Annotated in this window: 213 protein-coding genes, 4 tRNA genes, 4 pseudogenes and 1 other annotated feature (1 of these 222 only partly in view); of the genes and pseudogenes, 122 read left to right on the forward strand and 99 right to left on the reverse strand. The window is 68.7% G+C overall.

Translation table 11 applies throughout. From position 1 onward, the window contains the following. Nucleotides 1–126: 126 nt before the first annotated feature. The 4 genes from tuf (AC07NS_RS16540) to rpsL form a co-directional block, all read right to left on the reverse strand. The gene (gene tuf, locus AC07NS_RS16540; protein WP_101719590.1) at nucleotides 127–1317 is read right to left on the reverse strand and encodes an elongation factor Tu; all 1191 of its coding nucleotides are present in this window, start codon (nucleotides 1315–1317) and stop codon (nucleotides 127–129) included. A 118-nt stretch (nucleotides 1318–1435) separates the two neighbouring features. Continuing rightward, the gene (fusA, locus tag AC07NS_RS16545; RefSeq protein WP_494604964.1) at nucleotides 1436–3514 is read right to left on the reverse strand and encodes an elongation factor G; all 2079 of its coding nucleotides are present in this window, start codon (nucleotides 3512–3514) and stop codon (nucleotides 1436–1438) included. 114 nt (nucleotides 3515–3628) lie between these two features. Then, nucleotides 3629–4102, reverse strand: a complete 474-nt coding sequence (rpsG, locus tag AC07NS_RS16550; RefSeq protein WP_058350130.1) for a 30S ribosomal protein S7 — start codon at nucleotides 4100–4102, stop codon at nucleotides 3629–3631. A gap of 11 nt (nucleotides 4103–4113) precedes the next feature. Beyond that, a complete protein-coding gene (rpsL, locus tag AC07NS_RS16555) occupies nucleotides 4114–4485 on the reverse strand; it encodes a 30S ribosomal protein S12 (protein ID WP_058350131.1) in 372 nt (123 codons plus the stop codon). Between the two features lie 343 nt (nucleotides 4486–4828). Here rpsL and AC07NS_RS16560 point away from each other — a divergent pair, with 343 nt between their 5' ends. Then, on the forward strand, nucleotides 4829–5551 hold the full coding sequence (locus tag AC07NS_RS16560; protein WP_494604966.1) for a hypothetical protein: 723 nt from the start codon (nucleotides 4829–4831) through the stop codon (nucleotides 5549–5551). A gap of 4 nt (nucleotides 5552–5555) precedes the next feature. Here the strand turns inward: AC07NS_RS16560 and AC07NS_RS16565 are convergent, their stop codons facing one another. The 5 genes from AC07NS_RS16565 to rpoB form a co-directional block, all read right to left on the reverse strand. Further along, the gene (locus AC07NS_RS16565) at nucleotides 5556–7550 is read right to left on the reverse strand and encodes an alpha/beta hydrolase family protein (RefSeq protein ID WP_494604968.1); all 1995 of its coding nucleotides are present in this window, start codon (nucleotides 7548–7550) and stop codon (nucleotides 5556–5558) included. Nucleotides 7551–7671: 121 nt separating this feature from the next. Next, the gene (locus AC07NS_RS16570; protein WP_494604970.1) at nucleotides 7672–9468 is read right to left on the reverse strand and encodes a methyl-accepting chemotaxis protein; all 1797 of its coding nucleotides are present in this window, start codon (nucleotides 9466–9468) and stop codon (nucleotides 7672–7674) included. Between the two features lie 118 nt (nucleotides 9469–9586). Beyond that, nucleotides 9587–10111 (reverse strand): hypothetical protein, encoded by a 525-nt coding sequence (locus tag AC07NS_RS16575; protein ID WP_494604972.1) that lies wholly within the window; start codon nucleotides 10109–10111, stop codon nucleotides 9587–9589. A gap of 121 nt (nucleotides 10112–10232) precedes the next feature. Continuing rightward, nucleotides 10233–14423, reverse strand: coding sequence for a DNA-directed RNA polymerase subunit beta' (gene rpoC, locus AC07NS_RS16580; protein ID WP_494604973.1), 4191 nt, complete (start codon nucleotides 14421–14423; stop codon nucleotides 10233–10235). A 99-nt stretch (nucleotides 14424–14522) separates the two neighbouring features. After that, complete coding sequence (rpoB, locus tag AC07NS_RS16585) at nucleotides 14523–18593, reverse strand: DNA-directed RNA polymerase subunit beta (RefSeq protein WP_494604975.1); 4071 nt, start codon at nucleotides 18591–18593, stop codon at nucleotides 14523–14525. A 354-nt stretch (nucleotides 18594–18947) separates the two neighbouring features. On the opposite strand from rpoB, the gene AC07NS_RS16590 reads away from it, so the two are divergent. Further along, nucleotides 18948–20657: a tetratricopeptide repeat protein gene (locus tag AC07NS_RS16590; RefSeq protein ID WP_494604976.1), complete on the forward strand. Its 1710-nt coding sequence runs from the start codon at nucleotides 18948–18950 to the stop codon at nucleotides 20655–20657. 40 nt (nucleotides 20658–20697) lie between these two features. Beyond that, nucleotides 20698–20805: pseudogene (locus AC07NS_RS16595) on the forward strand (hypothetical protein); the annotation flags it as partial. 77 nt (nucleotides 20806–20882) lie between these two features. On the opposite strand, the gene AC07NS_RS16600 reads toward AC07NS_RS16595, so the two are convergent. The 3 genes from AC07NS_RS16600 to rplJ form a co-directional block, all read right to left on the reverse strand. Continuing rightward, nucleotides 20883–23237 carry a glycoside hydrolase family 31 protein gene (locus tag AC07NS_RS16600; RefSeq protein ID WP_494604978.1) on the reverse strand — a complete coding sequence of 785 codons (2355 nt, stop codon included), beginning with the start codon at nucleotides 23235–23237 and terminating at the stop codon, nucleotides 20883–20885. 329 nt (nucleotides 23238–23566) lie between these two features. Then, nucleotides 23567–23947 carry a 50S ribosomal protein L7/L12 gene (gene rplL / locus AC07NS_RS16605; protein WP_110117852.1) on the reverse strand — a complete coding sequence of 127 codons (381 nt, stop codon included), beginning with the start codon at nucleotides 23945–23947 and terminating at the stop codon, nucleotides 23567–23569. A 46-nt stretch (nucleotides 23948–23993) separates the two neighbouring features. After that, nucleotides 23994–24512 (reverse strand): 50S ribosomal protein L10, encoded by a 519-nt coding sequence (rplJ, locus tag AC07NS_RS16610; RefSeq protein ID WP_494604979.1) that lies wholly within the window; start codon nucleotides 24510–24512, stop codon nucleotides 23994–23996. A 373-nt stretch (nucleotides 24513–24885) separates the two neighbouring features. On the opposite strand from rplJ, the gene AC07NS_RS16615 reads away from it, so the two are divergent. Next, entirely contained in the window at nucleotides 24886–25263 is a 378-nt protein-coding gene (locus AC07NS_RS16615; protein ID WP_494604981.1) for a VOC family protein, read from the forward strand. 2 nt (nucleotides 25264–25265) lie between these two features. Here AC07NS_RS16615 and AC07NS_RS16620 read toward each other — a convergent pair. The 5 genes and pseudogenes from AC07NS_RS16620 to rplK form a co-directional block, all read right to left on the reverse strand. Beyond that, nucleotides 25266–26505 (reverse strand): annotated as a pseudogene (locus AC07NS_RS16620) (TIGR03862 family flavoprotein); the annotation flags it as partial. Next, a complete protein-coding gene (locus AC07NS_RS16625) occupies nucleotides 26486–26881 on the reverse strand; it encodes a type II toxin-antitoxin system VapC family toxin (RefSeq protein WP_494604983.1) in 396 nt (131 codons plus the stop codon). The gene AC07NS_RS16625 and the pseudogene AC07NS_RS16620, both read right to left, overlap by 20 nt. Then, on the reverse strand, nucleotides 26881–27120 hold the full coding sequence (locus AC07NS_RS16630; protein ID WP_494604985.1) for a type II toxin-antitoxin system VapB family antitoxin: 240 nt from the start codon (nucleotides 27118–27120) through the stop codon (nucleotides 26881–26883). The genes AC07NS_RS16625 and AC07NS_RS16630 overlap by 1 nt, the downstream gene beginning before the upstream one ends. A 139-nt stretch (nucleotides 27121–27259) precedes the next feature. After that, nucleotides 27260–27949, reverse strand: coding sequence for a 50S ribosomal protein L1 (gene rplA, locus AC07NS_RS16635; RefSeq protein WP_110117857.1), 690 nt, complete (start codon nucleotides 27947–27949; stop codon nucleotides 27260–27262). Between the two features lie 4 nt (nucleotides 27950–27953). Next, complete coding sequence (gene rplK / locus AC07NS_RS16640; RefSeq protein WP_010918527.1) at nucleotides 27954–28385, reverse strand: 50S ribosomal protein L11; 432 nt, start codon at nucleotides 28383–28385, stop codon at nucleotides 27954–27956. Nucleotides 28386–28904: 519 nt separating this feature from the next. Here rplK and AC07NS_RS16645 point away from each other — a divergent pair. Next, nucleotides 28905–31760, forward strand: a complete 2856-nt coding sequence (locus AC07NS_RS16645; RefSeq protein WP_494604987.1) for a TonB-dependent receptor domain-containing protein — start codon at nucleotides 28905–28907, stop codon at nucleotides 31758–31760. 92 nt (nucleotides 31761–31852) lie between these two features. Here AC07NS_RS16645 and AC07NS_RS16650 read toward each other — a convergent pair whose 3' ends face one another. The 5 genes from AC07NS_RS16650 to AC07NS_RS16670 all read right to left on the reverse strand — a co-directional run bounded on the left by AC07NS_RS16650 (nucleotide 31853) and on the right by AC07NS_RS16670 (nucleotide 34846). Beyond that, entirely contained in the window at nucleotides 31853–32848 is a 996-nt protein-coding gene (locus AC07NS_RS16650; protein ID WP_494604989.1) for a hypothetical protein, read from the reverse strand. 121 nt (nucleotides 32849–32969) lie between these two features. Further along, the gene (nusG, locus tag AC07NS_RS16655; RefSeq protein ID WP_110117861.1) at nucleotides 32970–33527 is read right to left on the reverse strand and encodes a transcription termination/antitermination protein NusG; all 558 of its coding nucleotides are present in this window, start codon (nucleotides 33525–33527) and stop codon (nucleotides 32970–32972) included. A 14-nt stretch (nucleotides 33528–33541) separates the two neighbouring features. Continuing rightward, nucleotides 33542–33856 (reverse strand): preprotein translocase subunit SecE, encoded by a 315-nt coding sequence (gene secE, locus AC07NS_RS16660; RefSeq protein ID WP_110117862.1) that lies wholly within the window; start codon nucleotides 33854–33856, stop codon nucleotides 33542–33544. Between the two features lie 63 nt (nucleotides 33857–33919). After that, a tRNA-Trp gene (locus tag AC07NS_RS16665) sits at nucleotides 33920–33995 on the reverse strand. A 473-nt stretch (nucleotides 33996–34468) separates the two neighbouring features. Further along, the gene (locus tag AC07NS_RS16670) at nucleotides 34469–34846 is read right to left on the reverse strand and encodes a hypothetical protein (protein ID WP_494604991.1); all 378 of its coding nucleotides are present in this window, start codon (nucleotides 34844–34846) and stop codon (nucleotides 34469–34471) included. 204 nt (nucleotides 34847–35050) lie between these two features. On the opposite strand from AC07NS_RS16670, the pseudogene AC07NS_RS16675 reads away from it, so the two are divergent. Then, a pseudogene (locus tag AC07NS_RS16675) lies at nucleotides 35051–35982 on the forward strand (ferredoxin--NADP reductase). A 77-nt stretch (nucleotides 35983–36059) separates the two neighbouring features. Here the strand turns inward: AC07NS_RS16675 and AC07NS_RS16680 are convergent. Beyond that, the gene (locus AC07NS_RS16680; RefSeq protein WP_494604992.1) at nucleotides 36060–37277 is read right to left on the reverse strand and encodes an MFS transporter; all 1218 of its coding nucleotides are present in this window, start codon (nucleotides 37275–37277) and stop codon (nucleotides 36060–36062) included. 92 nt (nucleotides 37278–37369) lie between these two features. Between AC07NS_RS16680 and AC07NS_RS16685 the strand changes: the two genes are divergently transcribed. The 3 genes from AC07NS_RS16685 (at nucleotide 37370) to AC07NS_RS16695 (ending at nucleotide 41396) form a co-directional block, all read left to right on the forward strand. Next, on the forward strand, nucleotides 37370–38164 hold the full coding sequence (locus AC07NS_RS16685; RefSeq protein WP_494604994.1) for an AraC family transcriptional regulator: 795 nt from the start codon (nucleotides 37370–37372) through the stop codon (nucleotides 38162–38164). A 34-nt stretch (nucleotides 38165–38198) separates the two neighbouring features. Further along, on the forward strand, nucleotides 38199–39434 hold the full coding sequence (locus tag AC07NS_RS16690; protein ID WP_494604996.1) for a molybdopterin molybdotransferase MoeA: 1236 nt from the start codon (nucleotides 38199–38201) through the stop codon (nucleotides 39432–39434). 87 nt (nucleotides 39435–39521) lie between these two features. Beyond that, complete coding sequence (locus AC07NS_RS16695; RefSeq protein ID WP_494604998.1) at nucleotides 39522–41396, forward strand: polysaccharide biosynthesis protein; 1875 nt, start codon at nucleotides 39522–39524, stop codon at nucleotides 41394–41396. A gap of 172 nt (nucleotides 41397–41568) precedes the next feature. Here AC07NS_RS16695 and AC07NS_RS16700 read toward each other — a convergent pair whose 3' ends face one another. Further along, nucleotides 41569–44925 (reverse strand): error-prone DNA polymerase, encoded by a 3357-nt coding sequence (locus AC07NS_RS16700; RefSeq protein ID WP_494605000.1) that lies wholly within the window; start codon nucleotides 44923–44925, stop codon nucleotides 41569–41571. 153 nt (nucleotides 44926–45078) lie between these two features. Then, the gene (locus AC07NS_RS16705) at nucleotides 45079–46443 is read right to left on the reverse strand and encodes a DUF6504 family protein (RefSeq protein WP_494605746.1); all 1365 of its coding nucleotides are present in this window, start codon (nucleotides 46441–46443) and stop codon (nucleotides 45079–45081) included. Between AC07NS_RS16705 and AC07NS_RS16710 the strand changes: the two genes are divergently transcribed. Continuing rightward, complete coding sequence (locus AC07NS_RS16710; RefSeq protein WP_494605760.1) at nucleotides 46390–46530, forward strand: hypothetical protein; 141 nt, start codon at nucleotides 46390–46392, stop codon at nucleotides 46528–46530. The genes AC07NS_RS16705 and AC07NS_RS16710 overlap by 54 nt on opposite strands. A 187-nt stretch (nucleotides 46531–46717) precedes the next feature. Here AC07NS_RS16710 and AC07NS_RS16715 read toward each other — a convergent pair whose 3' ends face one another. From AC07NS_RS16715 to AC07NS_RS16735, 5 genes are all read right to left on the reverse strand, one after another. Continuing rightward, complete coding sequence (locus tag AC07NS_RS16715) at nucleotides 46718–47494, reverse strand: ImuA family protein (protein WP_494605002.1); 777 nt, start codon at nucleotides 47492–47494, stop codon at nucleotides 46718–46720. 265 nt (nucleotides 47495–47759) lie between these two features. Further along, nucleotides 47760–49691 carry an HWE histidine kinase domain-containing protein gene (locus tag AC07NS_RS16720; protein ID WP_494605004.1) on the reverse strand — a complete coding sequence of 644 codons (1932 nt, stop codon included), beginning with the start codon at nucleotides 49689–49691 and terminating at the stop codon, nucleotides 47760–47762. 112 nt (nucleotides 49692–49803) lie between these two features. Further along, nucleotides 49804–50508: a 2OG-Fe dioxygenase family protein gene (locus AC07NS_RS16725; RefSeq protein ID WP_494605006.1), complete on the reverse strand. Its 705-nt coding sequence runs from the start codon at nucleotides 50506–50508 to the stop codon at nucleotides 49804–49806. Continuing rightward, nucleotides 50505–50903, reverse strand: coding sequence for a group III truncated hemoglobin (locus AC07NS_RS16730; RefSeq protein WP_494605008.1), 399 nt, complete (start codon nucleotides 50901–50903; stop codon nucleotides 50505–50507). The genes AC07NS_RS16725 and AC07NS_RS16730 overlap by 4 nt, the downstream gene beginning before the upstream one ends. A 233-nt stretch (nucleotides 50904–51136) precedes the next feature. Next, entirely contained in the window at nucleotides 51137–52075 is a 939-nt protein-coding gene (locus AC07NS_RS16735; protein WP_494605010.1) for a BON domain-containing protein, read from the reverse strand. Between the two features lie 215 nt (nucleotides 52076–52290). Between AC07NS_RS16735 and dnaG the strand changes: the two genes are divergently transcribed. Further along, entirely contained in the window at nucleotides 52291–54204 is a 1914-nt protein-coding gene (gene dnaG / locus AC07NS_RS16740; RefSeq protein WP_494605012.1) for a DNA primase, read from the forward strand. Nucleotides 54205–54363: 159 nt separating this feature from the next. Here dnaG and AC07NS_RS16745 read toward each other — a convergent pair whose 3' ends face one another. Continuing rightward, nucleotides 54364–57147 (reverse strand): PAS domain S-box protein, encoded by a 2784-nt coding sequence (locus AC07NS_RS16745; protein WP_494605013.1) that lies wholly within the window; start codon nucleotides 57145–57147, stop codon nucleotides 54364–54366. Nucleotides 57148–57738: 591 nt separating this feature from the next. On the opposite strand from AC07NS_RS16745, the gene rpoD reads away from it, so the two are divergent. Then, nucleotides 57739–59694, forward strand: a complete 1956-nt coding sequence (gene rpoD, locus AC07NS_RS16750; protein ID WP_494605014.1) for an RNA polymerase sigma factor RpoD — start codon at nucleotides 57739–57741, stop codon at nucleotides 59692–59694. 124 nt (nucleotides 59695–59818) lie between these two features. On the opposite strand, the gene AC07NS_RS16755 is transcribed toward rpoD, so the two are convergent. Continuing rightward, nucleotides 59819–60640 (reverse strand): hypothetical protein, encoded by an 822-nt coding sequence (locus AC07NS_RS16755; protein ID WP_494605016.1) that lies wholly within the window; start codon nucleotides 60638–60640, stop codon nucleotides 59819–59821. A 158-nt stretch (nucleotides 60641–60798) separates the two neighbouring features. Next, nucleotides 60799–62076 carry a S8 family serine peptidase gene (locus AC07NS_RS16760; RefSeq protein WP_494605018.1) on the reverse strand — a complete coding sequence of 426 codons (1278 nt, stop codon included), beginning with the start codon at nucleotides 62074–62076 and terminating at the stop codon, nucleotides 60799–60801. Between the two features lie 125 nt (nucleotides 62077–62201). Between AC07NS_RS16760 and AC07NS_RS16765 the strand changes: the two genes are divergently transcribed. Both AC07NS_RS16765 and AC07NS_RS16770 read left to right on the forward strand, forming a co-directional pair. Next, a complete protein-coding gene (locus tag AC07NS_RS16765; RefSeq protein ID WP_199228315.1) occupies nucleotides 62202–62702 on the forward strand; it encodes a sigma-70 family RNA polymerase sigma factor in 501 nt (166 codons plus the stop codon). Beyond that, complete coding sequence (locus AC07NS_RS16770) at nucleotides 62699–63475, forward strand: anti-sigma factor family protein (RefSeq protein WP_494605020.1); 777 nt, start codon at nucleotides 62699–62701, stop codon at nucleotides 63473–63475. The genes AC07NS_RS16765 and AC07NS_RS16770 overlap by 4 nt, the downstream gene beginning before the upstream one ends. A gap of 123 nt (nucleotides 63476–63598) precedes the next feature. Here AC07NS_RS16770 and AC07NS_RS16775 read toward each other — a convergent pair whose 3' ends face one another. Next, nucleotides 63599–63820, reverse strand: a complete 222-nt coding sequence (locus AC07NS_RS16775; protein WP_110118165.1) for a flagellar basal body rod C-terminal domain-containing protein — start codon at nucleotides 63818–63820, stop codon at nucleotides 63599–63601. Nucleotides 63821–64066: 246 nt separating this feature from the next. Between AC07NS_RS16775 and AC07NS_RS16780 the strand changes: the two genes are divergently transcribed. Further along, nucleotides 64067–65749, forward strand: a complete 1683-nt coding sequence (locus AC07NS_RS16780; RefSeq protein WP_494605023.1) for a M28 family peptidase — start codon at nucleotides 64067–64069, stop codon at nucleotides 65747–65749. Between the two features lie 136 nt (nucleotides 65750–65885). Then, entirely contained in the window at nucleotides 65886–66467 is a 582-nt protein-coding gene (locus AC07NS_RS16785; RefSeq protein WP_494605748.1) for a DUF998 domain-containing protein, read from the forward strand. Between the two features lie 952 nt (nucleotides 66468–67419). Here the strand turns inward: AC07NS_RS16785 and tuf (AC07NS_RS16790) are convergent. The 3 genes from tuf (AC07NS_RS16790) to AC07NS_RS16800 all read right to left on the reverse strand — a co-directional run bounded on the left by tuf (AC07NS_RS16790) (nucleotide 67420) and on the right by AC07NS_RS16800 (nucleotide 68916). After that, the gene (tuf, locus tag AC07NS_RS16790; RefSeq protein ID WP_101719590.1) at nucleotides 67420–68610 is read right to left on the reverse strand and encodes an elongation factor Tu; all 1191 of its coding nucleotides are present in this window, start codon (nucleotides 68608–68610) and stop codon (nucleotides 67420–67422) included. A gap of 54 nt (nucleotides 68611–68664) precedes the next feature. Further along, a tRNA-Gly gene (locus AC07NS_RS16795) sits at nucleotides 68665–68738 on the reverse strand. A gap of 94 nt (nucleotides 68739–68832) precedes the next feature. Beyond that, a tRNA-Tyr gene (locus AC07NS_RS16800) sits at nucleotides 68833–68916 on the reverse strand. A gap of 173 nt (nucleotides 68917–69089) precedes the next feature. On the opposite strand from AC07NS_RS16800, the gene rlmB reads away from it, so the two are divergent. The 5 genes from rlmB (at nucleotide 69090) to AC07NS_RS16825 (ending at nucleotide 73447) form a co-directional block, all read left to right on the forward strand. Continuing rightward, on the forward strand, nucleotides 69090–69926 hold the full coding sequence (rlmB, locus tag AC07NS_RS16805; RefSeq protein WP_494605025.1) for a 23S rRNA (guanosine(2251)-2'-O)-methyltransferase RlmB: 837 nt from the start codon (nucleotides 69090–69092) through the stop codon (nucleotides 69924–69926). A 102-nt stretch (nucleotides 69927–70028) separates the two neighbouring features. Next, nucleotides 70029–71684, forward strand: a complete 1656-nt coding sequence (stpX, locus tag AC07NS_RS16810; protein ID WP_494605027.1) for a stalk-specific protein StpX — start codon at nucleotides 70029–70031, stop codon at nucleotides 71682–71684. A gap of 112 nt (nucleotides 71685–71796) precedes the next feature. After that, entirely contained in the window at nucleotides 71797–72528 is a 732-nt protein-coding gene (locus tag AC07NS_RS16815) for a TerC family protein (protein WP_494605029.1), read from the forward strand. A 31-nt stretch (nucleotides 72529–72559) separates the two neighbouring features. Beyond that, complete coding sequence (locus AC07NS_RS16820) at nucleotides 72560–72943, forward strand: DUF423 domain-containing protein (protein ID WP_494605031.1); 384 nt, start codon at nucleotides 72560–72562, stop codon at nucleotides 72941–72943. Nucleotides 72944–72961: 18 nt separating this feature from the next. Next, complete coding sequence (locus tag AC07NS_RS16825) at nucleotides 72962–73447, forward strand: protein-tyrosine phosphatase family protein (RefSeq protein ID WP_494605033.1); 486 nt, start codon at nucleotides 72962–72964, stop codon at nucleotides 73445–73447. Nucleotides 73448–73523: 76 nt separating this feature from the next. On the opposite strand, the gene AC07NS_RS16830 is transcribed toward AC07NS_RS16825, so the two are convergent. Continuing rightward, nucleotides 73524–74744: a multidrug effflux MFS transporter gene (locus tag AC07NS_RS16830; protein ID WP_494605034.1), complete on the reverse strand. Its 1221-nt coding sequence runs from the start codon at nucleotides 74742–74744 to the stop codon at nucleotides 73524–73526. 107 nt (nucleotides 74745–74851) lie between these two features. On the opposite strand from AC07NS_RS16830, the gene AC07NS_RS16835 reads away from it, so the two are divergent. The 4 genes and pseudogenes from AC07NS_RS16835 to AC07NS_RS16850 all read left to right on the forward strand — a co-directional run bounded on the left by AC07NS_RS16835 (nucleotide 74852) and on the right by AC07NS_RS16850 (nucleotide 79145). Continuing rightward, nucleotides 74852–75826, forward strand: coding sequence for an alpha/beta fold hydrolase (locus AC07NS_RS16835; RefSeq protein WP_494605036.1), 975 nt, complete (start codon nucleotides 74852–74854; stop codon nucleotides 75824–75826). 10 nt (nucleotides 75827–75836) lie between these two features. After that, nucleotides 75837–75998, forward strand: a pseudogene (locus tag AC07NS_RS16840) (hypothetical protein); the annotation flags it as partial. A 97-nt stretch (nucleotides 75999–76095) separates the two neighbouring features. Next, a complete protein-coding gene (locus tag AC07NS_RS16845) occupies nucleotides 76096–76830 on the forward strand; it encodes a hypothetical protein (RefSeq protein ID WP_494605038.1) in 735 nt (244 codons plus the stop codon). 20 nt (nucleotides 76831–76850) lie between these two features. Further along, entirely contained in the window at nucleotides 76851–79145 is a 2295-nt protein-coding gene (locus AC07NS_RS16850; protein ID WP_494605040.1) for a tol-pal system YbgF family protein, read from the forward strand. 7 nt (nucleotides 79146–79152) lie between these two features. Here AC07NS_RS16850 and AC07NS_RS16855 read toward each other — a convergent pair whose 3' ends face one another. Genes AC07NS_RS16855 through AC07NS_RS16865 form a run of 3 tightly spaced genes read right to left on the reverse strand, consistent with a single transcriptional unit; the run spans nucleotide 79153 to nucleotide 80115 of the window. After that, nucleotides 79153–79587, reverse strand: coding sequence for a hypothetical protein (locus AC07NS_RS16855; RefSeq protein ID WP_494605041.1), 435 nt, complete (start codon nucleotides 79585–79587; stop codon nucleotides 79153–79155). Then, nucleotides 79587–79790, reverse strand: a complete 204-nt coding sequence (locus AC07NS_RS16860; RefSeq protein WP_494605043.1) for a hypothetical protein — start codon at nucleotides 79788–79790, stop codon at nucleotides 79587–79589. Before AC07NS_RS16860 ends, AC07NS_RS16855 begins: the two co-directional genes overlap by 1 nt. Before the next feature lie 10 nt (nucleotides 79791–79800). Continuing rightward, complete coding sequence (locus AC07NS_RS16865; RefSeq protein ID WP_487291031.1) at nucleotides 79801–80115, reverse strand: ArsR/SmtB family transcription factor; 315 nt, start codon at nucleotides 80113–80115, stop codon at nucleotides 79801–79803. Nucleotides 80116–80212: 97 nt separating this feature from the next. Here AC07NS_RS16865 and AC07NS_RS16870 point away from each other — a divergent pair, with 97 nt between their 5' ends. Further along, a complete protein-coding gene (locus tag AC07NS_RS16870; RefSeq protein WP_494605045.1) occupies nucleotides 80213–82423 on the forward strand; it encodes a S9 family peptidase in 2211 nt (736 codons plus the stop codon). A 55-nt stretch (nucleotides 82424–82478) separates the two neighbouring features. Continuing rightward, entirely contained in the window at nucleotides 82479–84053 is a 1575-nt protein-coding gene (locus tag AC07NS_RS16875; RefSeq protein WP_494605047.1) for an amidase, read from the forward strand. Nucleotides 84054–84431: 378 nt separating this feature from the next. Here the strand turns inward: AC07NS_RS16875 and AC07NS_RS16880 are convergent, their stop codons facing one another. The 6 genes from AC07NS_RS16880 to AC07NS_RS16905 all read right to left on the reverse strand — a co-directional run bounded on the left by AC07NS_RS16880 (nucleotide 84432) and on the right by AC07NS_RS16905 (nucleotide 90910). Then, nucleotides 84432–84581 carry a hypothetical protein gene (locus tag AC07NS_RS16880; protein ID WP_494605049.1) on the reverse strand — a complete coding sequence of 50 codons (150 nt, stop codon included), beginning with the start codon at nucleotides 84579–84581 and terminating at the stop codon, nucleotides 84432–84434. Next, entirely contained in the window at nucleotides 84575–85075 is a 501-nt protein-coding gene (locus AC07NS_RS16885) for a hypothetical protein (RefSeq protein ID WP_494605050.1), read from the reverse strand. Before AC07NS_RS16885 ends, AC07NS_RS16880 begins: the two co-directional genes overlap by 7 nt. Continuing rightward, nucleotides 85072–86472 (reverse strand): hypothetical protein, encoded by a 1401-nt coding sequence (locus AC07NS_RS16890; protein WP_494605052.1) that lies wholly within the window; start codon nucleotides 86470–86472, stop codon nucleotides 85072–85074. The genes AC07NS_RS16885 and AC07NS_RS16890 overlap by 4 nt, the downstream gene beginning before the upstream one ends. Then, nucleotides 86469–88049 carry a tetratricopeptide repeat protein gene (locus tag AC07NS_RS16895; protein ID WP_494605053.1) on the reverse strand — a complete coding sequence of 527 codons (1581 nt, stop codon included), beginning with the start codon at nucleotides 88047–88049 and terminating at the stop codon, nucleotides 86469–86471. The genes AC07NS_RS16890 and AC07NS_RS16895 overlap by 4 nt, the downstream gene beginning before the upstream one ends. Before the next feature lie 498 nt (nucleotides 88050–88547). Then, entirely contained in the window at nucleotides 88548–89780 is a 1233-nt protein-coding gene (locus AC07NS_RS16900) for an acyl-CoA dehydrogenase family protein (protein WP_494605055.1), read from the reverse strand. Nucleotides 89781–89794: 14 nt separating this feature from the next. Beyond that, complete coding sequence (locus AC07NS_RS16905) at nucleotides 89795–90910, reverse strand: acyl-CoA dehydrogenase family protein (RefSeq protein WP_494605057.1); 1116 nt, start codon at nucleotides 90908–90910, stop codon at nucleotides 89795–89797. A gap of 142 nt (nucleotides 90911–91052) precedes the next feature. Here AC07NS_RS16905 and AC07NS_RS16910 point away from each other — a divergent pair, with 142 nt between their 5' ends. Beyond that, nucleotides 91053–91607 carry a hypothetical protein gene (locus AC07NS_RS16910; protein ID WP_494605059.1) on the forward strand — a complete coding sequence of 185 codons (555 nt, stop codon included), beginning with the start codon at nucleotides 91053–91055 and terminating at the stop codon, nucleotides 91605–91607. A 172-nt stretch (nucleotides 91608–91779) separates the two neighbouring features. On the opposite strand, the gene AC07NS_RS16915 is transcribed toward AC07NS_RS16910, so the two are convergent. Next, a complete protein-coding gene (locus AC07NS_RS16915; protein ID WP_494605061.1) occupies nucleotides 91780–92430 on the reverse strand; it encodes an OmpW/AlkL family protein in 651 nt (216 codons plus the stop codon). Between the two features lie 126 nt (nucleotides 92431–92556). Between AC07NS_RS16915 and pepN the strand changes: the two genes are divergently transcribed. From pepN to AC07NS_RS16945, 6 genes are all read left to right on the forward strand, one after another. After that, nucleotides 92557–95148, forward strand: a complete 2592-nt coding sequence (gene pepN / locus AC07NS_RS16920; RefSeq protein ID WP_494605063.1) for an aminopeptidase N — start codon at nucleotides 92557–92559, stop codon at nucleotides 95146–95148. Between the two features lie 450 nt (nucleotides 95149–95598). After that, entirely contained in the window at nucleotides 95599–98067 is a 2469-nt protein-coding gene (gene pleC / locus AC07NS_RS16925) for a cell cycle histidine kinase PleC (protein ID WP_494605065.1), read from the forward strand. Between the two features lie 69 nt (nucleotides 98068–98136). After that, complete coding sequence (locus AC07NS_RS16930) at nucleotides 98137–98514, forward strand: VOC family protein (RefSeq protein WP_494605067.1); 378 nt, start codon at nucleotides 98137–98139, stop codon at nucleotides 98512–98514. Between the two features lie 77 nt (nucleotides 98515–98591). Continuing rightward, the gene (locus AC07NS_RS16935; protein WP_494605069.1) at nucleotides 98592–99725 is read left to right on the forward strand and encodes a helix-turn-helix domain-containing protein; all 1134 of its coding nucleotides are present in this window, start codon (nucleotides 98592–98594) and stop codon (nucleotides 99723–99725) included. A gap of 129 nt (nucleotides 99726–99854) precedes the next feature. Then, nucleotides 99855–100640 (forward strand): MipA/OmpV family protein, encoded by a 786-nt coding sequence (locus tag AC07NS_RS16940; RefSeq protein ID WP_494605071.1) that lies wholly within the window; start codon nucleotides 99855–99857, stop codon nucleotides 100638–100640. Nucleotides 100641–100651: 11 nt separating this feature from the next. Next, nucleotides 100652–101443, forward strand: coding sequence for a CPBP family glutamic-type intramembrane protease (locus AC07NS_RS16945; RefSeq protein WP_494605072.1), 792 nt, complete (start codon nucleotides 100652–100654; stop codon nucleotides 101441–101443). Here the strand turns inward: AC07NS_RS16945 and AC07NS_RS16950 are convergent. Next, nucleotides 101427–102899: a SulP family inorganic anion transporter gene (locus tag AC07NS_RS16950; RefSeq protein WP_494605074.1), complete on the reverse strand. Its 1473-nt coding sequence runs from the start codon at nucleotides 102897–102899 to the stop codon at nucleotides 101427–101429. The genes AC07NS_RS16945 and AC07NS_RS16950 overlap by 17 nt on opposite strands. 20 nt (nucleotides 102900–102919) lie before the next feature. Next, nucleotides 102920–102973 (reverse strand) — a sequence feature (sul1 is cis-regulatory element that is thought to sense ions involved in sulfur or methionine metabolism; They are found in Alphaproteobacteria). Nucleotides 102974–103123: 150 nt separating this feature from the next. Between AC07NS_RS16950 and AC07NS_RS16955 the strand changes: the two genes are divergently transcribed. Beyond that, nucleotides 103124–105907: a M14 family metallopeptidase gene (locus tag AC07NS_RS16955; protein ID WP_494605076.1), complete on the forward strand. Its 2784-nt coding sequence runs from the start codon at nucleotides 103124–103126 to the stop codon at nucleotides 105905–105907. Between the two features lie 282 nt (nucleotides 105908–106189). Here AC07NS_RS16955 and AC07NS_RS16960 read toward each other — a convergent pair whose 3' ends face one another. From AC07NS_RS16960 to AC07NS_RS16990, 7 genes are all read right to left on the reverse strand, one after another. Then, nucleotides 106190–107296 (reverse strand): PfkB family carbohydrate kinase, encoded by a 1107-nt coding sequence (locus tag AC07NS_RS16960; RefSeq protein WP_494605078.1) that lies wholly within the window; start codon nucleotides 107294–107296, stop codon nucleotides 106190–106192. Then, nucleotides 107296–107970, reverse strand: a complete 675-nt coding sequence (locus AC07NS_RS16965) for a bifunctional 4-hydroxy-2-oxoglutarate aldolase/2-dehydro-3-deoxy-phosphogluconate aldolase (RefSeq protein WP_494605080.1) — start codon at nucleotides 107968–107970, stop codon at nucleotides 107296–107298. The genes AC07NS_RS16960 and AC07NS_RS16965 overlap by 1 nt, the downstream gene beginning before the upstream one ends. A 434-nt stretch (nucleotides 107971–108404) precedes the next feature. Then, on the reverse strand, nucleotides 108405–111131 hold the full coding sequence (gene ppc, locus AC07NS_RS16970; protein WP_494605082.1) for a phosphoenolpyruvate carboxylase: 2727 nt from the start codon (nucleotides 111129–111131) through the stop codon (nucleotides 108405–108407). Nucleotides 111132–111412: 281 nt separating this feature from the next. Continuing rightward, nucleotides 111413–112171: a 2-dehydro-3-deoxy-D-gluconate 5-dehydrogenase KduD gene (gene kduD, locus AC07NS_RS16975; RefSeq protein WP_487291008.1), complete on the reverse strand. Its 759-nt coding sequence runs from the start codon at nucleotides 112169–112171 to the stop codon at nucleotides 111413–111415. Between the two features lie 158 nt (nucleotides 112172–112329). Then, nucleotides 112330–113172 (reverse strand): 5-dehydro-4-deoxy-D-glucuronate isomerase, encoded by an 843-nt coding sequence (gene kduI, locus AC07NS_RS16980; protein ID WP_110120129.1) that lies wholly within the window; start codon nucleotides 113170–113172, stop codon nucleotides 112330–112332. Between the two features lie 25 nt (nucleotides 113173–113197). Further along, the gene (gene uxaC / locus AC07NS_RS16985) at nucleotides 113198–114652 is read right to left on the reverse strand and encodes a glucuronate isomerase (RefSeq protein WP_494605084.1); all 1455 of its coding nucleotides are present in this window, start codon (nucleotides 114650–114652) and stop codon (nucleotides 113198–113200) included. A 105-nt stretch (nucleotides 114653–114757) separates the two neighbouring features. Beyond that, on the reverse strand, nucleotides 114758–115840 hold the full coding sequence (locus tag AC07NS_RS16990; RefSeq protein ID WP_494605086.1) for a LacI family DNA-binding transcriptional regulator: 1083 nt from the start codon (nucleotides 115838–115840) through the stop codon (nucleotides 114758–114760). Between the two features lie 157 nt (nucleotides 115841–115997). Here AC07NS_RS16990 and AC07NS_RS16995 point away from each other — a divergent pair, with 157 nt between their 5' ends. Beyond that, nucleotides 115998–117506, forward strand: a complete 1509-nt coding sequence (locus AC07NS_RS16995) for a UxaA family hydrolase (RefSeq protein WP_494605088.1) — start codon at nucleotides 115998–116000, stop codon at nucleotides 117504–117506. Nucleotides 117507–117681: 175 nt separating this feature from the next. Here the strand turns inward: AC07NS_RS16995 and AC07NS_RS17000 are convergent, their stop codons facing one another. After that, nucleotides 117682–118272, reverse strand: coding sequence for a TetR/AcrR family transcriptional regulator (locus tag AC07NS_RS17000; protein ID WP_494605090.1), 591 nt, complete (start codon nucleotides 118270–118272; stop codon nucleotides 117682–117684). Nucleotides 118273–118378: 106 nt separating this feature from the next. Between AC07NS_RS17000 and AC07NS_RS17005 the strand changes: the two genes are divergently transcribed. After that, entirely contained in the window at nucleotides 118379–119116 is a 738-nt protein-coding gene (locus AC07NS_RS17005) for an SDR family oxidoreductase (protein WP_494605092.1), read from the forward strand. A 10-nt stretch (nucleotides 119117–119126) separates the two neighbouring features. Here the strand turns inward: AC07NS_RS17005 and AC07NS_RS17010 are convergent, their stop codons facing one another. The 6 genes from AC07NS_RS17010 to AC07NS_RS17035 all read right to left on the reverse strand — a co-directional run bounded on the left by AC07NS_RS17010 (nucleotide 119127) and on the right by AC07NS_RS17035 (nucleotide 126600). Beyond that, complete coding sequence (locus tag AC07NS_RS17010) at nucleotides 119127–120785, reverse strand: energy transducer TonB (RefSeq protein WP_494605094.1); 1659 nt, start codon at nucleotides 120783–120785, stop codon at nucleotides 119127–119129. 114 nt (nucleotides 120786–120899) lie between these two features. Next, complete coding sequence (locus AC07NS_RS17015; RefSeq protein WP_492856976.1) at nucleotides 120900–121199, reverse strand: hypothetical protein; 300 nt, start codon at nucleotides 121197–121199, stop codon at nucleotides 120900–120902. A 164-nt stretch (nucleotides 121200–121363) separates the two neighbouring features. Beyond that, complete coding sequence (locus tag AC07NS_RS17020) at nucleotides 121364–123622, reverse strand: TonB-dependent receptor (protein ID WP_494594970.1); 2259 nt, start codon at nucleotides 123620–123622, stop codon at nucleotides 121364–121366. A gap of 320 nt (nucleotides 123623–123942) precedes the next feature. Continuing rightward, nucleotides 123943–124428 (reverse strand): hypothetical protein, encoded by a 486-nt coding sequence (locus AC07NS_RS17025; protein ID WP_494605095.1) that lies wholly within the window; start codon nucleotides 124426–124428, stop codon nucleotides 123943–123945. A gap of 182 nt (nucleotides 124429–124610) precedes the next feature. Further along, nucleotides 124611–126209 carry an FAD-binding oxidoreductase gene (locus AC07NS_RS17030; RefSeq protein ID WP_494605097.1) on the reverse strand — a complete coding sequence of 533 codons (1599 nt, stop codon included), beginning with the start codon at nucleotides 126207–126209 and terminating at the stop codon, nucleotides 124611–124613. 40 nt (nucleotides 126210–126249) lie between these two features. Further along, nucleotides 126250–126600 (reverse strand): hypothetical protein, encoded by a 351-nt coding sequence (locus AC07NS_RS17035; RefSeq protein ID WP_494605099.1) that lies wholly within the window; start codon nucleotides 126598–126600, stop codon nucleotides 126250–126252. A 202-nt stretch (nucleotides 126601–126802) separates the two neighbouring features. Here AC07NS_RS17035 and AC07NS_RS17040 point away from each other — a divergent pair, with 202 nt between their 5' ends. Beyond that, entirely contained in the window at nucleotides 126803–128260 is a 1458-nt protein-coding gene (locus AC07NS_RS17040) for a mannitol dehydrogenase family protein (RefSeq protein ID WP_494605100.1), read from the forward strand. 104 nt (nucleotides 128261–128364) lie between these two features. Here AC07NS_RS17040 and AC07NS_RS17045 read toward each other — a convergent pair whose 3' ends face one another. The 5 genes from AC07NS_RS17045 to AC07NS_RS17065 all read right to left on the reverse strand — a co-directional run bounded on the left by AC07NS_RS17045 (nucleotide 128365) and on the right by AC07NS_RS17065 (nucleotide 133515). Beyond that, nucleotides 128365–128730 (reverse strand): PRC-barrel domain-containing protein, encoded by a 366-nt coding sequence (locus AC07NS_RS17045; RefSeq protein WP_494605102.1) that lies wholly within the window; start codon nucleotides 128728–128730, stop codon nucleotides 128365–128367. A gap of 63 nt (nucleotides 128731–128793) precedes the next feature. Beyond that, nucleotides 128794–129351, reverse strand: coding sequence for a hypothetical protein (locus AC07NS_RS17050; RefSeq protein WP_494605104.1), 558 nt, complete (start codon nucleotides 129349–129351; stop codon nucleotides 128794–128796). 69 nt (nucleotides 129352–129420) lie between these two features. Continuing rightward, the gene (locus tag AC07NS_RS17055; RefSeq protein ID WP_494605750.1) at nucleotides 129421–129981 is read right to left on the reverse strand and encodes a sugar transferase; all 561 of its coding nucleotides are present in this window, start codon (nucleotides 129979–129981) and stop codon (nucleotides 129421–129423) included. A gap of 7 nt (nucleotides 129982–129988) precedes the next feature. Further along, nucleotides 129989–133111, reverse strand: coding sequence for a polar localization protein TipN (locus AC07NS_RS17060; protein WP_494605106.1), 3123 nt, complete (start codon nucleotides 133109–133111; stop codon nucleotides 129989–129991). Between the two features lie 197 nt (nucleotides 133112–133308). Further along, nucleotides 133309–133515 (reverse strand): hypothetical protein, encoded by a 207-nt coding sequence (locus AC07NS_RS17065; RefSeq protein WP_494605108.1) that lies wholly within the window; start codon nucleotides 133513–133515, stop codon nucleotides 133309–133311. A 227-nt stretch (nucleotides 133516–133742) separates the two neighbouring features. On the opposite strand from AC07NS_RS17065, the gene cysD reads away from it, so the two are divergent. Then, nucleotides 133743–134714 carry a sulfate adenylyltransferase subunit CysD gene (cysD, locus tag AC07NS_RS17070; RefSeq protein WP_494605110.1) on the forward strand — a complete coding sequence of 324 codons (972 nt, stop codon included), beginning with the start codon at nucleotides 133743–133745 and terminating at the stop codon, nucleotides 134712–134714. Continuing rightward, nucleotides 134714–136621, forward strand: coding sequence for a sulfate adenylyltransferase subunit CysN (cysN, locus tag AC07NS_RS17075; RefSeq protein ID WP_494605112.1), 1908 nt, complete (start codon nucleotides 134714–134716; stop codon nucleotides 136619–136621). The genes cysD and cysN overlap by 1 nt, the downstream gene beginning before the upstream one ends. Nucleotides 136622–136633: 12 nt before the next feature. Here the strand turns inward: cysN and AC07NS_RS17080 are convergent, their stop codons facing one another. The 3 genes from AC07NS_RS17080 to metG all read right to left on the reverse strand — a co-directional run bounded on the left by AC07NS_RS17080 (nucleotide 136634) and on the right by metG (nucleotide 140227). Next, nucleotides 136634–137056, reverse strand: a complete 423-nt coding sequence (locus AC07NS_RS17080; RefSeq protein WP_494605114.1) for a YybH family protein — start codon at nucleotides 137054–137056, stop codon at nucleotides 136634–136636. A gap of 58 nt (nucleotides 137057–137114) precedes the next feature. Continuing rightward, entirely contained in the window at nucleotides 137115–138281 is a 1167-nt protein-coding gene (locus AC07NS_RS17085; RefSeq protein ID WP_494605116.1) for an MFS transporter, read from the reverse strand. A gap of 236 nt (nucleotides 138282–138517) precedes the next feature. After that, on the reverse strand, nucleotides 138518–140227 hold the full coding sequence (metG, locus tag AC07NS_RS17090) for a methionine--tRNA ligase (protein WP_494605118.1): 1710 nt from the start codon (nucleotides 140225–140227) through the stop codon (nucleotides 138518–138520). 183 nt (nucleotides 140228–140410) lie between these two features. On the opposite strand from metG, the gene AC07NS_RS17095 reads away from it, so the two are divergent. Together AC07NS_RS17095 and AC07NS_RS17100 are read left to right on the forward strand one after the other, a co-directional pair. Beyond that, the gene (locus AC07NS_RS17095; RefSeq protein WP_494605119.1) at nucleotides 140411–142207 is read left to right on the forward strand and encodes a polysaccharide deacetylase family protein; all 1797 of its coding nucleotides are present in this window, start codon (nucleotides 140411–140413) and stop codon (nucleotides 142205–142207) included. Next, entirely contained in the window at nucleotides 142204–143037 is an 834-nt protein-coding gene (locus AC07NS_RS17100; RefSeq protein ID WP_494605122.1) for a glycoside hydrolase family 16 protein, read from the forward strand. Before AC07NS_RS17095 ends, AC07NS_RS17100 begins: the two co-directional genes overlap by 4 nt. Here AC07NS_RS17100 and AC07NS_RS17105 read toward each other — a convergent pair. Continuing rightward, the gene (locus AC07NS_RS17105) at nucleotides 142995–143507 is read right to left on the reverse strand and encodes a hypothetical protein (RefSeq protein ID WP_494605123.1); all 513 of its coding nucleotides are present in this window, start codon (nucleotides 143505–143507) and stop codon (nucleotides 142995–142997) included. The genes AC07NS_RS17100 and AC07NS_RS17105 overlap by 43 nt on opposite strands. Nucleotides 143508–143654: 147 nt before the next feature. Here AC07NS_RS17105 and AC07NS_RS17110 point away from each other — a divergent pair, with 147 nt between their 5' ends. The 3 genes from AC07NS_RS17110 to AC07NS_RS17120 are packed head-to-tail and all read left to right on the forward strand — an operon-like array spanning nucleotide 143655 to nucleotide 145367. Continuing rightward, the gene (locus tag AC07NS_RS17110) at nucleotides 143655–144251 is read left to right on the forward strand and encodes a DUF2975 domain-containing protein (RefSeq protein ID WP_494605125.1); all 597 of its coding nucleotides are present in this window, start codon (nucleotides 143655–143657) and stop codon (nucleotides 144249–144251) included. Continuing rightward, the gene (locus tag AC07NS_RS17115; protein ID WP_494605127.1) at nucleotides 144251–144487 is read left to right on the forward strand and encodes a helix-turn-helix domain-containing protein; all 237 of its coding nucleotides are present in this window, start codon (nucleotides 144251–144253) and stop codon (nucleotides 144485–144487) included. Before AC07NS_RS17110 ends, AC07NS_RS17115 begins: the two co-directional genes overlap by 1 nt. 31 nt (nucleotides 144488–144518) lie before the next feature. Next, complete coding sequence (locus tag AC07NS_RS17120) at nucleotides 144519–145367, forward strand: alpha/beta fold hydrolase (RefSeq protein ID WP_494605128.1); 849 nt, start codon at nucleotides 144519–144521, stop codon at nucleotides 145365–145367. A 153-nt stretch (nucleotides 145368–145520) separates the two neighbouring features. Here the strand turns inward: AC07NS_RS17120 and AC07NS_RS17125 are convergent, their stop codons facing one another. Both AC07NS_RS17125 and AC07NS_RS17130 read right to left on the reverse strand, forming a co-directional pair. After that, nucleotides 145521–145982 (reverse strand): EF-hand domain-containing protein, encoded by a 462-nt coding sequence (locus AC07NS_RS17125; protein WP_492856955.1) that lies wholly within the window; start codon nucleotides 145980–145982, stop codon nucleotides 145521–145523. An 8-nt stretch (nucleotides 145983–145990) separates the two neighbouring features. Then, nucleotides 145991–146773, reverse strand: coding sequence for a DUF4198 domain-containing protein (locus AC07NS_RS17130; RefSeq protein WP_494605130.1), 783 nt, complete (start codon nucleotides 146771–146773; stop codon nucleotides 145991–145993). 162 nt (nucleotides 146774–146935) lie between these two features. Here AC07NS_RS17130 and AC07NS_RS17135 point away from each other — a divergent pair, with 162 nt between their 5' ends. The 7 genes from AC07NS_RS17135 (at nucleotide 146936) to AC07NS_RS17165 (ending at nucleotide 154168) form a co-directional block, all read left to right on the forward strand. Further along, nucleotides 146936–149161, forward strand: coding sequence for a TonB-dependent hemoglobin/transferrin/lactoferrin family receptor (locus AC07NS_RS17135; RefSeq protein WP_494605132.1), 2226 nt, complete (start codon nucleotides 146936–146938; stop codon nucleotides 149159–149161). A 242-nt stretch (nucleotides 149162–149403) separates the two neighbouring features. Then, nucleotides 149404–150009, forward strand: a complete 606-nt coding sequence (locus AC07NS_RS17140; protein ID WP_494605134.1) for a YqaA family protein — start codon at nucleotides 149404–149406, stop codon at nucleotides 150007–150009. After that, nucleotides 150006–150560, forward strand: a complete 555-nt coding sequence (locus AC07NS_RS17145; RefSeq protein WP_494605136.1) for a disulfide bond formation protein B — start codon at nucleotides 150006–150008, stop codon at nucleotides 150558–150560. The genes AC07NS_RS17140 and AC07NS_RS17145 overlap by 4 nt, the downstream gene beginning before the upstream one ends. A 2-nt stretch (nucleotides 150561–150562) precedes the next feature. Further along, complete coding sequence (locus AC07NS_RS17150) at nucleotides 150563–151135, forward strand: demethoxyubiquinone hydroxylase family protein (protein ID WP_494605137.1); 573 nt, start codon at nucleotides 150563–150565, stop codon at nucleotides 151133–151135. Between the two features lie 42 nt (nucleotides 151136–151177). Further along, nucleotides 151178–151729, forward strand: a complete 552-nt coding sequence (locus AC07NS_RS17155; protein WP_494605138.1) for a YcxB family protein — start codon at nucleotides 151178–151180, stop codon at nucleotides 151727–151729. A 66-nt stretch (nucleotides 151730–151795) separates the two neighbouring features. Further along, the gene (locus tag AC07NS_RS17160) at nucleotides 151796–153568 is read left to right on the forward strand and encodes a M1 family metallopeptidase (RefSeq protein WP_494605140.1); all 1773 of its coding nucleotides are present in this window, start codon (nucleotides 151796–151798) and stop codon (nucleotides 153566–153568) included. Between the two features lie 81 nt (nucleotides 153569–153649). Beyond that, nucleotides 153650–154168 carry a VanZ family protein gene (locus AC07NS_RS17165; RefSeq protein ID WP_494605142.1) on the forward strand — a complete coding sequence of 173 codons (519 nt, stop codon included), beginning with the start codon at nucleotides 153650–153652 and terminating at the stop codon, nucleotides 154166–154168. 12 nt (nucleotides 154169–154180) lie between these two features. Here the strand turns inward: AC07NS_RS17165 and AC07NS_RS17170 are convergent, their stop codons facing one another. Then, complete coding sequence (locus tag AC07NS_RS17170; RefSeq protein ID WP_110119337.1) at nucleotides 154181–154465, reverse strand: hypothetical protein; 285 nt, start codon at nucleotides 154463–154465, stop codon at nucleotides 154181–154183. A 140-nt stretch (nucleotides 154466–154605) separates the two neighbouring features. On the opposite strand from AC07NS_RS17170, the gene AC07NS_RS17175 reads away from it, so the two are divergent. After that, nucleotides 154606–155445 carry a carboxylesterase family protein gene (locus AC07NS_RS17175; protein WP_494605144.1) on the forward strand — a complete coding sequence of 280 codons (840 nt, stop codon included), beginning with the start codon at nucleotides 154606–154608 and terminating at the stop codon, nucleotides 155443–155445. A gap of 196 nt (nucleotides 155446–155641) precedes the next feature. Here the strand turns inward: AC07NS_RS17175 and AC07NS_RS17180 are convergent, their stop codons facing one another. The 3 genes from AC07NS_RS17180 to AC07NS_RS17190 form a co-directional block, all read right to left on the reverse strand. Next, entirely contained in the window at nucleotides 155642–155908 is a 267-nt protein-coding gene (locus tag AC07NS_RS17180; protein WP_487290974.1) for a helix-turn-helix domain-containing protein, read from the reverse strand. A 131-nt stretch (nucleotides 155909–156039) separates the two neighbouring features. Further along, the gene (locus AC07NS_RS17185; protein ID WP_110119340.1) at nucleotides 156040–156507 is read right to left on the reverse strand and encodes a hypothetical protein; all 468 of its coding nucleotides are present in this window, start codon (nucleotides 156505–156507) and stop codon (nucleotides 156040–156042) included. 41 nt (nucleotides 156508–156548) lie between these two features. Continuing rightward, a complete protein-coding gene (locus tag AC07NS_RS17190) occupies nucleotides 156549–159377 on the reverse strand; it encodes an ATP-dependent DNA helicase (RefSeq protein ID WP_494605146.1) in 2829 nt (942 codons plus the stop codon). 142 nt (nucleotides 159378–159519) lie between these two features. Between AC07NS_RS17190 and AC07NS_RS17195 the strand changes: the two genes are divergently transcribed. Beyond that, nucleotides 159520–159861 (forward strand): hypothetical protein, encoded by a 342-nt coding sequence (locus tag AC07NS_RS17195; protein ID WP_494605147.1) that lies wholly within the window; start codon nucleotides 159520–159522, stop codon nucleotides 159859–159861. On the opposite strand, the gene AC07NS_RS17200 is transcribed toward AC07NS_RS17195, so the two are convergent. Continuing rightward, on the reverse strand, nucleotides 159858–160322 hold the full coding sequence (locus tag AC07NS_RS17200; protein WP_233248228.1) for a DUF3429 domain-containing protein: 465 nt from the start codon (nucleotides 160320–160322) through the stop codon (nucleotides 159858–159860). The genes AC07NS_RS17195 and AC07NS_RS17200 overlap by 4 nt on opposite strands. A 284-nt stretch (nucleotides 160323–160606) precedes the next feature. Beyond that, nucleotides 160607–163582 (reverse strand): SEL1-like repeat protein, encoded by a 2976-nt coding sequence (locus AC07NS_RS17205; RefSeq protein ID WP_494605149.1) that lies wholly within the window; start codon nucleotides 163580–163582, stop codon nucleotides 160607–160609. A 201-nt stretch (nucleotides 163583–163783) separates the two neighbouring features. On the opposite strand from AC07NS_RS17205, the gene AC07NS_RS17210 reads away from it, so the two are divergent. Further along, nucleotides 163784–163996 carry a hypothetical protein gene (locus tag AC07NS_RS17210; RefSeq protein ID WP_110119342.1) on the forward strand — a complete coding sequence of 71 codons (213 nt, stop codon included), beginning with the start codon at nucleotides 163784–163786 and terminating at the stop codon, nucleotides 163994–163996. Here AC07NS_RS17210 and AC07NS_RS17215 read toward each other — a convergent pair. After that, nucleotides 163971–165629, reverse strand: coding sequence for a phosphatidylglycerol lysyltransferase domain-containing protein (locus AC07NS_RS17215; protein ID WP_494605151.1), 1659 nt, complete (start codon nucleotides 165627–165629; stop codon nucleotides 163971–163973). The two genes, AC07NS_RS17210 and AC07NS_RS17215, sit on opposite strands and share 26 nt — an antisense overlap. Before the next feature lie 190 nt (nucleotides 165630–165819). Here AC07NS_RS17215 and AC07NS_RS17220 point away from each other — a divergent pair, with 190 nt between their 5' ends. The 5 genes from AC07NS_RS17220 to AC07NS_RS17240 all read left to right on the forward strand — a co-directional run bounded on the left by AC07NS_RS17220 (nucleotide 165820) and on the right by AC07NS_RS17240 (nucleotide 170420). Further along, nucleotides 165820–167028: an acyl-CoA dehydrogenase family protein gene (locus AC07NS_RS17220; RefSeq protein WP_494605152.1), complete on the forward strand. Its 1209-nt coding sequence runs from the start codon at nucleotides 165820–165822 to the stop codon at nucleotides 167026–167028. Nucleotides 167029–167058: 30 nt separating this feature from the next. Next, complete coding sequence (locus tag AC07NS_RS17225) at nucleotides 167059–167670, forward strand: 2-hydroxychromene-2-carboxylate isomerase (protein ID WP_494605153.1); 612 nt, start codon at nucleotides 167059–167061, stop codon at nucleotides 167668–167670. A gap of 1 nt (nucleotide 167671) precedes the next feature. Continuing rightward, entirely contained in the window at nucleotides 167672–168814 is a 1143-nt protein-coding gene (locus tag AC07NS_RS17230; RefSeq protein WP_494605155.1) for an acyl-CoA dehydrogenase family protein, read from the forward strand. A gap of 83 nt (nucleotides 168815–168897) precedes the next feature. Continuing rightward, nucleotides 168898–169401: a pyridoxamine 5'-phosphate oxidase family protein gene (locus AC07NS_RS17235; protein ID WP_494605157.1), complete on the forward strand. Its 504-nt coding sequence runs from the start codon at nucleotides 168898–168900 to the stop codon at nucleotides 169399–169401. 344 nt (nucleotides 169402–169745) lie between these two features. Next, entirely contained in the window at nucleotides 169746–170420 is a 675-nt protein-coding gene (locus tag AC07NS_RS17240; RefSeq protein WP_494605159.1) for a Crp/Fnr family transcriptional regulator, read from the forward strand. Nucleotides 170421–170636: 216 nt separating this feature from the next. Here the strand turns inward: AC07NS_RS17240 and pyk are convergent, their stop codons facing one another. From pyk to zwf, 10 genes are all read right to left on the reverse strand, one after another. After that, a complete protein-coding gene (gene pyk, locus AC07NS_RS17245) occupies nucleotides 170637–172067 on the reverse strand; it encodes a pyruvate kinase (RefSeq protein WP_494605161.1) in 1431 nt (476 codons plus the stop codon). Between the two features lie 28 nt (nucleotides 172068–172095). Then, nucleotides 172096–174573, reverse strand: coding sequence for a glycoside hydrolase family 3 protein (locus AC07NS_RS17250; RefSeq protein WP_494605163.1), 2478 nt, complete (start codon nucleotides 174571–174573; stop codon nucleotides 172096–172098). Nucleotides 174574–174966: 393 nt separating this feature from the next. Further along, nucleotides 174967–176475 (reverse strand): tryptophan halogenase family protein, encoded by a 1509-nt coding sequence (locus tag AC07NS_RS17255; protein ID WP_494605165.1) that lies wholly within the window; start codon nucleotides 176473–176475, stop codon nucleotides 174967–174969. A gap of 75 nt (nucleotides 176476–176550) precedes the next feature. Then, nucleotides 176551–179574, reverse strand: coding sequence for a TonB-dependent receptor (locus tag AC07NS_RS17260; RefSeq protein ID WP_494605167.1), 3024 nt, complete (start codon nucleotides 179572–179574; stop codon nucleotides 176551–176553). Between the two features lie 360 nt (nucleotides 179575–179934). Continuing rightward, nucleotides 179935–182874 (reverse strand): TonB-dependent receptor plug domain-containing protein, encoded by a 2940-nt coding sequence (locus tag AC07NS_RS17265; RefSeq protein ID WP_494605169.1) that lies wholly within the window; start codon nucleotides 182872–182874, stop codon nucleotides 179935–179937. A 348-nt stretch (nucleotides 182875–183222) separates the two neighbouring features. Continuing rightward, nucleotides 183223–184245, reverse strand: coding sequence for a LacI family DNA-binding transcriptional regulator (locus AC07NS_RS17270; RefSeq protein ID WP_494605171.1), 1023 nt, complete (start codon nucleotides 184243–184245; stop codon nucleotides 183223–183225). A gap of 257 nt (nucleotides 184246–184502) precedes the next feature. Then, the gene (gene glk, locus AC07NS_RS17275; protein ID WP_494605173.1) at nucleotides 184503–185492 is read right to left on the reverse strand and encodes a glucokinase; all 990 of its coding nucleotides are present in this window, start codon (nucleotides 185490–185492) and stop codon (nucleotides 184503–184505) included. A gap of 16 nt (nucleotides 185493–185508) precedes the next feature. Beyond that, nucleotides 185509–187320 (reverse strand): phosphogluconate dehydratase, encoded by a 1812-nt coding sequence (gene edd / locus AC07NS_RS17280; protein WP_494605175.1) that lies wholly within the window; start codon nucleotides 187318–187320, stop codon nucleotides 185509–185511. A 4-nt stretch (nucleotides 187321–187324) separates the two neighbouring features. Then, nucleotides 187325–188026 carry a 6-phosphogluconolactonase gene (gene pgl, locus AC07NS_RS17285; RefSeq protein WP_494605177.1) on the reverse strand — a complete coding sequence of 234 codons (702 nt, stop codon included), beginning with the start codon at nucleotides 188024–188026 and terminating at the stop codon, nucleotides 187325–187327. Next, nucleotides 188026–189492, reverse strand: coding sequence for a glucose-6-phosphate dehydrogenase (gene zwf / locus AC07NS_RS17290; RefSeq protein ID WP_487290955.1), 1467 nt, complete (start codon nucleotides 189490–189492; stop codon nucleotides 188026–188028). Before zwf ends, pgl begins: the two co-directional genes overlap by 1 nt. A gap of 199 nt (nucleotides 189493–189691) precedes the next feature. On the opposite strand from zwf, the gene AC07NS_RS17295 reads away from it, so the two are divergent. Continuing rightward, nucleotides 189692–190204: a GNAT family N-acetyltransferase gene (locus tag AC07NS_RS17295; RefSeq protein WP_494605179.1), complete on the forward strand. Its 513-nt coding sequence runs from the start codon at nucleotides 189692–189694 to the stop codon at nucleotides 190202–190204. Nucleotides 190205–190402: 198 nt separating this feature from the next. Here the strand turns inward: AC07NS_RS17295 and AC07NS_RS17300 are convergent, their stop codons facing one another. The 7 genes from AC07NS_RS17300 to AC07NS_RS17330 all read right to left on the reverse strand — a co-directional run bounded on the left by AC07NS_RS17300 (nucleotide 190403) and on the right by AC07NS_RS17330 (nucleotide 194798). Continuing rightward, nucleotides 190403–190555 carry a hypothetical protein gene (locus tag AC07NS_RS17300; RefSeq protein ID WP_158286210.1) on the reverse strand — a complete coding sequence of 51 codons (153 nt, stop codon included), beginning with the start codon at nucleotides 190553–190555 and terminating at the stop codon, nucleotides 190403–190405. A gap of 63 nt (nucleotides 190556–190618) precedes the next feature. Continuing rightward, nucleotides 190619–191497 (reverse strand): transglutaminase family protein, encoded by an 879-nt coding sequence (locus AC07NS_RS17305; protein ID WP_494605181.1) that lies wholly within the window; start codon nucleotides 191495–191497, stop codon nucleotides 190619–190621. Between the two features lie 127 nt (nucleotides 191498–191624). Further along, nucleotides 191625–192293: a TetR/AcrR family transcriptional regulator gene (locus AC07NS_RS17310; RefSeq protein ID WP_110119360.1), complete on the reverse strand. Its 669-nt coding sequence runs from the start codon at nucleotides 192291–192293 to the stop codon at nucleotides 191625–191627. Nucleotides 192294–192443: 150 nt separating this feature from the next. Next, nucleotides 192444–192520: transfer RNA gene (locus AC07NS_RS17315), tRNA-His, on the reverse strand. Nucleotides 192521–192698: 178 nt separating this feature from the next. Further along, the gene (locus AC07NS_RS17320) at nucleotides 192699–193439 is read right to left on the reverse strand and encodes an energy transducer TonB (protein WP_494605183.1); all 741 of its coding nucleotides are present in this window, start codon (nucleotides 193437–193439) and stop codon (nucleotides 192699–192701) included. 10 nt (nucleotides 193440–193449) lie between these two features. Continuing rightward, nucleotides 193450–193884, reverse strand: coding sequence for a biopolymer transporter ExbD (locus AC07NS_RS17325; protein ID WP_494605185.1), 435 nt, complete (start codon nucleotides 193882–193884; stop codon nucleotides 193450–193452). A gap of 5 nt (nucleotides 193885–193889) precedes the next feature. Further along, nucleotides 193890–194798 carry a MotA/TolQ/ExbB proton channel family protein gene (locus AC07NS_RS17330; RefSeq protein WP_110133138.1) on the reverse strand — a complete coding sequence of 303 codons (909 nt, stop codon included), beginning with the start codon at nucleotides 194796–194798 and terminating at the stop codon, nucleotides 193890–193892. 696 nt (nucleotides 194799–195494) lie between these two features. On the opposite strand from AC07NS_RS17330, the gene AC07NS_RS17335 reads away from it, so the two are divergent. The 55 genes from AC07NS_RS17335 (at nucleotide 195495) to AC07NS_RS17605 (ending at nucleotide 219703) form a co-directional block, all read left to right on the forward strand. Next, on the forward strand, nucleotides 195495–195782 hold the full coding sequence (locus AC07NS_RS17335) for a type II toxin-antitoxin system RelE/ParE family toxin (protein WP_494605187.1): 288 nt from the start codon (nucleotides 195495–195497) through the stop codon (nucleotides 195780–195782). Nucleotides 195783–195831: 49 nt separating this feature from the next. After that, a complete protein-coding gene (locus tag AC07NS_RS17340) occupies nucleotides 195832–196149 on the forward strand; it encodes a HigA family addiction module antitoxin (protein ID WP_487290948.1) in 318 nt (105 codons plus the stop codon). A gap of 438 nt (nucleotides 196150–196587) precedes the next feature. Beyond that, on the forward strand, nucleotides 196588–196944 hold the full coding sequence (locus AC07NS_RS17345) for a hypothetical protein (protein WP_494605189.1): 357 nt from the start codon (nucleotides 196588–196590) through the stop codon (nucleotides 196942–196944). A gap of 30 nt (nucleotides 196945–196974) precedes the next feature. Continuing rightward, nucleotides 196975–197319, forward strand: coding sequence for a hypothetical protein (locus tag AC07NS_RS17350; protein ID WP_494605190.1), 345 nt, complete (start codon nucleotides 196975–196977; stop codon nucleotides 197317–197319). A gap of 33 nt (nucleotides 197320–197352) precedes the next feature. Beyond that, complete coding sequence (locus AC07NS_RS17355; protein ID WP_494605192.1) at nucleotides 197353–197667, forward strand: hypothetical protein; 315 nt, start codon at nucleotides 197353–197355, stop codon at nucleotides 197665–197667. 310 nt (nucleotides 197668–197977) lie between these two features. Continuing rightward, nucleotides 197978–198352, forward strand: coding sequence for a hypothetical protein (locus AC07NS_RS17360; RefSeq protein ID WP_494605194.1), 375 nt, complete (start codon nucleotides 197978–197980; stop codon nucleotides 198350–198352). A 1-nt stretch (nucleotide 198353) separates the two neighbouring features. Continuing rightward, nucleotides 198354–198722, forward strand: a complete 369-nt coding sequence (locus tag AC07NS_RS17365; RefSeq protein WP_494605196.1) for a DUF1937 family protein — start codon at nucleotides 198354–198356, stop codon at nucleotides 198720–198722. A gap of 113 nt (nucleotides 198723–198835) precedes the next feature. After that, nucleotides 198836–199438 (forward strand): hypothetical protein, encoded by a 603-nt coding sequence (locus AC07NS_RS17370; protein WP_494605198.1) that lies wholly within the window; start codon nucleotides 198836–198838, stop codon nucleotides 199436–199438. Beyond that, nucleotides 199435–199662: a hypothetical protein gene (locus AC07NS_RS17375; RefSeq protein WP_494605200.1), complete on the forward strand. Its 228-nt coding sequence runs from the start codon at nucleotides 199435–199437 to the stop codon at nucleotides 199660–199662. Before AC07NS_RS17370 ends, AC07NS_RS17375 begins: the two co-directional genes overlap by 4 nt. A 1-nt stretch (nucleotide 199663) precedes the next feature. After that, nucleotides 199664–199936 carry a hypothetical protein gene (locus AC07NS_RS17380; RefSeq protein WP_494605202.1) on the forward strand — a complete coding sequence of 91 codons (273 nt, stop codon included), beginning with the start codon at nucleotides 199664–199666 and terminating at the stop codon, nucleotides 199934–199936. Beyond that, complete coding sequence (locus AC07NS_RS17385) at nucleotides 199936–200127, forward strand: hypothetical protein (protein ID WP_494605204.1); 192 nt, start codon at nucleotides 199936–199938, stop codon at nucleotides 200125–200127. Before AC07NS_RS17380 ends, AC07NS_RS17385 begins: the two co-directional genes overlap by 1 nt. Next, nucleotides 200124–200462: a hypothetical protein gene (locus tag AC07NS_RS17390; protein ID WP_494605206.1), complete on the forward strand. Its 339-nt coding sequence runs from the start codon at nucleotides 200124–200126 to the stop codon at nucleotides 200460–200462. Before AC07NS_RS17385 ends, AC07NS_RS17390 begins: the two co-directional genes overlap by 4 nt. Further along, a complete protein-coding gene (locus AC07NS_RS17395) occupies nucleotides 200459–201214 on the forward strand; it encodes an HNH endonuclease (protein WP_494605208.1) in 756 nt (251 codons plus the stop codon). Before AC07NS_RS17390 ends, AC07NS_RS17395 begins: the two co-directional genes overlap by 4 nt. Nucleotides 201215–201224: 10 nt before the next feature. Continuing rightward, on the forward strand, nucleotides 201225–201563 hold the full coding sequence (locus AC07NS_RS17400; RefSeq protein ID WP_494605210.1) for a hypothetical protein: 339 nt from the start codon (nucleotides 201225–201227) through the stop codon (nucleotides 201561–201563). A 74-nt stretch (nucleotides 201564–201637) separates the two neighbouring features. Next, complete coding sequence (locus tag AC07NS_RS17405) at nucleotides 201638–201949, forward strand: hypothetical protein (protein ID WP_494605212.1); 312 nt, start codon at nucleotides 201638–201640, stop codon at nucleotides 201947–201949. Next, entirely contained in the window at nucleotides 201949–202179 is a 231-nt protein-coding gene (locus AC07NS_RS17410) for a hypothetical protein (RefSeq protein WP_494605214.1), read from the forward strand. The genes AC07NS_RS17405 and AC07NS_RS17410 overlap by 1 nt, the downstream gene beginning before the upstream one ends. Beyond that, nucleotides 202179–202421 carry a hypothetical protein gene (locus AC07NS_RS17415; protein WP_494605216.1) on the forward strand — a complete coding sequence of 81 codons (243 nt, stop codon included), beginning with the start codon at nucleotides 202179–202181 and terminating at the stop codon, nucleotides 202419–202421. The genes AC07NS_RS17410 and AC07NS_RS17415 overlap by 1 nt, the downstream gene beginning before the upstream one ends. Beyond that, nucleotides 202418–202840: a hypothetical protein gene (locus AC07NS_RS17420; protein WP_494605218.1), complete on the forward strand. Its 423-nt coding sequence runs from the start codon at nucleotides 202418–202420 to the stop codon at nucleotides 202838–202840. Before AC07NS_RS17415 ends, AC07NS_RS17420 begins: the two co-directional genes overlap by 4 nt. Beyond that, the gene (locus AC07NS_RS17425) at nucleotides 202821–203060 is read left to right on the forward strand and encodes a hypothetical protein (RefSeq protein WP_494605220.1); all 240 of its coding nucleotides are present in this window, start codon (nucleotides 202821–202823) and stop codon (nucleotides 203058–203060) included. The genes AC07NS_RS17420 and AC07NS_RS17425 overlap by 20 nt, the downstream gene beginning before the upstream one ends. Next, nucleotides 203047–203205, forward strand: coding sequence for a hypothetical protein (locus tag AC07NS_RS17430; protein WP_494605222.1), 159 nt, complete (start codon nucleotides 203047–203049; stop codon nucleotides 203203–203205). Before AC07NS_RS17425 ends, AC07NS_RS17430 begins: the two co-directional genes overlap by 14 nt. Further along, nucleotides 203202–203666 carry a hypothetical protein gene (locus AC07NS_RS17435; protein WP_494605224.1) on the forward strand — a complete coding sequence of 155 codons (465 nt, stop codon included), beginning with the start codon at nucleotides 203202–203204 and terminating at the stop codon, nucleotides 203664–203666. The genes AC07NS_RS17430 and AC07NS_RS17435 overlap by 4 nt, the downstream gene beginning before the upstream one ends. Continuing rightward, on the forward strand, nucleotides 203666–204211 hold the full coding sequence (locus AC07NS_RS17440) for a hypothetical protein (protein WP_494605226.1): 546 nt from the start codon (nucleotides 203666–203668) through the stop codon (nucleotides 204209–204211). The genes AC07NS_RS17435 and AC07NS_RS17440 overlap by 1 nt, the downstream gene beginning before the upstream one ends. A 70-nt stretch (nucleotides 204212–204281) precedes the next feature. Then, entirely contained in the window at nucleotides 204282–204581 is a 300-nt protein-coding gene (locus AC07NS_RS17445) for a hypothetical protein (RefSeq protein WP_494605228.1), read from the forward strand. A gap of 37 nt (nucleotides 204582–204618) precedes the next feature. Further along, on the forward strand, nucleotides 204619–204876 hold the full coding sequence (locus AC07NS_RS17450; protein ID WP_494605229.1) for a hypothetical protein: 258 nt from the start codon (nucleotides 204619–204621) through the stop codon (nucleotides 204874–204876). Next, nucleotides 204876–207047: a hypothetical protein gene (locus AC07NS_RS17455; RefSeq protein WP_494605231.1), complete on the forward strand. Its 2172-nt coding sequence runs from the start codon at nucleotides 204876–204878 to the stop codon at nucleotides 207045–207047. Before AC07NS_RS17450 ends, AC07NS_RS17455 begins: the two co-directional genes overlap by 1 nt. A 92-nt stretch (nucleotides 207048–207139) precedes the next feature. After that, on the forward strand, nucleotides 207140–207574 hold the full coding sequence (locus tag AC07NS_RS17460) for a hypothetical protein (RefSeq protein ID WP_494605233.1): 435 nt from the start codon (nucleotides 207140–207142) through the stop codon (nucleotides 207572–207574). A gap of 2 nt (nucleotides 207575–207576) precedes the next feature. Then, nucleotides 207577–207909, forward strand: a complete 333-nt coding sequence (locus AC07NS_RS17465) for a hypothetical protein (protein WP_494605235.1) — start codon at nucleotides 207577–207579, stop codon at nucleotides 207907–207909. A 1-nt stretch (nucleotide 207910) separates the two neighbouring features. Continuing rightward, nucleotides 207911–208162, forward strand: coding sequence for a hypothetical protein (locus AC07NS_RS17470; RefSeq protein WP_494605236.1), 252 nt, complete (start codon nucleotides 207911–207913; stop codon nucleotides 208160–208162). Then, nucleotides 208162–208401 (forward strand): hypothetical protein, encoded by a 240-nt coding sequence (locus AC07NS_RS17475; RefSeq protein ID WP_494605238.1) that lies wholly within the window; start codon nucleotides 208162–208164, stop codon nucleotides 208399–208401. The genes AC07NS_RS17470 and AC07NS_RS17475 overlap by 1 nt, the downstream gene beginning before the upstream one ends. After that, the gene (locus AC07NS_RS17480; RefSeq protein ID WP_494605240.1) at nucleotides 208401–208730 is read left to right on the forward strand and encodes a hypothetical protein; all 330 of its coding nucleotides are present in this window, start codon (nucleotides 208401–208403) and stop codon (nucleotides 208728–208730) included. The genes AC07NS_RS17475 and AC07NS_RS17480 overlap by 1 nt, the downstream gene beginning before the upstream one ends. Then, nucleotides 208730–208984, forward strand: coding sequence for a hypothetical protein (locus AC07NS_RS17485; RefSeq protein ID WP_494605242.1), 255 nt, complete (start codon nucleotides 208730–208732; stop codon nucleotides 208982–208984). Before AC07NS_RS17480 ends, AC07NS_RS17485 begins: the two co-directional genes overlap by 1 nt. Before the next feature lie 6 nt (nucleotides 208985–208990). Further along, nucleotides 208991–209176, forward strand: a complete 186-nt coding sequence (locus AC07NS_RS17490) for a hypothetical protein (protein WP_494605244.1) — start codon at nucleotides 208991–208993, stop codon at nucleotides 209174–209176. 65 nt (nucleotides 209177–209241) lie between these two features. Then, the gene (locus AC07NS_RS17495) at nucleotides 209242–209586 is read left to right on the forward strand and encodes a hypothetical protein (RefSeq protein ID WP_494605246.1); all 345 of its coding nucleotides are present in this window, start codon (nucleotides 209242–209244) and stop codon (nucleotides 209584–209586) included. Beyond that, the gene (locus tag AC07NS_RS17500; protein WP_494605248.1) at nucleotides 209583–210335 is read left to right on the forward strand and encodes a DUF6283 family protein; all 753 of its coding nucleotides are present in this window, start codon (nucleotides 209583–209585) and stop codon (nucleotides 210333–210335) included. The genes AC07NS_RS17495 and AC07NS_RS17500 overlap by 4 nt, the downstream gene beginning before the upstream one ends. Before the next feature lie 63 nt (nucleotides 210336–210398). Beyond that, nucleotides 210399–210584, forward strand: a complete 186-nt coding sequence (locus AC07NS_RS17505; protein WP_494605250.1) for a hypothetical protein — start codon at nucleotides 210399–210401, stop codon at nucleotides 210582–210584. Further along, on the forward strand, nucleotides 210584–211075 hold the full coding sequence (locus tag AC07NS_RS17510) for a hypothetical protein (RefSeq protein WP_494605252.1): 492 nt from the start codon (nucleotides 210584–210586) through the stop codon (nucleotides 211073–211075). The genes AC07NS_RS17505 and AC07NS_RS17510 overlap by 1 nt, the downstream gene beginning before the upstream one ends. Nucleotides 211076–211077: 2 nt before the next feature. After that, nucleotides 211078–211443, forward strand: a complete 366-nt coding sequence (locus AC07NS_RS17515; RefSeq protein WP_494605254.1) for a hypothetical protein — start codon at nucleotides 211078–211080, stop codon at nucleotides 211441–211443. Continuing rightward, nucleotides 211440–211775, forward strand: a complete 336-nt coding sequence (locus AC07NS_RS17520) for a hypothetical protein (RefSeq protein WP_494605256.1) — start codon at nucleotides 211440–211442, stop codon at nucleotides 211773–211775. The genes AC07NS_RS17515 and AC07NS_RS17520 overlap by 4 nt, the downstream gene beginning before the upstream one ends. Next, entirely contained in the window at nucleotides 211768–211932 is a 165-nt protein-coding gene (locus tag AC07NS_RS17525; protein WP_494605258.1) for a hypothetical protein, read from the forward strand. Before AC07NS_RS17520 ends, AC07NS_RS17525 begins: the two co-directional genes overlap by 8 nt. Continuing rightward, entirely contained in the window at nucleotides 211932–212354 is a 423-nt protein-coding gene (locus AC07NS_RS17530) for a hypothetical protein (RefSeq protein ID WP_494605260.1), read from the forward strand. The genes AC07NS_RS17525 and AC07NS_RS17530 overlap by 1 nt, the downstream gene beginning before the upstream one ends. Further along, on the forward strand, nucleotides 212354–212794 hold the full coding sequence (locus AC07NS_RS17535; RefSeq protein WP_494605261.1) for a hypothetical protein: 441 nt from the start codon (nucleotides 212354–212356) through the stop codon (nucleotides 212792–212794). The genes AC07NS_RS17530 and AC07NS_RS17535 overlap by 1 nt, the downstream gene beginning before the upstream one ends. Next, nucleotides 212791–213096 carry a hypothetical protein gene (locus AC07NS_RS17540; RefSeq protein WP_494605263.1) on the forward strand — a complete coding sequence of 102 codons (306 nt, stop codon included), beginning with the start codon at nucleotides 212791–212793 and terminating at the stop codon, nucleotides 213094–213096. Before AC07NS_RS17535 ends, AC07NS_RS17540 begins: the two co-directional genes overlap by 4 nt. Then, nucleotides 213093–213380 carry a hypothetical protein gene (locus AC07NS_RS17545; protein WP_494605265.1) on the forward strand — a complete coding sequence of 96 codons (288 nt, stop codon included), beginning with the start codon at nucleotides 213093–213095 and terminating at the stop codon, nucleotides 213378–213380. The genes AC07NS_RS17540 and AC07NS_RS17545 overlap by 4 nt, the downstream gene beginning before the upstream one ends. Next, nucleotides 213377–213622: a hypothetical protein gene (locus AC07NS_RS17550; protein ID WP_494605267.1), complete on the forward strand. Its 246-nt coding sequence runs from the start codon at nucleotides 213377–213379 to the stop codon at nucleotides 213620–213622. Before AC07NS_RS17545 ends, AC07NS_RS17550 begins: the two co-directional genes overlap by 4 nt. 6 nt (nucleotides 213623–213628) lie before the next feature. After that, on the forward strand, nucleotides 213629–213949 hold the full coding sequence (locus tag AC07NS_RS17555) for a hypothetical protein (RefSeq protein ID WP_494605269.1): 321 nt from the start codon (nucleotides 213629–213631) through the stop codon (nucleotides 213947–213949). Next, nucleotides 213946–214347: a beta barrel domain-containing protein gene (locus tag AC07NS_RS17560; RefSeq protein WP_494605271.1), complete on the forward strand. Its 402-nt coding sequence runs from the start codon at nucleotides 213946–213948 to the stop codon at nucleotides 214345–214347. Before AC07NS_RS17555 ends, AC07NS_RS17560 begins: the two co-directional genes overlap by 4 nt. 152 nt (nucleotides 214348–214499) lie before the next feature. Further along, nucleotides 214500–214730, forward strand: a complete 231-nt coding sequence (locus AC07NS_RS17565; protein ID WP_494605273.1) for a hypothetical protein — start codon at nucleotides 214500–214502, stop codon at nucleotides 214728–214730. 173 nt (nucleotides 214731–214903) lie between these two features. Beyond that, the gene (locus AC07NS_RS17570; protein ID WP_494605275.1) at nucleotides 214904–215095 is read left to right on the forward strand and encodes a hypothetical protein; all 192 of its coding nucleotides are present in this window, start codon (nucleotides 214904–214906) and stop codon (nucleotides 215093–215095) included. A gap of 51 nt (nucleotides 215096–215146) precedes the next feature. Then, nucleotides 215147–215560 carry a hypothetical protein gene (locus AC07NS_RS17575; protein WP_494605277.1) on the forward strand — a complete coding sequence of 138 codons (414 nt, stop codon included), beginning with the start codon at nucleotides 215147–215149 and terminating at the stop codon, nucleotides 215558–215560. A 195-nt stretch (nucleotides 215561–215755) separates the two neighbouring features. Next, nucleotides 215756–216490, forward strand: coding sequence for a hypothetical protein (locus AC07NS_RS17580; protein ID WP_494605279.1), 735 nt, complete (start codon nucleotides 215756–215758; stop codon nucleotides 216488–216490). Next, complete coding sequence (locus AC07NS_RS17585) at nucleotides 216487–216897, forward strand: hypothetical protein (RefSeq protein WP_494605280.1); 411 nt, start codon at nucleotides 216487–216489, stop codon at nucleotides 216895–216897. Before AC07NS_RS17580 ends, AC07NS_RS17585 begins: the two co-directional genes overlap by 4 nt. Beyond that, a complete protein-coding gene (locus tag AC07NS_RS17590; protein ID WP_494605282.1) occupies nucleotides 216890–217261 on the forward strand; it encodes a hypothetical protein in 372 nt (123 codons plus the stop codon). Before AC07NS_RS17585 ends, AC07NS_RS17590 begins: the two co-directional genes overlap by 8 nt. 65 nt (nucleotides 217262–217326) lie before the next feature. Then, nucleotides 217327–217584: a hypothetical protein gene (locus AC07NS_RS17595; RefSeq protein ID WP_494605284.1), complete on the forward strand. Its 258-nt coding sequence runs from the start codon at nucleotides 217327–217329 to the stop codon at nucleotides 217582–217584. A 2-nt stretch (nucleotides 217585–217586) separates the two neighbouring features. Continuing rightward, the gene (locus tag AC07NS_RS17600; RefSeq protein WP_494605286.1) at nucleotides 217587–218231 is read left to right on the forward strand and encodes a hypothetical protein; all 645 of its coding nucleotides are present in this window, start codon (nucleotides 217587–217589) and stop codon (nucleotides 218229–218231) included. An 815-nt stretch (nucleotides 218232–219046) separates the two neighbouring features. Beyond that, nucleotides 219047–219703, forward strand: coding sequence for a hypothetical protein (locus AC07NS_RS17605; protein WP_494605288.1), 657 nt, complete (start codon nucleotides 219047–219049; stop codon nucleotides 219701–219703). A 73-nt stretch (nucleotides 219704–219776) separates the two neighbouring features. Here the strand turns inward: AC07NS_RS17605 and AC07NS_RS17610 are convergent, their stop codons facing one another. After that, nucleotides 219777–220043: a hypothetical protein gene (locus AC07NS_RS17610; protein WP_494605289.1), complete on the reverse strand. Its 267-nt coding sequence runs from the start codon at nucleotides 220041–220043 to the stop codon at nucleotides 219777–219779. 612 nt (nucleotides 220044–220655) lie between these two features. Between AC07NS_RS17610 and AC07NS_RS17615 the strand changes: the two genes are divergently transcribed. The 6 genes from AC07NS_RS17615 to AC07NS_RS17640 form a co-directional block, all read left to right on the forward strand. Beyond that, nucleotides 220656–221735 carry a hypothetical protein gene (locus AC07NS_RS17615; RefSeq protein ID WP_494605291.1) on the forward strand — a complete coding sequence of 360 codons (1080 nt, stop codon included), beginning with the start codon at nucleotides 220656–220658 and terminating at the stop codon, nucleotides 221733–221735. A gap of 612 nt (nucleotides 221736–222347) precedes the next feature. Beyond that, nucleotides 222348–222884: a hypothetical protein gene (locus AC07NS_RS17620; RefSeq protein ID WP_494605292.1), complete on the forward strand. Its 537-nt coding sequence runs from the start codon at nucleotides 222348–222350 to the stop codon at nucleotides 222882–222884. Beyond that, nucleotides 222884–223090, forward strand: coding sequence for a hypothetical protein (locus AC07NS_RS17625; RefSeq protein ID WP_494605293.1), 207 nt, complete (start codon nucleotides 222884–222886; stop codon nucleotides 223088–223090). The genes AC07NS_RS17620 and AC07NS_RS17625 overlap by 1 nt, the downstream gene beginning before the upstream one ends. Continuing rightward, entirely contained in the window at nucleotides 223087–223599 is a 513-nt protein-coding gene (locus AC07NS_RS17630) for a hypothetical protein (RefSeq protein ID WP_494605294.1), read from the forward strand. Before AC07NS_RS17625 ends, AC07NS_RS17630 begins: the two co-directional genes overlap by 4 nt. Nucleotides 223600–223607: 8 nt before the next feature. Next, nucleotides 223608–224234: a hypothetical protein gene (locus AC07NS_RS17635; protein ID WP_494605295.1), complete on the forward strand. Its 627-nt coding sequence runs from the start codon at nucleotides 223608–223610 to the stop codon at nucleotides 224232–224234. Between the two features lie 27 nt (nucleotides 224235–224261). Then, nucleotides 224262–224364, forward strand: partial view of a hypothetical protein gene (locus AC07NS_RS17640; protein ID WP_494605296.1) — the start only. It continues 155 nt past the right edge of the window; only the first 103 of its 258 coding nucleotides appear in the window; it begins with the start codon at nucleotides 224262–224264; the stop codon falls past the right edge of the window.

Genomic DNA, 224364 nt, shown 5'->3' on the forward strand with positions numbered 1-224364 from the left:
AGGCCCCGGAGTTTCCTCCGGGGCCTTCGCTTTGTCAGCCGAAGCTAAGAAGCGTCGATTACTCGACGATCTTGGCGTACCAGAAGCGCATGCGCTTCTGGTCACTAAGCATGGTCGTGAAAATCGTTATTCAACGATTTTCGCGACGACGCCGGCGCCGACGGTGCGGCCGCCTTCACGGATGGCGAAGCGGAGCTTCTCTTCCATGGCGATCGGGGTGATCAGCTCGACGTCCAGCTCGGCGTTGTCGCCCGGCATGATCATTTCCACGCCTTCGCGCAGCTTGATGATCCCGGTCACGTCCGTGGTGCGGAAGTAGAACTGCGGGCGGTAGTTGGTGAAGAACGGGGTGTGACGGCCGCCTTCTTCCTTGGTGAGGATGTAGGCCTCGGCCACGAACTTGGTGTGCGGGGTGATCGAACCCGGCTTGCACAGCACCTGGCCGCGCTCGACGTCTTCGCGCTTGGTGCCGCGCAGCAGCACGCCCACGTTGTCGCCGGCTTGACCTTGGTCGAGCAGCTTGCGGAACATTTCGACGCCCGTGCAGGTCGTCTTCTGGACCGGACGGATGCCGACGATTTCGACTTCTTCACCGACCTTCACGATGCCGCGCTCGACGCGACCGGTGACCACGGTGCCGCGGCCCGAGATCGAGAACACGTCTTCGACCGGCATCAGGAAGGCCTGGTCGATCGGGCGTTCCGGCTGCGGGATGTAGGCGTCGACCGAAGCCATCAGCTCGAGGATCTTCTCTTCGCCGATGTTGGCGTCGCGGTTTTCCACGGCGGCCAGGGCCGAACCCTTGGTGATCGGAATGTCGTCGCCCGGGAACTGGTACGAGCTCAGCAGCTCGCGCACTTCCATTTCGACGAGCTCGAGCAGCTCTTCGTCGTCGACCATGTCGACCTTGTTCATGAACACGACCAGAGCCGGCACGCCGACCTGACGGGCCAGCAGGATGTGCTCGCGGGTCTGCGGCATCGGGCCGTCGGCGGCCGACACGACCAGGATCGCGCCGTCCATCTGGGCCGCGCCCGTGATCATGTTCTTCACGTAGTCGGCGTGGCCGGGGCAGTCGACGTGAGCGTAGTGACGGTTGGCCGTCTCGTACTCGACGTGAGCCGTGTTGATCGTGATGCCGCGGGCCTTTTCTTCCGGCGCGGCGTCGATGTCGGCGTAGTTCTTGGCGGTCGCGCCGCCCGACTTCGCCAGCGTGATCGTGATCGCGGCCGTCAGCGTCGTCTTGCCATGGTCAACGTGACCGATGGTGCCGATGTTGCAGTGCGGCTTATTACGTTCGAACTTTTCCTTGGCCATCTTCTTAGCTCCAGGACCCCAGAGGGGCCGTTGGTTGAACTTCTGGGGTTTGGGCGGGCGGATCCCAAAAGGACCCGCCCTACTCTTCCGCTAAACGTGTCGTCCGGGGACGAAACGCTTAGGCGTACTTCTTGATCACTTCGTCGGCGACGTGCTGCGGCACCGGCTCGTAGTGATCGTAGACCATGCTGAACTGGGCGCGGCCTTGCGACATGCCCCGCAGGGTGTTCACGTAACCGAACATGTTGGCCAGCGGAACGAAGGCGTTCACGACCGTCGCGTTGCCGCGCATGTCTTGACCCTGGATCATGCCGCGACGGCTGTTCAGGTCGCCGATGACCGAACCCAGGTACTCTTCCGGGGTCACGACCTCGACCTTCATGATCGGCTCGAGCAGCTTCGGGTTGCCCTTCTCGCGCAGTTCCTTGAAGGCGGCGCGCGAGGCGATTTCGAAGGCCAGGACCGACGAGTCGACGTCGTGGTACTTGCCGTCCGTCAGGGTCGCCTTGAAGTCGATCAGCGGGAAGCCGGCCAGCAGGCCGTTGTCCTTGACCGATTCCAGGCCCTTCTGGACGCCCGGGATGTATTCCTTCGGCACGGCGCCGCCGACGATGGCCGACTCGAACACGAAGCCCGAACCCGGCTCGCCCGGCTCGAAGGTGATCATGACGCGGGCGAACTGGCCCGTACCACCGGTCTGCTTCTTGTGGGTGTAGTCGATGTCGACCTTGCGGCCCAGCGATTCACGATAGGCAACCTGCGGCGCGCCGATGTTGGCTTCGACCTTGTAGGTCCGCTTCAGGATGTCGATCTTGATGTCCAGGTGCAGTTCGCCCATGCCCTTCAGGATCGTCTGACCGCTTTCGAAGTCGGTCGAGACGGTGAAGGACGGATCTTCGGCGGCCAGCTTCTGCAGGGCGACGCCCAGCTTTTCCTGGTCGGCCTTCGACTTGGGCTCGACGGCGATTTCGATGACGGGCGCCGGGAATTCCATGCGCTCCAGGATCACCGGCGACTTCAGCGGATCGCACAGGGTGTCGCCCGTGCGGGTTTCCTTGAGGCCGGCCAGGGCGACGATGTCGCCGGCGTAGGCTTCCTTGATGTCTTCGCGGTTGTTGGAGTGCATGAGCAGCATGCGGCCGACCCGCTCGCGCTTGTCGCGCGTCGAGTTCAGCAGGCTCATGCCGGTTTCCATCTTGCCCGAGTACAGGCGGCAGAAGGTCAGCGAACCGACGAAGGGGTCGTCCATGATCTTGAACGCCAGCACCGACAGGGGCTCTTCGTCAGAGGCCTTGCGGGTGATTTCTTCTTCGGTCTTGAAGTCGATGCCCTTGGTCGGCGGGATGTCCAGCGGCGACGGCAGGTAGTCGACGACGGCGTCCAGCAGGGGCTGCACGCCCTTGTTCTTGAAGGCCGAGCCGCAGAGGATCGGGTAGAACGCGCCGTTCAGAACGGCCTTGCGGATGCACTTCTTGATGGTTTCTTCCGAGGGCTCTTCGCCGCCCAGATAGGCTTCCATCGCGTCGTCATCGAGTTCGACGGCGTTCTCGACCAGATAGGCGCGGGCTTCCACGGCCTTGTCCAGCAGGTCGGCCGGGATTTCTTCGTCGCGGTACGAAGCGCCGAGGCCGTCGTTGTCCCAGACCACGGCCTTCATGCGGACCAGGTCCACGAGGCCCTTCAGGTTCGACTCCGAACCGATCGGGAATTGGATCGGCACGGCCTTGGCGCCGAGGCGGTCGCGGATCGACTCGACCGACTTGTCGAAGTCGGCGCCGATCTTGTCCATCTTGTTGACGAACACGATCCGCGGAACCTTGTACTTGTCGGCCTGGCGCCAGACGGTTTCGGTCTGCGGCTCGACGCCGGCGTTACCGTCCAGCACCGTCACGGCGCCGTCGAGAACGCGCAGCGAGCGCTCGACTTCGATGGTGAAGTCGACGTGCCCGGGGGTGTCGATGATGTTGAGGCGCTTGTCGTTCCAGAAAGCGGTCGTCGCGGCCGACGTGATCGTGATGCCGCGCTCTTGCTCCTGCTCCATCCAGTCCATGGTGGCGGCGCCGTCGTGGACTTCGCCGATCTTGTGGGACTTACCGGTGTAATACAGGATCCGCTCGGTCGTCGTCGTCTTGCCCGCGTCGATGTGGGCCATGATGCCGAAGTTGCGGTAGTCTTCGATTTTATGCGTGCGGGGCATAGCGATCGCTCTGCGAAACGGGGCGGCCCTGGACGGACACGACCGGGATTAAACGTGCGGCGCGGGCGGTTTATCTCAAACCGCCCGCGCCTGAAAGAGTGCTGGTAAGAAAGCTTACCAGCGGTAGTGCGAGAAGGCCCGGTTGGCTTCAGCCATCTTGTGGGTGTCTTCGCGCTTCTTCACGGCGGTGCCGCGGTTGTTCGAAGCGTCGAGCAGCTCACCAGCCAGCTTTTCCGTCATGGTGTTCTCACCACGCTTGCGCGCGGCGGTCACCAGCCAACGGATGGCCAGGGCGCGGCGACGGTCCGGACGGACCTCGACCGGCACTTGGTACGTGGCGCCGCCGACGCGGCGCGAACGGACTTCGATCGCCGGGGCGACGTTGTCCAGGGCGGAGTGGAAGGTTTCAAGCGGACCTTGGTCCTTGCGCTTGGCTTCCAGGATGTCGAAAGCGCCGTAGATGATGTTTTCGGCTACGGCTTTCTTACCTTCATACATCACGTAGTTCATGAACTTCGTGACAATCAGGTCCCCGAACTTCGGATCCGGCAGAACCTGACGCTTCTCGGCGCGACGGCGACGGGACATTCTTCTTTTCCTTACTTCGGACGCTTGGCGCCGTAGAGCGAACGACGCTGCTTACGATCCTTGACCCCTTGGGTGTCGAGGACGCCGCGCAGGATGTGATAACGGACGCCGGGCAAGTCCTTGACGCGGCCGCCGCGGATGAGCACCACCGAGTGCTCCTGCAGGTTGTGGCCTTCGCCCGGGATGTAGCACACGGCTTCGATGCCGGTGGTCAGACGGACCTTGGCGACCTTACGCAGAGCCGAGTTCGGCTTCTTCGGGGTCGTCGTGTAGACGCGGGTGCAGACGCCGCGACGTTGGGGGCAGCCCTTCAGGGCGGGCACCTTGTTCCGGACCGGCTTCGGAGAGCGCGGCTTGCGGATGAGCTGGTTGACGGTAGGCATTAAGTCTCTGCTCTGATGGAAGCGTGTGCCTTTCGGCCGAGGCGCTTCAGGGTCCTTGTTGTTCTTCTTTCCGGCTTCAAGGCTCCGGTTGGAGACCCGATAAACACGAAACTCGCCGGGACGCGGAAAGCGTTCCGGCGGGCCTGCCGTCGGTTTATGGACGGACGCTCATCAGGACGGGCGCAAGACCCACCTCGAAAAGAGCGCGGAACCTACTCGCGAAGGCGCTCCACGTCAATCGCCGGCTTCCGCGTCGGTTAATGGAGCGTTTAGAGGGCCACGCTTTCGCCATAGGCGATCGCCAGCCTCGCTTCACAACCCGCCCTTGCTTGCCGAGTCATTCGTGGTCCAAGCCGCCGCGCCGTCCATAACACGCCTGCTGGATCAACGGAGCGAACCCAGGCGCGACAAGCGGTTCTGGGCGCTGGCCGGCGGTTCGGCGGCGCTGCACCTGCTGGTCCTGGCCTGGCTGGCCCTGCCCGTGCGGGCGGTGTTCCCCGACCTGGACGCGACATCGACGGTGACCATCGACCTGGTCAATCCGACCCCGCGCGAGAGGCCCCGCGAGGCGCTGGCGACCCCGGCGGCCGCACCGTCGTCGCCCCTGGCGAATCCGCGCGAAGCCCGACGTCCGGCCCCGGCGGGAATCGCCCCCTCCCCCTTCGTGGCGGCGCCGGCGACGGACGCGCGCGGGCGTGGGAACGCCGAGCATCCGGCGCCCCTGCCCGCCGCCCAGCCCGGCGGCGACGCCCGGACGGCCCTGCGCGGCAGCGGGACCGGCTGCGCCAACGCCCGCGCCGTGGGCCTCAACCGGCGCGAGGAGGAGCGCTGCGACGAACGCTGGGGCGAGGCCGCCCGCAAGGCCCCGGAATACGCCGCCCCCATCGAGGCGGCCAAGCGCGCCGGCTTCGACCAGCAGGCCGCTCGCCAGGAGGCCGACCGCCGCTATCGGGAGTCGCCCATGGGCATGGGCGTCGACCATCGCAGCCGTGACGGCCTAGGCAAGATGAAGGAGATACCCCTGGGCCTGCCAGGCACGGACGCCCTGGGCAGGCCCAAGAACTAGAGCCTCAGCCCGCCGGCTTGACCGGCAGGTTCTGCGCCAGGAAGGCCTCGACCTCCTCCAGCATCTTGGTCCGGGTGGCCGAGGTGGAGAGGTAGTGGTCGTCGCCTTCGAGCACGACGCTGCGCACCGGGCGGCCGGCGGCCGTCAGGGCGTCGCGCATGCGCTCGGACTGGGCCGGGGCGACGGTGGTGTCCTGGTCGCCCCAGACCAGCAGCACCGGCGGCGTGGCCTTGCTGACCTGGCGGGCCGGCGAGATCGAGGTCAGGGCGGCGGGATCCTTGAAGGTCGTGCCCATCTGGCTGCGCCAGTAGCGCAGGCTGTCGGAGGCGCCGCCATAGGCGGTGACCGTCTCGCCCAGCATCTGCGGCAGGTCGGAAACGCCGTTGACCGACACCGCGCAGCGATAGGCGGTCGGGTTCAGCGTCGCCCCGGCCAGGGCCGAATAGCCGCCGAAGCTGGCCCCGACGATGCAGACGCGAGCCGGATCGACCACGCCGTCCTTCGCCATCTGGGCGACGCCGTCCAGCAGGTCGGTCTGGATCTTGCCGCCCCACTCGCGCTCGCCGGCCTTCTCGAAGGTCTTGCCGAAGCCGGACGAGCCGCGGAACTGCGGCTGCAGCACCGCATAGCCGCGCGTGGCCAGGAACTGCGCCCACCAGTCGAAGCCGTAGCCGTCGCGCGAGGCCGGGCCGCCGTGCGGCAGGACGATCAGAGGCAGCTTGCCACCTTCGGGCGGCGCGCCCGGCGGCAAAGTCAGATAGGCCGGAATCTCCAGGCCGTCGCGGGCCTTGTAGGTCAGCCAGCGGGTCTGGCCCAGCGGCGCATCCTTCAGCTCCGGATAGGCCTCGCCGAGCGGAGAGATCTCCTTGCGGGCCTTGTCGAACAGGTACCAGACGGGCGGCGAGCCGGGCGAGGCCACGCGGGCCACGAAGCGCACGCGATCGCGCGACCAGCCGGTCAGCGACACGTCCTGGCCCTTGAAGGCGCGGCTCAGGGCGCCGTGAACGGCCCCGACCTGCGGGTCCAGCCATTCGTAGACCGGCCGCTCGCGACCCGAGACGATCGCCACCGGCGTGGTCAGGGCCGGATCCCAGACCAGGCCGATGTCGGAACCCTGGATCGGCTTTCCACGCGGCGTGGTCACGCCGTCGGCCAGGCCGATCCGCACGACCTGAGCGCCGCCGTCGGGCGCGGCCTGCACCATGTAGACGGCGTCCTCGGCGTCGGAATAGCCGAGATAGGTGCGGATATCCTCTTCGCTGTCGGTGGCGACCAGCGTGCGCCAGTTCCGCTGGCCCTTGGCGCGCACCAGTAGCTTGAAGTCGTGCCTGAGCATGTCCTGGTCGATGCGCACGCGCGCCTCGCCGGCCCGGTCGACGTCCCAGGTGGTGGTGTCGGGCGAGCCGCGCTCGGCGATCTCGCCGCGGCCCTTGACCACGTCGGCGCGGAACAGGGTTTGGACCAGCGGATTGACCGCTTCCTTGCGGACCAGCCGGGTGCCGAGATTGCCCTCGGGCGTGGGGATGTAGTCGAGCCCCTGCACCAGGACCTTGGGCTTGTCGCCCTCGACGACGCCGAGCACGGGCTGGCTGATGGCGTAGGCCGAGGCGGTCTCGCCCTCGAGCAGGCTGCTGACGATCTTGCCCTTGGCGTCGACGACGAGGTTGCGCTCGAACCGGTAGGCGTTGCGCGCGCCGACGCGCTTCCAGATGGCGGTGCGGACCAGGGCGTAGTCCTCGCCGACCCAGCGCACGCCGACGGTCTGGATGTCGCCCAGGGCGAGGACGGCTTCGCCCGCCTGGTCGATGGTCGCGAAGCGGACCGTGCGCGCGGCCGGCGCCCCGCCGAGGATGGCCAGCTTGTCGCCGGCCGGCGACATCGACACGGTCTGCACGGCCGGCAACCGGCCGAAAGCCGAGGCGGGCGGCGTCTGCGCGCTCGCGGTCTGCCCCAAGGCCGCCAGAACCGCGGCCACGCCCCACACGATACGCTTCGTCATACGCCCCAACGCCCCGACAGAGATTACTCGCCCCGGGCGACATGCGCGGGAGCGGTCGCACTCAGAGCGAGTAGCCAGCGCGCCGTCAAGCGCAAGGTGAAGCTTTATCGCCCTCTCGGGCTCAACCGGCCCGGCGGAGCGACGCCGAGGCCGGGGTGGTGCGGAAGCGGGCGACCAGGCCCGACAGCTCGTCGGCGGCCGAGACGAGGTTGCGGCTGTCGCCGGCCGAGCGGCTGATCAGGGCGGCGTTGCGCTGGGCGCCCTGGTCCATCTGGTTGACGGCGGTGTTGACCTGCGAGAGGCCCGCCGACTGCTCCTGGGCGCCGGCGGCGATCTCGCTGACGATGCCGTCGATGGCCTCGACCTGGGCGACGATCTTCTGCAGGGCCTCGCCGGTGCGGCCGACCAGCTTCACCCCGGCTTCCACCTGGCGGGCGGAGTCGGCGATATGGACCTTGATCTCCTTGGCCGCTTCGGCCGAGCGCTGGGCCAGGGCCCGGACTTCCTGGGCGACGACGGCGAAGCCCTTGCCGGCATCCCCCGCCCGCGCCGCTTCGACCCCGGCGTTGAGGGCCAGGAGGTTGGTCTGGAAGGCGATCTCGTCGATCACGCCGACGATCTGGCCGACCTGGCGGGACGAGGCCTCGACGCCGCCGATGGCGGCGATGGTGTCCTGGACGACGGCGCGCGAACGGCCGGCCTCGGCCTGGGCTTCGCGGACGGCCTCGTGGGCGCCGCGGGCGCCCTCGGCGGTGCGACGGACGGTGACGGTGACTTCGTCCAGAGCCGCGGCGGTCTCTTCCAGGCTGGCGGCCTGCTGCTCGGTGCGGTCGGAGATGTCGGACGAGGCGTCGGCGATGCTGCCGGCCCCGGTGTTGAGGGCGCCGACGGCGTCGACCACGGCGGTCATGGCCGTCTCCAGGCGCTCGACGGCCTGGTTGAAGTCGCGGCGCAGGCCCTCGTAGTCGTGGGCGAAGGGCTGGTCGAGGCGGACGGTCAGGTCGCCGTTCGACAGGCGCTCCAGGCCCTGGGCCAGGCTGTCGACGACAACGCCCTGATCGCGGGCGGCGCGGGCGTCGCGGGCCTGGGCGGCGGCGCGTTCGGCCTCGCTCTGGTCGCGGTGGCTGGCGGCGTCGGCCTCGATGCGCTGCTTGGCCTCGGCGTCGTCGCGGAAGGCATGGACGGCGTCGGCCATCAGGCCGATGTCGTCGCGACGGCCGGCGAACGGCAGGGCCACCGACAGGTCGCCCTTCATCAGCCGGGCCATGGCCTCGCGCAGGGTCTTCAGCGGCGACAGCTGGCGACGGACCGTCAGGACCGAGGCGACGCCGCCGGCCAGGCCCAGCACCAGACCGGCCGCGCCCAGCCAGGCCAGCTGGCGATAGACGGGGCCGAAATAGTCGGCCTTGGGCACGCCGACGAACATCACGCCGATCACCTGGCCCGAGGCGTCCTTGATCGGGTCGTAGGCGACGAAGTAGTCGCGCTTGAGGATCTGGGTCTCGCCGCGATAGGCCTCGCCGCGGCCGAGCACGGCGTCATAGACCGGCCCCTTGGCCAGGGTGGTGCCGACCGCGCGCGAGCCGTCGGGCTTCTCGACATTGGTGGTGATGCGGGTGTCGCCCATGAACACGGTGGCGACACCGCCGGCCAGGGCCTTGACCCGATCGACGCCGGCCAGGTCGCCGTTCAGGGCGTGGTCGCCGACGAACAGCTGGTCGCCTTCGCGACGGAACGCCTGGCCCTGGCGGCCGATGACGTCCCAGGCCACGCGCATGCTGGTTTCCTGCTGCGCCACGGCCTGGCGCTTGGCGAAGCCGAGGGAGCTCCAGGCGACGACGCCCAGCAGGCCGGCCAGCAGGACGGCGAAGGCGGCGGCGATGGTCAGGCTGACCTTGGTGGAAATATCCGAGCGCATGGGGTCCGGGCGAAGGGAAGGAATTTGCCCTGTTCTCGCCCGACCCGACTGAAATTTCATTTAACGCGCTGAAATAACGCGAGTCTTTTTACATTCCCGCGTTCCATTCGAGGTTGCGTCAGGCCGCTGGCGTGGCCTTGGCCGTCGGCGTGGTCAGGGCGCCGTTGCAATAGCGCTTCCAGGCCCGCCAGTAGCGCGGATCCAGATGGGCGCAGCCGGCCTGGGTGATCGCCACCTCGGCGTCGTACCAGTCGGTCTTCGGCTCATCCATGTACTTGAGGACCAGGGCCGGGCACTGCTTGCGAGCCTTGGGCGAGAGGTTGTCGCCGGCGCGGTGGATGATGTAGCCGGCCGCGCCCGGCGTCTTGACCGCGATCATGCCGGTCCAGGCCTGTTCGGGCTCGGCGGCGTCGACGCACAGGGCCTTGCCGCGCTCGGACTGGCTGATCACCGGGTTGCGGAACATCACCACCTCGGGACGTTCGAAGCTCTTGGCGATCTTGCCCGTGGTCTCATCGACGAAGGCCTTGTCGGCGGCGGCGGCGAAGTCGTCGGAGGGCTTGGGCTCGGGAACCGGCTTGGGCGCGCAGGCGGCCATGGACAGCGCCACGCACGCGGCGGCGAACCAAAGCTTACGAACCATCGACGTCCCCCGACGCTGCGCCCGCCCCTGCCCTGGGGCGCGGACCCAAAAACAAAAGAGCGGCCGGGTTTCCCCGACCGCTCCTTGTCTAGCACAACCTGTAAGGTCGTCGACCCGCCGATTACTCGGCGTCGGAGAGCGCGATTTCCGCCGGCAGCGGCTCCATCGCCTCTTCGCGCTGCTGGGCCAGCTGCTCGTCGCGCTTGGCGGCGACGCGCTGCAGGCTGCGCAGGTAGGAACCCGTACCAGCGGGGATCAGGCGACCCACGATGACGTTTTCCTTCAGGCCTTCCAGGGTGTCGGTCTTGCCGTGCACCGAGGCTTCGGTCAGGACGCGGGTCGTTTCCTGGAACGACGCGGCCGAGATGAAGCTCTTGGTCTGCAGCGAGGCCTTGGTGATGCCGAGCAGCACCGGCTGGGTCACAGCCGGACGGCCGCCACGGGCGATCGCCTTGTCCTGTTCCTTGTCGAAGTCCGGCTTATCGAGGTGGTCGCCCTTGATAAGGCCGGTGTCGCCGGGCTCGAGGATCTCGACCTTCTGCAGCATCTGACGAACGATCGTCTCGATGTGCTTGTCGTTGATCGGCACGCCCTGCAGACGATAGACTTCCTGGATCTCGTCGACGAGGAAGTTGGCCAGGGCCTCGACGCCCAGGATGCGCAGGATGTCGTGCGGATCCGGGTTGCCGTCGATGATGTACTCGCCGCGCGTGATGAAGTCGCCATCATGCACCGCGATGTGCTTGCCCTTCGGGATCAGGAACTCGACCGCTTCGCCCTGGTTGCCGTCGGCGTCGACGTCCGGGGTGATCTTGATGCGGCGCTTGTTCTTGTAATCCTTGCCGAATTCGACACGGCCGTCCATTTCCGCGATGACCGCGCAGTCCTTCGGACGGCGGGCTTCGAAGAGTTCGGCGACGCGCGGCAGACCACCGGTGATGTCCCGGGTCTTGGCGCCTTCGGTCGGGATACGGGCGATGACCTCACCCGGCTTCACTTCGTCGCCGTCGGCCACCGAGAGAATGGCGCCGACCGACAGGAGGTAACGAGCCTCGCCGCCGTTCGACAGACGCTTGTAGCTGCCGTCCTCGGCCAGCACGCCCATGGCCGGACGCAGGTCCGAACCGCGGGCCGACGCGCGCCAGTCGGCGATGACGCGCTGGGCGATGCCCGTCGCTTCGTCGACTTCCTCGCGGACCGAGAAGCCGTCCACCAGGTCTTCGGCGCGGATGCGGCCGCCGACTTCGGTGATGATCGGCGTGGTGTAGGGGTCCCAGTCGGCCAGGCGCTGGCCGCGCTTCACGGTGTCGCCGTCCTTGATCTTCAGGCGAGCGCCGTACGGCGGCTTGTAGTTCTCGCGTTCCTTGCCGTCGACCAGCACGCTCACCGAGGTGTTGCGGCTCATCACGACCAGGGCGCCGTCGGAAGCGACGACCGTGGCGCCGCTGACGCGCGCGACACCGTCGTTGCTGCTTTCGAAGAACGACTGCTCGGCCACCTGGGCGGTGCCGCCGATGTGGAACGTACGCATGGTCAGCTGCGTGCCCGGCTCACCGATCGACTGGGCGGCGATGACGCCGACAGCTTCACCGATGTTGACCGGGGTGCCGCGGGCCAGGTCGCGGCCGTAGCAGGCGCCGCAGACGCCGATCTTGGCTTCGCAGGTCAGGACCGAGCGGACCTTCACCGACTGGACAGCCGCCGCCTCGATGGCGTCGGCCATGTTCTCGTCGATGTAGGTGTCGGCCGGAGCGACCAGCTCGCCGGTCGCCGGATCCTTGACGTCCTCGGCCGTGAAGCGGCCCAGGACGCGGGTGCCCAGCGAGACCAGCACGTCGCCGCCTTCGACCACGGCGCGCAGGGTGATGCCCTTCGTGGTGCCGCAGTCTTCCTCGACGATGATGCAGTCCTGCGCGACGTCGACCAGACGACGGGTCAGGTAACCCGAGTTGGCGGTCTTCAGCGCGGTGTCGGCCAGACCCTTACGGGCGCCGTGGGTGGAGTTGAAGTACTCCTGAACGGTCAGGCCTTCCTTGAAGTTCGAGACGATCGGGGTCTCGATGATCTCGCCGGAGGGCTTGGCCATCAGGCCGCGCATGCCGCCCAGCTGCTTCATCTGGGCTTGCGAACCACGGGCGCCGGAGTGGGCCATCATGTAGATGGCGTTGATTTCCTTCTCGCGGCCGTTCTCGTCCTTATGCTTGGTCTGCAGCTCGGCCATCATCTCGTCGGCGACGCGATCGGTGGCCTTGGCCCAGGCGTCGACGACCTTGTTGTACTTCTCACCCTTGGTGATCAGACCGTCGGCGTACTGCTGCTCATATTCCTCGGCCAGGGCGCGCGTCTCGGCGACGATCGCTTCCTTGCGCTTCGGAATGATGATGTCGTCCTTGCCGAACGAGATGCCGGCCTTGGCGGCTTCCTTGAAGCCCAGGCCCATGACCTGGTCGGCGAAGATCACCGTCGCCTTCTGACCGCAGTGGCGGTAGACGATGTCGATGAGGTTGCCGATTTCCTTCTTGGTCAGCGCCTTCTCGATCAGTCGGTGACCGATAGCGGGGTGGCGCGGCAGCAGGGCGGCGATCTTCATGCGGCCCGGGGTGGTGTCGATCACGCGGCGGCGAGCCACGCCATCGGCGTCCACTTCGGTGAAGCGCGACTTGATCTTGGCGTGCAGCGACACGACGCCGGCGTCCATGGCCGCTTCGATTTCGCCGAGATCCGAGAAGATCTTGCCTTCGCCCGGCTCACCTTCGCGAGCGACCGACAGGTAGTACAGACCCAGGACGATGTCCTGCGACGGCACGATGATCGGGCGACCGTTGGCGGGCGACAGGATGTTGTTGGTCGACATCATCAGGACGCGCGCTTCCAGCTGAGCTTCCAGGCTCAGCGGGACGTGCACGGCCATCTGGTCGCCGTCGAAGTCGGCGTTGAACGCGGCGCAGACCAGCGGGTGCAGCTGGATGGCCTTGCCCTCGATCAGCTTCGGCTCGAACGCCTGGATGCCCAGACGGTGGAGCGTCGGGGCGCGGTTCAGCAGCACCGGGTGCTCGCGGATCACCTCTTCGAGGATGTCCCACACCTGGGGCTGTTCGCGCTCGACCATGCGCTTGGACTGCTTGACGGTGCCCGACAGGCCCTTGGCGTCCAGGCGCGCATAGATGAACGGCTTGAACAGCTCGAGCGCCATCTTCTTGGGCAGGCCGCACTCGTGCAGCTTCAGGTCCGGACCCACGACGATGACCGAACGGCCCGAGTAGTCGACGCGCTTGCCGAGCAGGTTCTGACGGAAGCGGCCTTGCTTGCCCTTCAGCATGTCGGCCAGCGACTTCAGCGGACGCTTGTTGGCGCCCGTGATGACGCGACCGCGACGGCCGTTGTCGAACAGGGCGTCGACCGACTCCTGCAGCATCCGCTTTTCGTTGCGGATGATGATGTCGGGCGCGCGCAGCTCGATCAGGCGCTTCAGGCGGTTGTTACGGTTGATGACCCGGCGATAGAGGTCGTTCAGGTCCGACGTGGCGAAGCGGCCGCCGTCCAGCGGCACCAGCGGACGCAGTTCCGGCGGGATGACCGGAACGACCGTCAGCACCATCCATTCGGGACGGTTGCCCGACTCCTGGAAGGCTTCCAGGATCTTCAGGCGCTTGCTGAACTTCTTCTGCTTCATGTCCGACACGGTGCCGGCCAGTTCCTCGCGCAGACGCTCGGCCTCTTTTTCGAGGTCGATCGCCTTGAGCAGGTTCTGGACGGCCTCGGCGCCGATCTCGGCGGTGAAGCTGTCGTCGCCGTACTCGTCCTGAGCGCGGATGTAGTCGTCTTCCGACAGCAGCTGGTGCTGCTTCAGCGGGGTCAGGCCCGGCTCGGTGACGATGTAGTATTCGAAGTACAGGACTCGCTCGATGTCCTTCAGCGGCATGTCGAGCATCATGGCGATGCGCGAGGGCAGCGACTTCAGGAACCAGATGTGGGCGACCGGCGAGGCCAGCTCGATGTGGCCCATGCGCTCACGGCGAACGCGGGCGAGGGTGACTTCCACGCCGCACTTTTCGCAGATGATGCCCTTGTACTTCATGCGCTTGTACTTGCCGCACAGGCATTCGTAGTCCTTGGTCGGGCCAAAGATACGGGCGCAGAACAGGCCGTCACGCTCGGGCTTGAACGTGCGGTAGTTGATGGTCTCGGGCTTCTTGATCTCGCCGAACGACCACGAACGGATCTTTTCCGGCGAGGCGAGCGAGATGCGGATCTGGTCGAAGGTCGGCGTGGCCTGGACCGGATTGAAGATGTTCAGGACTTCCTGGTTCATCTTGGTTCCTTCTGCGGGACTACCCGCGAAAATTCTAAGTCAGAGAGCGGCTGAAGAGGGCCCCTCCCCCGCGTTTCGCGCGAGGGAGGGAGATCCGGATCAGCTGTTCTCCAGCTCGACGTTCAGGCCGAGCGAGCGCATTTCCTTGACCAGCACGTTGAAGCTTTCCGGGATACCGGCTTCGAACGTGTCGTCGCCGCGGACGATCGACTCGTAGACCTTGGTCCGGCCGGCCACGTCGTCGGACTTCACCGTCAGCATTTCCTGCAGGGTGTAGGCCGCGCCGTAGGCTTCCAGAGCCCACACTTCCATTTCCCCGAAGCGCTGACCGCCGAACTGGGCCTTGCCGCCCAGCGGCTGCTGGGTGACCAGCGAGTACGGACCGATCGAACGGGCGTGGATCTTGTCGTCGACCAGGTGGTGCAGCTTCAGCATGTAGATGTAGCCGACCGTGACCGGACGCTTGAACTGCTCGCCGGTGGTGCCGTCGAACAGGATCGACTGACCCGACGCGTTGACGCCGGCCATTTCGAGATGGCTCTCGATGTCTTCGATCCGGGCGCCGTCGAACACCGGGGTGGCGATCGGAACGCCCTTGCCCAGGTTCTTGGCCAGCTCGACCAGGTCTTCCTCGGTGTCCGGCAGCTCTTCGTCCGGGCCATAGACGTCACGCAGACGTTTGACCAGGGCGTCCTTCTGGCCGCCGTGCTGCCAGTCCTCGAGCAGACCGGTGATCTGCTTGCCGAGGTTGGCGCAGGCCCAGCCCAGGTGGGTTTCGAAGATCTGACCGACGTTCATGCGCGAAGGCACGCCCAGCGGGTTCAGCACGAGGTCCACGTGGGTGCCGTCGGCGAGGAACGGCATGTCCTCGATCGGCAGGATGCGCGAGATGACGCCCTTGTTGCCGTGACGGCCGGCCATCTTGTCGCCCGGCTGAAGCTTGCGCTTCACGGCCACGAAGACCTTGACCATCTTCATGACGCCCGGGGGCAGTTCGTCGCCGCGCTGCAGCTTGTCGACCTTGTCTTCGAAACGACGGTCGAGGCGCTTGCGGTTCTCGTCGAACAGACGGCGCAGGCTTTCCAGTTCGCCCATCGCCTTCTCGTCGTCGAGCGCGATCTGCCACCACAGGCCCGAGGCCACTGAAGCAAGACCTTCAGCGGTGATCTCGCCGCGCGACAGGCCCTTGGGGCCCGACAGAGCGTTCTTGCCGATCAGCAGGTCCTTCAGGCGACCCGAGATGTTGCGGTTCAGGATCGCGAACTCGTCGTCGCGGTCCTTGCCCAGACGGTCGATTTCCGAGCGTTCGATCGCCAGGGCGCGTTCGTCCTTGTCGACGCCGTGACGGTTGAACACGCGCACGTCGACGATCGTGCCGGCGACGCCCGGGGGCAGGCGTAGGCTGGTGTCGCGGACGTCCGAAGCCTTCTCGCCGAAGATGGCGCGCAGCAGCTTCTCTTCCGGAGTCATCGGGCTTTCGCCCTTCGGCGTCACCTTGCCGACCAGGATGTCGCCCGGCTGGACTTCGGCGCCGATGGCCACGATGCCGGCTTCGTCGAGGTTGCGCAGGGCTTCCTCGCCGACGTTCGGGATGTCGCGGGTGATTTCTTCCGGACCGAGCTTGGTGTCGCGGGCCATGACTTCGAATTCCTCGATATGGATCGAGGTGAAGACGTCGTCACGGACGATGCGCTCGGAGATCAGGATCGAGTCTTCGAAGTTGTAGCCGTTCCAGGGCATGAACGCGACGAGCGCGTTGCGGCCCAGGGCCAGTTCGCCCAGCTCCGTCGACGGACCGTCGGCGATGATGTCGCCGGCGCTGATCTTGTCGCCCACGCGAACCAGCGGACGCTGGTTGATGCAGGTCGACTGGTTCGAGCGCTGGAACTTCGACATCCGGTAGATGTCGACGCCCGAGCGGGCCGCGTCGGTTTCTTCGGTGGCGCGCACGACGATACGGGTGCCGTCGATCTGCTCGACGACGCCGGTGCGCTTGGCGATGACCACGGCGCCCGAGTCACGAGCCACGACCGCTTCCATGCCGGTGCCCACGAGCGGGGCGTCCGACTGGACGAGCGGCACGGCCTGACGCTGCATGTTCGAACCCATGAGGGCGCGGTTGGCGTCGTCGTTTTCGAGGAACGGGATCAGGGCGGCGGCCACCGACACGACTTGGCGCGGCGACACGTCCATCAGGTCCACCGTCTCCTTTTGCAGGAGGGTCGGTTCGCCGTTGATGCGGCCCGGAACCAGGTCTTCCACGATCTCGCCGCTGTCGACCTTGATGTTCGACTGGGCGATGACGTGCTTCGACTCTTCCATGGCCGACATGTAGACGACTTCGTCCATCGGCTTGCCGTCCTTCACGCGACGGTACGGGCTCTCGATGAAGCCGTACTTGTTCACGCGGGCGTGGGTGGCGAGCGAGTTGATCAGACCGATGTTCGGGCCTTCCGGCGTTTCAATCGGGCAGATCCGGCCGTAGTGGGTCGGGTGAACGTCGCGGACTTCGAAGCCGGCGCGTTCGCGGGTCAGACCGCCCGGGCCGAGGGCCGAGAGACGACGCTTGTGGGTGATTTCCGACAGCGGGTTCGTCTGGTCCATGAACTGCGACAGCTGCGAGGAGCCGAAGAATTCACGCACCGCAGCAGCGGCGGGCTTCGCGTTGATCAGGTCGTGCGGCATGACGGTGTCGATATCGACCGACGACATGCGTTCCTTGATCGCCCGTTCCATGCGGAGCAGGCCGACGCGGTATTGGTTTTCCAGCAGTTCGCCGACCGAACGAACCCGGCGGTTGCCGAGGTTGTCGATGTCGTCGATTTCGCCGCGGCCGTCGCGCAGGCCGACCAGCAGCTTCAGCACGGCCAGGACGTCTTCCTTGCGCAGGACGCGGACTTCGTCCGAGACTTCCTGCTCGAGGCGCATGTTCATCTTCACGCGGCCGACCGACGACAGGTCGTAGCGCTCGGCGTCGAAGAACAGCGACTTGAACATCGCTTCGGCGGCTTCGACGGTCGGCGGCTCGCCCGGACGCATGACGCGGTAGATGTCGAACAGCGCGTCTTCGCGGACGGCGTTCTTGTCCACGCGCAGGGTGTTGCGCATGTAGGCGCCGACCGTGACGTGGTCGATGTCGAGCACGTCGATGGTGTCGAAGCCTTGGTCGGCCAGGGCCTGGATCGTCGGGACGTCCAGCTCGTCGCCGGCTTCGGCGTAGATCTCGCCGGTCTCGAAGTTGACGGCGTCGCGGGCCAGGTAGCGGCCGGTCAGGGCTTCCGGACCGAGCAGCAGGGTCTTGAGGCCGTTGTCGGCGAACTTCTTGGCGTTGCGGGCGCTGATCTTGGTGCCGGCCGGGGCGATTTCCTCACCCGTGTCGGCGTCGACCAGGGCGACTTCCGGCTTCACGCCGCGCCAACGCTCGGCCTTGTACGGGGTGGCCCAGCCGCCGGCGCGCTTTTCGAACGGGACGACGTCGTAGAACGTGGTCAGGATCTCTTCGCCGTCCATGCCCAGGGCATAGAGGAAGGTCGTGGCCGGCAGCTTGCGGCGGCGGTCGATGCGGACGTAGACGATGTCCTTGGCGTCGAACTCGAAGTCGAGCCACGAGCCGCGGTACGGGATCACGCGGGCGGCGAACAGCAGCTTGCCCGAGGCGTGGGTCTTGCCCTTGTCGTGGTCGAAGAACACGCCGGGCGAGCGGTGCATCTGCGAGACGATGACGCGCTCGGTGCCGTTGACGATGAAGGTGCCCTTGTCGGTCATGAGCGGGATGTCGCCCATGTAGACGTCCTGCTCCTTGATGTCCTTGACGGAGCGGGCGCCGGTTTCTTCTTCGGTTTCGAACACGATCAGGCGCAGCTTGACCTTCAGCGGCGCGGCGAAGGTCATGTCGCGCTGAATGCACTCTTCAACGTCGTACTTCGGCTCTTCGAACTCGTACGAGACGTATTCGAGCACGGCGCGCTCGTTGAAGTCCTTGATCGGGAACACCGACTTGAAGACCGCCTCGACGCCTTCGTCGCGACGCTGGCCCGGACGGACCTCGCGCTGAAGGAACTGCTCGTAGGAGGAGCGCTGAACCTCGATGAGGTTCGGCATCTGCACAGCTTCGGGGATGCGGCCGAACGACTTCCGGATCCGCTTCTTGCCGGTGAAGGATTGCGCCATGTTTTTTCCCTGCGGCGCGGACGGAATCCGCGCGTGAATTCGAATGCCTCGGCGTCCACCCTCGCCGCTCCCCTGGTCGGAGAGCGTCGGACGCTGGAATTCCCCTAGCGAGCGACCGGGACCGGAAGCTCGATGGGCGCCCCTTCGCGCGTATCTGAGGGCGGTTGATCGCGCCTCGGGGCGTTGAAGAGCGGACGTGCGTGGAAGCACTCCGCCGAAATGTCTTCGTGAACGGGCGGATATAGGGGATCGAAACGAGGATGGAAAGGGGGAAATAGCGCCCCATCCGACGGCGTCGCTTCGTTTCAGCAGGGATACGCCCGCTCAGCCCCCTTTCGGGGACGAAGGATCGCCATGCCCGCCGCCGCCCTGCCGTCCCTCAAGCGTCCTTCCCCGCTCGACGCCTCGACCACGCTGGTCTCGCCGATGCAGCGGATCGCCGACCGGATCGACGAGGTTTCGCCGGTTCCCCGCAAGCTGATGATCGCCGCCGGTTCCGACCTGGCGGCCGGCGATTTCCAGGCCGCCGAGAAGAAGGCCATGGCCGCCGCCCCGCACGGCGGGCCGCTGGCCCTGCGGCTGCTGGGCTTCGTCTACGAACGCGCCGGCGCGCTGCCCAAGGCCTTCACCGCCTTCCAGGCCGCCCATCGCCTGGCCCCGGCCGACGTCGACGGCGTGCGCGACCTGGCGCGGCTGGCCCGGCGGCTGGGCCAGCCGGACATGGCGGCCGAACTGCTGCTGCGGGTGCGCGCGGCCGCCCCGGGCGACCTGGCCGACGCTCAGGACCTGGCGTCCGCCCTGCGCGACCTCGACCGCTTCGACGACGCCCTCGAGGTGGTGCGCGAGGCCATGGCCCTGGCGCCGGAGGATCCGAACCTCTGGAGCCTGCTGGGCTCGATCGCCACCCAGCGCGGCGACGACGGGGACGCCGCGGTGTTCCACGACGAGGCCGCGCGCCTGGGTCCGCGCGAGGTTCCCGTGCTGGCCAACGCCGCCATCGCCAGGCTGGACGTCGGCGACGCGGCCGGCGCCCTGGCCGCCTGCGACGCGGCCCTGGCCGCCGCCCCGACCCCACCCCAGGCCGCCTCGGTGCGCATGACCCGGGCCTTCGCCCAGCTGTGCCTGGGCGACCTCACCGGCGGCTGGGCCGACTACGCCGCCCGCCTGGCGCTGGAACGCCGCGAGGCCATGGCCTTCGACATTCCCGGCGAGCGCTGGACGCCGGCCCGGCCGCTGCGCGGACTTTCGCTGCTGCTGGTCGGCGAGCAGGGGCTTGGCGACGAGGTGCTGTTCGGCTCGATGCTGCCCGACCTGCTGACCGCGCTGGGTCCCGCCGGCCGGCTGAGCCTGGCGGTGGAGCCGCGCCTGGTCTCGCTGTTCGCCCGCGCCTTCCCCGGCGTGCGAGTGGTCGCCCACGTCGGCACGAGCCTGGCCGGCCGCGTGACCCGCCGCGTCCCGGACGCCGGCGACCATGACGCCTGGGCCCCGATGGGCGCCCTGCTGTCGCTGCTGCGGCCGACGACCGATCGCTTCGCCCCGCGCGCCTTCCTGTCGCCGGATCCCGATCGGCTGGCGCACTGGAAGGACTGGCTGGCCAGCCTGGGGCCCGGCCGCAAGGTCGGCTTCATGTGGCGCAGCCGGCTGATGGGCGGCCTGCGCAACCGCCGCTTCGCCCCGTTCGAGGCCTGGACGCCGGTGCTGCGCACGCCGGGCGCGGTGTTCGTCAATCTGCAGTACGCCGAGCCCGGGCCGGAGCTGGCCCGCGCCGCCGCGCAGGGGCTGGAGATCCACGAGCCGCCGGGTCTCGACCTGATGCAGGACCTGGAAGGCGTCACGGCCCTGACCTGCGCGCTGGACATGATGATCGGTCCGATGACCGCGACCAGCAACCTGGCCGCCGCCTGCGGCGTCGAGACCTGGATCCTCGCCTCCAACCCGCTCTGGCCGCTGCTGGGGACGGGCGGCTGCCCCTGGTACCCCAACGTTCGGACCTTCGCGCCGGAGGGGGCGGATGACTGGGTACCGAGGCTGGAAGAGGTGGCGGGGGCGTTGGGGGAGCGGTAGGCGACGGGCTCGCTCCCTCTCCCATAGGGAGAGGGTCGGGGTGAGGGGTTACGGCGTTTGACGGAGCGCCGGCACATCGTCCGACCTCGTAACCCCTCACCCTCCCACCGCTGCGCGGCGGGCCCCTCCCTCTCCCTCTGGGAGAGGGGCTTATGAGCGCCGCCGCAGTTCCGGCCACAACCCAAGAAAAAGGGGAGGACGTTTCCGCCCTCCCCTCTTCGTCTCTTACTTCACCACCTGGACCGCGGCCTGGGCCTGAGCCGCCAGGGCCTTGTCGCCGGTGGCGGTGAGCTTGCCAGCCTTGTCGTCCCAGCGCAGCTTGACCGTCTTGCCGACGCCCTTCTCGTAGGCGTTGGTCACGCCGTCGTCGTCATAGAGCGAGAACTCGGCGTCGCGGCCCGGCCAGACCTTCACGGCCTGGATGGCCTGGGGCTGGCTGGTGTTGAGGATCGGCGCGCCCATCGGGACGATCGAACCGGCGCGGACGAACAGCGGGATGGTGTCGATCGGGGCCTTCACGCGGATCGTCTGGCCGCCCGTGTACTTCTGGTTGGTCCAGTAGTCGTACCAGTCGGCGCCAGCCGGCAGGTAGACGTCGCGCTCGGTGACGCCCTGGTCGGTGACCGGAGCTACCAGGAAGGCCGGGCCGAACATGTACTGGTCGCCGATGTTGGCCACCTTCGGGTCGTTCGGGAAGTCCATGAACAGGCCGCGCATGAAGGGCGCGCCGGTGTCGTAGGTCGTCTTGCCCATGGAATAGAGGTACGGCATCAGCGCGTAGCGCAGCTTGACGTACTTGGTCAGGACGCCTTCGGCCTCCTTGCCGAACGACCACAGCTCGGTCTCCTTGCGCATGCCGTGCACGCGCAGGGTCGGGGTGAAGACGCCGTACTGGAACCAGCGGGTGAAGAGCTCCGGGTAGTCGTTGTTCTGGCCGACCACGGCGCGGGCGTCCGACGGGTCGAGCAGCGGCGGCTTGGTCGCCGTCGTGGTCTGCGGCAGCCACTGCCAGCCGCCGATGTCGTTGCCCCAGTAGGCCAGACCCGAAGCGGTGAAGTTCAGGCCGGTCGGCACCTGGCGCTTGAGCACTTCCCAGGTCGGCGAGATGTCGGACGACCAGAACAGCGAGCCGTTGCGCTGGGCGCCGGTGTAGGCGGCGCGGGCCAGGATCAGGTTGCGCTTGTCGGGACGGTCGCGGCGCGAGCCGTCGGCGGCCAGCTGGGTGTGCATCAGCGGGAAGGCGTTGCGGACGCGGTCGCCCGTGCCGGCGTGGAAGTAGTAGCCCGACGGCACCAGGTCCGGCTCGGTCTCGTCCAGCCACAGCCAGTCGAAGCCCTGCGAGAGGATGTTGTCGCGGATCTTGCCCCAGAACCAGTCGCGGGCCTCGGGATTGGTGGTGTCGATCAGGGCGCCGGTGCGGTCGCTGCGGAACGGCAGGCCGTCGACGACCTTGCCGTCGGCGTCCTTCAGGAAATAGCCCTTGTCGGCCATGTAGTTGAAGTAGCGGCCTTCCTGCTCGAAGCGGGGCCACACGCTGATGATGGTCTGCACGCCGCGATCGTGCAGCGTCTTGTTCATGCCCTTGGGGTCGGGGAAGGCGGTCGGGTCGATGTCGATCTGGCCCATCCGCGTCCAGTGGAACCAGTCGAGCACCATGATGTCGAGCGGCAGGCCGCGCTTCTGGTAGCCGTCGGCCACGGCCATGAACTCGGCCTGGGTCTCGTAGCGGGCCTTGGACTGGATGTAGCCGAAGGCGGCCTTGGGCGGCAGCGGGGTGACGCCGGTCAGGGCGCGGTAGCCGGCGTAGATCTCGTCGGTGGTCTTTCCGGTGATGACGAAGAACGACACGCGCTCGCCGACGTTGGACTGCCACAGGGTGCGGCCGTTGACGCCCGGATAGATCTTGGTGGCCGACGGGTTGTCCCAGAGGATGCCGTAGCCCTTGCTGGTCACCAGGAACGGCACGCAGACCGTCTCGCCGTGCGGGGCGTCGTAGTCGTGCTTGCAGTCGATGGTGCGGCCGCGCAGGTCGAGCGCGCCTTCCGACTCCTGGTTCTGGCCCAGGCCGTAGAAGTGCTCGTCGGCCGTGGTCGAGAAGGTGGCGCCGGCGCGGTAGGTCTTCTCGCCGCTGACGACGTGGGGCGACAGCTCCCAGCCGTTCATGTCGACCAGCGAGGTGCCGTCGGCCTTGCGGACCTTGATCGAGACCGGCGGCAGCGAGGGAGCGAAATAGCGCTCCTGCAGGCTGGGGGCGCCCGGCCAAGGCTGGGCGACGACTTCCAGCGACAGCTCCGAAGAGGTGAAGACGTCGGCGCCGGCCTTCTGGTCGTGGCGCCAGCCCTTGTCGCTGGGCGCGCCGTTGATCCCGTATCCCGGGGCGGCCTTGGCCAGATCCTTGTCCTGGCTGATGGTCACGCGGATGACGTTGGGGGCGTAGGTCTCGACCGAGACGTAGGAACCGTTGCGGTCGACCGTGGTGGTCGGGGCGGCGACCGCGAGGTTCGCGGCGGCGCTCAGCGCCAGACCCGAAACCAATCCCAGGGCCAGGGCGCGTCGACGCGCACCGTTCAGCCAAGCCATGCGATTTCCTCCACTAAGTTACCGCTATCATTTCCTGATGCTGGCGTAGTGGCGGGCGCGGCGAAGGTCAAGGCAAGGGTGTGATTGATGGGAGGAATGGACTCCCGGAATCCTTCTCCCCTTGCGGGAGAAGGTGGCGGCCGAAGGCCGACGGATGAGGGGTCGCCCGGGCGGTTCTGAGAGACCCCTCACCCGACCTCGCTTCGCGAGGCCACCCTCTCCCGCAAGGGGAGAGGGGTTAGAATCGAAAACGGGCCCGGAGGTTTCCCTCCGGGCCCGTCTCGTAAGGTCATGAAGACCAGATCCGCGTCAGGCGACGCGGAACCGGATTACTTCACTTGGACCTTGGCGCCGGCTTCGGTCAGCTTCTTGGCGACTTCGTCGGCCTGCTGCTTCGAAACGTTTTCGACGACGTTCTGCGGAACGCCTTCGACCAGGTCCTTGGCTTCCTTCAGGCCGAGGTCCGGACGGACGCCGCGGACTTCCTTGATGACGTTGATCTTCTTGTCGCCACCGTCCAGCAGGACGACGGTGAATTCGGTTTGCTCTTCAGCGGCTTCAACCGGAGCAGCAGCGCCACCGACGGCGGCGACGGCGACCGGAGCGGCGGCCGAGACGCCCCACTTTTCTTCCAGCAGCTTCGAGAGTTCAGCGGCTTCCAGCACCGACAGGGTGGACAGTTCTTCGACCAGCTTTTCGAGCTTCGACATGTGTCAGTTCCTTAGAGAGATTGGGATAGATTTGCGGGGATGACCGTTACGCGGCGTCTTTGGTCGCGTAGGCGTTGAAAACGCGAGCCAGCTGACCAGCCGGGGCCTGCAGGACGCCAGCGATCTTGGTCGCCGGAGCCTGGATGAGGCCGATGAGCTTGCCACGCAGTTCGTCCAGCGACGGCAGGGTCGCCAGAGCACGCACGCCGGCTTCGTCGAGCACGTTGGTCTGGTCCAGAACGCCACCGACAATCTTGAGCTTGTCGTTTTCTTTGGCGAACTGCACCGCGATCTTCGCGGCCGAGACGGCGTCCGGGCCGAAGGCGATGGCGACCGGACCGGTGAAGAGCGTGTCGCCCTTTTCACCGAGCTTGCCGTCCAGGGCCTTCAGAGCCAGGGTGTTCTTCACAACCTTGATCGCGGCGCCTTCCTTGCGGAGGCGAAGACGAAGGTCGGTCATTTCCGCAACGGTCAGACCCGTATAGTGGGTCACGACGACAGCGCCGGCATCGGCGAAGACGCTTTTCAGCGACTCGATCGATTCCTGCTTTTGAGCGCGGTCCATTGCGGTCTCCTACTCAGTTGCAGGCGGCCGGACCATTCCGGCAGCCAGATGCTCGTCCCATGCGGAATTGCTCCCGCGCGCGAGTTGCATCAGCCTGTTCCAAGGAAAGTCGGCCGCGCACCTGACTCGGGCAAAGCCGCGAGAGAGGAGATCTTGGCGTCTCTATCCCTGTCTCCCGACGGCGAGGAAGGGCTCTTCCTCGATTATGGCGCTGGTGACCCCGCGCCCCGCAGTTCTCAAACAGGTTCGCCGCCGAACCGGAGTCCAGCGGAGAGGCGGGCCGTATAGAGGAGTTTCCGGCGGAAGGCAACCGGGTGTCGGAACGAGCGCGCCTCGCACGTCTTCATGGAGACGAACGCGAAGGAGCCACGCCATGCTGGGCCAGATCGACGCCTCCCCCACCCTGCCGGTCAAGGACCTGGCGAGAGCCCGTCTGTTCTACGAGGACGTGCTGGGCCTCACCGCCGAAGGCGACGGCGCCATGGGCGTGCAGAGCTACCGCGCCGGCGCGGTCGTGCTGACGGTGTACGAGTCCGAGTTCGCCGGGACCAACCAGGGCACGGCCGTGACCTGGCCCCTGGGCGGGCGCTTCGACACCGCGATCGAGGCCTTGAGAGCCAAGGGCGTCGCCTTCGAGACCTACGACATGCCGGGCCTGAGCGTGAAGGACGGCGTGCACGAGGTCGACGGCATGAAGCTGGCCTGGTTCAAGGATCCGGACGGCAACATCCATCACGTCGGGAGCTTCTGAGGCTAGCCCGCGAGCCGCTTCTCCGCCGCCTGTGCGGCCGCGACGCCGGTGGCGAAGCAGGCCTGCAGCAGGTAGCCGCCGGTGGGGGCTTCCCAGTCCAGCATCTCGCCGGCCAGGAAGACGTCGGGCCGCGACAGCAGCGCCAGGCCGTCCAGGCTTTGGAAGGTCACGCCGCCGGCGGCCGAGATCGCCCGCTCCAGCGGTCGAGCGGCCGTCAGTCGGATCGGCGCGGCCTTGATCGCCGCCGCCAGGGCCGCGGGCTGCGACGGCAGGTCCAGGCCATGGGCCTCGCGCAGCAGGTTCACCTCGACCGGCGACAGTTTCAGCGCCTTGCGCAGGTGGTTGGCCAGGGACTGGCCGCCGCGGACGCCGGAGAGGCGCCGCTCCAGGGTTTCGGCCGGCAGGTCGGGGCGAAGATCTATGGTCAGCACCGCCGCGCCGTCGCGGGCGATCGCCTCGCGCGGAGCGGCCGCCAGGGCGTAGACCGCCCCGCCCTCGATCCCGTAGCCGGCGACCATGGCGTCGCCCCTCGCCTGGCGGCCGTCGCAGGTGAGGCGGACGTTCTTCAGCGGCTCGCCGGCGAAGCGGTCGCGGAAGATATCGCTCCAGGCGACCTCGAATCCGCAATTGGCCGGGGCGAAGGGCGCGACCCGAGCCCCCTGCCCTTCCAACGCCTTCGCCCACGCCGCGTCGGAGCCGAGCTTGGGCCAGCTGGCGCCGCCCAGGGCCAGGATCGTGGCGCGCGGCCGCCAGGCTTCGTGGCCGTCCGGACCATCGATCAGCAGGGCGCCGTCTTCGCTCCAGCCCGCCCAGGTCGACCGGGTTCGCAGAGAGACGCCCAGACTCTCCAGTCGGGCCAGCCAGGCGCGCAGCAGCGGCGAGGCCTTCATCGCCTTGGGGAACACACGCCCGCTGGCGCCGACGAAGGTCTCCTGGCCGAGGTCCCTGGCCCAGGCGACGAGATCGGCCGGGGTGAACACCTCCAGCATCGGCCGCAGCGTCGCCTCGCGATCGCCGTAGCGGGCGACGAAGCGTTCGAAGTCTTCCGAATGGGTCAGGTTCAGCCCGCCGCGGCCGGCCATCAGGAACTTGCGCCCGAAGGTCGGCATCTTCTCGAACACCACGACCGAGCGGCCGGCCCGCGCCAGACGCTGGGCGGCGATCAGCCCGGCAGGGCCGCCGCCGACCACGGCGACGTCGATGATCCTGGTAGCGTCAGACGTCACGCGGCCTCGATGTCGGTCAGGGAAAAGTCGCCGCCCTTGTAGAGCAGCGGCACGCCATGAACCTTGGCGCAGGCGTAGGCAAAGCAGTCGCCCATGTTCAGCCGGGCCGGATGCACGCCCTTGCCGAAGCAGGCGTGGGCTTCGAGAGCCAGGACACCTTCAGCCGCGCCGATCTCGACGATACGTACATTCAGGCTCGCCTGAAAGCTGAACAGCCGCGCGCTGGCTTCGCTCACCCCGTCCTCGGTTTCCCGCACGAGGGCGCGGACCGTTTCCCAGTTGGCGATCGAAGACGTCAGGATGGTGTCGGCGGCGACCAAGGCCGTGACCAGCCGATCCCGTTCCGGCTCATTCAGCGAGACGGCCGTCCAGGCCGAGGCGTCGACGAACATCAGTCGCCGTTGATCATGTCGAAGAACGCCTTGTCCGCCTTGAGGCCCGTCCGAGGCACGGCATCGAACTCAGCCAGGATGGCTTCGACCTTCGCGAGCTTTTCCGCCTGCGCCTTCTCGCGCGCGGCCAAGGCTTCCGAAGCGGCCAGCTTCACGGCCTCGGTGATGCCCACGTGCGCCTTCTCGGCCAACTGGCGAACCAGGGCGTCGGTCTCGGGGTCGCGGATATGAAAGGCCATGGATCACCTCCGTCTAGCCTGAAGATAACATCGGCTAGCCGACCTCACAACGAACCCCAACGAACCAAGACCCCAAACGCAAGACGGGCGCTGGATCGCTCCAGCGCCCGTCTCCGAAGTCAAAAGCTTCGATCGGCCGTTAGGCGGTGATCGAGGCGATGTCGACCTTCACGCCCGGACCCATCGTCGAGGACAGGCCGACCTTCTTGACGAACACGCCCTTGGCGCCCGACGGCTTGGCCTTGTTCAGGGCGTCGATCAGAGCCTTGACGTTGACCAGCAGGGCTTCGTCGGTGAACGAGGCCTTGCCGATGCCGGCGTGAACGATACCGGCCTTTTCGACGCGGAACTCAACGGCGCCGCCCTTGGCGTCCTTCACGGCTTGGCCGACGTTCGGGGTCACGGTGCCGACCTTCGGGTTCGGCATCAGGCCGCGCGGGCCCAGCACCTTACCGAGACGACCCACCAGGGCCATCATGTCCGGGGTCGCGATGACGCGATCGAAGTCCATGAAGCCGTTCTGGATCTTTTCGACCAGGTCTTCGGCGCCAACCACTTCGGCGCCGGCCGCGGTGGCTTCGGCGGCCTTGGCGTCCTTGGCGAAGACGGCGACGCGGACGTCACGGCCGGTGCCCGACGGCAGCTGAACGACGCCACGGACCTGCTGGTCGGCGTGACGCGGATCGACGCCGAGGTTCACCGAGATTTCGATGGTCTCGTCGAACTTGGCCTTGGCGTTGGCCTTGACCAGGGCGATGGCGTCGGCGACGGCCAGGGTGGCGTCACGGTCGCCGGTCCAGGCCTTGATGCGCTTGGGTTGCTTAGCCATTGGATTAGGCCTCCACGATCTTCAGGCCCATGGCCTTGGCGGAGCCTTCGATGATCTTGGCGGCAGCCTCGAGATCGTTGGCGTTCAGGTCCTTCATCTTCTTCTCGGCGATTTCGCGCAGTTGGGTGCGCGTCACTTCGCCGACGGTCTCACGACCGGTCAGCTTCGCGCCGGACTTCAGGCCGGTGATCTGCTTCAGGTAGTGGGTCGCCGGAGGCGTCTTGGTGATGAAGGTGAACGACTTGTCTTGGTAGACAGTGATCACGGTCGGCAGGGGGGTGCCCTTTTCGACGTTCTCGGTGCGCGCGTTGAACTCCTTACAGAAGCCCATGATGTTGACGCCGCGCTGACCCAGAGCCGGGCCGATGGGGGGCGAAGGCGTGGCCGAGCCAGCCTTCACCTGGAGCTTGATGTAGCCCAGGATCTTCTTAGCCATACTATCCTCTCATGAAGGCCGGAGCCCTCGCTGGTGAGCCGTGGTGCGGGCTTGGCGGCCCTTCCACGGATTTGGTTTCCTCGAATTCGCGTGAATGAAGCCATTCGAGCGAATAACGACGAACACGCCCCGGGACAGGGTCCTGGAGCGAGGCGGCGCATGTAGCAGGCGCGTCGAACGGAGTCCAGCGCGGCGGCCGGTATACGATCGCCCACGCCCTGTTGCCGCCATGCCACGCCGGTTTCGGCCACGCCGCGGCCCCAATTCAACCTGAGCGACCCGCGAATAAACAAGAACGACACTACATCGTCACAAATTCATCAATTCATGCCGATAACGGCGCAATGCGAGCACACCCGTTCTTCGCACAACGATATCGGGCAACATATTCGCCCCATTCCATGAATTTCCGCCGAAATTCAGAAAAGAAACGACGCCATTCGTCTCCGGTATCGCGAACCTTGTTTCGCAGAACGCCGTCATCGCGACAAGCGATTTGGCGAATACTGGGGACTATGAATGGCTAGAAATACCTATCTTCTGAGCGCGTCGGCGCTCGTCATCGCCGTGACGGCCGCGCCGATCCTGGCGCAGGCCCAGACGAACGACGAGCCGGCCGCCGTCGAGGAAGTCGTCGTCACCGGTTCGCGCATCGCGCGCCGCGACTACGTCTCCAACAGCCCGATCATGACCATGGATCAGGCCGCGATCGAAAAGACCGGCTCGGTCACGGTCGACACCCTGCTCAACCAGATGCCCCAGTTCGTGCCGTCGGTGTCGTCGACCTCGAACAACCCGTCGAACGGCGGCCAGGCCAACATCGACCTGCGCGGCCTGGGCACCGCCCGCACCATGGTGCTGATCGACGGCCACCGCGTCGTTCCGTCGAACTCGGACGGTACGGTCGACGTCAACATCGTCCCCTCGGCCCTGATCCAGAACATCGAAGTGATCTCGGGCGGCGCCTCGGCGACCTACGGCTCGGACGCCATGGCCGGCGTCGTCAACTTCAAGCTCAACAACAAGTTCGAAGGCCTGATGGTCGACGGCCAGTACGGCCTGACCCAGCGCGGCGACGGCAAGGAAGGCTCGCTGGCGATCACCGGCGGCACCAAGTTCGCCGACGGCCGCGGCCACGTGACCGCCTCGTTCGGCTATTCGAAGCGCGGCTCGGTCTACAACGCCGCCCGCGACTTCTCGAAGGTCAGCGGCCTGTCGAGCACCACGCCCTACGGCACCTACGTCGTCGACGCCACCAACGCGCCGTCGCAAAGCGCCATCGACTCGGTGTTCTCGCAGTACGGCGTTTCCAGCGGCACGGTGGCCGCCTCGAACGCGCGCTACGGCTTCAACAACGACGGTACGCTGTTCACCAACGGGATCAACTACACCGGCTCGACCGCGATCGACTATTCGACGCTGACGTCCAGCAACTCGTACAACACCGGCGCGCTGAACCTGCTGCAGCTGCCGATGACGCGCTACTCGTTCTACACGGCCGGCACCTTCGACCTGACCGATCACGCCGAGCTGTACGGGTCGCTCAACTACAGCCACTACAAGTCGCGCACCGTGCTGGCCCCGGCCCCGGGCACCGGCTTCAGCGTGCCGGTGACCAACCCCTTCATCAGCGACGACCTGGCCACCCTGCTGGCCAGCCGCGCCGATCCGGACGCCGACTTCACCCTGAACAAGCGCTTCACCGACGTGGGCGCGCGGATCTCCAACACCACCTTCGACGTCGTCCAGGCGGCAGGCGGCGTGCGCGGCGACACCGGCTTCAAGGACTGGACCTATGACGTCTACGCGTCGTTCGGCCGTTCCAAGCAGAAGGAAGTCCAGTCGGGCAACGTCAGCCGCACGGCCGTCGAGACCCTGCTCGACGCGGCCGACGGCGGCGCCAGCCTCTGCGAAGGCGGCTACGACCCGTTCGGCAACAACACGATCTCGGACGAGTGCAAGACCTACATCTCGCGCACGACCCGCAACACCACGATCGCCGACCAGGCGATGCTGGAAGCCAACTTCAGCGGCGGCCTCTTCGATCTGCCGGCCGGTGAGCTGCGCGGCGCCTTCGGGGCCGACTACAAGTACGACAGCTACAAGTACAACCCCGACGCCCTGCTGCTGAGCGGCGACGTCGTCGGCTTCAACGCCGCCGGCTCGGTCGACGCCTCGACCCACGTGTCGGAAGTCTACGGCGAACTGCTGGTGCCGGTCCTGAAGGACCTGCCGCTGATCAAGGCCCTGAACCTCGACCTCGGCTACCGCTACTCGAACTACGCCACGGTCGGCGGCGTCTCGGCCTACAAGGTCGACGGCGACTGGGAGCTGGTCGACGGCTTCCGCCTGCGCGGCGGCTACCAGCGCGCCGTCCGGGCCCCGAGCCTGGGCGAGCTCTACTCGCCGCAGAACCAGGGCTTCTACTCGCTGAGCGAAGACCCCTGCGACGTCAGCAGCACCTACCGCACCGACAGCGCCACGGCGGCCACCGTCCGCAGCGTCTGCCTGGCGCAGGGCCTGCCCAGCTCGATCATCGACAGCTACACCTACAGCAACACCCAGATCGAAGGCACCAGCGGCGGCAACCCCGACCTGACCGAGGAAACCGCCGACACCTACAACTTCGGCTTCGTTTGGACCCCGCGCTTCGAGAACCCGCTGTTCGAGAAGTTCTCGGTCTCGGTCGACTACTATTCGATCGACGTGAAGGACGCGATCGGCACCATCGACGTCTCGACGGCGCTGGAGAAGTGCTACACGGGCGGCAGCAGCAGCGCCTACTACTGCAATCTGTTCACCCGCTCGAGCACGACCGGCGAGATCACCAACGTCACGCTGACGGCGCTGAACCTGGGCGAATACAAGACCTCGGGCGTCGACTTCCAGCTCGACTGGGGCTTCGGCCTCGGCGCGGTCGGCCTCGACGACAGCCTGGGCTCGATCAAGGTCAACGTGGTCGGCAACTACCTGGAGAGCTTCAAGATCCAGAGCCTGCCGGGCGAGGACTTCGTCGACCTGAAGGGCACGATCGGCAACACCCAGATCAGCGGCACCGCCGTCTCGCACCCGGAATGGAAGTACGCCACGTCGGTGGACTACGCCTTCGGTCCGTTCTCGGTGGGCGCGCGCTGGCGGCACATCGGCGACATGGTCGACGCCTACTATCCGGACGAGAAGATCGGCGCCGTCGACTACTTCGACCTGAACGGCAGCTGGGCGATCAACGACACCTATTCGCTGCGCGGCGGGGTCACCAACCTCACCGACAAGCAGCCGCCCTACTTCTCTTCCTACGTCCAGGCCAACACCGATCCGTCGACCTACGACGTGCTCGGCCGCCGCTTCTACGTGGGCTTCAAGGCGAAGTTCTAAGCCTCGCCTGATCTAGGCTGAACTGGGGGCGGATCTCTTCGGGGATCCGCCCTTTTCTTTGGCGGCGTAGCGGCGCCCCGGGCGAGGCCGCGTTAGGCCTCCTGCAGGGCCAGGATCTGGATCCGGTCCTCGGCGGCGATGGCCAGCCGCCTCCCACCGGGATCCCAGGCCATGGGCGGCGGGACCGAGGCGCTCAGGCAACCGTCCCAGAGACCGCTGAGGATTCCGGGCCAACGCTCGAGCACGCGCCCCGTGGGCACGTGGATCAGCTTCGGACACTCGTACAGCGACAGCACGTGATCGGCGTCGATCGCCAGGAGCCTGCCCGCAGGCTCGCCAAACGGAGCAACGCTGTCCCAGGTTTCCGAGGCGAACCGGTAGACCCCGATCTCGCCAGGACGAAGCCGCAGCCCGGAAAGGTCGTCGTCGAAAGATTCTGCGTGCGGCGCGGAGGCCAGCACCGCCCGCTCCCCATCGACGAAGACGGCCGAGGCGATCTCGGCGCAATCGGCCAGACCGTGCGTCCGGTCCAGGCGGAAGGGATCGGCCAGGCTTTCCGCCAGCGGATAGAACGACACGCCCAGATAAGGGTGCCACATCCAGCCCGCACTCAACAGCCAGGCGCCGTCAGGGCTGGCGGCGAGGCCGGAATGAAAGACGTCCAGGGCTTGGGAAGCATCGCCCCGCCCTGTCAGTCTCTCGCCGGTTTCGACCAGTTCGATCTCGATCCTGTTGTAGTCGTCCGGACAATGGGCGAGCACCTCTCGCCCGTCGGCGAGACGGAACAGCGCGATGGGATAGTCGTAGACCTCGGCGTGATAGAAGCTGCGGTTGATCTCGCGGATCACCCGCTCGTCTCGCAGGACGACGCCCTTCGTGCCCCGCCGCTCGTAGATGACGGCGTATCTTCCGTCCGTCGACTGAACCAGGGAATCGAAACGGTAGGCATATCGCACCTGGGCCGGCGCGAAGGATCCGTCGAGGCCGTAGACAGCGCCGCCGCCGACCCTGTCGACCAGGACGTCTCCTCGCCAAGTCAGGGAGGTCACCTCTGAAGCGGGCAGCTCCAGATAACGAAAGGACGGCATCGGAACCCCCATTCCTGCCTTCACCGATCGGCTGGCTATGCCGCCGCCCACCTGCGCAGACAACAAAAAACCCCGCGTCGGCCGACGCAGGGTTCTTCGTTTGGCGCTGATCCGAAAGGGATCAGGCGATCTTTTCGACCTGGCTGTATTCCAGCTCGACCGGGGTGGCGCGGCCGAAGATCGAGACGGTGACCCGCAGGCGGGCCTTCTCTTCGTCGACCTGCTCGACCGAGCCGTTGAAGCTGGCGAACGGGCCGTCGATGACGCGGACGTTCTCGCCGACTTCGTACAGCACGACGGTCTTCGGCTTCTCGACGCCCTCTTCGATGGCGCCGACGATGCGCTGGACTTCCTTTTCGGAGACCGGCGTCGGCTTGGAGCCGCTGCCCAGGAAGCCCGTGACCTTCGGGGTGTTCTTGATCAGGTGGTAGGCTTCGTCCGAGAGGTTCATCTTCACCAGGACGTAGCCCGGGAAGAACTTGCGCTCGGCGTTGACCTTGCGGCCACGGCGGATCTCGACGACGTCCTCGGTGGGCACCAGGATCTCGGAGAAGCTGTCTTCCAGGCCCTGGGCCTTGGCTTGCTCACGGATGCTCTCGGCCACCTTCTTCTCGAAGTTCGAGTAGGCGTGGACGATGTACCACTTGTGGTTCGGGTTCGAGGCGGTTTCGGTGCTCATGGTCTTCTTATGACTTATCCGGCCGCGAACTTCAGCAGCAGATTGGCGCCGGCCCCGAGGAGCCAGTCGACCAGGAGGAAGAACAGCGAGGCGACGATCACCATGATGAAGACCATCACCGAGGTGATCCAGGTCTCCTTGCGGGTCGTCCAGGTGATCTTGCGGGCCTCGGCGCGCACTTCACGGAAGAACTGCACCGGGTTGAAGGGCTTCTTGGGCGCCGCGGCGGCGGCGGCGGACGGAGCCTGACCGGCAGGGGCCAGCGCCGCAGCCGTACGGGCGGCGCGGTTCTTGATCGCTGACGGGCTGGATCCCGGTTTCCTGGCCATGGTTTCAGAGGCTCGCGTATCTGACAGGCCGGACCGAACGCCGGGCCGGCCGATGACATATAGTGGCAGGAGTGGAGGGACTCGAACCCCCGGCCCTCGGTTTTGGAGACCGATGCTCTACCAGCTGAGCTACACTCCTGCAGAAACTCCGGTCCTTGAAGTACCGGACCGCAGCCTTGGCGACGGTTCGGCCGGAGGGCCGCGAGCGGCGCCGCCGACGCTTCCCAGCGCCAGAGCGGCGTCGTGTAGCAGGGTCGTTTGCGCCGGGCAAGCGGATCAGGTCGCGTCAACCGCGCGTTATTGCGGAAGTCCCGGGTCCGACGGCGCCTTTTCACAGGTTTCTTGGCCCGGACGCCCCTGTGACGCGCCAATGACGCGCCCGAGAAAGGATCCGCGATGGCTGAAAACCCCGGCGAACGCCCCTCGAACCGTGAGGTCGAGCATGAGAATCAGCGACCGAATCCCGGTGGCGACGGCAAGCCTCCCCGTCCGGCCACGGAACCCGTGGGCGCCGAGGACAGTGTGACCACGCCGAAGACGCGCACGGATCCAGGCTCCGGCGAAGGCTGAAGCGCAACCCCGCCGGAGCCGAACCTGTGGGTCGGCTTTTCGTCAGCCGGCCTTCTTGGCCTCCGCCTCGCCCGCGGCGCTCGGCAGGGCCGCGGCGCATTGGACGTTCAGATAGGACCATTTGACGTCGGTCAGCTCACGACCGCATTCGGTGTTCTTGCCTTGGTCACGTCCGCGCAGCGAAACGCCGACCCCCTTTCCGGGATCCGGCGCCGGACTGGCGCTGGAGACGTCGTAATAGCCGCCGTTGGGGCCGCGCACGACGAGGCACTTGGTGTTTTCGACCGGCCGCACGCAGCCGCTCGCCGTCACCGACTTGCCTTCCAGAGTGACTTGCTGAGCCTTGGCGGCCTTGGTTTGGGCGCCGCCTTCACAACCCGCTACGCCTAACGCTAACAGACTGGCCGCCGCGGCGGCCATAACGAACCTCACCCGCATACGTTCCTCCGTATCGTTGGCTCCGCGAACGAAGCAAAAGGAACTCTGCGCCCCGTTTCGGCGACCGGCAATCACATTTTTGACACAGTCTGAAAAAGCGAACGGCGCTATTTTGAGCGGTTCGTAGAATTTTTTCTCAAAGCGGCTTCAGACAGCAAAAGTTGACATCCGCTCTCAACTTCTCACATGAGACGCAGGTCGCCTTCAGGGCCGGAGCGACGCCCGACTTTTCTTATGCGCGCTGCTGTTATTCAGACGCGCGAACAGGATCGAAACCACAGACCATGACGGCCGAGACCGCCACCGCCGCCCCTGCTCCCGCCAAGGAGTCCCCGCACAACCTCGAGACCGTTCTCTGGGTCAAGCACTGGACCGATCGGCTGTTCAGCTTCGCCATCACCCGCCCGGCCAGCTTCCGCTTCCGTTCGGGCGAGTTCGTGATGATCGGCCTGCCCGCTCGCGAAGAGCTGGGCGAGAAGAAGCCGATCCTGCGCGCCTATTCGATCGGCTCGCCCTCGTTCGCCGAGGAGCTGGAGTTCTTCTCGATCAAGGTGCCGGACGGCCCGCTGACCTCGCGCCTGCAGCAGATCAAGGCCGGCGACCAGGTCCTGCTCGGCAAGAAGCCGACCGGCACCCTGGTGCTGGACGCGGTGAAGCCCGGCAAGCGCCTGTTCCTGTTCGGCACCGGCACGGGCCTGGCGCCCTGGCTGTCAGTCGCCCGCGATCCGGACGCCTACAGCCGCTTCGAGAAGGTGATCGTCGCCCACGGCGTGCGCGAAGTTCAGGAACTGGCCTATCGCGACCTCTTCACCAGCGAGATCCACGACGATCCGCTGGTCGGCGACGAGGCCAAGGCCCAGCTCGTCTACTATCCGACCGTCACCCGCGAGCCGTTCGAGCGCCAGGGCCGGTTCACCGACCTGATCGAGAGCGGCAAGCTGTTCAGCGACCTGGGCCTGGAAGGCGGCAAGTTCGATCCCGAGCACGACCGCGCCATGCTGTGCGGCTCGATGGCCATGATCAAGGACACCGCCGCCCTGCTGGAGGCCCACGGCCTGGTCGAGGGCTCCAACGCCGAGCCGGGCGACTTCGTCATCGAGCGCGCCTTCGTCGGCTGACGATCGCAAGTTCCCGACAGTGAAAAGGCCAGCCTCGCGGCTGGCCTTTTTGATTCTGCGGTTCTTGAATTTGGGCTTCAGCGCCTGCGCGTGTTCGGCAGGAAGGCGGCCAGCAGGCCCAGGACCGGCAGGACGGCGCAGAGCTTGTAGACCGTCTCGACGCCCTTCCAGTCGGCCACCTCGCCCAGCACCGCAGCCCCCAGGCCGCCCATGCCGAACGAGAAGCCGAAGAACAGGCCCGAGATCATGCCGATGCGGCCGGGGGCCAGTTCCTGGGCCAGGACGACGATGGCCGGGAAGGCCGAGGCCAGCAGCAGGCCGATGATCACCACCAGCGGCCCGGTCCAGAACAGGCTGGCGTAGGGCAAGGCCAGGGTGAAGGGCAGCACGCCCAGGATCGAGATCCAGATCACCGCCTTGCGGCCGAAGCGGTCGCCCACCGGTCCGCCGGCGATCGTGCCCACCGCCACCGCCGCCAGGAAGGCGAAGAGGTGCATCTGGGCGGCGCCGACCGACAGCTGGAAACGCTCGATCAGGTAGAAGGTGAAGTAGCTGGTCAGGCTGGCCATGTAGACGTACTTCGAAAAGATCAGCGCCAGCAGGATGGCGATGCCCTTGGCCGCCGCGCCCTTGGGCAAGTCGATCGCGACCTTGCGGCCGCTGCCGGCGGCCAGGCGCGCCAGGCCGTGGTGACGGGCCCAGACGGCGACGTTCCACAGCACCGCCCCCGACAGCAGGGCCAGCAGGGCGAAGACGCCCAGGCTGGACTGGCCCCAGCGCACCACGACCAGGGCCGCGGCCAGCGGACCCAGGGCCTGGCCGGCGTTGCCGCCGACCTGGAACAGCGACTGGGCCAGGCCCGGCCGCTCGCCCGCCGCCATCCGCGCCACCCGCGAGGATTCCGGGTGGAACACCGACGAGCCGACGCCCAGCAGGCACGCGCCCACCAGAACCAGCCCGTAGACGTGGGCGATCGACAGCACCACCAGCCCCGACAGCGAGAACAGGGTCCCGGCCGGCAGCACCATCGGATTGTGGCGGCGGTCGGCGTAGAGCCCGACCAGCGGCTGCAGGATCGAGGCGGTGATCTGGTAGGCCAGGGTGACGAGGCCGATCTCGCCGAAGCTGAGGTGCAGGTCGGTCTTGAGGTTGGGATAGATGGCCGGCAGCAGCGACTGCATCATGTCGTTGAGCAAGTGGCAGCCGCTCACCGCCAGGATCACGCCGAACACGGTGGTCTGGGCCCTGTTGGCGGCTGGTTCTGCGACGGCGGATCGGATCGCTGTATCGGTCATTGAAGCTCTTCCCGTGAAGGTTCGACCGCGATAGGACCTGCGAAGGCGTCCCGCATTCCGCAACGGGACTTTCACTTTCGCGAGTGGGACAAATGGCCAAGCCCTGGATCCATCCCGCCGACTACGACCACGCGCTGCGGCCGGTGGTCGCCACCGGCAACGAGTATCCGCCCTCGTTCGAGCTGGACTGGCACCAGCACGGGCGCGGCCAGCTGCTCTACGCCGCCGCCGGCGTGGCCGTGGTCAGCACGCCGCACGGCGCCTGGATCGCGCCGCCGGAGCGCGCGGTCTGGACCCCGGCGGGCACGCCGCATTCGGTACGGATGGTCGGGGCGGTCAGCACCCGCAGCGTGCTGCTGGATGATCGGGCCTCGGCGGTGCTGGGCGATCGCGGACGGGTGATCGGCGTCGCGCCGCTGCTGCGCCACCTGCTGATCGCCGCCTGCGACATCGCCGTCGACTATGACGAGGCCGGCCGCGACGGGATGGTCATGGACCTGCTTTTGGCCGAGCTGGCGCGAGCGCCGGTGATCCCGCTGGCCGTGCCCTTCCCCGCCGCTCCGGCCCTGGCCAAGCGCTGCCACGCCTTCCTGGAACGCCCAACGCCGCACGAGACCATCGACGACTGGTGCGGCGAGCTGGGCCTCGGGCGCCGGGCCTTCACCCGCGCCTTCCGCCGCGAGACCGGCATGAGCTTCGGCGCCTGGCGACAGCAGGCCCTGCTGTTGGCCGCCCTGCCCCGCTTGGCGGCCGGCGAGCCGGTGACGACTATCGCGCTCGACCTCGGCTACGACAGTCCGGCCGCCTTCTCGACCATGTTCAAGCGCTTGCTGGGCATTCCGCCCAATCGCTACAAGCCGGGCGTGTCGGCTCCAGGTTTCGATTGACCGGGGCGGCGCCGTGCGACAGCCATGCGGCGCGATGGACAAAGACCGACGATCCGTGAGCCAAGCCCTGAAGAACCTGACCGTCGAGGAAGCCCGCGGCCGCATGCTGGACGGCGCTGCGCGCCTGGGCGTCGAGACCGTGGCCCTGCCCGACGCGATCGGCCGGGTGCTTGCGGCGCAGATCGTCGCCGACCGCCATCAGCCGCCCTTCGACGCCTCGGCCATGGACGGCTGGGCGATCCGCCGGGCCGATTACGGCGTCATCGACGCCTTCGCGATCGTCGGCGAAAGCGCCGCCGGCCGCGCCTACGCGACGGCTCTGGAAGCTGGCCAGGCGGTTCGGATCTTCACCGGCGCGCCCGTGCCGGCCGGCGCCGACCTCGTGGTCATCCAGGAAGAGGCGACGCGCGAGGGCGACATCGTGCGCTTCGCGGCCGCAAATGATCCCAAGTCCAACATCCGGCCGGCCGGTGGCGACTTCCGCTCCGGCGACCGGCTGCTGGAGGCCGGGGCGCGGATCGATCCCTGGCGGCTCTCGCTGGCCGCCGCCGCCGGACGCGACCGTCTGGAGGTCGCCCGCCGGCCGAAGGTGGCGATCCTGGCCACCGGCGACGAACTGGTCCCCCCCGGCGGCGCGCCCGCTCCCGACCAGATCTTCGAGTCCGGCTCGTTCAGCCTGGCGGCGCTGATCACCGCCTGGGGCGGCGAAGCAGTGAAGCTGGCCCCCGCCGCCGATTCCGCCGACGCGATCGCCGAGGCCGTGCGCGGCGCGGCCGTCGACCTGGTGGTGACCATCGGCGGCGCCTCGGTGGGCGACTACGACCTGGTCAAGCCGGCGATGGCGCAACTGGGCCTGGACCTGCGGGTGCAGACCATCGCCGTGCGTCCGGGCAAGCCGACCTGGTTCGGCTTTCTCGCCGATGGCCGGCGGGTGCTGGGCCTGCCGGGCAATCCGGCCTCGGCCCTGGTCTGCGCCGAGCTGTTCCTGCGGCCGCTGCTGGCGGCTCTGACCGGCGCCGACGCCGCCCTCCCCTTCACGCACGCCCGCCTGACCGCGCCCCTGCCCGCCAACGGACCACGCGAACACTGGATGCGGGCCGCCCGCGCCGTCGACGCCGAGGGCCGGCTGGTGGTCACGCCCTTCCCCGACCAGGACTCGTCGCTGGTCGGCGTCTTCGCCCAGGCCGACGCCCTGCTGAGGCGACCGGCGGGAGCCCCGGCGGCCTTGGCTGGCGACCTGGTGACCGTCCTGCCGCTCGCCCGCGCCTGAATCGACCCGGAATCGGCGACGAGGCGCGATGAGCGTGCTAAGCCGCACAGGTTGAACAGTTCCGACGCGTAGGGAGTTCGGGCATCGATGGGTCGCGCCGGCAAGATCGCAGCGCACGTGTTCCTGGCCTTCCTGGCCCTGCTGACCGGACAGATCCTGGCCGCGGGCCTCGACACTGACCGGCCCGGCCTGCTGGCCCATGCCGGCCTCTACGCCCTTTCGGCGCTGCTGGTGGAGCTGCTGTTTCAGCTAGAGCGCTCGCCCTGGCGCTTCGTGGCCGCCGCCGACTACCTGAGGATCGCCCGCTCGTCGGCGCTGACGGCCCTGACCTTCTCGCTGCTGGCGCACATCCTGCTGCCCAAGCTCGACGGCGGCGGCCGCACCATCCTGGCGGCCCTGGTCGTGCAGATCGGCCTGCTGGCCGCCCTGCGCGTCGGACGCCGCGCCCTGCACGACGGCGTGCTGGCCGACGCCCTGCTGCGCCTGCGCCCCGCCCCGGCCTCGCCGGCCCTGCCCCGCCTGCTGATCGTCGGCCAGGCGGCCGAGGCCGAAGCCTTCCTGCGCGCGCCCGACGGCCTGGCCCAGCGCTACGCCGTGGTCGGGGTGCTGACCCCCGAGGCCCGCGAGACCGGCGACGAGATCCGCGGGGTCTGCGTGCTGGGCGCGATCGGCCAGTTCGACCGGGTGATGCGCCAGTTGCGCGACGGCGGCCTGTCGCCGGCCGCGGTGCTGTTCCTGGCCGAAGGGCCGCTCAGCGCCTTCGGGGCCGAGCGGCTGGGCCGGCTGAAGAGCGAGGGCGTGCGCCTGCTGCGCCGCCAGGGCGTGGTCGAGATGGGCGATGGGCCCACCAACGCCGCCCTGCGCGAGATCAGCCTGGAGGAACTGCTCAGCCGTCCGCCGGTCCGGCTCGACCCGGCTCCGGTGCAGGCCCTGGTCAGCGGCAGGCGGGTGCTGGTCACCGGCGCCGGCGGCAGCATCGGCTCGGAGCTGTGCCGGCAGATCGCCGCCAGCGGCGCGGCCCACCTGACCCTGGTCGACGCCTCGGAAGCCAACCTCTTCCTGATCGACCGCGAACTGGCCGAGGCCTGGCCGCAGCTGCCGCGCCGCGAGGCCCTGTGCGACGTGCGCGACGAGGGCCGCGTCTCGCGGCTGATGGCGTCCGAACAGCCCGACATCGTCTTCCACGCCGCCGCCCTCAAGCACGTGCCGATGGTCGAGAGCCATCCATGCGAGGGCGTGCGCACCAACGTGCTGGGCACCCGCAACGTGGCCAGCGCGGCCAAGGCGGCCGGCGCGGCCCACTTCGCCCTGATCTCGACCGACAAGGCCGTGGCCCCGGCCAGCGTCATGGGCGCCACCAAGCGCGTGGCCGAAGCCCTGGCCCGCCAGTTCGGCGGCGGCGGCAAGATGCGGGTCGGCGTCGTGCGGTTCGGCAACGTGCTGGGCTCTGCCGGGTCGGTGGTGCCGGTGTTCCGCCACCAGATCGCCCGCGGCGGGCCGGTGACCCTGACCGACGCCGAGGTCGAGCGCTATTTCATGACCATCCCCGAGGCGGTGTCGCTGGTGCTGCGGGCCGTCGCCCAGTCGGCCGCCGAGACCGCCCCGCCGGCCGGGGTGCTGACCCTGGAGATGGGCGAGCCGGTGAAGATCATCGACCTGGCGCGCCGGATGATCGAGCTGCAGGGCCTGGTCCCCGACAAGGACATCGAGATCCGCATCACCGGCCTGCGTCCCGGCGAGAAGCTCACCGAGGCCCTGGTCGACGTCAACGAGACCGCCGCGCCGAAAACCGACGGCGTGATCGAGGCCACGCCCCTGGTCCCGCCGCCGCGCATCGAGGATGCGGTGCTGGCGAGCCTGGAAGCCTCCGCCCTGGCCGGCGACGAGTTCGGCGTGCGGACCCAGCTGTTCGCGCTGGTCGAGCGCCTGCGGGCGACGACAGCGGAGACGGCGCCCGTCTGATCCTTCTCCCCTTGCGGCTCGGGCGAGCAAGGCAAGTCACTTCAACATCCGTAAAATCCCCGCGAAAGCGGGGACCCAGGTGTTTTATCGTCGAGCGCCGCAGGTTGCAGAAAAAGCCTGGGTCCCCGCTTTCGCGGGGATTTTACGGGTAGGGGTCGAGCATCTCCCCGCCTCAATGAAAATCCCGGCTTCGCAGCAACCGTCCCGACACCTTCTGCCTCACGCGCGGAGCCGGCGCGCCGGGTTCGTCACGCAGGGTCGAGAGCTCGGCCGACAGGTCGGTGAAGCCTTCGGCGACGATGTGGATGACGCCCTCGGCCGCCTGCACCCGACCGTGCACGACCAGGAAGGAGGCGGTCATCACCACGTTGCGGTCGGCCTCGAAGCGGTCCTTCCAGACGACGGCGTTGGCGACGCCCGTCTCGTCCTCCAGGGTGACGAACACCACGCCCTTGGCCGTACCCGGCCGCTGGCGGATCAAAACGAGGCCGCCGACCGACACCTTCTGGCCGTTGCGGAACTTCGGCAGCTGGTCGGCCGTGACCGCGCCCAGCTTCTGGAGCATCGGCCGGTAGAAGCCGCACGGGTGGGCCTTCAGGGATAGGCTGGTGGTGCGATAGTCCTCGGCCACCTCCTGCGGCTTGCCCATGGCCGGCAGCGACACCTGGTCCTCGAACAGCGGCAGGCCAGCCAGCAGCGGAGCCTGGACCGGCGCCTTGTGCTCACCCTTCAGCCCCTTGACCGCCCACAGCGCGTCGCGGCGCGCCAGACCCGTGGAGGCGAAGGCGTCGGCCTCGGCCAGCAGTTCCAGCGCCCGCTGAGGCACGCCGCCCTGGGCGAACTCCGCCGGCGTGCGGGCGCCTTCGTCGCGAGCCTTCATCAGGGTCAGGACGTCGATTTCCTTCAGCCCCTTGATCTGGCGCAGGCCCAGGCGCAGCGCCTTCCAGCGAGGGCGGGTGTCTTCGTTGGAGATCTTGCGCGGGTCTCGTCGCTCCTCCCCCGAGAAACGGGGGAGGTGGCGCGGTGCGGATACGCACCGTGACGGAGGGGGCGAAGGACGAAGCGCCATGCGCGCCGTCGCCCCCTCCACCGCTTCGCGGTCCCCCTCCCCCGCTGGCGCGGGGGAAGAGCGGGTTTCCAGCGTGCAGTCCCAGTCGCTCATCATCACGTCCGGGGCCCGAACCTCGACTCCATGCTCGCGCGCGTCGCGCACCAGCTGGGACGGCTGGTAGAAGCCCATGGGCTGGGAGTTGATCAGGGCCGCACAGAACACGTCCGGCCAGGCCCATTTGATCCAGGCCGAGACATAGACCAGCTTGGCGAAGCTGGCCGCGTGGCTTTCCGGAAAGCCGTAGTGGCCAAAGCCCTCGATCTGCTTGAAGCAGCGCTCGGCGAAGTCGCGCTGGTAGCCGCGCCGGACCATGCCCTCGACGAACTTCTCGCGGTATTCGGCCGGCGTGCCGAGGTTGCGGAAGGTGGCCATGGCCTTGCGCAGGCCATCGGCCTCGTCGGGCGTGAACTTGGCCGCCTCGATGGCCAGACTCATGGCCTGCTCCTGGAACAGCGGCACGCCGTAGGTGTTGCCCAGGATCTCCTGCAGCTCGTTTTCCGGACCGTGCTCGGGCGACGGATGCGGCCAGTCCACCGGCTCGATGCCGTTCCGCCGCTTCAGGTAGGGATGCACCATGTCGCCCTGGATGGGCCCCGGACGAACGATCGCCACCTCGATGACCAGGTCGTAGAACCGACGTGGCTTCAGACGCGGCAGCATCGACATCTGCGCCCGGCTCTCGACTTGGAAGACGCCGATGCTGTCGGCCACGCACAGCATGTCGTAGACGCCGGCCACCTCCTTGGGCACGTCGGCCAGGTCCGCGATCGGCTCGCCATGATCGGCCCGCAGCATGCCGAAGGCCCGCTGGATCGCCGTCAGCATGCCCAGCGCCAGCACGTCGACCTTCATCAGGCCCAGACTGTCGATGTCGTCCTTGTCCCACTCGATGAAGGTGCGGTCCTTCATGGCGGCGTTGCCGATCGGCACGGTCTCGTCCAGCCGCCGCTTGGTCAGGACGAAGCCGCCGACGTGCTGCGACAGGTGGCGGGGAAAGCCCATCAGCTCGGTGGCCAGGGCCACGGCGCGGGCGATCTCCGGGGCCTTGGGGTCGAGGCCGGCGTTCTTCAGGTGCTCTTCGGGCAGGCCGTCGCCCCAGCTGCCCCAGACCGTGCCGGCCAGCAGGCTGGTGACGTCCTCGGTCAGGCCAAGGGCCTTGCCGACGTCGCGGATGGCGCTGCGCGGGCGGTAATGGATCACCGTGCCGCAGATGGCGGCATATTCCCGGCCATAACGCTCGTAGACGTACTGCATCACCTCCTCGCGCCGCTCGTGCTCGAAGTCGACGTCGATATCGGGCGGCTCGCCGCGGTTCTCGGAGATGAAGCGGGTGAACAGCAGGCGGTGCTCGGTGGGGTCGATGGCCGTCACCCCCAGGCAGTAGCAGACCGAGGAATTGGCCGCCGAGCCGCGCCCCTGGCACAGGATCCCCATCGACCGCGCCTGGCGCACGATGTCGTGCACGGTGATGAAGTAGTTGGGATAGTCCATCTTGGCGATCAGCCGCAGCTCTTCCTTCAGCTGCGCCTCGACCTTCTCGGGCACGCCGCCGGGATAGCGCCAGGCCGCGCCCTGCCAGGTCAGATCGGTCAGGTGCTGCATGGAGGTCTTGCCGGGCGGCACCGGCTCGTCGGGATACTCCTCCTTGAGGTCGTCGAGGTCGAAGCCGATGCGGGCGACGATCTCGACGGTGCGGGCGATCGCCCGGGGCCAGCGCTCGAACAGACGCGCCATCTCGGCCGGGGCCTTGATGTGGCGCTCGGCGTTGGCCTGCAGCCGGAAGCCGGCCTCCTGGATCGTGCAGTGCTCGCGCACGCAGGTGATGACGTCCTGCAGCGGCCGCCGCTCGGGGCCGTGATAGAGCACGTCGTTGGTGGCGACCATCGGCGCGCCCGCCGCCTCGCCCAGGGCGTCGAGACGGGCCAGGCGCTTGAGGTCCTGGGCGGCGTAGGCGCGGCTGGCGGCCAGCCAGACACGGCCCTTCAGGGCGGCGGCGATGCGGGCGAGGTCGGCCTCGAAGGCGGCGTCCAGCTTTTCCGGCGGCACGACCAGCACCAGCTGTCCCTCGGCGTGGGCGACGAAGTCGGCCCAGGACAGGATGCACTCGCCCTTCCCCGCCCGCCGCTGGCCAAGCGTCAGGAGCCGCGTCAGCCGCGCGAAGGCCTCGCGGTCGGAGGGATAGCACAGCAGGCTGGGCGTACCGTCGGCGAAGTCGAGCCGACAACCGGCCAAGGCTCGGACCTTCAGCGTCTTGGCGGCCGTCCAGGCGCGTACGACGCCCGCCAGGCTGTTGCGGTCGACCACGCCGACGGCGGACAGGCCCAAGGCCTCGGCGGTCAGCATCAGCTCCTCGGCGCGGGAGGCCCCGTGCAGGAAGGAGAAGTTGGTGGTGGCCTGGAGTTCGGCGTAGGCGGTCATGGTCAAGACCCTCCCCCTGAAGGGGGAGGTGTCGGCGAAGCCGACGGAGGGGGGAGTAAACTCCCAAACCGGCGAACGTACGGACCTCCGCGACCTCTTCCCCCTCCGGCGCTCCGGGCCACCTCCCCCTTCAGGGGGAGGGTCTGTGGGCTCTCAACCAAACAGGCCATGCAGCCACCATTTCGGCATGTCGCCGTCGCCATAGAGCCCTTGGCGGTAGATCCAGAAGCGGCCGCCGGCCTCGTCCTCCACCCGGTAGTAGTCGCGGATCTTGCCGGGACCCGTGTCGTCGAAGTCGCCGCGCCACCATTCCTGGCCGATGCGTTCGGGGCCTTCGGCGGCGCGCACGCGGTGCGGGCGGCCGCGCCAGGTGAAGCGCAGCGGCGGGTCGTCGGGCAGCTTGGCCATCACCTCGATGGACTCGGGGCGGCGGAAGAGGCGTGTCGGGCGCGGCAGGTCGGGGTTCCACGGCCGGGCGGTCGCCGCCGGGGCCAGGGGCGCGGCGCGGGCCACCGCGCGTTCGGGCACATGGCTTTCCACCGGATCGGGCCGCCAGACCCGGCCCTCGCCCAGACGGTTGACGAGGCGGTCGACGAGCGGGGCCAGGGCCTCGGCCGCGTCGAGCTCGGCGTCGATGCGCGACTGCCCCTGGGCCAGGGCCTCGACGGCGAAGGCGTGGACGGTGATCACGTCGATCCCGAAGCCCGGATCGACCCGGTCGAGCTTGGGCGCGACCAGCTTGGCCAGTCGTTTGGCGTCGCGGCCCGGGCGCGCCAGGCCGACCGGCACGGGAAAGGCCTTGCCGTCCAGGCGGTGGAACACGACCTCGAAGCGCTTGGCCCCGCGCCCCTCGGCCTCCAGCCGCTTGCAGATCAGGGCCAGCACGTCGGCGGCGACGCGCGCCAGGTCTTCGGGCGCGCTGATCGGCTCGAAGAAGGCCAGGCGCGCGAACCACGGGCTGGCCGGACGGCGGAAGACCAGGGCCTCGCCCGCCGCGCCCAAAGCCTGGTCGAGGCGTTGGGTGAAGGCCAGACCGAAGCGCTTGGCCATCTGGGCGCGCGGCAGGCCGTAGAGCTGGCCGACGCGGTGCAGGCCCAGGCGCGGCAGTTGGGCCTGGGCGGCCTCATCGAGACGCAGAGCGGCCACCGGCAGGCGAGCCAGCGCCTCAGCCTGGCCGCCGGGCGGGACCACCGCCTGGTTGCCGCCATAGCGGGCCAGGGCCCAAGCCGCGCCGGCGGTGTCGGCGATCGCGGCGCGGGCCGGCACGCCCCAGCGGACAAGGCGGTCCAACAGGTCGGCCAGCATGGCCCCCTCCCCGCCCCACAGGTGGTCGGTCCCGGTGATGTCGAGCAGCAGGCCGTCGTCGCCGTCGACCGCCACGGCCGGCGAGAAGCGCACGCACCAGTCGCAGAGGCTCTCCAGCGCCCGGCGGTCGGCCTCCGGGTCGTGGTCGGCGGTAATCAGATGCGGAACCAGCGCCAGGGCGTCGGCGGCCTTCTGGCCGGCGGAGAGGCCCAGGGCCAGGGCGGCGTCGTTGACGGCGGCGAGACGGCGGGTTCCGCGTTCGGAGACGAGGAGGGCGAAGGGGGGATCCTGCGGCGGTGAAGGCCCCCTCCGGCCCTCCGGGCCACCTCCCCCAGGGGGGGAGGATCTGAGTTTCGAGACCCTCCCCCCGAAGGGGGAGGTGGGCGCGAAGCGGCCGAAGGGGGAAGTCGTTGCGGAAGCGGGGGCCCCTTCCCCCTCCGTCGCCTTCGGCGACACCTCCCCCTTCGGGGGGAGGATCTGCGCGCCTTCACCCGGCTCTGCGAAGGCGTTCGGGTGGTGTCTCAGCCAGGTCGTGATCGGCCAGTTCGGACACCACACGGAAAGGATGCGGGCCATGGTCGGCCTCCGAATGTTCCAGGATCCACGCTCCCGGGCGTCCGCCCCGGCAGCGCTCCAGCGTCACGCGCCAGGCGGGCGGGCCAAGGCCCAGCCCATCAGGCGGCGCGCGCCCCGGCGCGGAGCCGACGCGCCATCGACTGAAGGCGGCCGAACCGGTCGCCCCCTTGGCCGGTCCGCCATAGGGACGGCGATGCAGGACGAGGCCGAAGCCTCCCGCCCGCTCGCAGGCCAGTTGCAGCCGGCGGCCGGCGACGAGGTCGGGCGCCTCGGCCTCGCCGATGGCGACGGCCACGCCCGGGGTGGCCAGGGCGTCCTCCAGCACCGAAAGCCCCTCGGCCTCGTCGCGGACCCGCACCACCACCAGCCGCTCGACCGGAAAGCCCAGGTTCACGAGGCCCGGCACATAGAGGTCCGAGCGCCGCAGCACCCACACCACCGCCCCCTGCGTCGCTCTGGGCCTCGCCAGCAAAGCCGCGAAGGCCGCCGTGGCCGCGCCGCTCTCGCCCTCCAGGCCTTCGCCGACCACCTCGTGCCAGCCCGCCCTCGGCAGCCCCCCGCCGGGCAGATGGCCGTCGATGCGCGGATCGCCGAACGGCAGGACCGGAGTCGGAGTCCGAGTCCCCGCCTGAATGGCGGCGATCCGACCTCTGAGGGCCTCGATACGCGCCTCGCGCGAGCCAGGCATGGCGACCTCCGTTCCCATTTTGTTCTGATCCGAATGGCCCCCGGAGTCAAGGAGAAGGGATGCGGCGGGATGTCTCTGCGAAGCCCTTCACGCCTCACTTTTCTTCCCGTCATTCCCGCCCTTGTGGCGGGAACCCCGGCGTCCGCTCGCACGTGAGGCGTAAGCGGATCGCCGGCGATCCGACCCATCCGCACCTGCGGCTGAAAGAGGGTTTCCCGCCACAAGGGGCGGGAATGACGGGCGCTTAGATGGGTGAAAAACTGGCCTAGACCGGCTCCACCCGCCGCCCCGCCAGGGCGCTGACCAGGGCCTCGGGCGCGGCCGGCTTGTGCAGCACGGGGCCGTCGTCGAGGCCAGGCTCCTGGTAGCCGGTCAGGTAGACGAAGGGGATGTCCCGTTCGCTGAGGGCCTTAGCCACGGGCGTGACCATGCGGCCGCCGAGATTGACGTCGAGCACGGCCCTGTCGATCAGGCTGTTCTCGATCAGCTCCAGCGCCTCGTCGATGTCGCCGGCCGGGCCGACCACCTGGGCGCCGGCCAGGGCCAGGACGCGGGCCAGCTCCATGGCCACCAGGGCCTCGTCCTCGACCACCAGCACGCGCTGGTCCTGCAGGCCGCCGTCCGGCGCGGGCGACGGGGCGGCGGCGGAACGTTCGAGGCTGGCCGCGCCGGGCAAGGCGCCGCGCGTCAGCTCGAGCCGGCAATGCAGGCCCTCGACCCGCCAGTCGTGCGAGACCTTGGCGCCCAGCTGCTTGCAGGCGTTCTGGATCAGGGTGGAGCCGAAGCCCCGGCGAACCGGCGCGACCGCCGGCGGGCCGCCGGTCTCGCACCAGTCGATAACCAGGACCCCCGCCTCCCAGTCCCAGCGCACCTCCAGGGTCCCGCCGGGCGCCGACAGGGCGCCGTACTTGCTGGCGTTGGTGGCCAGCTCGTGCACGACCAGGCCCAGAGACTGGGCCGCCTCGGCCCGGATCAGCACCGGCGGTCCGGAAAGGACGACGCGGGCCTCGTGCTCGAAGCCGTAGGCTTCCAGCTCCTGCTCCAGCAGGGAGTGCAGGTCGGCGCCGGTCCAGCGGGTGGTCGACAGCAGGCTGTGCGAACGGGCCAGGGAACCGATGCGGCCGCTGAGCGCGGTGACATACTGGCGCTTGTCGACGAAGGGCGTCAGCTGGACCAGCGACTGCACCACCGCCAGCACGTTCTTGGCCCGGTGGTCGACCTCGCGGATCAGCAGGCGCTCGGTCTCCTCGGCTTGACGCAGGGCCGCCTCGCCCCGGGCGCGGGCGCTGGAGGCCCAGATCAGCTCGCCGACGTCGCCGACGAAGGCCACCTCGTCGGCGTTCCAGGTGCGGGCGTGCTCCTGGCAGATGAAGAGGTAGGACACCAGCCGTCCGGCCTTGATCAGCGGCACGGCCACGAAGCCCAGGATGTCGAGCGCGGCGTAGGCCGGCAGGACGGCCGGATCGCGGGTGCGGACATCCTCGCGGATATCGTCGATGACCACCTGCACGCCGGCCCGCAGGTCGTCGCTCATGGCCGGTCCGAAATCGTCGAGCACGAACAGCGGCCCGACCAAGGGCTGCACGCCCTCCCCGCCCCATTCGCCGATGATCTGGGTGGAGACGGCGGCCAGGTCGACCTCGGCGTAGCCGGCCCGCTGCACGCCGAGCTGCGCGGCCAATACCTGGCAGGCGCGGTCGGCGATGGCGGAGACCTGCGTCTCCTCGCGCAGCTGGCGGCCCAGGTCGAGCATCAGGGCCCGGCGGCGCTCGCGCACCAGCAGGCGGGCAAGCTCGGCCTCGGCCTTCTTGCGGGCCGAAATGTCGGTGACCAGCACGTAGTAGCCGAGCACGGCGCCGTCGGGGGCGATGTCGGGCACATACTGCGCCTCGACATGGCGCACGCCCGCCCCGGCATAGGGCAGCTCGCCCTCGAAGGTCAGGCTGCGCCCCTCAAGAGCCGCGTCGACATGGTTGCGCACCCGCTCATAGGCGGTCTCGCCCATCACCTCGACGAGGGAGCGGCCCTCGATGTCGGCGCGGCGCACGCCGAACCAGGTTTCGTAGGCGCGATTGACGAAGCGGTAGCGGCGGTCGGCGCCGACATAGCCGATCAGGATCGGCACCGCGTCGGCCATGGTCGCCGAGAAGGCGTCCCGACGGCCGGAAGCGGACAGCGAATGGGCGTCGTCGGTCATGAAGGGCGGCGCTCGTTTCGCGAAGGAGCGGAGGCTTGCACGCCCTCTCCCCCAGGTGGAGTGAGACAAACGGTCGCGCCCCCCTCAAGCCCGCGCCCGCTCGTCGGACGCCTCAGTCCTCCCGTCGGAAGGTGACCACCAGCACGTCGCGGCGCGCCTCGCGCCCGGCTTCGAGGGGGCTGATCGCCGTCACCCCGTGCAGGACCCTATGGTCGTCGAGAAACACCGCGTCCCCCGGCTCCGTCAGGGTGAAGGAGCCCAGGGCGCGGCCGTCCGGGGCGAAGATGTCGGTGACGCCGCTGGCCACATTGTGGCGCTCCACCAGCATGACGATCACCCAGTCGACGCCGTCGCGGTGCATGCCCTCGGGCGTCGGCTGACCGGCCTCGCCGTCGTGGGCCTCGATGCGGAACTGGTGCAGCTCGACGTGCCAGGCCGTCGGCGGATCGGCGGTCAGGGGGTGAAAGAGGTCGAGGCCGGCCCGGAGCACGGCCGTGGTCACGGGGTGCTCGGCGATGGCCTGGGTCACCGGCTCGAACCACCGCTGCACGCCGCCGTTCAGGGCGTTGTAGTCGCGGCTCTGGTAGTGCGGCTGGTGCGGCTTGCGCGTGATCGCGCCGTCGGCCGAGGCGGCGAAGGCCGCGAACCTGCGGCGGCGATAGCGGCCGCCGTCGGCCATGAAGCCGTCGACGCCCAGGTCGTTCCAGCTGTCGGCGAAGCTTTCCCAGTCCGGCAGGCCGCCCAGCAGGTCGCGGGTCTGCGCGGCCGGGACAATTGCGAAGCCTGCGGCATCGATCTTGTCGGAGAGCGTGCTCACGCCGGGGCTCCCGGACGGAAGAAGAGGCCCAGCTTCAGCGAGCGGGCGATGCGCTCGGCCTTCTCGCCGACGATCGCCGCGCGCGGGGCGTCGAACAGCTCGACGCAGGTGGCGTGGAAGAGATTGAGCCAGGGCGTGAACATCCACTCCTGGAAGCCCTCGATCCGCTGGTGCACCGCCATCGGCGAGCCCTTGTAGCGGCCCGAGCCCTGCAGCACCGTCGCCCAGAAGTTCTTCAGCGTGGCCATGTGGTGGGGCCAGGCGTCCTCGGCGATCTGGCCGTTGAACACCGGCCCGATGCGCGGATGGCGACGAACCTTGGCGTAGAAGGTCTCGACCAGGGCGTCGATCTCGGCGTCGGTGAAGGTCGGCTGGGTGGCTTCGGACTCGGACATGGGGCCTAAATGGTCCCAAGCGGGCGGCCAGCCAAGCTAGGGATGATCACTTAGGGCCATCAGACCCTCAAAAGTCGTCATCCCGGCCGGAGCGCGCAGCACGTAGAGCCGGGACCCAGGGGCCGCCGCAATGCGTCGGCTATCGCTGAATGCGCGGCGTCAACGACCGCATCCAGTCCCCCGGGTCCCGGATCGGCCTAAGGCCGTCCGGGATGACAAGGAATGGGTGCGAGTTAAGCCTTGCCCGTCACGCCCTGTTGGGGCGCGTTGCCTTGCAGGGACCAATCGCCGGGCTTGGCTTCGACGCCGCGATCCAGGCGCAGGTTGTTCTGGACGTTGTCGACGCCCGAGACGCTTTCAGCCAGCAGTTCGGCCCGGCGCTTGTCGTCGCGGGCGTGGACCGTGCCGCTCAGCGTCACCTCGCCGTCCTTGACCGCGACCTCGATGGACGAGGCGTCCAGCCAGCCGTCGTCGGTCAGGCGATCGCTGACGTCCTCGCGAATACGCTCGTCAGAACGGCGATACCCCTTGGGGCCGCGGCCGCGATGGTCGGCGCGCAGGGCAGCGTCATGCTCGCGGCGGCGCTGAGCGTCGTGATCGCCCATCCAGGCCGAGACCTCGTCGCGGGCGCGATCGAACCAGCCGCGATCATCGTCGTAGCGGTCACGCGCATGTCGGCCATGGGGTCCGTGCTCGTGGCGACCCCGTCCCGGACCGTCGGTGTAATAGTTGCGGTCGTGCTCGTGGCGGCGGTCGAAATAGGCGCGGTCGCCGTAGTCGGGCGCCTCGCCGCGATAGCCGCCTCCGCCGTAGTCGGCCGTGGAGCCGCCGAAGTCGAAGCCGCCGACCTGGCCATAGTCGCCCGGCGCGCGGTAGCCGCGGCCCGAGGCGTAGTCCGAGCCCGAGCGGATCGTCCCATAGCCGATGTCGCCGCCCTGGCTGACGGCGCGGCGCAGCTCGCTACGGCCCGACGATCGATGGCGGGGCTCGCCGTAGCTGCGCTGCTCGCGGGCGGCGTAGCGGTCACGCCAGTCGGGATCCTGGGCGTAGCGGTCCTGGCGGCGCCCATCGGTGCGCGAGGCGTCGTAGCCATAGCCGCGCTCGTCGTCGAAATCGCGCTCGCGGTCGATCTCGAAGCGGCCTTCACGGTCGTTCCAGCGGGACTCGGGCATGGGTGTTCTCCGTGGCTCTGTGTGGCGTGGGGCCGCGTCGAGGCGACCCCCGCATCAGAACGGAGGGTCGTTGGGCCTGTTCCTAGTGCGACGCTTCTTTGATCCACGGCGACGCTAGCTGTGGATCGCAGGGGATAAGTCCAAAGCCGCTTGTGAGGTGTCACCTCAGGAGGAGTGTCATCCCGCGCGCGCGACCTTATGTTGGGGCCATCGCCATGCGCTTCGACGACCGTTTCCTTGAAGAACTGAAGTCCCGACTTCGCCCCTCCGACGTGGTCGGAAAGACGGTGAAGCTGCGGCGGCAGGGTCGCGAGTATGCGGGGCTGTCGCCCTTCACCAAGGAAAAGAGCCCGTCGTTCTTCGTCAACGACGACAAGGGCTTCTACCATTGCTTCTCCAGCGGCAAGCACGGGGACATCATCAGCTTCCTGCAGGAGACCGAGCGCCTCACCTTCTCCGAGGCGGTCGAGCGGCTGGCGGCCGAGGCCGGCATGAGCCTGCCCGAGCCTGACGCCCGCGCCGCCCAGGACGATCGCAAGCGCGCGGGGCTGGGCGACTGGATGGAGCTGGCCGCCGCCTGGTTCGAGGCCGAGCTGCGCCGCCCAGTCGGCAAGGACGCCCGCGCCTATCTCGACCGTCGCGCCCTGCCCGAGGACCAGTGGAGCCGCTTCCGCATCGGCTTCGCGCCCAACGGCCGCACGGCGCTGAAGGACTATCTGGTGGCCAAGGGCGCCAAGCCCGGCGACCTTGTGGAAGCCGGCCTGCTGATCGCGCCCGAGGACGGCGGCGCGCCCTACGACCGCTTCCGCGACCGGATCATCTTTCCGATCACCGACACCCGCGGCAAGGTCGTCTCGTTCGGCGGCCGGGCAATGGATCCCAACGCCCGCGCCAAGTACCTGAACGGCCCGGAGACCAGCCTCTTCCACAAGAGCCGGGTGCTCTACGGCCTCTATGACGCCCGCAAGATCCTGCACGCGGCCCAGGCGGCCGCGCCCACCGAGCAGACGCCGCTGCTGGTGGTGGAGGGCTATATGGACGTCGTCGCCTGCCAGCGGGCGAACCTGTCGGCCGTGGCGGCCATGGGCACGGCCCTGACCGAGGAGCAGATGGAGGCGCTGTGGCGCCTGCATCCCGAGCCGACCCTGTGCTTCGACGGCGACAAGGCCGGCCAGCGCGCCGCCAGCCGGGCCATCGACCGCGCCCTGCCCCTACTGAAGCCCGGCCGCTCGTTCCGCTTTTCGATCGTCAGCGGCGGCAAGGATCCGGACGACGTGCTGCGCGAGCAGGGTCCGGCGGCGCTGAAGGCCCAGGTCACCCAGACCACCCCTTTCGTCGAGGCGCTGTTCGTGCGCGAGCGCGACCTGGAGCCTCTCGATACGCCCGAGCGCAAGGCGGGCCTCAAGCAGCGCCTGCGCGCGGCGGCGGGCACGATCGCCGACAAGGACCTGGCGTCAGCCTACAAGGACGACCTCTACGCCAAGCTCGACCTGCTGTTCCCCAAGCCGGCCTACGGTGGCGGGGGCGGCGGCGGCCAGGGCGGTGATCGCCCCTTCACGCCGCGCAACGGCGGTGGCGGCGGTGGAAACTGGCGCGGCCGCGATCGTGGGCCGCCGGATCCCGGCATCCGCGGCATAGCCCGCGAGCAGATCGGCCGCCGGCTCAATCCCTTCCACGCGGCCGTGGCGATCGCCGCGGTCAACCATCCGGCCTGGGCGCGTCCCTATGACGAGGCGCTGGAGCGGATCGGTTTCGGCGAGGCGCGGCTGAAGGGCCTGGCCCACGAGATCTTCGAGGCCCTGATCGACGACATCGGCGACGAGACGCCCTTCCGCGACATCCTGGTGCGCAAGGGCCGCGCCGAGGAGCTGGCCGAGCTCGATCGCCTGGCCGCGACCCTGAACGCGCCGTTCCTCGACGCCAAGATGGAGCGCGAGCGGGCCCGCGCCCTGTGGGCCGCCTGCTACGAGGCCATCGTCGAGGTGGGCGACGCCGAAAGGGCGCTCCGGGCCATGCGCGAGGAGCCGGTCACCGCCGCCAGCCTCACGGCCACCCGCGACCTGCGCGACCGCATCGCCATCCTGGAACGCCAGATCAGCAACCTGGAATTCTGGCAGCCGGCGCACTGAAGAACCTCCCCCTGTGGGGGAGGCGGCCGAAGGCCGGTGGGGGGACGTTTTCAACCGCTTCGGCAACGGACGACCTGTAGTCACTCCCCCCACCGATCGCTTCGCGATCACCTCCCCCACAGGGGGAGGTTCCTTCCGGTTCGACTAACCGCCCCGAAGCTAAGCCGCCCTGCGCTCGCGCTCCAGCGCGGCGGCGATGCCGCCCAGGAGCGCGCCGATCTCCAGGGGCTTGGCCAGGACGCCGTCGAACAGGCCGTCGGAAAGCTTGGGATCGGCGTCGGCCGAGAAGGCCAGGATCGAGGCGTCGCTGCTGGGGCCGCCGCCCTCGCGGATCCGGCGCGCGGCGGTTTCGCCGTCCATCAGCGGCATGCGCAGGTCCATCAGGATGACGTCGAACGCTTGCAGCAAGGCCGCGTCGATCGCCGCCTGGCCGTCGGCGGCCTGGGCCAGCTCGACGTCGAAACCCTCCAGCACCGCGCCGACCAGTTCGCGATTGACCTGATTGTCGTCGACCACCAGCACCCGGCAACCGGCGGGAAGGTCCAGAGCCGGCGCGCCCAGGCGCTCGACGGCCTTGGGCGCTTCGGCGGCGGCGGCCGGGAGGCTGAACCAGAACCTGGCCCCCTGCCCCAGCGCGCTGTCGACGCCGATCTCGCCGCCCATGGCCTCGACCAGGCCCTTACAGATGGCCAGGCCCAGGCCCGTGCCACCGTGGCGGCGGGTGGACGAGCCGTCGATCTGCGAGAACCGCTTGAAGAGCTCGCCCAGGCGCTCGGCCGGCATGCCAGGACCGGTGTCCGACACCGTCACGACCAGGCGACCGCCGGAATGGACGGCGCGCAGTTCCACCGCCCCAGCATCTGTGAACTTCATGGCGTTGCCCAGCAGGTTCAGCAGCACCTGGCGCACGCGGTCGGGGTCGAGCACCAGGCTGGCCGGCAAGCCCTCCAGGCCGTCGGCCACCAGGGCCACGCCCTTGGCCTCGGCCTGCAGCGAGAACAGCGACAGGGCGTCGCCGAGCAAGGTCCGGGCGTCGCACGGCTCCAGGTCGATCTCGACCTGGCCGGCCTCCAGCTTGGAGAAGTCGAGGATGTCGTTGACCGTCGACAGCAGGGCCTGGCCGGCGGCCAGGGTCTTACCGACCCAGGCGCGGGTGGACGGCGCCAGTTCGGGCTGCGCCTCGATCATCCGCGAGAAGCCCAGCACCGCCGTCAGCGGCGTGCGCAGCTCGTGGCTCATGTTGGACAGGAACTCGGCCTTCACCCCGGCGGCGGCCTCGGCCTCGGCCCGGGCCTGCTGCAGCTGCGCCTCCAGGGCCTTGCGCGTGGTGACGTCGCGAACGACGTCCTGGATGCCGGTCAGGGCGCCGTTCTCGTCGAAGAACAGGGTCGGCTGGCCTTCCAGCCAGACCCAGCGCCCGTCCTTGGCCTGGCCGCGAAAGTGGAAGGGCTCGGCGACGACGCCGGGGCCGCGGGCGATCAGGTCGCGGTAGTAGTCGACGAGCACGCCCTTGTCGTCGGGATGGGTCATGTCGATGACCCGCCGGCCGACCATCTCCTCGGGCTCGTAGCCCAGCACGCGCCGGCAGCTGGGCGTGATGTAGACGATCTCGCCGTCGGGCGAGAAGCGCGAGATCATGTCGATGGCGTTGTCGGCCAGCAGCCTGTAGCGGGCCTCGCTTTCGGCCAGGGCGATCTCGGCCGCCTTGTGGTCGGTGATGTCGCGGATCACGTCGGTGACGGCGCTCATCTGGCCGGTCTGCGGATCGCGGGCCAGGGTCGGACGCGCCTCCATCCAGCGCACCGAGCCGTCCTTGCAGAGAATGCGGTACTCGATGCGCCAGGCCGAGGGACCGGTCGGCAGGTCGGCGAAAGCGGCCTGCACGCGCTCGTGGTCGTCGGGATGGATGAACTCGATGGCGCGGCGGCCAACGACCTCCTCCATGGTGTAGCCGGTCACCACCTTCACCGCCGGCGAGACGTAGGTGAAGCGTCCCTCGCGATCCATCTTGGTGACGAGGTCGTTGGCGTTCTCGGTCAGTAGCCTGTAGCGCCTGGCGCTGCGCTCGACGGCGTTCAGGGCCTCGACATGGTCGGTGACGTCCTGCAGCAGGCCGATCAAGGCCACCGGCTGGCCGTCCGCGCCTTCTTCACAGACGGCCTTGGCGACCACGTGGCGCAAGGCGCCGTCAGGCCGCAGAAGGCGCAGCTGGAATTCGAAGCCGCTGCGCGTGTCGATCGCCCTCTGCAGATGGTCGCGCACCTGATCGCGGTCTTCGGGGTGATAATAGGCGATGGCGTCGTCGACCTGCGGGTCGAAGCCCGAGCGCGGCAGGCCGTGGATCTCGTAGACGGCGTCGGACCACGTCGTCAGGCCGGTCGCAAGGTCATAGCGCCAGTGGCCGACCTTGGCCATGCTCTCGGCGATCTCCAGCAGGCGCTGCTTCTCGCGCGCCTGGCGGTTGGCCTTGGTCAGCTCGAACTCGTCGACGACCACGCCGGCCAGCAGCTTCAGCCGCTCGAGCTCGGCGTCGGTGGGACGCGGGCGCGGCTTGTCGTCGATGACGCAGAGGGTTCCGAGGTTGTCGCCGTCCTTCGTCGTCAGGGTGGCGCCGGCGTAGAAGCGGATGTCGGGATCGCCGGTGACCAGCGGATTGTCGGCGAAGCGGGGATCGAGCGCAGCATCCTCGACCACCATCACCGCATTGGGGCCCATCTCGATGGCGTGGGTGCAGAAGGCGATGTCGCGGCTGGTGGACTCCACGTCCAGCCCGACCCGGGCCTTGAACCACTGGCGCTCGTCGTCGACCAGAGAGACCAGGGCGATCGGCGCGCCGAACAGGTTGCCGGCCAGCGCGGTCAGGCGGTCCAGCGCGGCATCGCGCGGGGTGTCGAGCACCTGATAGGACTTCAGCGCAGCGAGCCTGCGCGCCTCTCTGTCCATGACCTTTCCGCCCTGTGTCATGCGCGGCACTTTATAGAGCGACGGTATGCGACACGGTTAAGGCCCCGGCGTGGCATACGGACGCATCCACCAGGCGGCGACTCCCCAGCGCTTCTCGCCTTCTGGAACAGCGAGAAACAGCCAACTTCGCGCCCGCCATCTTGACACGGGCGTCACCCACGGCCATTTGCCGACTCAAGGATTTGCCACGCAGCTGATTTGACATCGATCGGGCCGCCAACGCACAGCGCGCGCCCTGCTTGAAACAGGATGTCATCCTCGCCGCGCCAAGTCCCAGCGGTCGTCGGTCCGAAAGGTCGACGTTCATGAACGCCGCGCTCGAAGCCGCCCGCCCTCCGCCAATTTCGCGCGGAGCGTTACCCCGTGGTTTTTCGTGCGTTAGTTCACAGAACGTCGAAATTTTTTTCATCGATGATGCTGGAAGCTTGGAGCGCCTGCGCAGCGGGGTCCTAACCCTTGGAAGCAGTCACCGACCCGAACTCGCGAGGATCCGCGGAAGGCCGGCGACATGTTGAAGCATTCTCGGCCCGTCCCTCGCGGTAAGGGGCGGCGTCGATTTCGGAGAGCTTGATGAGCAACAATTCCACGGCCGAGACCGAAGCGCCCGAAGCCACCGGTGGTGACGGCCCTCTGCTCGACCTGACCGACGCCGGCGTAAAGAAGTTCATCAAGCAGGCGAAAGCCCGCGGCTACGTCACGATGGACGAGCTGAACAAGGTGCTGCCTTCGGAAGAAGTCAGCCCCGACGCCATCGAAGACACCCTGGCGATGCTCAGCGAGATGGGCGTCAACGTCGTCGAGGCCGAAGAAGACGCCGAGAACGCCGAGGGCGGTGAAGTCGCCACCCGCGACGAGAACACCACGGTCATCACCAGCGACAAGCCGGCCGCCTACGACCGCACCGACGACCCGGTGCGGATGTACCTGCGCGAGATGGGCTCGGTCGAACTGCTGAGCCGCGAGGGCGAAATCGCCATCGCCAAGCGCATCGAGGCCGGCCGCGACACGATGATCCGCGGTCTCTGCGAAAGCGCCCTGACCTTCGAAGCCATCATGGTGTGGCGCGAGGAACTGAGCACCGGCCGCATCCTGCTGCGTGAAGTCATCGACCTGGAAGGCACCTACGCGGCCATCAACGGCGGCGCGGCCCAGCCCGCGGCCGAGGACGACGAAGGTCCGGCCGAGCCCGTCGACGACGAAGCCGGCGAAGCCAAGCCCGAGGGCGAAGGCGAGGACGAAGACGACTTCGACGACGGCGCCGGCCCGACCGTCAGCGCCATGGAAGGCGAACTGCGCGAAGGCGTCATGGCCATCCTCGACGCCATCGCCGGCGAGTTCGAGACCTTCCGCAAGCTGCAGGACAAGCTGGTCGGCAGCCGCCTGAAGGGCGAGGATCTGTCGGACGCCGACCGCAAGGCCTACGAGGGCCTGTCGGCGACGATCATCCAGCACCTGAAGACGCTGAAGCTGAACAACAACCGCATCGAGGCTCTGGTCGAGCAGCTCTATGCGATCAACAAGCGCCTGATCGGTCTTGAAGGCCGCCTGCTGCGCCTGGCCGACAGCTACGGCATCAGCCGCGGCGAGTTCCTGAAGGCCTATTTCGGTTCCGAACTGAACCCCACCTGGGTCGACCAGGTGAAGGGCATGGGCGTGCGCTGGACCAAGTTCGTCGAGAACGACACCAGCTCGGTCAGCGACATCCGCCAGGAGATCGCCGCCCTCGCCACCGAGACCGGCGTGCCGATCGACGACTACCGCCGCATCGTCCAGACCGTGCAGAAGGGCGAGCGCGAGGCCCGTCAGGCCAAGAAGGAAATGGTCGAGGCCAACCTGCGCCTCGTGATCTCGATCGCCAAGAAGTACACCAACCGCGGCCTGCAGTTCCTGGACCTGATCCAGGAAGGCAACATCGGCCTGATGAAGGCCGTCGACAAGTTCGAGTATCGCCGCGGCTACAAGTTCTCGACCTACGCTACCTGGTGGATCCGTCAGGCCATCACCCGCTCGATCGCCGACCAGGCGCGGACCATCCGCATCCCGGTCCACATGATCGAGACGATCAACAAGATCGTCCGCACCAGCCGCCAGATGCTGCACGAGATCGGCCGCGAGCCGACCCCGGAAGAGCTGGCCGAAAAGCTGGCCATGCCGCTGGAGAAGGTGCGCAAGGTCCTGAAGATCGCCAAGGAGCCGATCTCGCTCGAAACGCCGATCGGCGACGAGGAAGACAGCCACCTGGGCGACTTCATCGAGGACAAGAACGCCGTCCTGCCGATCGACGCGGCCATCCAGAGCAACCTGCGGGAAACCACCACCCGCGTGCTGGCCTCGCTGACCCCGCGTGAAGAGCGCGTGCTGCGCATGCGCTTCGGCATCGGCATGAACACCGACCACACGCTGGAAGAAGTCGGCCAGCAGTTCTCGGTGACCCGCGAGCGGATCCGTCAGATCGAAGCCAAGGCGCTGCGCAAGCTGAAGCACCCGAGCCGGTCGCGGAAGCTGCGCAGCTTCCTCGACAGCTGATCGGTTTCGAAGACTAGACAAGACGAAGGCGGCGTCCGCGAGGACGCCGCCTTTTCTTTTGGAACTCCGACAAGCGGGACGGCTCCGGGGGAAGAGCCGTCCCTAGGTCGACGGAGCAGCCGGCTTAATTGTTGCCGGTCTTGATGTCGGCCGAGCCCGAGCCGCCGCCGTTGGCCGAGGCGCTGGCGCCGCTGCGCGAGGCCGAACCGGTGAGGCCCAGCGAGCCCGACTGGCTGGTCCCGCCCTTCTTGGTCGAGGCGCTGGACGAGCCCGAGCCGCTGGTCGAACCCGAGACGCCGTCGCGGCTGGCCGCGCCGGTGGCGTTCAGGGCGCCGTCGCCGGTCGCCGAGGTAGAACTGGCCGCGTCGCGGGCCGAGGCAGCGGCGCTACGGGCGGCGCTGGTGGTGCGGCCAGCCGCGCTCGTCGCCCGGTCACGAACCGAACCCGTCGCGGTCTGAACGCGCGAGCCGGCGTTGGAGGCCGCGCCCGTGGCCCGGGAGGCGGCGCCCGAGGCGGTCGAGGTCAGGCCGCTCGCGTCCGGGGTCGAGGCCGAGCCGGAACCCGAGCCATTGGCCGAGCCCGCCGCATTGGCGGTGGAAGCAGTGGTGCGGGCGGTGTCGACCGCGCCGGTCGCCGCGTCGCGGGTGCGGCCGGCGGCGTTGCGCGCCTTGCCGCGGACGGTCGAGGTCGTGTCGCCGGCGCGATCGCGGACGCGGCCGGTCGTATCGCGGACCGAGGAGCCCAAGCCGCTGGTGTCGGGCGAGGTCAGGCCGCCGCCGAGGCTGCCGGTCCCGCCCAATTGACCGCCGAGACCGCCCAGGCCTCCGCCCAGACCGCCCGTGAGGCCGCCGCCGCCCGAACCGCCCAGCAGCTGGGCCTGGGCCATCGGCGCGGCCATCAGAACGGCGACGGTGGCGGCGGCGGTGAGGAACGAGATCTTGCGCATGGTCGTCTCCTTTGAAGGGTCTTTTCCGTGGGGCGCTGTCCGCCTCCTGACCCGTCAAACGCCGGCTCCCGCGCTTTTCTTCCCTCCGAGCACAAATTTTTCGAGAAATTCGAAAATCGATCTCTCGGTGTTATCCAGCTGACTCTTTTCGACTTTTCCTAGCGCCCAGCATCGACCTGGCCAGCGCCGAACACCTTGTCGGGTCCCGGAGCGCCCAGATCGCGGGCCGAACGAGCCAGGCCAGCGACCGCCGCCCGGGCGCTCGCGGGGTCGGGGCGGCTCGTCAGTCGGGCCAGCCGTCCGGCCACCACTGGGGCGGCGAAGGAGGTGCCGCGCAGGCTGGCCGTCCGTCCGCCGGGGGCGGCGGCGCGCACTTCGGCGCCGAGGGCGGCGAAGGCCACCTGCGGATTGGCCCCGGCCTCGGGCAGCGCCCTTCCCCTGCGATCGACGCCGGTGACCGCGATCACGCCGGGATAGGAGGCCGGATAGAGCGGCGGCGCGGCCGGGCCGTCGTTACCGACCGCGGCGACGACCAGCACGCCCTGCCCGAGCAGCGCCCTGACCGCCGCCCGCAGCGCGCCGTTGTCGGGACCGACCAGGCTGACATTGACCACCGGAACCTTGGCCGCGCTCATCCAGGACAGCGCCCCGACGATGGCCGAAGCCGAGCCGCCGGTCGGGCCGACGCCATAGACATCGGCCGCCAGCAGCCGCGCGCCGGGTCCCGCCGCGCCATAGCCCCGGGCGGCGATCAGGGCGGCGGTGGCCGTGCCGTGGGCCCCGGCCCTGGGCGCGCCCTTGGCGAAGCCCTTCTGCTCGATGGCGACGCCCTGGAAGTCGGGATGACCGAGGTCAATCCCGCCATCGACCAGACCGACCCGCGCGCCGCCAGCCGCCGGCTTGTCCGACGCGGCCGCGACCGCCGCCCCGGCGGCCACCGCCACGCCGGCGCCGGCGTAGATGTGGTTGAAGTCGTAGTCGCCGTCGGGATCCAACGTCCGCAGGTCGCGGACGGCCTGGCGGGCGTCCATGCCGCGCGGCGGGGCCAGGGTGACGAGTTCGAGGCCCAGATCGCCGGAACGCTCGCGGCGCAGCACGGTGAAGCCCTTGGCCAGCGCCCGTTCGATCCCCTGGGGGCTGGGCGAGACGGCCAGCACCTCGCCGCGCACGGCGGGGCGGCCCTGGTCGTCGGCTTCGAGCGTGCGGGGATTGGCCTTCAACAGGGATTGCAGGCGATCGAGACCCGCCAGGTCGCGCACGCCTTCCACGGTGCGCGTCGTCAGGTCCTGCGCGCCCTCGACGACGTCCGAGACGACCGGCAGCCGGCTGGGCAGAGATGGCAGGCCGCCCGGCAGCAGCTGGGCGCGCGAGGCCGCCGCCGGTCCCAGGACCAGGGCGCAGGCCGCGACGACCGGCAGGACGATTTTCCTTCGCAACGCTATCTCCTGAACTCTTCGCGCGAGAACGATGGCCGGAACGCGCGCGGAGTGGAATAATTATCGAGTTGTGGATTAAACGCCGGGCACGGCGCGTTTCTTCCTTCAGGCGACGTAGGCGGACCTTGGATTCTTTTCAAAAGGACATGCTGGACCTGCTGCCGCGGCTGCGCCGCATGGCGCGGGTGCTGGCCCGGGATCCCGCCGACGCCGACGACCTGACGCAGTTGACCGTGGAGCGCGCCCTGGCGCGCCGTGATCAATGGCGCGAGGGCACGCGACAAGACAGCTGGATGTTTCGGATCATGCGCAACGCCTGGATCGACGAAAGCAGAAGCCGGGCCCGGCGCGGCCGGATCCTGGCCCCGCCCGAGGCCGGCGCCAACGCCGCAGACCCGGCCGCCCACTCGCTGGACAGCCACCTGGCGATGAGCGCCGTCGAGGCCGCGCTGGACGCCCTGCCCGAGGACCAGCGCACGGCGGTGGCCCTGGTGCTGATCGAAGGCCTTTCGTACCAGGAAGCCGCCGACAGCCTCGAAATCCCCATGGGGACCCTCACCAGCCGCCTCGCCCGCGGCCGCATGGCCCTGCAGGCCGTGCTGATCGACCAAGGAGCCAGGCCATGACCGTGAGCGACGAAGAGGTCTTCGCCTATGTGGACGGCGAACTGCCGCCCGAGGCCATGGCCAAGATCACCGCGGCCATGGCCAAGGACCCGGCCCTGGCCGCGCGGATCCAGGCCCAGAAGGACCTGCGGCGACTGCTGTCGGGCGCCCATGCCGGCGTGCTGCGCGAACCGGTCCCGCCGACCCTGAAGTCGGCCGCCACCGGCGCCGGCGGCAAGCCGGCCGAGGTGATCGCCTTCCCGCAGCCCAAGTCGAAGGAAAAGGCCAAGGAGAAGATCCGGGTCCAGAAGCCGGCGACGCCGTCGGCCCGGCCGGGCCTGACCGTGCGCAAGCCGCCGGCCTGGGCCGCCATGGCCGCCTGCTTGGTGGCGGGCCTGGCGGTCGGACGCCTGGCCCTGCCCTCGCCGCCCACCGCCGACGGCCGCGCGGCCGAAGCGCCGACCGCCGTCGGCCCGCTGGCCCGCGCGCTGGAGGACGGCACGGCCGCCGCCGCGTCGGGTCCTGTGCGGGTCGGCGTGACCTTCAAGAATCAGGAGGGCCGCTATTGCCGGACCTTCCAGGGAGAGGCGCAGGCGGGCGTGGCCTGCCGGACCAGCGACGCCTGGCGGGTGCTGGCGGTGTCGCCGGCGGCGGCTCCAGCGGCGAGCGGCGAGTATCGCCAGGCCGGCTCGGAGACGCCGGCGGCGGTGCTGGCCGTGGTCGACAGCATGATCGCCGGCGCGCCGCTGGATGCGGCCGGCGAGGCCAAGGCCGTCAAGAGCGGCTGGCGCTGATAGATAAGCGGCGGATTGGGTCGCCGCCTCCCGGATAGACTAGGGGAAAACCCAGGAGGCGGCGTATCCGCGCCCTTCGCAGGGGGGGACGCGAGGCGGGCGCGGACAATGACCGGAGTGCGGCTAGGCCAGAAGGTCCAGCAGAGCCCCGGTCATCTCGTCGGCGGTGCGAAGCACCGCGGCGTTGGCGGAAAAATCGGTCTTGGCCGAGATCTGCGCGACCCGTTCGGTCGCCAGATCGGTCTTGGCCCCAGCCCCCGGATCCGCAGCGACGCGCTGAGCGCTGGCGGCCAGACGGCTGGTCGCGGCGCTCATTCCGGCGGCGGATATCGAGAAGGCCTGCATGAACCGTTTCCCCTGTCTCTTTCGCGAAACTGGCGGGGTTCGGTTAAGCTCTTCTTCATATTTAGGGTGAATTTCGATCGACCTTACCAAGTTATGTAGAAAATCTTTGCCATTAAGGTTACCGCGCGCGACGCCTGTTGCGCGCCTATCGCGCCTCCTCAAGCCAAGCTCGGCTCGACAAGTCGCCGCCGTCTCTGCAAGGTCGCCGGCTTCGCGGCCCGTGGGGTCCGCCCTGGAGCCTGCTGCATGCCCGTTTCGCGTCGCGCTGCCTGTCTTGGCGCAACCTGCCTGAGCGCCGTCCTGCTTCTCACGACCCTGCCCGTCCAAGCTTTCCCCCTGGTCGGCCCCAAAGAGACCTTCGTCCCCTCGCCCCAGGCGATGCGCGCCCACATGACCTTCCTGGCCGACGACCTGATGGAAGGCCGCGAGGCCGGCACGCGCGGCTACGACCTGGCCGCCAACTATGTCGCCGCCCAGTTCGCCCTGCAGGGCCTCAAGCCGGCCGGCGACGCCGGGACCTACCTTCAGACCGTGCCGCTGGTGGCCTATCGCGTCGCCGCCGACGGGGAACTGAAGGTCGCCGAGGCCGGCGCGGCCCCGACAGCCCTGACCTTCGGCGAAGACTTCCTGCCCTCCCCCCAGGCCGACAAGGCCGAGTTGGCCCTGAACGCGCCGCTGGTCTTCGTCGGCTTCGGCATCAGCGCCCCCGAGCGCGGTCGCGACGACTTCGCCGGGCTCGACGTGGCCGGCAAGATCGTGGTGGTGCTGGCCGGCGCCCCTAAGGGCTTCCAGACCGAGGAACGGGCCCACTACGGCTCGCTGAACATCAAGCGGGTGGAGGCCGCCCGGCGCGGCGCCGTCGGCGTGCTGGTCCTGAGCGTTCCCTCGGGCGAGAAGCGCCGGCCGTTCGCGCGCGGCATCGGCGGCAATCGCGACTGGCGGATGACCTGGCGGGCGCCGGACGGCTCGCCCTTCATCCGCGGGGCCTCGGCGCCGAGCCTGGGCTCGATCAGCGTCAAGGGCGGCCAGAAGCTGTTCGGCGGGGCCGCCGGCCGGCTGGAGGCAGCCTATACCGCCGCCGAGACGACCGAGGGCAAGGTGGCGGGTTTCGCCCTGCCGACCACGGCCTCCATCGCGCTGAAGAGCCAGATCGAGCAGCGCCGCAGCAGCAATGTCGCGGCCCTGATCGAGGGCTCGGACCCGACGCTGAAGTCCGAGGTGGTGGTGCTGAGCGCCCACCTCGACCACGAGGGGATCCGCGAGAACCCCAAGCCGGGCGAGGACGCGATCTATAACGGCGCCCTCGACAATGCGAGCGGCATCGCCACCCTGCTGGAGGTCGGCCGCGGCTTCACCGGCGGCAAGGCCCGGCCCAGGCGCTCGATCCTGCTGCTGGCGGTCACCGCCGAGGAGAAGGGCCTGATCGGCTCGGAATATTTCGCGCACAATCCGACCGTGCCGAAGGCCAGCCTGGCCGCCGACGTCAATCTGGACATGCCGGTGCTGCTCTATCCGTTCGTCGACGTGGTGGCCTTCGGGGCCGATCGCTCGACCATCGGCCCGATCGTGGCCAAGGCCGCCGCCCGCGTGGACGTGGCCCTGTCGCCCGACCCGATGCCCGAGGAAGGCCTCTTCACCCGCAGCGACCACTACCGCTTCGTCGAGCAGGGCGTGCCGTCGGTGTTCCTGATGACCGGCTTCAAGAACGGCGGCGAGAAGGCGTTCAGGGACTTCCTGGCCACGCACTATCACAAGCCCAGCGACGACCTTTCGCAGCCGATCGACTACCAGGCGGCCGCCAAGTTCGCCCGGGTCAACTACGAGATCGCCCACGACCTGGCCGACGCGCCGCAGCGCCCGACCTGGAAGGCCGGCGACTTCTTCGGCTCGATGTTCGCGCCCCAGGGCCATCCGTCGGCGGCCCGTTGAGCGGGAACCGATCGACCGGAAGACGATTGACCGACGAGACGGACGGGCCGATTTTGCGTGCTCGTCCTTATCAAGAGGGAATCTGGTGGCCAGCACGGGCGCGCTCCTGAAGCTCGGCGTGATCACGCCCGTGGCGATGATCGCGGACGTGTGGCTGGCCCAGCGGCTGTTCCCCGGCTTCGACCCCGGCGCCCAGTTCATCAGCGAGCTGGGCGGCCCGGCCGCGCCGGCGCCCGTGGTGTTCAACCTCGGCATGATGCTGGCCGGAATCGCCGGCCTGTTCGCCGGGGCCGGCTTCGCCCACGCCCTGGAGAAGGCCGGCGGCCGCCGCCAGGTCTCGGCCTTCGCCGGGCTGTGGGTGGCGCTGACGGGCCTGGGGGCGTTCTTCGCCGGAGCCTTCCACTGGCCCGATCCGATGCACCGCACCTGCGGGGTGGGCCTGGCCATCCAGTTCGCGCCGCTGTTCACCGCCTGGGCCCTGTGGGGCAAGCCGGGCTATCGCCGCCTGGCGCACTTCTCGCTCGGCTGGTTCTTCGGCCTGCTGCTGGTGCTGGCCCTGCTGACCGGAGCCTGGAACATCCGCACGGGAACCGACGTCGGCCTCTGGCAGCGGGGACATGCGTTCCTGGGCCTCCTGTGGCTGGGTATCGCCGCCTGGACCCTGGAACGCGGCTGGCGCACCGCGCCGGCGACGGACCTGGAAGCGGCGGCGGCGTAGGCTTCCTTCTCCCCTTGCGGGAGAAGGTGGCGGCGAAGCCGTCGGATGAGGGGTTTCTCAGATGGGAGACGCTCCGCCCGGCCTTGCCGCCGCACGCAGCTTTGATTTTTGAGAGACCCCTCACCCGACCTCCTTCGGAGGCCACCCTCTCCCGCAAGGGGAGAGGGCACAGGGAGGCGATCTCCCGTGAAAGATCACGAAAGTTGACGGGGAGGCGCGGAGCGGCCGGGCGGAGCCCGGAGACCGTGATGTGTTTTAGCGTTTCGGCTTCGTCTGACCGCTCCGCCGCATCATTGGCTCGGAGGGGCCAGAGGCGCGGGTGTTGTTTCAACCCAAGGCCCAGCCTTTCCCCCGGACGGGCAGGATCAATAGCCCCGCGGTGATCCGGCGGCGGCCTCGGCTGATCCTGTTAGGTCGGTTTAGCGATCCCGGCCCTGTCGACCCGCTCGTTTCGTCACGGAACGGCTTGGCGGCCCAATCACGCCTTCTGAGCGATCCTGCAAACCCGCCCTTCCCATGACGCCCCAAGCGGCCCCGCTCGATGCGATCTCAGCCGCTAACTCGGGCCGGTACCAAGAGCCCTCCCCGTGGCTGGGATGGGGATGATTATGGGGGCGGTTTGAGCGGGTGGGGATAAGTTGGGCTTATAAAGTTGTAGGGCGTTGAGTTTGTGGGACTCTTTCTCGACTACGCCGTGTGAGCAGCGTGCGTATCTCCCGATCCTTCTCCCCTTGCGGGAGAAGGTGGCGGCGAAGCCGTCGGATGAGGGGTCTCTCAGATGGGAGACGCTTCACCCGGCCTGACCGCTGCACTCGGCTTCGAGTTCTGAGAGACCCCTCACCCGACCTCCTTCGGAGGCCACCCTCTCCCGCAGGGGGAGAGGGATAAAAGAAAAGGCCCCGGAGTTTCCTCCGGGGCCTTCGCTTTGTCAGCCGAAGCTAAGAAGCGTCGATTACTCGACGATCTTGGCGACGACGCCGGCGCCGACGGTGCGGCCGCCTTCACGGATGGCGAAGCGGAGCTTCTCTTCCATGGCGATCGGGGTGATCAGCTCGACGTCCAGCTCGGCGTTGTCGCCCGGCATGATCATTTCCACGCCTTCGCGCAGCTTGATGATCCCGGTCACGTCCGTGGTGCGGAAGTAGAACTGCGGGCGGTAGTTGGTGAAGAACGGGGTGTGACGGCCGCCTTCTTCCTTGGTGAGGATGTAGGCCTCGGCCACGAACTTGGTGTGCGGGGTGATCGAACCCGGCTTGCACAGCACTTGGCCGCGCTCGACGTCTTCGCGCTTGGTGCCGCGCAGCAGCACGCCCACGTTGTCGCCGGCCTGACCTTGGTCGAGCAGCTTGCGGAACATTTCGACGCCCGTGCAGGTCGTCTTCTGGACCGGACGGATGCCGACGATTTCGACTTCTTCACCGACCTTCACGATGCCGCGCTCGACGCGACCGGTGACCACGGTGCCGCGGCCCGAGATCGAGAACACGTCTTCGACCGGCATCAGGAAGGCCTGGTCGATCGGGCGTTCCGGCTGCGGGATGTAGGCGTCGACCGAAGCCATCAGCTCGAGGATCTTCTCTTCGCCGATGTTGGCGTCGCGGTTTTCCACGGCGGCCAGGGCCGAACCCTTGGTGATCGGAATGTCGTCGCCCGGGAACTGGTACGAGCTGAGCAGCTCGCGCACTTCCATTTCGACGAGCTCCAGCAGCTCTTCGTCGTCGACCATGTCGACCTTGTTCATGAACACGACCAGAGCCGGCACGCCGACCTGACGGGCCAGCAGGATGTGCTCGCGGGTCTGCGGCATCGGGCCGTCGGCGGCCGACACGACCAGGATCGCGCCGTCCATCTGGGCGGCGCCCGTGATCATGTTCTTCACGTAGTCGGCGTGGCCGGGGCAGTCGACGTGAGCGTAGTGACGGTTGGCCGTCTCATACTCGACGTGAGCCGTGTTGATCGTGATGCCGCGGGCCTTTTCTTCCGGCGCGGCGTCGATGTCGGCGTAGTTCTTGGCGGTCGCGCCGCCCGACTTCGCCAGCGTGATCGTGATCGCGGCCGTCAGCGTCGTCTTGCCATGGTCAACGTGACCGATGGTGCCGATGTTGCAGTGCGGCTTATTACGTTCGAACTTTTCCTTGGCCATCGTCTCTACCTTCGCGCCGGCGGCTGATTGTTACGGGTATCACTTCGGGGGAGCTGGAGCGGGTAGCGGGAATCGAACCCGCATCCTCAGCTTGGAAGGCTGCTGCACTACCATTGTGCTATACCCGCGTCGCCTAGCTAGTCTGGCAGCGGGGTCGCGATCGGCTCCCGTCTCTTGGCTCGGGGGCCTCGCCCACCTTCCGGTCGTTCAGTTCATCGCGCGTGGTGGGGGAAGAAGGACTCGAACCTTCGAAGCTTTCGCAGCGGATTTACAGTCCGCCCCCTTTGCCGCTCGGGACATTCCCCCACGGCGCGATGTGAACTCCGGAAGAGGCGGCCGTATCTTCGATCTTGGCGGCCGTGTCAAACGGCTGCTGTGGATCGAGGAACAAAAGCTCTTTGAGCAGGTTCGGACGGTGCTAAGCAGCGCCGGACCGGCTCGCGGAACCTCGTGGCCCCCAAATCGGAGCGCGTCTTATAGTGTCCTCTCATTCTGAACGCAACGACCGTGGAAGGCCAAAAGCGCCAGAACGTGAAAATCGCGGCAAGCCTCAGAAAAACAAGCACTTTTCCAAGCCTCACAGCGACGAGAAGGACTGGATCTGGGGGAATCACGCGGTCGAGGCGGCGCTTTCGAACCCCGCCAGGCCCGCGCCGAAGCGCCTTCTGGTCACCCCGGACCGCGCCAAGCGACTCGCGCCGAATCTCCAGCGCCACCCCGCCCTGCAGGTGATGGAAGCGCAGGATATCGCCCGCCAGCTGCCCCAGGGCGCCGTGCACCAGGGAATCGCCATGAAGGTGGACGAGCCCGAGCCGCTGTCGCTGGCCGAACTGGCCACCCCGGCCAAGGGCGTGATCGTCATGCTCGACCAGATCACCGATCCGCAGAACGTCGGCGCCATCTTCCGCTCGGCCGCCGCCTTCGGGGTGAAGGGCGCGGTGCTGCAGGACCGCCACGCCCCCGCCCTCTCCGGCGTGCTGGCCAAGACCGCCGTCGGCGCGGTGGACAAGGTGCCCTACGCGCGCGTGGTCAATCTTTCCCGGGCGCTGGAGGAATTGGCCGACCTGGGCTGGCGGGCCGTGGCCCTGGCCGGCGAGGCCGAGGAAAGCCTGGAGGCGGTGCTCGACGGCGGTCCGACCGTGCTGGTGCTCGGTTCGGAAGGCGAAGGCGTGCGGCGCCTGGTTGCCGAACATTGCGACGCGATGGGAAAAATCCCCATGCCTGGCGGCTTCGAGAGCCTGAACGTGTCCGCTGCTGCGGCGATCGCGCTCTATGAAACGTCCAGAGTTCGCGCCACGGGGGAAATCGGTTCGTAAAATACGATTAACCGTTTTGATTTCGTCGCAACGACGTGTTTTCCTCGCGGGCGATTGGCTTCGCGAGCCTTCAAGTACGACAGCTCGCGAGGGATCATAGGCATGGGATCGGGGGACCCGATGTTGCAGGTGAAGTTCCGGACGGCCGCTCTGGCCTCGTCCGCGGTGTTGGCGCTGGCCCTGACGGGCTGCGGCGCGCGGGAGCCGGCCGACACGCCGCCGACCGCCGCCAGCGAACCGGCGCCCGCGCCGGCGCAGAAGCCGGAGCTGCTGGGGGCGGCTCCGAGCGAAGCGCCGCCGTCGGAAGGCCTGCTGGGCGGTCCTGTCGCCCAGCCGCAGCCGGTGGTCGTCAGCAGCAACGATTCGCGCATCAAGACCTGGCGCCGCGCCGACGGCACCCTGGTCACGGCCATGCGCCCGATCGCCAATCCGCGCGGTTCGGGCAAGGTCGAGACGCGTCCGCACGCCAAGCCGAAGCCGCATCATGCGCGCACCACCACCGTGGCCGCCGCGCGTCCGGCGCCGGTGGCCGTGGCCAAGCCCGCTCCGAAGCCGGCCGTGGTCGCTGCGAAACCCACGCCGAAGCCGGCTCCGGTGGCCGCCAAGGCGCCGCCGCCGCCCGTGCAGGTCGCCAAGCCCGAGGTCCTGAAGCCCGCCACTCCGCCGGCCAAGCCGGCCGTAGTGGCCAAGGCTCCGGTGGTTCCGCCGGTCGCCGCTCCGGCGGCTCCGGCCGCCGTCAAGCTGCCGCCGAAGGTCGAGAAGCTGCAGGCCGCCGTCGCGCCCGCCGCCACCAGCGGCGCGGTGCTGGCCACGGCCGAAAGCCTGAAGACCGGCAAGGAAGGCCAGGTCACCCTGTCGCTGCCCGCGACCCTGGGCGACCTGATCAAGGAACAGGCCGCCAAGTTCGGCCTGGGCAAGCCGGCCAAGAAGGTCAGCGCCTACGCCGACCTGGAAGGCCAGGGCTATGAGATCACCCCGAACGGCCGCCAGACCGCGACCGTCAAGCCGGGCGAGCCGACCACCTTCGCCTGGCAGGTCAAGCCGACGCCGGACGCCAAGGGCCAGCTGACCACGCAGTTCGGCGCGTCGCTGGACGGCGGCAAGGCGCCCCAGCCCTTCTCGCTGGGCGCGATCACCAAGCAGGTGGCCGCGGTTCCGGAAAAGGTCGAGGCCGCCGCCAAGGGCTTCAAGCTGCCGGCCTTCCTGGACGAGCAGGTCGAGGTGCCGGGGATCGGCAAGGTGCCGGGCAAGTCGCTGCTGGGCGCTGGCCTGCTGCTGCTGGCCCTGATCATCATCGTCGCCATCTCGCGCAACGCCGCCAAGGCCAAGGCCCAGGCCGAACGCCGCCGCAAGTTCCGCACCCTGACCGACTACGGCCGCAACGAGGCCGAGTTCGACACGCCCAAGGCGCAGGACGTGGCCTATGTGAACCCGATGGTGGCCGCCGCCGGCGGCGCGATCGTCGGCGCGGCGGGCGCGACGATCTTCAACCACCACGAAGAGGCCAAGGCCGAAGCGGCCGCCGCCGAGCACGAGCCCTTCCCGGCTCCGGCCGACGACAGCCCGCAGGTGCAGCACGTCAGCGACGTCAGCCACGCCGAGCCGGTCGCTCACGCCGAGCACCATGACGACCACGGCCACGCCGAGGATCATCACGAGCCGGCCCACGTCGAGACCGACCACAAGGACGGCCATGGGGACGATCACCCGGCTCCGGCGGCGGATCACCACCACCGCGAACCGGAACCGGTTCACTAAGATCGAGGGCCCGTCCAGCAGGACGGGCCCTTTTTCGTTCGGATCCGCGCGATCCGCGCCGACGCCGGCCTCGGCGCTTGCCAGGGCGCGCGGCCTGCCCCATTGAGACCGCATGCTCGACGCGCTCTTCTCCTCCGCTAGCGGCCCGCTGACGGCCTTCCTGCAAGTCCTGATGATCGACCTGGTCCTGGCCGGCGACAACGCCGTGGCCGTGGGCCTGGCGGCGGGCGGCCTGCCGGTCAAGGACCGCAAGAAGGTCATCCTCTACGGCCTGGGCGCGGCCGTGGTGCTGCGCATCGGCTTTGCTCTGATCACCACCTGGCTGCTGGGCGTGGTGGGCCTGCTGCTGGCCGGCGGCTTCCTGCTGCTGTGGGTGTGCTGGAAGATGTGGCGCGAACTGCGCGAGCAGGCCGCCCAGGACGCCGCCGACGCGGCCGCCGTGCTCGATTCCGACCCGACCACCGAGCCCAAGGCCAAGCCGGCCAAGAGCTTCAAGAGCGCCTTCCTGCAGGTGCTGATCGCCGACGTGTCGATGTCGCTGGACAACGTGCTGGCCGTGGCCGGCGCGGCCCGCGAGCACCCGGGCATCCTGGTGTTCGGCCTGCTGCTGTCGATCGCCCTGATGGGCCTGGCCGCCAACGCCATCGCCAAGCTGCTGCACAAGCACCGCTGGATCGGCTTCATCGGCCTGGCGATCGTGCTCTACGTCGCCCTGCACATGGTCTGGGAAGGCCATCGCAGCGTCGTCATGGACCTGCACAAGACCGAGCAATACAACGCCGCCGCGCCGAACTTGATCGACATCAAACCCGACGAAGTCGCCAAGCACGACAAGCACCGCTAGAGCGGCGTTCGTAGCGCGCGAAGAGGACTTCATGGCCAAGATCTGGACGCCCAGGACCTATCTGCCGCTGGCCGCGCTGAGCGGCTTCGTCTCGGTGGCCGTCGGGGCCTTCGCCGCCCACGGCGTGCACGAGGCCCGGCCCGTCGAGCTCTTGAAGACCGGCGCGCTCTACGAGATGACCCACGCCCTGGCGGTGTTCGCCGCCTTCGCCGTGGCGCGGGCCAGCGGGCGCTCGGGGGGCCTGACCGCCGGCCTCTTCCTGTTCGGATCGCTGGTGTTCTCGGGCACGCTCTACGCCATGGCCTTCGGCGGACCGAGGATCCTGGGCGCGATCACCCCGATCGGCGGCGTGGCCTTCCTGGCCGGCTGGCTGGTGCTGGCCTGGACCGCGCGCAAGGTCGGCGACGAAGCTTAAACCCTTCCGGACGACGCTATGGTCTCCGACATCTACTGGATCGAGACGCCCCCCGGCCTGCAGCTGGCCACCATGGCCCGCCCGCGGGCCGGCGATTGGCTGGAAGACGAGATCGACCACTGGGCTCAGCAGGGCGTCGGCAGGGTCGTTAGCCTGCTGGAGCCGCACGAGGTGCATGAACTCGGGCTGGACGCGGAGGCCGCGCTGTGCGCCGCCCGGTCCATCGACTTCGTCTCCTATCCCATCGCCGATCGCGGGACGCCGGAGGACGCGCGCTCGGCCGCCCGGCTGGCGCGCCGGATCCTCGACGACGGGACGCCGACCGCCATCCATTGCCGGGCCGGCATCGGCCGCGCTTCGCTGATCGCCGGCGCGGTTCTGGTGACGGCCGGCATGGCGAGCGAGACGGCCTGGGCGGCGATCGCGAAGGCGCGCGGCCTGCCGGTGCCCGACACGGAGGTCCAGCGCCTGTGGCTGGCGAACCTGACGCCGGACGAGACCTGAGGCGCGTCGGAGCAGGCCGGGATTTGCCCGCCAGCGGTGAAACCTCTCATCCTCCCACCGCTGCGCGGCGGGTCTCTCAAAGAGAGGGGGATTTCTTCTTCGGGACCGCCAGCAGGAAGATCGCCAGGCCCGAACCGACGAGGCAGCAGAACATCACGGCGGCCGCTGGGCGCGGGGTCCCGTCGTGCAGCGCGCCGCCAGCCCAGGTGGCCAGCGACCCGGCCGCGAACGACACCCCGCCCATCAGGGCCGAGATCGAGCCGGCCCGGCGCGGATCGACGCTGAGCGCCCCGGCCATGGTGTTGCCCGACATCAGGCCGTAGGTCGACAGGGCCAGGAACAGCAGCGGCAGCACGGTCCATTCGCCGCCGAAACCGGTCCAGGCGAAGAAGGTCAGCACCAGGGCCAGGGTCATGGAGGCGACGCTGGCGCGCATCAGCACCTGGTCGGGCTTGAACCGGCGCAGCAGGAAGCGGTTGACCTGGCTGGCCCCGATGATGCCGACGGCGTTGAGGGCGAAGACGATGTTGAAGACCAGCGGCGAGTGGCCGTAGGTCCCCATGACCAGGTCCGGCGAGGTCGAGATGTAGGTGAACAGCACAGAGCCGTTCAGCGCCCCGGCCAAGCCGTAGCCCAGCAGGCGCTTCTCGCGCAGCAGCAGGCCGAAGGCGCGCAGGGGGTTCTCGGCGCGGGCCTGGGCGGCGGTCTCTTCCGAGCGCGACTCCTTGAGGCCCAGGGCCACCCAGACGCCGATCGCCAGGCCGAAGACGGCCATCACCCCGAACACCCAGCGCCAGCCGGCGATGGCGTCGATCGCCCCGCCCAGCTGCGGCGCCAGCACGGGGGCCAGGCCCATGATCAGGGTCATCAGCGACAGCACCCGCGCGGTCTCGGCGTGGTCGAAGCGGTCGCGCACCACCGCGCGGGCCACCACCGCCCCGGCGCAGCCGCCCAGGGCCTGGACGAAGCGGGCGCCCAGCAGCACCTCGATGTTGGGCGCCAGGGCGCAGGTCAGCGAGGCGACGGTGTAGATGATGATCCCCAGCAGGATCGGCGCGCGGCGGCCAAGGCGGTCGGAGGCCGGGCCGTAGACGAACTGGCCCAGCGCCATGCCCGCGAAGAAGGCCGCCAGGGTCAGCTGGGTCTGCTCGGCGCCGACGTGCAGGCTGCGCCCGATGGCCGGCAGGCTGGACAGGTACATGTCGATCGACATCGGCGCGAAGGCCGTCAGCGCCCCCAGCAGCAGGACGAGCCGCCAGGGCGTGGCGGGCGGGGAAGCGGGAGGAGCCGAAGTCATCCCGGCCTTCTACTCCCGTCTGCCGCTACGGAAAGCCCTTATCGGTCTTGCGAGGCCGGTTCGCCGCCCGCAATCTGACCGCAGATAACATAACAGGGGAGACGCTCATGGCCGCCCAATGGCCGCAGCCGCAATTCGCGCAGATCAACGGCGTGCGGATGGCCTATTACGAGGCCGGCCCGCGAACGGGCGTCCCCATCGTCTTCTCCCACGGCTTTCCGGAGCTGGCCTACAGCTGGCGCCATCAGGTCGCCGCCCTCGCCGAAGCCGGCCATTGGGTGATCGCCCCGGACCAGCGCGGCTACGGCCTGACCGACAAGCCCGCCGCCGTCACCGACTACGACATGGCCCACCTGACCGGCGACCTGGTCGGCCTGCTCGACCACCTGGGCGTGGAGAAGGCGATCTTCTGCGGCCACGACTGGGGCGGCATCATCGTCTGGGCCATGCCGCTGCTGCATCCCGACCGGGTGGCCGGGATCATCGGGCTGAACACCCCCTTCGTGCCGCGCCTGCCGATCGATCCCATCGAGATGTTCAAGGCCGCCTATGGCGAGGACATGTACATCGTCCACTTCCAGACGCCCGGCGCCGCCGACGCCCTGTTCGCCCAGGACGTGGACAAGACCATCCGCTTCTTCATGCGCCTGCCCGGCGACGGCGTGGTCGGCTTCTCGTCGCGCCCGGCCGAGCGGCGGTCGCTGGCCCTGCAGCTGGCCCTGGAGCATTTCGACCCGGCCGGCGACGACAAGCAGTTCCTGAGCGACGCCGAGCGGGCGGTCTATGTGGAGGCCTTCGAGAAGGGCGGCTTCACCGGGCCGATCAACTGGTACCGCAACTTCACCCGCAACTGGGAGCGGTCCGAGCCCCTGCCCCGCCGCATCGACGGCATCCCCTGCCTGATGATCATGGCCGAGCACGACGTCGTCCTGCCGCCGTCGCTCGCCGACCGGATGGGCGACCAGATCTCGGACCTGGAGAAGGTGCTGGTCGAGGGCAGCGGCCACTGGACCCAGCAGGAGAAGCCGGCCGAGGTGAACGCGGCGATCCTGGGGTGGCTGGAGCGGCGGTTTCCGGGTTAGGGGGACGCCACGCTTCTTCGGTCGTCATCCCGGCCGCAGCGAAGCGGAGAGCCGGGACCCAGGGGCGACCGCATTGCGCCGACGACCGCTTGGGGCGCTTGATCGAGCCGCTCAGCCCAGTCCCCTGGGTCCCGGGTCTGCGGTCCGCTACGCGGCCCTCCGCCCGGGATGACGATTGAGGGGCGGAGCGCGGGATGAGCAACCATCGCCGCCGCCCCCGCCTGTTGCTAGCCTGATCCCTTCCCCGGATTCGCCTGAAGGAACCGCCATTGCGCGCCGCCGTCGTCCTGGCCGCCTTGATCGCGCTGGTCGGCTGCGGGCCGTCGGGACGGCCCCCGTCGACGCTCGTCGTCTGGGCCTGGGAGCGGCCGGAGGACCTGCGCTTTCTGGGCGACCGGGCCGAGGTGGCGGTGCAGACCGGCTTCGTCGAGCTGTCGGGCGAGGGGGTAGAGTCGCGGGGACGGCGGTTTCCGCTGAAGGTCAGCCGGCCGCCGACCACCGCCCTGGTGCATGTGCAGATCGACCCTGACCGGCCGCTGGAATGGAGCCCCGCCCTGCGCGCGAGGACGGCGGCGGCGATCCTGCACTACGCCGCCGCGATCCCGGCGCGGCGGGTGCAGGTGGATTTCGAGGTGCGCGCCTCGCAGCGCCAGGTGCTGCTGGACGTGCTGGCCGACGTGCGGGCCGGACTGCCGCCGGGGACCCTGCTGTCGATGACCGCCCTGGCCTCGTGGTGCGACACCGAGACCTGGCTGGAGCAGGTCCCGGTGGACGAGATCGCACCCATGCTGTTCCGCATGACCGAGGGCGGCGAGCCGCTGCGCCGACGGCTCGCGAAAGGACGCGATTTTCGCAACCCAAAGTGTCGCCAAGCTCTGGCGGTCTCCACCGACACGCCTATAGTTCGAGCGCCTCCCGGACGCCGCGTCTATCTCTTCGCTCCTCACAGCTGGACCGAAGCCGACTTCGAGACGGCGCGACGACAGGTTGGGGGATGGCGGTGAAGCGGCGTGTGGGGGCGGTCTTGGCCGCCACGGTTCTCACTGGCGTTCTTGGGGGTGCTCTGGCGGGCGTTCTGGCCGGCCAGGCCCACGGCTCGGGCTATGACGAGGACGTTCCCTGGTATCTGGATCCGCGCGGCGGCGACGCCCGCGACCTCCAGCGGCTCTATGCCGGCCAGCAGGGCGTGGTCATGGCCCGCGCGCCCCGGCCGATGCTGTTCCTGAACTGGCGGCTGCTGCATGGGCTGAAGGTCGGCCCCCAGGCCGGCGCGGCGCTGTCGGACGACTGCTGCACCCCGGCCCCGACGTTCGACGGCGAAGACGGCGGCGTCTATGGCTGGACGCGGGCGCGCGAGATCGTGCCCGGCGTCAAGTCCGAGCTGCCGTTCGTCAGCGTCGAACGCGACATCGGCAACTACCAGACCCGGCAGAACTGCTTCCGCGAGGCCTTCGACACGGCCATCGTCACCCTGCGCGACCGGGCCAAGCGCTATGGCGCCTCGTCGCCGGCCGTGCGGGCCTGGCTGGACGGGCAGGATTCGGTGTTCGCCACCTGCGGCCAGGCCGGGGTCGAGATGCCGCCGATGCTGGCCGACCAGCCCGGCTGGCTGCGGGCCGACCGCGCCTACCAGTCGGCGGCCCTGGCCCTCTACAACGGCTTCCACACCGCCGCGGCCGAGCGCTTCGCCGACATCGCCCGCGATCCCAACTCGCCCTGGCGGCCGATGGGCCTCTATCTGAAGGTACGCGCGCTGCAACGCGAGGCCCTGGCCAGGCCCGGCCCCGCCAGCTTCGCCCGTTCGCGCGCGGCGATCGCCGAACTGGCGGCGGCGCCGGACGGAACCTTCGGCAAGGGCGAGACCCGGGGCATGCTGCGCGCCCTGGCCTATCGCGACCAGCCGGGCCAGACCCTGGCCGATCTCGACCGCGACCTGAACCGCGAGGCGCCCTATCCGCAGATCGCCGTCGACCTGCGCGACTATCTGAAGCTTGGCGCCAAGGCCTCGTCCCGGCCCGACGCGGTCGACTGGATCGAGACCCTGAAGGCGCTCAATCCCGACGGCCCGCTGGCCCACGCGCGCGAGCGCTGGAGCAAGACGCGCGACGTCGCCTGGCTGCTGGCGGCGCTGGCCCTGGTCTCGCCCGACGATCCCGCCGCCAAGGCGCTGGCCGCCGACGCCGAGAAGGTTCCGGCCGGTCCGGCCTGGCTGAGCGCGCAGTATCACCTGGTGCGGCTGACCATAGCGCAGGCCCCGCCGGCCGCGACCCGCGCCCGCCTCGACGCGATCCTGGCCCGCAAGGACCTTTCCGGCAACGACCGGGCCCTGTTCACCGCCGAGCGCCTGCAGGTCGCCTCCAGCCTCGCCGATTTCGCCCGCCACGCCACGCGCCAGCGCCTCTGCCTGGGCGACGCCGAGGCCTGCGCGCACGACGGCGCGGTCCCCTCGCGCGGCCAGGCCGACGGCTACTCGGCCGAGATGGTCGGCCCGCTGGCCTGGTCCGTCGGCTTCGGCGAGGACGCCCGCGCGATCATCGACCGCCTGCCGCTGGAGCAGCGGATCGCGCTGTCGCGCAACCCCGCCCTGCCCGCCCATCTGCGCCTGGACGTGGCCCTGACCAGCTTCGCGCGGGCGGTGCAGCTGCAGGACGACGCGGCGATCGACGCCCTGGCGCGGGACCTGGCCAAGACGTTGCCCCAGCTGAAGGCCGACTGGGCGCGGATCGCCGCCACCCCGCCGGGCGAGGCCAAGCGGTTCGCCGAGTTCTTCGTGCTGGCCAAGATCCCCGGCCTGCGGACCGACCTCATCGACTACATCCGCCCGACCGGCTCGGTCGCCAATTTCAGCGGCTCGTGGCCCCGCTGGATCATCCTGCCGCGCGGCCAGCGACCGGCGACGGCCGCGGCGCCGAAGCTGGTCAGCTACCAGTATACCGGCGTCATCTATGGCGATCAGGAAGACGAGCAGCGCTTCGGCGACCTGACCTGCCTTGGCCAGTGCGGCGCGGGCGCCTTCCCGCTACGGCTGCCGCAGTTCGCCGCCGCCGGCCAGCCGACGGCCCTGGCCGAGCGGCGGGCCTTCTTCTCCGACCACGACACGGGTGAACCGCCCAAGGGCTCGCTGAACGTCTGGGAAGACGTGCTGGCCTACGCCCGCGCCCATCCGGAGGATCCGCGCTCGCCCGAGGCGCTCTACTGGCTGATCCGCGTCACCCACTGGGGTCCCAACGAGAACGACATGAGCAGCCGCGCCTTCCGGCTGCTGCACGGTCGCTATCCGAAGTCGAACTGGGCCAGGCGGTCGCCCTATCACTATTGAGCCGCGCTCAGCGCCAGCGGTCGCCCGGGCCGGCGAAGAAGGTCGCGGCCAGATGCCGCCAGGGGATCACGATCGGGAAGACCACGACGAGCAGGCAGGCGAAGGCGGTGGCGGCGGTTCCTTCGTCCATCCCGCCGCTCGCCCACTTCGGCGCGGCGACGACGGCCAGCCAGATCGCCTTCCAGGCCATCTCGAACATCAGCAGAGGCAGCATGCGCAACGGATGGCGCAGACCCAGGACCGCCAGCAGCGACAGCGCCCCCAGCATGCACTGGACGACGCCCTCCATCAGCTCCCAGCCGGCGTGGCGCAGGATGATGCCCGGCCAGACCTGCAGGCCCAGGCCGACGATCAGCAGCAGATAGGCGCAGCGCAGGGCGTTGAGCCGCCAGGCGGGCAGGTCCGTCCCTCGGGTCGGGAGCGCGGGTGCGAGGGCGACCATCACTCGACGTCCTTGAGGATCTTCTCGATCGCGCTCAGGCGGACCTTGATCTCGTCCAGCCCGTCGAGCACCGCCTGCTGGGCGGCGCCGCCCTGTTGAGCGGCTTTCGCCTGGGCCACGCGGGACCAGTAGCGCAGGGCGAAGATGATCAGCACGGTCGCCAGCGGCAGGCAGATCGTCAGCAGATAGATGTGCGCTTGCATGCAAGCCCCCTTATTTTTCGGGTTTCTCGGACAGCGTCGCGGCGGCGGCCGCGACGGTCTCGGGCGTGAGTTCGAGGCGGAAGTCGACGACCTCGAAATAGTTCAGGGCCTTGCCGTCGGCCGACAGCTCCAGCTGGCTCCTGACCAGGCCCGCGTCTTCGAGCTTGTTAAGGTGCAGGTGCAGCAGCGGCCGGCTGATGCCGATCTCGCGCGCCAGGCGGCTGACATAGTTGCGCCCGCCGACCTTCAGCGCCGCGAGGATGCGGAGCCGATGGGGGTTGTCGAGCGCCGACAGGATCGCCGCCAGCTCGTCGCCCGAGATCATGCTGCAAGTCCGTATTTCATATGTCAGTTATTTCTGACATATGAAATGGAGTCAAGCGGGTTTGCCAACGGCGCCGCTCGGCACTAGCGTCCGCGCCATGATCCGTCCCTCGCTCCTGGCCCTGTCGGCCTGTCTCGCCCTGGCCCATCCCGTGATGGCCGAAAAACTCACCCCCGAGCGCCTGTTCGCCGATCCGGACATCAACGGCCCGACGGCCAAGGGCGTGGCCCTGTCGCCGGACGGCAAGCGGGTGACCTATCTAAAGGCCAAGGCCGAGGCGGCCAACGTGCAGGACCTGTGGGCGGTCGACGTGGCCGGCGGCGAGCCCTACCGCCTGATCGACGCCAACGCCCTGTCGTCGGGCGACAAGGAGCTGTCGGAGGCCGAGAAGGCCCGCCGCGAGCGCGCCCGGGTGCTGGCCCGCGGCGTCGTGGAATACAGCTGGGACAGCGAGGGCCGCTTCGTGCTCGTGCCGCTGGACGGCGACCTCTATGTGGACAGCGTCGCCGACGGCAAGGTGCGCCGCCTGACGCAGACCCCGGGCGACGAGGTGGACGCCAAGGTCTCGCCGAAGGGCAAGTTCGTCTCCTACGTCCGCGACCAGAACCTCTATGTGCGGCCGCTGGCCGGCGGCGACGAGACAGCGGTGACGACCGAGGGCAAGGACGCCGTCTCGTTCGGCGTGGCCGAGTTCATCGCCCAGGAGGAGATGGATCGCGACACCGGCTACTGGTGGTCGCCCGACGAGACCCGCATCGCCTTCACCCGCGTCGATGAGAGCGGCGTCGATATCGTGCCGCGCGCCGACATCGGCCCGACGGGCGCGACCGTGGTCGAGCAGCGCTATCCGCGCTCGGGCCGCCCGAACGCCGTGGTCGAGCTGTTCGTCAAGGACCTGGCCTCGGGCAAGGTCGTGCAGATCGACCTGGGTTCGAACAAGGACATCTACCTAGCGCGCGTCGCCTGGTCGAAGGACGGCAAGACCCTCTACGTCCAGCGCCAGAGCCGCGACCAGAAGACCCTGGAACTGATCGCCTTCGATCCGGCCAAGGGTGCGGGCAAGACGATCCTGACCGAGACCGATCCGCACTGGGTGGAGTTGCACGACGACTTCCGCGCCCTGAAGGACGGCTCGTTCCTGTGGTCGTCGGAGAAGTCGGGGAACAAGCACCTCTATCACTACGCCGCCGACGGCAAACTCCTCGCGCAAATGACCAAGGGCGACTGGCCGGTCGACAAGATCGAGGCGGTCGACGAGAAGCGCGGCCTCGTCTTCTTCGGGGCCTCGATCGACACCCCGATCGAGCGCCGGCTCTATTCGGTGTCGTACATCAAGCCCGCCGCCCCGGTCGCCATGACCCCGGCCGGCGGCTGGTGGACCGCCAAGGTCGCCGCCACCGGCGCCTTCGTCGGCTCCTATTCGGACCCGAAGACCCCGCCGCAGACGGCGCTCTACGACCCGGCCGGCAAGCGCGTGCGCTGGATCGAGGAAAACAAGCTCGGCGCCGGCCATCCCTACGCCCCCTATGCCGAGAGCCACATCGTGCCGGAGTTCGGCACGCTGAAGGCCAGCGACGGCCAGGTGCTGCACTGGTCGCTGCTGAAGCCGGCCGACTTCGACGCGAGCAAGAAGTATCCGGTGATCGTCTCGGTCTATGGCGGCCCGCACGCCCAGCGCGTGACGAAGAGCTGGGGCGTCAACGACGAGGCCTTCGCCAACGCCGGCTACGTGGTGTTCAAGCTCGACAACCGCGGCTCGTCCAACCGCTCGACGGCGTTCAAGACGGCGCTGGACCGCCGGATGGGCACGGTCGAGGTCGAGGACCAGTTCGCCGGCGCGGCCTTCCTGAAGACCCTGCCCTACGTCGACCCGGACCGCCTGGGCGTGATGGGCTGGTCGTACGGCGGCTTCATGACCCTGATGATGCTGACCGCCGAGGGCACGCCCTTCACGGCCGGCGTCGCGGGCGCCCCGCCGACGGAGTGGGGCCTCTACGACACCCACTACACCGAACAGTTCATGGGCAAGCCGGACGAGAACAAGGCCGGTTATGCGCAGTCGGACGTGCTGAACCGCATCGACCACCTCAAGCCGGGCAGCCTGATGTTGATCCACGGCATGGCCGACGACAACGTGATCTTCGAGAACAGCACCCGCGTGCTGGCGCCCTTGCAGAAGAAGGGCATCGCCTTCGAGACCATGCTCTATCCCGGCGAGCGCCACAGCGTGATCCGCAGCCGGAGCAAGGGCCTGCACGTCATGAAGACGCACCTCGACTTCTTCGACCGCAAGCTGAAGGGCGAGTGATCGAAATGAACGGCCCCGGTTCTCGCCGGGGCCGTTTTCGCATGGAGGGTGGAGCTTGAAGCGTCTGTTGCTGCTCGGCGGAGCCGCCCTGCTGCTCGTGGGCCCGGCCCAGGCCGCGCCCCGCGCGGAGATCGTCCACAAGCTGGATTTCGCCGGCGCCGAACCCACCCTGGAGGCGGGGCAGGCCGTACAGTCGGCCGGCGCGACGGCCGACATGATCGTCAGCGGCTATCTGGAGCGCCGCCGGGAACTCGATCCGCGCCTGAACAGCATCATCGCCGTCAATCCCGACGCCCTGAAGATCGCCCGCGCCCTCGACGCCGAGCGCAAGGCGAGCAAGACGCGCGGCCCGCTCCACGGCCTGCCGATCCTGATCAAGGACAACATCGAGACCCTCGATCCGATGGCCACCACGGCCGGCTCGCTGGCGCTGAAGGACAACGTCACCGGCCGCGACGCCCCGCTGGTCGCCCGGCTGCGGGCGGCGGGCATGGTGGTGCTGGGCAAGGCCAACCTGTCGGAATGGGCCAATATCCGCTCGCCGCGCTCGACCAGCGGCTGGAGCGCGGTCGGCGGCTTCACGCGCAATCCCTACGCCCTGGACCGCAGTCCCTGCGGCTCGTCCAGCGGCTCGGCCGCGGCCGTGGCGGCGGGGCTCGCGCCGGCCGCGATCGGCACCGAGACCGACGGCTCGATCACCTGCCCCGCCGCCATGAACGGGCTGGTCGGCCTCAAGCCGACCGTGGGCCTTGTTTCACGCACCCATGTCGTGCCGATCAGCCACAGCCAGGACACCGCCGGCCCGATGACCCTGACGGTGCGCGACGCGGCCCTGCTGCTCACCGCTCTCGCCGGCTCCGATCCCACCGACCCGGCCACGGCGGAGGCCGACGCCCGCAAGAGCGACTACGCCGCCGGCCTGTCGAAGGACGCGCTGAAGGGCGTCACCCTGGCGGTGGCGCGGTTCTACACCGGCGGCTCGCCCCAGACCGACGCGGTGTTCGAGCAGGCCCTGAAGGATCTCGCCGCGCAGGGCGCGACCCTGGTCGAGGTGAAGACCTTTGACGAAGACCCCGTCGGCCGGACCGAGGGCGTGGTGCTCTACACCGAGTTCAAGGCCGACATCGCCGCCTACCTGGCCTCGACCGACCCCAAGAAGGTTCCGGCCCGCACCCTGGCCGACCTGATCGCCTTCAACGCCGCGACGCCGGCCGAGACCCGCTGGTTCGGCCAGGAGACCTTCGAGAAGGCGCAAGCGACCAAGGGCCTCGACGATCCCGACTACCTGAAGGCCAAGGCCGACGCCAGGCGGCTGGCCGGACCGGAAGGCATCGACAGGATCCTGAAGGAGACCGGCGCGGTGGCGATCATCGCCCCGACGACGGGTCCGGCCTGGACCACCGACCCGGTCAACGGCGACCACTATGGCGGCTCGGCCACCACCCTGCCCGCCGTCGCCGGCTATCCACACCTGACCGTGCCCATGGGCCAGGTCGAAGGCCTGCCCGTGGGCCTGTCGTTCATCGGCCCGGCCTGGAGCGAGGCGCGACTGCTGAGCCTGGCCTATGCGTACGAGCAGGCGACCCAGCGGCGGAAGGCTCCGGAGATGCGGGAGACGGTGGGGCGGTAGGCTTGATCCCTCTCTTTTTGAGAGAGGGAGGGGCCTTGGCGAAGCCATGGGAGGGTGAGAGGTTACACGCTGTCCGGATGGCCGCGGACCTGACAAAGCCCCTCAAAGCTCAAAGCAAAAACCCTCCGTCATCCCGGAAAGCGCGCAGCGCTTATCCGGGACCCAGGGGACTAGACTGGGCGGCTCGATCAGGCGTCCCAGCGGCCGCCGATGCATTGCGGCCGCCCCTGGGTCCCGGCTCTTCGCGCTACGCGCTTCGGCCGGGATGACGGCATGAGGGAAGTTGGGTTCTTCCTGCCAGCGGTGAAACCTCTCACCCTCCCACGCCTTTGGCGCGGGCCCCTCCCTCTCTCTCAGAGAGAGGGCGCGCACGGCGCATCACACCTTCGGGCGGATCACGTCGATCGGCGGCGGGGGCGGGGTGACTTCGGAGGGGCGCGGCGGCGGGGGCGGGCCGTAGCCGTGCGGGGTGGCGCAGGCGGTCAGCAGCGCGGCGGCCAGGCCCAGCAGCGCGAGGCGCGTCAGCATCCGCGGGTTCCGGGGAACAGGCCAAGCCCGGCGCGGAAGCAGCGGTGCTCGCCGCGCGGATCCCAGTATTCGGTCGAGCCGTCGGTGCGCTTGATAGCCCAGCGCTCGCCGGTCTGGCCGTCGCGGCCGACCACGGCGATGTCGCCCGGGCCGCGCGAGGTGACCGCATAGCCGTCGCCGGTCAGGGCGTCGGAAGCGCAGGCCTCCGTCACGCCCGGCTTGGACAGGTCGCCGCGCAGGCCGGCCGAGGAGCCGGTGCGCTGGTTGTAGGCCGAGACCTCGGTCCCGCCCTGGCCGCTGACGAACACCTGGGTGCCGGTGGCGCGGTCATAGGTCATGACGTCCGGCGCCTGCCCGGTCAGGGGCGCGCCGCAAGGACCGCCACGGCCGGCGGGGCGCTTGGCGGCGACGGGTCCCGGCCCGGGCTGGGCCTGGGCGAGGCCGGCGGCGGCCATCGAAAGGGCCAGGGCGCCGATGGCGAGCGTGCGGATCATCGCGGAGCTCCTTGAGGGGCGGCGACAGGACCGCCGGCGGCGGCCGAAGCGTCGTAAGGGTCGGCGGGACCGCCAGCCAGGGCGGCGGGCGCGGGGCCGCTCAGGGTCGCCACGGCGCTGGTCGGCCAGTAGCTGTCGTAGTCCTGGCGGGCGCGGTCGCGCGGCGTGCGGAACAGCTCCGGCGCCTCGAACCACGGACGGCAGGTCAGGGCGCCGTCGAAATAGCCGGTGATCAGGGCCTCGCAGCCGCCGGGGCGGGCGAAGACGCGGTTGTCGCGGGCGCGGATCTGGGCGCCGCTGTCGGCGAACAGCCCCGCGCGCATGACGCCGGCGATGGCGTTGTCGGAGGCGAAGACCACGCCCGAGGCGGCGTAGATGCCGACGTCGGCGGCTTCCAGCTGACCGTCCAGCACGCGCAGGTCGGCGCCCTCCAGCACCACCGCCCAGTCGCTGTCGCGGACCACGGGGCGCTGCAGCGTCGTCTCGCCGCCGCTGATGTAGATGCCGCGCGAGAAGCCGTCGGTCGACAGGCCGTCGATCTGCACCAGTTGATCCCGGTTGACGCCGGTCAGCACGAAGCCGGCCGAGCTGCGCACGCGCGAGGAGCCGGTCCAGTCGCCCAGGCGTACGACCCGAACGTCGCGCAGGCGGCTGTCGCGGCCGGTCTCGACGGCCATGCCGATGGCGGTGGCGGCGACGTCGACGTCCTGGGCCTGCAGACCGCCCGACAGCTTGACCACCGGGGCGCGGGTGCGGCCGACGAAGGCGGTCTGGTAGAGCTCCACCCGGCTGTCGGCGACGTCGATGGCCGAGCCCTCGCCGTCGTAGCGCACGACCACGCCCTTGAGGGCCAGCTCGGTGGCGCGGCCGACGATGCACGAGGCGGTTCCGCCACGCGTCGATTCCAGGCCCAGGTTCTCGAGCACCACATAGGCCACGCCGGGCGCGATACGGATGCAGGGCTGGTCGGCCGGCGCCATCAGGATCGGCCGGGCGCGCGAGGGGCTGTAGTCGCGGGCGACGATATGCACCGCGCGGGTGACGTTCAGCGTCTCGACGCAGGCCCCGCCATTGCGGGAGACCAGGGTGAGGGTGTCGCCGTCATAGAGGCGCGAGAGCACGTCGCTGACCTCGCCCGGATAGGCGACGTCGCAGTCGACGCTGGTGCGATAGCGCTCGTACGGGCGCGAGGGATAGTAGGGCCGGCGCGGCGGCTTGCGCTTGGGGACGTAGCCCTTGCAGCCGTGCGACAGGGCCGGCTGGATCAGCAGGCCGAAACACGGGCGGATCTGCTGGTCGACCTTGGCGTCCGGCGAGGCCAGGGCGGCTTGCGGCGCGCCGACGGCGGTAAGGCTGAGAGCGACGAGTCCCGCCGCGAACAGGCGAAGGCGTCTCATCGATAGTCCCTTTCAGCGTTCGACGGGCCGGGAGCGTTCGCGGGGCCGGCATAGGGTCTGGCCTCGTACGGCCGGGGCCGCTCGCCCGGGGCGCGGGGCGGGCGCGAGACCTGGGCCAGCAACTGCTGCAGCCGCCAGACCGACGGCTTGAAGCCGGCCAGGGCGCCGTCCAGCTGGTAGACCACCGCCTTGGCGCGGTCCTGGTCGGCCACGCCCTGCAGGCCCAGCGAGAAGAAGGTCGACATGGCGTACTTGGCCTCGGCCGAGCCCTGGCGTTCGGCCTCCTCGTACCAGTGGTAGGCGCGGGCGTAGTCGCGCGGCACGCCGACGCCCTCGGAGTACATCACCGCCAGCACCAGCTGGGCCTTGGACGAGCCGTTGACGGCCGCGTACTGCACCGCCCTCACCTTCTCGATCGGCGTCAGGCGGCCGGTGGTCGGGCGGCCGATCGAGGCCTGGAAGGTCTGGGCGTCGCCCGACGCCAGCAGCCGCTCGTCGAGCAGCGGCGCGGGGATGATCCGCAGATAGGCCAGGGCCTCGCCGATATGCACGAAGGGCAGTTCGTGCAGCCGGGCCAGGGCCGCCTCGCGCGCCTCGCCCGACGGATCGCTCTCGTCGGAATGGGGCACGCCGCTGTCGGGGGAGTCGGCCGGATAGAACTCGTAGGGCGGGATCCAGCGCTTGGCCTTGCCCTCGACGAAGCCGCCGTAGGAGGCCCTCTGCGGCGAGGAACGCTCGAAGTCCTTGAGCATGACATAGGCCGAGACGTCGCCGGTCTGCACCGCCAGATAGTTATAGAGATAGGCGTCGACGTCGTTGCGGCGGAAGAGGTCGAGCGCGGCCGGGGCGCCGACGTGCTTGCGGTCGCCATAGGCCTCGACGGCCTGGAGATTGTCGGACGGCTCGCCATAGGGGCCGAAATAGCCGTCGTGCATGCGCGCCAGGGCCCGGAAGCCGTCGGCGCCCTGCGTCGACAGGATGTAGATCACCCGGTTGCGGACCTGCTCGCGCTCCTCGGTCGACATGCGCGAGAGCTGGCGATCGAGTGCGCCGTAGGCGGCGTGACGCTCATAGGCGCGGCAGTCGTCGAAGCGCGACAGGGCCTTGCCCGGCTTGCCGCGCGGCTCGTAGGCGGCGATCGGGGCGTAGCCGGCCGGATTGGCCAGGGCCATGGCGTACCAGGTGGCCGCCTCGACCGGATCGTCGAGGTTCTTGTCGGCCGCCCGCTGGCCCTCATAGCGGCGGGCCAGCTCCAGCTGGGCGAAGAAGTCGCCGCGGAAGCCGCCCTGGCGCAGGTTGCGGATCTCGATCTGCTGCTGGTTGAACTGGCCCGAGACGCCCTGGGCCGCCTGCGGGCGCGGACAGGCGCCGGCGCGCTTGGCGAACAGCTGGTTGGCGGAAAAATCGCAGCCGAACAGCGGCATGGCGACCAGGGTCGCGGCGGCCACGCCGAGCGGCAGGCGGCGGGTCGGCCCAAGGTGCGTCCACGACCGCGTCGCGATCCACGACCGCGCGGCCCGCCCCGCTCGGAGCCCCCGGCCAAGGAGGGCGGAAACAGCGTCGCTGGCCTCGTGCATCGCTCCCCTCCAGCCCGCCGTTAACCATAAAGCAGAGTCACTCATGAGCCGTCGGCGGCGACGCTGTCAAGCTCGCCAGACCTCTGTTCGACCACTGTCGGTCGCCATGCCTTAATTGGAACGTGGAACGGGCGCGCCAGTCGGCTAATTCCGTGTAATCACACGATTTTCGCCTGTCAGGGGATCGTCATTTTTCGCGCGTGGGGCGAGTTGGCGAAGGCGGTTCGCCCGGGCGATTCTCGCACTCACGACCCCTCTCTCATGGAGAGAGGGAGGGGCCCGCCGCGAAGCGGTGGGAGGGTGAGAGGTTTCACCGCTTGCCGGCGAACCTCGAGCCTTTCCATGAGATGGTTGCGAGGGAGGGGAACAGGCGATCTCGACGGGGCGGCGGTGGCCGTTCGACCGCGCTTCGATCGGCTGGCTTTGTTACCTCTCACCCTCCCACGCCTTTCGGCGCGGGCCCCTCCCTCTCTCAAAGAGAGAGGGATTGTCGGTCCCTCACCTGCCCGTCGGCATGTCCTTGAACGCCACGTCCTTATCCACCCGCACGTCACCGGGCAGGCCCAGGACCCGTTCGGCGATGATGTTCTTGAGGATCTCGTCGGTGCCGCCGGCGATGCGCAGGCCAGGGGCCCACATCAGGCTCTGCTGGAAAGTCGCGCCGGCCGCGGCTTCGGGGCCGGTGAGGATCCCGTACTCGCCCTGCATCTCGACGGCGGTGTTGGCCAGGTCCTGCAACTGGTTGGCCGAGATGATCTTACCGATCGAGCTTTCCGGACCCGGGGTCTGGCCGCGCGACAGGGCGGTCATGGTGCGGAAGCGGGTGAACTTCAGACCCTGCGAGGCCACGAACCAGTCGGCCAGCTTCTCGCGGAAGGCGTCGTTGGCCAGGGCGGGACCATCTTCGCCTGGCAGGGCGCGGGCCAGCTCCAGCACCTCGCGGTAGTTGGGACCGGCCGAGCCGCCGACGGCCAGGCGCTCGTTCATCAGGGTGACGAGAGCCACCTGCCAGCCCTGCCCCACCTCGCCCAGGCGCTGGCTGTCCTTGACCCGCAGGTCGCTGAAATAGACCTCGTTGAACTCGCGCCCGCCCGACATCTGGTGGATCGGCCGGCACTCGACGGCCGGATCGCGCATGTCGATCCAGAACATGGTCAGGCCCTTGTGCTTGGGCACGTCGGGATCCGTACGCGTCAAGAGAATGCCGAAGTCGCTGTAGTGGGCGCCGGTGGTCCAGACCTTCTGGCCGTTGATCACCCAATCCGCATCGGGGGCGTCGCCGTCACGCACGGCGCGCGTGCGCAGGGCCGCGACGTCAGAGCCGCCGGCCGGTTCGGAGAACAGCTGGCACCAGATCTCCTCGCCCTTCACGGCCGGGGAGACGAAGCGCTTCTTGGTGTCGGTGTCGGAGAAGGCCATCACCGTCGGCACGCACATGCCGAGACCGATGGTGAAGTAGCCGTAAGCGACACCGGCCTTGCCCTCTTCCTGGCCGAAGATCACCGACTCGATCGGCGTGCCTCCGCCCCCGCCCACGGCGGCGGGCCAGGTGATGCAAGCGTAGCCCGCGGCGGCCTTGCGGGCCTGCCAGGCCTTGGCGGCGGCCATGTGCTCGGGGGTGTTGGGCTTGGGCTCGCCATGCTGCGCCTTGTGGGCGGCGGCGGCCTCTTCCAGCCAGGCGCGGGCCTTGTCGCGATAGGCGGCTTCGCTGGGGGAGTCGTTGAAGTCCATGATCCTGTTCTCCCTTAAGCCGCGTTCTTCTTCTCGAGCTCGCTCACCAGCCGCTCCTTCCAGAGCCGGGGCGAGCCGGCCACGAGGGAGAGCTGCCGCGAGCGGCGGTAGTAGAGGTGGCAGTCGACCTCCCAGGTGAAGCCCATGCCGCCGTGCACCTGGACGCTTTCCTTGCTGGCGAACCAGAAGGCCTCGGAGGCGGCGATGCGAGCGGCGGCGGCGGCCGTGGGCAGCTCGGGAGCGTCGTCGTTTAGAGCCCAGGCGCCGTAATAGGCGTTGGAGCGGGCGACCTCGTTCTTGACGTACATGTCGGCCAGCTTGTGCTTGATCGCCTGATAGCCGGCGATCACCCGGCCGAAGGCGTAGCGGCCCAGGGCGTATTCCTTGGCCATCTCCAGGCAGCGGTCGGCGCCGCCCAGCTGCTCGAAGGCCAGCAGCACGGCCGCGCGGTCGAGGATGCTCTGCACGAGGTCGAAGCCCTCGCCCGCCGCGCCCAGCCGCTCGGCGGCGGCGCCGTCGAAGGTCAGGCGGGCGACGCCGCGGGTGGGGTCCAGGCTCTCCAGCGTTTCGCGCTTCACGCCGGCGCCGGTCAGGTCGACGAGGAAGAGGCCGGGCTTGCCGCCCTCGGACGCCAGGACGATGGCGGTATGGGCGATGTCGCCGTCGGTGACGGGGATCTTCACGCCGGTGAGCTTGCCGCCCTCGACCTTGGCCGACAGGGCCGAGGGGGTGAGCGCGCCGGGGCCTTCGCTGACGGCCAGGCAGCCGATCAGCTCGCCGGAAGCGATCTTCGGCAGGATGGCGGCCTTCTGGGCGTCGGAGCCGTGCGCCATCACGGCCTCGGCCAGGACATAGACGGTGGAGGCGAAGGGGATCGGGGCGACGGCGCGGCCCAGCTCCTCGGCGATGGCGCAGAGCTCGACTCGGCCGAGGCCCAGGCCGCCGTGCTCCTCGGGAATAGCCGCGCCCAGCCAGCCCTGCTCGGCGACGGCGGCCCAGAGGGCCTGGTCGTGGCTGCGAGCCGGATCGTCCAGCACCCCGCGCACCACGGCGGGCGGACAGCGGCCGCTCAGGAACTTGCGGGCCTCGTCCTTGAGGAACTTCTGGTCGTCGGAATAGTCGAAATCCACGGCCGTTTCTCTCCCTTGGCCGTTCTGGCGACGGCCGTTGGAAGCGACGATGACCGAGCTTTCCGTGCGTGGAAAGATTGACCCGGCGTCAAGAATTTCAGGTTCTTATGCGACCCGAGTATTTGGAGCCGTCCGGAGTCCCATGGCCAAGACCGTCTACCAGCGGAACCAGAAGGTTTGGGTCGAGAGCGTCGGCGCCTGGGCGACGATCGAGAAGATCGTGCCCATCTGGGCCAAGGGCTTCGACGAGCCCGTGCGGGTCACCTACGACGTCGGCTTGGGCCGCGAGTTCCTGGCCCACGAGCTGAAGCCCGAGGACAAGATGGACCCGCAGGAAGGCGGCGTCCTGTCGAACTGGCGCGTGCTGCGCGCCCGCAACAAGTGGCAGCAGGAGGGCGACTGCCTGCACCACCCCTTCCCCGGCACCTATCCGGTGGTGGTCACCGATCCCAACGACTGGGGCGGCTGGCGCACGCCCGGGGCCGAGTACGACCGCGACCCGCGCAAGATCGAGTTCCAGGCCAAGCTGATCGCCACCGCCCCGCGCCTGCACGCCCTGGCCCGCGAGATCGTGACCCTGGTCGGCGATCACCCGGAAGACGCGCCCCCCGCCCTGCTGGCCCTGGCCCAGAAAGCCGCGGCGATCGAGCGGGAGCTGCACGAGACGCCGGCGGCGAGCGGATCGGTGGAAGGGTAGCTCCCTTTCCTTTGCTCCCGTCATTCCCGCCCTTGTGGCGGGAAGCCCTGGTTCCGCCGACACGCGAGATGCAAGCGGCGTGCTGAGCACGCCGCCACTACTGTCCTTGCGGCTGACAGAGGGGTTCCCGCCACAAGGGCGGGAATGACGGGCGTTTTGGGATCTCCAGGCTCTAGAACCGCCGCCCGATCCCCACCGAGACCACCATCGGGTCCAGGTTCACCTTCGACTTCAGCGCGCCGCCGTTGATCTTGGCGTCGGTCTCGAACCACACCTTCTTGACGTCGAGATTGACAACGTAAGGCCCCTTCACGGCGATGTCGGCGCCGGCCTGCAGGGCGTAGCCGAAGCCGTCGTCGAGATCGACGGTGAAGCCGTTGCGGTCCTTGCCGCTGTAGAACAGCATGTAGTTCAGCCCCGCGCCCACATACGGATTGAACCGGGCCTTGGGCGCGAAGTGGTACTGGGCCGAGACCACCGGCGGCAGCACCCAGGTCTTGTGCACGACGACGTCGGTTCCCGGCCCCACGGCCTTGACGGTGTGCTGGGTCGTGCCGGCGATCACCTCGACGGCCAGCTTGTCGGTGATGAAGTAGGAGACGCCCAGGGTCGGCTTGACGTCGTCCTTGACGTCGGCCTTCAGGCCGGTGGCCGCGCCGGCCGAGGTGACGATCGGGTCGCCCGCGTCGGGCAGCACGCCGGTGGCGCGCAGGTTGACCTGCCAGGTCCCCTTGGCGGCGGGCGTGAAGGCCTCCTGGGCTTGTGCGCCGGTCGCGGCGGCGAGCGTCAGGCCGGCCAGCAGGGCGAGGCGGAGGGCGGTCATGATCTTATCCCCTTGGAGTTCGACGCGTCGAGGCGTCGTCAGGGGGTGATGCGCCCGGCGGCGCGACCGCACATTGATCCGCCTCAAGCCCTCGCCCCGGCCCCGACGGGCGACTACATTGGCGGGATGCGCACCGAAACGCCCCAGCCGATCCGGCTCTCCGACTATCGTCCGTTCCCGTTCGAGATCGAGACGACGCACCTGTCGTTCCAGCTGGAGCCGTCCGCCACGCGCGTGACCGCCACGCTGAAGGTGCGCCGCACGGGCGCGGCCGGCGAGCCGCTGTTGCTGAACGGCGAGCGCCTGGCGTTGAAGGCGATCGCCATCGACGGCCAGGCCCTGAGCGCCAACCAGTACGAGCTGGACGACGAGCGCCTGACCATCGCCGACGTCCCCGACGCCTTCGAACTGGTGACCGAGGTCGAGATCGATCCGTCGGCCAACAAGGCGCTGATGGGCCTCTACATGTCGGGCGGCCGGTTCTGCACCCAGTGCGAGGCCGAGGGCTTCCGCACCATCACCTTCTTCCCCGACCGGCCTGACGTGCTGAGCCGCTACACCGTGCGGATCGAGGCCGACGCTGCGTTCGAGCACCTGCTGAGCAACGGCAACCTGATGGAGGCCGGCCAGCTGAAGAACGGCCGCCACTTCGCCATCTGGAACGACCCCTTCCCCAAGCCCGCCTATCTGTTCGCCCTGGTGGCCGGGCGGCTGGACGTGCTGGAGGACGACTTCGTCACCATGAGCGGCCGCACCGTGGCGCTGAAGGTGTTCGTCGATCCCGGCCAGGCCCCGCGCGCCGCCTATGCCCTGGACGCCCTGAAGCGCTCGATGAAGTGGGACGAGGAGGCGTTCGGCCGCGAATACGATCTGGACCTGTTCATGATCGTGGCCGTGCGCGACTTCAACTTCGGGGCCATGGAGAACAAGGGGCTGAACATCTTCAACTCCTCGCTCCTGCTGGCCGAGCCGGAGACGGCGACCGACTTCGACTACGAGCGCATCGAGAGCGTCGTCGCCCACGAATATTTCCACAACTGGACCGGCAACCGCATCACCTGCCGCGACTGGTTCCAGCTGTGCCTGAAGGAAGGCCTGACGGTCTTCCGCGACCAGAGCTTCAGCGCCGACATGCGCGGCGCGGCCGTGCAGCGGATCAAGGACGTGAAGGCCCTGCGCGCCCGCCAGTTCGCCGAGGACGCCGGCCCGCTGGCCCACGCCGTGCGGCCGTCGAGCTATCTGAAGATCGACAACTTCTACACCGCGACCATCTACGAGAAGGGCGCGGAGATCATCCGCATGCTGAAGACCATCCTGGGCGCCGACGCGTTCCGGGCGGGCCTGGACCTCTATTTCGAACGCCACGACGGTGAGGCGACCACGGTCGAGGCCTTCGTCGCCTGTTTCGCGGAAGCTTCGGGCCGCGACCTTTCGAGCTTCTTTTCCTGGTACGAACAGGCCGGCACGCCTTCGGTGTCGCTGACCCACGCCTATGACGCGGACGCCAAGGCGCTGTCGATCACCCTGAGCCAGAAGACCGCGCCCACCAGCGGCCAGCCGGTGAAGAAGGCCCTGCCGATCCCCGTCACCATCGGCCTGCTCTCCCAGGCCGGCGCGCCCCTGCGCGACAGCGAGGTGCTGCTGCTGGAGGGCGAAAGCCTGACGGTGCGCTGGGAGGACGTTGCGGAAGCGCCGGTGATCTCGGCCCTGCGCGGCTTCTCGGCCCCGGTGACCCTGACCACCGACGCGCGGCCCGCCGACGCCTATGTGCTGTTCGCCGCCGATCCGGATCTCTTCAACCGCTGGGAAGCCGGCCAGGGCCTGGCCCGCGGGCTGATCCTGGCCCGCGCGGCGGGGGCTCCCGACGAGGTCGGCGAGGAGCGCTACGCCCAGGCGCTCGGCCAGGCGCTGGACGACGCCGCCGCCGATCCGGCCTTCAAGGCCCTGCTGCTGGCCCTGCCGAGCGAGGGCGACCTGGCCCTGGCCGTCGATCCGGCCGATCCGGGCGCGATCCACGCCGCCCGCGACGCCCTGCGCGCCCGCATCGCCGTGCACCTGGGCGAGCAGCTGGCCCGCATCCACGGCGCCATGCAGAGCGACGGCGAGTTCTCGCCCGACGCCGCCTCGGCCGGCCGCCGGGCCCTGCGCAACGCCTGCGTCGACCTGCTGGCGGCCGATCCGCACGCCGACAACGTGCAGCGCATCGTCGGCCATTTCGAGGCCGCCGCGGCCCTGACCGACGCCATGGGCGGCCTCTCGGCCCTGCTGGCCGTCGGCGGCGAGCCCTGTGAGAAGGCTCTGGCGGCCTTCCACGCCAAGTGGCGGCACGAGCCGCTGGTGCTGGACAAGTGGTTCTCGGTGCAGGCCCGCGATCCGTCGGAAGGGGCGCTGAAACGGGTTCTGGCCCTGACCGAGCACGAGGACTTCGACGCCGGCAACCCCAACCGCTTCCGCGCCCTGGTGCAGGGCTTCGCCAGCGCCAACCCGGCCCGGTTCCACGATCCCAGCGGCGCGGGCTACCGCTTCCTGGCCGACCAGATCCTGGCCGTGGACGGCTTCAACCCGATGACGGCGGCCCGCCTCGTCGAGCCCCTGGGCGGCTGGCGGCGCTACGTCCCGGCCCTGGGCGACCTGATGCGGCGCGAACTGGAACGCGTGAAGGCCGCGCCGGGGCTGTCGAAGAACGTGCTGGAACTGGCCGGGCGCGCGCTGGACTAGATGCGCGATCCCTCTCCCCTTGCGGGAGAGGGTGGCCTCCCGGAGGGAGGTCGGGTGAGGGGTCTCTCAGAAATTCAAGCTGCGTGTGCGGCTGCTAGGTTGGGTGGGGCGTCTCATATCTGAGAGACCCCTCATCCGTCGGCCGGAGTTTACCCTCGGGCCGGCTTCGCCGGACCCGGGGGGCCGCCACCTTCTCCCGCTGGGGGAGAAGGAAGCCCTCTGGCGCGAGCCTGGGGTGATTCTTCCGCGCAACGGTTGCGACCAAAGCGCTCAGCCCCCAGGGATTCGCGTCTCCCCAGGGTGACGGCGACCGAACGCGTACGGTAGATTCACCATAAGGGGCGAACTGACTCGCCCCGGGGTGTGCTGGAGCAATCGGCGTTGCGAATTGGCGGGGCGAAACCCGGAAGGACGGCGAAGGCCGGACTTTCGGCTGCGGGCGCGGCTCGCATGCGCGCCGCCCGGTCGTCGCAGGCCTATGTCCGCGTCGTGATCCTGGCCGCCCTGCTGCTGCTGGCCGTCTACACCGCCCTCGGCGTCGTCAAGCTCCAGAAGGAAGCCGCCGCCCCGCCCGGCGGCGCGGCCCTGGCCGCCCAGGCCCAGATCCTGTCGGGCAAGGTCGAGACCAATCTCGCCGCCCAGCGCGCCGGCCTGTCGGCGGCGGGCGACCTGCTGGAACGCGACCCGACCTCGGCCATGGACGCCTCGGAGACCGCCCTGCGCGCCGCCGGCGGCGAGGCCATGGCCGTGGCCGTGGCCACCACCGGCGAAGTCATGGCCGTCGCCGGCCGCGATCCTTCCGCCGACTGGCGTGAAGCGGCCCGCGCCGCCGCCGCCTCGGGCCGCAGCGCCTGGATCGGCGGCGTCGGCCGCAGCGGCCGCCTCTATGTGGCCATGGCCGCCCAGACCTCGGCCGGTCGCGGCTACGTCATCGCCGCCGGCGATCCCTCGCGCCTGCTGGGCGAGCCGGACAAGACCCAGTCCAACGCTCTCTTCCTGCCGGACGGCGGCCTGCTGGTCGGCGTCGGCCGCGCGGTGCAGGGCGCCGCCAGTCTCGACCAGGCCTACGCCCTGTCGGTGGAGGACCTGCAAGGCGGGGCCGCCGCCCTGACCGGCCGCGGCGTCGACGGCTCGGGCTTGGACGTGGCCTTCGAGCCCCTGGCCCAGGGCGCCCTGATCGCCGCCGTCAGCGCCCCCAGCCACACCGTCGCCAATGTCGACCGCCGCCTGATGGAAGGCGCGCTGACCCTGCTGATCCCGCTGGCCGCCGGCATCGCCCTGGCCTTGATCCTGATGCTGCAGAGCCGCCGCGCCGAGGCCGCCCAGCGCGAGTTCATCGACAGCGAGCAGCGCTTCCGCCTGGCCGTCGAAGCCGCCCGCTGCGGCATCTGGGAATGGGACCTCCGCTCGGACGAGGTCTACATGTCCGACGTCACCGGCGCGATGTTCGGCTGGGGCGGCGGCGGCGTCGCGCCCGGCGAGGATCTGGTCGAGCGGATCTCGTCGGACCACCGCGACCGCGTGCGCCAGGCCCTGGCCAACGCCGCCCAGTTCGGCGCCTTCGACGTCTCGTTCCGCATCCCGGCCCGCGAGCACGGCGGCCGCTCGATCTGGGTGGACGCCCGCGGCCAGGGCTTCGGCAAGCCGGGCGAGGACGGCTATTCGCGGATCATCGGCGTGGCGCTGGACGTCACCGAGGAGCGCTTGGCCCAGGCCCGCGCCCAGGCCGCCGAGAACCGCCTGCGCGACGCCATCGAGAGCGTGTCGGAGGCCTTCGTGCTCTGGGATCGCCAGGGCCGCCTCTTGATGTGCAACAGGAACTACCGCAGCGTCTTCTCGCTGGAGCCCCGGATCCTGAAGCCGGGCGCGGCCCGCGCCGAGGTCAACCGCTTCGCGGCCCTGGCCATCAAGCAGGAAATCCCCGACCCGACCGGCGCCAAGGGCGTGCGCGAGGCCGAGCTGAACGACGGCCGCTGGATCCAGATCAGCGAGCGGCGCACGGCCGAGGGCGGCCTCGTCATGACCGCCGCCGACATCACCGCCATCAAGACCCAGGAAGAGGCCCGCCGCCGCAACGAGGAGCAGCTGCAGAACGCCGTCGCCGGCCTGGAGCGCAGCCAGGAGCAGCTGGCCGAGCTGGCCCGCAAGTACGAGATGGAGAAGGTCAAGGCCGAGGGCGCCAACAAGGCCAAGAGCGAGTTCCTGGCCAACATGTCCCACGAGCTGCGCACGCCGCTGAACGCCATCAACGGCTTCTCCGAGATCATGATGAACGAGATGTTCGGCCCGCTCGGCGATCAGCGCTACAAGGGCTACAGCCTCGACATCCACAATTCCGGCCAGCACCTGCTGGCCCTGATCAACGACATCCTCGACATGTCGAAGATCGAGGCCGGCAAGATGAACCTGAAGTTCGAGCCGCTGCACCTGGAAGACGTCACCGAGGACGCCGTGCGCCTGGTGCGCAACCGCGCCGAGGCCGCCGGGCTGAAGCTGGAGGTCGACTTCCCGCCCCTGCCCGAGATCGAGGCCGACTACCGCGCGGTCAAGCAGGTGCTGCTGAACCTGCTGAGCAACGCCATCAAGTTCACCCCCCGCCAGGGCCGCGTCACCGTGCGCGCCGAGATCCGCCGCGATCCGCTGGGCGAGCGGGTGAAGGTGTCGGTCACCGACACCGGCATCGGTATCGCCGCCGAGGACCTGGCCCGCCTGGCCCGTCCGTTCGAGCAGGTGGAAAGCCAGCACTCCAAGACCACGCAAGGCACGGGCCTGGGCCTGGCCCTGACCAAGTCGCTGGTCGAGATGCACGACGGCGCCCTGGAGATGGTCTCCAACCCGGGCGAAGGCACCACGGTCAGCTTCATCCTGCCGGTCAGCCAGAGCAGCCCGATGAGCATCCGGGACTTCGCGGCGGCTTAAGCGCCCGGCCATTTGCCGACGCCAGCGTTCGGCGCCAAGGTCGCTCCCAGCAGCATGAGGGGGCAGGACGTGGCCGCGATCTCGGGAACAGCCGTCGCCTTCATCCACGTCAGCGACCGCCAGCGGGCGCTCGACTTCTACGGCCAGGCCCTGGGCCTTGCGGTGCGCAGTTCCGATCCGTTCGGCGACTTTCTGGAAGCCGGCGAGGCGCTGATCCGCCTGACCGCCCTGCCCGACTTCAAGGCCGGCGCCCATCCGGTGTTCGGCTGGAACGTCGAGGACATCGAGGCCGCCGTGCGGACCCTGGCCGGCCGGGGCGTGGTGTTCACGATCTACGAGGGCTTCGGCCAAGACGCCCTGGGTATCTGGACCGCCCCCGGCGGCGCAGCCAAGGTCGCCTGGTTCGCCGACCCCGACGGCAACGTGCTCAGCCTGTCACAGGCTTGAGGCGACGCACGTTCCGCGACACTCTCCGCGCCGTTTCGCGCGGAAGGCTTCCAGCGCGGTTTCGGGGAAATGACTGAATGAGCGGCGCCCTGGTGCTGATCCTGTCGTCGGCCGCCGCCATCGGGCTGTTCGCGGCGACGCAGCTGGTGCTGCGGCCCGGCTGGCGCAAGGCTCCGGCGACGGCGCTGGCGGTGTTCCTGCTGCTGAGCGCGCTGTCGGGCGTCGACCTGATCCTGGATCGTGGCGGCATCTATGCCGCCGCGCCGTGGGCGACGGGGATCCTGTGGTCGACCTCGCTGTTCCTGGGACCGGCGATCCTGGCCTATGTGGTGGCCATGACCGGGGATCCGGAGGCGGGGTGGAGCCCGGTGCGGATCGCCCGGCTCTGCTGGCCGGCGGGGATCGCCCTGCTGCTGGCCCTGCCGTTCTTCGCCCTGCCGATCCCGACCCGCATCGCCATCTACACCAGCGTGGGGGCCGAGACCGACGCCTGGGCCGGCCCGCTGCAACTGGCCTTCGTGGCGCTGTTCCTGGCGACGACCCTGGGCTATCTGGCCGCCGCCTTCCGGGTGATGGGACGGCACGTGCGGCGGGTGCGCGACCTCTTCTCCAACATCGAGAACCGCACCCTGAGTTGGCTGCGGGTGCTGCTGCTGGTGATGCTGGCGGCCTGGATCTGGGGCGCGGTGAAGTCGGGGCTGGCGCTGAACGTCTCGCATGCCGACTGGCTGGATGTCGCCGGCGCGGCGGTGGAGCTGGCCTGGACGGCGGCCATCGGCCTCTTCGGGCTGTCGCAACAGCCGATCTTCACACCCCAGACCGAGACGCCCAAGGCCCTGCCGCCGGCCGAGAAGTACGCCCGCTCGGCCCTGTCCGAAGCGCGCCAGATCGAGATCGCCGCGCGGCTGGACCGGGCGATGGCGGCCGACGCCCTGCATCGCGACCCGCTGCTGTCGCTGAGCGCCCTGGCGGCCCGCATCGGCGTCTCGCCCAACCACCTGTCGCAGGTGCTGAACGAGCATCTGGGCCAGAGCTTCTTCGACTATGTGAACCGCTGGCGCGTCGACGAGGCCGTCGAGCGGATCCGCACCACCAACGAGGCCATACTGGCGATCGCCTATGGGGTGGGCTTCAACTCGCGCTCCACCTTCAACGCCGCGGTCAAGAAGCACGCCGGCCGGCCGCCCAGCGCCTTCCGCCCCGCCGCCTGACGCCCCCCAGCAATGTCCGATCCGGCAGGATCGGAAGCCCGCCCCCTTCGAGCCTACCCGTCCGGACGACGCCCGACGGCGTCTGCTCCAGCGTCATGACCGTCACCTCCCCGTTCGAGAGCAACAGTCATGATCCTCCGCCTGAAGGGCGCCGCCCTGGCCGCCTGCGCCCTGGCGCTCCACCCGTTCGCCGCCCGTGCGCAGAGCGAGGAGCCCGACCATCTGCTGCTGCTGGGCGCCGGCGTCTATGCGACCAGCAATCCCTATGAGAGCGCCCGCGAGAAGACCGAGACCGGCATCCTGCCGCTGTTCTTCTACCAGAACCGCTACCTGACCGCCGACCTGTCGGGCCTGGCGGTGAAGGCCCACGAGACCGAGCATTTCAAGCTGGAGGGCCGGATCAGCCCGCGCTTCCAGCTGGTCGATCCGAAGGACACCCGCGACTTCGCCTTCCTGGAGCGCGACACCGGCGTCGACGTCGGCGCGCGGTTCAGCGGCTTGGCCGGCCCGGCGACCCTGAGCCTGGAGCTGCTGGCCGACGCCACGGGCGAGACCGAGGGCCAGGAGATCAATCTCGACCTGACCCTGGCCGCCCAGCCCTCCGAGCGGCTGTCGATCGAAGCCGTGGCGGGCCTGTCGTGGAAGGACGAGAAGCTGGCCACCTGGCTCTACGGTCTGCGCGAGAGCGAGGTCGCCCTGGCCCTGGCTTACGAGTTCGGCCGCACGGCCCGGGCCCCGTCGGGCGGGGTGGTCGTGCCCTCGCTGGGGGTCCAGGCCCGCTACCAGCTGACCGAGCGGCTCTATGTGATCGCCGCCGCCGAGGTCGAGGTGTTCGACGACGACATCAAGGACAGCCCGTTGATGGCCAAGGGCCAGACGGCCGCCGGCTTCGTCAGCCTCGTTCGCCGGTTCTAGGCGTGCGACCGGTGCACGCCTCGCACATTTCGGTCGTGCCCAGCGGGCTGACTCTGGCCTGGGAAACCTTGCTCATCCTGCTGATCTGGGGAGCCGCCGTCGCGCCGATGGGCGTGCTGGCCTGGGTCGTCGCGCCCCGGCTGATGACGCCCGGCGATCCGCTGCCGGGGCTGGTATTCTGGCGCATGGTGGTGATCGGCATGGCCTGGCAGGGCGTGCTGGCCCTGGTCGTGCTGAGGCTGGAGGGCGTGGCCTTCACCCTGCCCGCCCTGCGCCGAAGGCTGTGGCTGAAGGCGCCGACCTGGCGGTCCAGCGGCCGGCCGTTCGCCTCGGCCTTCCTGCTGGTCCCGCTGTTCGTGGGCCTGGGCTTCCTGGGCGACGAGGCGGTCGGGGCGCTGTTCCAGGCCACGCCCTTCGGACAGCGCCTTGCCGAGACGGCGCCGGCCTTCGCCCAGATCGAGCACCTGATCACGCCCGACGCCAGGGGCCGCTGGGACATACTGGCCCTGGCCCTGGTCTCGAGCCTCTTCAACTACGCCCTGGGCGAGGCCCTGCTGTTCCACGGCGTGCTGCTGCCGCGCATGGAGCGGGCCTGGGGGCGCTGGGCGTGGCTGGGCAACGGGCTGCTGATGGCCGCCTACCACGTGCACAAGTTCTGGATCATGCCTGGCCTGGTGATCAGCTGCCTCTGCTACAGCCTGCCGGCCCAGGCCTTCCGGTCGAACTGGCTGGCCGTGGTGATCCATGGCGTGGAAGGCGTGGTGCTGATCGCCGCCGTGCTGATCGTCATCCTGCAGCCGTGAGGGCGCCGTCGGGAGCGCCCAGCCTCGACACCAGCGCCGTTCCCGCCGGATCTAGGCCGACGACCGACACCACCGCGCCCTGGCGGCGATAGCGCGACACCACCTTGTCGAGCGCCCCGACGGCGGTCAGGTCCCACAGGCGCACGCCGGCCATGTCGATCTCGACCCGCTCGGGATGGCCGTGGAACTCGAAGCCGGCGGCGAACAGCTCGGCCGAGACGAAGAACAGCTGGCCCTCGACGACGTAGCGGCGGACGGTCTCGTCGCTGTCCGCCCGCTCCTTCACCGCGATCATCTTCCCGACCTTGCGGGCGAAGAACAGCACGCTGAGCAGCACGCCCAGCACGACGCCTTTGGCCAGGTCGCGGGTCGCCAGCACCGTCACGGTCGTGGCCAGCATGACGATGGTCGACTGCACCGGCGTCGAGCGCAGCTTGCGCACCGAGTTCCAGTCGAAGGTGGTGAACGAGACCATGATCATCACCGCCACCAGGGCGGCCATCGGGATCCTGGCCACCCAGTCGCGCAGCACCAGGATCAGGATCAGCAGGAAGAGGCCCGCCCAGAAGGTCGACAGGCGCGAGCGGCCGCCGGACTTCACATTGATGATCGACTGGCCGATCAGGGCGCAGCCGGCCATGCCGCCCAACAGCGGCGAGACGAGGTTGGCTATGCCCTGCCCCCGCGCCTCTCGGTCCTTGTCCGACGGGCTGTCGGTCAGGTCGTCGAGCAGGTTGGCGGTCAGCAGGCTTTCCAGCAGGCCCACGAACGCCAGGGTCAGCGAGACCGGGGCGATGATCATCAGGGTCTCGAGCGTCAGCGGCACGGCCGGAAGGTGGAAGCCGGGCAAGGCCGTCGGAAGCTGGCCCATGTCGCCCACCGTGCGCACCGGCAGGTTCAGGGCGATGGCAACGGCGCTGAGCGCCAGGATCGCCACCAGCGACGACGGGACGGCCCTGGTCAGGCGCGGGAAGAGATAGATGATCGCCAGACCCGCTCCGACCAGGGCGAAGGTCTGCCAGTTGCCGCCGATCAACTGGGGCATCTGCGCCATGAAGATCAGGATGGCCAGCGAGTTGACGAAGCCGCTCATCACCGAGCGCGACACGAACTTCACATAGCGGCCCAGGCGCAGGGTCCCGATGACGATCTGGATGACGCCGGTCAGCAGGCTGGCGGCGAACAGATATTCGACGCCATGCTCGCGCACGAGGCCGCCCATCAGCAGCGACATGGCCCCGGTGGCGGCCGAGATCATCGCCGGCCGGCCGCCGACGAAGGCGATGGTCATGGCGATGACGAACGAGGCGTAGAGGGTCACGGCCGGGTCGACGCCGGCGATGAACGCGAAGGCCAGGGCCTCGGGGATCAGGGCCAGGGCGACGACCGTGCCGGCCAGCAGGTCGCGGCCAGGATTGGCGAGCCATTGCTGGCGCGTCTTGGCGAGGAAGCTCATGGAGATCTGTCTTGGGTGCGGGTTTCCCGAGGGATCGGCGCCCGGGGTAGCCATCCGGCGAGGCCGGATCCGTTGTGCGGCCTGCTGATGCCGCATCCGGCGGCGCGGGGCAAGCCTGGCCGCGGCGAACCATTTTTTGCGTCCCGACTGGCTCCACGTGCGGTTTCATGCTCCGGCTGCGTCAAGACAACGGGGCCCGAGCAACGTGCGCCCCGCTTTGGTGGATGGGGAGTGCGATGACGCGACACGTAGCGATGGCCGGGGCCGCCCTGGCGCTGGTGATGACATTCGGCGGCCAGGCCGCCTATTCCGCCGAGATCACCCCGCCCGCCCAGGCCTTCGCCCAGGATCCCGGTAGCGACTACTTCCTGGCCGACTACACCGCCTACGAGGCCTATCTGAAGACCCTGGCCGGGCAGTCCGACCGCATGAAGCTGGTCGACATCGGCAAGTCCGAGGAAGGCCGCACCCAGTGGGTGGCCATCGTCTCCTCGCCCGCCAACCTGGCCAAGCTGGACGAATACAAGGCCGTCGCCCGCAAGCTGGCGCGCGGCGAGGTCACCCGCGAGGAGGCCGAGAAGCTGGCCGCCACGGGCAAGGCCGTGGTCTGGATCGACGCCGGCATGCACGCCACCGAGACCGTGACCTCGCAGGGCCAGATCCAGGTGCTCTACCGGATGCTGACCAAGACCGATCCGGAAACGATGCGCATCCTCGACGACGTCATCGTGCTGTTCGGCCACGACAATCCAGACGGCATGGAGCTGGTCTCGGACTGGTACATGCGCAACGCCGACCCGCAGAAGCGCGAGTTCAACTCGATCCCGCGCCTGTACCAGAAGTACGTCGGCCACGATAACAACCGCGACAGCTTCATGTCGCAGATGTCCGAGACCACCAACGTCAACAAGGTGCTGTTCCGCGACTGGTATCCGCAGATCATCTACAACCAGCACCAGCCGGCCCCGAACGGCATGGTGGTGTTCGTTCCGCCGTTCCGCGACCCGTTCAACTACAACTACGACCCACTGGTCATGACCTCGCTGCAGGAAGTCGGCATGGCCATGCACAGCCGCCTGGTGGCCGAGGACAAGCCGGGCTCGGGCGCCCGCAGCGCCGCCCCCTACTCGACCTGGCACAACGGCATGGAACGCTCCATCGCCTATTTCCACAACGCCGTGGGCCTGCTGACCGAGATCACCGGCGGCCCGACGCCGATGCCGCTGAACCTGGTGCCCGAGGTGCAGCTGCCCAACGGCGACCGCCCGATGCCCGCCCCGCCCCAGACCTGGCACCTGGCCCAGACGGTCGAATACCAGTGGAGCCTGGACCGCGCGGTGATGGACTACGCCTCGCGCAACCGCGAGCGCATGCTGTTCAACATCTGGAAGATGGCCAGCAACTCGATCGCCAAGGGTTCGAAGGACAGCTGGACGACCACCCCCACCGAGATCGACGACCTGAAGGAAGCCGGCGCCAAGGTGAAGTTCGAGGGCAAGGTCACCGGTTCGGCCACCTCGGCCGCCGTCGATCCTTCGCTCTACAAGACCATCCTGCAGGCGCCGGAGAAGCGTGATCCGCGCGGCTACATCCTGACCGCCGACCAGGCCGACAAGCCGACCGTGGTCGCGTTCCTCAACGCCCTGATCAAGGCCGGCGTCGACGTCGACGAGGCGACCAAGCCGTTCACCGTCGAAGGCAAGACCTATCCGGCCGGCTCCTACGTGGTGAAGACCGCCCAGGCCTATCGCCCGCACGTCCTCGACATGTTCGAGCCGCAGGACCACCCGCACGACGCCGAGTATCCGGGCGGCCCGCCCAAGGCGCCCTACGACGTCACGGGCTACACCCTTGCCTACCAGATGGGGATCAAGTTCGACCGCGTGCTCGACGGCTTCGACGGGCCGTTCCAGCGCGTGCCCGACCTGATCGCCGTCAAGCCGGGCGCCGTGAAGGGCTCGGGCAAGGCCGGCTGGCTGATCGACCACGCCCCCAACAACGCCTTCACCCTGACCAATCGCCTGCTGAAGGCCGGCGCCCAGGTCTCGTGGCTGAAGGACGGCGCCAAGGCCGGCAAGCAGAGCTTCGCGGCCGGGGCCATCTGGGTCCCCTACTCGCCCGCCGCCGCGACCGTGATCGCCGACGGCGTCAAGGAACTGGGGATCGACGCCTGGGCGACGGGGTCCAAGCCCTCGGGCAAGGCCATCGCCCTGAAGCCGATCCGCGTCGGCCTGGTCGACGTCTACGGCGGTTCGATGCCCTCGGGCTGGAACCGCTGGATGTTCGAGAAGTTCGAGGCCCCCTTCCAGGTCGTCTACCCGCAGCGCCTGGACGCCGGAGACCTGGCCAAGGACTTCGACGTGCTGGTGTTCGCCGACGGCGTGGTGCCCGCGCCCGCCGGCGGCCCGTTCCGCGCCGGCCGCGGCTATCCGCAGCCCAAGCCCGAAGAGATCCCGGCCGAATACCGTTCGTGGCTGGGCACGGTGACCGACGAGACCACCCTGCCGCAGCTGGAGGCCTTCGCCGAGCAAGGCGGCACGGTGATCGCCATCGGCGCCTCCACGCGTCTGGCCACCGCCTTCGGCGCGCCGGTCGAGGTGGCCACGGCCAAGAGCGAGGGCGGCAAGCTGGTGGGCCTGTCGACCAAGGAGCTCTACATCCCCGGCTCGGTGCTGCGGGCCAAGGTCGACGTCACCCAGCCGCTGGCCTACGGCATCCCGGCGGACGTGGACATCTTCTACGACCGCTCGCCGACCTTCACCCTGAAGTCGGACGCCAAGGGCGTGTCGAAGGTCTCGTGGTTCGACAGCGCCAAGCCCCTGCGCAGCGGCTGGGCCGTCGGCCAGGACCGCTTGAAGGACACCACGGCGATCCTCGACGTCGACGTGGGCAAGGGCAAGCTGTTCGTCATGGGCCCCGAAATCACCCAGCGGGCGCAGTCGTACGGGACGTTCAAGTTCCTGTTCAACGGCCTGCTGTACGGGCCGGCGGTGAGCGCGGGGAAGTAATCCCAACCACCGTAAAACCCCCGCGAAAGCGGGGACCCAGGTGTTTTACCGTCGAGCGCCACGCGTGTCGGAAAAAGCCTGGGTCCCCGCTTTCGCGGGGATTTTACGGGTGATGATATGGAAAAGCCCCGGTCGCAGGACCGGGGCTTTTCTTATGGGGAAAGACCCCCTCAGTCGCTCCGCGACAGCTCCCCCAGAGGGGGAGCATCTACTTGGCGCGGCGCTTCCAGATCCTCCCCCTCTGGGGGAGGTGGCCCGGAGGGCCGGAGGGGGTCTTCGACGTCAGCGAATAACCCGAGCCCCGGCGCCCTGCACCAGGGCCTCGACCTCCTTCAGGCGCACCATCGAGGTGTCGCCGGGGGTGGTCATGGCCAGGGCCGCGTGAGCCGCGCCGTAGTCGACGGCGGCCTGGGGTCCCAGGTTCTCCATCAGGGCGTAGGCCAGGCCCGAGGCGAAGCCGTCGCCGCCGCCGATGCGGTCGTAGATGGCCAGGCCGTCGCGCATCGGAGCCTCGTAGAAGGCCCCGTCGGCCCACAGGATGGCGCCGAAGTCGTTGACGCTGGCCGAGCGCACGGCCCGCAGGGTGGTGGCCAGGACCTTCAGGTTCGGGAAGGCCTTCACCGCCTGCGGGGCCAGGGTCTTGAAGTTGGCTGGGTCGGTGGGGGCCAGCCCCTTCACCAGACCGTCGATCTCCATACCGAGGCAGACCACGAAGTCATGGTCGTTGCCGATCATCACGTCGGTCATGGCGGCGATCTTGCGGTTCAGGGCCTGGGCGGCGTCGAGGCCGCCGCGGTCCTTCCACAGCGAGGCGCGGTAGTTCTGGTCGAACGACACGATCACGCCGTGCTTCTTGGCGACCTCCAGGGCCTCCAGCACCACCTCGCCGGTGTTGGACGCGAGAGCCGTGAACACGCCGCCGGTATGGAACCAGCGCACGCCTTCCTCGCCGAACAGCCGCTCCCAGTCGATCTCGCCCGGACGCAGCTGCGAGGCGGCCGAGTTGGCGCGGTCGGAAACGCCCAGGGCCGGACGCACACCGAAGCCGCGCTCGGTGAAGTTCAGGCCGACCCGGGTGTTGCGCCCCAGGCCATCGAACGGCCGCCAGACGACGTGGGACATGTCCACCCCGCCCTGGCCGATCAGGTCCTGGACCAGCCAGCCGAGATCGCTGTCGGGCAGCGCGGTGGCGATGGTGGACCGCTTGCCCCAGCACTTGCTCATGCCGCGGGCGAAATTGTACTCGCCGCCGCCTTCCCAGACCTGGAACTGGCGGGCGTTGCGCACCCGCCCGTCGCCGGGATCGAGCCTCAGCATCACCTCGCCGAGGGCCGCGCAGTCCCAGCGGGTCTCCGACGCCGGGCGAAGCTTAAGGATCGGATCGCTCATCAGGCCTTGCCGCGCACCTTGCCGATCAGGTCGACCGTCTCGCGCACCTTCTTGGAGATGCCGGCGTAGTCCTTGGCGTCGAGGGCTTCCTGGGTGATCAGCTTGGAACCCATGCCGGCGGCGACGATGCCCGCGCCGAACCACTTCTTGATCGAGGCCTCGTCCGGATCGACGCCACCCGTCGGCATGATCTTGGTCCAGGGCATCGGGCCCATCACGGCCTTGATGAAGTCCGGGCCGCCGACCGACGAGCCGGGGAACACCTTGACGATCTCGCAGCCCAGTTCCTGGGCGTAGGAGATCTCGGTCGCCGAGCCGCAGCCGGGGCTGTAGGGGATCATGCGGCGATTGCAGAGCTTGGCGACGTCGGCGTTGACGATCGGGCTGACCATGAACTTGGCGCCGTTGGCGATGTAGAGGCCGGCGGTCGGCGCATCGACGATCGAGCCGACGCCCATGATCACGCGCGGATCGGCCGAGGCGAAGTGCTTGGTGACTTCGTAGAAGACGTTGGCGGCGAAGTCGCCGCGGTTGGTGAACTCGATGCAGGGCGCGCCGCCGTCGGCGCAGGCCTGGATGACGTTCTTACAGATCTCGACGTCCGGGTGGTAGAACACCGGCACCACGCCCTGGGTCTCAAGGGCTTGCAGCACCGCCATACGGTTCTTCAGCATTCTCGTACTCCTCCCGGAAGGGACGTTCTTGCGCGATGCGCCGCTGAGCGCCCCGCGCGTGGAAGATCTGTTCGGCGATCCCTTAGCCCGCGCGCGCGGCTTGCGCCACAGGCCGAGGCTGCCGCCACGTCAATTTCAGCCGCCCTGCCCCCATGGGCTGGAGACCGGTAAAATGAAGGGCGTCGAGCCGAAGCTCGACGCCCTGGGAAAGTTTGCGCAGGAGCGAACTCAAAGAGCCGCAGGACGCCCGGTCACGCGAGGCGGACCAAAACGTCATGACACCGGTATCAAATCGAGCCCCGCTCGCGTTGTCACCGGTGTCATGAACAGATAAGCGCAGTTTCGGCATTTGAGCAAGCCTGTAGAAAACGCTGGGCGCGGTTCCTGGATTTTTTGACGGGCGCGCCGAATTAACCGGCGCGCCCTGCCCTGGATCAGCCCGTATTGCGCAGGCCGGCGGCGATGCCGGCCACGGTCAGCTGGATGGCCAAGCGCACGTCCTCGGCCTGCTCGCCGCCGCGACGGCGGGCCAGCAGCTCCAGCTGCAGGTGGTTCAGCGGGTCGACCGAGTGGCCGGCCAGGGCCACCGACTCGGCCAGCTCCGGCTGGTTGTCGAGCAGGCTGGAACCGTTGCGGATGGAAAGAGCGATGGTCTGGGCCGCGTCGTGCTCGCGCTTGATGGTCTCGAAGATCCGCTGGGCGTTGTCCTGGTCGGGCGACAAGGCGACGTAGCGGGCGGCGATGCCCATGTGGCTCTGGGCCAGCGCCAGTTCCATGTTCGACAGCAGCGAGGCGAAGAAGTCGAAGCCGCCGGCCAGGTCCTGCAGCTGGCCGGTCGAAAGGCCCGCGCGCTCGACGCCCGAGGCGAAGCCGTACCAGCCCGGCAGCATGAAGCGGGCCTGCGACCAGCTGAACACCCACGGAATCGCGCGGAGATCCTCGATCTTGCGGCTGGCGGTGCGCGAGGCGGGGCGGCTGCCGATGTTCAGGCCGACGATCTCGCCGATCGGGGTGGCCGACCAGAAGAAGTCCTCGAAGGCCGGATCGTCGTAAACGAGCGCGCGGTAACCCTCGAACGAGGCCTGGGCCAAGGCGGTCATCGCGCCCTCGACCTTGGGGTCGGGACGGTGGGCCGGGCGCTGGCTGGACTGCACCACCGCGGCGGCCAAGCCGTCGAGGTTGCGGCGGGCCGTGGGCTGGTCGCCGAAGCGGCGAGCGATCATCTCGCCCTGCTCGGTCATGCGGATGCGGCCCTGGACGGTGCCGGCCGGCTGGGCCAGCACAGCCTCGGCGGCCGGTCCCCCGCCCCGCCCGACGCTGCCGCCGCGGCCGTGGAACAGCTGGATGCCCACGCCCATGCGATCAGCCTCGAACGCCAGGGCCGAGGCCCCGCGCGCCACGCCTCGACGGGAGGCGACATAGCCGCCGTCCTTGTTGCTGTCGGAGTAGCCGAGCATGATCTCCTGCACCGGGCGGTCGCCCAGGATGGTGCGGCTGATCGGCAGCTCCAGCCACTGGCGCAGCACGCGCGGACCGTTCTCCAGGTCCTCGATGGTCTCGAACAGCGGGGCGATCTTCAGCGACGAGCGCGGGGCGGCGCCGCCCCAGACCAGGCCGACCTGCTTGAGCAGGACGAGCGGCTCGAGGATGTCCGACAGGGTGGCCGACTTGGAGATGATGTAGGCGCCGATGCAGGCGTGGCCGTAGTCGCGCACGGCCTGGGCCGCGGCTTCCATCGTCGCTAGCTCCTTGGCCGTCTCCTCGCTGTAGGCGGTGAACGGCGAAACCAGCGGCCGCTGGTGCGACAGCTCTTCGATCAGCAGGGCCGAGCGGGCTTCTTCGTCGAGATCCAGATAGCGCACGCCGGTGCCGGCCCGGCGGTAGAGCTCGTCGATCGTGCGCTCGTGGACGTCGGCGTTCTGGCGCAGGTCCAGGCTCATCAGGTGGAAGCCGCAGGCCTTGGCGACGGCCACCAGGGTGCGCAGGGCCGAACCGACCAGACGCTCGCCGCCGCTGGCTTCCAGCGAGTCGATGATGATCTGCAGGTCGGCGACGAAGGCGTCGGGATGGTCGTAGGGCGCCACGTCGGTGCGGCTGGTGGCGTAGGCCACCCACTGGTTGGTCAGCTTCTGCGACACGGCCGTCAGGCGGTCGAAGATCAGCTCCAGGGCCAGGCGGTAGGGCTCGTCCAGGCGATGCACCGACGGATCCTTGGCCTGGGAGGCCAGGTTCAGCAGCTCTTGCGAGACAGGCGTGTAGGCGGTCGAGACGGCGAGGTTCGACCACAGCTTGCGCACCTCGCCGGCGTACCAGTCGAGGATCACCCGGGACTGCGACGAGAGGGCCAGCTTCAGGGTGTCGCCGTTGACGCCGGGGTGGCCGTCGCGGTCGCCGCCCAGCCACGAGCCCATCTTCAGCAGCGGGGCGATATGGCCATGGCTGCCGACCTTGCCCGACCATTCCTCGTAGAGGTCCACCAGGGCCGGCAGGATCGAGGTGCGGACGATCGACAGGGCGTTGCGGATCTCGTCCTTCACGGTGATCCGCTCGGGCCGGTAGAGGCGCGTGCGCCACATCAGGGCGATCTCGCGGAACAGGCGCTCGCGGATGTCGGCTTCCAGGTCGGCCGGCAGGTGGTGGCGGCGCAGGCTCATCAGGCGCGAGATCTCGGTCTCGCGGTCCACCATGCTGCGGCGGCGCACTTCGGTCGGGTGGGCGGTCAGCACCGGCACCACGTTCATGGCGGCGAACACCTTGGCCAGCTCGGCGTCGGTCTTGCCCTCGGCCTTCAGGGCCGCGACGGCGTCGACCAGGGTGCGGGCGCGCTGGTCGCCCGGCTGGGCGTCGGCCTCGGCGTGGCGGCGGCGGCCGGCGACGTCCTCGCCGATATTGGCCAGCAGCGAGTGGCTGGCGAAGGCGCGGGCCAGGAAGATGGCCTGATCGTTGGAGAGGTCGGCGAACAGATGGTCGAGGCCGGGCGCGTCGCCCTCGGCGGTCTCGTGCGAGGCGGCCTTGCGGGCCTTGCTGACGAGGCCGGCGGCCTCCTCCCCTTCCAGATAGCCGATCGCCTCGATCAGCAGGTCGCCCAGCAGATTGGCGTTTCGCCGGACATCACGGCTGGTGGGTCGGTCAGAGCCGAGGGAGAGGGCCGAGTCGCGCATGCGCATGCTCCATCACCGCCGCGAGGAGGAGCGGCGGATCGTCAGGACTGTAAGAACTGATCTAACGGTTCTCGCGTCCAACCCGGCCCGGACGAACGCTGTGCGGGCTCTAGCGCCCTTCGTCGCCGGGGGGAAGCGGGACCACGCAATGGTTGCGCTACCATCGTTTATCGGCGCGTATTTTGTGCGGGGCGGCGCGTCGTTTCGCCCCGGAACGGAAAATCCCCGCGAAGTCGCCTTCGCGGGGATCAAACGTTCGGTCGTCCCGAAGGCTGTAGGGCTTAACGGGCCAGCCAGCCGCCGTCGACCGGCAGGGTGACGCCCTGGATATAGTCGGCGGCCGAGGAGGCCAGGAACACGGCGGCGCCGCCCAGGTCCTCCGGACGGCCCCAGCGGCCGGCCGGGATGCGGGCCAGGATCGAGGCGTTGCGGTCGGCGTCGGCGCGCAGGGCCTCGGTGTTGTTGGTGTCGAAATAGCCCGGCGCGATGGCGTTGACGTTGATGCCCTTGGTCGCCCACTCGTTGGCCAGGATCTTGGTCAGGCCGGCCAGGCCCGACTTGGCGGCCGTGTAGGACGGCACGCGGATGCCGCCCTGGAACGACAGCAAGGAGGCGATGTTGATCACCTTGGCGCCCGTGCCTTGGGCCAGGGCCTGCTTGGCGAAGGCCTGGGTGAGGAAGAAGACGACCTTCAGGTTGGTGTCGATCACCGCGTCCCAGTCGGCTTCGGAGAATTCGATCGAGTCGGCGCGGCGGATGATGCCGGCGTTGTTGACCAGGATGTCGACCTTGCCGAGGGCGGCGACGGTCTCGTCGACCACGCGCTGGACCGGCTCGATGGTCGAGAAATCGGCCTTGATCGACACGAACTTGCGGCCCAGGGCCTCGACGGCGGCCTTGGTCTCGGTCGGTTCGCTGCGGCCCGCGGCGGCGATGTCGGCGCCGGCTTGAGCGAGCGCGATGGCGATCCCCTGCCCGATGCCGGTGTTGGCGCCGGTGACGAGCGCGACCTTGCCTTCGAGGCTGAACGGATTGGCCATTTTATCTGCTTCCTGATCCCAATTTGTCGTCATCCCGGACGGCCGAAAGGCCGATCCGGGACCCAGGGGCCGGCGCATTGCGGCGGCTTCTGGGTCCCGGCTCTACGCTGCGCTTCGGCCGGGATGACGGCCGAAGGAACGCGGGAGGCGTGTTACGCCTACTTCAGCTGGCAGATGTCCAGCACGTTCATGTCGGTGTAGTCGAGGTTCTCGCCGCCCATCGCCCAGATGAAGGTGTAGTTGGCGGTGCCCGAGCCCATATGGATCGACCACGGCGGGCTCATGACGGCCTCTTCGTTGGCGATCACGATGTGACGCATCTCGTCCGGCTCGCCCATGTAGTGGAACACGCGGTCGTTCTCGCCCAGGCCGAAGTAGAAATAGGCTTCCGAGCGGCGGTCGTGCAGGTGGGGCGGCATGGTGTTCCAGACGCTGCCCGGCTTCAGCACGGTCATGCCCAGCAGCAGCTGGGCCGACTTGCAGGTGGTCGGCACGATGTACTGGTAGATGGTGCGCTCGTTCGAGGTTTCGAGAGCGCCGCGCTCCAGCGGGATGGCGTCGGCGAAGGCCAGCTTCTTGGTCTCGAACGCGGCGTGGGCCGGCAGGCTGACCAGGTAGAAGCGAGCCGCTTCGCCGCCCGTGCCTTCGAAGGTCACTTCCTTGGCGCCCATGGTGACGTAGAGGCCGTCACGCGGAACGATGTCGTAGACGACGCCGTCGACGGTGATCTTGCCGGTGGTCTCGCCGACATTGATCACGCCCAGCTCGCGGCGCTCCAGGAACGGGTGGCCGGCGGCCGAGGCCGGCTCGGTCTGGTCGGGCAGCTTCACGGCGCCCACGGCGACCACGCCGCCGACGACGAAGCGTTCGGCGTGGTTGTAGTTGAGGACGACTTCGCCTTCGACGAAGAGGTCCTGCATCAGGTAGCGATCGCGCAGGTCGTCGTTGCTGACCGCGAACATCATGTCCGGATGGGTGGCGTGGTAGGTCTTGGCGAACATCGAGTTTACTCCGGAAGTGGTGTTCTTATTCGGCGGCGAGCGCCGGGGCCGGGAGAGGCCGCGGCTGATCGAGCTTGTAGGCCTTCTTAGGCAGATTGTACGTCAGGTCTACGATGAGCTCCTGAGCTTCCACCAGATCCATGCGGTGCTCGCTCACCATGCGCGCCAGGAAGGCGCTGTCGACCCGGCGGGCGACATCGTGGCGGGCGGGGATCGAGAGAAAGGCGCGGGTGTCGTCGTTGAAGCCGACGGTGTTGTAGAAGCCGGCGGTCTCGGTGACCTGCTCGCGGAAGCGCATCATGCCTTCCGGGCTGTCGTGGAACCACCAGGAGGGGCCGAGCTTCAGCGTGGGATAGTGGCCGGCCAGCGGGGCCAGTTCGCGGCTGTAGGTCGTCTCGTCCAGGGTGAACAGGATGATCGACAGGCGCGGGTCATTGCCCAGGCGGGTCAGCAGGGGTTTGAGCGCATCCACGTACTCGGTGCGCATCGGGATGTCGGCGCCCTTGTCGCGGCCGTGGCTGTCCAGCAGGCCGACATTGTGGTTGCGGTGCGAGCCGGGGTGGATCTGCATCACCAGGCCGTCCTCGAGGCTCATCTTGGCCATCTCGGTCAGCATCTGGGCGCGGAACAGCTCGGCCTTGGCCGGCGTGACATTGCCCTTCACCAGGTCGGCGAACAGGGCTTCGGTCTCGGCTTCCGACAGGTCGGCGGTGGCGGCGGTCGGGTGGCCGTGGTCGGACGAGGTGGCGCCGGCCTCGATGAAGGCCGCCCGGCGGATGCGGTGGGCTTCGAGATAGCCCTTCCAGCTGTAGACGTCCTGGCCCGAGATCTCGGCGAAGCGTTCGAAGGCGCGCGAGCTGCGCTCGTCCTCGAAGTCGATGACCGCGTCGGGGCGATAGGCGGTGATGACGTGGCCGCCCCAGCCGCTCTCGCGGATCGCCTTGTGGTGCTTCAGCGGATCATGCGGGCCCTCGGTGGTGGCCAGGGTCTCGATGTTGAAGCGATCGAACAGAGCGCGCGGGCGGAAGGCGTCGGTCGCCAGGGCCTCGTTGATGCCGTCGAAATAGGCGTCGGCGTTGTCCTCGCCGAGGAACTCGGTGAAGCCGAACACCTTGGAGAACACGTGGTTCAGCCAGATCCACGACGGCGTGCCGCGGAAGAGGTGGAAGTTCTGGGCGAAGACCTTCCAGGCCGCGCGCGGGTCGGTGGCCGGCACGCCCGACTTGCGGGGCACCTTCAGGTCGTCCAGCGCCACGCCCTGGCTGTAGAGCATGCGGAAGACGTAGTGGTCGGGCGCCAGCAACAGGTCGGTGGCGTCGCGGAACGGCTCGTTGGTCGCGAACCAGGCCGGATCAGTGTGGCCGTGCGGGCTGATGATCGGCAGGGCCGCGACGGTGGAATAGAGCTCGCGGGCGATGCCGCGCACGGTCGGATCGGCCGGGAACAGGCGATCGTCGTGCAAGATCAGGGGGCGGGCCATGGCGTGTCTCCTCGTCCCTTCGCCGAAGGCCGCTGACGGGCCGTTTCGCGGCGCTTGGTAACCGGTGTCAGAGTTTGGTGCAAGGTGCAGGGCGCGGCGCGCACCCTACACTTTCTTCGGTTGGGCGGAAGACTCGCGGACCACCAGATAGGGGATCGTGGTCGCCGGATCCCCCGGCTCCTTGCCTTCGCGGGCGATCAGCTTCTCGGCGGCCATGCGGCCCACCTCCCTGGTCGGGATGTGGATCGTGGTCAGCGGCGGCCAGACGGCCTGGGCGATCTGGAAGTCGTCGAAGCCGACCACGGTCAGGTCTTCGGGCACCGTCAGGCCGGCGCGGCGGGCGGCCTGCAGCACCCCGGCGGCCATTTCGTCGTTGCCGGCGAAGATGGCGGTCGGGCGCGGGGTCTTGGCCAGCAGGGCCTCGCCGGCGGCCAGGCCCGATTCGAAGGTGTAGGCGCCCTGCACCACATAGTCGGCATCGAGCTTGAGGCCGGCCGCCGCCAGGGCGTCCTCGAAGCCCCCTCGCCGCTCGTGCGAGGAGCGGAAGCTGGGCAGGCCGGTGATGAAGCCGATGCGCTCGTGGCCCAGGCCCACCAGGTGCTCGCCCATGGCCTGGGCGCCCAGCCGGTCGTGGCCGACGATCATGTGCTCTTCCTCGTCCAGCGGGACCGAGGCGATGCGGATGTATTCGCAGCCGATGTCGCGCAGCAGGTCGGCGACGCGCTCATCTTCGGAAACCGACGGCGGCAGGATCACCCCGAACAGCTTCTGCCGCTCGATGAACATCCGCACGTCCTGCAGGAAGGTCGGGCTGGAGCGGTCGCACGGGTGGACCACCAGTTCGAAGCCCGAGCCGCGCATGCCGTCCAGCAGGCCCAGCTGCATGTTGACGACGTACTGCGGATTGGGGTTGTCGTAGATCATGCCGATCAGGAACGAGCGGCGGAACGCCAGGCCGCGGGCCTGGGGATCGGGGGCGTAGCCCCACTCGGCGATCACCGCCTCGATCCGCTGGCGGGTTTCCTCGCGGACGAACGGCGACTGGTTGATGACCCGCGAGACGGTCTTTTTGGAGACCCCGGCCAGGCGGGCGATGTCGTTGATAGTGGCGCGGCGGCGGCCGCTTTCCAGCGCGGCGTTCACATCCGTGTCGTCGGCGGACTTGTTTGGCGTCTTAGACGAGGTCACGGCGTTTCCATGCAGTGGTTTTCTTTTTTGTCATACTCCAGCGCCTGGAGCGTCGCCAATCAAGCGGCAAAAAGCGCGCTGGCGAAGCTCTTGACACCGGTTTCCACTCCCTTAGGACCGGATGGCAGCACAAAAAGTCGCAAAGACAAAGACCCAGATGAGCGAAACAGCCTCCCTCCCCGGCGAATCGATCCACGGCGTCGACCCGCGCGACCACGTCGCCACCGCCTTGCGCCCCCTCACGGCCGGCGAAACCGTCGACCTGCACGGCCAGTCGATCCTGGTGCGGAGCGACATCCCCAAGGGCCACAAGATCGCCGTCCGCGCCGCCGCGCAAGGCGAAGACGTCCTGAAGTACGGCTGGCCGATCGGCCGGGCGACCGCCGACATCGCCGTCGGCGACCATGTGCATGTCCATAACGTCGAGACCCGCCTCGAAGGCGTCGAGGGCTACGCCTACGCGCCCGCCGCCTCGGACAACACAGAAGTGGTCGGCGAGCGCAGCTTCCTGGGCTATCGCCGCAAGAACGGCCGGGTCGGCACCCGCAACGAGATCTGGGTGCTGTGCACCGTCGGCTGCGTGGCCAACACCGCCCGCCGCATCGCCGAGAAGGCCAACGCCCGCTTCGCCGGCCGCGTCGATGGCGTCTTCGCCTTCCCCCATCCGTTCGGCTGCTCGCAGCTGGGCGATGATCTCTCCCACACCCGCCAGCTGATCGCTGGCCTAGCCGCCCATCCCAACGCCGGCGGCGTGCTGATCCTGGGGCTGGGCTGCGAGAACAACCAGCTGAAGGCCCTGCTCGACAGCGCCCCCGACCTCGATCCCGCGCGCCTGCGCTCGTTCACCACCCAGTTCGTCGAGGACGAGTACGAACAGGGCCTGGAAGCCATCGAGGAACTGGTCGCCATCGCCGAGCAGGACCGCCGCGAGCCGGCGCCGATCTCCGAACTGGTGGTGGGCCTGAAGTGCGGCGGCTCGGACGGCTTCTCGGGCGTCACCGCCAACCCGCTGGTCGGCCGCATCGCCGACAAGGTGGCCGCCGCCGGTGGCACGCCGGTGCTGACCGAGATCCCCGAGGTGTTCGGGGCCGAGAACGTGCTGCTGCAGCGCGCCGCGAGCCGAGAGATCTTCGACGAGGCCGTCGCGGTGATCGACGACTTCAAGCGCTACTTCATCGACAACCACCAGCCCATCTACGAGAACCCCTCGCCCGGCAACATCGCCGGCGGCATCACCACCCTGGAGGAGAAGTCCCTGGGCGCGGTGCAGAAGGGTGGCCGCGCGCCGCTGGTCGAGGTGCTGCGCTATGGCGAGCGGGTCGGCCCCCACGGCCTGACCTTGCTGGAAGCGCCGGGCAACGACGCGGTGTCGTCCACCGCCCTGACGGCGGCGGGCGCCACGGTGATCCTGTTCACCACCGGCCGCGGCACGCCGCTGGGCTTCCCCGCCCCGACGCTGAAGATCGCCTCCAACAGCGCCCTGGCGGCCCGCAAGCCGTCGTGGATCGACTTCGACGCCGGGGTGGTGCTGGACGGCCAGACCATGGACCAGGCCGCCGACTCCCTGCTCGACCTGGTGGTCGCCACCGCCTCGGGCCAGGAGACCAAGGCCGAGCGCAACGGCGAGCGCGAGATCGCCATCTGGAAGTCGGGCGTTACGCTCTAGGGCGGATCGACGTTCAAGAACGCGAGCTATTTTTACCGAGCATCCCCGCGAAGGCGGGGACCCTAGCCGAGTCTGCGGATAGCCCACGGCCGCGCCCCATCCTGAGCAACAGCTTGGGTCCCCGCCTTCGCGGGGAACGACGGAATTGGGGCGAGCAGGTTAGCGACGCTCCGTCCTAAGCGGCGCCCCGCGCCGCCAGCCCCCGCAGGGCCAGGCGCGCCGCTTCGCGCAGTTCCGCCGCGCTCGCCCCGCCGCGCGCGGCGACCTTCAGGCCCGAGCGCAAGGTCAGCAGCATCCGGGCCGCCGCCTGCACGTCCAGCCCCGCGTCGAACGCGCCGGCGGCGATCCCACCCTGCACGCGGTCGGCGAAGGCGGCGACGACGGCGGGGGCGGCCTCGTCATTGATGGCGTTGACCTCCGGGTCCGAGCGGCTGAACTCGACGATCGAGCCGACGCCCAGGCAGCCGCTTTCCAGTTCATCGGAAGACCCGAGCCCGACTAGCAGCGCGGCCTCGACAGCCTCGGCCGCCTGGTCGTGGGACGCGAGCGCCTGGACCATCTGCTCCAGCGAACCGGCGGCGTAGCGGCGCAAGGCTTCCAGGAACAGGCGGCGCTTGTCGCCGAACGCCCCGTAGAGGCTCTGGCGGCCAATGCCCATGCCTTCGATCAGGTCGCTGGTCGAGGCAGCCTCGTAGCCGTGGCGCGCGAACACCCTGATCGCGCTGGCGATCGCCTCGTCCCGGTCGAATTCAGAAGGCCTGGCCATGATCGCATCCTAGCGATCTTGATCGATCAGTCCAGAATTATTCTTGACTGATCGATCCCGAATGCGCAGTTGTTATGGACTAATCAGTCCATAATGGAACATCGCCATGACCACCGCCTCTCCCTCCCCTGCCCCCGCCCTGGTTTTCGGCGGCTCGCGCGGCATGGGCGCCGCCATCGTCCGTCGCCTTGCCGCCGAGGGCCGCCCGGTCGCCTTCACCTACGCCAGCTCGCCAGGCAACGCCGCGGCCCTGGCCGCCGCCATCGAGGAGACCGGCGGAACGGCCCTGGCCCTCCAGGCCGACAGCGCCGACGCCGAGGCGGTGCGCGCCGCGGTCGAGACCGCCGTCGCGCGGTTCGGAAAGCTGGGGGTGCTGGTCGTCAACGCCGGCGTGCTGATCCCCGGCGCCATCGACCAGTACGCCTTCGACGACTTCGACCGCATGCTGGCGGTCAATGTGCGCGGGGTGTTCGCGGCCATCCGGCACGCCGCCCCGCACCTGCACGACGGCGGCCGCATCGTCACGATCGGCAGCAACACGGCCGAGCGGATCGGCGCGCCTGGCTCCAGCGTCTACGCCATGACCAAGGCCGCCGTGGCCCAGCTGGTGCGCGGCGCCGCGCTCGACTTCGCCCCGCGCGGGATCACCGTCAACAACGTCCAGCCCGGACCAGTCGAGACCGACATGACCGCCGGCCTGATGGACTACATCACGCCCCGCCTGCCGCTGGGCCGCATCGGCAAGCCTGAGGAGATCGCCGACCTGGTCGCCTGGCTGGCCGGGCCGAACGCCGGCTACATGACCGGCGCCAGCCTGACGATCGACGGCGGCTGGACGGCCTGAGGCGGCGGCGCTAGTCCGGCACCGAGAAGTTGACCGGGATGAGGATCGGCTCGTCGACCGGGACGCCGTCGATCGTCTCCGGGCTGAAGCGGAACAGCCGGCTCATCTTCAACGCGGCCTCGCCGAAGCCGTAGTCCAGCGGCGCCTCCGACAGCACGGTACAGTCCTCGACCCGGCTCTTGACGATCCGGGCGCAGCTGAGCTCGGCCTTGCCGTCGACCTCCATGCGCTGGGCGCGGTCGGGATAGTAGCGAGCGGCGGAGTCGGCATCCATGCCCAGGCGGATCAGGGGCCGGTAGTCGACGACGCCCGGCCCTGGCTTGGGCAGGTCGGGCTCCGCATCGACGATCGAGGGCTTGCCGAACTTACCGACCGGCACGTCGAGCAGCACGGTCGAACCGATCGTCGAGCGGCCCTCTTCGGTCCAGAGCTGGGACTCGACCTTGGCGAGCCGGGCCCGCGCGTCGATCTCGGCCCCGGCGTCGCCGGCCGGCGTCAGGCTCAGGATCTCGCAGCCTTCCAGCTTTCCGCCCACGCCTACCCGGCAGCGGGCCCGCGCCTCGCCCGGGACCGGCGGCTTTCCGTCCGCCCTCTGCGGCGGCGGCGCGAACGGCATGCTCATCCAGTAGGGATGGGCCACCGGGCTTCCGAAATCGATCACCACCGCCTGGGGCGTGAGCACCGGGGCGGCAGGAGCCTTCTTGCGGGCGCTCGACGCGGCGGAACTCACCGGCGGTTCGAGCCGGAAAGCGGAAGCCAACCCCAGGGCGGCCTCGCCGAAGCCCTCGCCCTTCACCGACTCGGCGATCACCCGGCAGTCCTGGAGCCGGGCTTCGTCGTTGGCCATGCAGCTGAGCCGGACCTGCCCCTTCACCCCGCGCTGCCGGGCCGAGGGCGGATAGGCCGCCAGGACGTCGGCGTGGCTGGGCGCGGCGCGCCAGGCCAGGGTGGGCTGACGGCGCGCGCCCTCGAACGGACGGCAGCGGTAGTCGCAGGTGAATAACACCTTCACGACGGTGGTCATGGCGACCGGAACGCCGTTCCTGCGTCCGGGCTGGAAACGATAGAGCGGCGCCACGCTCAGAGCGGCGGGGCCCAGATCCTGCGCCAGGCTGCGCTGCGACAGCACCCCGCAGTCCTTGGCGCGCCCCTCCAGCGTCACCGTGCACAGCAGGTCGACGCTGCCTTCGAGGCCACTGAAGCGCGCCGCGGCCGGCCAGGCGGCGTGCAGCGCGTCCTGAGAGGGCTGCTCCACCTCCAGGGGCCCGACGTATTCGGCCCCGCCCGAATGGACCACCCCCGCCTTGGGCGCGATGAACTGCAAGGTGATGGTGCGCGAGCCGACCCGGGTTCTGGGCGCGACCTCGTAGCGCTTGACCATGGCCAGCGCCGCCGCGCCGAAGCCCTCGCCCGCGGGCGTTTCCGACGTCAGGGCGCAGTTCCAGACACGTCGCTCGGCCGCATCGCAGGTCACGACCGCGACGCCGTTCAGACCCTTTGCCTTGGCGGCCGCCGGATAGACGCTCTGCACTTCGTCATGGCGATAGGCGAAGACCGGATCGCCGGTGCCCTCCTGCGCGGCGGCCGCGCCGTCCAGCCCCGCCCAAGCCAAGCCGATCCAGGCCAGCGCCGCGAAGGCGCCGGCCTTGCCGGTCGTACGATAGGTCATGATCCACCCCGAAACTCGCCTCAACCTATGGACGGCGGCGACGATTGCCAAGCCACCGATCGGCGAGTTCGAAGAGCGGAGGAACGGGCGGCGCGCTGCGCCGCCCTCCCCGCGTCAGTGCGCGGCGTCCTTGGCCTTTTCACCGGCCTTTTCCGCCTGGTCGCCAGCCTTCTCGGCGGTCTCGCCGGCAGCGGCGGCCGCATCGCCCGCGGCCTTGGCCGTGCTGGTGTCGCCCGCGGCCGCGGCCTGGGCGCTGGCGTCGGCGGCGGTGTCGGCGGCGCTGGAAGCCTGGGCCGCGGCGTCGGCGGCCTTCTGGCTCTCGACCGAGGCCTCGGCGGCCTTCTCGGTCTTGTTCTCGCAGGCGGTGACGGTCAGGGCGACGGCGGCCAGGCCGATGAGCAGGGTATGACGCATGTGAACTCTCCCAAACGAGCTTCGCCGGTCTGTCGCCGGCTTGGCTCAACCCGCATGCGGCGTCGTTCGTTCCGCCGCTCTCCACCCAGGCCTTCGCGCATGAAAAAGCCCGGCGGCGTCCTTTTCGAACGCCGCCGGGCCGGTCTTTCAGTAAGAGCGCGCTCTTAGAAGCGCTTCGTCACCTGCACGCCGTAGGTGCGCGGTTCGTTGACGAAGGCGGTCAGGTTGTTGAAGTCGATCGCGCCGATGACGTTGGCTTCGTCGGTCAGGTTGCGGACGTAGACCGCCGCTTCCAGGCCCTGGGCCGGGTTGCGCCAGCCGGCGCGGGCGCCGCCTTCGAAGTTGGTGTCCTGCATGAACTCGACCGATTCATAGAGGAACAGGTTGAAGTCCTTCTGCATGACCCAGTCGGTCGAGGCGAAGAGCTCCGTGCCGTTGCTCAGACCATGCACGTAGTTCAGCGTGATGTTGGCCGTGTACTTCGGGGCCTGCGGGAACGGGTTGCCGTCGATGTTGGCGCGACGGGTCGTGCCCACCGTGACGATCGGATCGGTGACCGTGCAGTTGGCGCCGCAGAAGGCGACCAGCAGGTCCTTGTCCTTGATCTCGGTGTGATTGTAGGCGAACCCGCCGGCCAGGCTGAAACCCGCGCCCAGATAGACGTCGCCGTCCAGCTCCAGGCCGTAGCCCTCGCCCTTGTCGGCGTTGATCAGCTGGTTGAAGTTGCCTTCGCCGCCGATGGCCGTGAACTGCGGGTCGGTGACCTCGTAATAGTAGACCGTGGCGTTCAGGCGGGCCTTGCCCTGCCACAGACGCGACTTCAGGCCGGCCTCGTAGGACATCACCGTCTCGGAGTTGGCGGCCGTGATCAGGTCGGACGAGGTGATCCGACCTTGCAGCGACGGACCGCGATAGCCCTTGGCCACGCGAGCGAAGGCGTTCAGGTCGCTGTTGATCTCATAGAGGGCGCTGAGGTCCCAGCTGACCTGCTCGTCGCCGACTGAACGGCGCACGTTCGACAGCGGCAGGGCCGTGCTGGTGCTGCCGGCCGGAATGATCCGGTCGCCGTGGAAGTCGCGGCTGTCTTCGGTGTAGCGCAGGCCGCCGGTGATCTTCAGGGCGTCGGTGACCTTGTAGTTGGCCTGGCCGAACACCGACCAGGATTCCGAGCGCTGGATGATGTCGCCGATGACGATCGGGTTCAGGCCGCCGACGCCGTTGAAGGTGCCCGAGACCAGGTTGAAGCGCTCGTCCCAGAAGAAGGCGCCGACCTGCCAGCCGAGGCGGCCGTCGCCGTTCGAGGCCAGGCGCACTTCGATGGTCTTCTGGTCCAGATCGCTCGACAGGGTGCCGGTCTCGGAGTTGAACGGCGTCTTGTAGGGCGCGGTCGAGGCGGCCGAGGCCACGCCGCCGTCGATGTCGCCGTCGCCGGCCGAGCGGCCCTGATAGGCGCTGACCACGCCGGTCAGGGTGACCGGGCCGAAGTCATAGGCCGCCTGCAGGCTCTGCGAGGTGGTGTGCTGCTTCTGCGGGTTGTTGCGGCCGCCGTCGTAATAGACCGTGTCGCGGTCGAAATTGCCGTTCAGCTCGTTGGAGCCCTTGGTCAGCACGTTGGCGCGGTTCAGCGTGCCGGTGCCGGTGTAGTTGCGCGATTGCAGGGTCAGCAGGGTCGACAGGCGGTCGGTCGGCTTCCAGGCCACGTGCACGCGGGCGGCGGTGTCGTCGAAGCGGCCCAGGTCGTCGCCGTCGCCGGCGAACGAGGGATTGTAGGCGTTGTTGACCCAGTCGTCGCGATGGTTCCACAGGCCGGCGATCCGCACCGACAGGGTGTCGTTGACGGGGATGGTCACGCCGGTCTCGGCGCGCACGGCGCCGAGGTTGCCGTAGGCGATCGAGCCGAAGCCGCCGAACTCGCCGCCCGGCTTGACGGTGTCGATCTTGACCACGCCGGCCGGGGTGTTGCGGCCGAACAGCGTGCCCTGCGGGCCGCGCAGCACTTCCAGCTGGTCGACGTCGAACAGCGGGAAGCCCTTCAGGTAGACATTCTCGAGCACCACGTCGTCGAGCACCACCGAGACCGGCTGCGAGGCGTTGAAGTCGAAGTCCACGTTGCCGAGGCCGCGGATGTAGAAGCGCGGGGCGTAGCGGCCGTTGGAGCTTTCGATCTGCAGGCTGGGCACGCGGGCCGAGAGCGACAGCACGTCGCCGCCGCCGGCCGACACGGCCGCCAGGGTCTTGCTGCTCATCGCGGTGACGGCGAACGGCACGTCGCGGATGTTTTCGCTGCGACGCTGGGCGGTGACGACGATCTCTTCGGTGACCGTGGCGTCGGAGGCCGGCGCTTGCTGGGCCAGGGCCGGCGCCGAAACCATCAGGGCCAGAGCGCTGACCGACAGGCCCAGCCAGTTCTGATGATGCTTCATGTTGGTATCCCCTTAAAAATTCGGGGAGGACCTACGCCGCAACGTTGCAACACCGCCAACAAAAACCGGCGCTATTGCTTGAATTTTTCAAGACAACTCGAACACCGAACGACGAACACTGATCTTCGTTGCGAAAGCACTACATCGCAAACCACGATCGAACAGCAATATATGACCCGCGCCCGCCGCAACGAGGCCCGCGCGAGACGCCTCAGTCATGCACGTAAGAAAAGAATTACCTCGCAAAACTCCGTTCACGGACTATCACTTCGTGAACGGTTCAGGGCAGGCCCGGCGTCCAGAGCGGCCACGCCCGTGGGTCAGACCGACATCATCGCGTCCCAGACCACGCTCCGCCACGTCCGGACCCTGCGGATTTCGACTCGGATCGTCTCCGGCGCCGCGCCCGGGCGGCGCACCGTCCGCACCACGAGGTCGTGAGAGGCCGCAGGCGTGGCGATCGGCGGAACGGTGAACCCGCACACCTCGTCGGGCGCGGCGTCTGGCCCGCAATCCTCCGCATCGACGCCGGGCCGGCCGGGCGCGGGCTCCAGCCGGGCCGACAGCGGTCGCTCGCCATCGCCGCAGTCGATCCAGGCGACCACGACCAGCGGATAGGCGACGTCGGAAGCGTCGACGCCTGGCGCGAGCCGCCTTTCCGTCCAGTCGCTGCGCTGATTGACCTTGACCTCGCAAGCGCCGTCGCTGCGCGCGGCGATCTCCTCCAACCGGTAGGGCCAGAGAAAGAACACGGCGACGACCACGGCCAGGGCGGCCCCGCACCAGCGCAGGACGCGACCGAACATCTTCCAACCGCTCATTTGGCCTCGCGGCCCGAAGAACCCGCACGACGGCTTTGGACGGCGACTTCAGGCATCGAATCCCACGCAGAACCTCAGAGGGAGGAATTGAAAAGCACAGCTCGTGCAACGGCAAGGCCTCCCCAAGGACCCCCTCTCTTTAAGAGAGAGGGATTTCAGGGATTCCCCTACGCCCCCGGGATCGCCTGGGCGAACTTGAACACCCGGTCGGGATCCACCGCTGCCTTGATCCCCTTCAGCCTCGGCAGGTTGTCGCCGTAGTACAGCTTGGCGAAGTACTCGTCGCTGGACGGATCCTTCGACAGGCCCGGGTCGGCGAAGTTCTGGTAGGCGCCGCCGCCGGCGCGCGGGCGCATGGTCTTGTAGAAGGCGTCGAGCCACGCGTGGTTGGCCTTCATCCGGGCCTCGTTGTGCGAGTCGGCCTCGCCCCAATAGAGGCCGTTGACCATCAGCCAGCGGCTGTCGCGATGGACGAAGGCGGTGTCGGCCTTGCCCACGGCGTTGATCTGGCCGCCCGTCTGGAAGAAGCGCAGGTCGCAATAGCCATAGGTCCCCGGCCATTTGCGCAGGTGCTCCAGGCCGGCCGCGAGGTCGTCGGCGCCGAACCTGCGGTTGGTCACGAAGGCCGAGCGCTCCTGGTAGAAGGTGGCGAAGCCGTCCTCATGCAGGAAGTCCTGGGCCGGCCAGTAGAGCAGTTCCTCGACCCCCGCCCCGCCCGTGGGCTTGGCCAGGTCGAACACCGGCTGCAGCAGCTTCATCAGCTGGTCGCGCGGCCCGACGAACTGGCCCAGCAGGCTGATCGGCACGTCGTAGCCGGCCTTGACCTGCACCGGCGTCACCGCCCCGAACGACACCCGCGAGCCCAGAGCCTCCGGCGCTTCGTCCAGCACCGCCATCAGCTTGGCGCCCAGTTCGGCCACCGAGACCTTGGGATGCGGCGCGTCGGGCGTGCGGCTCCAGCTGAGGTCAAAGACGGTGACGACCTTGCCCTTCACGTCGAAGGTCTGCAGCGAGAACGAGGTGCTGACCCCAAAATTACCGCCGCCACCGCCCTGGCTGGCCCAGAACAGGTCGCGGTCCTTCTGGTCGGCGGCCTTGGGCGACAGTCGGCGCAGCGAGCCGTCGGCCAGCACGATCTCGCTCTCGACCAGCTGGTCGCAGCCCAGGCCGTGGGCGCGCATGTTGAAGCCGATGCCGCCGCCCAGCAGGAAGCCGGCCGCCCCCACCGACGGGCAGCGGCCGTGGGTCACGGCGCGGTCCTGGCTGCGCAGCAGGCGATAGAGGTCGCGATTGCGCGCGCCCGCTCCGGCCCGGGCGACGCCCGTGGCCGCGTCATAGCTGGCCTGGTTGAGGCCGCCGGTGTCGAGCATCAGGCCCGTGGTGGTCGAATAGCCGGCGTAGGAGTGGCCGCCGCCGCGCACGATCAGCGGCACGTCGTTCTGGCGCGCCCAGCCGATGGCGAAGGCGACGTCGGCGGCCGAGCCGCAGCGGGCCACGCCCTGCGGCAGCGTCCCGGCGAACTCCAGATTGTTGGGCAGGGCGATGGCCTGGTAGTCGGCGTCCCAGGCGCGCAGCACCCCGCCGCTCAGGTTCCGCGCCAGGCGGTCCCACTCGCCCTCGGCCGGACCGGCCGGCGGCGTCGGATTGGGCGCATGCAGCGGCGAGCGGGCCAAGGCCGTCCTGGGGGCCAGCGCCGCCCCCATGGCCAGCAGGCCGCCCGCGGCCAGGAAATCGCGCCGGCTGGCGAAATAGCGTTTCGTCTGCATCGTCTCCCCCAGATTTTTCTTTGAAACTCGTCGGCCGTGATCAGCGGCAGTCGGCCGCCACCTTGGCCAGGCTGGCGCCGCCCTTGGCGAACAGCGCCTGCTCCTCGGCCGGCAAGGTCGGCAAGGCATGGGCGAAGCCGTTCTCGCGGCCACGCGCATAGTCCTCCAGAACCGTCATCGCCGTCGGCGACAGCTGAGCCTGCAATACGTTGGCCGCGCAGGCGCAGCCGATCCGGTCGTACTTGAGGCCCAGGCCTGTCAGCTTGCCGTCGACGCAGGCCCGCGTCACCACCGCCCGCTGGGCGGCCGGGGCGTCGGCCTCTACCCGGTCGCAACTCGACGCCGCGACGCCCGACGCCAACACCGCCGCGATGATCAGAAACTTGCGCATGCTCTTCCCTTGCGGCGGCAAGTTTGGCGCTACAGCCTTCGGTTTTATGTGAAAATTATAACGCGGGGTCGCTTTCCGCCGGATCACCGGGCCGAAGGCGCAAGGACGCCCAAGACAGGATTGCCACCGGTGTCTCGGCGCCGCATCTAGGCGTCCGGGCGGACGCCAGATCCGCCGAACCAGCATTATCGAGGCGCCCCCTGTGACCACCGACACCGCCAGCTCGTCCCTGCGCCTGCGCGCCGTCAGCTATCCGGCCGCCCTGCCCGGCACGGCCCTGCCCGGCTACGACCGCGACAAGGTGGAGATCGGCGTCGTCCACTTCGGTCCCGGCGCCTTCCACCGCGCTCACCAGGCCTTCTATTTCGACCGGCTGCTGGAGAGCGATCCGCGCTGGGGGATCTGCGCCGTCTCGTTGAAGAGCCCCGGCGTGCGCGACGCGCTTTCGCCCCAGGACGGCCTCTACACCCTGGCCCAGTTGGATCGCGAAACCAGCTTCCGCGTCATCGGCTCGATCCTGGAAGTGCTGGTCGCGCCGGAAGATCCCGAGGCGGTGTTCGCCCGCCTCGCCGCGCCCCAGACGCGCCTCGTCACCCTGACCGTCACCGAAAAGGGTTACTGCCTGACCGGCGAAGGCAAGCTCGACACGGCCCATCCCGACATCGTCCATGACCTGGCCTCGCCGCGCGGCCCGGTCAGCGCCGTGGGCTACATCGTCGAGGGCCTGCGCCGTCGCTTCGCCGCCGCCCTGCCGCCCTACGCGGTCGTCGCCTGCGACAACCTCGCCGACAACGGCTGGCGGCTGAAGGCGGCCACGATCGCCTTCGCCGAGGCCGTCGATCCGGCCCTGGCCGCGTGGATCGAGCAGAACGCCGCCTTCCCCCGCACCATGGTCGACAGCATCACCCCGGCCACCGACGACGCCCTGCGCGCCCGCGTCCAGGCCGCCACGGGTCTGGCCGACGCCTGGCCGATCCAGCGCGAGGCCTTCACCCAGTGGGTGGTAGAGGACGTGCTGGGCGAGAACGCTCCCGACCTCGCCTCCGTCGGCGTCACCCTGACCGACGACGTGCGCGGCTTCGAGCGAGCCAAGCTGCGCCTGCTGAACGGCGTGCACTCCACCCTGGCCTATGCCGGCCTGCTGAAGGGCCACGAGACGGTGTTCGAGGCGGTCGGCGACCCCGCGCTGGAGACCCTGGCCCGCGACCTGATGGTGCAGGACATCATCCCCACCCTGACCGCCCCGCGCGGCCTGGATCTCGTCGCCTACGCCGAGGCCATCCTCGACCGCTTCCGCAATCCCGAGATCCGCCACTTCCTGAGCCAGATCGCCTGGGACGGCTCGCAGAAGCTGCCGTTCCGCATCCTCGGCACGGTGAAGGACGCCCTGGAAGCCGGCCGCCCGGTCGAGCGCCTGGCCGTGCCGATCGCCGCCTGGTTCCACTTCCTGAAGAAGCGCGTCGCCGAAGGCGTGGCCGTCACCGACCCGCTGGCCGACCGCCTGCTCGCCGTCGTCAGGGCCCTGCCGGGTGACGTGAAGGGCGATGTCGCGGCGTTCCTGGCGATCGAGGCGGTGTTCCCGGCCGAACTGGCGTCGAACGCGACGTTCGTGGCGGCGGTGGAGAAGGCTTACGGGGAACTGGGCCAACTCATCCCGTAAACCCCCGCGAAAGCGGGGGCCCAGGCGTTTTATCGTCGAGCGTCAGGCCTTTCACAAAAACCTGGGTCCCCGCTTTCGCGGGGATTTTACGGAGATATTGCGCCCTACGGCTTCCACTCCGGCAGGTTGGCCAGCTGGTCCTTGGTCAGCTTCGTCCGCACCAGATAGTCGTTCGAATCGCCCGGCTCGGGCGCCACCGAGACGTCGGCCAGGGCGACCGAGACCTTCTTGTCGGGGCCCACGCGGTCGATCTCGATGATCACGGCGGTCGGCTTGCCGGCGGCGTCGAGGATCACGTGCTCGACCTCGCCGGCCTTGCGATTGGCCGAGTCGATGACGTCGGCGTCCTCGATCTGGCCGACGGTGAAGGCGCCCTTGGCCGCCAGCGCCTCGTCGCGGGCGATAGCCTGGGCGTGGGCGCCGCCGCTCGCCAGGGCCAGGGCGAGAGCGGTCAGTGCGATCCGCGTCATGGGATGTCCTCCGGGTTCGATGCCCGGAGCCAACGCTCCGTGCACGGAGCCCGTTCCGACCGCTCAGTCGACGGCGCAGCTCAGCCGCGCGCCGCCGTTGAGATCCCGTTCGACGGCGATCGTCACGTTCACGCTCTTGGGGCCGCTGGTGTCCACGCGCCGTCCCTGGCCGCCGAGCTTGAAGCCCGCCGCATTGGCCTCGCGCAGCACGTCCTCGAGCGGCGCGTCGAAGCCGATCCACCAACGATCGCCGTGGCCCATCCAGCCGCCGACGGCGATCTCTCGCACCGTCAGCCCGCGCCAGGCGCCCGACAGCGGAACGCTGGCGCGATAGGTGTCGCCGGTCACCTCGACGTCCGTCTCGCCGAGTCGCGAGCGGTAGGCCTCCGGAACCTCAAGCGCGCCGGGCAGGACGGTCAGGTCCCAGGGAGAGCCTTCGAACTTGACGATGCTGGCGGTCAGGCGCTCCAGGTCGGGCGCCTGCTGGCAACGCGCGGCGTCCTTGAAGGCCAGCAGGCCGTCGAGCGGCGGCAGGGGCGGCGCCTTCTTCTGCTCGGCGCAGCCGGCCAGCGCCATCAAGGCGGCCGCCGTCAGGCCCGCGCCCAGTCCGATCTTCCGCATCACGCCCCCACAACTCGCCCCAAGGTTCAGCTTGGCCGATGAGAACGCGTGGAGGCAAGGCCCGAAGCGTCAGGCCCGAACGCCCTTGCCCAGCACCACCGGCGCGACGGTGCCGGCCAGGATCTTCAGGTCGAACAGGAACGAGGCCCGGGCCAGGTACTCGGCGTCCAGCGCCACCTTGTCGGGAATGGCCAGCTCGTCGCGGCCGTTGATCTGGGCCCAGCCGGTGACCCCCGGGCGCAGCAGGTGAACACCGGCGGCGGTGCGGGCGGCGACGAGGTCGTCCTGGTTGAACAGGGCCGGGCGCGGACCGACCAGGCTCATGTGGCCCACCAGCACGCTCCACAGCTGCGGCAGCTCATCCAGGCTGGTCTTGCGCAGGAACGGCCCCACGGGCGTCAGCCAGCGGTGCGGGTCGTCCAGCAGGTGGGTGGCGACCTCGGGCGTGTCGATCCGCATGGTGCGAAACTTCGGCATCGGGAACAGGCGGTTGCCCCGCCCCACCCGCTGCGACCAGTAGACAGCCGGCCCTGGCGAGGTGGCCCGCACCAACGCCGCCACCACCAGCAGCGGCAGGGCCAGCGCCAGCAGGCCCGCGGCCGAGGCGGCGAGGTCGAAGGCGCGCTTCAGCACCGGATCAGGCCAGGTCGCTGGCGGCCGCGTCCAGCAGCAGGTAGGCGCGGCCGGCTTCCGAGGCCAACAGGGCCGCCACGAGGAAGCCCTCGCGGTCCTGCTGAGCGGCCTCGTTGATCATGCCGGCGTAGCGGCGCACGAAGCGCTCGGCGCTCGACTTCAACGGGGCGTCCGAGAACAGGCGGCGGACCAGGCGACGGATCGCCGCCGGAGCCAGCTTCTTGACCACCTCGCGGGCGCCGTCCTCGTCGTGGGTCTGGATCGCGGCGGCGATCTCGTCGATGCGGCCGCGCGGCAGCAGGGCCGACGGGTCGATGCCCATGGACAGGATCTCGCCGGCCAGCTTTTCGCCCAGGGCCGCGTCGCCCGGCGAGCTGTTCTGGGCGTCGCCCAGCACGGTCTTCCAGCTCCAGCCCTCGTCCTGGGCGGGCTCGGCCGGCGCCGGGGCCGGACCGCGACCGCCGGCGGCGTCGAACATGGTGCGGAACTCGTCGTCGGTGGCCGTGGGCGTCAGCTTCAGGCGCTGGCGCGGCGGCGGCTCCAACGGCGCGAAGTCGTCGTTCGGATAGGGATAGGGCGCCGGCGGCGGGGTCTGGGCGCGCGGCGGCTGCGGCGCGGGCTGGACCGGCGGCGGCGCCTGGCGCTGCTGCGGAGGCGGGGCCGGTTGCGGCGCGGGCTGCGGAGCCGACTGCTGCGGCTGAGATTGCGGTTGGGGCGGACGCACCAGGCCGGCCGCGCCGCGGTTCGACGGGGCGGCGAAGGTCGGCGTCGCGGCGGCGGCCGCGTTCATCGTGCTGACCGCCTCGCTCAGCATCTCGTAGTTGCGGCGCACGCGGTCCTGGAAGGCCTGGTCGATGGCCGCCGTCTCCTCGGCGGTCTTGCGGGCGGCGGCGCGCAGGTCGTCGATGCCCTTCTCGATCTGGGCGCGGACCTCGGCGGCGCGGGCCAGGGCTTCGCCCGGCAGGGCGGCGCTGCGCTGGCCGGCCTCGGCCAGGATGCGTTCCATCTCGGCGATCGAGGCGCGAGAAGTCTCGACGCTCTCGGCCAACTTCTGGGCGGTGCGGGCGCCGGCCTGCTCGACCACCTGGGCCGAGCTCTCGATCAGGTCGCGGGCCTCCTGCATGCGCGATTCGAACACGGCGTCTGCCTTCTGACCGGCCGAGAAGGCGATCTCGTTCAGTTGATCGACACGGCCGCGAGCGGTCTCGACGCGCAGTTCCACGCCCTCCCCGGCCCGCTGGGCGGCGTCGGTGATGGCGTTCATGGCCCGGGTCAGCTCGCCCTCGAGATCGCCGCGACGATCGGCGGCGGCGGCTTCCAGGCGGGCCAGGGCGGCTTGCGTCTCGGCGGCCAGGGCCTCGCGCTCGGCGCGGGCGGCCTCGGCCATCTCGCGCAGCTGATCGCCGGACGAAACGATCAGGCCGCGCAGCACCTCGGCGCCCATGGCCGCGATGTCGCCCAGTTCCGACGCGCCGACGCGGGTGTAGGCCACGAACTCGGTGAGCTGGGCGGTGCGGGTCTCGGTCTCGGAGGAGAAGTCCTCCTGGTCGGCGCGCAGGGCCTGGGCGGCGGCCACCAGGGCGGCGCGCTGCGAGGCCAGGCTGCGTTCGACATTGCCGATCTGGTCGCCGACGCCCTGGCCGGCGGTTTCCAGGCGGGCGATCTGGCGCGACAGGTCCTCGGCCCCGACGCGGGCGGCGTCCGACGCCTCGGCGGCGGCGGCGGCCAGGTCGGCGGCGCGGGCGGCCAGCGCGGCCTCGGCTTCGCGCAGCTGGGTCTCGGCCAGATCGGAGGCTTCGGCGACCATGCGGGCCTGGCTGCCGATGGCGTCGACCACCGAGGTCGACTGGGCGTCCAGCGTGGTCGACAGCGCCTGCATGGCGCTGCGCTCGTGGCCCAGACCCTCGGCCAGCTGCTTGGCCATGCGGCTGGAGGTGTCGGCGGCCTCGACCAAGCGGGCGGTCTCTTCGGCGAGCGCCTGGCGCAGGGTGACGATCCGCTCGCGGGCGGCGTCGGCGGCGCTGGTGGCCGCGTCGATCTGGCCGCTGAGGGCGTCGACCACGCCGGTGGCGCCGGCGGCGGCCAGCGTGGCGGGGGTCAGGAGCTGGTCGGTCAGCTGGCGGGTGCGGCGCAATTCGGCCGATACGCCCAGCGCCTGGCGCAGCATGTAGGCGGCCAGCAGGATGAAGGCGGCCGGACCGGCGGCCAGGGCCGAGAACACCGCCATGGTGATCGGCATCGGCAAGCTGGGGCCGTAGCCGAGGGCGAACATCACCGGCGCCACGGCCCACAGGGCGGCGACGCAGACGGCCAGGCTCCAATAGACGCCGCCGGGCATCGGCTTGCGCTCGCTCGTCTCCGACAGGGCCTGGACCGGGCGGCCCGGGGTCTGGGCCGAGGCCTGGGCGACCGACTGCTTGGCCGGCTCCGGCTTGGCGGGCGGCTCGGGCTCGACGCGCGGGGCCGGCGGCTGGGCGGCGGCGGGCGCGGTCAGGAAGGTGGGCAGCGGCGACAGGTCGTCGGCCGGCGGCGCGCTGGCCCGTTCGCGTTCACGCTCCCGCTCACGCTCGGCCTTCAGGCGAGCGCGCATCGAACCATACTGCGGGACGGGCTCGGGTTCGGGCGCCGGCGCGGGTTCGGGTTCCGGCGGCGCGGCCTCGGCGACCGGTTCGGGCGCGATCGGCTCGAACTTGGGAGCCGGCGGGGGCTCCGGCGCAGGCTCCGGCGGCTGCGTCGTGCGGAAGAACGAGCGGCGGGCCGTGGTGCGGTCCTCGCGCAGCACCGGCTCGAACGGATCCGGCGTCGAGGTCTCGGGTTCCGGTTCCGGCGCGACCGACGAGGTCAGCGGTTCCGGAGCGGGCTCGGCGGAGGGCTCGGCCTGGGGTTCGGGCGCCTGGTACGACGGCGGACGCGCGCCACGCGGCGGCGCGGCCAGGAACCCGGTTTCGGGATCGGCGATGTCGAGGTCGTTGTCCGGCTCGGTGACCGGCGCGTCGGGGTCGGGCTCCTGGGACGAGGCGGCAAGTGAGTCGGCATCGGTCAGACCAGAAGGGGGCGCCGCATCCTCGCGGGGCGTCTCCACCGGCAGGGTGGAAAAGTCGAGCGGTCGGCGCTTCTTAGGCTTCATACGCAGCCACTGTCCCAAGGCGAACGGCGAGGGGGCCTCTCACAGCGACACAGCGCGCAAGCCCCTTCTTCGCGCAGGCGAGTAAACCTAGCCGCGAATGACGCCTGCGCCTAGCCGCTTGCAACGGTTTTCCCCAAAGCCGGCCACGCCTTACGCGTATCCGGGGGGCTTTTCGAGGCGCTCTCGGGGCGGACGGATCAGGCGCGGACGACGCCCGCGGCGCGCTCGGGACAGACGATTTGCGGCGGCGTGTCGATGCGCGCGGCGTCGCGCGGCGTGCGCGCCACGGTGCGCTCGGCCTTGGGCTTGGGCATCTTGCTTTCGATGACCACGCCGAACTGGCACAGGGCCATGGCCGAAAGCCACAGCACGATAGCCGCGAAGATTTCAGTCAGAAATGACATCGGTTCACCCGTCGATCCGATACCGTCGTTATGCCGCAACCTACGGCCAGGCTCGAATGAACTTTTGGTCATGTTGCCGCAACCGGGCGCCCACACAAGCTTACAGCGCCCCTAGATTTCTGCGCCTTGCTCGCGAGGCCCCGGAGACCTAGGTCGCAGGCTCCCCCGGTTCTTCGTCGGAACGCCGTCTGGCGCCGATGAAGTTTTTCTGTTTGCGGACGACTGTCTTGCCCCTTACCCAGCTTGCACCCCAGGCGTCCGCCGTCGCTCTCGAGCCGCCTATGCCCGCGATCACGCCCGCCCGTCTGACCCACCTGCAGCGCCTGGAAGCCGAGAGCATCCACATCATGCGCGAGGTCGCGGCCGAGTGCGAAAACCCGGTCATGCTGTACTCGATCGGCAAGGACAGCGCGGTGATGTTGCACCTGGCCGCCAAGGCGTTCTATCCGTCCAAGCCGCCCTTCCCGCTGCTGCACGTCGATACGACCTGGAAGTTCAAGGCGATGTACGAGCTGCGCGACAAGATCGCCGAGCAGCTTGGTTTTGATCTCCTGGTCCACAAGAACCCCGAGGCCGAGGCGCGCGGCATCAACCCGTTCGACCACGGCAGCGCCCTGCACACCGACCTCTGGAAGACCGAAGGCCTCAAGCAGGCCCTGGCCAAGTACGGCTTCGACGCGGCCTTCGGCGGCGCCCGCCGCGACGAGGAAAAGAGCCGCGCCAAGGAGCGCGTGTTCAGCTTCCGCTCGGCCGAGCAGCGCTGGGACCCGAAGAACCAGCGCCCCGAACTCTGGAAGCTCTACAACACCCGCAAGCACCCGGGCGAAAGCCTGCGCGTCTTCCCGATCTCCAACTGGACCGAGCTGGACGTCTGGCAATACATCCACCTGGAGAACATCCCGATCGTGCCGCTCTACTTCTCGGCCCCGCGGCCGGTGGTCGAGCGCGACGGCGCGCTGATCATGGTCGACGACGAGCGCTTCCGCCTGCGTGAAGGCGAAGAGCCGCAGATCAAGAGCGTCCGCTTCCGCACCCTGGGCTGCTATCCGCTGACCGGCGCCGTCGAGAGCACCGCCTCGACCCTGCCCGAGATCATCCAGGAGATGCTCCTGACCACCACCAGCGAGCGCCAGGGGCGGGTCATCGACCACGACCAGTCCGCCTCGATGGAGAAGAAGAAGCAGGAGGGCTACTTCTGATGGCTCACCAGTCCGCCCTCATCGCCGAAGACATCGAAGCCTATCTGGTCGCCCACCAGAACAAGTCGCTGCTGCGCTTCATCACCTGCGGCAGCGTCGACGACGGCAAGTCCACCCTGATCGGCCGGCTGCTCTACGACAGCAAGATGATCTTCGAGGACCAGATGGCCGCCCTCGAGGCCGACTCCAAGCGCGTCGGCACGCAAGGCGGGGCGATCGACTTCGCCCTGCTGGTCGACGGCCTGGCCGCCGAGCGCGAGCAGGGCATCACCATCGACGTCGCCTACCGGTTCTTCTCGACCGACAAGCGCAAGTTCATCGTCGCCGACACCCCCGGCCACGAGCAGTACACCCGCAACATGGTCACCGGCGCCTCGACCGCCGACGCGGCCGTGATCCTGATCGACGCGCGCAAGGGCGTTCTGACCCAGACCCGCCGACACTCCTACCTCGTGTCCCTGCTGGGCATCCGCAACGTGGTGCTGGCGGTGAACAAGATGGACCTGGTCGGCTGGGACCAGGCGGTGTTCGACGCCATCGTCGCCGACTACCGCGCCTTCGCCGAGAAGATCGGCCTGACCGTCTTCACCCCGATCCCGATCTCGGGCCTGGGCGGCGACAACATGGCCGTGCGCAGCGAGCATACCCCGTGGTTCGACGGCCCGATCCTGATGGACTGGCTGGAGAGCGTCGAGGTCGAGGACAGCCTGCAGGCCCAGCCGTTCCGCATGCCGGTGCAGTGGGTCAACCGCCCCAATCTCGACTTCCGCGGCTTCTCGGGCCAGGTGGCCTCGGGCGTCGTCAAGCCGGGCGACCGGGTCAAGGTGCTGCCGTCCGGCCGCGAGAGCACGGTGTCGCGCATCGTCACCCTGCCGGGCGACCTGGATCAGGCCGTCGCCGGCCAGTCGGTGACCATCACCCTGGCCGATGAAGTCGACGTCAGCCGCGGCGACGTGCTGGTCGCCGCCGACAGCCCTAGCGCCGTCGCCGGCCAGTTCGAGGCCACCCTGGTCTGGATGGACGACGAGCCCCTGCCCCCGGGCCGCTCCTACCTGCTGAAGATCGGCGCGCGCCTCGTCGGCGCCAGCGTCACCGAGATCAAGCACCGGGTGAACGTCAACACGCTGGAGCACACGGCCGCCAAGCGGCTGGAGCTCAACGAGATCGCCCACGTCAACATCTCGCTCGACCAGGCCATCCCGTTCGAGGCCTATGCCGACAACCGGGATCTGGGCGGCTTCATCCTGATCGACCGGATCAGCAACCGCACCGTCGGCGCGGGCCTGCTGAACTTCGCCCTGCGCCGGGCCGACAACATCCACTGGCAGCACACCGACGTCACCAAGGCCTCGCGCGCGGCCCTCAAGAGCCAGCGCGGCCGCGTGGTGTGGCTGACGGGCCTGTCGGGCGCGGGCAAGTCGACCATCGCCAATCTGGTGGAAAGGCGCCTGCACGCGCTGGGCCGCCACACCTATCTGCTGGACGGCGACAACGTTCGCCACGGCCTCAACAAGGACCTCGGCTTCACCGAAGAGGACCGCGTCGAGAACATCCGCCGGGTGGCCGAGGTCGCCAAGCTGATGGTCGACGCCGGCCTGATCGTGCTGACCGCCTTCATCTCGCCCTACCGGGCCGAGCGCCGCCTGGCGCGCGAGATCCTCAACGACGGCGAGTTCGTCGAGGTGTTCGTCGACACCCCGCTGGCCGTGGCCGAAAGCCGCGACGTCAAGGGCCTCTACAAGAAGGCCCGCTCGGGCCAGCTGAAGAACTTCACCGGCATCGACAGCCCCTACGAGGCGCCCGAGGCGGCCGAACTGGTCATCGACACCACCAAGGTCGATCCGGTCGCCGCGGCCGAGCGCATCGTCGAGTGGCTCGAAGGCCAGGAGATCGCCTACGAGATCTGAGGCCGGAAGGCCCTAGGCGCCCGGCGGCTTGGGGTCGGCCAGCGGGTCGGCGTGGCGATGGATCATCTTCCAGTCGCCGCCCTCCCGGCGGAAGATCTCGGTGATGCGCAGGTGCATTTCGACCGGCTCGGACTTGCCTTCCATCCGCACCGTGGCGTGCTGAAGGCCGGTCCAGTAGGCGAGATCGCCGTCGGCGTCGCTGTGCAAAATCTCCAGGCTGGTTTCGCCGCCGCCGGCGAAACTCCTCGCACCGCGGGCGTTGACCGCGATGACGTGGCCGGCCCCCTCCTCCCGGCCGCCGTTCGGTGGAAAGAAGCTGGCCGGCTCGGCGCGGGCGGCGATCTCGGTCAGCGGTCCCGCGTCACCGTTGACATAGGCCTGCGCCACCCGGCGGCGCTCTTCCAGAAACGCGGCGAAGTCGCTGTCCTGCGGCATTGCTTCCTCCTCGGACGTCCGGCGTCGAGGCCAGAACGCGCGACGTCGCCCGGCGGGTTCAAGCCGCCGCCTTCACCCGCGCGCTGCGGCCCAGCACCAGGGCGCCGACGAGGCCCAGGGCGCCCAGCGCCGCCATCGCCCAGTAACCCTTCACGCCCAGGGCGTCGAACAGCGGCCCCGAGGCCAAGGTGGCCGCGCCCAGGGTGAAGCCCTGCGACACCGCCGAGTTCAGGGCCTGGGCGGCCGAGGCGCTGCGCGGCGGCGTCAGGCGCTCGATCAGCTGCAGCGAAGCCAGGAAACTGGCCGCGAAGGTGAAGGCGTGCAGCATCTGCAGCGGAAACAGCGCCCACAGCGGCGGGGCGAAGGCGTAGGCGGTCCAGCGGATCACCGCCGCGCCGGCGCCCATGGCCAGCAGCTTGCCGGGGCCAACCCGCCGTCGCCAAGGCTCCAGGAACCACATGAACCCGACCTCGGCCGCGACGCCGACGCCCCACAGCACGCCGATGATCGGCTCGGGGATCTCCTGCCTGCGCCAGAGGATGGTCGAGAAGCTGTAGTAGAAGCCGTGCGCGCCCTGGATCAGGCCGGCGGTGACCACCGCCAGCACGAACACCCGGTCGGTCAGCAGCTGGCCCAGCCCCTTCCAGCGCTCGCGCTTGGGCGGGGCTTCGCCCTCCTCGTGCACCTGCTCGGCCGGCACCAGCACGAAGGCGGCGGCCGCCGCCAGCAGGGCCGCGACGGTGATCCAGACGACGATGATGTCGGCCCCAGCGATCGTCAGCACAACGCCCATGACCAAGTTGGCGGCGATGAAGGCGCTGGAGCCGGAGCCGCGCGGCAGGCCGTAGTTGAAGCCCTCCAGCCGCGCCCGGCGCAGGGTGACGACGTCGATCAGCGGCGAGATGGTCGAGAGCAGGGTCGCGCCCAGCAGCCAGCAGATCAGCAGGCCCCAGAACCCCGGCGCGACCAGCATGGCGAGGTAGGCGACGGCGGCGGCGACCGCCAGCAGGATCATCGGCGAGCGGCGCAGCCTGAACCCGTCGGCCCAGACGGCCAGCACCGGGCCGGTGAAGGGCTTGAGCAGCAGCGGCGCGGCCAGCACCGCCCCGATCTCGGCCCCCGACAGCCCCTTGGCCCGCAGGAAGGTGGCGATGTAGGGCAGGCTCACGCCCGTGCCCAGATAGATGGCCACGTAGAACAGGCAGAGGCGGACGACGAGCGGCATGGCCGTCCCGTAGATCGGTGTTGGACGAAGGGGAAGAAAATCCTTCTCCTCTTGCGGGAGAAGAGCCTGCCCCGGACTTGATCCGGGGTGTCGGCGAAAGCCGACGGATGAGGGGTCGCACGAACGAAAAACGCCGCGACAGCGGTTCGGCTGTCGCGGCGTTCGATGTCTGAGAGACCCCTCACCCGGCCTCCCTCCGGGAGGCCACCCTCTCCCGCAGGGGGAGAGGGATCAGGTCACTCCGCCCCGCCGAACCGCGCGGCCCATTCGGCGATCATGTCCTCGTCGATCTTCTTGAACAGCACCTCCGGCGCGCGCACGGCCTGGCCGGCCGGCACGGTCGACAGTTCGGCGGCGACGTCGGCGGTCGGCCACGCGGGCGGCCAGGCCTGGGCGAAGGCCTCGCTGATCTTCTCGGCGGCGAACGGGATGAAAGGGGCCGAGATGCGGGCGTAGAGCGCCGCCAGGTTCAGGGCCGTGCGCACGATCACCGCGGCGCGGTCGCGGTCGGTCTTGATCGCCGTCCAGGGGGCGGCTTCCTGCAGGTACTCGTTGCCGACCACCCACAGGGCCCGCAGCGCTTGGGCGCTCTTGCGGATCTCGATGGCGTCCATCTGCTCGGCGAGGTCGGCCAGGCGCTCGGCGACGTCGGCGTAGAGCTTCTCTTCCAGCGGACCGATCTCGCCGCCCTCCGGCACGACGCCGTCGAACTTGCTCTCGGTGAACTTCAGGATGCGGTTGACGAAGTTACCCAGTACGTCGGCCAGGTCACGGTTCACGGCGCTGGCGAACTGCTCCCAGGTGAAGGCCGTGTCGCTGCCTTCCGGCGAGTTCGAGGTCAGGTACCAGCGCCAGAGATCCGGCGGCAGGATGTCGAGCGCCGCGTCCATGAACACGCCGCGCTTGTTGCTGGTCGAGAACTTGCCGCCGTACCAGTTCAGCCAGTTGAAGGCCTTGAGCATGTCGACGCTCTTCCACGGCTCTTCCGAGCCGAGGATGGTGGCCGGGAAGCTGACCGTGTGGAACGCCACGTTGTCCTTGCCCATGAACTGGACGTAGCGGACGTCGTCGGCGCCGGCGTCGGTGCGCCACCACGAGCGCCAGTCGCGGCCCTCGCCGGCCTCGGCCCATTCCTGGGTGGCGGCGATGTATTCGATCGGCGCGTCGAACCAGACGTAGAAGACCTTCTCCTCCATGCCCGGACGCGGCAGGCCGTCCTTGGTCACCGGCACGCCCCAGGCCAGATCGCGGGTGATGCCGCGATCGATCAGGCCTTCGTCGAGGTGCTTGTAGGCGATCGACTTGGCCAGGGTCGGCCAGTCGGGGTGGGCGTCGACCCAAGCGCGGATGCGCTCGGCCATCTTGGTCTGGAGCAAGTAGAGGTGCTTGGTGTCGCGCACCTCGAGGTTCCGCGAGCCCGAGATCACCGAGTACGGATCCTTCAGGTCGGTCGGGTCCAGCAGGTTGCCGCAGTTGTCGCACTGGTCGCCGCGCGCCTTCTCGAAGCCGCAGTGCGGGCAGGTGCCCTCGATGTAGCGGTCGGGCAGGAAGCGGCGGTCGTCGATCGAGTAGACCATCTGGTCGACCCGCTCCTCGATCAGCCCCTGGGCTTCCAGCACCTCGGCGAAGTGCTGGGTCAGGCGATGGTTCTGCGGCGAGGACGAGCGGCCGAAATGGTCCCACGACAGGCCGAAGGCGCGGCCGACGTCGTGCTGCAGCACGTGCTGCTCTTCGCAATAGGTCGCCACGTCCTGGCCGGCGGCCGAGGCGGCCAGCTCGGCCGGGGTGCCGTGCTCGTCGGTGGCGCAGATGTAGAGGGTGTCGTGGCCGCGGGCCCGCTGGAAGCGCGCATAGACGTCGGCCGGCAGCATCGACCCCGCGAGGTTCCCCAGGTGCTTGATGCCGTTGATGTACGGCAGGGCCGAGGTGATCAGGATGCGGGCCATGGGACGGGGCGTCTTTCCGGGGGCGAACAACGAACAGGAAGCGTCCGCATATAGAAGCCCACGCGCCGAAGGGAAAGCTTCGCCCTCAGACCGCAACCTCGCCGCGCGGCGAAATCACAGGCTCGCGCGTTTGGCGTTTTCGGGTTTGGATGGGCGCGCCCCTCTCCCCCGACCGGAGGACGCATGTTCCGACGCCGCCTGCCGCTGCTGCTGCTGGTCCTCGCCGTGCTGCTCGCCGGCGGCTGGTGGTGGTGGCGCGAACGACCCGATCCCTCGGTCATGCACGTCTTCCCCGGCGTGCGCGGCCCGGCCCAGGCCTCGAAGATCGTCGAGCCGCCCCGCACCCGCATCGCCCAGTTCGACAAGGGCGGCCCGCACCGCTTGGCCATACTGGTCACCGACCCGCAGTCGGGGTGGCTGGGCCTGGTGCGCGGCTTCCGCGCCCACGGCGTGCCGATCACGGTCACCCAGGATCCCGCCAAGGCCCTGACCCACAAGGTTGTGCTGGTCTATCCCATCGTCTCGGGCCGGGTGCTGACCGGCGAGCAACTGCGCGCCCTGGCCCAGCACGTACGGGACGGCGGCACGGTTCTGGCCTTCAACCTGGCCGGCGGCGGACTGGGCGAGCTGTTCGGCGTCGGCCCGGGAACCGAGGCTTCGTCCCGCCTGCGGCTGCGCTGGAGCCGGACGACGGGCGAGCCGGAGGTCGACGAGATCGTCGTCTCCTCGGCTGGCGAGGCCAAGGTCGCCAGCGTCGGCTACGCGCCTGGAACAGCCCAGGTCGCCGCCCGCTTCGACGACGGCTCGACAGCCGCCGCCTGCCGCCAGGTGGGCGGCCAGGCCTGCGTGCTGGGCGTGGATCTCGGCTCGCTGGCCCAGCGGTCGATGAACGGCAGGGCCGAGGCCCTGGCCCGGCGCTACGTCAACGGCTACGAGCCCTCGCTCGACAGCCTGTTCCGCTGGGTGCGCGACCTCTACGTGGCCGGCGAGCCGATGCCCTGGCTGGTCTCCACCGCCCCGGCCGGCAAGCAGGTGTCGATCCTATTCACCCACGATGTCGACTACGGCCCGTCGGTGCATAACGCCCTGGCCTATGCCGACGCCCTGAAGGCGCGCGACATCCGCGGCACCTTCTACGTCCAGACCAAGTACATGAAGGACTACAACGACAAGGTGTTCTTCGACGAGGCGGCCGTGACCGACGTCAAGGGCCTGCTGGCGCGCGGCCAGGAGGTGGGCAGCCACACCGTCGCCCACTCCGGGGCTTTCGAGCACACCATGCCGTTGGGCGACGGCCGCGAGCGCTATCCCCGCTACCGGCCGTTCGTCGAGACGGTCGACACCGTCCGGGGCGCGTCGATCCTCGGCGAACTGCGGGTGTCGAAGTTCCTGCTGGAACGGCTGGCGGGCGCCAGGGTCGTCTCGTTCCGGCCGGGGCGCCTGGCCTATCCCTTCACCCTGCCCCAGGCTCTGGACGCCAGCGGCTACCGCTATTCCTCGTCGATCACCGCCAACACCGTGCTGACCCACCTGCCCTTCCAACTGACCGACGGCCGCGCGGACGGCGCGTTGCAGCCGGTGTTCGAATTCCCGGTCGCCATCGAGGACGAGGCGCCGCCGCCCTTGCCGCAGCGGCTCGACGCCGCCGACGCCCTGGTGACCAGGGTGGCCCGTGACCGGGGCGTGGTCACGGTGCTGATCCATCCCAACACGGTGGGCGACAAGCTGGCCTTCGAGGCGGCCCTGGCCGACCGCTGGAAGGGCCGGGCCTGGATGGGCGCGACCGACCGCTTCGGCGACTGGTGGTCGGCCCGCGACGCCCTGGAGCTGGACGTCGAGCCGCGCGGCGCCGGCTGGGCCCTGACCGCCGCCGCGCCCCGGGCCGTGTCGGGCTTGGAAATCCTGCTGCCCAAGGCCGGCAAGAAGGCCGTGACCCTGGCCCTGCCGGAGGACGGCCGCTCGACGACGGCGATCCCGTGATCCGCCTCGTCCTGCTGCTGGCCATGTTCGCCGTCCCGGCTTCTGCGGCCCCGCGGCTGATCTGGTCCGACGAGTTCGACGGCGACCGGCTGGATCCCGCTCGGTGGGCGGCGTCGAACGACTGCTGGGGCGGCGGCAACGAGGAGCGCCAGTGCTACACGCCCGCCGCTGTCTCGGTTTCGGGCGGGGTGCTGCGCCTGACCGCGCGGCGAGCGAGGACCACCGGCCCGGCCGTCCGCGACACCGGCCCCGGCGCGCCCCGCATCGCCCGCGACTACGCCTCGGGCCGCATCCACACCAAGGGCCTGGCCTCGTTCCGCTACGGTCGCATCGAGGTGCGGGCCAAGCTGCCGCTGGGCCAGGGCCTGTGGCCGGCGATCTGGATGCTGCCCGAGCACGACAACTACGGCCCCTATCCACTGTCGGGCGAACTCGACATCGCCGAGGCGGTGAACCTGGGCGTCAGCTGCCTGTCCTGCCGCGACGTGGTGCGGGCGGCGGCGCATCACGGCCCGACCCTGGCCGCCAACCGCAGCGACAGCGCCGAGACCCGGCTCGACGACCTGACGACCTTCCACGTCTTCGCCCTGGATTGGACGCCGCGCCGCCTGACCTGGTCGATCGACGGCAAACCCTATTTCAGCCGCCCGGGCGGGCGGCCCTTCGACGAGCGCTTCCACCTGATCCTGAACCTGGCGGTCGGCGGGCGCTGGGCCGAGACGACGGGCCGCAAGGGCGTCGACGACGCCGCCCTGCCCGAAAGCCTGCTGGTCGACTGGGTGCGGGTCTACGGCGGCGACGACGAGGCGGGCGCGACGTCGATCCGGTAGCCCGCCCCCGCCGGCGTATAGCGGAACAGCAGGCCGCCCAGGGCCGCGTCGGCTGGCTCCGAGGCGTCGGAAAAGATCTGCAGCCGCTTGGCGATGGCCTCGGCGTCAGAGATCAGATGCGGCGGGGCGACGGCGACCACGAAGTCGCGGATCGGCGAGCCCTTCTCCACCGAGGCCGGCCGCTCGGCGGCGACGAGCGTGTAGCTGGCCGCCTCGCCGTTGGCTGCGTCACGGGCAGTCAGGACGATCCCCGGCCCCGTCGTCGCGGTCCAGACGCCCGGGCCGGCGCCCGACCACTCGGCCTTGGGTCCGAAGAAGCCCTTGGGCGCCATGCGGTTCAGCAGGGTGGCCTTGGCCGGCAGGCCGTTGGCTTGCCAGATCGCCAGCTTCGAGGCGTCCTTGACGCCGTTGGGCAGGCACGCGGCCAGGGGCGAAAGCCCCAGGGCCAGAACCATCAACCGTCGCCGCATGCCGCGCTCTCCCCGCTTGCTCCGACATCAATGGGCCAGCCCCCTCCGCGTTCCTCGTCCCGCCTCGATCGATCATCGATTCATATCGTTTGACAGAAATTATTTTCTGTAAGAACGATGATCCATCGAAGCCCAGGGGAGGTTTCCGTGTCCACCGTCGTCTCGTTGCGACCACCGCCGGTCGCGCCGCCGCCGCCCTCGGCCAGCCATCGCCAGCTGCGGCTGGGCAGCCGCGCCCTGGCCTGGCTGCTGACCGCCCTGCTGGTCATCACGAGCCTGATCGCCGGCGTGCTGATCCTGGCGGTGCTGGCCTGGCCGGGCGATAATTTCCGCATCGGCCCGACGGCCGCCTGGATCGGCAAGGGACCGCCCGACTCGGTGGCCTTCGCCTCGCTCTCCTGGCCGCACCGCGCCGCCTACGCCCTGGTCGGCGCGTTACGCATCGCGCCGGTGCTGGCGATCCTGGCCCACCTGCGAGCGCTCTTTCTGCTCTATGCCGGCGGCGAGGTTTTCGGCGCGGCCAACGCCCGCCACATCGGCCGGGTCGGCGCCTGGCTGTGCGCCTACGCCGTCTCGCCGTTCCTCTGCCACCTCTTCCTGTCGGCGACCGGCTGGGAGATCGACAGGAACTGGTTCCACCTCTCGAGCATCCAGGGCCTGATCCTGGGCCTGCTGGTCTTCGTCATCGCCCAGGTGATGCAGGTCGGCCGCGAGATCGAGGAAGACCGGGACGCGTTCGTCTGATGCCGATCCTGCTCCGCCTCGACGTCATGCTGGCCCGCCGCAAGGTGCGTTCCAACACCCTGGCCCGCGCCGTCGGCATCACCGACGCCAACCTCTCGCTACTCAAGTCGGGCAAGGTGAAGGGCCTGCGCCTGTCCACCCTCGACGCCATCTGCCGCTACCTCGACTGCCAGCCGGGCGACATCCTCGAATACCTGCCTGACGACGGCGTCGAAGAGATCCGCGACGCGGGCTGAGCCCCGCCCTTCCTCACACCGGAGACGAAAGATGCGCCTTCTGTCCACGCCCGTTCGGGCGATCGCGGCCGCATGCCTGTTGCTCGCCGCTCCCGCCATGGCCCAGCCCGCCGAGACCTTCGTCGAGGTGGAGGGCGGCCGCCTGGCCTACGAGAGCTGCGGCCAAGGCGAGACCGCCCTGGTGCTGCTGCACGACGGCATACTGCACAAGGCCGCCTTCGACGCCGCCTGGCCGGCGCTGTGCGCGCGCTACAAGGTGGTACGCTACGACCGGCGCGGCTTCGGAGGCTCGACGCCCGCCGCCGCGCCCTACCAGACGGTTAGGGACCTGGAGGCGGTGATCGCCGCCCTGAAGATCGAGCGGCCGGTGCTGGTGGGATCCTCCGCCGGAAGCGGCCTGGCCGTCGACTACGCCCTGGCCCATCCGGACGGCGTCTCGCGCCTGGTGCTGGTCGGCCCCTTCGTGGCGGGGTTCAAGCCCTCGGCCGGGTTCATCGCGCGGGGTCTGAAACTGATGGCCCTGTTCAAGCTGGGCGACATCGAGGGCGCGGCGCGCGATCCCTACATCCTGACCAGGGACGCGGACGCTCAGCGCCAGTGGGTGGTGGATCAGCTGAAGGCCCATCCGGGCAATGTCGGCGCCAACCAGAAGGAGCGCTTCGCCGTCGACGCCAAGCCGCGTCTCGCCGAGATCAAGGTCCCGACCCTGATCCTGGTCGGCGAAGTGGACATCGACGACGTGCAGGACCAGGCCAAGGCTTTGGAGACCGCCCTGCCCGACGCCAAGCGCGTCGTGGTCCCGGACAGCGGCCACTTCCTCTATCTCGAGCGCCCCGAGGCCTTCGTGCGGGCGATCGAGGACTTCGTCCCGCCGCGCTGAGGCCAGGCGGCTGGACGAAAGGGGTATCGCCCCCGGCTCCTCAAGGGGATGAACGGAGCCGGGGACGGCGGCGGCCCGCAGCCCCCCAGGCTTTGGCGGAGCGGTCGCGAGGACCGCTCACGCGTCAGGCCGCCGATCTAGGTTGATGTCGGTTCAGTTGGTGTCGGCGGGGATCGGGTCGGCCGCCGAGACGGTCCCGTCCTTGTTGGTGTCGTGGGTCACGAACATCCGCCAGCCCGAATAGGCGAACTCGGCCGGGGTGATGGCGCCGCTCTTGTCGCTGTCGAGCACGCCAAAGCGCACGTCGGCCTGGCGCATCTGGCGCACGCGCTCCTCTTCCTTCTTCTCGGCCGTGTCGGGCGAGGCGGCGAGGCGCTTTTCAAGACGGGCCTTGAACTCGCCGACGTACTCTTCCTTGGACAGCGAGCCGTTCTTGTCGGCGTCGATCGCCTTGAACAGCTGGTCGCGGGTGATGACGAACTCTTCCTTGGTGACGACGCCGTCGCCGTTGACGTCCTGTTCCTTGATGAAGGTGTCGCGGGCGTGCGAGGCGGCCAGGGCCGGGGCGGAGACGGCGGCCAGGGCGGCGGCCAGGATGAGGCTCTTGCGGATCATGTCGGTTCTCAGCGCAGGGATTCGAAGGTCAGGGAGTAGGTGTGGCTCTGGCCGGGCTGGCCTTCGGCGGCCGGGGCCACGCGGTAGCGGGCCTGAACCTGGTAGACGCCCGAGTGGTCAGGCTTGATCTCGAAGCGGCCCTGGGCGTCGCTCTTGACGGTGACCGGAGCGGTCTTGGCGTCGGAATAGCGGTCGTTGCCGCCGGTCAGGGTGACCTCCTGGCCGGCCACCGGCTTGCCGTCGTACAGCACCACGAACTTGGCCGGCTGGCCGGTGGTGATGTCGCTGGGATGGGTGATCGCCTGGAACTCCAGGCCCTTGCCGACCGGGGCCAGGGCGGCCGTGCTCGGCGCGCCGCGGGTCACGTAGACGTCGGCGGTGGTGATGCTCTGCATGTCCACGACCTGGACGCCGGCCGGCGCCTTGCCCGGCTCCATGAACTCCCACTCGCCCTTGATCAGGGCGGCCTTGCCGACCCGGCCGGCGCGTTGGCCGGTGGTGATGCGGTAGGTGCCGGCGGCTTCGACCGGGGCCTCGACCAGCGCCATCTCGCGCAGGTAGGTCGGGGTCAGCGGCTTGCGCTGGCCGTCCGGGCCGACCACGGCGTAGGTGTCGGACTTCATCGCCACTTCGGGCGTGAAGAAGGTCTCGGTGAACGAGCCCTGCACGGTGACGATCTTCCGGTCGGAGACGTCGAAGGTGCTGGGCAGCATGTAGGGCGAGTGGGCGTGCGCCAGGCCGGCCAGGCCCAGGCCCGCCAGCAGCGCCGCCGAAGCGAGCATGGTCTTCATCGGAATCCCCCTTCCAGGACGATCGGTCGTTGGAGAGGCTCCTATTGCGGATGAATCTAAGAATCAATTGCAAATAACTTGACCAAGCCGCCAGACGGTTTTAGCACGCTGCCAACGAATGCGAACAATTCGCATCAAGGCCGACTACCTGGGGGTTCTTCCTTGTCTCGCAACACGCTCTTCTTCGCCGCCGCATCCGCCGCCGCACTGCTCTGCTCGGCGGCCGCCCACGCCGCCGACGCGCCTGACGCCCCCGGTGGCGATATCGCCGAGCTCGACAAGGTGACCGTCACCGCCACCCGCGGCGAGAAGTCGGTGCTCGACGTCCCCGCCACCGTCACCGTGACCACCGCTCAGGAGATCGAGGACGCGCTGGTCGACGACGTGAAGGATCTGGTGCGGTTCGAGCCGGGCGTCTCGGTGCGCAGCGCCCCCTCGCGCTTCACCGCCGCCGGCGCCTCGACGGGCCGCGACGGCAACGCCGGCTTCGCCATCCGGGGTCTCGAAGGCAACCGCGTGCTGATCATGGTCGACGGCGTGCGCATCCCCGACAGCTACGCCTTCGGCGCCCAGTCGGCCGGTCGCGGCGACTATGTCGACGTCGACGTGCTGAAGTCGGTCGAGATCGTCCGCGGCCCGGCCTCGGCCCTCTACGGCAGCGACGGCCTGGCCGGCTCGGTCAGCTTCTTCACCAAGGACCCGGCCGACATCCTGCAGGGCAAGGACTTCGCCGCCCGCGGCCGCGTCGGCTATTCGTCGGCCGATGAAAGCTGGAGCGAAAGCGCCCTGGTCGCCGGCTCGACCGGCCGCTGGGAAGGCCTGCTGGCCTACACCCGCCGCGACGGCCACGAGACCGAGACGCAAGGGACCAACGCCTCGCGCACCGTCGCCCGCACGGTCGCCAACCCCGAGGACAACCAGTCCAACGCCGCGCTCGGCAAGCTGGTCTTCAACCTCGACGACCGCAACAAGTTCACCCTGACGCTCGACCACCTGGACCGCGACATCGACTGGAACGTGCTGTCGGCGATCGCGATCAGCCCGACGGCCTCGACCTCGGTGATCGGCCTGACGGCCTTCGACAAGATGCGTCGCGACCGCGTCAGCCTGGCCCACGTCTTCACCGGCGGCGACGGCTTCATCGAGAGCGCCCGCACCACCGCCTACTACCAGAACAGCACGACCCGGCAGTATTCGGCCGAGGACCGCAACACCGCCGCCGACCGCACCCGCGACGCCAAGTTCGACAACGAAGTGTTCGGCGGCGCGCTGGAACTGGTCAGCAAGGCGCAGCTTGGCGGCGCCGAGCACCGCATCGTCTGGGGCGCCGACGCCTCGCTGACCCAGCAGCAGAGCCTGCGCACGGGCACCGTGCCGCCGGCCGGCGAGACCTTCCCCAACCGCGCCTTCCCGACCACCGACTACACCCTGGTCGGCGCCTATGTGCAGGACGAATTCGCGGCCGGCCCGGTCACCTTCTACCCGGCCCTGCGCTACGACTACTACAAGCTGGATCCGAAGAACGACCCGCTGTTCACGGCCAACACTCCGGTGGGCCAGAGCGACTCGCACGTCTCGCCCAAGCTGTCGGCGGTGTGGAAGGTCGACGACCTGATCAGCGTGTTCGCCAACGCCGCCAGCGGCTTCAAGGCCCCCGCCCCGTCGCAGGTCAACAACGGCTTCTCGAACCCGACCAGCTTCTACACGGCCATCTCGAACCCCAACCTGAAGCCCGAGACCAGCCGCAGCTTCGAGCTGGGCGTGCGCCTGCGCCGCCCGACCTGGAACCTCGGCGTCACCGGCTTCACCGGCAAGTACGACGACTTCATCGAGCAGGTGCAGGTCAGCGGCGCGTTCACCGCCGCCAACCCGGCCGTCTATCAATACGTCAACCTGGCCGAGGCCGAGATCAGCGGCGCCGAGGCCCGCGGCGAGGTCCTGATCGGCGAGAACTGGCGCCTGATCGGCACGGCCGCCTACGCCCGCGGCTTCTCGACCAACACCGCCGGCGTCAGCACGCCGCTGCAGTCGGTCGATCCGGCCAAGTTCACGGCCGGCCTGTCCTACCGTGACCCGGCCGGTCGCTTCGGCGGCCAGTTCAACGTCATGCACGTGCAGAAGAAGTCGTTCGACAGCCTGGGCGTCACCTGCTCGGGGACCTGCTTCGCCCCGCCGGCGTTCAGCACCGCTGACCTCACCGGCTACTGGAACGTCACCCAGGCGCTCACCGTGCGCGGCGGCGTCTTCAACCTGACCGACGAAAAGTACTGGTGGTGGAGCGACGTGCGCGGCGCGACCACCACCGCGACCGCCACCCAGCCGGTGGTCGTCGACGGCTACACCGCTCCTGGCCGCAACTACAGCGTCTCGCTGGCGGTCAAGTTCTAGAGGTCGCTCCCCCGACCTCTTTCGAGACGCGCGGTCGTAATGTTGCGGCGACCGCGTGGCCCCGTCCTCCTCCGCGCCATGTCGGCCCGGCGCCTGGAGGACGGGGCGTTTTCGTATCTGGAAGGCCCCTTCGCGCCCGTCTTCGCATCGCCTTGAAAAGAACCGCAACACAGCGGCGCATCGGCCGGGACAAGCGCCCCGCCCCCTGCTAGCAACGGCGCGTTCCGCAAATGGGAGTCCGCATGCTGCGCCGCCTCTACGACTGGGTCATGGGCCTCGCCGCCTCGCGCCACGCCCCTACCAGCCTGTTCGCCGTCTCCTTCGCCGAAAGCTCGTTCTTCCCCGTTCCGCCCGACGTCATGCTGGCCCCGATGGTGCTGGCCCGGCCCGACCGCGCCTGGCGCTACGCGGCCCTCTGCACCCTGGCCTCGGTGCTGGGCGGCATCGTCGGCTACGGCATCGGCTTCTTCTTCACGGCCGGCGCGCAGCAGCTACTGGCCATGCTGGGCAAGCCGACCGCCCTGGCCGACGCCGAGTGCTGGTACAACCAGTGGGGCTCGTGGGTGATCATCGCCAAGGGCTTCACCCCGATCCCGTTCAAGCTGGTGACGATCACCTCGGGCCTGCTGCACTTCAGCTTCCCGATCTTCGTGGCCGCTTGCACCGCCACCCGCGCTGGACGCTTCTTCCTGGTCGCCTTCATCGTCAAGAAGTTCGGCCCCACCCTCCTGCCGGTGATCGAGCGCCGCCTGGCCCTCGTGGCCGGCGGTTTGATCCTGCTCCTTGTCATCGGTCTCGGCGCGAGCCATTTCCTGGGGGGAAGCAGCGGAGGCGCGTGCGCCGGATGACCACCGACACCCCGACGATCCAGGCCGGCCCTCTGGTTCCCAAGCGCCCGCCGCTGGACTGGATCGCCCGGCACTGGCCGGTCCTGGCCCTGGCCGCCAGCGCAACCATGCTGGGCGCGGCCCACGCCTTCGAGACCTTCGGAGGCCTGGCGCCCTGCCACCTCTGTCTCAAGCAGCGCGAGGTCTACTGGGTCGCCGGGACCGTCGGCCTGATCGCCGCGATCCTGCAGCGCACCGCCCTGTGGCCGCGCCTGCGCGCGCCGGCCCTGTGGCTGCTGGGCGCGATCTTCCTCTACGGCGCGGGCCTGGCGGCCTTCCACGCCGGGGTCGAGTGGAAGTGGTGGCCCGGTCCAAGCACCTGCACCGGCGGCGGCCTGGCCAAGTCCGACGACCTGGTGGCCATGCTGAAGGGCGCCAAGATCTCAGCCCCGATGTGCGACAAGGCCGCCTGGGTGTTCCTGGGCCTGTCGATGGCCGGCTGGAACGCTCTCGTCTCGCTGGGCCTGGCCGTCGTCTCGGCCTTCGCCGCCCTTCGCAAGCAGGAGGCCTGAACATGAGCGCCGCTCAGAAGAAAGCCGTTCCGCCCCGTCCCGGCCGCGGCGCCCAGGCCGCCCGCCTGGCCGAGATCCTGCGCGTCGACCAGGCCGGCGAACTGGCCGCCGTGCACATCTATCGCGGCCAGCAGGCCGTGATGAAGCACGCCCCCGGCCGCGAGCGCATCGCCGAGCAGCTGAAGGAGATGGAGGGCCACGAACAAGTCCACCTGTCGCGCTTCGACGAACTGCTGGCCGAGCGCAAGGTGCGTCCCACCCTGATGTCGCCCCTCTGGCGCCTCGCGGCCTTCACCCTGGGCGCCGGCACCGCCCTGATCGGTGACAAGGCCGCCCACGCCTGCACCGAGGCCGTGGAATCGGTGATCGAGAAGCACTATGCCGGCCAGATCGAGGAGCTGAAGGACCGCGACCCGGCCCTCGCCGCCGAGCTTTCCAAGTTCCGCGACGACGAGCTGATGCACCGCGACCTCGCCATCGAGGAAGGCGCCCACGAGGCGACGGCCTATCCCCTGCTCAGCGCCGTCATCCAGACCGGCTGCAAGGTGGCGATCAAGCTCAGCGAGAAGCTGTAGGGCCGGCCCTGGCGCATCGTCGGGGTCGTCGAGGGGGAAGACATGAGCGAAGCGACGGGCCAGCTCGTGGTCGGTGAAAGCACCGCCGCCATGGCCTACATCAAGGCGCGTCGGGGCCTGTCGCCCCGTCAGGCGAAGTTCATCCTGCTGATCAGCATGCTGGCCGTCGGCGTTCCCCTGGCCGCATGGTGGTCGGGATCGTGGTTGACGGCCTTCGTGTCGGTCGAGTTCGCCATGCTCGGCCTGGGCGTCGGCATCTTCATCATACAGCGGGCGACCGGGCCCACGCTGCGCAAGGCCCTCGCCGAGCGCGGCCAGGCCTACGAGCAGGCGCTGACCGTCCGCCTGACGCCCGAGGCCCTGGTCTACGACCTCGACGACCTGACGATGAGCGCCCGCTGGCCCTGCGTCACCGACCTCTACCAGACCCGCAAGTACTGGGTGTTCCTGGTCCAGAGCAGCGCCATGGTCCTGCCGCGGCGCTTCTTCCCAACCGAAGAGGCCGAACGCGCCTTCATCGCGCAGGCCCTGTCGCGGATGACCGACGCCGCGCGCGCCAGAAGCCCGGACGCGACCCGGTTCGTCGCCGCCTAGCGCGACCTCTTGGCCTGAGCCTCCGCCTCCCCTACCGATGGGCCCTGTCCATCGCGGGGAGTCGCCTTGCCCATCACGACCGTCCGGGCCGCCGCCCTCGTCGCCGCCCTGCCGCTGCTGATCGCCGCCGCGCCCGCCGCCAAGACGCCCAAGGCCGTGAAGCCGCTGCGCGCGCCGCCCACTGCCCAGACCCTGGCCACCGGCGGGGCGCTGAAGCCCGACCAGGCCGGCGTTCACATCGAGCATGTCGACCTTTCGATCGAGGTCTTCCCCGAGCGCAAGGCGATCGCCGGCGAGGCCGTGCTGGCCCTGCGCGCCGACCGCGACCTGCCCGCCATCGTGCTGGATCTCGATCGCGAGCTGCCGGTCTCGGCGGTGTCGCTGGACGGCCGCGCCCTGCCGGCCTCGGCCTGGCGCAACCCGGACGGCCGACTGATCATCACCCCGCCCGCGCCGATCGCCGCCGGCCACCCCGTCGCCGTGCGCATCCGCTATGGCGGCATACCCGTCGAGGCCAAGCGCGCCCCGTGGGACGGCGGCTTCGTCTGGGCCAAGACCCCCGATGGCCGCCCCTGGATCGCCACCGCCGTGCAGGGCGAGGGCTGCGACCTCTTCTGGCCGTGCATCGACCACCCGACCGGCGAGCCCGACCTCGTCGACCTGCGCGTCACCGTGCCCGCCCCGCTGTCGGCGCCGTCGGGCGGCGTGCTGGTCGACATCAAGGAAGACGGCGGCAAGCGCACCTTCCACTGGCGGATCAAGACGCCCAACACCTACGCCGTCGCCCTCAACATCGGCCCTTACGTCCAGCTGAAGGACACCTATAGGAGCCGCTTCGGCGACAGCTTCCCAATCGAGTTCTGGACGGTCGAAGGCAACGAAGCCAAGGCCCGCGGCCTGTTCTCCCAGTTCGCCCCGATGCTCGACTTCTACGAAGGGATGATCGGTCCCTACCCGTTCCGCAGCGAGAAGATAGGCGCGGTCGAGACCCCGCATCTCGGCATGGAGCACCAGACGCTGAACGCCTATGGCGCCGGCTACGCCCAGGAGATCTACGGCTTCGACTGGCTGCTGCACCACGAGCTGTCGCACGAGTGGTTCGGCAACCAGATGACCAATGTCGACTGGGACGACATGTGGCTGCACGAGGCCTTCGGCACCTACATGCAGCCGCTCTATTCGCAGTGGCTGCACGGCGACATGGAATACATGGTTCGCCTGAACGAGATGCGGGTGAAGAGCTTCAACAAATTCCCGATCGTCTCGGGCAAGCCGATGGAGGAAGAGGCTGTCTACGACGCCAAGGTCGGGCCGGGGACCGACATCTACTACAAGGGCGCCAACATGCTGCACACGTTGCGCGGCCTGATCGGCGACAAGGCCTTCTTCCAGGCCACGCGGGTGCTGGTCTATGGCCGCCCCGATCCCAAGCCTGGCAACTTCGCGCCGCGCTACGCGGTGACCGGCGACTTCATCAAGGCGGTGAACGACGCCACGGGCGCCGACTACGGCTGGTTCTTCAACGCCTATCTGCGCCACGCAGAGCTGCCGGACCTGGTCGAGACCCGCGAGGGCGATGACCTGGTGCTGGCCTGGAAGACGCCGGCCGGGCGCTTCCCGATGCCGGTCGAGATCAAGGTCGGCGACAAGCTGGTCACCCTGCCGATGACCGACGGGACGGGCCGGGTCCGGGTGGCGGCCGTTCCGGTGATCGTCGATCCGGCCTCGAAGATCCTGCGTCGCCAGCCCTATCTCGAGGCCTATCACGCCTGGAAGACGGCCAAGGACGCCAGCGACAAGGCCAAGGCCGATGGGGCCAAGGCCGCCAAGCCGAAATAGTCATCTTCCGTTGACCGTGTTCCTTCACGGTTTGCGAGGCATGCGGCCTTAGGACTCAGGTCTCCACCGCGAGCCGAGTCCATGTTGACGCCCAACCATGTCGTGACCGCCGCCAAGGCCGTTCTGTTCGTCGGCGCGGGGACCGCCGTGACCCTGATGCTAGGCCCCTACCAGGGCCTGGAGCAGGTGTTCGGCCTCAGCGACAAGGCCGCCCACGCCCTGGCCTTCGGCGGGCTGACGGCGGTGTCGTTCCTGGCCTTCCCGCGCATGCGCCGCAACGATCTGGCGGTCGCCGCGATCCTGCTGGGGGCCAGCATCGAGGTCGCCCAGTTCTTCGCCCATCGCAGCGCCAGCGTCACCGACCTGGCGGCCGACGCCGTCGGCGTGGCGGTGGTCTATCTGGCCAGCCACATCGAGGCCGTGCGCCGCGACGCCCGCGAGCGCGGGGCCATGGATTTCGCCGACATCTCGGCCCAGAAGAACCGCCGCCGTCGTCGCCGCTCCAGCGTGGTCATGCCCGGGGCCGAACCGGCCGAAGCCGAAAACGCCCGGAGCGGCTTTGCGGCCCGCGCCGCCGCGCGGTTCCCGCGCGGGGCGTGAGGCTTTAGCGGATCACGTGATCCGCTTGACGCTGACCGGGTCACTGCCCGGGAAGCTTTCTTCCAGGCCCTCGTCGAGCAGGGCTTCCTGGCGGCTCTCCGAGCACTCGACCTTCTCGGCCAGCTGGTCGTGCTTCTCGCCCTCGGCCAGCGGCTTTTCGGCCAGCTTGGCGTGCGGCGCCTCGATATGACGGTCCTCGGGCTTCAGCTTGGCCTCCGAAGCCGCGTCGGCGGTGCTGGACGCCGTGCCGTGCGTGAAGTGGCGGCCGTCTTCCTGATGATGCTTGTGACCGATCATGATCGGCTTCTCCCGTTCTTCGCCCGAAGGGGCGTCGGGAAGTAAACCCGCCGACCAAGGTGAGGGTTGCTGCACCGGACCAGAAACAGGCCAGGCGTCGACTACCAGACAACCGCCGCGAAGCGCGCTATGCAAACCGGATGCAAAAGTCGCTTCCGCTGCTCGCCTGTCTCCTGCTCGGCGCCTGCGCCGCCACGCCGACACGCGCGCCGGGTCCCACGCCGAGCCTGGCCGTCGAGACCCGCAGCTACGCGACCACGCCCTTGCCCCCGCCGGTCGACCTGCCGCCGGTCGAGGCTTTCGCCGCCGCCGGCTTCACCGCCCCCGACGGCGTGCGCCTGCCCTATCGCCTGTTGTCGCCCAACACCAAGGAGCGCCTGCCGCTGGTCGTGGTGCTGCACGGCTCCGGCGCGGTGGGCGACGACAACAAGGCCCAGATGGGCGCCTTCGCCCGCAGCTGGGCCCGCCCCGAGACGGCCAAGGCCTTCCCCGCCTTCGTGCTCGTCCCCCAGGCCCCGACCCGCACGGCCGACTACGCCAAGGGCGCCGACCGCTTGCTGGCCTCGCGTCCGGGCGCCAGCCTGCCGGCCATCCTCGCCCTGATCGACGACCTGGCGACCCGCCTGCCGATCGACACCGACCGCATCTACCTCGTCGGCTTCTCGATGGGCGGTTCGGCGGCGATGAACGCCGCGGCCGCGCAGCCGGGCAAGTTCGCGGCCGTGGTCGCCTTCTCCGGCGTGCCGCCCGAGCGCAGCCAGGCCGCCAAGGTCGCCCCGACCCCGGTCATGATCATCCACGGCGACAAGGACCGCGAGAACCCCTACGCCCCCGACCTGGCCTGGGCCGGCGCCCTGGCCGACGCCGGCGGCGCGGTGCGCTTCGTCTCCTACCGCGGCATGGCCCACGTCGTGCCGCCCGACATGATGCATGACAGCGCCTGGCGCGAATGGCTGTTCGCGCAGAAGCGCGGGAAGTGAGGCCTTCCCCTCGCACGCCATCCCATTCTCCCGTCATTCCCGCCCTCGTGGCGGGAAACCCTGGTTCCGCTGACACGTGAGATGCAAGCGGCGTGCTGAGCACGCCGCCCCATCCGCTCTTGCGGCTGACAGAGGGGTTCCCGCCACAAGGGCGGGAATGACGGGATGATTTGGTAAGCGCGGTTGGGGGGGCGCCCTAAAGCCCCGCCCGCGTCAGGGCCTCGCGCACCACCTCGGGCGCGTGGTCGATGACCCGCAGATAGGCCAGCATGGCCGCGTCGGGACGGGCCTCGCCGTGTTCCAGCTCGCTCAGCGTCGGCAGGGGGATGGCGAAGGCGCGGGAGAATTCGGCCTGCGAGAGACCGCTGCGCCAGCGCACGGCCTGAACCAGGGCGCGGGAAGACCGGACCTCGCTGGGCGCGGCCTTGTCGTCGATGGCGAGATCGGTGGTGGTCACGGCCATAGGATCGCTCCCTTTGCTGCTCTTCTCCCCACGGCCTCTCTATACCCGCTCGATTGCACAAATTCGACGGTCGGGAGTCGTCAATACGACGGTTCGGAGGCTAGAGCGGCCGCAGGGTCAGCGCAGGAAGTTCACCCCTGGGGCTTGGCCAGCAGCGCCCGCGCCTTGACCTCCACCGCCTCGACGCCCTTCAGCGGGTCGCCGGCGTCGTCGAGGATGTTGGAGAAGCGCTTGAGGTCCTGGGTGCTGATCCGCTTGATCTTGCGGTCGCGCGCCCATTCCATGCCGATCATCTGGCCCAGCTTGCAGGCCTTGGGCAGCAAGGCCGGCTTCTCGGACGCGCCGCCCTTGTTGATCAGCTTGGTGACGATGTCGTTCCAGTTGGGCGATCCAGGGAAGCACAGCGACAGGTCCTGGCAGTTGCCCGTCCAGAAGCGCTTGTACCAGCGGGCGTGCTCGTCGTTCTCGAACCGCAGACTGCGCGTGGGCTGGACCACGTTCAGGCAATCGCCGCGCACGAACTCCTGCGCCGACGCGGAGCCGGCCATCACGCCGGCGAGCAGCAGGGCCGTCGCCCCGATAGGAAACCGCAACTTCATCCTCCAAGACCCTCCCCCCACGGAGGATGCCCACGCCGCCTTTAATCCCGCGCTTCGGACAGAAATGCGGCCGTCGCTTCAATGACTTCGACGAGCGTGAGTCTCTCTATCGTCACCCCTTCGGGCAGGCTTGAAAAGAGCCTGGTGGGGGCGGCCGCGTCGAGCATGACGAACACGCCGCGATCGTCGGCCCGGCGGATCAGGCGGCCGAAGGCCTGGCTGATGCGAGCGCGGGCGATGGAGTCGTCATAGCCCTTGCCGCCGAACTTGGTCCGCCGGGCCTTGTGCAGGATGTCCGGCCGCGGCCAGGGCACGCGATCGAAGACCAGCAGGCGCAAGGATCGGCCTGGCACGTCCACGCCGTCACGGATCGCGTCGGTGCCCAATAGGCAGGCGTCCTCCTCGGCCCGGAAGATGTCGACCAGGGCGCCGGCCTCCAGCGGATCAACGTGCTGGGCGTAGAGCGGCAGGCCCTTGTCGGCCAGCGGGGCGGCGATGCGCTCGTGCACGGCCTTCAGCCGGCGGATGGCGGTGAACAGCCCCAGCGCCCCGCCGTTGGCGGCCAGGAAGAGCTCGCGCATGGCGGCCGAGACCTGGCGCGCGTCCTCCTTGTTGACGTCTGTGACGACGAAGGCGCGGGCGTTCTTCTCGTAGTCGAAGGGCGAGACCAGGCGCAGCACCTTGGGCGGCTGCGGCAGGCGGGCCGCGCCGGTGCGCATCTCGGCCAGGGCGAACGGATCCTCCAGCGCCGGATCGACCAGGGTGGCGCTGGTCACCAGCACACCATGGGCGGGGCTCAGCACCGCCGCGCGCAGGGGCTCGGTCGGATCCACCCAGTGGCGGCGGCAGGCGGCGTCGACGACACGGCCGTAGAGGAAGGTGGCCTCGAACCAGTCGACGAAGTCGGGATCGTCCTCGGCGTCCTCGTCGATGGCCTTGAGGATCGAACGCCAGGCCGGCAGGGTCATGCGCGCCCGGCGATCCAGCCCTCGTAGCGCGCCTTCGATGCGGGCGCGTTCGGACGGGCCCAGATGCTCGGCGTCCTCGTCGAGCACGTCCTCTAGCTGGCGGGCCAGGGCCAACAGCGGAGCCTCGATGCCGGCCAGGGCGCGGGCGGCCTCGCCGGCCCGCTCGCGCACCAGCTCGACGGCGGGACGGGCGGCGCACTGCATGCCCTGCTCGGGCGTGCCCCGCTCGCTGGAGCGGGCGCGCAGCTGCTCGATGACGGCCACGAGGTAGTTCTCGATCGGCCCGATCGGATTGACCTGGCCGTCGGGCGGCGCGATCCGGCCCGACCAGCCCTCGCCCGGCAGGGCGGTGGCGGCCTGGATCACGGCGCTCAGGGCCTGGCGGGCGCTTTCCTTGTCGCCCAGGATGTCGAGCAGCCGGGCCTCCAGCCCCCTGCCCCGCCGCCCGCGTCCCTCGGGACCACGGATCCAGCGGCGCAGCTCGGCGGCCTCGGCGCCGGAGAGCGCGGCGGAGAAGGCGCTGTCGGCGGCGTCGAACAGGTGGTGGCCCTCGTCGAACACCACCCGCTTGACCGCCGTCGTCTCGTTGTCGCCCTTCAGCCCCCGCGCCGCGCGAGCGCCGTCGAAGGCCGCCTGGGTCATGACCAGGGCGTGGTTGGCGATCACCAGGTCGGCGCGCTTAGAGGCCCGCACGGCCTTTTCGATGAAGCAGACGCGATAATGCTGGCAGCCGGCGTGGATGCACTCGCCCCGGCGATCGACCAGGTTGGCGGCGCTCGCCTGGGCGGACGGCGGCACGGCGAACAGCGTCGGCAGCCAGGCCGGATAGTCGCCGCCGGTCATGTCGCCGTCGCGGCTGATCCGCGCCCAGCGCGCGGCCAGGGCCAAGCCCACCAGATCGCCATTGCCCAGTTGGGCGCTGTTGACCTGCTCCTGCAGGTTCAGCAGGCACAGATAGTTCTCACGCCCCTTGCGCACTACGGCCTTGCGGGCGCGCACCAGGGCGTCGGGATAGATGGCGGCGCTCTCGCGCTCGATCTGGCGCTGCAGGGCGCGGGTATAGGTGCTGATCCACACCGACGGCCCATTGACCTCGGCCCAGACGCTGGCGGGGGCGAGGTAACCGAGCGTCTTGCCAACGCCGGTGCCGGCCTCGGCCAGCATCATCCGCGGCTCACCTTCCCGCTCCCTCGGCTGGAAGGCGTACGAGGCCTCGCGGGCGTAGGCGTCCTGGGCCTCGCGCACCTCGTCCAGGCCGGCGCGGGCCAGCAGCGACTTCAGGCGCTCGCTGGCGGCCTCGGGGTCGATCGGACGCGACAGCGGCTCGCCGACCGGGGCCTGGTCTTCCCACTCGACAAGCCGCGACCAGACGTCGAGGCCCGAACTCCTGAACTGGTTGCCGACCGGAACCGAGCGCAGCGCGCCGACTACCGCCGCCCCCCAGGCCCAGCCGGCCCGAGCCAGGGTCTCGGCCACGGCCAGGGCCTCCTCCCGCGACGGGCGGGGCGTCAGGGCCAGTTCGCGCAGCAGGGCGTCGGCGGCCTCGCGCAGGGTCTCGGCCTGGGCGGCCGCGCCGCGCGGCTCGGGCAGGCCAAGGGCCATGGCCAGGCCCACGGCCGACGGCGCGCAGAAGGTCGCCGGGCGGGTGAAGGCGTAGAGCTCCAGCACGTCGAAGATCGCCGGGCTGCGGAACGGCGCATGCAGGTTCAGGCGCTTGGCGGTCATGGCCGCGTGGGCCACCAGCACCGGCCCATGTTCGAACAGGTCGCGCGCGTCCGGCGGCCGGATCACGCGGCCGCCCGTCTCGCCCGGGCGCGCGCCGCCGTCGGCCACGCCGGCGCGCGGGCCCGGCAGCACCACCAGGGCCGGGGCAAGGTCGAGACTCGAAGGAAGGGCGCTCACGGCCCGCTGATTAACACTTCGCGGCGGCGAAACGAACGGGGAACTGCGCTCTCGCGCGATGACCGTCCCAAGCTTCGCCCTAGGATCGCTGTCGGCTCCGGCGGCGTTAGCGGCAAAACGTCCACCTGGGAGACCCCGCCCGATGCGCCCGCTGATCCCGAGCCTCATCTTGCTTCTGGCGCTGTCGGCCTGCGCCAGCAATCCGGCCCCGCGCGACACCGTCGCAAGGCTGGATCCGAGCCAGCCGCGCTACGACACCGCCAAGTGCCGCAAGGCCCGGGCCGAAGCCGAGCAGTACAACGACCACCGCATCGTCCGCGCCGTGGTCGGCGTCGGCGGCAATGTCGTGGTTCCGTTCGCCGGCGCGGCGGCGGGCACGGCGCTGAGCCACCGGCTGGAGAAGAAGAAGGCCAAGCTGAACCACGCCGTGGCCAAGGCCTGCCTGGACGATCCCCTGGCCCAGAAGGCGGTCGCGGCGCGCTAGAGCGCCAGGGCCTGCTCCAGGGCGAAGGCCAGCGACAGGGCCGCGCCGGTGGTCAGCAGGGTGCGCAGGCGGGGGCGCCAGGCGGGGCCCTCGTGGCTGGTGACGTCCCACAGCCACTGCAACAGGAACACGAACAGGAAGCCGGAAAGCTGCCAGGCGGCGCCAAAGCGCTCGGCCCCCAGCATCAGCGCCACCCCGGCCAGCGGCGGCAGCAGCGACAGCGCCAGCGTCAGCCAGCGCGGACGGATATGGTCGATCTCGAGCCCGCAGCGCACGCCGCCGAGATAGGACAGCATGGCCGTCGAATAGGCCAGCAGGGCCACCAGGGCCGGGCCGCGCTGCGAGACGGGACCGTAACAGAACAGGCCCGAGGCGGCGACGAAGGGAACCAGGGTCGCCAGGCCGAACACCCATACGGTGCGCGGAACCGGCACGCGCTCGCTCACGTGATCCGTCGTCAAGATCAGCACTCCTTCGGAAGGCTCGAGAGCCATCCCCCCACCCCGTCTGCGGCCGCCAGCGTCCCGCCGGTCGCGTAACTCACAGCAACGATAGACCAGACCGCGCGTCGAATTGTTTCACCCGTCGCGGGTTTGCGTCGAAACGATGACTATCACCCAGGTCGGCGCGCAGGTCCACTTGGGATGCATGGGGGAAGCACTCGGGGATGCTCCGACCAAATACGAAGACGCCCCCGGCACTTGCGTCCCGGGGGCGTCGTCTGGATCGGGTGCTGATCTCAGGCCTAGTAGGCCGAGAGGCGCTTCAGGGTCTCGCCGTCCAGGCCGCCGGAGGTCGGCAGGCTCTGGTCGCGCTGGAAGGCCTGGATGGCCATGCGCAGGGCCGGCGACGACGCGCCGTCCTGCGGACCCTGGTAGTAGCCGAGGCGCGACAGGGCGCGCTGGGCGGTGGCCATGCCGGCCGACGGCGCGGCGGCGGCGGTCGCCACCTGGGTCGTGCGCGGCGCGGCGGCCAGGCGCGAGCGGAACGACTCGGCAGAGCGTTCGGCGATGCGCTGGCTTTCCGGGGTCAGCTGGCCGCGCAGGCGGGTGGCCTGGGTGCGGGCCTCGCCGTCGCCGGCGCGGGCCGCGATCAGGTACCAGCGATAGGCCTCGGCAGGGTTCTGGGCGACGCCCGTGCCCTTCTCGTACAGCCGGCCCATGTTGAACTGGCTGTCGACCAGGCCGGCCTCGGCCGCCTTGCGGAACCAGTTGGCCGCCGTCGTCCAGTTCTGCGGACCGCCCTGTCCGCGCGAGGCGAACAGGCCGACATTGTGCATGGCGCTGGCGTCGCCGCCCTGGGCCGCGCGCTCGTACCAGCGGCGGGCCTCGGTCGGATCCTTCTTCAGGCCGCCCTCGCCCATCTCGTACATCTTGGCCAGCACGAACTGGGCCTTGGGCAGGCCGAGATTGGCGGCCTTGCGCAGCGGGGCGATGCCGGCGCGGTCCTTGGCTTCCAGCAGGCTGACGGCGTCGGCGAACAGGGCCTCGCCGGTGTCGGCGGCCGGCTCGGCGGCAGGCGCCGGCGTCGGCGCGGCGGCCGGCGCGGTCGTCGTTTGCGAGACCGGCGTCACCACCGCCATGGCCACGCGCGGCTGGGCCGGGGTGGTGTCGGCTTCGGCCGACTTGATCTCGACGTCCGAGGCGCGACCGGCGATGGCCTTGGCCACACGGTCGTTGACGCCGACGCCATCGCGATCGGTCTTCAGGGTGGCGGCGGCCATGCCCACGCCCAGCACGGCGGCGCCGCCCGAGACCAGCAACGCCGCGACCAGGGTCGACGAGGCGCCGCGCTTGGACTTCTTGGGCAGGGCCTTGCCGAAGCCGGCGAACAGCGACTTGGCCGGAGCCTTCTCGGGCTTGGCGGGCTTGATCTTGGCCTTGCTCTCGGCGCCGGCGGCCGCGGCGCGGGCGGCGGCGCGGGCCTGCTCGATGACCTCGCGGGTCGACATCGGGCGGGTCGCGACGGGCGCGGCCTGCGGCTCGGGATCGAAGGCGTCGGCCTCGAAGGCCGGCTCGTGGACCGGCGGGGTCACGGCGAAGCCGTCGGCGGCCTCGAAGTCCTCTTCGGCGAAGCCGGGCGCTTCGGGCTCCTCGATCGGGAAGTCCGGCTCGAACGCGGCGGGCGCGCTGAAGGCCGGGGCCGGAACGGGCGCGGCGGCCGGCGGGAAGCTCGGCTGCGGGAAGGTCGGCTGCTCGAACACGTCCTCGCTGACGGCCTCGCCACCGAACGAGAAACGGTCCTCGCCGAAGGGCGAGTGCGCCGCGGGCGCCTGACGGACCGGGGCCGGCGCGGGGGCCGGGGTCTCGGCCAGGCGACGCTGGGCGTCGGCCAGGCGGGTGTCGATCTTCTCGCGGGCCTCGTCGAGCAGGCGCGCGGTGCGCTCTTCCGACTGGCGGATGCGGTCGATCAGTTCCTGCGAGCTGCGCTCGGCGCGCTGGTTCAGGCGGTCGGTAACCCTAACCACCTGGTCGCCGACGTCGTCGATGGCCAGAGCGTTGCGGCGCTCCGAGGCGCTGATGCGCTCGGCCAGCTTCTCGGTGATGCGGGCGATCTCGACGCCCAGCTTCTCGAGGGCCTCGGCCTGGACGCTGTCGTTGCGATTGAGCTTGTGCTCGACGCTGGCGGCGATGCGCGCCACCTCGCCGCCGACCTGCTCGATGGCGTTGGCCTGGCGGGCTTCCGAGGTCTGGATGCGGCGATTGAAGGCGTCGGCCAGACCGACGACCTCGCGACCCATGCGCTCGATGGCCTGGGCCGAGCGCTGCTCGGCCGCCTGGATGTGGGCGGTCATCTCGCCCAGCTTGCGCTCCATGCGGTCGAAGCGGCCGTCGGCCGTCTCGCGCAGCTTGGCGGCCATCTCGACGCGGGCGGCCTCCATCTTGGCCGACAGGCTGCCGGCCAGTTCCTCGAGGCGCTTCTGGGCGCTGCCGCCATCGCCCTCGACGGCCGACAGGCGGTTGTCCAGGGCCGAGAACGAGCCGCCCAGCGCCTGCAGCGCCTCAGCGGTGCGGGCCTCGGCGGCTTCCAGGCGCTCCTGCAGACGAGCGACGACTTCTTCCACCACGGCCGAGGCCGGAGCGGCTTCTTTCGCCGCCACCTTGGCTTCCAGCGAGGCCAAGGTCTCGCGAGTGCGGCTTTCGCCTTCGTAGAGGTGATTGGCCACGCGGCCTACGGCGCTTTCCAGCGCGCGCAGGGCCTCGGCCGAGCGCGGGCCGGCGGCCTCGTTCTCGATGCGGCGCAGGCGTTCGGCGTTGCGGTTCTGGTCGGTCTTGATCTCGTCGGCCAGCCCCTCGAAGCGGGCGGCGACGGCGATCTGCTCGCGCTCGGAATTGGACAGGCGCTGCAGCGCGCCGCGCACCGACTGGTCGATGCCGGTGATGGCCTGGGCCGAGCGGGCCTCGGCGGCCTCGATGCGCTGGGTCAGGCGGTCGAGCGCGGTGGCCATCCGGCCCACCTCGTCGGCGGGATGTTCGGGAGCCTCGATGCGCGGCGGCGCTTCGGCGCGGTCGGCCTCAAGGTAAATGGCGCGGCCGTTCGAACGGCCAGTATCGTTAACGGGATCGGCGGGCGGAGCATCGAAACCGGCGGAATCGCCTTCGATGATCATCCGGTTCAGCCACTCACCGAGGGTCATGCCCGAGCGACGGGCGAGGTCCTTGGCGACCTCCCGTGCTTTCGGGTCGATTCCCTTTACGCTCCATGGAGCCGCGGCAGTCATGCGAATCGTTCTCCCCGCACCTGGGGACCCACGCTAGTCACCGATTCCTAGCGTGTAAACGCGACCGAAACGCTAGATGTAGCGTTCCTGTGGACAGGTTAACAGACACAGTTACCAAGGTATGTACAGAGGATTCGGTTCCCGTGTGTTAACGCACATTAACCTATTGCCAGGCCGATTGTCGCAGGCCATTTCGCGGCCATGGACATGATCCCGACCCTGATCGCAGGCGCGACGACGATCGCCCTGACCGTGCTTTTCGGCTGGCTGGGCGCGCGTCCTTCCAACCCCGCAAGGGGTCCGCGCATGGCGCCGTGGCGCCCGCTGATGATGGTGACGGCGGTGGCGACCCTGCTTCTGGCCGCTCACGCGCTCAATCTGCTGGGCTTTAAGACGGGCGACCCGCGCTATTAGGTCGCGGCCGCTTGGTCAGTCCGGAGACCCCTCCGGACGACATCAGGCCGATATCGGCGAGCAGGAACGGGATCGCCCAGCGACGAGGTGCCGCAATGTAGCGCGGCTGCCAGACCGGATCGTACTTGTCCTTGTAGCGCCGCACGCCCTGGAAATTGTAGATTCCCTCGCCGCGCTCGTAGAGCAGACGGCCCACGCGCGACATGATCGGGGCCAACGGCCGGTCGTCCAGGCCCGCCAGCGGGGCCATGCCGAACTCGAACGCCGTATAGCCCTCCGCCTTGCCCCACTGCAGGAGCTCGACGAACAGGTAGTCCATGATGTTCTTGGGCGCCTCGTCGGAGTAGCGCATCAAGTCCATCGAGAACGAGGCCTTGTGGGCCGTGGTCCACAGGGTGGCGAAGGCGACGATGCGGCCTTCCGAGCGCACCAGGGCGACCGGGAACTCGGCGACGTAGCGCGGATCGAAGCCGCCCATCGAGAACTGCTTCTCGCCGCCGGCGTGGTGGGCCAGCCAGGCGTCGGAGATCACCCGCAACTCGGCCATCACCGTCATGGCCGCGCCGGCCGGGATCATCTCGAAGGTCGCCCCGCCCTCGCCGGCCTTGCGCCAGTTGCGGCGCAGGACCTCGCGACGGCGACCGGCCAGGGAGAAGCTCTCCAGCGGCACCACCGCGCTCTCGCCGGTCTTCTGGATGGCCAGGCCCAGGTCCACGGTGTCAGGCAGGTCCTCAGGGCCGAGCGCGTAGAAGCCGGCCCGCGCCGCGTGGGCGTCGGCCAGTTCGCGGAAGCGCCAGAACAGCTCCATGCGCTCGTCGTCGCGGCCCACGGGCGGTCCCATGGCGATCCACGAGCGGCGGCGTACGCCGAACATCAGGAAGCTCTCGCCCGAGGCCGAGAACAGGAAGCGCTTGTCGCCCAGCAGGGCCAGGTTCGAGGCCGGCTCGGCGGCTTCGGCCTTGGCCAGGATCGCCCGCACGCGGTCGAAGTCGGGATCGGTGTCGTCCACGACCGGCGGCGTCGCCGGGGTGGCGATCAGACGCCACAGGCCGATGCCCATCAGCACCACCGCCGCGGCGATCGACGAGCGGATGGCCCGCGCGGCCTCCTTGTCGCCCATGATCCGCATCCACGAGCGGTCGGCGTATTCGGTGTGATGGAACATCCACCAGCCCAGGAAGGCCGCCCCGCCGATGGCCGCGGCCGCCGACAGCAGCCAGCCGGGCGTGATCTCCATCCGCGACAGGGCCGCCTTGCGGGGGAAGGCCTCGTGGAACGGCACGATGGCCAGGAAGAAGGCGCTCAGCATCGCCGTCTCTTCCCAGTTCAGACCCTTGAAGATCGCCAGCACCGCGCCGGCGGCCAGCATCACCAGCGTCGCCCACCAGGCCGCGTCCAGCCGCGCGCGCAGGCCGAAGGCCAGCAGCACCAGCACCAGACCCAGGATCGACGAGACGAAGTGGCTGATCTCGATCAGCGCCGACGGCGCGAAGGCCAGCAGGATGGCGAAGCGCGTGGGTTCCGACGGCGTCGCGCCCGAGGCCAGCAGCAGCACGCCGGCCGAAGCGGCCAGGATCGCCGCCAGAGTCGGCGCGATCGCCAGGGCGGCGGGTCTCAGTTCTGGCGCGGACATCAAGACCCCTGATCGGCGAATCCCGGACCGGGAAACGTCATCGGCGCTTCTATAACGCCTTAGGGGCGCTCCCGTCGCGCATCGCGATGCGAACGATCGTTTGAATCGACTTGCTCCCAGCGTTCCGTGGCGTAGTCTGCCCTCCGAAGCGGGCCGCCAAGCGCCCGAGACGAACCAGGGAGCCCCCGCCATGGCCGATTTCGGCGCCACCGAACTCGACACCTTCCGCGCCGAGACGCGCGCCTGGCTGGAGGCCAACTGCCCGCCGTCCATGCGCACCCCGATGGCCGACGAGAAGGAAGCGCCCTGGGGCGGCCGCAAGGCCCAATGGAAGAACCCCGACGCCAAGCTCTGGCTCGACCGCATGGCCGACAAGGGCTGGACCGCGCCGATGTGGCCCAAGGCGTACGGCGGCGGCGGGCTCTCGAAGGCCGAGAACAAGGTGCTGGAGCAGGAGCTCCGCCGCATCAAGGCCCGCCCCGCCCTGATGAGCTTCGGCGTCTGGATGCTGGGCCCCGTGCTGCTGGAATACGCCACCGAGGAGCAGAAGCAGCGCTTCCTGCCGTCGATCGTCCGCGGCGAGACCCGCTGGTGCCAGGGCTACAGCGAACCCGGCGCCGGCTCCGACCTCGCCGCCCTGCAAACGAAATGCGAGGACAAGGGCGACCACTGGCTGATCAATGGCCAGAAGGTGTGGACCAGCTACGCCGACCAGGCCGACTGGATCTTCTGCCTGGTGCGCACCGACACCGCCAAGAAGCACGAGGGCATCTCGTTCGTGCTGTTCGACATGACCTCGCCCGGCGTCGAGGCCCGCCCGATCAAGCTGATCAGCGGCTCCTCGCCGTTCTGCGAGACCTTCTTCGACAATGTGAAGGTCCCAAAGGAGCAGCTGGTCGGCAAGGTCAACGGCGGCTGGGAGATCGCCAAGCGCCTGCTCCAGTACGAGCGCCAGAACATCAGCGCCTCGGGCTTCGGCGGAAACGCCGGGCTCGACGTGGCCGAAGCCGCCAAGACCCATGTCGGCGTCGACAGCGAGGGCCGCATCGCCGACGGCGACCTGCGCACCCGCATCGCCGCCCACAAGATGGACGCCCACGCCTTCCTGCTCACCGTCCGCCGGGCCGAGGCGGAGTCCAAGACCGGCTCGGGCCCCAGCGCCGCCGTCTCGATCATCAAGTACGCCGCCGCCAAGATGAACCAGGAGCGCACCGAGCTGCTGGTCGAGGCCCTGGGCCTGCAGGGCCTGGGCTGGGAGGGCGAAGGCTTCACCCCCGACGAGATCGCCGCCCTGCGCGCCATGCTGCGCGCCAAGGGCAACTCCATCGAGGGCGGCACCAGCGAGGTGAACCTCAACGTCGTCGCCAAGCGCGTGCTTGGCCTGCTGGATCACCAGTGAGACGCTCCCGCTGACGCTGGGAGAAAGCTCATGATCGAGTTCTGGTACGAGTTCGCCTCCACCTACTCCTATCCCGCCGCCATGCGGGTGGAGGCCCTGGCCGAGCAGGCCGGGGTGGCGGTGCTGTGGCGGCCGTTCCTGGTCGGGCCGCTGTTCCACGAGCAGCAGGGCCTGACCGACAGCCCGTTCAACGCCTTCCCGGTCAAGGGCGACTACATGTGGCGCGACCTGGCGCGGGTCTGCGACCGCGAGGGCCTGCCGCTGCATCACCCCAGCCAATTCCCGCGCAACGGTCTCCTCGCCGCCCGCATAGCCATCTGCGGGCTGGAAGACGGCTGGACCCCGGCCTTCAGCCGCGCCGTCTACCAGGCCAACTTCGTCGACGACCTCGATATCTCCAGCCCCGAGGTCCTGGCGCCTCTGATCGCCAGTGTCGGCGCTGGACCTGAGCACGTCCTGGCCGCCGCCCAATCGGCGCCGGTCAAGGACCAGTTGAAAGACCACGTCCGCCAGGCCCGCGAACGCGGCCTGTTCGGCGCCCCTTCCTTCGTCACCGCCGACGGCGAGCTCTTCTGGGGCAACGACCGTCTCGAACAGGCCCTCGAATGGGCCGTCCGTCATCAAGACCCGGAGCAAGCCTGACATGGCCGTCCTGACCGAAGAACAGACGATGCTGCGCGACGCGGCCCGCAGTTGGGCCCAGGAGAGCGCCCCGGTCTCGGCCCTGCGACGCTTGCGCAACGAGGGCTCAAAGCAGAGCTTCGACCCGGCCGCCTGGGGCGAGATGGGCCAGATGGGCTGGGCCGGCGTGGTCGTGCCCGAGGCCCATGAAGGCTCGAGCTTCGGCTATCTGGGCCTCGGTTTGATCCTGGAGGAGACCGGCAAGACCCTGGCCGCCTCCCCGCTCCTCTCCACCGCCCTGATCGCCGCCAGCGCCCTGGAACTCGGCGGCTCCGACGCCCAGAAGGCCGCCTGGCTGCCGAAGATCGCCGCCGGCGAGATCGTCGCGTCCCTGGCCGTCGACGAGCACGCCCACCACAACCCGACGCGGATCGGGACGGCGACGAAGCTCGGCCATAAGGAGTTCGGCGGCTACACGATCAACGGCGCCAAGACCTTCGTCCTCGACGGCGAAGCCGCCGACCTGCTGATTGTCGCCGCCCGCACCTCGGGCCAGAGCGGCGAAACGGACGGGATCACCCTGCTGCTCGTTCCCGGCGACGCTCCGGGCGTCACCCGCACCCACCTGGCGCTGGCCGACAGCCGCGGCGCGGCGCGGATCGAGTTCAAGGACGTGCAGGTTCCCGCCGACGCCGTCCTCGGCCAGGAAAGCCACGGCTGGGCGATCCTCGAGCCCGTGCTCGACCGCGCCTATGCGGGGCTGGCCGCCGAGATGCTGGGCACGGCCACGGCCGCCTTCGAGATCACCCTCGACTACCTGAAGACCCGCACTCAGTTCGGCCAGGTGATCGGAACCTTCCAGGCCCTGCAGCACCGCGCCGCCAAGTGGTTCACCGACCTGGAGACCACCCGCTCCTGCGTCGAGGCGGCGCTGGAGGCCTTCGACGCCGGCGCCGACAGCCGGGCGCTCGCCTCCCTCGCCAAGGCCAAGGCCAGCGAGGTTCTGCACCTGGCCTCCAACGAGATGGTCCAGATGCACGGCGGCATCGGCATGACCGACGAGCACGACGCGGGCCTCTACATGAAGCGCGCCCGCGTGGCCGAAGCCCTGTTCGGCGGGGCCTCGTTCCACCGCGACCGCTACGCGCGGCTGATGGGGTTCTAGACGAGGCGGGCGGGACCTTCACCCTAGGAACCGCCCTCCCCGCGACCGGTTCTCCTGCCTTACCGCAAAGCGCAGGAGCCCCCATGAGCACCGATCCCAACGACAAGGCCGCCGTCGAGAAGCGTCTCTGGAAGGAGATCGACGACGCCCGCTTCGGCATGCTGGGCCTCGTGCACAGCCACCAGCACTTCCAGCCGATGACCGCCTTCGCCGAGCCGGAGGACGGCGCGATCTGGTTCTTCACCCGCGACGACACCGACCTGGCGCAGGCCGTCTCGGCCGACGGCGGCGACGCCATGTTCGTGGTCCAGGCCAAGGACGGCGATTTCCAGGCCTGCATCGGCGGCCGGCTGAGCCGCGACCACGACACCGCCCGCATCCAGCGCTGGTGGTCGCCCGTGGTCGCCGCCTGGTATCCCGACGGCAAGGACGACCCGCACCTGACCCTGCTGCGCCTGAACGCCCGCGACGCCGAACTGTGGATCTCCAAGGGCGGCGCCGTGCGCTTCGCCTGGGAGATCGCCAAGGCCAACCTCACCGACAGCACGCCGGACCTGGGCGACCGGGCCCATATCGGCATCGCCTGACGTCCGACGACGGACGATCAGCGAGACCCGGCCGCGCCGCCCGACGGCGCGGCCTTTTCGTTGCGTCACCTTGCGACCACCCCTTGATTTCTTTGTAGTTTCGCCGGTGATCAACACTCTTTGTCGGGAACCCGACATAAGCCATATAGTCGGAGCTATTGTAAGCCATATGGCCGCAATATAGCCCCATCTCGATTTACTTCCGGCGGCGCCTGCATTGCGTCGGCTACCTGACAGCGCCGCACCCCAGTCCTGCCTATAGCTTGCAACCCTTGCCGCAAGCCGGCGTTCGATTCGCCATGACAGGGCCTTTACACCCCTTGAAGAACCGTCTGCTCGCTTCCTTGTCCCCCGAGGACTTCGGCTACATCGCCGCCCAGCTGTCCCATCAGGACCTGGAGAAGGGGAAGCTGCTGTACGATCCCGGCGATCAGATCGACACGGTCTACTTCCCGCACGACTGCGTCATCTCGCTGATGACGCTGATGGAGAACGGCGCGGCCATCGAATCCGCCACCGTCGGCCGCGAGGGCGGCCTCGGGCTGATGGCCGCCATCTCGCCGCGCCAGTCGCTGTCGCGCGCCATCGTCCAGGCGCCCGGCGGCGTCTCGCGGATCAGCGCCGCGGCCCTGCGCGAGGGCGTCGAGCGCAGCCCGCTGCTGCGCGCCCTGATCGAGCGCCACAACGAGGCGCTGTTCGGCCACGCCATCCAGTCGGTGGCCTGCAACGCCCTGCACGCGGTGGAGGCCCGCTTCTGCCGCTGGCTGCTGGGCTTTCGCGACCGCATAGACGTCGACACCATAAGCCTGACCCAGGAATTCCTGGCCGACATGCTGGGCGTCCAGCGCACCACGGTCACCGCCGTGGCCGGCGCCCTGCAGGCCAAGGGCCTGATCCGCTACCGCCGCGGCGTCGTCGACATCCTAGACCGCCCGGGCCTCGAGGCCATCGCCTGCGAATGCTACGGCGCGGTGCGGAAGGGGTATGAACGGCTGCTGCCGGAGCCGTTCGGATCCTGATCGCAGGTACGCCCTTAGACCACCTCTCCCATAGGGAGAGGGAGGGGCCCATGCGCAGCATGGGAGGGTGAGGGGTTACACCATTGGCGGTCCCATCCCTTCCCTCTTCATTCCAGCCAAAAGAAAAGGGGCAAGCCGGCCAGCGGCTTACCCCCTCACCCTCCCACGCCTTCGGCGCGGGCCCCTCCCTCTCCCCATGGGAGAGGTTGGAAATTGCTACCGCTTACGCACCGGGAACGGCGCGTGCGCCAGGCGCAGCAGGTTGGCCGCCCCCGGCGCGCCGAAGGGCGTGCCGGCGACGATCAGGATGCGCTCGCCGGGCTTGGCCAGGTCCAGCTCCAGGGCCCGGGCGGCGGCGTCGGTGGTGACGACCTCCAGGCTGTCGGGCTGGGCGCTGACGCGCGGCTCGACGCCCCAGACCAGGGCCATGCGCCGCACGGCCTCGATCTTCGGCGACAGGGCCAGCACCGGCTGCAGCGGCCGCTCGCGCGCCAGACGACGGGCGGTGGCGCCCGTGGTGGTGAAGGCCACCAGGCACTTGGTCGAGCCCGACTTGGCCGCGCCGGCGGCGGCGACCACCAGCACGTCGGCGTCCTCGTCGACATGCGGCTGCTCGGCCTGCATCAGCTCGGGCCAGCGCGGGTCGCGTTCGACGCGTTCGATGATGCGGTTCATCATCGCCACCGACTCTTCGGGATAGTCGCCGGCCGCGCTTTCGGCCGACAGCATCACCGCGTCCGCGCCCTCGTAGACGGCGTTGGCGACGTCGGAGGCCTCGGCCCGGGTCGGGGTCGGCGAACTGGTCATCGACTCCAGCATCTGGGTGGCGACGATCACCGGGATGCCGCGCTCACGCGCCGCCCGCAGGATCTCCTTCTGCGCCACCGGCACCTCTTCGGGCGCCATTTCGACGCCGAGGTCGCCACGGGCCACCATCACGCCGTCGCAGAGATCCAGGATCGGACCCAGGGTCTGCAGAGCCTGCGGCTTTTCGATCTTGGCCAGCACCGCGGCGCGGCCTTCGACGATGCGGCGCAGTTCGGCCATGTCTTCCGGCGCCTGCACGAACGACAGGGCGATCCAGTCGACGCCGAGGCGCAGAGCGAAAGCCAGGTCCTCGCGGTCCTTCGGCGTCAGCGGCGACATCGGGATGATGACGTCCGGCACCGCCACGCCCTTGCGCTCCGACAGCTTGCCGCCGTTGACGACCGTGGTGTTGGCGTAGCCGGGGCCGGCCTCGTTCACGGTCATCCGCAGCTTGCCGTCGTCGAGCAGCAGGGTCGCGCCCGGCTTCATCGCCGTCAGGATCTCGGGGTGGGGAAGATGAACCCGCGTCTCGTCGCCCGGGGTCGGGTCGGAATCGAACCGGAAGGCCTGGCCGGGCTTCAGCTGAACCGGACCGTCGGCGAACTTGCCGACGCGCAGCTTGGGCCCTTGCAGGTCGGCCAGGATGCCCAGCGGACGACCGACCTCCGCCTCCGCCGCGCGGATGGCGGCGTAGACGGCGGCGTGGGTCTCGTGGGCGCCATGGCTGAAGTTCAGCCGGAACACGTCGGCGCCGGCCTTGGCCAGCTTGACGATCATTTCCGGTGAGGCCGAGGCCGGACCGATGGTGGCGACGATGCGGGAACGACGCGCGCGGATCATGCGGCCGCTCCTTTGTTATTTTTGGGGGTTATTTGGGACAGAAAGCGTCGCCCTCGTTGGACGCCAACTGGATTTCGGTGAGCGAAATCGTCAGCGGCCCCGAGGTGCTCAGGCCGAACGGAGAGGAAACGTGCGCCATTTGGGCGCCCGCCGCCTGGAAACAGGAAAGTTTGATCTTGGCTGTGCGCCATTCGCTGTTTTTCAAACCTGACAACGTTGACGTTACGTCTAGCCGTCCACCGCAGGATTCGCCACAACCGACAGTCAGATAAACCGGCGCGGTCGGCGCCTTGTCGACCCGCCAGCGCACCATCACCGCCATGTCGCCGGTGGTCTGACGCGACAGGTCCACGGGCGGCCCCTGCACGGCCAGCAGGCCTTCGCCCTCCCCGGTCCAGGTCGCCTGGCGGCCGTTCTCCTGGGCGTCGGCGTCGATCGTCTTGACCGCCCCCGCGCCCGAGAAGCTCAGCATCCACGGCGCCGGAACGCGGCCGGCCACGAAATAGCGGTCGACGCTGGCGGCGGTTCCCAGGTCGCCAGCGTTCTCGGATAGCGCTCCGACCTTGGCTGGCTTGGCGTAGCTGAGGCCATAGCCATAGGCGAACTGCGGGTCGTAACCGGGCTGGCCGCGGTTCAGCGGGCCCTGGTCGGCGCGCTTGGGCCAGCTGAACGACAGCTTGCCGGTGAAGTCGCGTTTGGACTTGCCGCCCTTACCGGCGACCAGCACGTCGGCGACGCCGCCGCCTTCCGAGCCCGGCAGCCAGGCCGCCACGAAGGCGTCCGAAGCGTTGATCTCGGGGTTGGCCCACAGCGGACGGCCCGACAGGAACACCGCCACGACCGGGATGCCCTGCGCCTTCAGCTTCTTCAGCAGCTCCAGGTCGGTCTTGCCGTTCGGCTGATAGGCCAGATTGGCCACGTCGCCCTGGAACTCGGCATAGGGGTCCTCGCCGAACACCACGATGGCGACGTCGGGCTTGGCCCCCGAGAACTTGCCGTCCTTGGCCAGGGTGGCCTTGCCGCCGGCGGCCTCGACCGCCTCCTTCAGCCCGCCCCAGATCGACTGGCCGTTGGGGAAGTCGGCGTTGGTGTTGCCCGTGCCCTGCCAGGTGAGCGTCCAGCCGCCCGAGGCCTTGCCGATGTCGTCGGCGGCGCCGGCCACCAGCACGTTCGCGCCCGCCTTGATCGGCAGCACGCCGTCGTTCTTCAGCAGCACCAGCGATTTCGCCACCGCCTCGCGGGCGACGGCGCGGTGATCGGCCGAGCCCAGGCGGTCGAACTTGCCCTGCACTTGCGGGGCGACGCGGTCGAACAGGCCGGCCTTGACCTTCACCCGCAGGATGCGGCGCACGGCGTCGTCCAGCCGCGCCATCGGGATCTCGCCCGACTTCACCTGCTTCAGCGTGTTCTCGTAGAGGCCCTTCCAGCTGTCGGGGGCCATGTACATGTCCAGCCCTGCGTTCATCGCCTGCGGGCACGAGACGTTCGAGCAGCCCTGCAGCTGGCCGTGGGCGTTCCAGTCGCTGACCACGAAGCCCTCGAAGCCCAGCCGGCCCTTCAGCACGTCGGTGATCAGGGTCTTGTTGCCGGTGATCTTCTGGCCGTTCCAACTGGAGAACGAGGCCATCACCGTCAGGATGCCGGCGTCGATGCTGGGCGGATAGACCTGGGCGTGGACGGCCACCAGTTCTTGCTCGGAGATCAGGGCGTCGCCCTGGTCGCGGCCGTCATGGGTGCCGCCGTCGGCCAGGAAATGCTTGGCGCTGCCGGCGATGCGGCCCGCCGCGATCGGCTTGCCGGCCACGAGCTTGCCTTGCAGGCCCAGAGTCATCGGACCCGAATAGCTGGCGACGATCTCCGGATCCTCGCCATAGCCCTCGTAGCTGCGGCCCCAGCGGTCGTCGCGGGGCACGGCCACCGTCGGGCCGAAGGTCCAGTCGCCGCCGGCCACCGCCACCTCTTCAGCCGTCGCCTGGCCGATGCGTTCGATCACGCCCGGATCGCGCATGGCGCCCAGGCCCACATTGTGCGGGAAGATCGTCGCGCCGACGATGTTGTTGTGGCCGTGCACGGCGTCGATGCCGAACAGCAGCGGGATCGGCGTGCGGCCCGGCCGCTTGGCCAGCGCTTCCTTGCGGTAGGCGTCGATCAGGTCGGTCCAGGCCTTGGGCGTGGCGCGGTCGTTGCCGTCCGGGGCCGAATTGCCGCCGGCCAGGATCGAGCCCAGCGGATAGGTCGCAAGGTCGGCCGGGGTCATCGAGGCGATGTCGCCCTGGATCGTCTGGCCGACCTTCTCCTCGACGCTCATCTTCTTCATCAGGTCGGTGATGAAGGCCTCGGTCTTGGCGTCGGTGATGCTGGCCGGGCTCTTGGCCGCCGGCCAGGCCTCGGGATGGGCGGTCGTCTGCGGGGTGGTCGCGATCAAGGGCTGGGCCAGCACGGGCGCGGCGAGGCCCACGGCCAGGGCCGGCAGCGAGGCGCGAAGAAGCAGACGACGAAGGTTCATGGCGGGGCCCCTGGATCGAGAGACTGGAAAGCGGAAAAGAACGGCGCGGCGGATCCGCCGCGCCGCAGTGGGAGCAACCCCTTGCAGGAGGGGTCTCCAGAGGTCCGCCCGACGACCGGGGGGGACCGGCGGCCGTCGGGCGTCATCCCCACCGACGCAAGGCGTCGGCGCTGGAGCGGGATGAAGACGATGCACTCAGGAGGGCCGGGCGCGGTTTCGCGCCGCACGGCCCCAACGGTTTCCTTCCCTTGTTTCTTTTCGATCCGCCGCGCCGAGAGCCTGTCGAGCGCTCGGCGATAGCGGTCACATGAGCCAGACACCATGAATTGACAGCGCTGTCCATCCTCTTTTGACGTCCACGAAAACCTCTCCGCCGGATCGTCTTTTCACGGCTCAAGCCGCCGGCCGGGCCCGTGCGGCGATGGCGTCGAGCACCGCGTCATGGCTCGCCGCCTCGGCCACGCCCTGCGCCACCCTGCCCCGCCAGCCGGCCAGCCCGGCCCGCGTTTCGGCGAGGTTGGAGAAGTTCACCAGCGGGTCATAAGCCGCCGGCCGCACGCACATCCCCTCCAGCACGTAGAACCACGACAGGTCGGTGAAGAGCTCGCCTGGCCGGAACGGGATGCGGCCCGTGCCGCGATAGAGCTCCAGCCGCTGCGCCAGGGTGTCGGGGATCGCCGCCGTCCGCTCGCGCCAGAACGGCTCGTCGCGGCGGGTGGGCTGGTAGTGCAGGACGATGAAGTCGCGCGCGGCCTCGTATTCGGCGATCAGCCCGTTGTTGTAGGCGGCGATGTTGGCCGGGTCGAAATCCTTGTCGGGGAAGTGGTCCAGCAGCTTCATCAGGCCGCTGGTCACGAAATGGATGCTGGTCGACTCCAGCGGCTCCAGGAAGCCCGACGCCAGGCCCAGGGCCACGACGTTGCGGCTCCAGAACGCCTTGCGCCGCCCGCCCGTGAACCGCAGGAAGCGCGGCTCCGACAGCAGCGGCCCAGCCTCGCGGGTGAGATCGGCCAGGGCCTCGTCGTCGCCGACATGGGCGCTGGAATAGACATAGCCGTTGCCGGTGCGGTGGCGCAGCGGGATCCGCCAGCGCCAGCCGGCCGGCCGCGCCGCGGCCTGGGTGAAGGGCGGCGGGTTCGGATCCCGCGCCGTAAGCCCAGCCACCGCCCGGTCGCAGGGCAGCCAGCGGCTCCAGTCCTCGTAGCCGGTCTTCAGCGCCTCCTCGATCAGCACGCCGCGAAAGCCGCTGCAGTCGATGAAGAGGTCGGCCGCCAGATGGCCGCCGCCCTTCAGGGCCAGGGCCTCGACGAAGCCGTCATCGCGCAGCACCGCGCCCTCGACCTTGCGCTCCAGCCGCTTGACACCGCGCCGCTCCGACCAGGTCCGCAGGAAGCGCGCCACCAGGCCGGCGTCGAAATGCAGGGCGTGGCGCAGGCCGCCGCCTGGCCCCACGCCGCCGGCCCGGGGATCGGCGAAGGCCATCCTGCCGGCGTCGCCCAGAGCGGCCGACAGATTGTAGGCCTCGACCCGGGGATCATCGCCCGCCGCCCGCAGCCGGTGCCACATGTTGTGGAAGGGCCGCCGGTCGATCGTGGGCCCGAAGGTCCCGAACGGATGCCAGTAGCGTTCGCCGGGCGTGGTCCAGTCGTCGAAGCGGATGCCCAGCTTGAAAGTCGCCTCGGTGGCGACCATGAACTCGGCCTGGTCGATTTCCAACAGCCGCAGGAAGTCGACAATCGGCGGGATGGTGGCTTCGCCCACCCCCACGGTCGGGATGTCGGCGCTCTCGACCAGGGTGATCGAGGTTCCCGTCCCGCGCAGCACCTGGGCCAGGACGGCCGCGGCCATCCAACCCGCGGTGCCGCCGCCCAGAATGGCGATGGAGCCGATAGCGCGATCCATTGCCCCCTCCCCGCTTGCTCTCAGGAACAAAAGAACGCCGGCGGCGGCTTGCAGCCCGCCGCCGGCGCAGGGTGGTTAGAGGCCCAGCTTGAACCGCGCGCCCAGCACGATCCGGCGATCGCCGGTGGCGTAGCGGAACGGCAGGTTCTCCCACTGCAGGTAGCGGCCGGTCGGCTCTTCGGTCAGGTTGATGCCCTCCAGCACGATCTTGATCGCCGGGGTCACCGCATAACCGACCTGGGCGTCGAGCTGGCCATAGGCCCGCTCCCAGGTGCCCAGGCTGTGGCGGTCGGTTCCCGAGCCGAACGAGAAGTCGCCCTGGTAGCTCTTGTCGCGCCAGGCGTAGGACACCCGGGCCTCGAAGCCGTGGCCTTCATAGTAGCCCTGCAGGTTGAAGGCGTGCTTGGCGACGCCCGGGATCGGCAGGTTGCTGTCGTAGTCGTTCGACTTCTCGGTTTCGGAGTCGGAGTAGGTGTAGTTGGCGTTGAAGCCGAACCCGTTGTCGAAGGCGTATTGGGCCGCCAACTCGATGCCCTTGATGCTGCCGCCCTCGCCGTTGATCGGCTGGGTGAAGACGCCAAGGGTCGCCCCTTCGACCGAGCCGTCGGCCACGGTGCGCGGCGCGGTGTCGTTCTGGATGAACGAGTCGACGCTCTTGTAGAAGAAAGCCCCCGACACGATGCCGCTGGCGCCGAAGTAGCGCTCATAGGCGATGTCGAACTGCGAGGCGCGGTACGGGTCCAGCTGAGTGTTGCCGCCGGTGCCGTTGGTATAGAGGAAGCGGTCCAGGTTCGGACCCGGCGTGGTGCTGCGGGTGTAGTTGTAGGACGCGCCCTGGCCCAGCTGGAACAGGTCCTGGCGGGAGACCACGCGGGCCGCCGAGACGCGCACCTTGTCGGTGTCGTTGACGTCGAACACCGCGCTCGCGCTGGGCAGGACGTCGGTATATTCGCGCGTCGTCTTGAAGTTGTCCGGATTGGCGATGACGCCGTTCCAGCTATCGGTGCCCCAGTACCACGGCACGGCCGGCGTATCGCTGGAGTCGATGGTCAGCTCGGTGCGGACCACGCGGACGCCGGCGTTGACGTGATAGCGATCCTCGCGACCGCCCAGGTCGGCCATGGCGTAGCCGGTGGTGGTCTTTTCCTTGATCCGGAACGACTGGATCGGATCGACGAACTTCTTGAACGGCGTCGAGGAATAGAGGCTCGACAGCCAGGCCACCGGATTGCTCATCTGGCTGCGGTTCTGGAACAGCGCGCTGATGCCGCCCACCGTCAGGGTCTCGAAGCGCTCGGGATTGCTCGCCGCGGTCTGGTACGGCGTGATCAGCGCCGGCGAGTCGCCAAAGCGGCCGCCCGCCGAACAGGTCGGACGCCCGGGGGTGCCCACCGGCAGGTTGCACGAGGCGTAGCCGATGGCACCGTCCTGGAAGTAGCCGTACGGGGTCCAGTCGCCCAGGCCCAGGGCGTGGGCGTTCAGCTCGCCCTTCACCGAATAGTCGGCCAACAGCTGCCAGAACTCCGAGTCGATCTTGCGCTCGGCGTAGCGGGCGCCGGCGCTCAGCAGCAGGTTGCCGCTCTCGCCGAATTCGGGACGGAACTTCAGGTCGCCGCGGATCGAGGTGTTGTCGATCTGGGTGTCTTCACCAAACACCCAGTGCGACTTGGCGAACACGCTCGACGGCGTGGTGAACTGGGCCGGGTTGGCCGGGGTGAACCGCGGGTTGTCGCCGTTGGTGTAGCTGTAGGTGAAGGTCGCCGGCGCCGTGGCGTTGGGCACCAGGCCCGCCGCCGTGCCGTTGCGCACGGTGTACTGGGTGTAGCGCACGTCGTTGTTGGCGCTGGAGCTCTCGTAATCGGCGGTCGAATAGGCCGCGCGCACGCTGCCGCTCAGCCGCCCGCCGTTGTCCCAGTTCAGGGCGAACTGGAAGTTGTCGGTCTTGGCCTCGGAGTTCTGGAAGTAAGAGGTGCCCTCGGCCGAGTTGGCGGTCAACGTGCCGCTCTGCAGGACGCCGTTGCTGTCCTTGGTCAGGCCGACGGTCGAGTAGGTGGCGTTCTCGTTGGCGAACGGGAACTTGATCGAGGCTTCGCTGGTCTCGATCTTCAGGTCCGAGTGGAACCAGTCGGCCGTCAGTTGCAGCGAGTCGGTCAGGGCGAAGTCGAGGTTCAGCGAGGCGCCCAGGCGCTTGCGTTCCTGGTCGCGATAGGTGGCGTAGCGGTATTCCGGCGACCAAACATCGACCGGCGCGGCGGCCGTGGCGCCGTTGGTCACGCCAGTGATGGCGCCGGCCGAGTTGCGGATGTACTGGCCATTGCCGTTCACCGCGTCGCGGTCGTTATAAGCCCAGCCGCCGCGGTTCTCGCCGCCCAGCACGTCGGTGTGGATCTCGGTCTTGTCGTACGAGAGCGTGCCCAGCACGGCGAAGCGGTCGCTGAACTTGTAGCCCAGCACCAGCGAGCCGGTCGGGTTCCAGTCGGTGTCGCCGGCCTTGTTGCCGCGCAGGTCGCCGGCGATGGTGATGTCGTCGCGCAGGGACCGGGCGTTGCGGGTCTTCAGGTTGACGACGCCGCCCAGGCCGCCTTCCAGCAGCGAGGCGTCGGGCGACTTGTAGACATCGACCCCGCCGATCAGTTCGGACGGGATGCCTTCCAGCGAGTTGGTCTGCTTGTCCTTGCCCTCGCCCAGGCGGAACAGCTCCAGGCCCGAGACGAAGATGTCATTGTTCAGGACGGTGACGTTCTGGTCCAGACCGCGGATGCGGACCTTGGTGCCCTGGCCGTTCTCACGGTCGATCTGCACGCCGGGCAGGCGCTGCAGCGACTCGGCGATGTTCTGGTCGGGGAACTTGCCCATGTCCTCGGCGGTGACCGACTCGATGATCAGGTTCGAGTTCTTCTTGGCGTTCAACGCGCTCTGCAGCGAGGCGCGGAAGCCGGTGACGATCACTTCCTCAACTTGTGATGGTTCTTGCGCCGCGGCCGGAGCCGCCGCGTCGGTGGCCGCGGTCTGGGCCAAGGCCTGGCCCGCGCCCAGCAGGACGACCGTGGAGGCCGCCGCCATCAGCGCGGCCCTGGTCGCGTAAGTCTTCGAAATCATGAGCATTCCCCTAGATTGCGGCCGCAGAGAGCCGATCTCCGCCGACAGCGTCGACGCAGTGAGTTCGCCAAGTTTTCGGGATGCCTTGCGCATCCTCCCTTGTTCTCCGGCCCTTCTCGGGAGCCGGCGACTGCAACCTATGAGTAATGCGACAGCGCTGTCAATGGACAACGCTGTCAATCGCGTAACAAAATTCGCTTTCTGTAATTGTACGACTTATCCGCTAAATACGTCAGCCCTTGCACCATAAGGTGGCGCACCGTTCGCCCTGCCCTGAAAAAAGAAACGCCCCGACGCACGAGGCGTCGGGGCGTCCACCATCACGGACAGGCAAGCGTTCGTGACGGGCTGGCGGCCGGGCTAGAAATCGGCCGACAGGGCGATGAACACGTGGCGACCCAGCGAGTCGTACATGCCCGGATAAGTGTTGGCGTTGCCGTACGGCGCGCTGGAGACGCCGTAGCCGGAGCTGTCGAGGACGGGCGGATCCTTGTCGAACAGGTTGTTGACCCCGATCCGGACCGTGTTGCCCTTCACCTTGAAGCTCGTGGTGAGGTCGAAGTAGTTGTAGGCCTCGATCTTGGCGTCGAGGGCGTCATAGAAGCCGTCGCCGCCCGTCAGGAACGGATCCGACGTGTTCATGTCGAGCTTCGAGCTTCCGATGTAGCGCCAGGCCAGCGACAGCTCGACGTCCTTCCACGGGGTTTCCCAGGTGGTGCGGAAGTTGTGGCGCCAGGCTGGCTGCGGCAGACCGCAGGTCGGGCCGTACAGCCCCTTGCAGTCATAGCTGCCCAGGCCCGGCAGCGGCTCGGTACGGTACTTGTCGCGATAGCCGCCGGTCAGCTCGAACTTCAGCCCGCCCCACTCGCGGCCGCCCATCGGCGGCAGCTCGACCGAGTAGTTGGCGTTGATGTCGACGCCGCTGGTCCACAGGTAGCCGGTGTTGAGGTTGGTGCTGACGATGTAGCCGTCGGTGCCGATCAGCGAGCCGCTGCTGGAGCGGTGGATCAGCTTGCAGAAGTAGTCCGCGCCGGTGGTCAGGCACTGGCTGAGGATCACGGTCGGCGAGATGCCGCCGATCACGTCGGTGACCTTGATGTCGTACCAGTCGAGCGACAGGCTGAAGCGCGGCAGGAAGGCCGGGGTCAGCACCACGCCGATCGACTTGGTGTCGGCCTTCTCGGGCTTCAGCTCCTCGTTGCCGCCATAGAGCTCGTTGCACTGGCTGGACGGGCATTCGCTGATCACGCCGGTGCCGTACTGGGCGGCGGTGACGCCGGTCGCCTGGCACTGGGTCAGGGTCGCGGTCGGGCTGGTGCCCGCGCAGGGGTCCGAACCACCGAACAGGCCGATGCCCTGCGGGGTGTAGAGCTCGAGGATGTTCGGCGCGCGGACGGCGCGGTTGTAGCTGGCGCGCACCCGCACCTGGTCGTCGGGGCTCCAGGTCAGGCCGAACTTGTAGCTCTGGGTCTCGCCGGCGGTGCTGTAGTTGGACCAGCGATAGCCGGTCTCGAAGTCCAGCGCCTTGACGAACGGCATGTCCGACAGCAGCGGCGCGCGCAGTTCGCCGAACACTTCGCCGACGTTGAAGGCGCCCTTGACCGGCACGGTGCCGGCCTCCTGGGCCACCTCGTCGGCGGTGTAGTTCAAGGTCTGGCGACGATATTCGGCGCCCAGGGCCACGCCCACGCCCTGGCTCGCCCAGGGGCTCTTGATCCCATAGCCGGTCAGGTCGCCGCTCAGCGAGCCGCTGGCGATCGACTCGGTGGTCGAGCCGCCGGTGGTGCTGACCGCGCCGATATAGGCCAGGGCCGCGTCGCTGACGTTGCCGACCGTGAAGATGTCCAGCGGCACGCACGACGGATCGGTGCCGTCGACCACCGACTTACAGGTCGCCACGCCGTTGACGTTGACCACCTGCAGGGCGTTGTTGATCCGCGCCGTCGAGTATTCGCCGACCGTGCGCTGGGCGAACTCGGCCCGGCTGTACTGGATGTAGTTGTCGTACGACCAGGCGTCGTTGAGATCGCCGCGAACGCCAAGCGTGCCGCGATAGCTGCGGTGCTTCAGCGTGTACTGGCGCGGCCCGCCCGCGGTCAGGCGGTAGCCCAGGTCGCTCATGGTGACGCTGTCGGTCGAGGTCGTCGATCCGCAGAGGATGCCCTTCTGCTGGTCCGACATCAGCGGGTTGTCGCAGTTGATCGTGTATTCGGTGCCGCGCCACAGGCCGGCCGGGGCGATCTGGGCGGTCGTCTTGTCCTCGACGAAGGTGGTGTCGAGATAGACGTCGGCCTTGTCGCTGACCTCGTAGTGCGCGAATTCGCCCAGGGTGTAGCGCTTGTCCGAGCGCTGCAGGTAGTTGTACGGGCCGAAGTTGAAGGCGTCGGCCGAGGTGTACGCCCGGAACGTGCCGTCGCTGGTGGTCGTGTAGCGCGTGCCGCCGATGTTGAAGAAGCCGGTGGCGGCGTTGGACGAGCCGACGCAGGCCGGCGTCGTGCCGGCGTTGGAGATAGAGCAGGCCGAATAGTCGCGGCTGTCCTGCGTCACCGCCGACGACTGCCGATAGCCGCCGAACACTGTCAGGTTGCCCTTGTCGTCGGGTGTGTTGAAGCCGGCGGCGAGGTTGTAGTCATAGACGAAGCCGTCGTTCACCCACTCGTCGGGCTTGGTGTAGCCGCTGGAGTCCAGCAGCGAGCGCTCGGCGGAATTGTTGTTGTGGTGGTTGTTGAAGCTGACCGAGGCGTTCAGCTTCACGCCCTCCAGGTCATGTTTCATGATGAAATTGACGACCCCGGCCACGGCATCCGAGCCGTAGACCGCCGAGGCCCCGCCGGTCACTACGTCGACGCGCTCGACCAGCGCCGCGGGGACCGTGTTGAGGTCGGCGACCGGGAAGGTCGGGTCGCCGGGCACCAGACGCCGACCGTCCATCAGCACCAGGGTGCGGGCCGCCCCCAGGCCGCGCAGGTCGACCGAGGCCGTGCCGGTCGCGCCGTTCGACGTCGCCGAGGTGTATCCCGAAGTCACCTGCGGCAGGCTGTTGAGCATCGTCTCAACGTTGGTGACGCCCTGCTTGGCGATCTCCTCCTTGCCGATGCTGGTCAGCGGGCTGATCGAGGTCAGGTTCGGCTGCCGGATCCGCGACCCGGTGACGACGATCTGTTCGACCTCGGCCGGTTCGTCGGGACTGCTGGAGGCGGTGGCCTGGACGCCGGTTTGGGCGGCGGCCGTCAGCGCTATGGCGCTCGCACTGGCCAGGATTCCGAGGCCCAGAACGCCTCGTCGATAGCGCAGCTTCATTTAGTTCCCCATTGCTGTAACGCCCGCTCCCGGGGCGCCTGGAGAAATGGTGGAACGGCGGAATATCGGATTCAATAAACGGTATACGATGAAGACTGATTTCAGCGAACATTGTCCGCGCGGCCACACCTTTGGCGCCCGAAATCTAGTCAGCTAGAGAGATGGAAACGCGGGATTCTGGAAAGACCAGACGCGGTAATCGGAAAAGTAGCGCCTCGATATTTTTGCGCAATGTCGCGCCGAACACCGCAGTCCTCTCGACTGCTCTTGGAAGAGCGAATCCGGGCGGCGTACGATTCGAGCGCGATACGAGAAAGCTCTGCTGAGAGCGCGCCTCGCGGTAGAGCCTCAGCCCGCCGCCGGTCCGGTCGACTCCCGGACCACCAGCTCGAAGTCGAGCAGGCGCGAGGGCGGCGGAGCCCCCTCCTCCCCCTTCAGGTCGCCGCTGAGCAGCAGGTCCGCGGCGGCCGCCGCCATGGCCTGGATCGGCTGGCGCACGGTGGTCAGCTGCGGCCAGACGACCTTGGCGCCGGGCGTGTCGTCGAAGCCCGCCACCGACAGGGTCTCGGGCACGTTCAGGCGCAGGCGGTTGGCCACGGCCATCACGCCCAGGGCCATGTCGTCGTTGGAGGCGAAGATCGCCGTCGGCCGATCCTTGCCCGCGAGCAGGGTCTCGGCCGCCTCGAAGCCCGATCGGAACGAGAAATAGCCCTGGGCCACGCGGTCCTCGCGCACCGCCAGGCCGTGATCGGCCATGGCCTTGGCGTAGCCGTCGTAGCGCAGGTGGGCCGCGCCGTGGTCGGGGTGCCCCTTGATGAAGGCGATGTCCTTGTGGCCCAGCTTGATCAGGTGGGCCGTCATGTCATAGGCGGCGGCCACGTCGTCCATGCGCACATAGGCCGAGCGGTCGAGATCCTTGTCGGGCGACAGGCGCACATAGGGCACGCCTTCGCTGTCCAACACCGCCAGCACCCGGGCGTTGTCGCAGACCGGCGGGGTCAGGATCACCCCGTCCATGCGCAGGGTGGCCAGCATCGGCTCCACCTGCTCCTCGATGTCGCCCTCGGAATCGAGCGGCTCGACGATCAGGTGATAGCCCTCGGTGCGGCAGCGGCCGATGGCGCCCAACTGCACGTCGGTGACGTAGGCGGGGCTGGGGTTGTCGAAGAACACGCCGATCAGATAGGCCTTCGAGCCCGCGAGGCTCCGGGCCGAGATGTTGGGCCGATAGTTCAGCGAGGCCACGGCCTCCTGCACCCGGTCGCGGGTGTCGGCCTTGACGTTGGGCTCGCGGTTGAGCACCCGCGACACGGTCTTGATCGATACGCCCGCCAGGCGGGCGACGTCGTGGATCGTAACCTTGGCGTTCAAGTAAGGGCCTCGCGCGGCGTGATTCAGCCTTCAAGCGAGACAACAGGCCATGACAACCTTGTCAAGGCGACCCCTTTTTGGACGGGGCTGCTGAAAACGGTGGTTAGGGGCGCTCGCCAAGAGACCGCCCCTAACCCGAAAGTTCCCCGCGAAGGCGGGGATCCAAGCCGAGTCCGCGGGTCGATCCGCGGCCTCGCCTAACCTTGAAAGCCAGCTTGGCCCCCCGCCTGCGCGGGGGTGCTCGGAGAGAAGAAACCCTAAGAAATCGAAGCCTGGCCGTCCGGCGTCATCGCCACCGCCGCGCCGATCAGCGCGGTGTGCGGATGCAGGATCACGTGGGTCGGGATGGCCTTCACGTAGTCCGACAGACGGCCCTTGGCCTCGAAGCGTTCGCGGAAGGCGCTGGCTTCCAGCAGGTCGACGATCCGGGGCGCGATGCCGCCGGCGATGAACACCCCGCCCCGCGCGCCCAGCGCCAGGGCGAGATCTCCCGCCGTCGAGCCGAGGATGGCGCAGAACCGCTCGACCGTGGTCTTGCAGCACTCGCGACCGGCCACGGCGCCTTCGGTGATCGCCTTGGCGGCCAGCTCCTCGACGGGGCGGCCCTCGATCTGGGCCAGCAGGACGTGCAGGTCCTCCATGCCCTGGCCGGCCAGGATCCGCTCGACCGACACGCGGCCGTACTTGGCCTGCAGGCCGCGCAGGATCTCGATCTCGATGTCGTCGACCGGGGCGAACGAGATGTGGCCGCCCTCGGTGGTCAGCGGGGTGTCGCAGCCGTGGCGGCGCACCATGCCGGCGGCGCCGAAGCCGGTGCCCGGGCCGATGATCGCCAGATCCCCCTCGCCCGAGGTCGGCAGCGGGCCGATCTGGCGCAGGTCTTTCGGCGACAGGCGCGGTGCGGCCAGGGCCTGGGCCGTGAAGTCGTTGATCAGGCGGGCGTTACGGAAGCCGCCCGTGCGACGCAGGCTGTCTTCCGACAGGTGCCAGTCGATGTTGGTGAAATGAACGGCGCCATGCTCGATCGGGCCCGCCACCGCGACCACGGCCTGGTCGGGGTGCTTGACCCCCACCTTGGCCAGATAGTCCTCGATGGCGTCCTCGGCCGTGTCGTAGTCCTCGCCCTTGTAGGCGGTGGGCTCGATCAGCCGCGGATCCGGACCGTCGAAATCGACCAGGGCGAAGCGCGCGTTGGTGCCGCCGATGTCGCCGACCAGACCCAGCCCGTGTGCGTTGGCGCCGTTCATGGGTTTCCCGTTCCCTTTAAGCAAACAGCACGGACGCGCCGGCGTCGGCGGCGCCGACCCCGTGTCGCATCCAGCTGAAAAGTTCGCGCCCGAAGCCCGGCTTGGACGCCGGGACTGGTGCAGGCGTGCGGGCGAGGAGTTCAGCCTCGTCCACATGGATGAAAAGCTCGCCGGTGTCGGCGTTCATGGTGATCACGTCGCCGTCCTGGACGTAGGCCAGCGGACCGCCCTTGGCGGCTTCCGGCGTCACGTGGATGGCGGCCGGCGTCTTGCCCGAAGCGCCCGACATGCGGCCGTCGGTGACCAGGGCCACCTTGAAGCCGCGGTCCAGCAGCACCGAGATCGACGGCGACAGGTTGTGCAGCTCGGGCATGCCGTTGGCCGACGGCCCCTGGAAGCGCACCACGACGACGACGTCGCGCTCCAGCTCGCCGCGCTTGAAGGCGGCGATGAAGTCTTCCTGCTCCTGGAACACCGCGGCGGGCGCGGTGATCACGTGGTGCTCAGGCTTCACGGCCGAGATCTTGATCACGCCGCGACCCAGGTTGCCGGCCAACAGCTTGAGGCCGCCTTCCTTGCTGAAGGGGTTGTCGACCGGGCGCAGGATGGCCTCGTCCAGCGAGGTCTCCGGGCCTTCGCGCCACTTCAGCTCGTCGCCGTCCAGGTAGGGCTCCTGGTGGTAGTTCGACAGGCCCGGACCGGCGATGGTCAGCACGTCCTCGTGGGCCATGCCGGCCTTCAGCAGTTCGCGCACCACGAAGGCCATGCCGCCGGCGGCCTGGAAATGGTTCACGTCGGCCGAGCCGTTCGGATAGACCTTGGCCAGCAGCGGCACGGCCTTGGAGATGTCGTCCAGGTCTTCCAGGGTCAGGATGATCCCGGCCGCCCGGGCCATGGCCACGATGTGCAGGGCCAGGTTGGTCGAGCCGCCGGTGGCCATCAGGCCGACGACGCCGTTGACCACGGCCTTCTCGTCGATCACCCTGCCGACCGGGATCCAGTCGTTGCCCTTGTGGGTGACGGCGGCGACGCGGCGGGCCGATTCCTTGACCAGCGCGCTGCGCAGCGGGGTGTTGGGATGCACGAAGGCCGAGCCCGGCAGGTGCAGGCCCATCAGCTCCATCAGCATCTGGTTGGTGTTGGCCGTGCCGTAGAAGGTGCAGGTGCCCGGGCCGTGATAGCTGGCGCTCTCGGCGGCCAGCAGTTCGTCGCGGCCGACCTTGCCCTCGGCGTAGAGGGCGCGGATGCGGGCCTTTTCCGAGTTCGGCAGGCCCGAGGTCATCGGGCCGGCCGGCACGAACACCGCCGGCAGGTGGCTGAAGGCCAGGGCGCCGATCACCAAGCCCGGCACGATCTTGTCGCAGACGCCCAGGTACATGGCCGCGTCGAACGCGTCGTGGGTCAGGGCGACGGCCGTGGCCATGGCGATGACGTCGCGCGAGAACAGCGACAACTCCATGCCCGGACGGCCTTGGGTGACGCCGTCGCACATGGCCGGCACGCCGCCGGCGAACTGGGCCGTGGCGCCGACCTCGCGGGCGGCCTCCTTGATCAGCGCCGGATATTCTTCCAGCGGCTGATGGGCCGACAGCATGTCGTTATAGGCCGAGACGATGCCCAGGTTCGGCGCGTTCGGATCCAGCGCCCGCACCTTGTCGGCCGCCGGCGAGGCGGCGAAGGCGTGGGCCCAGTTGGCGCACGAAAGCTTGGCGCGGCCCGGCTGGGCCAGGGCGGCGGCCTCCATCTGGGCCAGATAGGCCTCGCGGGTCGGGCGGCTGCGCTCGACGATCCGCTGGGTGATTTCGGCGATGACGGGATTGAGGGCCATCTGACTACTCCGCCCAGAGGATGCGGACCGGCACGCGGTCCTGATCGAGAATCTTGGCTACCGGCAGGCTCGGATCGACCGAACCTTCCAGCAGGTCGCGCTTGGCCTGGCCGGTCACCAGCAGGACGATCAGCGACGTCTGAATCAACGCCTTGAAGGTCAAGCTGATCCGCGGAAGGTCAGGGGCCGGCTCGCCTTTCGGCACGGCCAGCACCAGGCGCTCGGCGTCGAGGTCCAGCCCCGCTTCAAGAACCGGGTTGCCCGGGAACAGCGAGGCGAAGTGGCCGTCGCCCCCCACGCCCAGCAGGGTCACGCCGAACGGCAGGGCCTCGGCCACGCCGGCCTCAGCCGCGTCGGCCGCCGCTTCCGGCGAGGCCGGGTCGGCGTAGAGCGGCGCGAAGCCGGCCTTGGCCGCCTCGCCCTGCAACAGCGAGCGGCGCACGAGGCCCTCGTTGCTGCTCGGGTCCGAAGGCGGCACGAAGCGCTCGTCGGTCAGGGTCACGGTCACCTTGTCCCAGGGCAGGGTCAGGGTGGCCAGGCGCTGATAGACCGGCTCGGGCGTGGAGCCGCCGGTGGCGGCGAACCCGGCCTTGCCGTGGGTCGCCACCGTGGTGGTCAGGGCGTTGGCGAGCGTCGAGGCCGCGGCGTCGTACAGGGCCTCGCGGGTCGGGAAGACTTCGATCTTGGGCATGTTGCGCGTACCCATCACGACTTCCAGGCGCGGCCCTGCGGCGCGATCAGCGACGCGGCGCTGGCCGGACCCCAGGTGCCGGCGGCGTAGGGCGCCGGCTCGATATTGGCTTCGGCCCAGGCCTTGGCCACGCCGTCCACGAACCGCCACGCGGCCTCGACCTCGTCGCGGCGCACGAACAGGGTGCGGTCGCCGCGGAAGGCGTCCAGCAGCAGCTTCTCGTAGGCGATCCGACGGCGGCTGCCCGGGGCGGCCATGTTCAGCGACAGCGGCAGCGACTGCAGGCGCATGCCCTCTTCCGACAGGCCCGGACGCTTGGTCATCACGCTCAGCGAGATGTCTTCTTCCGGCTGCAGGTCGATGACCAGGCGGTTGGCCTGCATCTCGCCCTGGGTCACGGCGCCGAAGATGTTGTGCGGCACGGGCTTGAACTGCACGACGATCTGGGTGCGGCGGTCGGGCAGGTTCTTGCCGGTGCGCAGGAAGAACGGAACGCCCGCCCAGCGCCAGTTGTCGATGCCGACCTTCATGGCCACGAAGGTCTCGGTCTTGGAGCCCTTGCCCACCTCTTCGAGATAGCCGGCCCGGGCCGTGCCCTCGACCACCCCGGCCACGTACTGGCCGCGGACGGTGTCGTGCGCGACGTTGTCCTTGGTGAAGGGCCGCAGGGACCGCAGCACCTTGACCTTCTCGTCGCGGACGGCGTCGGGGTCGAAGCCCGACGGGGCCTCCATGGCCACCAGGCACAGCAGCTGCAGCAGGTGGTTCTGCAGCATGTCGCGCAGGGCGCCGTACTCGTCGTAATAGGGCCAGCGATCGCCGACCTTCTCGGTCTCGGCGATCGTGATCTGGACGTGGTCGATCGACTTGTTGTCCCACAGCGGCTCGAATAGCACGTTGGCGAACCGCAGGGCCGTCAGGTTCTGGACCGTCTCCTTGCCCAGATAGTGGTCGATGCGGAAGATCTGGCTCTCGTCGACCACGGCGCCGACGGCGGCGTTGGTGATCTTGGAGCTTTCGAGGTCGCGGCCGATCGGCTTTTCCAGGATCAGACGCGTCGTCGGGCCGGTCAGGCCCGCGCTCTGCAGCGCCTGGCAGGCGGACGGATAGAGGCTGGGCGAAACGGCGAAGAAGATCACCAGCGAGTCGTGCGGGCCGATCTTGTCGGCCAGGGCCTTGGCCCCCTCCTCCTTGGTGATGTCGACCGGAAGATAGTCGAGGCGGGCGGCCAGGCGCTCCCAGGCGGCCTCTTCCACATTGGCGCGCTTGCCCAGGTGCTCGCGCACCAGCTCGCGGTAGCCAGCGCCGGTGAGGTCGCCGCGCGCCACGCCAAAGATGCGCAGGTCATGCGGCAGCAGCCGGTCGACTTCCAGGAAATACAGCGATGGCAGGAGCATCCGCAGGGCCAGGTCGCCGGCGCCGCCCAGCAGCACCAAAACCTCGCGGCCCGTTTCGCCGTCTTCGGTCTTTTTCTTGGTCACGTTTCGTCCACCCTATGACAACGTTGTCATGACACGCCCGTGCGCGCTTGGCAAGCACGCGGTCCGGCTGGCCCAAAACCGACCCCTGGCGCGGCCCCTACCTAGGCGGTTTGTCGGCCGGTCGCCATAAGACCAATCGCTTTTCGAAAACGCGCGAGGGCGCTTGTCCGCCCAGCCTTTTTCGAGGCATCACCTGCTCATGAGCACGACCCTGCGCCGCGCCGTCGCCGAAGACGCACAAACCCTGTCCGCCCTGGGGGCGCGCACCTTCACCGAGACCTTCGCGCACCTCTATCCGCCGCAGGACCTGGAGACCTTCCTGGCCTACGCCTACGGCCTCGAGCGCACGCAGCGGGATCTCGCCGATCCCGACAAGGCCAGTTGGATCCTTGAAAAGGACGGAACGGCGATCGGCTACGCCCTGGCTGGCCCCTGCGACCTGCCCCATCCGGACGTCCAGGCCGGCCACGGCGAGCTGAAGCGAATCTACGTGCTGAAGGACCACCAGGGCGGCGGCAATGGCTCGCGCCTGCTGAACACCGTCCTGGACTGGCTGGAAAAGGACGGCCCGCGCCCTCTGTGGATTGGCGTCTGGTCCGAGAACTTCGGCGCCCAGCGCCTCTACGGCCGCATGGGCTTCACCAAGGTCGGCGAGTACTTCTTCCCGGTCGGCCAGGTGCAGGACCTGGAGTTCATCCTGCGGCGGGGGTGAGCGCTGACGGAAGCGCCCCCGATACGCCAAGGAAAGAAATCCGCCTTCCTCGCCCTCGTGGCGAGGATCCATCGTTCAGCCTGCTCAGACCTTTCGAGCATGGCCGTCGCCTGAGCAGCCGCCGCCATGGCCCCTCGCCACAAGGGCGAGGGAGGCATGCTTTGAGGGATGCGCCCTAAGCGCCTAAGGTCGCTTCCCTCAATGCCCCGGACGCGGCTCGAACGAGCGCTTCTCGTCCTTCAAATCCACGCATTCCTTGGCCGGCTTCTGGCCGTGCTGGGCCTTGGGCTCGGACTTGGGGATGCAGTAGTTGGTCATCGGGTTCTGGTGTTGGAACGGCTTCGTCATCATGGCCTCGCCTCCCGCCTCAAATCTCATCCTGCGCGCCTTGCCGGCGCTTGTCGTTGATCTTCGTCATGCCGCCTCGCACAGCGCGTCCAGTTGCTGCACGTCGACGACCACGCTGAGCTCCGAAAGCCCCGGATCGCCGATCACCGTGCCCGACACCGGCAGCGCCTCGGCCGGGGTGCGGGTGGCCGCCACGCGGATCAGGTCCTCGGATTCGGCCAGGCCGTTGGTGGGGTCGAACTCGGTCCAGCCCAGGTCCGGCAGGAACACCTCGCACCAGGCGTGGGTCGCCCCCGCCCCTCTCATGCCGCCGTGCGAGGGGCTGTAGAGATAGCCGGTGGCGAACACCGCCGCGTAGCCCAGCCGCCGCAACGCCTCGACCATCAGCCAGGCGAAGTCGCGGCAGGTGCCCGCCCCGCGCGCCACGGTCAGCGCCGGGCTCTGGGTGCCTTCGGCGGCGCGGGCCTGGTACTCGAACTGGTCGTTGATGGTGGCGTTGAGCCGCAGCAGGAACTCCAGCGCCGGCTCGTCGGGCCGCTCCATCTGCTCGCGCAGCCAGCGCAGCATCACCCGGTCGGCGTCCTCGGTGGCTGGGCGGATGAAGGGGTCCAGCACCGCCCTGTCCTCGCGGCCATAGACGATCGGCGAGACGGTGTGCGGGTCGGCCACGGCCTGGTCGGTCAGGGGGGCCGGAAAGCGGTCGATGACTAGCCGGCTGGTGATGGTCAGGAAGTCGGCCTTGCCTTCCGGCTGGAAGGTGCAGACGCAGTTGCCGTTGGCGTCGTAGCTCCACCGCGTCTGGCCGGGCAGCGAGGTCGCCAGCGAAGCCTCGACGATACGGATGGCGTGGCTGTCGCGCGGGCGGATCAGCAGCCGGTGCGGCCCGAACGCCACCGGGCGCTCGTAAGCGTATCGGGTCTCATGAGTGATGCCGAGCCGAGCCATGGGGCCACCTTAACCCTCGGCCCCGGCGAACGTTCCTCACATACCGGTGATTCGTGCAGGTGATCGGAAGCCGGCGTGGTGCGCCTTCGATCAACCCTCCCTCTCTCCATGAGAGAGGGATTTAAACCTAAGCCGCGAACCCCGCCTCGGCGAAGCCCAGCATGCGGTCCAGCAACGACACCACGTCGGCCTCGCTGGTCTGGCCTTCCGACAGCACGTTCAGGCGGTCGAACTCGGCGAACCGGTTGTTATGCAGCATCCCTAAGGTGAAGTGCAGCCGCCAGTAGACCTCCTCGGCCGACAGCTCCGGCCGCGCCTTCAGCAGGGCGTCCGAGAAGCGGCGCAGGTGCGAGACGTCGGTCTTCAGCACCTGGCGGATCTCGTCGGTGCCCTCGCTGCGCGCCCGGATCAGGAACTGCAGCGAGATGCGGCGCTCGTGATCGGGGGCCAGCCAGCGCAGCGGCGGGGTCAGCAGGGCCGCCAGGATCTCGCGCACCGGCGGCGTCCCGGCGTTACGGTCGTTGGCCTCGTGCAGCATCTTGGCCCGCTCGCGATTGAGCTCGGCCGTGCGCCGCTTGAAGATCTCGAACAGCAGGGCGTCCTTGGAGCCGAAGTGATAGTTCACCGACGCCAGGTTCACGCCCGCCGCGGCGGTGATGTCGCGCACCGACACGTTCTGGAAGCCGTGCAGCGCGAACAGCCGCTCGGCGGCCGTGAACACCAGGTTCTTGGTGACGGCTTCGGTTTCCTGGGCCTCGGCCTCTTGGCCGGCGGCGATCTCGGTGGTCGAACTCAAGACTTCAATCCCCTTACCCGTAGGGAACCCTTACAAGCGTTTGATTTCGGCGCAAGCGTCAAGATGCGCCGGACGCTGAGGAATTCTCGATCGGGGGCCAGGAAACGAAAAAGGCCCGGCGTCGCCGCCGGGCCTTTTCAACGTCTCGCGTGGTACCACCTCTCGGGCTCGAACCGAGGACCTCTAGATCCACAATCTAGCGCTCTAACCAACTGAGCTAAGGCGGCTCCGCGAGAGGCGTGTTCTTAGTCGGACCCGCCGTCGGGATCAAGCGGCGAAAAGCCCTGAAACGGAGAAAATCGCGCCCCGAAAACGCCCTGCTCCGACCGCAGGAGAAAGGGCAAAGAAAAACGCCCCGGAGCGGGTGCTCCAGGGCGTCTTCTTGGGATCGTTCCCAGATCGTCGCTATTGCGGGACCTGGAAGGTGATCGGCACCGTGATCTCGCCGCCGTCCACCGGAGCCCCGTCGAGGGTCTTCGGCTTCATGCGGAAGAGGCGCGACAGCTTCAGGGCCGCTTCGCCGAAACCGTAGTCGGCCGGAGATTCCGACACGACCGAGCAGTTCTCGAGCGAACCCTTGGCGTTCACCGTGCAACGGATCGTCGCACGACCACCGGTTTCCGTCCGCTGTGCACGGTCCGGATAGTACCGGGCCATGTCGTCGGCGTTCGGCTTACGCGCCCAATCGGGACGCGTCACGACCGAAGCCCGGGCGGGCGGAGCCGTCACCGGCGCCGGCGGAGCCGACGAGATGATCGGCGGCGCCGTCTGCTCGACCCGCTCCTTGACGGGCGGGATCGGGAGCGGCGGCGGCGGCGTCACGTCCGGCGGCGGCGCGATCGGCGGCCTCGGCTGCACCACCGCGGGAGGCGGCGGCGGAGCGTTAGTCGGCGGCGGCGGCGGGGGCGGAGGAGGCGGCGGCGGAGGCGGCGGAGGCGGAGGCAGCTCCACGTCCACAGCTTCGTCGCTGTACTCCTTCAGCACCGCTTCGAACTTCTGCTTCGCGAGGTACGCGAAGAGGAGGCCGTGCAGACCGAGGACGATGATCAGGGCCACGCCGAAGGTGCCGAGGCCCTTCTTACGGCGCGGACCTTCCGAGGTCAGCGGATCGTAGTGGCGATGCTCGGGCGTTTGTTGTTCAGCCATGCATCACCCCTCAGCTGTTCTCATCCCGGCCGATAAGGGCCACGCTGTAGAACCCGTTGTCCTGGAGGGTGTTCATGACCTCCATAAACGAGCCGTAGCGAGTCTTTTCGTCCGCGCGGATGAAGATGCGTTCCTTGGAGGGATCGCGTCTGCCGATGTTCTTCGTCAGGTCTTCACCCATCGTGTCGATCGAGGTCCGGTCGTCGCCGATGTACAGCTGACCGTTCGCCTTGATGGAGATGTAGACCGGTTTCGGCGGGTTGGGGGTCGCTTTCGCCACCGCCGGCGGCAGGTTCACTTCGATCGACACGGAGGCCAGCGGGGCCGCCACCATGAAGATGATCAGAAGGACCAGCATGACGTCCACGAAGGGCGTGACGTTGATCTCGCTGTTCTGTTCGACGTTGAACCTGTCGCCGCCGCCACCCGAAAGTTTGGCGGCCATCGGTCTTACGCCCCCTTGTCGAGCTGACGCGAGATAGCGTTCATCAGTTCAGCAACGAAACCTTCCGAGCGCGTGCCGTAGGCCGAGATGCGGGTCTGGAAGTAGTTGTAGAAGATAACCGCCGGGATAGCGGCGAACAGACCGATACCGGTGGCGAGCAGGGCTTCAGCGATACCCGGCGCGACGACGGCGAGGTTGGTCGTGTTGGTGTTCGCGATGCTGATGAACGAGGTCATGATCCCGTACACGGTGCCGAACAGACCGATGAACGGACCACCCGAACCGACCGAGGCCAGGAACACCATGCCGCCCGACAGGCGCTTGGCCAGCGAGGCCTGCACCGCGTTGATGGCGTAGGTGGCGCGAGCGATCGTCGAGTCGCGGTGTTCGCCGCCGACTTGCAGACCGGCTTGACGCGACAGTTCGACTTCTTGGGCGGCCGCGGCGGCCATGTCGGCCAGCGGGTTGCCTTCGAATTCTTCCGACGAGCCGATGCGGGCGATGTCGGCGATCGAGCGAGCGCCGCGGAAGGCTTCCAGGAACTGGTCGGTTTGCTTGTTCAGGCTGCCGAACTCGAGCAGCTTGGTGATCAGCAGAACCCACGAGAAGACCGAGGCCAGCAGCAGGCCGATCATCACGACCTTAACGACGATGCCGGCCGCGAGGAACATGCCGACCGGGGTCAGCGAGTGCGACTTCATCTTTTCGGTCGCGGCTTCACCGGCGTTTTCCTCGGCCGGAGCGGCGTCGGCGGCGGGAGCCGGGGTTGCGGCCGGGGTCGCGGCCGGGGCGGCGGCTTCGGCGGCGGCCGGCGCAGGCGCGGCGGCGTCCTGAGCGAAGGCCGGGGCGCTCGCCATCAGCGCCACGGCGCCGACGAGAGCGATGAGGGGGGTCTTCCGTTTAATGTCGAGCATCTGTCGCCAGTTCCTGATTGGTCTAGCACGTTTGGACCGAGGGTCGTCGCGCGAGAGCGTCTCCACCCTAACTTGAAAAGCCCGCTTTCCCACCCGATCTCTCGGATGTTGGGCAGACCCGCTTCGCTGCGCTCGACCCGTTACGCCCCGCTTGGAAGGCTCATGCCCGCCCAGAAGGATCGTTTCGAAGCGCGAGTGACCGCGGCCCCTTTCGAGGCTCTGGTCTTACCGCAATGTTAGAATTGCGGCATGGGTCCTTTGGCAACCCCTTTTCGCACCGTCAAGGGGGCGTCCAGGGCATAAATTTACGACAGTCAGCGCTCGAAACCGGTTATTGCTGCACTGCACAAAAGGCAAATCAGGAATTCAAGGCGGTTTTTCCCTAACAAAGGGAATATTGGCGCCGCATCGCAGCATGCCGACAAAACAGCGATCTCCCGGCCACTGCCTGGAAGCTGGTCAGACAACCTCGGAAGGAGGCGCCTCAGAATCCCTGGCGGCGCTGCCAGATGTCCTCACGGGACAAGAATCCGTCGGCGGGGCGACTTAAGGGAAAGCCATGCATCTGACCAGAACTGATCATCCGCACTCATAAGCGCGAAATCCCCGAAGTTGACCGTCCATGTGTCGCACAGCGATACGCGCCCTTGCGAAACGTGTCGCAACGCGATACAAGCATCGCCAGGGGCGACGCGCATGGCCATCCAAAGCTTCCGAGACGAGCGAGCAGCGGCGATCTTTGCCGGGAACTCCCCCGGAAAGGGCTTTCCCGCCGATCTGCTCCGTCCCGCCAAGCGGAAGCTGGAGATGCTGCACGCGGCCGTCCTGCTCGAAGACCTTCGCGCGCCGCCGGGCAATCGCCTGGAAGCGCTCGTCGGCGATCGGGCGGGCCAACACTCGATCCGGGTCAACGACCAGTTCCGCCTGGTCTTCGTCTGGACGCCCGCCGGCCCGACCGACGTCGAGTTCGTGGATTATCATTGACGCACGCTCGAGGCCGCTCTCGGCCCGCATCACATCAGAGGATCTTGCGATGAGCCCGATCGCAACCTCAGCAGCCCCCCTCTCCCCGGTGCACCCCGGCGAGATCCTGCTGGAAGAATTCATCAGGCCGCTGGGCTGGTCGCCCGGCAAGACGGCCGCCAAGCTGCATATCGCGCGGCCACGCATCGAGAAGCTGGTAAGGGGCCAGACGCCGGTCACGGTCGACACGGCCCTGCGACTCGAAAAGCTGTTCGGAGCCACGGCCCAATTCTGGCTGAACCTGCAAAACCGCTACGATCTGGAGATCGCGCGCGCCAGGCTGCCCGAAGACATCGCCAGCATAGAACCGATCGATCACGCCGCCTGATCAAGCTCCCCCTGATCAAGCTAAGCGACGGCGAGGACGCTTCGCACAACGCGCGCCGTAGCAGCTCCCGAGGAAGCGCTGCGAACCACTATTTTTAGGAAAAAGAAGGTGGTGCCTGGGGCCGGAATCGAACCAGCGACACGCGGATTTTCAATCCCCGGACTATTCGTCCTAAAGCATTGAATTTATTAACTTTTCAAGTTCGCCGTGGACCAATTTGGACCAATGAGTTCTCGGAGCGTTCTGGGTTGAACCGAGACGAACCGTGGCGACTGGAGACGGCTCGGAGGCGATCGACCAAGAGTATCCCCCGGGAATCATCTCCGTGCAAGAAAACAGCATGACATCAGGTGTTGACTGCCGGCACAGCTAGGCTGTAGACGACTCCTGTTTTCCGGGGCCATCTTCGGCCCCACAGCTAAGAGAGGAGGCGTGACCATGGACAAGCTCACCCACGTCATCTGGGACCGCATCTCCCGCCAAGCTGAGCCGACCCCTCTTGCTGAGCTGGAGGCCTTCATGGAGGCCCACCGCGCTGAGCACGGCTTCTACCCTAGCCCCGCGAAGGTGGTCTTGGAGAGGTCGGACGGCACCAGCTTCGAGCCGTGGGCGAAGGGCTGGTGGTTCAGCCATGACCAGCTCGTGCCCGCCGAATGCCGGGGCAAGCTCTGCCGGATCGGCGCTGGCGCCTACGGTGACTCGACCGTCTGGAAGCACCCCGAGTTCGATGCGGTCGAGACCGCGATCTTCCGGGCGACGCTTCGGGAGCGCCACCCCTTCGGCGCCCGCGTCTGACCCGCACACATATATAGAGGAGACCACCGCATGCTCACCCAGCACTCCCGCAACATCGCCGCCCTCCCCGAGGTCTGCTACGGCACCCTCCAATCGGACGGCTCGCTGATCCTGATCAAGCGCGACGAGGACGGCTACTGGCCCGCCCAGGGCTACGCGCTCTCCTCGACGATCCCGACCTTCGACGAACTGGCCGACTACCTGAACGCGCGCCAGGACGTGACCAAGCAGCAGCGCGCCGCGATGGAGGCTGGCTCCATGTTCGGCTTCCACACGCCGGCCGCCGATCCGACGCGCTACGACGACAAGGGCCGGCCCCTCCCCGCCGACCAGCTGCATCCCGCCCTCGAAGTCCTGACTCGCGGCTCGAACTAGCGGTACGCCACCTACACGTACTGAGGAGATGCAATGGCTCGTTCGCCTGATCGCCTGAAATTCTGGAGGCCAAGGGTCGAGGAAGTGGCCGAGCTGGGCTACGACTCCGACAACGCGGGCGAGACCTTGGGCAAGGCGCTGACTGCGTGGCGCAAGGCCAACCCGGACAAAGCCCGAGCCGTCGACCTCTTCGGCGAGGTGCCGAAGTGGGCGCTCTATGAGGCGGCGATCCAGCTGTCGGCCCAGCTCGATCCCATGGGCGCGACCCAGGCGCTGAAGACCGACGCGCCCGAGCTGCGGCTGCGCGCCATGATCGCCGACATCATGAAGAAGGCTGACCGCCAGTGAGGGTCCTCTCCTTTGAGAGTCGCATTAATCTCATCCGCGAGGGGTGGACCTTCGAACGTCATTTCGCGGGGTTCCTGGCGACCGACCCGGCTGGGGTCCAAAGCATTTGGCGGGAACCATCAGTCAAACGAACACCGATCCCCGAGCCCTCGGCGCTGCACGCCGCAGGCGGGGGGCTGCCCTCCTAGGGCGGACCAAACCAGCGACACACTTTTCACGACTGCGTGACTCCCGGCCGTTTTCGGCCCGGGTGATTTCTTGCGCCTATGCGCCAGATCAGAGGAGAGACGCCATTCCCCAGCTGAGCTTCATGACCCGCACCACGCTCGCCGATAGGATGAGCCAGATCGCGCAGCTTGCCCTCTCGGCAAAGCGTGCCGCCGAGGAAGCAAACGCCCAGGCAATCGCCACGCACCGCGACCTGGAGCGGGCGCGCTCGGCGCTGTATCGCGCAGCCAAGGACGCCGAGGAAGAGGCGACGACCTACATGGATCGCCAGAGCGTCGACTGGCATGAGAGCGATAAAGCCGACACCGTGGGCGCCCTGCGCGATCAGTTCGATGACTGGGCTGGCACGCTGACCGAGGCGGTGGAAAGGCCCGAGCCCCTGGACTTCCCCATGCCAGACTGGCTCGGCGAGCTGCCCAAGCTCGCAGAAATCCTGAAAGAGTACGAGGCGGCCTGACATGGCGTTCACCTATCTTGCAATCCCCTACTCTCACCCGGCTCACAGCGTGCGAGAGGCTCGGGTCAACGCCTTCTGGCTAGCGGCGGCTTTCCTGATTGAGCGCGGTGATCGTGTCCTCTCGCCGATGACGTTGATGCCGGCGCTGGCGCATATTCCCGCTGCTCAAACCGATTGGGCCGCCTGGGAGGTCTACTGCAACGACGTCATGCGCGTGTGCAGCAAGCTCGTCGTCCTAGAACTTCCTGGCTGGGAAAATTCGCAAGGCGTGGCTGGCGAGATCGCGGCGGCGCTACGCCTGGGACTGACCGTCGACTACCTGACACTGGAAGCCGCTGGCATTCCGCAGAATCCTGAACTAAACGATTAGGCGAGTGACGCATTGAGCGACGCCTTTTAGCGACACTCGGTCGACTCTAGGCATTGACAGCCGGCATAGACGGCACTATCCCAGCCTCCCGCCACGAGTACGGAGGCCCGCGTATGATGTCTGATGCCGAGATCGTCCAATCGCTCACAGGAGGCGATCCCTCGCTGCCTGAGCTGCTCGATCTGGTTGCCGCCCGCATGGTCGCGGCGCACCACGAACCGCCGACCGCCTTCTATGTCCGCACGCTCCAACACCGCGCCAACCTGATCCGCACGGCCATGGGCATCGAACCGCGCCCTCCGATCGCCTCCAGGCTCGAAGCCCAGGCCCCGCCCTTCAACAGCGTGCTGATCAGGGGGCAGGTGATCGGCAAGGACAAGGACAGCGGCTACCTGCTGCGGATCGCCGTCGATGGCGAGTTCGAGTCCAAGATCGTCCATCCAAACCACGGCGAGGACCGCACGGTCGTCCTGGCGCACCCTCTGGCGGTGCAGCCCAATCTCCCGCCCGTAGACGCTCCGCGCCCGGACACCACCACCGATGACCTCTTCGAAGTGCTCAAGGGCGCCAAGCTTGGCGAGCGCCTTGTGTACGAGGTCGTCGAGCGCGGCGTTGACGCGCTGGCCGCTGACGGCGTCGACCTCTCGGGCTTTGGCGGCGCGCCGGCCGTGGTGAACGCCATGGCCCAGGCCGTCGTGAGGGCGCGCCTGAAGTGAAGGCGACGGAGGCCCAGACCCAGGCTCTGGCGGCGCTGCGGGCGGCGAAGGACTGGAAGGTCGTGACGCTCACCAGCGCCCTCTATGGCGACACCATCGTGGTCGTTCGCCAGGACCGCCGCCAGGGGCGCTCCCGCATCACCAATCTCGCGATCGGCCCTGACGGGGCGGTTCGCGTCACTGCCGGACCCATCCAGACGGTCCAGCGCAAACGCATAAGGTAAGATGAAACAGAACGCCCTTCACGAGCCCATCCTCGAACCCGACGACGACATCTGGGCCAGCTTCTCCGACTGCTTCGGGCTCGACATGGACAGCCACACCCTGAGCGCAGACTCCGACGCCATCACCCGCGACAAGGATGCCCTCTGGAGCGTGACGATCGAGAGCAGCTCCGGCCACGAGATCGACGCCGAGGGCTTCGAGGAGCACGACGAGTTGCTCGACTGGCTGACCACCCAGGGCGTGACCATTCTCAATCTCGACACCGATTACTGATGAACGACCTCCAGCACACCTCTCTCCACAGCCTTCGCAACCGCCTGCCGGTGGGCAGCGCGCTGAAGTCCATCGCCCATGCGGAGGAAGCCGGCATCGTGATCGTGCGCCGGACCATCGTCGAAGAGTCCGGCATGCAGACGGTCGATCAGTTCACGATCGACGCTCACGGCAAGGTCCGAAACGCTTGACGCCCGCCGTCCAGAACGCCGTGGCGTTCCTCAAGACCTTCGGGCCCGGCACGACCATGTACGAGGGCCACCCCGCCGTCATCGTCAACGCCCTGCTCCGCGAAATGGGCCTGGACCCTCAGACTGGCGAGCGCCCTCCCCCGCCGCCGCAGAAGCGCTACACCCACGGCGAATGCGGGCAGTGTGGCTGGATCGGATCGCTTCTGGTCACCAAGACCGTCAGCCTGGGGTTCCGCCAGAGGGCCGAGGACATCTGTCCCAGCTGCGAGCGTGAAGAAGTCCAGTGGCTGACCGAAGACGAGGCCGAGAAGCTCCTCAAGGAGAACGAGGAATGATCGAGGTCGAAGGCGTCCAGGCCTACGGAGACGTTCGCTTCTACGAGCGGCGCGGGCTCTACAGCTGCGAGGAGGTCCTGGAGCGCCCGCTGAAAGGCGCTGCCGACTTCGACGGCGACATGATCGAGCTGGAGGACGCCCGCTACCACCTCTTCAAGAAGGGTCAGGGCCGCACCTGCGTCAGCTGCGGGATCGAAGGTGCCTACTTCGCCAAGGAACGCTCGATCCGCCGCGACAAGCGCGCCGGAACCTGGGAGCCGTGCGGCGCGTGGCACTTCAACCTGTACGCCCGCCGGCCGGGATCGGATGGCGCGCTGGTCGAGGTCATGATGACCAAGGACCACATCATGCCCCGGTCGAAGGGCGGCGCTGACCATTGGCTGAACTACCAGCCCATGTGCGCGACCTGTAATGCCCGCAAGAGGGATCGCGTGGTCGAACCCGGCGCCGGCTATAGCTGGGACGATGTCGCCATCGCCCGCGAGCTGATCGGCGATGACTTGCTGGAGCAGCACGCCAGTGTCCCAGACGCCTCGCTGTCGCTGATCGACGCCGAGCGAGCCTACATCAACAAGATGCTGAGGCATCGCGACATGCCGCATATGCTGCGGGGGTTCAATGCCCTGGAGCGGGCGCTGTCCAAGAGCGCTTGCAGCGGCGACGACTTGACGCGAGCCATCCTCAAGCGGACCGAGGAAGCTTATGCCGAACACCTCTTCGGCCGCCTTCCCGAAGCGGCAAAACCCCACTAGATCGGGGCGGATGTTCGATGACGCCCATCAACCCCGAACGCCCGAAGCCTTCGCCGACTGGCTGAAGGAGCAGGGCTACGTGCTGACGGCGTATATGCCGGGCCAGGACATCTGGGTCGGCATCAAGCCGCTCATGTACCATTGGACCCTGCACACGGGCCTGACCTACGACTACGGCAGCTACCAGGGCCGCTGGTGCTTTGCCGACTTCACTCGCGCTCTGGCCGGAATGCTGGAGTGGGAGGCACGCGCGTTCGAGGGCGAGCCCAAGTTCTGGCGGCGGCACCCGGAGACGGCCCGCCGCAGGGACGACGACGGCTCCCCTGAAAGCGAACACGTCGCCGGATGAGTGTCGCCATTTTCTGACTTGAACTCCTGCCGAATGACGCCTATTAACGGCACTCGTTGAACGAGGAGGCCGTCATGTTCGAAGTCACCGAGACCCGATATGCCTACGGGATCACCGCCGATCAGATGATCGCGCTGATCAGCTACGAGGGCATCAACGGCCCCGGCAACACCGATGCCCTCCCCGCGCTGTCGACCATGCTGGACAAGGTCCCCGGCGTGTGCCGCACCGACTACGACGGCCACTTCGGCGCCTACGTCTACTTCTCGATCGACAAGGAAGACGACACCGAGAAGCTGCACAAGGACATCAAGCACGTCATCGACCTGCGGATCGCCAACGCGGTCGAGTGGGCCTCGCGCCAGCGCAAGCCGGGCCCGCGCTGATGCCGCGCCTTTGCGTCGTCGACCGCGACAGCGTCCACGTCGGCTATGTCGAGGCCCGCGTGGGGCTGCGGACCTACTACGGTCCGATCACTCGCGTCTCCGATAAGAGCGTCTGGACCAAGCGTCCGGGCCAGGACGAGCGCTGCTGGCGCCCGCAGAACAGCCGCCTGCCGTCGGTCTATCGCACCTCGTGCATCCGCAAGGGCGAATTCATCCCGAAGGAGGGCTGATGGGTCACCTCTACACCGTGATCGTCGACGACAGCTGCGGCACGACCAAGCTCTACACCGTCGAGGCCTCGGACCCCGTGTCCGCCAGCCGCTTTGCCGAGCGCGTGTTCAACGCGCACATGAGCTGCGGTGGCCGGGCACTCTTCTGCATGTCCGGCGCGACCATGTTCCTGCCGGTCGACAAGGGCGGCTCCCGGCCTGAGGCCGTCCGTCTTTATGCTACCGAGGAGGACCGCTCGTGAAGATGAAGCGCCGCCTCAAGGGCGTCGATGATCTGGCCCGCTTCCGCAGGTCGCCGCCGCCGATGACCCGGCTGTACCCCTACCAGCGCGCCGCTATCGAGCAGGTCCTGGGTGGGCCGATGACGGCGCCCGCTCCCCTCCTATCCCCCGAGCAGAGCCGAAAGGCCGGCGTTGGGTACTCGGGCCCGCTGATGGCCGACAAGGGTCAGAAGGACGGCAGCTGCAATCGCACCGCCTGCCAGATGCCGCTCTCCGGCCAGCCGCAGTTCTGGATGAAGAACCACGTGACCGGCGGCAGGCTCTACTACTGCCGCCGCTGCGAGATGCAATTCAGCGAATGGGATCGCCGGATCGGCGAGCCGCTTCGCTGCACCCCCGACGAAGGAAACGAGCAGCTCTATGAGCGAGACTACGCCTAAGCACGCGATCCACGGCGTCCTCAAGGACGCCCAGATCGTGACGTGGGGAAAGCACCGCGAGGCGATTGGCGCCATCCACGGCGACACCAAGGGCCGGTTCCCCGACGGGCGCATGATCCGCACCAGCCCCATCGAGCGCGGCCCCGACGCCGACGGCGTCATCGTCACCCGCAATTCCACCTACCGCCTGGAGATGGCCCAACCCGATGCCGCCGACTAAGCCCGTCCACCTGACAGCCCAGGAGATCGCAGAGCTGCGAAAGCGGCTGGCCCGCGACGTCATGATCGTCACGCGGCTCGACGTCGATCCGTCGCATCCGCTGCTGGCGGTCAAAGCGCTCGACGAGAAGTTGGCCGCCGCATGAGCCGCTACGTCGAACACAAGGGCGGGCTGATCCTGGGCTCGGGCAACTACTTCTACTGCCAGGATCAGAACTACGACGGCTTGGAGGTCATCCTCCCCGAGGGCGTGCCCGAGAACCGGGACGGCTACAACGCCGTGGTCTGGGCCAAGGGCTTCGCGCTCAAGCAGTTCTCGACCGCCAACTACTTCCTGATGACGCCGGTCCAGCAGATCATGTGGCGGCGCGGGTCCAAGAGGGTCATGCGCGAGGTCGAGGGGCAGTCCTACCCCCTCGACGTGCAGTACCACGCGATCGCGCCCTGGACCGAGCGCTGGCTGAACGACAACGTCGGAGCCAAGCACGACCGTTGGGATGTGCGCACCTACGCCAAGGCCGACGACATGCTCTTCTTCAAGCGCCGCAAGGACGCCCTGGCGTTCATCCGCATGCTCCAGGACCTCACCGAAATGAAAGCCGCCTGATGCCCGCCAGCCTCGTTCCTATCGCCGCCGCAGAACCCGTCGCCCGCGACGACGGCCGCTTCTATGTGCCGATCACCCGCACGATCCCGCTAGACGGCGTAACGTCCCAGGTGGTCTGTCGTGTGGCCTCCGACGCCTTCGTCGACCTGGAGACCGCCAAGGTCTTCGCCCAGTCGCTGGCCAACTGCTTCAACATCGCCCTGGACCTGCTGCCGGACGCCCCTGAGAACACGCTCTTCAAGCTGGCGCCAGATCGCTGCGGCTGGGCCGAGCCTAGCCTCCAGGGTCCGACGCCGGCCTGGGCCGCGATCGAGACCTTCCTGCGCTACGACCAGAAGGGCGACCTGGACATCACCCTGCGGTTCGATGACCTGGACGAGCTGACGCTGCGCACCTCGCGCAAGCGGATCGTCGAGCACCTGAACGCCCAGGTCATCGACCTGGAAGCCGACGAAAGCTCCAAAGACCATGAGGGCCGCTGGTGGATCAGGACCGTGGAGGGCGATCCGAAGACCGGGCCGATCATCTACCACATGGGTCGTTGACTGACACTAGGTGTTGACTGCCGGCATTGCGTGTCCTATGGGTGGCTCGTCGCCGCCCTGGAGGACCTTGATGTCGAACGACCTGTTGACCGCCCTGGCCCGAGCCTCGCTCGTCGAGCCCGCTACCGTCGAGAGCATCGCGGCCAAGCTGACCTTCTACCGGGTCCGCCTCCACCTCGACGACTACGCCGACTTCCTGCGCGTCGCGCCCTACCACCGCGCCGAGATCGAGCGGGCCATGGTCAAGGCCGAGAAGCAGTTGGCGGCGGGCGAGCTGGTCACGGCGATCAGCGCCGCCGGGGAGGTGGAGGAGCTGGTCAGCGCACTGCGCGACCGGATCAGCGACCTCGCCAGCGACCCCCTGCCCTAACCGTTCACCAGAATCCAAACCTGTGGGAAGCTCACGCATGACCCGTCCGCCTCCGATGAACGGCACCAAGACCCACCCGCTGACCGAGGCGGCGATCAGCACCATGGTGTCGCTGCGCATCTCGCCCAAGCCTAGCTCGCAGGTGAACGCCGGCATCACCAATAGGCTCATGCGCGAGGACCTCGCCGAGATCGTCCAGCTGAAGTCGCCGTTCGCCAGCCACAAGGGCGGCAACTGCCCGCACCTGAAGCTGACCCAGGCCGGGCTAAACAAGCTCGACGAGATGGGCCGCTGATGGACGAGAACAGCCCTCTCCTCGAAGCCATCGGGCTCTACGAGCAGTACACCGGCGTCAAGATTCCGGACCCGGCGGCGCGCAGCTGGAGCGGCAGCTTCGGCGACTACGACATCCGCAAGTCCTACGAGCACATCAAAGAAGCCCTGGAGCTGGACCCGTCCGAGGTCACGGCCAACCTGATGCTCAGCTATTTCACGCGCGAGCTGATGGGTCGCCAGAAGCTCACGATGGAGCAGCTGCTCAACGACCCCGAGGGCTACCTCAAGAAACTGGAGACCCCTCGCCGGCTCCTCGACATCGTCAACCGCGAGGACATCACCACCGCGCGCGACGAGTTCATCGCGCGCCTGTCCAAGGCGCTGGACCGCTACGGCGCGGCCAAGCGCCCCGACATCGTCAAGACCCTTAAGCAGCACGACGTCGTCGCCTTTCTACGGCGCGACGCTCTGCGCGGCGTCGAGCGGCTGCGCATCAACCAGTTCCTGGCCGGCGAGCCAGAGCCCGCCGACGTCAAGCCAGTCTACCAGCACAAGGTCCACCAGTGGTGGAACATCAACTCGCTGTTGCAGGCCGCCTTGGAAATGCCCTCGGGCGTCAGCCTGAACTTGATCCGCGACCGCGACGAGTTCCAGAGCTACTTCTGCTGGTGCATCCGCAACGGCGGCAACCTCTTCATCCTCAGCGATGCGCCTGAGTACGCCCACCCGCTTCAGGGGCAGATGACCCGCCGGCCTGATCGGGCGCTTGGCGATCGCGCCTGCCGGGCTTGGTTCCCCTACGACCTGCTGGGCATGAAGTGGGACGAGGAAGCCGAGCGCTGGTACGTCGAAAACAGCGACGCCAAGGGTCTTGCCGTCTACCAGCAGGAATGGAAGCCGCTGAAGGCCATCTCCGAGCTGGGTCCCGAGGAGACCATCTGGTCGACCATGATGCTCGACCTCATCGCCCAGAAGTTCTGGACGCGAGGCTTCCAGGCGCCGCAGCTCTCCTACACTGGCGAGATGATCAAGATCGAGGATCGCCTCATCGAGCGCGCCACGACCGCCCTGACGACGGTGGGCGCTTACGAGCCCCTGGCCCTGGAGCCTCTCACGATCGACGATATGCGCTCCGACGCCCTGGACGAGAGCGAGATCGGCTCGAAGGGCTCCGAGCCCAACCGCTGGCTCGAAGAGCGCTTCGCCGACAAGGTCGATCCGAACCTGCTCAACGTCGTGGAGCAGATCGGAACGGTCGTGCTCCTACCGGACTACCGAGGCGAGTACCAAACAGATGAGCTTGCGGTGGGCGAAGTCGGTGAAGACGGCCTGCGCCGACTGACGACAGCTGACGTCAATTCGTTGGGCCACTTCAGGGGTAAGCACGCTCGCGACCATTCGCTCCAGGTGATGGACAGCACCAAGTTCGGAACCCGCGAGCAGCTCGCCGCCGACCGAAAGTTCATCGCCCGACACAACATGGCTACCTCGATCAGCCGTATGGCGCGGGCCGAGTACGACGCCCGGGAGAAGGATATCAAGAGCTGGTACGAGAAGGCCTGCAAGAAGAACCTGCCCGTCATCCTGCCCTGGTGCGCCCACAAGGAAATCTGGCTCGATCGCGGCATGGCCAACGACTTCGACCAACACGGCGGCGGCGGCCGTAGCATCGTCCGCAAGAAGGACTGGCGGTCAGGCCGAGGCCGGCACTACACCGGCTTCGTCGATCGCATCGACATCGCCGAAGAGAAACGGTCGAAGAACTACAACTACTCACTTTTCGGAGCGACGAACCTCGGCGACTACGACCACCGCGAATACGTCTGCGCGCTCACCGGCGCCAAGGCCAGCTACAAGGTCGCCTTCTACCCGAAGACGCCCGTAGAGGTCGCTCTATTGGCCGGCGTGAAGGTCGAGGACCTACCTGACGTGCTTCAGCACTGGCAGCCCGATCGTGACTATCAGGGCAACAGCATCCTTCAGAGAATCGACCCCATGGCCTGGGCCCTGCACGACCCCTGGAAGAAGCTGTGCCTCAACGTCATCGTGCCGTTGTCGATCCGGGGATTGGCGAAGATCGAAAAGGCTCCTGCCCTCCCCGACCTGCCCTACATCGTGACCAAGGAAGTGGTCGACGGGCAGCGTGCGGCGAACACAGAGGCCTTCAACAAGGCGACCTCAAAGACCTGACATCATGTGTTGACGGCCAGCACCGCGTTCGCTACAAGGTCCCCATCGACACGCCACCGGCGCGCGGTAAGCTGCACCCGAAGGAGACGATGATGACCGGCACGACCCAGCACCTCGACCCCCGCATCGGCCAGCTTCAGCGCGCCTCGGGCATCGTCTACTACGCCTACCTCGACGGCCACGGCATAGATAAGGAGCACACCGAGGGCACGCTCGAAGAGATCGAGATCGCCCTGGGGCTGCGCCCGGCGCCCAAGGCCGCCGAGCCCGAGCAGCCGACCGCACCAAAGACCGGGCGGCGGACCAAGAACGGCGGCTGGGTGCTCTCGTTCGGCAAGATCAAGGGCAAGCCCCTGGTGGTCGAGATCAGCGAAGCCGATTCGGTCTGCGCCGACGTGCGCTGCGGTGATTTCGGCTGCTCGCTGAGCCTGCTCTCCGCCCTGGGCACCGTCGACGAAGACGGCCCGGAAGTCCCCGAGGCGATCATCGAAGAGATGGAAGCCTGGGCCGTCTCGAAGGGGTGGTGAGCATGGCGATCGCACAGCACGGCGGCTTCATCGTCCAGGCCACGCCCGTCCCCGTCGCCCGGCCCAACAAGCTGGCGGCCGGCATGACCAAGACCCTGGAGCGCCGAAAGCGCGCCCTGGGCCCCAGCTTCGACCGCATGAGCGACGAAGCCCGCGCCCTGGCGGTCAAAGGCACCACCGACAGCCTGGGCAGCATGATCCGGTTCTCGGTGACCCGCGCGCCCTGCGGCTGCTGCGGCTCGAAGACCGGCAAGCTGAAGCTCAAGCCCGGCAGCTTCGGCGCCGAGCGTCTGGCCCGCCGCCGCCGGCAGGCCGCCAAGAGGATGGAGGCCTGACATGACCGCGAAGCGCCATCACATCACCATCGGCGGCGACGCATGGTGCGATTGGGCCGGCACCCAGGCCGGGACCAACCTCATGAAGGAGACTGGCGCGGTGTCCTGCGGCCACATGAGTGGCGCCTCGGCCGAGCGCGCGGCCAAAGTGCTGCGCCCGCACTTCAAGCACGGCCGGGTCAAGGTCGTCGCCGGCTGCTGCCCGCACGAGATTGCGATGGAAGAGTATCGCGCCACCCAGAGGAGCGCCTGATGATGCAGGTCTCTGACATCAAGGTCGGCCACACCTATAAGGGCGGCAAGCACGGCTATCAGCGCACCGTTGTGAACTGGGGCGCCTCGCCCTCCCATGTCGTCTGGGCTGTGACCAGCTCGCGGCTACCGCTGGGTGGCTTCACCGACACCCAGTGCAGCTCGACGGCTTCCTTCGCCAAGTGGGCGACCGAGGAGGTCGTCACCGAGTGGACGCCCAAGACGCCGGAGAACGCGTGATGCGCCAGCCGCTCTCGCTGCCCTCCACCACATTCAACGTCCTGGCCGAGGACAAGTCGGTCCGCGCCGTCGACATCGTGGAATTTGTGGAACTGAAGGTCGCCAATCCCGACTGCCACATCATCGCCAACGACGAGATCGGCACCTACCGCGCGAGCACCGTCCTGCTGCCCTGCTCGTCCCACAACTTCGGGACACCCCTGCCGTTCGAGACCGCTATCTTCAAGGACGGCGAGTTCCAGGAAATCTTCACCCGCTACGGCACCCACGCCGAGGCGTTGGAAGGCCACGCGCTGCTGGTCGAGCGCCTGAAGACGGGGCTGCACTGATGCAGAGCTACGAATTCCACGTCTACAGCCTGGAGGCCGACGGCGGCGTCTCTCGCGACGCCAGGATCGACACGATGATCTGCGTGAGCGACAAGGCCGCCGCCAGCGTGGCGCGCAAGCTCACCAAGGGGACCAGGGCGCCGGTGGATGTCGCGCGCCAGGGTCCTACACCTTGGGCCGATCGCTACGTCGGCACGGCCACTCCCAAGTGGCCGGAAGGCCCTTCCAACGCTACCGAGTTCGAAAAGGCCTGAGGTCCCGTGAAATTGAAAATCCAATTCGACACCGACAACGCCGCGTTCGACGGCGAAGGCCTGGAGCAGGAGATCGTTCGCATCCTGGTCGATGTCGCTGAGAAGGTCCGCGATCGCGGCGCTCGCGCGCTCGACGACTACCCAGTCCGCGACGTGAACGGCAATACGGTCGGCAAGGTCACGTTCGGGTAGAGCGCGTGCTTGAACTGGTCGAGCTTGGCGGGCAATTTGGGGCGTACCCTCGCCCTGGAACCCCCATGTCCGCCAAGCCCAGCACTCAAGAGATCGCGGACCAGCTTGAGGCCATCATCGCGCCCTTGGTCGGTCGGCTCCAGCGCTCCCAGGCCGCCAAGCAAGGCCTGCTGCTAGCCGACAGGGAAAAAGCTCTCCTCCAACTCATGCTTTCGGTGCTGAGCACGGACCACGTCAAAGGCATCGACATCGAGACCGTCGACTGGGTCATGGCCCACTTCATGGAAGACGAGGTCGAGGGCAAGCCTACGATCCTGGCCTCGCACGAGGTCGACTTCGCCCTTCAGGTGCTCGACGCGCTGCATGGCCTGACCGCGCTCGACACAGCCCCGCCAGTGGGGAACGCTTGACCCGCAGGACCACGAAGTTCAACGCGCGCTACGCCGGCCGCAGCGACAGCGGCGAAGAGTTCCAGGTCATCTCCCTGCGGACCGATAACGCCAAAACCAAGGTCGTCCGCAAAGAGCCCTGCCCGACCTGCCCCTGGCGCAAGGACCAGCCGGCCGGCGCCTTCCCGCCGGACGCCTATCGGCACAGCGCCAACACTGCACACGATATGTCCCCCAACATGTTCTCGTGCCATGAGAGCGGCGCCGACAAGCCGGCGACCTGCGCGGGGTTCCTGATGGCCAATTCGGCTCACAACCTCGGCGTCCGCCTGTCGGAGGCGTCAGGTCAGCTGGACTGGTCGCGCATCAGCGATGGCGGCCACGATCTGTACGGCTCCTACAAGGAGATGGCCGTCGCCAATGGCGTACCGGCCGACGATCCCGCCCTGGCTGACTGCCGGGGCAACAACGAGCCCCACCCTGCCTACGCCCGGGCCGAGGCGCGCCGCGCCGAGATGGTCGCCGCCCAGAAGGCCAAGCGCATGGCCATCTACAAGGGCCTGGATGACGACCAGCGCTATGTGCTCTGCCGCCTGGAGGAAGGCGATCCTGCGGAACGTCTGAAGGCCTATGGCTACGACCCCGCTTTCAGCAAGCTGGTGGCCGCCAAGCTGCTCGATCCAGACCACCGCGTGACGCAGTTGGGTTCGCTCATCATAGCGGGCCTGAAGAAGCGGCGCCGCTATCCGTGGAACGCCACAAAAGACTGACATCAGGTGTTGACTACCGGCATTCGCGGTTATAGACCTGGGCTCCTAGCAGAGGAGGCGGGCATGATCGGTGCTGACGAGAAGACCATTTCGGATCGCTACTGGAACGTCGTGTTCACCTCCTCGCGCCCGGGCGACATCGACGCCTACCTGCGTGAAGCGGCCATCCAAGGCTTCGAGATCAAGGGCGACCAGATCATGGCCGCGCGCTCGGACATCCACCGCGTCATGTTCAAGGCCGCTGCCTGATGCGCTACAACATCGAGGTCACCCCCCGTAACAAAGAGGTCCCGCCCTATCGCCTTCGCGATGAGAGCGGCGAGGTCTGCTACTGGCCCGACCTCGCCGGCGCCGAGGCCCACTACTACGAGCACCACATGCCGGCCTATGAGGACTGGCGCATCGTGCCGGCGATCTCGGCCGAAGAGCCGCACATCACCAACCGCTGGGTCTGGGCCGCGCCCCGCCGCTATCTGGAGGCGCCGCTCGGCGTCCTGGCCGACCACTGGGTGGTGAGCGACGTTGAGGGCGACCGGGGTCAAGGCGACCCGCGCGGCTACTCCTCGGCTAGCTGCGTGCTGCGGGTCATGAACCACGGGACCAAATGGTGCATCATGACCGAACGGGGGATGTACCTGCGGTTCACGCGGCGAGACAACCGCAAGGGGCGAGTGCGCCTGTACGCCACGGCCCTGGCTGCGGCGATCGCCGCTGAGGCCGAAGACGGTTCGGGGAGGTAAGGATGAAGCGCGCCTACACCGTGACGGGCTACTGGCCCTTCCCCACCGACATGCTGCGGCACGACGAGGCCGAGGCCGCGACGCCCGAGGACCGGGAGGTCATCGAGAAGCTCTCCGGCGAGTATTCGATCGACGGCTTCGGCCTGCGCGAGAAGGTCCGGGTGAACCTCGTCATGGAGGCCGGTGCCGGCGGCCGGCGCCATCCGAACTACGAGCGCTGGGTGAGCTTCACCTGGGAGGTGGTCGAGGACCCCAAGAGCGGCCTGATCAACTACGCCCGCGTCGCCCGCGACAAGCTCGCCCTGCAAAAGTCCGCGCTCGCCAAGTTGACGGCGGCCGAGCGCGAAGCCCTGGGATGGCCCGCATGAGCAACCGCGTCTACTTCTCCAGCCTCGAATGCGACGTGCTGACGACGCGCCTGGACGAGCCGGTGGACGTCGCCGAGGCCACGGGCCTGGACGGCAACGTCTGCGTCAATCTCTGCGACGCCTTCAACTCCGACCTCAAGGCCGCGCGCTTTATCAGCGTGCCGTGGGAAAACGATGACGCGGGCCGGGCCATCCTGGCCGACGCTGTGCAGAACACAGGCTTTGCCTCGATCTACCCGGACGACCCGAAACTCTGCAAACGCGTGATCGGCGCGGTGAAGCGCAAGCTGCGCGCGGCCGGCATCGAGATCAAGGAGCCCGAGAATGTCTGACAGCGAGCGCAAGAAGGAGGGGTGGTTCGTCCGCGAGAATGGCGACTGGGAGCGTGAGCCGGTCCGCGTCATCGAGCGCAACGGCAGCCTGACCCTGATCGAGACGGAGCGCGGTGAGCAGAAATGGCTCTCCCCTTTCGAGATCGTGGACGCGTGATGGCCGAGCTTCGCACCCAGCAGGAATCCGACGGGTCCTGGTCCGTCTACGAGGGCGAGGGCTTCCGACGCGGCAAGTTCGCCACCCAGTCACTGGCCCAGAACTCCCTAGATCGGATGGCCGACGACGACCTGACGGCGGACACCTACGTCACGGCTGCACAGGCCGAGGCCTACATGAAACGCTCAGAGCAAGCCCAGATCGTCGGCGACGCTCGGCTGGTGGTGGACCGGTTGGAAGGCACCGCCATCGACATCGAAGAGGCCTTCGCGTTGGCCGACCTGGAGCTGAAGCCTGCCGAGCGCTTCCTGGCGATCTGCCAGCGCGTCGATCAACTCGTGGCTCCCTGCGCGGACTGCGCCCATTGGACATTGCTGGGCGAGCTGGCCGAGGGCCGCTGCTACAGCTGCAAGGAAGCTTGATGACCTACTGCTACACCGAGGCCCAGATCGCCGCAGCTCGCGCAGCTTGCGCCGCCGCCGGCCAGAACCCGGACGGCTACTCCGACGTCCGGGACCACAAGGCCGACATCAAGAACTGGACCTACTTCATCGAGCCCGAGGCGCCGACCGTCGATGTCACCGCGCTCGAACGGGCTATGGCCGAGGGCCTGAGGCAGATGGAGGCGGCATACCTGGGGCGCGACGCCGTCCTGAAGGTCGGCAAGTACAAGGGCCGGCTGGGCAAGGTCGACGGCGTCACGATCACCTACCGCAACGGCGGCGACAATCCGGGCCCCTGCTTTGCCCTGATGGTGCGCCCCTACAGCCTCAAGAACCCTGGCGAGCTGCTGTGGGATCACCCGGACGCGCGCACCTACCGCCAGTTCGGCAGCTTCGAGCTGGTCGAGGCCTCGGCATGAAGATCGCCATCACCAAGCCCGGCCCGCCGGTCACCGAGGAGATCGACGTCGAGTTCCCGCTCTACTTCTGGGCCAGCTGGAGCGACCACATCGACGTCTACTTCCGCCTGAGGCTGGTGGACGGGATGATCCGCGTCGTGAGGGTCGAAGAGCACTCCAACTGGGGGCGCGATATCCACTACGAGATCGGCGAGGACGACGAGCCGCTCGCGAGTGTGGCCGAGTACCTGACTTACTCCAAGCGCACGGCCAAGGACTTCGACGAGCAGTTGGCCAAGGCCATGGAGCGGATCAACGCATGAAGCCCGAGGAGCAGGACACCTACATCCTGGCCAAGCGCGGCGACGACCTGGGCTCGCTGGAGCCTCGGCCGGCGCGCTGGGACGGCCACAAGAGCCTGCGCATCAAGATCAACGGCGCGGACATCGGGCTGGCCACGACCACCTACAGCTACAACCTCCTGCCCGAGGAGCGCGCCGAGGCGGCCGAGCGGCTGGCGGCGCTGTGGAGCCTGGGCGCGGCTTACGGCTGGAGCACCGAGGCGATCAAGGCCCTGACGGGCAAGAAGCTGGCGGAGGGCGCATGAGCGGCTTCCTCGAAGCCTGCCCGCACTGCGGCGGCGACCAGTATTACGTCACCATCCGCGTCTCGGGGAAAATCCAGAGCCAGTGCCGGTTCGACGGCGTGGCCGCCGACAACACCGAGCTTTGGGACAGCGCGATCCTGAAGGAGCAGAAGCGAAAGCACTGCTCTAACTGCGATCGGCCGCTGCCGGCGAAGGCCAAGCTGCGCCCGCCCGGTTCCGTCAACGACTCCGCAGATTCCTGAGGGCCCATGACCCTTTCCACCATCGACGCCGCCTCCGTCCTAGCGTTCCAACGCGGCCAGCTGCACAAGGCCGAGGACCTGCGCGCCCTCTATGCCTCGCCCTATGTGACGCCTGCCGGCCAGCTGACTGAAGCAGGCAAGGACCTGATGATCGCCGCGCTCCAGGCCGAGAACGGCGCGCTGCGCGAGCACGCTGCCGAACTGGCGCAATCAGGCAACCAGATGAAGGCCCACCTCGGCCGCGACGCCACCCTCTTCAAGATGGCTTGGGACAAAGTGGTGCGCGCCGGCCACGGCTTGCGCCACGCTCAGGGCGCGGGCCGATGATCCAGGTCAGCGTCGGGCAGACGCTCTTCCTCCTCCCGCGTGACGGCTACCTGCGGCGCGCGCCCCGCGTGCCCAGGCCGGTGACCGTGACCAAGGTCGGCAAGAAGTGGGGCACGATCGGCGAGGGCCGCTCTGCCGACCAGTTCCGCCTCCCGACCCGGGAGCACCAGCGCGCTTTGTGGGTGCGCAACGACGACGCCGCGCCCGCCTACATGCTCTTCGTCTCCGAGGACGCAGCGATCGAGCACATGAAGCGCGAGGACCTCTGGAAGGAGCTGCGCAAGAGCATGGACGACATCGGCCGCGAAGTGCCAGACTTGCTGGACACGCCGCTGCTGGCCCAGGTGGTGGCAAGCTTCCGTGCGGCGGCCGACGCGCCTGACAACGACTGGGACTAGAGCGCAATGGTGATCCCCCTCGTTAGGTCCAGCCGCCGTGCCGCCATAGCCTTCTGGCTGCGGGCCTTGCTCGACGGCAAGCTACGGCTCGGGCTAGGCTCACGACATCGGCCCAAGGCCATCGAGATCACCTTCGCGCCGGACCCCGACCGATGACCCAGGTTCCCGAATGGGCCCGCGCCATCACCGAAGGCGTCATGGGCGGCCCGCCGTTCGAGATCGGCGACATCGTGCGCCACCCCGACGGCCGGATGGTGAAGATCATCAGCGGGCAGTTCTGGGGCGAGCACGGGCTCTCCAACCACTGGTCCTGGCGCGAGGTCCGCGACAACGTCATCCAGCTGAAGGTCGAGCATGGCTCAGGCTGGTATCCGAAAACCTGAGACGCGCTTTGCCTGCGCGGTGTGCGGCAAGCTGAGCGCCGGCCGGCGGCCCAGGCGGGGCGACGACAGCGAGCGCTTTCCGCGCCGTCACGCCGGCGCCAACGGCGAACCCTGCCCTGGCAACTACGAGTTCGCGCGCTGGATCGACACGTCGATCGACGCATTGAGTCGCCATGAAGAAGGCGGTTCAGGTGACGATCGCGGGCCAGAAGTGGTCGGGCGGCTGGGAAGAAACCGGCGGTGAGCTGTGCGTCTCCAGCGCCTACGGTTGGCGGCGCGTGAAGCTCGGGCGCAAGGACCCGAAGGCTGCCGCCGCCAAGGCGATGGAAGAGATCGTGGCTGAGTACCGCTCCGGCCGGCATTGACTACGAAGTCGCTGATCCGATTACGCTTTCTCCCCATGTGAGGAGAGCGTGATGCACCCCATCGATTCCACCGACATCTGGCGCCACCTGGAAATGCGCGAGCTGATCCGCCAGCGCCTGGACCCTATCGGCAAGCTGGCCGCCAAGTTGATGTTCGAGGCAAACATCGACGACCTGGAGCTGAAGTCCTGGGCCTGGGACGAAGCCAGGATCACGTCGGACGATCCCAGGCTGATCCTCCACTTCGCCACCGAGTTCCCTAGCCGCACGCCGGACTTCAAGTTCGCCCTGCCGCTCTGGTACGCCGATGAGAAGCGGGACTTCACCAAGCACGCCCACGCCTTCCGCGCCAAGGAGCGCGCGGAGCGCGAGCCAATCGTGACCGACCGGGTCGAGGCTGACCTGAAAGAGCGCGACGAGAACGAATTCCACCGCCTGAGCCGGAAATTCCGGCCAGTGAACTGACATCGCGCGTTGACAACCGGCACTCGCTGCCGGTATCCCAGACAGCAGAACGGCCGGCGTCGCACTCGCCGGCCGCTCACGGTTTCGAAGCGCCCCGCTGTTCCCAAGCAGCGGTTTGCTTCTCGTCGGGGAGCCTCGCAGCTGACGAGCCCTGACTGCGGATAGGTCAGCACAACCTCAGGGATTTCACAACCCATGCCTGACCCGATCAGCTCCTGGCGAGGCTTTCACGGCGCGATGTACGCGGGCCTCTACTCCATGAGCGCCGCCACCTACGCCGCTCGCGAGATGGCCGAAAAGCGCGCTGGGCGGGAGGCTCCCCTGATCATCATCGACGACCCGGTGAGTCACTGGCCCATGGCGCCGCGCAAGACCTGGGACACGGTGGTGCTTGACCAGTGGATCACGATGCTGCCCAGCCGGCCGCGCCAGCGGTTCTGGATGAAGCGCTCCGAACCGGCGCTCACCTTCTATGACCCGGCGCCGGCTCCCTCCCCCGTCGAGGAGGCTATCGCTAAGCTGAGCAAGCGGCTGCTCGATCCCCGGGCGGGCTACAGCATCGCCGAGCACAGCCGGCGGACGACCAACCCGTGCGTGACCTGGGAGGTCGACGAGAGCAGCTTCGCCGCCGACGTCGCGCACTACACCGATCTCAGCGGCATCGAGAGGCGGCTGTTCGGGCACCTCTATGGCGCGATCGTCGAGCACGAGCTGGCCTTCATCGACGGCCGCCGCTACCTGACGCCCAGCCTCAACCCCGACCGCGATCCCATCGCCGTCCGCATCGAGCCGCTGTCGGCCGCCAAGCTGAAGGCCTTCCTCCCCGAGCCCCTGGACCTGCCAGTCCTGGACACGGCGTCCGTGGAGCCGCACGCCGGCACGCGGCTGCGCCGCCAGCAAGCCTGGGCGCGCCCCGGAGGCCGCGCATGAACCTCGGCTCCGACGAGGACCTGACGGTCGACTACCCCCTGCGCTCGCGGCTGCGCGACACGGTCGGCAAGGCCTTCATGTTCTCGCAGGAGGGCACGCCGCTCCAACGCCTGGAGGACGGCCAGGACGTGCCGGCCAAGGAGGTCGCTAAGCACGTCGCCGAGCTTCGTGAGCGCGTCGAGTGGGGCAAGTCGATCCTGCTCCGGGACGGGCCGACGCTGGAGGAGGTCGACGCCCTAGCCGCTTACGTCCAGCTCCAGGTCAAACGCGAGGCCGTCCAGGCCAAGACTCTGCGGCTGATCAAGGAGCTGGCGCAGGCCGGCTATACCTACAGCTCCGCCCAGCGCATGTTCTGCGACCAGCTCAACGCCTTCGACAAGAAGCACCCCGGAAAGCTCGATGGCTAGGATCAAGGCGACGGACATCCTGGAACGCCTCGGCCCGCCCGAGGACTTCTACAACATCACCAGGGGCCCGGCGCCGGCCGGCGAGTGGGACCTCTTCCGCCTGGGCGCGTTGAAGGGCGAGGCCGCCTACCGCTTCATCATCGACTGGTACGCCCAGGCGATCGCCGACTACGACTGCGTCGCGGTCCCCTACGCCGCCTCCAACTGGGAGCGAATGCCCGAGAGCCGGCGCGAGTTCGTGCGGCGCAAGGCGGCCGTGCAGCTGGCGGCCGACCCCAAGCTCTTCAACCGCGTGAAGGTGCAGATCGAGGGCGACGTGCGCCAGCGCAAGCTCCTCGAACGGTTGGCGAAAGCTGCGACCTAGGCTTGAAAAGCTCCGGAATGATCGTAAGCGTGAGCGCTCGTTAACGGGGGAACCAGTTGCCTAAAATGCCCGTCCTTTGGCGCCTCAAGTGGGGCTACAAGCGCACGCCCGACGAGGCGGCCAAGCTCGCCGACAAACAGCGCATCTTCGGCTGGGACGTCATCAAGACGATCCTGCTGTCCTCCGCCGGCGCCATGCTCATCGTCCCGACGTTCAAGATCGAGGGGCGCGGCGTCGACTTCGGACTGGCGGGCCAGGGGGTTGGCTTCCTATGTCTGGTGGCCGTGGGCATAATGGTCTGGCAGTCGGAGCACACGAGGTAGGCATGAGCACCGAGCTAGTCCCCCTGGTCCTGGGCGCCTTCTGTCTCGCTTCCATCGGCGCGGGTGTGTGGCTGTCAGCCCGAGCCTCCCGCCTCGCCCAGATCGCGCACGACGCCCAGATCGCGCACGACGCGCAGGCAGTCGCGAGCGTTTCGGAGGCAGAGGCGGAGATTGAAGCCGCCCTGTCCGGCGAAAGCGTCTCGAAAGCAGCGGCCAGGGCCGAGGCCTTGCTAGCCGAAGGAAGGCTCAGGGAGGCAGAGGAGACGATCAGGGCCTCTCTGGCCGCCGCACATGCCCACATCGACAAAGTCCTGGCGTCGTCTCCTGACGGATTGGGAGCGCCCATCGTGGACGCCGTCTACGACACCAAGGAAGCCGCGATAGAAGCCGCCCGCAAGCGCGCCATGTCTTCGATGAAACAACGCGCCGCCAAAGCCCGGGAGGAAATGGGCGCGGTATTTGAAAGCACCGTCCCGCTGGCTGCCGCCTCAGCGCCTGTCTTCACCGACTACACCCTGGACCAATTCCGCACCGGCGGCTGGAGCGTCAAGAAGGGCAGCCTCGCGGCCGGAACCTATTTCGTCGAGAAGTCCCCGGGCAGCGCGCCTAAACCTCCCAAGCCCCGCAAGACGACCAAGCGCGCCTAACATCTTCGAGATATCGCGAGATAAATCGTAATGGCGCCCGCCCTCGGGGGAGTACCGGCCGCCTTATCCACAGGTCTTCGATTGTCTGCATTTGCAGACAATGCGCCTGATCGCTAGAAGACCCCGGCCTGGACTGATCTCCAGGCGCCAAATGTTGCGTCCGGTGGGCCTCTGCCGGAACGTGGTGACCCTAGGGCCGCTCCGATTATTCGGGGCGGCCTCTTTTTATGCTTGCGTAATCGCCCACGCCCCATCAACCTCAGCCCGTCAGCACTCTGGACTGACAGGTCGGCGGCGTTGGCCCTCCCCGGGAGCGCCGTCGACCCTCCCCCACGAAAAGCGAATCCGCTATAGCCACGCTGCCTGACTGAGGCGGCGCGGGTGTCCTCGAAAGCATCCGCGCCAGAGGGCCGCCGGCTACCCCGCAAGCGGCCCTCACCCCCAGGCCTCCTATAGAGCAGCCTCGACGATCAGCCCGATTCCTAGGGATGAGCCGCGTAGCGGTGCGCCGGATTTTTCCCGAGCGGGAAGAATGGGCGGTGCGGGGCGTGATCGAGCCGATATTTTCCCGATCGGGATCATTCGCTGTGCAGCATATTTGGCCGCCAGAGCGCAGCTGCGCGTCAGATGTGACCGTTTCAGCCGATCGGCCGCTTTCACCGGATGCTGAAACAGCCCTGTCGGGTGAAACGGTCCTGTCCCCAGGCCGGCCGGAGGCTGCCGGCGAAGCCGGGCGCGGAGGGCGCGAAGCGCACGTAGCGATCTAGCCCAGGCGCAGCAGCGCCCCTATGCTGGCGATCTTCACGGGGGTGTTCATGCGTCTTGCTCTACTGCCGCTGCTGGCGCTCGCAGCGTGCGGGCCTACGGCCCCGAAAACGCCGCCGCCGGCGCCAAAGCCCCTCACCTTCCAAGGCCTGCTTCTCGAAGGCGGGCCGGCCGAGGCCAAAGCCGCCGGCTTCACGCGCTGCGAGATGGAGTACGGAACCGAGCCGGACTGCTTCAGCGACAACACTGAGATTCTCGGGGTGAAGGCCCAGCAAGCTTTCGTGCTCCTGCGCCATCCCGAGCTGCCAGGGTCCGCGACGAAGGACACGACCAAGCTCGCCTACTCCGGCATCACCTACCGGTTCCCGCCGACCCAGTACCGCGACCCCTGCCTCAAGAGCGGCGGGACCTTCGCCTGCATGGATGGCGGCGACGGCGAGCTGGAGGACCTGGACCAAATCCTGCGCGCCCAGGGCTTCCTCCTGACCAACCACCGCAGCACCTACACCTACGTCTCCCCCACCGATCCGTTGATCATCACGGTCTACACCGACTTCGGCGACAACGGCTCGGTGGTGGTTTCCAAGTGGCCGGGCGGGTGGCAGGGGACGATCGAGGACGAGCGCAAGCGCATCCGCGACAAGGCGGAGATCGAGCGCGAAGCCGAGGCCAAGCGCGAAGCCTTCATCAAATCCATGGCCCAGTAGGTGGCGAACCTGCTCACCACCTGCGCCCACCACCAAGGACGGCTTCTTCGTGGCGCCCAGGTGGTCGACTAGCTTAAAGCAGCGGTAAGCCCATCGCCTTGCGGCTCTTGTTGATCTCGTCGGGGGCGTAGCCGCGCTCGCGCCCCTCGGCGGCCATGGCGCGCTGCTCGTCGTCGGTGCATTGGACGTGTATGTCGCGCCACGCATCGACGTTCACGGCCGCCAGGGCGACGGTGTCGCGGCACTCCTGGCTGACGGCCTTCTTGGACGGGCCCATCGCAACCGCGAGCACCACGAACCCAACGACGCCCAGCGCCGCAATCCCCAGCCACTTCATCACGCCCCCTCTGCGCACCCCTGGTGGTCATAGTTGCATGCCTCGCGGCGCGCGCGAAGCGTTCACCGGCCGCGATTTGCGTTCACCACCGGCGCGCTCGGCGCAGCCGCGTTCTCGCCCCCTATCGGCGCTGGACCGCGAAGCGGCGACGCGGAATTTTCGGATATCTCCAAGTAAAACCGTATGTCCTGGTAAACAGTGCAGTCCCTGTAAATGTCAGGAGCACCCTTTGCCGGGTCGGCCGTGCGGGCTAGCTTGACCGAGCCGCGAGCGGCATCACCAACATGACGAACTTGGGCCCTGCCGGCGATCCGCTGGTGGGGCCTAACTTTGACGCATCTGAGGTGCGCGATAGTCGGGACGGCGGGACGGCGTGGGGATGAGAGGGTGAGACGTCGAGAGGTCGCCCAGGCGAAGCAGTCGAGAGGTGAGACGTCGTGACGGGCCTCGTCCCCTGGGCTGGCCGGAGGCTGCCGGCGGAGCCGGACGCGGAGAGCGCGAAGCGATCGTAGCGGGTCCACGGGTGTCGGATTTTCACGACATGGGTTGACGTCGTGTGTCGTGGAATTTAGGCATACGCACGAGATAACTCAGAGAGTGAGCCCAACGACACCCATGCCCGCCGCCGCCTACAAGACCATGCACGGTCGCAACGTCGACCACACCACCTACCTCAACGCCATCATCGCCGCCGTCGCCAGCCGCAAGACCGCCCGGATGGGAGAGGTCGCCGAGGACATGGGCCGCGAGTACGTCGACGGGCCCCAGAGCGCGGCCCTGCGCCAGCAGCTGGCCAAGCAGCTGTGCCATCTGGCGCTGCGGGGCGTCCTGGAGAAGGTCGAGGGAGATCGCGGCGTCTACCGCGTTGGCGCCCAGCTGGAGGAGCGCGGGGTCAACAGCTTCGACGCCGATGAGCGCGCCATCGCCAAGGTCCTGCGCGAGAACGGCGGCGTCGCCCGGGCCCGGGACATCCACGAGGCGTTCGGCGTGCGCATCGCCGGGCCCCAGGCCGAGGCCAACAAGACGTCGGGGATCGGCAGGCGCCTGACCGACGTGATGAGCCGCTCCGAGCGGGTGCGCCAGGACTTCGGCAAGCGCGGCGTCTACAACCTGCCCAGCTACGAGCAGCGCACCGTCGTCCTGCGGGGCTACGCGGCGGCGGCGATGATCGAGGCGGCCGTCGGCGAGGCCATGAGCGCCACCGAGATCGACTACGAGCCCCAGCTGTGGCGCGAGGAGCGCGACGAGTTCTTCGCGCACGTGGGACGCACCTTCCAGCGCCTGCGCAGGGCCTGCGACCTGGACGCCGCCGAGGTGGCGGGAAAGCCGGCGGTGAAGGCCGCCCTCGACGCCATGGTGGAGACAGCGCCCGCAGAGAGCCAGAACGCCCGCCAGGACTTCTACGACCACCTCAAGAAGCGCGAGCGCGACCTCGTCGCCGCCGGCCAGCCGGAGTGGGCCGCCCAGGAGATGGTGGACAAGGAACGCGAGGTCCTGGAGGGCAAGCTGCACGTGATGCTCTACGAGCGCTTCGAGGCCGGCGAGCTGGGCACGCACGTCGCCGCCACCGTGGCGTTCTACGAGGCGGTCGCCGGGCTCTACAACATCGACGCGGCTTCGCTGTCGCGCGGGTTCCTGGCGCCGGCCGGCGGGATCAGCATTGAGCTGACCGATCCGCAGGGCGTGGTCGGCTAGGTTCGCCATATCTCCAAAACCTGAGGTATTGGAATACGGCAGGTCTGGAGCCATCAGGGAGATAGGGCGCTGGGCGGACCCCAGTGGCCCTATATACCCTTACACATATAACGAATAATCACGAGATATACGGGAGATACCTATACGAGAGGCCTCCCGGTGGGGCCTATAAAGCCATATACATATAAAGAACAATCACGAGATACTATACGAGATACAGGAGCCACCCTTTATATATATACTATATATATCTCTTAAATATTCTTTATTCTCTCATTATAGGGGTATAGAGAAGAGAGAAGAAGGAAGGCGAGTTCGGCGGCCTTCTACAACTCGACGGTGGTGATCCGGCCTGCGGCCTTCCTCGTCGACTCTCGGGGTATCTCCGAGCGCCTGCGCCGCCCAGGCCGGCGCTCGTCGAGGTCCTGTGTCGCCATTTCTTGACACTCGTTCGACCTCATGAGACACAAGGGTCATCACTTCCCGTAAATTTCCCACCTAGCCTGCATGTCTCGCGCTGTTCTGCGCCCGGCCCCCGAGGCCGCTCCCCGCCCCCTCCACTCCTCCGACGCCGTTCTCCAGGCCGCCATTGATGGGTCCATCAAGGCGATCATGGACTGGGTCGTGGGCCACATGCCGTCCGCCTCCGAAGTCGCCGTGCGCCAGACCATCGCCTCGGTCATGCGCACCGCCGGGGCGGACGGCTACCGCATCGGGGCCTGCCTCCAGCGCGACTACGAGTGGCCAGTGGATTTCGCCCTGGTCCGCGCGCTGCAAGACGCCGCCACCGCCCTGCCCTTCTGCCTGATCTCGCAGACGCGGGCCTGGGCCATGCGCACGGGCATGCGCTTCCCCGGCGCGGAGAAGGAGCGCGTGGAGTGGACCGATGAGACCGGCCGCCACTTCACCGGCGTGGTCTTCACCCTGGATCAAGGCCGCGCCCAGGCGCTGGTCAAGCCGTCCATCGGGATCGTCATGGGCGACGCCATCCGCGTCGACGCCGAGCTGGTCACCGCCAATGTGACGCGCGGGCTCTATGCGAGCCTGGGCCACACCGTGCCGCTGGTCACCGAGCGCGTCACCCTGCTGGGCGACTTGGTCAAGCCGGCCACGACCATGCCGGCCGCCGTCGGCGCGAGCGCCGCCTGATGGCCGCCCTGGACGCCTATTCGAGCTGGGACGACGAGTTCGACTTCCAGCCCTCGCGCTCGGGCGCGGCCGGCCCTGACGGCGGGGCCTACACCAAGGTCAGCTTCATCAGCCCCGAGTTCGACGACCTGGACGAGGTCGAGGACGATCTGGAGCAGCTGGGCGAGCTGGCAGCCGCGCGGCACGCTGAAGACGAGGGCCTGTGACCCGCGTCCTCGGCTGCGACCCCGGCAAGTCCGGGGCCTTCGCCCTCATCGACACCGAAGCCTGGACGCTGGCGATCACCGACATGCCGCTGGAGCCGGGCACCGGCGGCAAGGAGCGGGTCTCGCCGGTCGGCGTCTCCGACATCTTCCGCCATGCCCAGCCCGACCACCTCTTCCTGGAGCTGGTGTCCAGCTCGCCCCAACAGGGCGTGACCAGCGCCTTCTCGTTTGGCCGCTCGCTCGGGATCGTCCAGGGCGCGGCCTATCACGACGGCGCCGTCAGCGTGACCGAGGTTCGGCCCCAGGAATGGAAGGCCAAGACCCTCACGCCCAAGGACAAGAACGAGGCGCGCCGCCGGGCCATGCAACTGTTTCCTTCGGCTCAAAAGTTGTTCGCCCGCGTCAAGGACGACGGCCGGGCCGAGGCGGCGATCATCGCCTTCTACGGCTGCCTCTTCCTGAAGTTCGCGCCCACCCGAGCCATCCAGCTCGTCGAGTTCCCCTCCTGAGTACCCGCATGCGTAAGACCCTGGCGGCGCTCGCCGCCGCCGGCCGGCTGGCCACGACCCCCGCGCCTAAGCAGGTGCTGACGCGCTTTGGCAAGGCCACGATCCTGCCGGCCGACACCGACTACAGCATGACCGCCGACCACGTGGTCGATGATCCGCGCGAGCCGGTGATCACCGCCACCGGCGTGCTCAACGCCAGCGGCATGATGCTGATGCGCGTGGCCATCCCCATCAAGCAGCGCATGGGCTTCCACACGCCGGGCTGGGACCGCGAGGTCGAGGACGAGGTGATCCACATCGTGCCCGAGGATCAGCTGGGCGTCTCCGACAGCGGCCTGGGCGTCTCCCACCACACCACCGAAGAGGTGGAGGACGAAGACGACGGCGAGCCGGCGCGGATGCCGACCCAGGACGACCTCAACGCGGCGATCGCCAAGACCAAGGCGGCCGAGGCCGAGCGCATGAGCGCCGCCAGCGAGCTGACCGATCCCGAGAACGACTTCCAGACCGCGCTCGACACCGCGATCGAGGCCTTCAGCACCTGGGCCGAGAGCGCCATCGAGATGCTGGTCATCGGCCGCGCCCTGGCCGCTCAAGCCGAACCCGACGAGCGCCAGCCGGCGCAAGACCTCTGACCCTCACCTGATCGAAAGACCTATCCCATGACCACCGCCGTCCCCATCGAAGTGAAGACCGTCCTCCAGGACCTCGCCACCCAGGCCCATGCCGCCGCGACGTCGGTCATCACCGCTCGCAAGACCTTCG

This window comes from Caulobacter sp. GW821-FHT10A10 (assembly GCF_059415745.1).

Coding starts and splice junctions, on each gene's coding strand:
- AC07NS_RS17425 (WP_494605220.1), top strand. CDS start 202,821: ATGAGCGAGACTACGCCTAAGCACGCGATCCACGGCGTCCTCAAGGAC.
- AC07NS_RS17045 (WP_494605102.1), bottom strand. CDS start 128,730: ATGACGCGGATCGCACTGACCGCTCTCGCCCTGGCCCTGGCGAGCGGC.
- AC07NS_RS17595 (WP_494605284.1), top strand. CDS start 217,327: ATGCCCGTCCTTTGGCGCCTCAAGTGGGGCTACAAGCGCACGCCCGAC.
- AC07NS_RS17440 (WP_494605226.1), top strand. CDS start 203,666: ATGCCCGCCAGCCTCGTTCCTATCGCCGCCGCAGAACCCGTCGCCCGC.
- AC07NS_RS16630 (WP_494604985.1), bottom strand. CDS start 27,120: ATGGCCTTTCATATCCGCGACCCCGAGACCGACGCCCTGGTTCGCCAG.
- AC07NS_RS17625 (WP_494605293.1), top strand. CDS start 222,884: ATGGCCGCCCTGGACGCCTATTCGAGCTGGGACGACGAGTTCGACTTC.
- AC07NS_RS16860 (WP_494605043.1), bottom strand. CDS start 79,790: ATGCAAGCGCACATCTATCTGCTGACGATCTGCCTGCCGCTGGCGACC.
- rpoB (WP_494604975.1), bottom strand. CDS start 18,593: ATGGCGCAATCCTTCACCGGCAAGAAGCGGATCCGGAAGTCGTTCGGC.
- pepN (WP_494605063.1), top strand. CDS start 92,557: ATGCGCACCGAAACGCCCCAGCCGATCCGGCTCTCCGACTATCGTCCG.
- AC07NS_RS17180 (WP_487290974.1), bottom strand. CDS start 155,908: ATGGCCGTGACCACCACCGATCTCGCCATCGACGACAAGGCCGCGCCC.
- edd (WP_494605175.1), bottom strand. CDS start 187,320: ATGGCCCTCAATCCCGTCATCGCCGAAATCACCCAGCGGATCGTCGAG.
- AC07NS_RS17340 (WP_487290948.1), top strand. CDS start 195,832: ATGAGCCCGATCGCAACCTCAGCAGCCCCCCTCTCCCCGGTGCACCCC.
- AC07NS_RS16645 (WP_494604987.1), top strand. CDS start 28,905: ATGGCTAGAAATACCTATCTTCTGAGCGCGTCGGCGCTCGTCATCGCC.
- AC07NS_RS17300 (WP_158286210.1), bottom strand. CDS start 190,555: ATGATGACGAAGCCGTTCCAACACCAGAACCCGATGACCAACTACTGC.
- stpX (WP_494605027.1), top strand. CDS start 70,029: ATGGGATCGGGGGACCCGATGTTGCAGGTGAAGTTCCGGACGGCCGCT.
- AC07NS_RS17435 (WP_494605224.1), top strand. CDS start 203,202: ATGAGCCGCTACGTCGAACACAAGGGCGGGCTGATCCTGGGCTCGGGC.
- AC07NS_RS17605 (WP_494605288.1), top strand. CDS start 219,047: ATGCGTCTTGCTCTACTGCCGCTGCTGGCGCTCGCAGCGTGCGGGCCT.
- AC07NS_RS17515 (WP_494605254.1), top strand. CDS start 211,078: ATGAAGCGCGCCTACACCGTGACGGGCTACTGGCCCTTCCCCACCGAC.
- AC07NS_RS16720 (WP_494605004.1), bottom strand. CDS start 49,691: ATGACCGACGACGCCCATTCGCTGTCCGCTTCCGGCCGTCGGGACGCC.
- kduI (WP_110120129.1), bottom strand. CDS start 113,172: ATGTTCGCCAAGACCTACCACGCCACCCATCCGGACATGATGTTCGCG.
- AC07NS_RS16870 (WP_494605045.1), top strand. CDS start 80,213: ATGATCCGTCCCTCGCTCCTGGCCCTGTCGGCCTGTCTCGCCCTGGCC.
- AC07NS_RS16730 (WP_494605008.1), bottom strand. CDS start 50,903: ATGTCCGAGTCCGAAGCCACCCAGCCGACCTTCACCGACGCCGAGATC.
- rplJ (WP_494604979.1), bottom strand. CDS start 24,512: ATGGACCGCGCTCAAAAGCAGGAATCGATCGAGTCGCTGAAAAGCGTC.
- AC07NS_RS17415 (WP_494605216.1), top strand. CDS start 202,179: ATGGGTCACCTCTACACCGTGATCGTCGACGACAGCTGCGGCACGACC.
- AC07NS_RS17380 (WP_494605202.1), top strand. CDS start 199,664: ATGAAACAGAACGCCCTTCACGAGCCCATCCTCGAACCCGACGACGAC.
- AC07NS_RS16835 (WP_494605036.1), top strand. CDS start 74,852: ATGGCCGCCCAATGGCCGCAGCCGCAATTCGCGCAGATCAACGGCGTG.
- rpoC (WP_494604973.1), bottom strand. CDS start 14,423: ATGAACCAGGAAGTCCTGAACATCTTCAATCCGGTCCAGGCCACGCCG.
- AC07NS_RS17085 (WP_494605116.1), bottom strand. CDS start 138,281: ATGCCGCTCGTCGTCCGCCTCTGCCTGTTCTACGTGGCCATCTATCTG.
- AC07NS_RS16965 (WP_494605080.1), bottom strand. CDS start 107,970: ATGCTGAAGAACCGTATGGCGGTGCTGCAAGCCCTTGAGACCCAGGGC.
- AC07NS_RS17225 (WP_494605153.1), top strand. CDS start 167,059: ATGATCGAGTTCTGGTACGAGTTCGCCTCCACCTACTCCTATCCCGCC.
- AC07NS_RS17165 (WP_494605142.1), top strand. CDS start 153,650: ATGTTGACGCCCAACCATGTCGTGACCGCCGCCAAGGCCGTTCTGTTC.
- AC07NS_RS16625 (WP_494604983.1), bottom strand. CDS start 26,881: ATGTTCGTCGACGCCTCGGCCTGGACGGCCGTCTCGCTGAATGAGCCG.
- kduD (WP_487291008.1), bottom strand. CDS start 112,171: ATGGCCAATCCGTTCAGCCTCGAAGGCAAGGTCGCGCTCGTCACCGGC.
- AC07NS_RS16690 (WP_494604996.1), top strand. CDS start 38,199: ATGGACAAAGACCGACGATCCGTGAGCCAAGCCCTGAAGAACCTGACC.
- AC07NS_RS17060 (WP_494605106.1), bottom strand. CDS start 133,111: ATGAAGCCTAAGAAGCGCCGACCGCTCGACTTTTCCACCCTGCCGGTG.
- AC07NS_RS17260 (WP_494605167.1), bottom strand. CDS start 179,574: ATGATTTCGAAGACTTACGCGACCAGGGCCGCGCTGATGGCGGCGGCC.
- AC07NS_RS16785 (WP_494605748.1), top strand. CDS start 65,886: ATGATCGCGGACGTGTGGCTGGCCCAGCGGCTGTTCCCCGGCTTCGAC.
- rplL (WP_110117852.1), bottom strand. CDS start 23,947: ATGTCGAAGCTCGAAAAGCTGGTCGAAGAACTGTCCACCCTGTCGGTG.
- AC07NS_RS17505 (WP_494605250.1), top strand. CDS start 210,399: ATGATCGGTGCTGACGAGAAGACCATTTCGGATCGCTACTGGAACGTC.
- nusG (WP_110117861.1), bottom strand. CDS start 33,527: ATGAGCACCGAAACCGCCTCGAACCCGAACCACAAGTGGTACATCGTC.
- AC07NS_RS16895 (WP_494605053.1), bottom strand. CDS start 88,049: ATGCACGAGGCCAGCGACGCTGTTTCCGCCCTCCTTGGCCGGGGGCTC.
- AC07NS_RS17210 (WP_110119342.1), top strand. CDS start 163,784: ATGGACATGATCCCGACCCTGATCGCAGGCGCGACGACGATCGCCCTG.
- AC07NS_RS16715 (WP_494605002.1), bottom strand. CDS start 47,494: ATGCCTGGCTCGCGCGAGGCGCGTATCGAGGCCCTCAGAGGTCGGATC.
- AC07NS_RS17065 (WP_494605108.1), bottom strand. CDS start 133,515: ATGTCATTTCTGACTGAAATCTTCGCGGCTATCGTGCTGTGGCTTTCG.
- pleC (WP_494605065.1), top strand. CDS start 95,599: ATGCGCGCCGCCCGGTCGTCGCAGGCCTATGTCCGCGTCGTGATCCTG.
- AC07NS_RS17405 (WP_494605212.1), top strand. CDS start 201,638: ATGTTCGAAGTCACCGAGACCCGATATGCCTACGGGATCACCGCCGAT.
- AC07NS_RS17395 (WP_494605208.1), top strand. CDS start 200,459: ATGATCGAGGTCGAAGGCGTCCAGGCCTACGGAGACGTTCGCTTCTAC.
- pyk (WP_494605161.1), bottom strand. CDS start 172,067: ATGATCCGCGCGCGTCGTTCCCGCATCGTCGCCACCATCGGTCCGGCC.
- AC07NS_RS16960 (WP_494605078.1), bottom strand. CDS start 107,296: ATGAGCGATCCGATCCTTAAGCTTCGCCCGGCGTCGGAGACCCGCTGG.
- AC07NS_RS17525 (WP_494605258.1), top strand. CDS start 211,768: ATGTCTGACAGCGAGCGCAAGAAGGAGGGGTGGTTCGTCCGCGAGAAT.
- AC07NS_RS17590 (WP_494605282.1), top strand. CDS start 216,890: ATGGCTAGGATCAAGGCGACGGACATCCTGGAACGCCTCGGCCCGCCC.
- AC07NS_RS16820 (WP_494605031.1), top strand. CDS start 72,560: ATGGCCAAGATCTGGACGCCCAGGACCTATCTGCCGCTGGCCGCGCTG.
- AC07NS_RS17450 (WP_494605229.1), top strand. CDS start 204,619: ATGACCCGTCCGCCTCCGATGAACGGCACCAAGACCCACCCGCTGACC.
- tuf (WP_101719590.1), bottom strand. CDS start 68,610: ATGGCCAAGGAAAAGTTCGAACGTAATAAGCCGCACTGCAACATCGGC.
- AC07NS_RS17155 (WP_494605138.1), top strand. CDS start 151,178: ATGAGCGAAGCGACGGGCCAGCTCGTGGTCGGTGAAAGCACCGCCGCC.
- AC07NS_RS17125 (WP_492856955.1), bottom strand. CDS start 145,982: ATGATCCGCAAGAGCCTCATCCTGGCCGCCGCCCTGGCCGCCGTCTCC.
- AC07NS_RS17000 (WP_494605090.1), bottom strand. CDS start 118,272: ATGGCCAGGCCTTCTGAATTCGACCGGGACGAGGCGATCGCCAGCGCG.
- AC07NS_RS16855 (WP_494605041.1), bottom strand. CDS start 79,587: ATGGTCGCCCTCGCACCCGCGCTCCCGACCCGAGGGACGGACCTGCCC.
- AC07NS_RS17335 (WP_494605187.1), top strand. CDS start 195,495: ATGGCCATCCAAAGCTTCCGAGACGAGCGAGCAGCGGCGATCTTTGCC.
- secE (WP_110117862.1), bottom strand. CDS start 33,856: ATGGCCAGGAAACCGGGATCCAGCCCGTCAGCGATCAAGAACCGCGCC.
- AC07NS_RS17575 (WP_494605277.1), top strand. CDS start 215,147: ATGCACCCCATCGATTCCACCGACATCTGGCGCCACCTGGAAATGCGC.
- AC07NS_RS17250 (WP_494605163.1), bottom strand. CDS start 174,573: ATGAACCTTCGTCGTCTGCTTCTTCGCGCCTCGCTGCCGGCCCTGGCC.
- dnaG (WP_494605012.1), top strand. CDS start 52,291: ATGCGCTTCGACGACCGTTTCCTTGAAGAACTGAAGTCCCGACTTCGC.
- AC07NS_RS17140 (WP_494605134.1), top strand. CDS start 149,404: ATGCTGCGCCGCCTCTACGACTGGGTCATGGGCCTCGCCGCCTCGCGC.
- AC07NS_RS17205 (WP_494605149.1), bottom strand. CDS start 163,582: ATGACTGCCGCGGCTCCATGGAGCGTAAAGGGAATCGACCCGAAAGCA.
- AC07NS_RS17550 (WP_494605267.1), top strand. CDS start 213,377: ATGAGCGGCTTCCTCGAAGCCTGCCCGCACTGCGGCGGCGACCAGTAT.
- tuf (WP_101719590.1), bottom strand. CDS start 1,317: ATGGCCAAGGAAAAGTTCGAACGTAATAAGCCGCACTGCAACATCGGC.
- AC07NS_RS17170 (WP_110119337.1), bottom strand. CDS start 154,465: ATGATCGGTCACAAGCATCATCAGGAAGACGGCCGCCACTTCACGCAC.
- AC07NS_RS17475 (WP_494605238.1), top strand. CDS start 208,162: ATGATGCAGGTCTCTGACATCAAGGTCGGCCACACCTATAAGGGCGGC.
- AC07NS_RS16815 (WP_494605029.1), top strand. CDS start 71,797: ATGCTCGACGCGCTCTTCTCCTCCGCTAGCGGCCCGCTGACGGCCTTC.
- AC07NS_RS17360 (WP_494605194.1), top strand. CDS start 197,978: ATGACCCGCACCACGCTCGCCGATAGGATGAGCCAGATCGCGCAGCTT.
- AC07NS_RS17230 (WP_494605155.1), top strand. CDS start 167,672: ATGGCCGTCCTGACCGAAGAACAGACGATGCTGCGCGACGCGGCCCGC.
- AC07NS_RS16885 (WP_494605050.1), bottom strand. CDS start 85,075: ATGATCCGCACGCTCGCCATCGGCGCCCTGGCCCTTTCGATGGCCGCC.
- AC07NS_RS17480 (WP_494605240.1), top strand. CDS start 208,401: ATGCGCCAGCCGCTCTCGCTGCCCTCCACCACATTCAACGTCCTGGCC.
- AC07NS_RS16825 (WP_494605033.1), top strand. CDS start 72,962: ATGGTCTCCGACATCTACTGGATCGAGACGCCCCCCGGCCTGCAGCTG.
- AC07NS_RS16770 (WP_494605020.1), top strand. CDS start 62,699: ATGACCGTGAGCGACGAAGAGGTCTTCGCCTATGTGGACGGCGAACTG.
- AC07NS_RS17445 (WP_494605228.1), top strand. CDS start 204,282: ATGTCGAACGACCTGTTGACCGCCCTGGCCCGAGCCTCGCTCGTCGAG.
- AC07NS_RS16955 (WP_494605076.1), top strand. CDS start 103,124: ATGGGGAGTGCGATGACGCGACACGTAGCGATGGCCGGGGCCGCCCTG.
- uxaC (WP_494605084.1), bottom strand. CDS start 114,652: ATGGCCCGCCCCCTGATCTTGCACGACGATCGCCTGTTCCCGGCCGAT.
- AC07NS_RS17560 (WP_494605271.1), top strand. CDS start 213,946: ATGATCCAGGTCAGCGTCGGGCAGACGCTCTTCCTCCTCCCGCGTGAC.
- AC07NS_RS17195 (WP_494605147.1), top strand. CDS start 159,520: ATGCGCCCGCTGATCCCGAGCCTCATCTTGCTTCTGGCGCTGTCGGCC.
- AC07NS_RS17485 (WP_494605242.1), top strand. CDS start 208,730: ATGCAGAGCTACGAATTCCACGTCTACAGCCTGGAGGCCGACGGCGGC.
- AC07NS_RS17565 (WP_494605273.1), top strand. CDS start 214,500: ATGACCCAGGTTCCCGAATGGGCCCGCGCCATCACCGAAGGCGTCATG.
- AC07NS_RS16735 (WP_494605010.1), bottom strand. CDS start 52,075: ATGCCCGAGTCCCGCTGGAACGACCGTGAAGGCCGCTTCGAGATCGAC.
- AC07NS_RS17345 (WP_494605189.1), top strand. CDS start 196,588: ATGGACAAGCTCACCCACGTCATCTGGGACCGCATCTCCCGCCAAGCT.
- AC07NS_RS16940 (WP_494605071.1), top strand. CDS start 99,855: ATGATCCTCCGCCTGAAGGGCGCCGCCCTGGCCGCCTGCGCCCTGGCG.
- AC07NS_RS17105 (WP_494605123.1), bottom strand. CDS start 143,507: ATGCGGCGACGGTTGATGGTTCTGGCCCTGGGGCTTTCGCCCCTGGCC.
- AC07NS_RS17385 (WP_494605204.1), top strand. CDS start 199,936: ATGAACGACCTCCAGCACACCTCTCTCCACAGCCTTCGCAACCGCCTG.
- AC07NS_RS17510 (WP_494605252.1), top strand. CDS start 210,584: ATGCGCTACAACATCGAGGTCACCCCCCGTAACAAAGAGGTCCCGCCC.
- AC07NS_RS16745 (WP_494605013.1), bottom strand. CDS start 57,147: ATGGACAGAGAGGCGCGCAGGCTCGCTGCGCTGAAGTCCTATCAGGTG.
- AC07NS_RS17255 (WP_494605165.1), bottom strand. CDS start 176,475: ATGGATCGCGCTATCGGCTCCATCGCCATTCTGGGCGGCGGCACCGCG.
- AC07NS_RS16880 (WP_494605049.1), bottom strand. CDS start 84,581: ATGCTGACGCGCCTCGCGCTGCTGGGCCTGGCCGCCGCGCTGCTGACC.
- AC07NS_RS17215 (WP_494605151.1), bottom strand. CDS start 165,629: ATGTCCGCGCCAGAACTGAGACCCGCCGCCCTGGCGATCGCGCCGACT.
- AC07NS_RS17570 (WP_494605275.1), top strand. CDS start 214,904: ATGAAGAAGGCGGTTCAGGTGACGATCGCGGGCCAGAAGTGGTCGGGC.
- AC07NS_RS16570 (WP_494604970.1), bottom strand. CDS start 9,468: ATGCGCTCGGATATTTCCACCAAGGTCAGCCTGACCATCGCCGCCGCC.
- AC07NS_RS17305 (WP_494605181.1), bottom strand. CDS start 191,497: ATGGCTCGGCTCGGCATCACTCATGAGACCCGATACGCTTACGAGCGC.
- AC07NS_RS16910 (WP_494605059.1), top strand. CDS start 91,053: ATGGCCAAGACCGTCTACCAGCGGAACCAGAAGGTTTGGGTCGAGAGC.
- pgl (WP_494605177.1), bottom strand. CDS start 188,026: ATGGGTACGCGCAACATGCCCAAGATCGAAGTCTTCCCGACCCGCGAG.
- AC07NS_RS17410 (WP_494605214.1), top strand. CDS start 201,949: ATGCCGCGCCTTTGCGTCGTCGACCGCGACAGCGTCCACGTCGGCTAT.
- AC07NS_RS16700 (WP_494605000.1), bottom strand. CDS start 44,925: ATGACCGCCTACGCCGAACTCCAGGCCACCACCAACTTCTCCTTCCTG.
- AC07NS_RS17520 (WP_494605256.1), top strand. CDS start 211,440: ATGAGCAACCGCGTCTACTTCTCCAGCCTCGAATGCGACGTGCTGACG.
- AC07NS_RS17235 (WP_494605157.1), top strand. CDS start 168,898: ATGAGCACCGATCCCAACGACAAGGCCGCCGTCGAGAAGCGTCTCTGG.
- AC07NS_RS16575 (WP_494604972.1), bottom strand. CDS start 10,111: ATGGTTCGTAAGCTTTGGTTCGCCGCCGCGTGCGTGGCGCTGTCCATG.
- AC07NS_RS17020 (WP_494594970.1), bottom strand. CDS start 123,622: ATGAAGCATCATCAGAACTGGCTGGGCCTGTCGGTCAGCGCTCTGGCC.
- AC07NS_RS16670 (WP_494604991.1), bottom strand. CDS start 34,846: ATGGCCGCCGCGGCGGCCAGTCTGTTAGCGTTAGGCGTAGCGGGTTGT.
- AC07NS_RS17050 (WP_494605104.1), bottom strand. CDS start 129,351: ATGCGGAAGATCGGACTGGGCGCGGGCCTGACGGCGGCCGCCTTGATG.
- AC07NS_RS16900 (WP_494605055.1), bottom strand. CDS start 89,780: ATGGACTTCAACGACTCCCCCAGCGAAGCCGCCTATCGCGACAAGGCC.
- AC07NS_RS17320 (WP_494605183.1), bottom strand. CDS start 193,439: ATGGCTGAACAACAAACGCCCGAGCATCGCCACTACGATCCGCTGACC.
- AC07NS_RS17350 (WP_494605190.1), top strand. CDS start 196,975: ATGCTCACCCAGCACTCCCGCAACATCGCCGCCCTCCCCGAGGTCTGC.
- AC07NS_RS17470 (WP_494605236.1), top strand. CDS start 207,911: ATGACCGCGAAGCGCCATCACATCACCATCGGCGGCGACGCATGGTGC.
- AC07NS_RS17025 (WP_494605095.1), bottom strand. CDS start 124,428: ATGTTCGGTCGCGTCCTGCGCTGGTGCGGGGCCGCCCTGGCCGTGGTC.
- AC07NS_RS16935 (WP_494605069.1), top strand. CDS start 98,592: ATGAGCGGCGCCCTGGTGCTGATCCTGTCGTCGGCCGCCGCCATCGGG.
- AC07NS_RS17615 (WP_494605291.1), top strand. CDS start 220,656: ATGCCCGCCGCCGCCTACAAGACCATGCACGGTCGCAACGTCGACCAC.
- AC07NS_RS17430 (WP_494605222.1), top strand. CDS start 203,047: ATGCCGCCGACTAAGCCCGTCCACCTGACAGCCCAGGAGATCGCAGAG.
- AC07NS_RS17145 (WP_494605136.1), top strand. CDS start 150,006: ATGACCACCGACACCCCGACGATCCAGGCCGGCCCTCTGGTTCCCAAG.
- AC07NS_RS17365 (WP_494605196.1), top strand. CDS start 198,354: ATGGCGTTCACCTATCTTGCAATCCCCTACTCTCACCCGGCTCACAGC.
- AC07NS_RS16780 (WP_494605023.1), top strand. CDS start 64,067: ATGCCCGTTTCGCGTCGCGCTGCCTGTCTTGGCGCAACCTGCCTGAGC.
- rplK (WP_010918527.1), bottom strand. CDS start 28,385: ATGGCTAAGAAGATCCTGGGCTACATCAAGCTCCAGGTGAAGGCTGGC.
- AC07NS_RS17015 (WP_492856976.1), bottom strand. CDS start 121,199: ATGCGTCATACCCTGCTCATCGGCCTGGCCGCCGTCGCCCTGACCGTC.
- AC07NS_RS16650 (WP_494604989.1), bottom strand. CDS start 32,848: ATGCCGTCCTTTCGTTATCTGGAGCTGCCCGCTTCAGAGGTGACCTCC.
- AC07NS_RS16685 (WP_494604994.1), top strand. CDS start 37,370: ATGGCCAAGCCCTGGATCCATCCCGCCGACTACGACCACGCGCTGCGG.
- ppc (WP_494605082.1), bottom strand. CDS start 111,131: ATGCGCGACTCGGCCCTCTCCCTCGGCTCTGACCGACCCACCAGCCGT.
- AC07NS_RS16950 (WP_494605074.1), bottom strand. CDS start 102,899: ATGAGCTTCCTCGCCAAGACGCGCCAGCAATGGCTCGCCAATCCTGGC.
- rplA (WP_110117857.1), bottom strand. CDS start 27,949: ATGGCTAAGCAACCCAAGCGCATCAAGGCCTGGACCGGCGACCGTGAC.
- AC07NS_RS17220 (WP_494605152.1), top strand. CDS start 165,820: ATGGCCGATTTCGGCGCCACCGAACTCGACACCTTCCGCGCCGAGACG.
- AC07NS_RS17185 (WP_110119340.1), bottom strand. CDS start 156,507: ATGAAGTTGCGGTTTCCTATCGGGGCGACGGCCCTGCTGCTCGCCGGC.
- AC07NS_RS17265 (WP_494605169.1), bottom strand. CDS start 182,874: ATGAAGCTGCGCTATCGACGAGGCGTTCTGGGCCTCGGAATCCTGGCC.
- AC07NS_RS17030 (WP_494605097.1), bottom strand. CDS start 126,209: ATGCAGACGAAACGCTATTTCGCCAGCCGGCGCGATTTCCTGGCCGCG.
- AC07NS_RS17620 (WP_494605292.1), top strand. CDS start 222,348: ATGGACTGGGTCGTGGGCCACATGCCGTCCGCCTCCGAAGTCGCCGTG.
- AC07NS_RS17295 (WP_494605179.1), top strand. CDS start 189,692: ATGAGCACGACCCTGCGCCGCGCCGTCGCCGAAGACGCACAAACCCTG.
- AC07NS_RS16615 (WP_494604981.1), top strand. CDS start 24,886: ATGCTGGGCCAGATCGACGCCTCCCCCACCCTGCCGGTCAAGGACCTG.
- AC07NS_RS17545 (WP_494605265.1), top strand. CDS start 213,093: ATGAAGCCCGAGGAGCAGGACACCTACATCCTGGCCAAGCGCGGCGAC.
- rpsL (WP_058350131.1), bottom strand. CDS start 4,485: ATGCCTACCGTCAACCAGCTCATCCGCAAGCCGCGCTCTCCGAAGCCG.
- AC07NS_RS17600 (WP_494605286.1), top strand. CDS start 217,587: ATGAGCACCGAGCTAGTCCCCCTGGTCCTGGGCGCCTTCTGTCTCGCT.
- rpsG (WP_058350130.1), bottom strand. CDS start 4,102: ATGTCCCGTCGCCGTCGCGCCGAGAAGCGTCAGGTTCTGCCGGATCCG.
- AC07NS_RS17355 (WP_494605192.1), top strand. CDS start 197,353: ATGGCTCGTTCGCCTGATCGCCTGAAATTCTGGAGGCCAAGGGTCGAG.
- glk (WP_494605173.1), bottom strand. CDS start 185,492: ATGAACGGCGCCAACGCACACGGGCTGGGTCTGGTCGGCGACATCGGC.
- AC07NS_RS16775 (WP_110118165.1), bottom strand. CDS start 63,820: ATGCAGGCCTTCTCGATATCCGCCGCCGGAATGAGCGCCGCGACCAGC.
- AC07NS_RS16600 (WP_494604978.1), bottom strand. CDS start 23,237: ATGGCTTGGCTGAACGGTGCGCGTCGACGCGCCCTGGCCCTGGGATTG.
- AC07NS_RS17535 (WP_494605261.1), top strand. CDS start 212,354: ATGACCTACTGCTACACCGAGGCCCAGATCGCCGCAGCTCGCGCAGCT.
- AC07NS_RS17130 (WP_494605130.1), bottom strand. CDS start 146,773: ATGAAGACCATGCTCGCTTCGGCGGCGCTGCTGGCGGGCCTGGGCCTG.
- cysN (WP_494605112.1), top strand. CDS start 134,714: ATGGCTCACCAGTCCGCCCTCATCGCCGAAGACATCGAAGCCTATCTG.
- AC07NS_RS17035 (WP_494605099.1), bottom strand. CDS start 126,600: ATGCGCAAGTTTCTGATCATCGCGGCGGTGTTGGCGTCGGGCGTCGCG.
- AC07NS_RS17465 (WP_494605235.1), top strand. CDS start 207,577: ATGGCGATCGCACAGCACGGCGGCTTCATCGTCCAGGCCACGCCCGTC.
- AC07NS_RS17635 (WP_494605295.1), top strand. CDS start 223,608: ATGCGTAAGACCCTGGCGGCGCTCGCCGCCGCCGGCCGGCTGGCCACG.
- AC07NS_RS17400 (WP_494605210.1), top strand. CDS start 201,225: ATGTTCGATGACGCCCATCAACCCCGAACGCCCGAAGCCTTCGCCGAC.
- AC07NS_RS17585 (WP_494605280.1), top strand. CDS start 216,487: ATGAACCTCGGCTCCGACGAGGACCTGACGGTCGACTACCCCCTGCGC.
- AC07NS_RS17095 (WP_494605119.1), top strand. CDS start 140,411: ATGTTCCGACGCCGCCTGCCGCTGCTGCTGCTGGTCCTCGCCGTGCTG.
- AC07NS_RS17580 (WP_494605279.1), top strand. CDS start 215,756: ATGCCTGACCCGATCAGCTCCTGGCGAGGCTTTCACGGCGCGATGTAC.
- AC07NS_RS16695 (WP_494604998.1), top strand. CDS start 39,522: ATGGGTCGCGCCGGCAAGATCGCAGCGCACGTGTTCCTGGCCTTCCTG.
- fusA (WP_494604964.1), bottom strand. CDS start 3,514: ATGCCCCGCACGCATAAAATCGAAGACTACCGCAACTTCGGCATCATG.
- AC07NS_RS17325 (WP_494605185.1), bottom strand. CDS start 193,884: ATGGCCGCCAAACTTTCGGGTGGCGGCGGCGACAGGTTCAACGTCGAA.
- AC07NS_RS17080 (WP_494605114.1), bottom strand. CDS start 137,056: ATGCCGCAGGACAGCGACTTCGCCGCGTTTCTGGAAGAGCGCCGCCGG.
- AC07NS_RS17455 (WP_494605231.1), top strand. CDS start 204,876: ATGGACGAGAACAGCCCTCTCCTCGAAGCCATCGGGCTCTACGAGCAG.
- AC07NS_RS16995 (WP_494605088.1), top strand. CDS start 115,998: ATGAGCGAAACAGCCTCCCTCCCCGGCGAATCGATCCACGGCGTCGAC.
- AC07NS_RS17330 (WP_110133138.1), bottom strand. CDS start 194,798: ATGCTCGACATTAAACGGAAGACCCCCCTCATCGCTCTCGTCGGCGCC.
- rpoD (WP_494605014.1), top strand. CDS start 57,739: ATGAGCAACAATTCCACGGCCGAGACCGAAGCGCCCGAAGCCACCGGT.
- AC07NS_RS17530 (WP_494605260.1), top strand. CDS start 211,932: ATGGCCGAGCTTCGCACCCAGCAGGAATCCGACGGGTCCTGGTCCGTC.
- metG (WP_494605118.1), bottom strand. CDS start 140,227: ATGGCCCGCATCCTGATCACCTCGGCCCTGCCGTACATCAACGGCATC.
- AC07NS_RS16865 (WP_487291031.1), bottom strand. CDS start 80,115: ATGATCTCGGGCGACGAGCTGGCGGCGATCCTGTCGGCGCTCGACAAC.
- AC07NS_RS16680 (WP_494604992.1), bottom strand. CDS start 37,277: ATGACCGATACAGCGATCCGATCCGCCGTCGCAGAACCAGCCGCCAAC.
- AC07NS_RS16830 (WP_494605034.1), bottom strand. CDS start 74,744: ATGACTTCGGCTCCTCCCGCTTCCCCGCCCGCCACGCCCTGGCGGCTC.
- AC07NS_RS17370 (WP_494605198.1), top strand. CDS start 198,836: ATGATGTCTGATGCCGAGATCGTCCAATCGCTCACAGGAGGCGATCCC.
- AC07NS_RS17460 (WP_494605233.1), top strand. CDS start 207,140: ATGACCGGCACGACCCAGCACCTCGACCCCCGCATCGGCCAGCTTCAG.
- AC07NS_RS17005 (WP_494605092.1), top strand. CDS start 118,379: ATGACCACCGCCTCTCCCTCCCCTGCCCCCGCCCTGGTTTTCGGCGGC.
- AC07NS_RS16710 (WP_494605760.1), top strand. CDS start 46,390: ATGCGGAACCAGCGCCAGGGCGTCGGCGGCCTTCTGGCCGGCGGAGAG.
- AC07NS_RS16890 (WP_494605052.1), bottom strand. CDS start 86,472: ATGAGACGCCTTCGCCTGTTCGCGGCGGGACTCGTCGCTCTCAGCCTT.
- AC07NS_RS17150 (WP_494605137.1), top strand. CDS start 150,563: ATGAGCGCCGCTCAGAAGAAAGCCGTTCCGCCCCGTCCCGGCCGCGGC.
- AC07NS_RS16915 (WP_494605061.1), bottom strand. CDS start 92,430: ATGACCGCCCTCCGCCTCGCCCTGCTGGCCGGCCTGACGCTCGCCGCC.
- AC07NS_RS17555 (WP_494605269.1), top strand. CDS start 213,629: ATGACCCTTTCCACCATCGACGCCGCCTCCGTCCTAGCGTTCCAACGC.
- AC07NS_RS17120 (WP_494605128.1), top strand. CDS start 144,519: ATGCGCCTTCTGTCCACGCCCGTTCGGGCGATCGCGGCCGCATGCCTG.
- AC07NS_RS16590 (WP_494604976.1), top strand. CDS start 18,948: ATGCCCGCCGCCGCCCTGCCGTCCCTCAAGCGTCCTTCCCCGCTCGAC.
- AC07NS_RS16755 (WP_494605016.1), bottom strand. CDS start 60,640: ATGCGCAAGATCTCGTTCCTCACCGCCGCCGCCACCGTCGCCGTTCTG.
- AC07NS_RS17495 (WP_494605246.1), top strand. CDS start 209,242: ATGTCCGCCAAGCCCAGCACTCAAGAGATCGCGGACCAGCTTGAGGCC.
- AC07NS_RS17010 (WP_494605094.1), bottom strand. CDS start 120,785: ATGACCTATCGTACGACCGGCAAGGCCGGCGCCTTCGCGGCGCTGGCC.
- AC07NS_RS17540 (WP_494605263.1), top strand. CDS start 212,791: ATGAAGATCGCCATCACCAAGCCCGGCCCGCCGGTCACCGAGGAGATC.
- AC07NS_RS17115 (WP_494605127.1), top strand. CDS start 144,251: ATGCCGATCCTGCTCCGCCTCGACGTCATGCTGGCCCGCCGCAAGGTG.
- AC07NS_RS16565 (WP_494604968.1), bottom strand. CDS start 7,550: ATGACGAAGCGTATCGTGTGGGGCGTGGCCGCGGTTCTGGCGGCCTTG.
- AC07NS_RS17175 (WP_494605144.1), top strand. CDS start 154,606: ATGCAAAAGTCGCTTCCGCTGCTCGCCTGTCTCCTGCTCGGCGCCTGC.